The organism is Bacillus cihuensis, assembly GCF_000504145.1.
Lineage (GTDB): Bacteria > Bacillota > Bacilli > Bacillales > DSM-1321 > Peribacillus > Peribacillus huizhouensis.
The window spans coordinates 2,247,336-2,476,485 of sequence record NZ_KI632495.1; the positions used below are offsets into that span (position 1 = coordinate 2,247,336).

General features: G+C 37.6%; 205 protein-coding genes, 21 tRNA genes, 5 pseudogenes, 4 riboswitches and 1 other annotated feature (1 of these 236 running past the window's edge). Of the genes and pseudogenes, 48 read left to right on the forward strand and 183 right to left on the reverse strand.

Annotation, left to right across the window (positions count from 1 at the left end; translation table 11 throughout):
* A protein-coding gene (locus V179_RS0116555) for a VOC family protein (protein ID WP_028392470.1) crosses the window boundary here: on the reverse strand, positions 1–209 show its 5' portion. Its footprint begins 163 nt before the window's first position; only the first 209 of its 372 coding nucleotides appear in the window; its start codon is at positions 207–209; its stop codon lies off the left edge, out of view.
* Positions 210–392: 183 nt separating this feature from the next.
* On the opposite strand from V179_RS0116555, the gene V179_RS28180 reads away from it, so the two are divergent.
* Both V179_RS28180 and V179_RS0116565 read left to right on the forward strand, forming a co-directional pair.
* Entirely contained in the window at positions 393–893 is a 501-nt protein-coding gene (locus V179_RS28180) for a glycosyltransferase (protein ID WP_235179060.1), read from the forward strand.
* Between the two features lie 397 nt (positions 894–1,290).
* Entirely contained in the window at positions 1,291–1,629 is a 339-nt protein-coding gene (locus tag V179_RS0116565; RefSeq protein WP_028392471.1) for an HAD hydrolase family protein, read from the forward strand.
* Here V179_RS0116565 and V179_RS0116570 read toward each other — a convergent pair.
* From V179_RS0116570 to V179_RS0116595, 6 genes are all read right to left on the reverse strand, one after another.
* A complete protein-coding gene (locus V179_RS0116570; protein WP_028392472.1) occupies positions 1,603–2,583 on the reverse strand; it encodes an LLM class flavin-dependent oxidoreductase in 981 nt (326 codons plus the stop codon). The two genes, V179_RS0116565 and V179_RS0116570, sit on opposite strands and share 27 nt — an antisense overlap.
* A gap of 19 nt (positions 2,584–2,602) precedes the next feature.
* A complete protein-coding gene (locus tag V179_RS0116575) occupies positions 2,603–2,887 on the reverse strand; it encodes a DUF3219 family protein (RefSeq protein WP_028392473.1) in 285 nt (94 codons plus the stop codon).
* A 357-nt stretch (positions 2,888–3,244) separates the two neighbouring features.
* Positions 3,245–3,985, reverse strand: coding sequence for a metal-binding protein ZinT (locus V179_RS0116580; RefSeq protein WP_028392474.1), 741 nt, complete (start codon positions 3,983–3,985; stop codon positions 3,245–3,247).
* Positions 3,986–4,328: 343 nt separating this feature from the next.
* Positions 4,329–4,745 (reverse strand): DUF1284 domain-containing protein, encoded by a 417-nt coding sequence (locus tag V179_RS0116585; RefSeq protein ID WP_028392475.1) that lies wholly within the window; start codon positions 4,743–4,745, stop codon positions 4,329–4,331.
* Between the two features lie 541 nt (positions 4,746–5,286).
* Positions 5,287–6,462, reverse strand: coding sequence for an FAD/NAD(P)-binding protein (locus V179_RS0116590; protein ID WP_028392476.1), 1,176 nt, complete (start codon positions 6,460–6,462; stop codon positions 5,287–5,289).
* A 318-nt stretch (positions 6,463–6,780) separates the two neighbouring features.
* Positions 6,781–7,824, reverse strand: coding sequence for a YheC/YheD family endospore coat-associated protein (locus V179_RS0116595; RefSeq protein ID WP_028392477.1), 1,044 nt, complete (start codon positions 7,822–7,824; stop codon positions 6,781–6,783).
* A 162-nt stretch (positions 7,825–7,986) separates the two neighbouring features.
* On the opposite strand from V179_RS0116595, the gene V179_RS0116600 reads away from it, so the two are divergent.
* The gene (locus tag V179_RS0116600) at positions 7,987–9,207 is read left to right on the forward strand and encodes an ATP-grasp domain-containing protein (protein ID WP_028392478.1); all 1,221 of its coding nucleotides are present in this window, start codon (positions 7,987–7,989) and stop codon (positions 9,205–9,207) included.
* An 816-nt stretch (positions 9,208–10,023) separates the two neighbouring features.
* Here V179_RS0116600 and thiE read toward each other — a convergent pair.
* From thiE to V179_RS0116665, 13 genes are all read right to left on the reverse strand, one after another.
* Positions 10,024–10,662 (reverse strand): thiamine phosphate synthase, encoded by a 639-nt coding sequence (thiE, locus tag V179_RS0116605; protein ID WP_028392479.1) that lies wholly within the window; start codon positions 10,660–10,662, stop codon positions 10,024–10,026.
* Positions 10,643–11,458 (reverse strand): hydroxyethylthiazole kinase, encoded by an 816-nt coding sequence (gene thiM, locus V179_RS0116610; RefSeq protein WP_034301279.1) that lies wholly within the window; start codon positions 11,456–11,458, stop codon positions 10,643–10,645. Before thiM ends, thiE begins: the two co-directional genes overlap by 20 nt.
* 640 nt (positions 11,459–12,098) lie before the next feature.
* The gene (gene thiD, locus V179_RS0116615; protein ID WP_028392481.1) at positions 12,099–12,896 is read right to left on the reverse strand and encodes a bifunctional hydroxymethylpyrimidine kinase/phosphomethylpyrimidine kinase; all 798 of its coding nucleotides are present in this window, start codon (positions 12,894–12,896) and stop codon (positions 12,099–12,101) included.
* Positions 12,865–13,386: an energy coupling factor transporter S component ThiW gene (thiW, locus tag V179_RS0116620; protein WP_028392482.1), complete on the reverse strand. Its 522-nt coding sequence runs from the start codon at positions 13,384–13,386 to the stop codon at positions 12,865–12,867. Before thiW ends, thiD begins: the two co-directional genes overlap by 32 nt.
* Before the next feature lie 135 nt (positions 13,387–13,521).
* Positions 13,522–13,626, reverse strand: a riboswitch (TPP riboswitch).
* 399 nt (positions 13,627–14,025) lie between these two features.
* A complete protein-coding gene (locus V179_RS0116625; protein ID WP_028392483.1) occupies positions 14,026–15,183 on the reverse strand; it encodes a UxaA family hydrolase in 1,158 nt (385 codons plus the stop codon).
* 56 nt (positions 15,184–15,239) lie between these two features.
* Positions 15,240–15,563, reverse strand: coding sequence for a UxaA family hydrolase (locus V179_RS28185; protein ID WP_051404991.1), 324 nt, complete (start codon positions 15,561–15,563; stop codon positions 15,240–15,242).
* Between the two features lie 22 nt (positions 15,564–15,585).
* Positions 15,586–16,710, reverse strand: a complete 1,125-nt coding sequence (locus tag V179_RS0116635) for a UxaA family hydrolase (protein ID WP_028392484.1) — start codon at positions 16,708–16,710, stop codon at positions 15,586–15,588.
* Between the two features lie 104 nt (positions 16,711–16,814).
* Positions 16,815–17,945, reverse strand: a complete 1,131-nt coding sequence (locus V179_RS0116640; RefSeq protein ID WP_028392485.1) for a 2-keto-3-deoxygluconate permease — start codon at positions 17,943–17,945, stop codon at positions 16,815–16,817.
* Between the two features lie 202 nt (positions 17,946–18,147).
* Complete coding sequence (locus V179_RS0116645) at positions 18,148–19,095, reverse strand: fumarylacetoacetate hydrolase family protein (RefSeq protein ID WP_028392486.1); 948 nt, start codon at positions 19,093–19,095, stop codon at positions 18,148–18,150.
* 74 nt (positions 19,096–19,169) lie between these two features.
* Complete coding sequence (locus V179_RS0116650; protein ID WP_028392487.1) at positions 19,170–20,117, reverse strand: U32 family peptidase; 948 nt, start codon at positions 20,115–20,117, stop codon at positions 19,170–19,172.
* Positions 20,118–20,332: 215 nt separating this feature from the next.
* Entirely contained in the window at positions 20,333–21,799 is a 1,467-nt protein-coding gene (gene gucD, locus V179_RS0116655; protein WP_028392488.1) for an alpha-ketoglutaric semialdehyde dehydrogenase GucD, read from the reverse strand.
* Between the two features lie 42 nt (positions 21,800–21,841).
* Positions 21,842–22,618, reverse strand: a complete 777-nt coding sequence (locus tag V179_RS0116660; protein WP_028392489.1) for an IclR family transcriptional regulator — start codon at positions 22,616–22,618, stop codon at positions 21,842–21,844.
* A gap of 202 nt (positions 22,619–22,820) precedes the next feature.
* Entirely contained in the window at positions 22,821–26,042 is a 3,222-nt protein-coding gene (locus V179_RS0116665) for a DEAD/DEAH box helicase (protein ID WP_028392490.1), read from the reverse strand.
* 337 nt (positions 26,043–26,379) lie between these two features.
* Between V179_RS0116665 and V179_RS0116670 the strand changes: the two genes are divergently transcribed.
* Complete coding sequence (locus V179_RS0116670; RefSeq protein ID WP_028392491.1) at positions 26,380–26,706, forward strand: thioredoxin family protein; 327 nt, start codon at positions 26,380–26,382, stop codon at positions 26,704–26,706.
* Positions 26,707–26,978: 272 nt separating this feature from the next.
* On the opposite strand, the gene V179_RS0116675 is transcribed toward V179_RS0116670, so the two are convergent.
* The 3 genes from V179_RS0116675 to V179_RS0116685 form a co-directional block, all read right to left on the reverse strand.
* Positions 26,979–27,647 carry a C40 family peptidase gene (locus tag V179_RS0116675; protein ID WP_028392492.1) on the reverse strand — a complete coding sequence of 223 codons (669 nt, stop codon included), beginning with the start codon at positions 27,645–27,647 and terminating at the stop codon, positions 26,979–26,981.
* A gap of 531 nt (positions 27,648–28,178) precedes the next feature.
* A complete protein-coding gene (locus V179_RS0116680) occupies positions 28,179–28,898 on the reverse strand; it encodes a glucosamine-6-phosphate deaminase (RefSeq protein ID WP_028392493.1) in 720 nt (239 codons plus the stop codon).
* A 58-nt stretch (positions 28,899–28,956) separates the two neighbouring features.
* A complete protein-coding gene (locus V179_RS0116685; RefSeq protein ID WP_028392494.1) occupies positions 28,957–30,822 on the reverse strand; it encodes a beta-glucoside-specific PTS transporter subunit IIABC in 1,866 nt (621 codons plus the stop codon).
* 451 nt (positions 30,823–31,273) lie between these two features.
* Between V179_RS0116685 and V179_RS0116690 the strand changes: the two genes are divergently transcribed.
* Positions 31,274–32,242, forward strand: coding sequence for a LacI family DNA-binding transcriptional regulator (locus V179_RS0116690; RefSeq protein WP_028392495.1), 969 nt, complete (start codon positions 31,274–31,276; stop codon positions 32,240–32,242).
* 500 nt (positions 32,243–32,742) lie between these two features.
* Here V179_RS0116690 and V179_RS0116695 read toward each other — a convergent pair whose 3' ends face one another.
* From V179_RS0116695 to V179_RS31080, 3 genes are read right to left on the reverse strand one after another with little or no spacing between them, the layout of a single operon-like run.
* The gene (locus tag V179_RS0116695; protein WP_028392496.1) at positions 32,743–33,252 is read right to left on the reverse strand and encodes a YfiT family bacillithiol transferase; all 510 of its coding nucleotides are present in this window, start codon (positions 33,250–33,252) and stop codon (positions 32,743–32,745) included.
* Between the two features lie 37 nt (positions 33,253–33,289).
* Positions 33,290–33,610, reverse strand: a complete 321-nt coding sequence (locus V179_RS28190) for a hypothetical protein (protein WP_051404992.1) — start codon at positions 33,608–33,610, stop codon at positions 33,290–33,292.
* A gap of 12 nt (positions 33,611–33,622) precedes the next feature.
* A complete protein-coding gene (locus tag V179_RS31080; protein ID WP_154664012.1) occupies positions 33,623–33,775 on the reverse strand; it encodes a hypothetical protein in 153 nt (50 codons plus the stop codon).
* A gap of 417 nt (positions 33,776–34,192) precedes the next feature.
* Here V179_RS31080 and V179_RS30160 point away from each other — a divergent pair.
* Positions 34,193–34,366: pseudogene (locus V179_RS30160) on the forward strand (sodium:proton antiporter); the annotation flags it as partial.
* Between the two features lie 134 nt (positions 34,367–34,500).
* Here the strand turns inward: V179_RS30160 and V179_RS0116710 are convergent.
* Positions 34,501–35,067: an isochorismatase family protein gene (locus V179_RS0116710; protein WP_034301287.1), complete on the reverse strand. Its 567-nt coding sequence runs from the start codon at positions 35,065–35,067 to the stop codon at positions 34,501–34,503.
* 1,026 nt (positions 35,068–36,093) lie between these two features.
* On the opposite strand from V179_RS0116710, the gene V179_RS0116715 reads away from it, so the two are divergent.
* Complete coding sequence (locus V179_RS0116715; protein WP_028392498.1) at positions 36,094–36,447, forward strand: hypothetical protein; 354 nt, start codon at positions 36,094–36,096, stop codon at positions 36,445–36,447.
* Between the two features lie 757 nt (positions 36,448–37,204).
* On the opposite strand, the gene ald is transcribed toward V179_RS0116715, so the two are convergent.
* From ald to kynU, 3 genes are all read right to left on the reverse strand, one after another.
* Positions 37,205–38,338, reverse strand: coding sequence for an alanine dehydrogenase (ald, locus tag V179_RS0116720; protein ID WP_028392499.1), 1,134 nt, complete (start codon positions 38,336–38,338; stop codon positions 37,205–37,207).
* A 113-nt stretch (positions 38,339–38,451) separates the two neighbouring features.
* Positions 38,452–39,840 carry an amino acid permease gene (locus V179_RS0116725; RefSeq protein ID WP_028392500.1) on the reverse strand — a complete coding sequence of 463 codons (1,389 nt, stop codon included), beginning with the start codon at positions 39,838–39,840 and terminating at the stop codon, positions 38,452–38,454.
* A 98-nt stretch (positions 39,841–39,938) separates the two neighbouring features.
* Positions 39,939–41,249 carry a kynureninase gene (gene kynU / locus V179_RS0116730; protein ID WP_200868676.1) on the reverse strand — a complete coding sequence of 437 codons (1,311 nt, stop codon included), beginning with the start codon at positions 41,247–41,249 and terminating at the stop codon, positions 39,939–39,941.
* 165 nt (positions 41,250–41,414) lie between these two features.
* Here kynU and V179_RS0116735 point away from each other — a divergent pair, with 165 nt between their 5' ends.
* The 3 genes from V179_RS0116735 to V179_RS0116745 all read left to right on the forward strand — a co-directional run bounded on the left by V179_RS0116735 (position 41,415) and on the right by V179_RS0116745 (position 43,884).
* Positions 41,415–42,020 carry a TetR/AcrR family transcriptional regulator gene (locus V179_RS0116735; protein WP_152534748.1) on the forward strand — a complete coding sequence of 202 codons (606 nt, stop codon included), beginning with the start codon at positions 41,415–41,417 and terminating at the stop codon, positions 42,018–42,020.
* Positions 42,021–42,649: 629 nt separating this feature from the next.
* The gene (locus V179_RS0116740; RefSeq protein WP_028392503.1) at positions 42,650–43,147 is read left to right on the forward strand and encodes an AAA family ATPase; all 498 of its coding nucleotides are present in this window, start codon (positions 42,650–42,652) and stop codon (positions 43,145–43,147) included.
* A 296-nt stretch (positions 43,148–43,443) separates the two neighbouring features.
* A complete protein-coding gene (locus V179_RS0116745; protein ID WP_028392504.1) occupies positions 43,444–43,884 on the forward strand; it encodes a CoxG family protein in 441 nt (146 codons plus the stop codon).
* A gap of 695 nt (positions 43,885–44,579) precedes the next feature.
* Here V179_RS0116745 and V179_RS0116755 read toward each other — a convergent pair.
* The 8 genes from V179_RS0116755 to V179_RS0116785 form a co-directional block, all read right to left on the reverse strand.
* Positions 44,580–45,449: a protein-glutamine gamma-glutamyltransferase gene (locus V179_RS0116755; RefSeq protein WP_028392506.1), complete on the reverse strand. Its 870-nt coding sequence runs from the start codon at positions 45,447–45,449 to the stop codon at positions 44,580–44,582.
* A gap of 697 nt (positions 45,450–46,146) precedes the next feature.
* Positions 46,147–47,292, reverse strand: a complete 1,146-nt coding sequence (locus V179_RS0116760) for a cyclically-permuted mutarotase family protein (RefSeq protein ID WP_028392507.1) — start codon at positions 47,290–47,292, stop codon at positions 46,147–46,149.
* Positions 47,293–47,382: 90 nt separating this feature from the next.
* Entirely contained in the window at positions 47,383–48,216 is an 834-nt protein-coding gene (locus V179_RS0116765) for a MurR/RpiR family transcriptional regulator (RefSeq protein WP_028392508.1), read from the reverse strand.
* Positions 48,217–48,481: 265 nt separating this feature from the next.
* Positions 48,482–50,887, reverse strand: a complete 2,406-nt coding sequence (locus tag V179_RS28195; protein ID WP_051404993.1) for a sialidase family protein — start codon at positions 50,885–50,887, stop codon at positions 48,482–48,484.
* A 438-nt stretch (positions 50,888–51,325) separates the two neighbouring features.
* A complete protein-coding gene (locus tag V179_RS0116775) occupies positions 51,326–51,811 on the reverse strand; it encodes an SRPBCC family protein (RefSeq protein ID WP_028392509.1) in 486 nt (161 codons plus the stop codon).
* 51 nt (positions 51,812–51,862) lie between these two features.
* A complete protein-coding gene (locus tag V179_RS32520) occupies positions 51,863–52,093 on the reverse strand; it encodes a VOC family protein (protein ID WP_407637253.1) in 231 nt (76 codons plus the stop codon).
* A 109-nt stretch (positions 52,094–52,202) separates the two neighbouring features.
* Positions 52,203–53,009 carry an endonuclease I family protein gene (locus tag V179_RS0116780; RefSeq protein ID WP_028392510.1) on the reverse strand — a complete coding sequence of 269 codons (807 nt, stop codon included), beginning with the start codon at positions 53,007–53,009 and terminating at the stop codon, positions 52,203–52,205.
* Complete coding sequence (locus V179_RS0116785) at positions 53,009–53,971, reverse strand: S8 family peptidase (RefSeq protein WP_028392511.1); 963 nt, start codon at positions 53,969–53,971, stop codon at positions 53,009–53,011. Before V179_RS0116785 ends, V179_RS0116780 begins: the two co-directional genes overlap by 1 nt.
* A 620-nt stretch (positions 53,972–54,591) precedes the next feature.
* Between V179_RS0116785 and V179_RS0116790 the strand changes: the two genes are divergently transcribed.
* Positions 54,592–55,812 carry a cation:proton antiporter gene (locus tag V179_RS0116790; RefSeq protein WP_028392512.1) on the forward strand — a complete coding sequence of 407 codons (1,221 nt, stop codon included), beginning with the start codon at positions 54,592–54,594 and terminating at the stop codon, positions 55,810–55,812.
* A gap of 307 nt (positions 55,813–56,119) precedes the next feature.
* On the opposite strand, the pseudogene V179_RS0116795 reads toward V179_RS0116790, so the two are convergent.
* The 9 genes and pseudogenes from V179_RS0116795 to V179_RS28200 form a co-directional block, all read right to left on the reverse strand.
* Positions 56,120–56,429, reverse strand: a pseudogene (locus tag V179_RS0116795) (phosphonate ABC transporter permease); the annotation flags it as partial.
* 510 nt (positions 56,430–56,939) lie between these two features.
* Positions 56,940–58,025, reverse strand: coding sequence for a GerAB/ArcD/ProY family transporter (locus V179_RS0116805; RefSeq protein WP_028392514.1), 1,086 nt, complete (start codon positions 58,023–58,025; stop codon positions 56,940–56,942).
* A gap of 10 nt (positions 58,026–58,035) precedes the next feature.
* Positions 58,036–59,205 (reverse strand): Ger(x)C family spore germination protein, encoded by a 1,170-nt coding sequence (locus V179_RS0116810; protein WP_028392515.1) that lies wholly within the window; start codon positions 59,203–59,205, stop codon positions 58,036–58,038.
* On the reverse strand, positions 59,202–60,782 hold the full coding sequence (locus tag V179_RS0116815; RefSeq protein ID WP_028392516.1) for a spore germination protein: 1,581 nt from the start codon (positions 60,780–60,782) through the stop codon (positions 59,202–59,204). The genes V179_RS0116810 and V179_RS0116815 overlap by 4 nt, the downstream gene beginning before the upstream one ends.
* A gap of 383 nt (positions 60,783–61,165) precedes the next feature.
* Positions 61,166–62,413 carry an NAD(P)-dependent malic enzyme gene (locus V179_RS0116820; protein WP_028392517.1) on the reverse strand — a complete coding sequence of 416 codons (1,248 nt, stop codon included), beginning with the start codon at positions 62,411–62,413 and terminating at the stop codon, positions 61,166–61,168.
* A gap of 112 nt (positions 62,414–62,525) precedes the next feature.
* Positions 62,526–63,944: an aspartate ammonia-lyase gene (locus V179_RS0116825; protein WP_028392518.1), complete on the reverse strand. Its 1,419-nt coding sequence runs from the start codon at positions 63,942–63,944 to the stop codon at positions 62,526–62,528.
* A 104-nt stretch (positions 63,945–64,048) separates the two neighbouring features.
* Entirely contained in the window at positions 64,049–65,164 is a 1,116-nt protein-coding gene (locus V179_RS0116830; RefSeq protein WP_034301768.1) for a Zn-dependent alcohol dehydrogenase, read from the reverse strand.
* Positions 65,165–65,195: 31 nt separating this feature from the next.
* Positions 65,196–66,716, reverse strand: coding sequence for an aldehyde dehydrogenase family protein (locus tag V179_RS0116835; RefSeq protein WP_028392520.1), 1,521 nt, complete (start codon positions 66,714–66,716; stop codon positions 65,196–65,198).
* Complete coding sequence (locus V179_RS28200; RefSeq protein ID WP_051404995.1) at positions 66,700–68,010, reverse strand: lyase family protein; 1,311 nt, start codon at positions 68,008–68,010, stop codon at positions 66,700–66,702. The genes V179_RS0116835 and V179_RS28200 overlap by 17 nt, the downstream gene beginning before the upstream one ends.
* Positions 68,011–68,292: 282 nt before the next feature.
* Between V179_RS28200 and V179_RS0116845 the strand changes: the two genes are divergently transcribed.
* From V179_RS0116845 to V179_RS0116855, 3 genes are all read left to right on the forward strand, one after another.
* Positions 68,293–69,087, forward strand: a complete 795-nt coding sequence (locus V179_RS0116845) for an IclR family transcriptional regulator (protein WP_028392521.1) — start codon at positions 68,293–68,295, stop codon at positions 69,085–69,087.
* A 294-nt stretch (positions 69,088–69,381) separates the two neighbouring features.
* A complete protein-coding gene (locus tag V179_RS0116850; RefSeq protein ID WP_028392522.1) occupies positions 69,382–70,731 on the forward strand; it encodes an MFS transporter in 1,350 nt (449 codons plus the stop codon).
* A 137-nt stretch (positions 70,732–70,868) separates the two neighbouring features.
* Complete coding sequence (locus V179_RS0116855; RefSeq protein ID WP_028392523.1) at positions 70,869–71,387, forward strand: DUF2179 domain-containing protein; 519 nt, start codon at positions 70,869–70,871, stop codon at positions 71,385–71,387.
* A gap of 486 nt (positions 71,388–71,873) precedes the next feature.
* Here V179_RS0116855 and V179_RS0116860 read toward each other — a convergent pair whose 3' ends face one another.
* The 23 genes from V179_RS0116860 to V179_RS0116970 all read right to left on the reverse strand — a co-directional run bounded on the left by V179_RS0116860 (position 71,874) and on the right by V179_RS0116970 (position 92,630).
* The gene (locus tag V179_RS0116860; RefSeq protein ID WP_028392524.1) at positions 71,874–72,746 is read right to left on the reverse strand and encodes a PhnE/PtxC family ABC transporter permease; all 873 of its coding nucleotides are present in this window, start codon (positions 72,744–72,746) and stop codon (positions 71,874–71,876) included.
* Positions 72,746–73,531, reverse strand: coding sequence for a PhnE/PtxC family ABC transporter permease (locus V179_RS0116865; RefSeq protein ID WP_028392525.1), 786 nt, complete (start codon positions 73,529–73,531; stop codon positions 72,746–72,748). The genes V179_RS0116860 and V179_RS0116865 overlap by 1 nt, the downstream gene beginning before the upstream one ends.
* Entirely contained in the window at positions 73,521–74,309 is a 789-nt protein-coding gene (gene phnC, locus V179_RS0116870; RefSeq protein WP_028392526.1) for a phosphonate ABC transporter ATP-binding protein, read from the reverse strand. Before phnC ends, V179_RS0116865 begins: the two co-directional genes overlap by 11 nt.
* Before the next feature lie 266 nt (positions 74,310–74,575).
* Complete coding sequence (phnD, locus tag V179_RS0116875; RefSeq protein ID WP_028392527.1) at positions 74,576–75,625, reverse strand: phosphate/phosphite/phosphonate ABC transporter substrate-binding protein; 1,050 nt, start codon at positions 75,623–75,625, stop codon at positions 74,576–74,578.
* A 117-nt stretch (positions 75,626–75,742) separates the two neighbouring features.
* Positions 75,743–76,471 carry a phosphonate C-P lyase system protein PhnL gene (locus V179_RS0116880; protein WP_028392528.1) on the reverse strand — a complete coding sequence of 243 codons (729 nt, stop codon included), beginning with the start codon at positions 76,469–76,471 and terminating at the stop codon, positions 75,743–75,745.
* 88 nt (positions 76,472–76,559) lie between these two features.
* Complete coding sequence (gene phnM / locus V179_RS0116885; RefSeq protein WP_028392529.1) at positions 76,560–77,738, reverse strand: phosphonate metabolism protein PhnM; 1,179 nt, start codon at positions 77,736–77,738, stop codon at positions 76,560–76,562.
* A gap of 34 nt (positions 77,739–77,772) precedes the next feature.
* The gene (locus V179_RS0116890) at positions 77,773–78,618 is read right to left on the reverse strand and encodes an ATP-binding cassette domain-containing protein (RefSeq protein ID WP_028392530.1); all 846 of its coding nucleotides are present in this window, start codon (positions 78,616–78,618) and stop codon (positions 77,773–77,775) included.
* 18 nt (positions 78,619–78,636) lie between these two features.
* On the reverse strand, positions 78,637–79,473 hold the full coding sequence (locus V179_RS0116895) for an alpha-D-ribose 1-methylphosphonate 5-phosphate C-P-lyase PhnJ (RefSeq protein ID WP_028392531.1): 837 nt from the start codon (positions 79,471–79,473) through the stop codon (positions 78,637–78,639).
* The gene (locus tag V179_RS0116900; protein WP_028392532.1) at positions 79,466–80,608 is read right to left on the reverse strand and encodes a carbon-phosphorus lyase complex subunit PhnI; all 1,143 of its coding nucleotides are present in this window, start codon (positions 80,606–80,608) and stop codon (positions 79,466–79,468) included. The genes V179_RS0116895 and V179_RS0116900 overlap by 8 nt, the downstream gene beginning before the upstream one ends.
* Positions 80,596–81,207, reverse strand: coding sequence for a phosphonate C-P lyase system protein PhnH (phnH, locus tag V179_RS0116905; protein WP_028392533.1), 612 nt, complete (start codon positions 81,205–81,207; stop codon positions 80,596–80,598). Before phnH ends, V179_RS0116900 begins: the two co-directional genes overlap by 13 nt.
* Before the next feature lie 12 nt (positions 81,208–81,219).
* Positions 81,220–81,645: a phosphonate C-P lyase system protein PhnG gene (gene phnG, locus V179_RS0116910; protein WP_028392534.1), complete on the reverse strand. Its 426-nt coding sequence runs from the start codon at positions 81,643–81,645 to the stop codon at positions 81,220–81,222.
* A gap of 133 nt (positions 81,646–81,778) precedes the next feature.
* The gene (locus tag V179_RS0116915; RefSeq protein ID WP_028392535.1) at positions 81,779–82,480 is read right to left on the reverse strand and encodes a GntR family transcriptional regulator; all 702 of its coding nucleotides are present in this window, start codon (positions 82,478–82,480) and stop codon (positions 81,779–81,781) included.
* 257 nt (positions 82,481–82,737) lie between these two features.
* Positions 82,738–83,595, reverse strand: a complete 858-nt coding sequence (locus V179_RS0116920) for a PHP domain-containing protein (RefSeq protein ID WP_028392536.1) — start codon at positions 83,593–83,595, stop codon at positions 82,738–82,740.
* Between the two features lie 527 nt (positions 83,596–84,122).
* Positions 84,123–84,842 carry a YebC/PmpR family DNA-binding transcriptional regulator gene (locus V179_RS0116925; RefSeq protein WP_028392537.1) on the reverse strand — a complete coding sequence of 240 codons (720 nt, stop codon included), beginning with the start codon at positions 84,840–84,842 and terminating at the stop codon, positions 84,123–84,125.
* A 576-nt stretch (positions 84,843–85,418) separates the two neighbouring features.
* Positions 85,419–86,252 (reverse strand): helix-turn-helix domain-containing protein, encoded by an 834-nt coding sequence (locus tag V179_RS29220; RefSeq protein WP_051404996.1) that lies wholly within the window; start codon positions 86,250–86,252, stop codon positions 85,419–85,421.
* A gap of 338 nt (positions 86,253–86,590) precedes the next feature.
* Complete coding sequence (locus V179_RS28210) at positions 86,591–87,211, reverse strand: PadR family transcriptional regulator (RefSeq protein ID WP_051404997.1); 621 nt, start codon at positions 87,209–87,211, stop codon at positions 86,591–86,593.
* A 455-nt stretch (positions 87,212–87,666) separates the two neighbouring features.
* Entirely contained in the window at positions 87,667–88,491 is an 825-nt protein-coding gene (locus tag V179_RS0116940) for an urease accessory protein UreD (protein ID WP_028392538.1), read from the reverse strand.
* A complete protein-coding gene (ureG, locus tag V179_RS0116945; RefSeq protein ID WP_028392539.1) occupies positions 88,492–89,103 on the reverse strand; it encodes an urease accessory protein UreG in 612 nt (203 codons plus the stop codon).
* A 26-nt stretch (positions 89,104–89,129) separates the two neighbouring features.
* The gene (locus V179_RS0116950; protein WP_028392540.1) at positions 89,130–89,816 is read right to left on the reverse strand and encodes an urease accessory protein UreF; all 687 of its coding nucleotides are present in this window, start codon (positions 89,814–89,816) and stop codon (positions 89,130–89,132) included.
* Positions 89,806–90,264: an urease accessory protein UreE gene (ureE, locus tag V179_RS0116955; RefSeq protein WP_028392541.1), complete on the reverse strand. Its 459-nt coding sequence runs from the start codon at positions 90,262–90,264 to the stop codon at positions 89,806–89,808. The genes V179_RS0116950 and ureE overlap by 11 nt, the downstream gene beginning before the upstream one ends.
* 10 nt (positions 90,265–90,274) lie before the next feature.
* Positions 90,275–91,990 (reverse strand): urease subunit alpha, encoded by a 1,716-nt coding sequence (gene ureC / locus V179_RS0116960; protein ID WP_028392542.1) that lies wholly within the window; start codon positions 91,988–91,990, stop codon positions 90,275–90,277.
* The gene (gene ureB, locus V179_RS0116965) at positions 91,990–92,310 is read right to left on the reverse strand and encodes an urease subunit beta (protein ID WP_028392543.1); all 321 of its coding nucleotides are present in this window, start codon (positions 92,308–92,310) and stop codon (positions 91,990–91,992) included. Before ureB ends, ureC begins: the two co-directional genes overlap by 1 nt.
* Positions 92,311–92,327: 17 nt before the next feature.
* The gene (locus V179_RS0116970) at positions 92,328–92,630 is read right to left on the reverse strand and encodes an urease subunit gamma (RefSeq protein ID WP_028392544.1); all 303 of its coding nucleotides are present in this window, start codon (positions 92,628–92,630) and stop codon (positions 92,328–92,330) included.
* A gap of 836 nt (positions 92,631–93,466) precedes the next feature.
* Between V179_RS0116970 and V179_RS0116975 the strand changes: the two genes are divergently transcribed.
* On the forward strand, positions 93,467–94,411 hold the full coding sequence (locus tag V179_RS0116975) for an urea transporter (RefSeq protein WP_034301299.1): 945 nt from the start codon (positions 93,467–93,469) through the stop codon (positions 94,409–94,411).
* Positions 94,412–94,700: 289 nt separating this feature from the next.
* Here the strand turns inward: V179_RS0116975 and V179_RS28215 are convergent, their stop codons facing one another.
* From V179_RS28215 to V179_RS0116995, 4 genes are all read right to left on the reverse strand, one after another.
* Positions 94,701–95,474, reverse strand: a complete 774-nt coding sequence (locus V179_RS28215; RefSeq protein ID WP_051404998.1) for a PepSY domain-containing protein — start codon at positions 95,472–95,474, stop codon at positions 94,701–94,703.
* Positions 95,475–95,765: 291 nt separating this feature from the next.
* On the reverse strand, positions 95,766–96,416 hold the full coding sequence (locus V179_RS29225; RefSeq protein WP_051404999.1) for a PepSY domain-containing protein: 651 nt from the start codon (positions 96,414–96,416) through the stop codon (positions 95,766–95,768).
* Positions 96,417–96,492: 76 nt separating this feature from the next.
* The gene (locus V179_RS0116990; RefSeq protein WP_028392546.1) at positions 96,493–97,842 is read right to left on the reverse strand and encodes a sensor histidine kinase; all 1,350 of its coding nucleotides are present in this window, start codon (positions 97,840–97,842) and stop codon (positions 96,493–96,495) included.
* A gap of 3 nt (positions 97,843–97,845) precedes the next feature.
* Positions 97,846–98,535 carry a response regulator transcription factor gene (locus tag V179_RS0116995; protein ID WP_028392547.1) on the reverse strand — a complete coding sequence of 230 codons (690 nt, stop codon included), beginning with the start codon at positions 98,533–98,535 and terminating at the stop codon, positions 97,846–97,848.
* A gap of 370 nt (positions 98,536–98,905) precedes the next feature.
* On the opposite strand from V179_RS0116995, the gene V179_RS0117000 reads away from it, so the two are divergent.
* Positions 98,906–99,322: a GyrI-like domain-containing protein gene (locus V179_RS0117000; protein ID WP_028392548.1), complete on the forward strand. Its 417-nt coding sequence runs from the start codon at positions 98,906–98,908 to the stop codon at positions 99,320–99,322.
* Between the two features lie 167 nt (positions 99,323–99,489).
* On the opposite strand, the gene leuS is transcribed toward V179_RS0117000, so the two are convergent.
* The gene (leuS, locus tag V179_RS0117005) at positions 99,490–101,904 is read right to left on the reverse strand and encodes a leucine--tRNA ligase (protein ID WP_028392549.1); all 2,415 of its coding nucleotides are present in this window, start codon (positions 101,902–101,904) and stop codon (positions 99,490–99,492) included.
* Between the two features lie 84 nt (positions 101,905–101,988).
* Positions 101,989–102,220, reverse strand: a binding site (T-box leader).
* A gap of 113 nt (positions 102,221–102,333) precedes the next feature.
* Complete coding sequence (locus V179_RS0117010) at positions 102,334–103,533, reverse strand: MDR family MFS transporter (RefSeq protein WP_028392550.1); 1,200 nt, start codon at positions 103,531–103,533, stop codon at positions 102,334–102,336.
* 429 nt (positions 103,534–103,962) lie between these two features.
* On the opposite strand from V179_RS0117010, the gene V179_RS0117015 reads away from it, so the two are divergent.
* Entirely contained in the window at positions 103,963–104,517 is a 555-nt protein-coding gene (locus tag V179_RS0117015; RefSeq protein ID WP_028392551.1) for a shikimate kinase, read from the forward strand.
* Positions 104,518–104,678: 161 nt separating this feature from the next.
* Here V179_RS0117015 and V179_RS0117020 read toward each other — a convergent pair whose 3' ends face one another.
* From V179_RS0117020 to V179_RS0117030, 3 genes are all read right to left on the reverse strand, one after another.
* Complete coding sequence (locus tag V179_RS0117020; protein ID WP_028392552.1) at positions 104,679–104,942, reverse strand: YtzC family protein; 264 nt, start codon at positions 104,940–104,942, stop codon at positions 104,679–104,681.
* A gap of 184 nt (positions 104,943–105,126) precedes the next feature.
* The gene (locus tag V179_RS0117025) at positions 105,127–105,864 is read right to left on the reverse strand and encodes a MerR family transcriptional regulator (RefSeq protein ID WP_028392553.1); all 738 of its coding nucleotides are present in this window, start codon (positions 105,862–105,864) and stop codon (positions 105,127–105,129) included.
* A 271-nt stretch (positions 105,865–106,135) separates the two neighbouring features.
* Positions 106,136–107,821, reverse strand: coding sequence for a methyl-accepting chemotaxis protein (locus tag V179_RS0117030; protein ID WP_028392554.1), 1,686 nt, complete (start codon positions 107,819–107,821; stop codon positions 106,136–106,138).
* Positions 107,822–107,986: 165 nt separating this feature from the next.
* On the opposite strand from V179_RS0117030, the gene V179_RS0117035 reads away from it, so the two are divergent.
* Together V179_RS0117035 and V179_RS28225 are read left to right on the forward strand one after the other, a co-directional pair.
* The gene (locus tag V179_RS0117035; protein WP_028392555.1) at positions 107,987–109,141 is read left to right on the forward strand and encodes a GNAT family N-acetyltransferase; all 1,155 of its coding nucleotides are present in this window, start codon (positions 107,987–107,989) and stop codon (positions 109,139–109,141) included.
* Between the two features lie 244 nt (positions 109,142–109,385).
* On the forward strand, positions 109,386–110,096 hold the full coding sequence (locus tag V179_RS28225) for a hypothetical protein (protein WP_051405000.1): 711 nt from the start codon (positions 109,386–109,388) through the stop codon (positions 110,094–110,096).
* A gap of 55 nt (positions 110,097–110,151) precedes the next feature.
* Here V179_RS28225 and V179_RS0117045 read toward each other — a convergent pair whose 3' ends face one another.
* The 17 genes and pseudogenes from V179_RS0117045 to V179_RS0117125 form a co-directional block, all read right to left on the reverse strand.
* Positions 110,152–112,119 carry a methyl-accepting chemotaxis protein gene (locus V179_RS0117045; RefSeq protein WP_028392556.1) on the reverse strand — a complete coding sequence of 656 codons (1,968 nt, stop codon included), beginning with the start codon at positions 112,117–112,119 and terminating at the stop codon, positions 110,152–110,154.
* Positions 112,120–112,439: 320 nt separating this feature from the next.
* Positions 112,440–112,859: an arsenate reductase (thioredoxin) gene (arsC, locus tag V179_RS0117050; RefSeq protein ID WP_028392557.1), complete on the reverse strand. Its 420-nt coding sequence runs from the start codon at positions 112,857–112,859 to the stop codon at positions 112,440–112,442.
* Positions 112,860–112,884: 25 nt separating this feature from the next.
* Positions 112,885–114,180: an arsenic transporter gene (locus tag V179_RS0117055; RefSeq protein WP_028392558.1), complete on the reverse strand. Its 1,296-nt coding sequence runs from the start codon at positions 114,178–114,180 to the stop codon at positions 112,885–112,887.
* A gap of 17 nt (positions 114,181–114,197) precedes the next feature.
* Positions 114,198–114,548: an ArsR/SmtB family transcription factor gene (locus V179_RS0117060; protein ID WP_152534750.1), complete on the reverse strand. Its 351-nt coding sequence runs from the start codon at positions 114,546–114,548 to the stop codon at positions 114,198–114,200.
* A 452-nt stretch (positions 114,549–115,000) separates the two neighbouring features.
* On the reverse strand, positions 115,001–115,870 hold the full coding sequence (locus tag V179_RS0117065; RefSeq protein WP_028392560.1) for a cation diffusion facilitator family transporter: 870 nt from the start codon (positions 115,868–115,870) through the stop codon (positions 115,001–115,003).
* Between the two features lie 643 nt (positions 115,871–116,513).
* A complete protein-coding gene (locus V179_RS0117075) occupies positions 116,514–117,128 on the reverse strand; it encodes a nitroreductase family protein (protein WP_028392561.1) in 615 nt (204 codons plus the stop codon).
* A gap of 234 nt (positions 117,129–117,362) precedes the next feature.
* On the reverse strand, positions 117,363–118,568 hold the full coding sequence (locus V179_RS0117080) for a M20 family metallopeptidase (RefSeq protein ID WP_028392562.1): 1,206 nt from the start codon (positions 118,566–118,568) through the stop codon (positions 117,363–117,365).
* Between the two features lie 86 nt (positions 118,569–118,654).
* Positions 118,655–119,518: a MetQ/NlpA family ABC transporter substrate-binding protein gene (locus tag V179_RS0117085; RefSeq protein WP_028392563.1), complete on the reverse strand. Its 864-nt coding sequence runs from the start codon at positions 119,516–119,518 to the stop codon at positions 118,655–118,657.
* 15 nt (positions 119,519–119,533) lie between these two features.
* Positions 119,534–120,184, reverse strand: a complete 651-nt coding sequence (locus tag V179_RS0117090) for a methionine ABC transporter permease (protein ID WP_028392564.1) — start codon at positions 120,182–120,184, stop codon at positions 119,534–119,536.
* A 13-nt stretch (positions 120,185–120,197) separates the two neighbouring features.
* Positions 120,198–120,617 carry an NIL domain-containing protein gene (locus V179_RS32525; RefSeq protein ID WP_407637254.1) on the reverse strand — a complete coding sequence of 140 codons (420 nt, stop codon included), beginning with the start codon at positions 120,615–120,617 and terminating at the stop codon, positions 120,198–120,200.
* A gap of 77 nt (positions 120,618–120,694) precedes the next feature.
* Positions 120,695–121,217, reverse strand: a pseudogene (locus V179_RS32530) (methionine ABC transporter ATP-binding protein); the annotation flags it as partial.
* Positions 121,218–121,346: 129 nt separating this feature from the next.
* Positions 121,347–121,458, reverse strand: a riboswitch (SAM riboswitch).
* A 666-nt stretch (positions 121,459–122,124) separates the two neighbouring features.
* Complete coding sequence (locus tag V179_RS0117100; RefSeq protein ID WP_034301785.1) at positions 122,125–122,994, reverse strand: DUF2935 domain-containing protein; 870 nt, start codon at positions 122,992–122,994, stop codon at positions 122,125–122,127.
* A 682-nt stretch (positions 122,995–123,676) separates the two neighbouring features.
* Positions 123,677–124,243 (reverse strand): undecaprenyl-diphosphatase, encoded by a 567-nt coding sequence (locus tag V179_RS0117105; RefSeq protein ID WP_028392567.1) that lies wholly within the window; start codon positions 124,241–124,243, stop codon positions 123,677–123,679.
* A gap of 247 nt (positions 124,244–124,490) precedes the next feature.
* The gene (locus V179_RS29230) at positions 124,491–124,916 is read right to left on the reverse strand and encodes a PepSY domain-containing protein (RefSeq protein WP_051405001.1); all 426 of its coding nucleotides are present in this window, start codon (positions 124,914–124,916) and stop codon (positions 124,491–124,493) included.
* Positions 124,917–125,212: 296 nt separating this feature from the next.
* Positions 125,213–125,770: a class I SAM-dependent methyltransferase gene (locus V179_RS0117115; protein ID WP_028392568.1), complete on the reverse strand. Its 558-nt coding sequence runs from the start codon at positions 125,768–125,770 to the stop codon at positions 125,213–125,215.
* Between the two features lie 435 nt (positions 125,771–126,205).
* Positions 126,206–127,030 (reverse strand): COG4705 family protein, encoded by an 825-nt coding sequence (locus V179_RS0117120; RefSeq protein WP_028392569.1) that lies wholly within the window; start codon positions 127,028–127,030, stop codon positions 126,206–126,208.
* Positions 127,031–127,294: 264 nt separating this feature from the next.
* Positions 127,295–127,663 carry a phosphatase PAP2 family protein gene (locus V179_RS0117125; protein WP_235179062.1) on the reverse strand — a complete coding sequence of 123 codons (369 nt, stop codon included), beginning with the start codon at positions 127,661–127,663 and terminating at the stop codon, positions 127,295–127,297.
* A gap of 76 nt (positions 127,664–127,739) precedes the next feature.
* On the opposite strand from V179_RS0117125, the pseudogene V179_RS28235 reads away from it, so the two are divergent.
* Positions 127,740–128,240: pseudogene (locus V179_RS28235) on the forward strand (IS66 family transposase); the annotation flags it as partial.
* A 380-nt stretch (positions 128,241–128,620) separates the two neighbouring features.
* On the opposite strand, the gene V179_RS0117135 reads toward V179_RS28235, so the two are convergent.
* Complete coding sequence (locus tag V179_RS0117135) at positions 128,621–129,511, reverse strand: SDR family oxidoreductase (protein WP_028392571.1); 891 nt, start codon at positions 129,509–129,511, stop codon at positions 128,621–128,623.
* 222 nt (positions 129,512–129,733) lie between these two features.
* Between V179_RS0117135 and V179_RS0117140 the strand changes: the two genes are divergently transcribed.
* Together V179_RS0117140 and V179_RS28240 are read left to right on the forward strand one after the other, a co-directional pair.
* On the forward strand, positions 129,734–131,662 hold the full coding sequence (locus V179_RS0117140) for a hypothetical protein (protein WP_028392572.1): 1,929 nt from the start codon (positions 129,734–129,736) through the stop codon (positions 131,660–131,662).
* Positions 131,663–132,327: 665 nt separating this feature from the next.
* Positions 132,328–132,645, forward strand: coding sequence for a monooxygenase family protein (locus V179_RS28240; RefSeq protein ID WP_235179066.1), 318 nt, complete (start codon positions 132,328–132,330; stop codon positions 132,643–132,645).
* 186 nt (positions 132,646–132,831) lie between these two features.
* On the opposite strand, the gene V179_RS0117150 is transcribed toward V179_RS28240, so the two are convergent.
* The 23 genes from V179_RS0117150 to V179_RS0117265 form a co-directional block, all read right to left on the reverse strand.
* The gene (locus V179_RS0117150) at positions 132,832–134,340 is read right to left on the reverse strand and encodes a DUF1846 domain-containing protein (RefSeq protein ID WP_028392573.1); all 1,509 of its coding nucleotides are present in this window, start codon (positions 134,338–134,340) and stop codon (positions 132,832–132,834) included.
* A gap of 429 nt (positions 134,341–134,769) precedes the next feature.
* A complete protein-coding gene (locus tag V179_RS0117155) occupies positions 134,770–134,976 on the reverse strand; it encodes a hypothetical protein (RefSeq protein WP_152534752.1) in 207 nt (68 codons plus the stop codon).
* A gap of 352 nt (positions 134,977–135,328) precedes the next feature.
* Positions 135,329–135,955: a DedA family protein gene (locus V179_RS0117160; protein ID WP_028392575.1), complete on the reverse strand. Its 627-nt coding sequence runs from the start codon at positions 135,953–135,955 to the stop codon at positions 135,329–135,331.
* A 74-nt stretch (positions 135,956–136,029) separates the two neighbouring features.
* Positions 136,030–136,698 carry a phosphatase PAP2 family protein gene (locus V179_RS0117165; protein ID WP_034301306.1) on the reverse strand — a complete coding sequence of 223 codons (669 nt, stop codon included), beginning with the start codon at positions 136,696–136,698 and terminating at the stop codon, positions 136,030–136,032.
* Between the two features lie 58 nt (positions 136,699–136,756).
* Positions 136,757–138,154 (reverse strand): HAMP domain-containing sensor histidine kinase, encoded by a 1,398-nt coding sequence (locus V179_RS0117170; RefSeq protein ID WP_028392577.1) that lies wholly within the window; start codon positions 138,152–138,154, stop codon positions 136,757–136,759.
* 15 nt (positions 138,155–138,169) lie between these two features.
* Positions 138,170–138,844, reverse strand: a complete 675-nt coding sequence (locus V179_RS0117175; RefSeq protein WP_028392578.1) for a response regulator transcription factor — start codon at positions 138,842–138,844, stop codon at positions 138,170–138,172.
* Positions 138,845–139,461: 617 nt separating this feature from the next.
* Complete coding sequence (locus tag V179_RS0117180; protein WP_028392579.1) at positions 139,462–140,043, reverse strand: undecaprenyl-diphosphatase; 582 nt, start codon at positions 140,041–140,043, stop codon at positions 139,462–139,464.
* 318 nt (positions 140,044–140,361) lie between these two features.
* Positions 140,362–141,072, reverse strand: coding sequence for a twin-arginine translocase subunit TatC (gene tatC / locus V179_RS0117185; RefSeq protein WP_326929555.1), 711 nt, complete (start codon positions 141,070–141,072; stop codon positions 140,362–140,364).
* A 529-nt stretch (positions 141,073–141,601) separates the two neighbouring features.
* Positions 141,602–142,561: an LCP family protein gene (locus V179_RS0117190; protein WP_028392581.1), complete on the reverse strand. Its 960-nt coding sequence runs from the start codon at positions 142,559–142,561 to the stop codon at positions 141,602–141,604.
* Between the two features lie 137 nt (positions 142,562–142,698).
* On the reverse strand, positions 142,699–143,343 hold the full coding sequence (locus V179_RS0117195) for a helix-turn-helix domain-containing protein (RefSeq protein WP_028392582.1): 645 nt from the start codon (positions 143,341–143,343) through the stop codon (positions 142,699–142,701).
* Positions 143,344–143,649: 306 nt separating this feature from the next.
* Positions 143,650–144,810 (reverse strand): rod shape-determining protein RodA, encoded by a 1,161-nt coding sequence (gene rodA, locus V179_RS0117200; RefSeq protein ID WP_028392583.1) that lies wholly within the window; start codon positions 144,808–144,810, stop codon positions 143,650–143,652.
* Between the two features lie 789 nt (positions 144,811–145,599).
* A complete protein-coding gene (gene ytaF / locus V179_RS0117205) occupies positions 145,600–146,232 on the reverse strand; it encodes a sporulation membrane protein YtaF (protein WP_028392584.1) in 633 nt (210 codons plus the stop codon).
* A 911-nt stretch (positions 146,233–147,143) separates the two neighbouring features.
* Complete coding sequence (locus V179_RS0117215) at positions 147,144–148,472, reverse strand: LLM class flavin-dependent oxidoreductase (protein WP_028392585.1); 1,329 nt, start codon at positions 148,470–148,472, stop codon at positions 147,144–147,146.
* Between the two features lie 37 nt (positions 148,473–148,509).
* A complete protein-coding gene (ssuC, locus tag V179_RS0117220; protein ID WP_028392586.1) occupies positions 148,510–149,292 on the reverse strand; it encodes an aliphatic sulfonate ABC transporter permease SsuC in 783 nt (260 codons plus the stop codon).
* A 30-nt stretch (positions 149,293–149,322) separates the two neighbouring features.
* A complete protein-coding gene (locus V179_RS0117225) occupies positions 149,323–150,297 on the reverse strand; it encodes an aliphatic sulfonate ABC transporter substrate-binding protein (protein WP_034301311.1) in 975 nt (324 codons plus the stop codon).
* Positions 150,298–150,359: 62 nt separating this feature from the next.
* A complete protein-coding gene (locus V179_RS0117230) occupies positions 150,360–151,478 on the reverse strand; it encodes an LLM class flavin-dependent oxidoreductase (protein ID WP_028392588.1) in 1,119 nt (372 codons plus the stop codon).
* A 14-nt stretch (positions 151,479–151,492) separates the two neighbouring features.
* Entirely contained in the window at positions 151,493–152,275 is a 783-nt protein-coding gene (locus V179_RS0117235) for an ATP-binding cassette domain-containing protein (RefSeq protein ID WP_028392589.1), read from the reverse strand.
* Positions 152,276–152,314: 39 nt separating this feature from the next.
* Positions 152,315–152,698: a hypothetical protein gene (locus tag V179_RS0117240; RefSeq protein ID WP_028392590.1), complete on the reverse strand. Its 384-nt coding sequence runs from the start codon at positions 152,696–152,698 to the stop codon at positions 152,315–152,317.
* Positions 152,699–152,842: 144 nt separating this feature from the next.
* Positions 152,843–153,745 carry a LysR family transcriptional regulator gene (locus V179_RS0117245; protein WP_028392591.1) on the reverse strand — a complete coding sequence of 301 codons (903 nt, stop codon included), beginning with the start codon at positions 153,743–153,745 and terminating at the stop codon, positions 152,843–152,845.
* A gap of 77 nt (positions 153,746–153,822) precedes the next feature.
* The gene (locus V179_RS0117250) at positions 153,823–155,124 is read right to left on the reverse strand and encodes an O-acetylhomoserine aminocarboxypropyltransferase/cysteine synthase family protein (RefSeq protein WP_028392592.1); all 1,302 of its coding nucleotides are present in this window, start codon (positions 155,122–155,124) and stop codon (positions 153,823–153,825) included.
* Between the two features lie 376 nt (positions 155,125–155,500).
* Positions 155,501–156,070 (reverse strand): manganese catalase family protein, encoded by a 570-nt coding sequence (locus V179_RS0117255; protein WP_028392593.1) that lies wholly within the window; start codon positions 156,068–156,070, stop codon positions 155,501–155,503.
* Positions 156,071–156,091: 21 nt separating this feature from the next.
* Positions 156,092–156,352, reverse strand: coding sequence for a spore coat protein CotJB (locus tag V179_RS0117260; RefSeq protein WP_028392594.1), 261 nt, complete (start codon positions 156,350–156,352; stop codon positions 156,092–156,094).
* Positions 156,345–156,575 carry a spore coat associated protein CotJA gene (locus tag V179_RS0117265; RefSeq protein WP_028392595.1) on the reverse strand — a complete coding sequence of 77 codons (231 nt, stop codon included), beginning with the start codon at positions 156,573–156,575 and terminating at the stop codon, positions 156,345–156,347. Before V179_RS0117265 ends, V179_RS0117260 begins: the two co-directional genes overlap by 8 nt.
* Positions 156,576–157,238: 663 nt before the next feature.
* Here V179_RS0117265 and V179_RS0117270 point away from each other — a divergent pair.
* The 3 genes from V179_RS0117270 to V179_RS0117280 all read left to right on the forward strand — a co-directional run bounded on the left by V179_RS0117270 (position 157,239) and on the right by V179_RS0117280 (position 159,393).
* Entirely contained in the window at positions 157,239–158,186 is a 948-nt protein-coding gene (locus V179_RS0117270; protein WP_028392596.1) for a TIGR01212 family radical SAM protein, read from the forward strand.
* A 112-nt stretch (positions 158,187–158,298) separates the two neighbouring features.
* Positions 158,299–158,874 carry a class I SAM-dependent methyltransferase gene (locus tag V179_RS0117275; RefSeq protein WP_028392597.1) on the forward strand — a complete coding sequence of 192 codons (576 nt, stop codon included), beginning with the start codon at positions 158,299–158,301 and terminating at the stop codon, positions 158,872–158,874.
* A gap of 243 nt (positions 158,875–159,117) precedes the next feature.
* A complete protein-coding gene (locus V179_RS0117280) occupies positions 159,118–159,393 on the forward strand; it encodes a DUF2500 domain-containing protein (RefSeq protein WP_326929549.1) in 276 nt (91 codons plus the stop codon).
* A 73-nt stretch (positions 159,394–159,466) separates the two neighbouring features.
* Here V179_RS0117280 and V179_RS0117285 read toward each other — a convergent pair whose 3' ends face one another.
* Positions 159,467–159,967 (reverse strand): cupin domain-containing protein, encoded by a 501-nt coding sequence (locus V179_RS0117285; protein WP_028392599.1) that lies wholly within the window; start codon positions 159,965–159,967, stop codon positions 159,467–159,469.
* Positions 159,968–160,047: 80 nt separating this feature from the next.
* The gene (locus V179_RS0117290; protein ID WP_028392600.1) at positions 160,048–160,851 is read right to left on the reverse strand and encodes an alpha/beta hydrolase; all 804 of its coding nucleotides are present in this window, start codon (positions 160,849–160,851) and stop codon (positions 160,048–160,050) included.
* 229 nt (positions 160,852–161,080) lie between these two features.
* On the opposite strand from V179_RS0117290, the gene V179_RS0117295 reads away from it, so the two are divergent.
* Positions 161,081–161,602 (forward strand): gamma carbonic anhydrase, encoded by a 522-nt coding sequence (locus V179_RS0117295; protein WP_028392601.1) that lies wholly within the window; start codon positions 161,081–161,083, stop codon positions 161,600–161,602.
* Positions 161,603–161,860: 258 nt separating this feature from the next.
* On the opposite strand, the gene metK is transcribed toward V179_RS0117295, so the two are convergent.
* Positions 161,861–163,057, reverse strand: a complete 1,197-nt coding sequence (metK, locus tag V179_RS0117300) for a methionine adenosyltransferase (protein ID WP_028392602.1) — start codon at positions 163,055–163,057, stop codon at positions 161,861–161,863.
* 216 nt (positions 163,058–163,273) lie between these two features.
* Positions 163,274–163,436: riboswitch (SAM riboswitch) on the reverse strand.
* Positions 163,437–163,766: 330 nt separating this feature from the next.
* On the opposite strand from metK, the gene pckA reads away from it, so the two are divergent.
* Complete coding sequence (gene pckA / locus V179_RS0117305) at positions 163,767–165,353, forward strand: phosphoenolpyruvate carboxykinase (ATP) (protein WP_028392603.1); 1,587 nt, start codon at positions 163,767–163,769, stop codon at positions 165,351–165,353.
* 321 nt (positions 165,354–165,674) lie between these two features.
* Here the strand turns inward: pckA and V179_RS0117310 are convergent, their stop codons facing one another.
* A complete protein-coding gene (locus V179_RS0117310) occupies positions 165,675–166,043 on the reverse strand; it encodes a VOC family protein (protein WP_028392604.1) in 369 nt (122 codons plus the stop codon).
* Positions 166,044–166,290: 247 nt separating this feature from the next.
* The gene (locus V179_RS0117315; protein ID WP_028392605.1) at positions 166,291–167,316 is read right to left on the reverse strand and encodes a Gfo/Idh/MocA family protein; all 1,026 of its coding nucleotides are present in this window, start codon (positions 167,314–167,316) and stop codon (positions 166,291–166,293) included.
* Between the two features lie 746 nt (positions 167,317–168,062).
* Here V179_RS0117315 and V179_RS0117320 point away from each other — a divergent pair.
* Both V179_RS0117320 and V179_RS0117330 read left to right on the forward strand, forming a co-directional pair.
* Positions 168,063–168,689: a LysE family translocator gene (locus V179_RS0117320; RefSeq protein WP_028392606.1), complete on the forward strand. Its 627-nt coding sequence runs from the start codon at positions 168,063–168,065 to the stop codon at positions 168,687–168,689.
* A gap of 1,109 nt (positions 168,690–169,798) precedes the next feature.
* Positions 169,799–170,557, forward strand: coding sequence for an IclR family transcriptional regulator (locus V179_RS0117330; protein ID WP_028392607.1), 759 nt, complete (start codon positions 169,799–169,801; stop codon positions 170,555–170,557).
* 108 nt (positions 170,558–170,665) lie between these two features.
* On the opposite strand, the gene V179_RS0117340 is transcribed toward V179_RS0117330, so the two are convergent.
* Together V179_RS0117340 and pxpB are read right to left on the reverse strand one after the other, a co-directional pair.
* Positions 170,666–171,661 (reverse strand): 5-oxoprolinase subunit C family protein, encoded by a 996-nt coding sequence (locus V179_RS0117340; protein ID WP_028392608.1) that lies wholly within the window; start codon positions 171,659–171,661, stop codon positions 170,666–170,668.
* Positions 171,658–172,407 (reverse strand): 5-oxoprolinase subunit PxpB, encoded by a 750-nt coding sequence (pxpB, locus tag V179_RS0117345; RefSeq protein WP_028392609.1) that lies wholly within the window; start codon positions 172,405–172,407, stop codon positions 171,658–171,660. Before pxpB ends, V179_RS0117340 begins: the two co-directional genes overlap by 4 nt.
* Before the next feature lie 288 nt (positions 172,408–172,695).
* Between pxpB and V179_RS0117350 the strand changes: the two genes are divergently transcribed.
* The 5 genes from V179_RS0117350 (at position 172,696) to V179_RS0117370 (ending at position 178,084) form a co-directional block, all read left to right on the forward strand.
* On the forward strand, positions 172,696–173,457 hold the full coding sequence (locus V179_RS0117350; RefSeq protein WP_028392610.1) for a LamB/YcsF family protein: 762 nt from the start codon (positions 172,696–172,698) through the stop codon (positions 173,455–173,457).
* A gap of 16 nt (positions 173,458–173,473) precedes the next feature.
* Complete coding sequence (locus V179_RS0117355; RefSeq protein ID WP_051405003.1) at positions 173,474–174,700, forward strand: NRAMP family divalent metal transporter; 1,227 nt, start codon at positions 173,474–173,476, stop codon at positions 174,698–174,700.
* A gap of 31 nt (positions 174,701–174,731) precedes the next feature.
* Entirely contained in the window at positions 174,732–175,523 is a 792-nt protein-coding gene (locus V179_RS0117360; RefSeq protein WP_028392612.1) for a putative hydro-lyase, read from the forward strand.
* Between the two features lie 356 nt (positions 175,524–175,879).
* Positions 175,880–176,023: a hypothetical protein gene (locus V179_RS31085; RefSeq protein WP_154664013.1), complete on the forward strand. Its 144-nt coding sequence runs from the start codon at positions 175,880–175,882 to the stop codon at positions 176,021–176,023.
* 870 nt (positions 176,024–176,893) lie between these two features.
* Entirely contained in the window at positions 176,894–178,084 is a 1,191-nt protein-coding gene (locus tag V179_RS0117370) for an MFS transporter (RefSeq protein WP_028392613.1), read from the forward strand.
* 289 nt (positions 178,085–178,373) lie between these two features.
* Here the strand turns inward: V179_RS0117370 and rbsB are convergent, their stop codons facing one another.
* The 6 genes from rbsB to V179_RS0117400 all read right to left on the reverse strand — a co-directional run bounded on the left by rbsB (position 178,374) and on the right by V179_RS0117400 (position 184,031).
* The gene (rbsB, locus tag V179_RS0117375) at positions 178,374–179,231 is read right to left on the reverse strand and encodes a ribose ABC transporter substrate-binding protein RbsB (protein ID WP_407637255.1); all 858 of its coding nucleotides are present in this window, start codon (positions 179,229–179,231) and stop codon (positions 178,374–178,376) included.
* Between the two features lie 72 nt (positions 179,232–179,303).
* Entirely contained in the window at positions 179,304–180,221 is a 918-nt protein-coding gene (gene rbsC, locus V179_RS0117380) for a ribose ABC transporter permease RbsC (RefSeq protein WP_407637256.1), read from the reverse strand.
* Between the two features lie 37 nt (positions 180,222–180,258).
* Positions 180,259–181,758, reverse strand: coding sequence for a sugar ABC transporter ATP-binding protein (locus V179_RS0117385; protein ID WP_028392616.1), 1,500 nt, complete (start codon positions 181,756–181,758; stop codon positions 180,259–180,261).
* 15 nt (positions 181,759–181,773) lie between these two features.
* Complete coding sequence (gene rbsD / locus V179_RS0117390; protein ID WP_028392617.1) at positions 181,774–182,169, reverse strand: D-ribose pyranase; 396 nt, start codon at positions 182,167–182,169, stop codon at positions 181,774–181,776.
* A 1-nt stretch (position 182,170) separates the two neighbouring features.
* The gene (gene rbsK / locus V179_RS0117395; protein ID WP_028392618.1) at positions 182,171–183,049 is read right to left on the reverse strand and encodes a ribokinase; all 879 of its coding nucleotides are present in this window, start codon (positions 183,047–183,049) and stop codon (positions 182,171–182,173) included.
* Complete coding sequence (locus V179_RS0117400) at positions 183,042–184,031, reverse strand: LacI family DNA-binding transcriptional regulator (RefSeq protein ID WP_028392619.1); 990 nt, start codon at positions 184,029–184,031, stop codon at positions 183,042–183,044. Before V179_RS0117400 ends, rbsK begins: the two co-directional genes overlap by 8 nt.
* A 344-nt stretch (positions 184,032–184,375) precedes the next feature.
* On the opposite strand from V179_RS0117400, the gene V179_RS0117405 reads away from it, so the two are divergent.
* Positions 184,376–185,266 (forward strand): PhzF family phenazine biosynthesis protein, encoded by an 891-nt coding sequence (locus V179_RS0117405; protein WP_028392620.1) that lies wholly within the window; start codon positions 184,376–184,378, stop codon positions 185,264–185,266.
* A 772-nt stretch (positions 185,267–186,038) separates the two neighbouring features.
* On the opposite strand, the gene V179_RS0117415 is transcribed toward V179_RS0117405, so the two are convergent.
* The 3 genes from V179_RS0117415 to V179_RS0117425 all read right to left on the reverse strand — a co-directional run bounded on the left by V179_RS0117415 (position 186,039) and on the right by V179_RS0117425 (position 188,890).
* A complete protein-coding gene (locus V179_RS0117415; RefSeq protein ID WP_028392621.1) occupies positions 186,039–187,070 on the reverse strand; it encodes a S66 family peptidase in 1,032 nt (343 codons plus the stop codon).
* A 471-nt stretch (positions 187,071–187,541) separates the two neighbouring features.
* Positions 187,542–188,237, reverse strand: a complete 696-nt coding sequence (locus tag V179_RS0117420) for a DUF2306 domain-containing protein (RefSeq protein WP_028392622.1) — start codon at positions 188,235–188,237, stop codon at positions 187,542–187,544.
* A gap of 71 nt (positions 188,238–188,308) precedes the next feature.
* Positions 188,309–188,890 carry a GNAT family N-acetyltransferase gene (locus V179_RS0117425; protein WP_028392623.1) on the reverse strand — a complete coding sequence of 194 codons (582 nt, stop codon included), beginning with the start codon at positions 188,888–188,890 and terminating at the stop codon, positions 188,309–188,311.
* A gap of 719 nt (positions 188,891–189,609) precedes the next feature.
* Between V179_RS0117425 and V179_RS31355 the strand changes: the two genes are divergently transcribed.
* Positions 189,610–189,747, forward strand: coding sequence for a hypothetical protein (locus tag V179_RS31355; protein ID WP_200868677.1), 138 nt, complete (start codon positions 189,610–189,612; stop codon positions 189,745–189,747).
* 153 nt (positions 189,748–189,900) lie between these two features.
* Here V179_RS31355 and V179_RS0117435 read toward each other — a convergent pair whose 3' ends face one another.
* The 3 genes from V179_RS0117435 to V179_RS0117450 all read right to left on the reverse strand — a co-directional run bounded on the left by V179_RS0117435 (position 189,901) and on the right by V179_RS0117450 (position 192,864).
* Positions 189,901–190,389 carry a hypothetical protein gene (locus V179_RS0117435; protein WP_028392624.1) on the reverse strand — a complete coding sequence of 163 codons (489 nt, stop codon included), beginning with the start codon at positions 190,387–190,389 and terminating at the stop codon, positions 189,901–189,903.
* A gap of 848 nt (positions 190,390–191,237) precedes the next feature.
* Entirely contained in the window at positions 191,238–192,266 is a 1,029-nt protein-coding gene (locus tag V179_RS0117445; RefSeq protein WP_028392625.1) for an NADH:flavin oxidoreductase/NADH oxidase, read from the reverse strand.
* Positions 192,267–192,441: 175 nt separating this feature from the next.
* Positions 192,442–192,864, reverse strand: a complete 423-nt coding sequence (locus V179_RS0117450; RefSeq protein WP_028392626.1) for a MarR family winged helix-turn-helix transcriptional regulator — start codon at positions 192,862–192,864, stop codon at positions 192,442–192,444.
* A gap of 700 nt (positions 192,865–193,564) precedes the next feature.
* Between V179_RS0117450 and V179_RS31090 the strand changes: the two genes are divergently transcribed.
* Entirely contained in the window at positions 193,565–193,708 is a 144-nt protein-coding gene (locus V179_RS31090) for a hypothetical protein (protein WP_154664014.1), read from the forward strand.
* Between the two features lie 484 nt (positions 193,709–194,192).
* Here the strand turns inward: V179_RS31090 and V179_RS0117460 are convergent, their stop codons facing one another.
* From V179_RS0117460 to efeO, 3 genes are read right to left on the reverse strand one after another with little or no spacing between them, the layout of a single operon-like run.
* Positions 194,193–195,908 (reverse strand): FTR1 family iron permease, encoded by a 1,716-nt coding sequence (locus tag V179_RS0117460; protein ID WP_028392627.1) that lies wholly within the window; start codon positions 195,906–195,908, stop codon positions 194,193–194,195.
* Positions 195,883–197,142, reverse strand: a complete 1,260-nt coding sequence (gene efeB, locus V179_RS0117465; RefSeq protein ID WP_028392628.1) for an iron uptake transporter deferrochelatase/peroxidase subunit — start codon at positions 197,140–197,142, stop codon at positions 195,883–195,885. Before efeB ends, V179_RS0117460 begins: the two co-directional genes overlap by 26 nt.
* A gap of 6 nt (positions 197,143–197,148) precedes the next feature.
* Positions 197,149–198,018 (reverse strand): iron uptake system protein EfeO, encoded by an 870-nt coding sequence (efeO, locus tag V179_RS0117470; RefSeq protein WP_028392629.1) that lies wholly within the window; start codon positions 198,016–198,018, stop codon positions 197,149–197,151.
* A 213-nt stretch (positions 198,019–198,231) separates the two neighbouring features.
* On the opposite strand from efeO, the pseudogene V179_RS28245 reads away from it, so the two are divergent.
* Positions 198,232–198,528 (forward strand): annotated as a pseudogene (locus V179_RS28245) (alpha/beta fold hydrolase); the annotation flags it as partial.
* 368 nt (positions 198,529–198,896) lie between these two features.
* Here the strand turns inward: V179_RS28245 and V179_RS0117480 are convergent.
* The 9 genes from V179_RS0117480 to V179_RS0117520 form a co-directional block, all read right to left on the reverse strand.
* Positions 198,897–200,396 (reverse strand): malate:quinone oxidoreductase, encoded by a 1,500-nt coding sequence (locus V179_RS0117480; protein ID WP_028392630.1) that lies wholly within the window; start codon positions 200,394–200,396, stop codon positions 198,897–198,899.
* Positions 200,397–200,638: 242 nt separating this feature from the next.
* Positions 200,639–200,845: a DUF5316 family protein gene (locus V179_RS28250; protein WP_034301320.1), complete on the reverse strand. Its 207-nt coding sequence runs from the start codon at positions 200,843–200,845 to the stop codon at positions 200,639–200,641.
* A 156-nt stretch (positions 200,846–201,001) separates the two neighbouring features.
* Positions 201,002–201,757 (reverse strand): class I SAM-dependent methyltransferase, encoded by a 756-nt coding sequence (locus V179_RS0117490; protein ID WP_028392631.1) that lies wholly within the window; start codon positions 201,755–201,757, stop codon positions 201,002–201,004.
* Positions 201,758–201,949: 192 nt separating this feature from the next.
* Positions 201,950–202,198: a DUF3953 domain-containing protein gene (locus V179_RS0117495; RefSeq protein ID WP_028392632.1), complete on the reverse strand. Its 249-nt coding sequence runs from the start codon at positions 202,196–202,198 to the stop codon at positions 201,950–201,952.
* Positions 202,199–202,318: 120 nt separating this feature from the next.
* The gene (locus V179_RS0117500) at positions 202,319–202,771 is read right to left on the reverse strand and encodes a DUF5071 domain-containing protein (protein ID WP_028392633.1); all 453 of its coding nucleotides are present in this window, start codon (positions 202,769–202,771) and stop codon (positions 202,319–202,321) included.
* Between the two features lie 467 nt (positions 202,772–203,238).
* Positions 203,239–204,447, reverse strand: coding sequence for a homoserine dehydrogenase (locus V179_RS0117505; protein ID WP_028392634.1), 1,209 nt, complete (start codon positions 204,445–204,447; stop codon positions 203,239–203,241).
* Positions 204,448–204,558: 111 nt separating this feature from the next.
* Positions 204,559–204,664, reverse strand: a riboswitch (SAM riboswitch).
* 294 nt (positions 204,665–204,958) lie between these two features.
* Positions 204,959–205,201, reverse strand: a complete 243-nt coding sequence (locus V179_RS0117510; RefSeq protein ID WP_028392635.1) for a DUF2584 domain-containing protein — start codon at positions 205,199–205,201, stop codon at positions 204,959–204,961.
* A 29-nt stretch (positions 205,202–205,230) separates the two neighbouring features.
* Positions 205,231–206,031: an alpha/beta hydrolase family protein gene (locus tag V179_RS0117515; protein WP_028392636.1), complete on the reverse strand. Its 801-nt coding sequence runs from the start codon at positions 206,029–206,031 to the stop codon at positions 205,231–205,233.
* Between the two features lie 559 nt (positions 206,032–206,590).
* On the reverse strand, positions 206,591–207,544 hold the full coding sequence (locus V179_RS0117520) for an alpha/beta hydrolase (RefSeq protein WP_028392637.1): 954 nt from the start codon (positions 207,542–207,544) through the stop codon (positions 206,591–206,593).
* A 771-nt stretch (positions 207,545–208,315) separates the two neighbouring features.
* Between V179_RS0117520 and V179_RS0117530 the strand changes: the two genes are divergently transcribed.
* From V179_RS0117530 to V179_RS0117540, 3 genes are read left to right on the forward strand one after another with little or no spacing between them, the layout of a single operon-like run.
* The gene (locus V179_RS0117530; protein WP_028392638.1) at positions 208,316–209,311 is read left to right on the forward strand and encodes an ABC transporter substrate-binding protein; all 996 of its coding nucleotides are present in this window, start codon (positions 208,316–208,318) and stop codon (positions 209,309–209,311) included.
* A 2-nt stretch (positions 209,312–209,313) separates the two neighbouring features.
* Positions 209,314–210,096 (forward strand): ABC transporter ATP-binding protein, encoded by a 783-nt coding sequence (locus V179_RS0117535; RefSeq protein ID WP_028392639.1) that lies wholly within the window; start codon positions 209,314–209,316, stop codon positions 210,094–210,096.
* A complete protein-coding gene (locus V179_RS0117540) occupies positions 210,074–210,871 on the forward strand; it encodes an ABC transporter permease (protein WP_235179069.1) in 798 nt (265 codons plus the stop codon). Before V179_RS0117535 ends, V179_RS0117540 begins: the two co-directional genes overlap by 23 nt.
* A gap of 77 nt (positions 210,872–210,948) precedes the next feature.
* Here the strand turns inward: V179_RS0117540 and ytkD are convergent, their stop codons facing one another.
* On the reverse strand, positions 210,949–211,425 hold the full coding sequence (ytkD, locus tag V179_RS0117545; RefSeq protein WP_028392641.1) for an RNA deprotection pyrophosphohydrolase: 477 nt from the start codon (positions 211,423–211,425) through the stop codon (positions 210,949–210,951).
* A gap of 132 nt (positions 211,426–211,557) precedes the next feature.
* Here ytkD and V179_RS0117550 point away from each other — a divergent pair, with 132 nt between their 5' ends.
* A complete protein-coding gene (locus V179_RS0117550; RefSeq protein ID WP_028392642.1) occupies positions 211,558–212,427 on the forward strand; it encodes a DUF6612 family protein in 870 nt (289 codons plus the stop codon).
* Between the two features lie 438 nt (positions 212,428–212,865).
* Here V179_RS0117550 and V179_RS0117555 read toward each other — a convergent pair whose 3' ends face one another.
* On the reverse strand, positions 212,866–213,210 hold the full coding sequence (locus V179_RS0117555; protein WP_028392643.1) for a hypothetical protein: 345 nt from the start codon (positions 213,208–213,210) through the stop codon (positions 212,866–212,868).
* Between the two features lie 166 nt (positions 213,211–213,376).
* On the opposite strand from V179_RS0117555, the gene V179_RS0117560 reads away from it, so the two are divergent.
* Complete coding sequence (locus V179_RS0117560) at positions 213,377–213,634, forward strand: DUF6154 family protein (protein ID WP_028392644.1); 258 nt, start codon at positions 213,377–213,379, stop codon at positions 213,632–213,634.
* A 119-nt stretch (positions 213,635–213,753) separates the two neighbouring features.
* On the opposite strand, the gene V179_RS0117565 is transcribed toward V179_RS0117560, so the two are convergent.
* Complete coding sequence (locus tag V179_RS0117565) at positions 213,754–214,242, reverse strand: Dps family protein (protein WP_235179071.1); 489 nt, start codon at positions 214,240–214,242, stop codon at positions 213,754–213,756.
* 131 nt (positions 214,243–214,373) lie between these two features.
* Here V179_RS0117565 and ytzI point away from each other — a divergent pair, with 131 nt between their 5' ends.
* The gene (gene ytzI, locus V179_RS30170; RefSeq protein WP_084552398.1) at positions 214,374–214,532 is read left to right on the forward strand and encodes a YtzI protein; all 159 of its coding nucleotides are present in this window, start codon (positions 214,374–214,376) and stop codon (positions 214,530–214,532) included.
* A 230-nt stretch (positions 214,533–214,762) separates the two neighbouring features.
* On the opposite strand, the gene V179_RS0117575 is transcribed toward ytzI, so the two are convergent.
* Positions 214,763–215,236, reverse strand: a complete 474-nt coding sequence (locus tag V179_RS0117575) for an S-ribosylhomocysteine lyase (RefSeq protein WP_028392646.1) — start codon at positions 215,234–215,236, stop codon at positions 214,763–214,765.
* A 167-nt stretch (positions 215,237–215,403) separates the two neighbouring features.
* Here V179_RS0117575 and yidD point away from each other — a divergent pair, with 167 nt between their 5' ends.
* Both yidD and V179_RS0117580 read left to right on the forward strand, forming a co-directional pair.
* Positions 215,404–215,637: a membrane protein insertion efficiency factor YidD gene (gene yidD, locus V179_RS30175; RefSeq protein WP_084552399.1), complete on the forward strand. Its 234-nt coding sequence runs from the start codon at positions 215,404–215,406 to the stop codon at positions 215,635–215,637.
* 134 nt (positions 215,638–215,771) lie between these two features.
* Positions 215,772–216,764 carry a metal ABC transporter solute-binding protein, Zn/Mn family gene (locus V179_RS0117580; protein WP_028392647.1) on the forward strand — a complete coding sequence of 331 codons (993 nt, stop codon included), beginning with the start codon at positions 215,772–215,774 and terminating at the stop codon, positions 216,762–216,764.
* 167 nt (positions 216,765–216,931) lie between these two features.
* Here V179_RS0117580 and V179_RS31095 read toward each other — a convergent pair whose 3' ends face one another.
* The 7 genes from V179_RS31095 to V179_RS0117615 form a co-directional block, all read right to left on the reverse strand.
* Positions 216,932–217,072 carry a hypothetical protein gene (locus V179_RS31095; RefSeq protein WP_154664015.1) on the reverse strand — a complete coding sequence of 47 codons (141 nt, stop codon included), beginning with the start codon at positions 217,070–217,072 and terminating at the stop codon, positions 216,932–216,934.
* A gap of 150 nt (positions 217,073–217,222) precedes the next feature.
* Complete coding sequence (gene menC, locus V179_RS0117590; RefSeq protein WP_028392648.1) at positions 217,223–218,329, reverse strand: o-succinylbenzoate synthase; 1,107 nt, start codon at positions 218,327–218,329, stop codon at positions 217,223–217,225.
* Positions 218,330–218,333: 4 nt separating this feature from the next.
* Positions 218,334–219,821, reverse strand: coding sequence for an o-succinylbenzoate--CoA ligase (locus V179_RS0117595; protein WP_028392649.1), 1,488 nt, complete (start codon positions 219,819–219,821; stop codon positions 218,334–218,336).
* A 266-nt stretch (positions 219,822–220,087) separates the two neighbouring features.
* Positions 220,088–220,906, reverse strand: a complete 819-nt coding sequence (gene menB / locus V179_RS0117600) for a 1,4-dihydroxy-2-naphthoyl-CoA synthase (RefSeq protein ID WP_028392650.1) — start codon at positions 220,904–220,906, stop codon at positions 220,088–220,090.
* A 1-nt stretch (position 220,907) separates the two neighbouring features.
* A complete protein-coding gene (gene menH, locus V179_RS0117605) occupies positions 220,908–221,726 on the reverse strand; it encodes a 2-succinyl-6-hydroxy-2,4-cyclohexadiene-1-carboxylate synthase (protein ID WP_028392651.1) in 819 nt (272 codons plus the stop codon).
* On the reverse strand, positions 221,723–223,468 hold the full coding sequence (gene menD, locus V179_RS0117610) for a 2-succinyl-5-enolpyruvyl-6-hydroxy-3-cyclohexene-1-carboxylic-acid synthase (RefSeq protein WP_028392652.1): 1,746 nt from the start codon (positions 223,466–223,468) through the stop codon (positions 221,723–221,725). Before menD ends, menH begins: the two co-directional genes overlap by 4 nt.
* On the reverse strand, positions 223,461–224,870 hold the full coding sequence (locus V179_RS0117615) for an isochorismate synthase (protein WP_028392653.1): 1,410 nt from the start codon (positions 224,868–224,870) through the stop codon (positions 223,461–223,463). Before V179_RS0117615 ends, menD begins: the two co-directional genes overlap by 8 nt.
* A 265-nt stretch (positions 224,871–225,135) precedes the next feature.
* Here V179_RS0117615 and V179_RS0117620 point away from each other — a divergent pair, with 265 nt between their 5' ends.
* Entirely contained in the window at positions 225,136–226,065 is a 930-nt protein-coding gene (locus V179_RS0117620) for a 1,4-dihydroxy-2-naphthoate polyprenyltransferase (protein ID WP_152534753.1), read from the forward strand.
* Positions 226,066–226,332: 267 nt separating this feature from the next.
* Positions 226,333–226,992 carry a TraR/DksA C4-type zinc finger protein gene (locus tag V179_RS28255; protein ID WP_034301802.1) on the forward strand — a complete coding sequence of 220 codons (660 nt, stop codon included), beginning with the start codon at positions 226,333–226,335 and terminating at the stop codon, positions 226,990–226,992.
* 96 nt (positions 226,993–227,088) lie between these two features.
* Here the strand turns inward: V179_RS28255 and V179_RS0117630 are convergent.
* From V179_RS0117630 to V179_RS0117730, 21 genes are all read right to left on the reverse strand, one after another.
* Positions 227,089–227,160, reverse strand: a tRNA-Glu gene (locus V179_RS0117630).
* A 3-nt stretch (positions 227,161–227,163) separates the two neighbouring features.
* Positions 227,164–227,254 (reverse strand) — tRNA-Ser (locus V179_RS0117635).
* Between the two features lie 3 nt (positions 227,255–227,257).
* A tRNA-Asn gene (locus V179_RS0117640) sits at positions 227,258–227,332 on the reverse strand.
* Position 227,333: 1 nt separating this feature from the next.
* A tRNA-Ile gene (locus V179_RS0117645) sits at positions 227,334–227,410 on the reverse strand.
* 4 nt (positions 227,411–227,414) lie between these two features.
* Positions 227,415–227,488: transfer RNA gene (locus V179_RS0117650), tRNA-Gly, on the reverse strand.
* Between the two features lie 5 nt (positions 227,489–227,493).
* Positions 227,494–227,569 (reverse strand) — tRNA-His (locus V179_RS0117655).
* Positions 227,570–227,595: 26 nt separating this feature from the next.
* Positions 227,596–227,668, reverse strand: a tRNA-Phe gene (locus tag V179_RS0117660).
* A gap of 184 nt (positions 227,669–227,852) precedes the next feature.
* Positions 227,853–227,929, reverse strand: a tRNA-Asp gene (locus tag V179_RS0117665).
* A 3-nt stretch (positions 227,930–227,932) separates the two neighbouring features.
* Positions 227,933–228,006, reverse strand: a tRNA-Met gene (locus V179_RS0117670).
* Between the two features lie 32 nt (positions 228,007–228,038).
* Positions 228,039–228,131: transfer RNA gene (locus V179_RS0117675), tRNA-Ser, on the reverse strand.
* 12 nt (positions 228,132–228,143) lie between these two features.
* Positions 228,144–228,220: transfer RNA gene (locus V179_RS0117680), tRNA-Ile, on the reverse strand.
* Positions 228,221–228,228: 8 nt separating this feature from the next.
* A tRNA-Met gene (locus V179_RS0117685) sits at positions 228,229–228,305 on the reverse strand.
* A 23-nt stretch (positions 228,306–228,328) separates the two neighbouring features.
* Positions 228,329–228,404, reverse strand: a tRNA-Ala gene (locus V179_RS0117690).
* A 22-nt stretch (positions 228,405–228,426) separates the two neighbouring features.
* Positions 228,427–228,503: transfer RNA gene (locus tag V179_RS0117695), tRNA-Pro, on the reverse strand.
* An 8-nt stretch (positions 228,504–228,511) separates the two neighbouring features.
* A tRNA-Arg gene (locus V179_RS0117700) sits at positions 228,512–228,588 on the reverse strand.
* 14 nt (positions 228,589–228,602) lie between these two features.
* A tRNA-Leu gene (locus V179_RS0117705) sits at positions 228,603–228,691 on the reverse strand.
* Positions 228,692–228,703: 12 nt separating this feature from the next.
* Positions 228,704–228,778: transfer RNA gene (locus tag V179_RS0117710), tRNA-Gly, on the reverse strand.
* Between the two features lie 9 nt (positions 228,779–228,787).
* A tRNA-Leu gene (locus tag V179_RS0117715) sits at positions 228,788–228,869 on the reverse strand.
* A gap of 12 nt (positions 228,870–228,881) precedes the next feature.
* Positions 228,882–228,957: transfer RNA gene (locus V179_RS0117720), tRNA-Lys, on the reverse strand.
* Positions 228,958–228,986: 29 nt separating this feature from the next.
* Positions 228,987–229,062 (reverse strand) — tRNA-Thr (locus V179_RS0117725).
* Between the two features lie 11 nt (positions 229,063–229,073).
* Positions 229,074–229,149, reverse strand: a tRNA-Val gene (locus V179_RS0117730).
* Position 229,150: the final 1 nt, after the last annotated feature.

The following is a 229,150-nucleotide window of genomic DNA, read 5'->3' on the forward strand; positions in this document are numbered from 1 at the left end:
GCATTTTCATTCCAACCTGGATTAAAAGTAAGAATATTCTTTTCAAACATTCCTTGGAACAGACCGATTATGCAACTTTCATTCTTCATAATGAGCCAATTTTGGGTAATATCCCCTCCAAACACTTGAAATCCTAGATTCTCGTAAAATGATTTTGATTTGTTAATGTCTTTTACACTTAAACTTACAGAGAATGCACCTAGTTTCATATTTCCTCCAATAATAAATTAATAATTTAGAAAATTAATCGCGTAAATTAAGTATACATGATTACTTTGAAGAACACATTTCAGTTTATCCAATTTTTATAAAATACAACCAAAGCCCGGTTAAAGGAATAAACCATATTCCATTGAGAGGTTAAGTTCGAAAATAAATTCAGGAGACTTTGGATGGATCATGTATTGTGGACAAGTAATTATATTACAAGTGCAACAACAGCAGGAGCGAAGGATCAAAAACAGGTACTGACTAGGCTTCTGAAAAATCAGGAGGATATTGGTAATTCTGTAAAGCCAGTATACGGAGAGAAAGCTGGGAACAAACTTACGGATTTGCTCAAGGATCATATTGTTATTGCGGGGAAAATTGTAGATGCGGCTAAAAGCGGAAATAAAGCCGTGGTGAATCAGCTAAACAAAGAATGGTATAGAAATGCTGATGAAATAGCAGCCTTCCTTAGCGGGGCCAACCCCTATTTAAAAAATGAAGATCTAAAAAATTTGCTGTATATGCATCTGAAATTAGTGACAAATGATTTATCTGCAAGTTTAGCAAAAGATTGGAACGCAAGAATCGTTTCAATTGATGAAGGGGTCACACACATCATCCTAATGGCAGATACTATTTCTAGGGGAGTTGTGAAGCAGTTTCCTGATAAATTTAATAAATAATCTTAAGAATCTCCAGAATTCTGTTGGAGATTCTTTCATTATAGGGGCATTTGCTTACGTCTATACAACTGGTTCAACCAAATACCGCGCCCTGGTTGGGAATTAAGCTTTTTGCAACGAAGCTAATCAAGATAATAAATGGAGAGCTCTTATATTTTGTTTTTCCTTTAAATTCATTCAATTATCAACATTTACAATTAGCACTGTAATCCTTCACAAGTAGATCACGTGGATACATACCTGCTCCTAATTTTCAATAAAAAAACAAAACAAAAAAGGTTTTAAATGGTATAACATATTATTTATAACCTTTTTTATTTTAATCTCGTTGGTACCCACTTATATATACAATGAATTTTTTTCATTAAATAACAAAAGGCAATAGGAGTGACATACTATGAAATTTGTATTTGATTTGGACGGGACGATTTGCTTTAAAGGGCAGCCTGTTTCTGATAAGCTGCTTAGCTCATTAGAAAAATTAGTTGATCAAGGACATGAAGTTATTTTTGCTTCAGCTAGACCAATCCGTGATTTACTCCCCATTTTACATGAACGCTTTCATCAATACCCAATGATAGGTGGCAACGGAGCAATGGTGGCGATAGAAGGAAACATCGCATCAACAGTGAGCTTCAATAATGACTTGCTTTCTAATATTGTTCAACTACTGAAGTCGTATAACATTACGTATTATTGTCCAACTATTTCATTTGATGCATTGTTCGGCGATTAATTGATATGATTGATGCTTATCCTTTGGTGAATAAGTGATGGTTACAATCATGATTTCATCTGCTAATACATGAGATTGAATCTTTAAAAGCTTACTTTTTACCCCATTCGGATTACCTATAATCATTTTCTTTTTTATTCTTTCAATTGACTCTTGATCACGTAGATTTAATTGAAATTCTTTTGCTTCATCGAAAGAAGGAACACCTTGGTTCTCTTCCCTATTCTCGTTTTGCAGTTTCCAAATGATCGAACTTAAGGCAATTTCCTCTGCTTTTTGAGTAGTTTCTGCGCAAATTACTGATAAAGCCATAATAACGTAAGGTTTTTGGCCTTTTTTTCTTGGTTGAAATGAATTACGATATTGTTGGATAGTTTCTTCTCCGTTTTCATCACTCATAAATTGTCCGAAACAATAAGCTAAACCATTTTCCGCTGCAAAATTTGCACTTTTTTTACTCGTTCCTAGCATCCAAAGTTCAGGACTAATTTGCGGCAACGGAGAAGCCGGTAATATGGACTCCTCATTATCTATGTATTTAATTAATTCTTTTACCAAATGAGGCATTTTATAGACATTTTGCAAATAGTTGTCTGATAATGCATTTGATGCTTCAGCAGGACCACCCGGTGCCCTCCCGATCCCCACATCAATCCGATTTGGAAATAGAGTGGATAACAAGTTATAGGTTTCTGCCACTTTATATGGCTTATAATATGGCAATAAAACCGCCCCAGAGCCAATTCGTATATTTTTTGTGTTTGCTCCAATATAACCTAACATCACCTCGGGTGCTGAGCATGCAAGCCCTGGCAATGCATGATGTTCAGCAATCCAATAACGTGAATATCCTAATGTCTCCCCTATTCTTGCAAGTTTCATTGATTCCTGTAGTGCCTCGTGTGCCGCTTGATTAGTTGAAATAGGAGATTGATCTAAAATGCTTAATTTCATAAAATGAAATTCCCCTTTTCTATTTTGTTCCTTCTTTTAAAGTCAGTTTAAATTCGCCAATTTGTCCTTTTTCGTATAGATTTGTAATAGATGTTGAATATTCTTGGATCGTTCCGCGGAACTCAAGATGTTTCTCAGGTACTATTACATCAAATGTTCCTTTATAAAGAAGTGTTGTTATGTCATGGTAGTCGTCACTTGTAACATAAAAAGTTACCGAAATTCGAATTCCGTTTTTTTCTTTTTTCTCTTCATAATGTGTGATTTTGATTTTCGTATCATTTAGTTGAATTTCCTTAACCATTCTATCATCATCCCTTTCCCAAAAAAGAATAACACACCCTTAACTAGTTAACGAACTCTATTGCTTAGAATTGAAGCCTATGATATACGTTTGTCGTGCCCTTAACTTATTCAAACCCTTACCTATCTGTATGAGGAAGAATCCCAAGAGGAATTGAAAAAAATTACTATTTTAAGTTGAGATCGATATTAAAATTGATCAAATATAATAAAAAAAACGCCATTTTAATCAAACTTTTTTAAAATGACGTTTCTTCATTTGCTGTTACATATGTATTTGAGAGAAACTGTTAATATTGCTTTTTTCTAAAGCCATATTTTATTCTATCGAACTAAAAGAGGAAAATAGCGATAAAAATTAATGGGCATTCATTTCTTCTACAATTTCTTCTCCACTTAGATTAGAAAAATAATAAGTTGGCCAATTGTCTAATTCATTTAAAAGAGTGCCATGATCTTCATCTCCCAAATAAATATGGTAATGTTCTGCTTTTGTTGGATAAATACTATGATCACTGAATTGAACATGTTTTGGTACTCCATCTACTTCCCCAACTAAATCAAATAAATATCGAACGCCTCTATTTCCGGATTCATAAGTCAAAATTTCGTATCCATGATACTTGTATTCTCCTACTTTTCCTTCTCCATTTTTATAAAATGTCATCATATTATCTTTTATAACGATCCGATTAATGTCTGTTTCATACCCAACTTTATAATAGTCTTTGTATTCTTCAAAGGTTTTATCTTTGTTTGTTTCTACTTTTTTCTGTAAGACCTTATCTAAAGTTCCATCTAATAAGTATGGATAGACTGATTGCCAATCTCCTTCCCAATCTGATAATTCCCTATCTTCAACTTCGTCATCCTCAAATATCCCTGAATATATTTCTTTCTGCTTTTCATCATCGTGATTATGGTTATGATTATGGCTATGATTGGTACCTTCTGTAGATTCAGAATTAGAAGTAGAAGAAGTAGGTTCAGAATCTGAGGAAGCATGTTCGACAGGTGTATCTACTTTTTCTTGACAGCCTGTAAGGACTAAACCTAATAAGAAAAACACAAATATTGATTTGATAAGTTCCTTTTTCATAAATAAAAGATCTCCTTTTCCATTATAATAATAGGTGTAAATCGTAACAATTACTATTTATACTTTTATGAATATACTATGTTTCGAATCTTCCGTCAATATAAAACGTAATGATTATGATTTATGTTTTTTTAATTAATAGGAGCTGTTAAACTTGCCTGTTGATTGCAGCGAGAGGCGTTCGCTTTCCGCGGGCGGTCCGGGAGCCTCCTCGGCGCATTGCGGCTGTGGGGTTTCCCTTTGACTCGCTTTTCCAGCAGGAGTCTCACGCCTTCCACTCCACAATCAACAAAGTGCTAAAATCAACAACAAGCTTTAACATAGCCAATATAAAAGGGAGGACTTATTTAACTTCCCTTAAGCCCTTCCCTTCAAGAATCTCTTGAATACCTTCCTCACAAACCCCGTATAAACGCCAGGAACAAGTTTCACACACATTTTTAATATCGGCGGGTACGACATACTGCCGGATGTGTGACTCAATGTCCTCCCAACTCAGAACTTGTCCGACTTTAAGCCCCAATTTATCTAAGATATTGGAATCTCTTTCATAAATATTGTTGTCTTGGCAGTGGTATTCACCTGAGTTGGGGTACTTTTCACACAACTGATCAGGTCCCCTTACAAGCTGAATCCCGGTCTTAGGGTTTTCTCTCAATGTTTGATGCAATTTAGTCATATTTTCAACGTATTCTTTGGAATAGCCCATTCCCCGATAGCCCAGAAGACAAAAAATATGATGACCACGCAGCTTATACATAAATTCTCCCCAGTTCGACACGTTAATTAAAATTCAAATGTTAACCAAAATAATTAATCAGTTAACTTATTTGTCATTATAACATACCATACCTGATCAATTGGGAACTTATTAAAGTATGGGTTCCAACTTCAAATTCCCTGTTATTTTATAGTCTAATCGCTGCAAACATCATTTATTACTTGCTTGGATTAATATTTATTATTTACTAATAAACAGAATTATTTAAAGTGGATAAAATAACTATCGCATTTTAATAACACATAAATTAATCTTCACTAAGGTTACTGTCACACATGCTCTTACTGCTGTATCATTTAAGTGTGTACTAAAGTTTCACTTGGAAGATTAGACAGAAAGATTAAGTGCTTTTGTTCTTCTTTATTTCTATCATTTCAAGAACTTAATGGCTCAGATGAGGTTGAGCATGCCGATAGAACTAATAGCAAAATACTAAGCACGACACTAATTGTTAACTGTTTGGTGATCATTTGTCCCTTTATAAATTGAAATGATTACGATTTATATCATCTCTATATTCTTATAAACTAGCGACAATTCGTTCTGCCGCATGGCGTGCTCCAGAAATATTTCGAGCTATTGGTCCGATTTCAAGCTCTGCCAAAGCCCCTGTGACATATAAATCTGGACCCCATTGTAAAGACTGTGAAACGATGGGATAACCACAGTCAGCACAACGCAATTGGTACATGTCGATGACGGGAGATAGCCATTCTTCTCCTGGTAATGATGACAAAAAACCAGTTGCTAATAATATTGTTCCAGTTTGTTCAATAATCTTGCCATTTTTGTCATGAAGCATAATGTTTCCATTTTGAACTTCAGTACTTTCCACTTCTCCGTCTACTAAACGTAAGCTCCCTTGCTTTATCCGATTTAACAATTTCATATGTAAGTCAGGTGGAATGGAGCCTTTATGCCGCGCTTCGATAATTTGTTCACGCCTTTTTTGATAACTTTTCAGATTGCGAAAAGAATATTGATTCTTTGGTCCTAACCATGCTGGATCACTATCAAAATCAAAAATCCGAAATGGATGTCTTTTCAATAATGTAACCTCATTCGGAAATCTTTCACCGAGCTTCAGTGCCAAATGAACGGAAGAAATTCCACCACCAATAATCGTGATTGGCCTTTTTACTTGATCAAAAGCAGGTAATTGATCATCGAAAATATGAAAAATAGTAGATTCCTGATTTTGTTTTAACCGAACCGCCCACTCTGGCCAGTACGGCTGCTCTCCTATCCCAATGGCAAGGAAAAGTTTGCGACCGTATAGTTGCTCGCCATTACTCAAATGGACGGCCCATCCATTTTCCCTTTTGGAGGCGGCTCTGACCTTCCCTTGCACCCAAGCCCGTTTTATAGATAATTCATCACAAAGATGCTCACAATGCTCCATAAAGGCAGCCAATGAAGGGCGTTTATATCGACCATAAAAAGCAGTATTCCAATCATCCCCACTTTTTTTCACATAAGTTTGCAAACTGAACGGTTTAACATCCAAATGGTGAACGGATGGCGATCGTAAATAAGGCATCGAAATGACTTCCGTACATTGCCTCCATCTGGCCAATGGCTCTTCATTCATATCAACAATAGCAAGCTGGTCGACAGTCACTTTCCCTGATTTAAGTAAAAAGGTGGCCAGTGTTATCCCTTGAATCCCCCCACCAACAATAATGCAATCCAGCATAAGAACACCCTTTCATACAAATCGTAATTATTTCGATTTATTATTCAAATTAACATTTTCACCATTATAATGCAAGCATATTTTTTATGTAAGGTTATGTTAAAGCTAGTTGTTGATTTCGGCATTATGTTGATTGGAGCAGAAGGCGTGAGACTCCTGCCGGAAAAGCGAGTACCTGTAACGGAAATCACCCCAGGATAGTAGTATAAATAGAATTTACAAGCAACAAAGTTTACGACAACAGCCATGTAAAAAACATCTATCCAGAAGATAGATGCTTTAACCAAAAGTATATAAGAACATCAAGAGTTACAATGGTCAATCTTTTACATTACGTTGGCTATTTTCAGCTAAATATTTAGCATATTGAATCGTATTTCTCGCTACATCTAATTCACAATTAAATATGATTGGCGCTCCTGGTCTCCAATTCACTTCAAATAACCACAATTTTTGATTTTCATCAATTCCAACATCAATCCCTAATTCATCCAATGACACATCATCATACAAAGAATCAAAGTGGTTCGAAAAACTTATAGCGAAATATTCAAGTGTTTTTTTTATATTATACCAGGAATCATCGAATTCTTTTTGTAAAAAAATATCCAGATAACCAGTATATCCCCCACTTCCGATATTTGGTGCAATGCTTCCTACAGTTCCTATGCGTGGATATATTGAGGTAATGACCCACTTTCCTTCGCCGTTTTTTTGTACATGCAACCGGAAGTCATATACTTGGCCCGATTTAATTTGACAGGAAATGAACTGTTGAGCTAAATACTTTTGTTCTTGAATCTTTCGAATTGTGAATTCGACCAATTCTTGTTTAGTATAAATAGAAATGTCCCCATGTTCATTTACTCTGTATTTATCATTTCCTTCCTTTTCAATAAAAACGATCCCTTTTCCCTGATTCCCGGATACTGGTTTCATAATTACTTTTGGATAATGACGGACCATTTGCATAAATCGATTAGCGTCTATTAAATCCATTGAAGGTATAAGATATTGCGCAAACATTTCCCCTTTTTTTATCAGCTTATTAACATATGATTTATCACCAACTGAGTGACTTGTAAAAGGAATGATTTCTGATAAAATATCCACGATTATTTCTGCTTTATCCGTTAGAGGATAGCTGGCATTATAGATAACGTCTGGAAAAGGGAACTTCTTTTCCTGCCAATTTCCGTTCTCATATATTTTCCCATTAATTGTTCGGTCATCCATATTGACTTTCCCAGGCGTAAAGTAAAAAAAGGGAATCCCTTCCGCTTTCGCTACAGCTGAGTAAGCATATGCTCTTCTCACCTTTTGAGGATCCTCTCGATGGTGAAGCATGCCAATTAAGGTCATAATCGTTATATCCCACCTTTATAAAATGCTGTTCTTTAAAAATATAAAACAAAGCTAGTCTTTATTCCTATTTTTTAAATCACGGCGAACAATATTGGACCTATTTATATATTCTATAGTATAGATTTTATTCAATTGAGACGGGTGGGATAACATGACTTTATGAATACGATTATCTTTATTGGCTCTAATAAATCAGGTTCGAGCAGAGAAGCGATAAAAGCTGCAGAGCGCCTTGGCTATTTGACCGTTCTATTTACAAATAAACAGCAATTTCTAGAACAAAGATTAGAATTTCCTGATGTTCATCAAATGATATTCACAGAGCTATCTGATTATCAGGCATTAACAAACAGTATTCAAGAATTAATAAATCGCGGACTAGTGATTCAGACAATCTTAAGCTTTATAGATCCTTATGTAAATATCGCCGTATCGTTAGAGGAAAAGTTCTGTACAAACGTTGATTCTGTTAATCCAATTCTGAATATGGAAGATAAAGTTTTAACAAGAAATCTTCTAAAAAACCTCCGATCTTCTCCTTACTTTGCCATTTATACATCAGAAGACTCCTTAAAAGATTTCCTTAATGAACAAAAAAACCATCTACCATTAATAGTGAAATCCCCCATTTCTGCTGGATCAAAGGATGTCTTACTGGCAAATGATATCTATCAATTAAACTTAGCAATGAAAAAACTACTAAACAAGTATAAAGATACACCTATTTTAATTGAAGAATTTTTAACTGGACCTCAATATTTAGTTGAAACAGTAGTACACGATGGTACTATTACTATTGTAGCTGTTATTGAACAAGAAATTACGTTCAAAGAACGTTTTATCGTAACAGGATATAGCTTGTTAGCTTATATGGACAAACCGTTTTTTGATCATCTCTATGAAACAGTTTGTACAATTGTAGAAGCATTTGACATGAAAAATGGTGCGTGTCACCTCGAATTGCGTCACGTTCGAGGGAGATGGAAATTAATCGAGATTAACCCTAGAATTTCTGGTGGTGCTATGAATCGCCTGATTGAGGTGGGGTATGGCATTAATTTAGTAGAAGAAACGATTCAGATATTTTTAGGAAATCAACCGAATCTTACGAAAAAACATCGTAAGTACGTGTATGTACATTATCTAACTGTAGATATTGAGGGTAAATTGGTTAGTGTTACCGGGAAAAATCGTGCTAGTAAATATCCAGGAGTGCAAGAAGTTTTTATAAAACCACGCAAAGGAAAGATATTACGGCCCCCTTTATCAATGGGAGATCGTTATGGATACGTGTTAGCCTCCTCATATAATAAAGAAGAAGCGAAACAAATGGCGATAGAAGCAGCTAAAGCAATTCGTTTTAACATGGAAAAACTATAATGATTACGGGCCAAACTACAGAAACAAGAAGCGCCTTTAGTTCCAATTCAAAATTGGACAGCCTATATGGGCCACTAAAACATCTAAATTGTCTCACAATGATTAAAACGTATAGGATTTACTACGTGATTCTAGTGTAAATGACTCGGGTTTTTATCTTTTATTCTAGTACTAAAAAATAGTAAGTAGATGTTTAACTATTAAAAGTCATGAGCATTATACCTATGTTTAGACTAATCTTTCGTGAAATTCATCTTCATAAACTTTCGCATTTTGTTTTTAGCGATTTCTTCAGGAAATATCATTGGCGCTACACCAGAAGGACTAGTATACATTTGATTGTTGCCACTACTATGTATTTCAATCAGATTGTTTTATCTTGGTGAAATGTAAAAGAAACAAAAAGTTATTCTATAGATTATGTCCTCACACTCTATACACTTTACCGACAGATAAAGTGAAACTTCAATCAGTGGGGGTTTTCTTCATCCCCCACTAATCGTTAGTCCCGTTCTACAACGCTATCTCTCCGCTACTGTGTAGATATAACGATACTATGAACCCGATTCAATGATTCCCAAACTAAGTACGGCCCATCCTGCGACATCGTTTGTGTGACCCACATCCTGTGGGCCTCAACTAAATCTTTGAAGATCACAAAGGTAAGTTTCACTGTATCTCACCAATCGGGCTAATACGGGCAGTTATCCCCCCACCTATGCTTCTTCGATTCCTCTTAGCCTTGAGGTGGAGGTCTTACTGCCAGTTAATGCGGAATAAACGATATAAAGGAGTTGTATGGTTTAATTCCTTTCATTATTGGACTATGGCTGTCGTCATTTGTTTTTTTAGCATTTCCGCCGCTTTTCTCGGATCATCTGCTTTCATTATTGCCGATACAATCGCTGCACCAGAAATACCGCTATTGAGAATTTGGGGAAGATTTGCGGAGGTTATGCCGCCAATCGCAACTGCTGGAATGGTAACAGCTTGGCAAATCATGTTAAGCACTCCATGCTGTAGCATCGAAGCATCTTTTTTTGTTGAAGTTGGAAAGACAGAACCTACCCCAATATAATCAGCTCCGTCTGCCTCAGCTTTCAAGGCTTGTTGGACATTTTTAACGGAGACGCCAATCTTCATAGACATAGGAACTAATTGCTTCACAACAGATAAAGGAATATCACCTTGCCCAATATGAATACCATCCGCTCCGACAGCAAGTGCAAGATCCACGCGATCATTTATGAAAAGCGGGATGGAATAGTTGGCAAGTAATTGTTTAATTTTTAACGCTTTTTCATAAAAGATTTTTCCATCCGAGTTTTTTTCTCTTAATTGAACAGCTGTAACTCCTCCAAGAATAGCTTCTTCAATAATTTGCTCAAGTTTCTCAAGCGGAATTGATTCTTCTGTGACAAGGTAAAGACTAAGATTATCTCGTAGCGTACTCATTTATTTGTACCTCCTTCATCCAAATCTCTCCGTTCATCAGTGATATCGTATCGACTAATTTCACTCGGAAAGTACCTGTTCCTTCTCCTTCTAATAGCTTGCTTTTCGTTAATTCGCCAGCAATACTCATGACAGATATTCCCGCTACTGCTGCGTCAAGCATCTGATCTGTTACGCCAGCAAAGCTGCCAATTAAGGATGTCGCCATACAGCCTGTACCTGTCACTTTTGTCAATAGGGGATCACCATTGTTCACTATAACAGTCGTTTCACCGTTACTAATTGCATCTGTTCTACCACTTACAACGATTGTACTGTTTAGTTCTACTGCTGCTTTGACAGCAAGGTCCGCTCCTGAAAGAGACACCATACCTGAATCCACGCCCTTTGTCTGACTTTGGCCTCCTATTAAACTATAAATTTCACTGGCATTCCCTCTAATAATGCTCATCTTCACTTCTTGAAGAATTTTTTCAGCCATCTCGATTCGATAAGGTGTTGCCCCAGCTCCAACAGGATCAAGTATAACCGGTATGTTAGCAGAGTTAGCTGCTTTTCCAGCTAGAATCATTGCTTCACAGGAATCCGCGTTCAGCGTCCCTAAATTGATGACTAGTGCATGAGCGATTTTCGCCATATCTGCGGCCTCATTCACACTTGATGCCATAACAGGAGAGCCGCCAATAGCAAGAGTAATATTCGCACAATCATTGATTGTGACAGAATTGGTTATATGATGAACAAGTGGATTTACATTTCGAACTTTCTTAAATAATACTTCAATTCTTTTTAGCATAATAATCCCCTCCAGATTTATCCCGCATTAACGGACAGTAACCCCCACCTCAAGGCTTAGAGGTACTAAGAAGCATAGGTGGAGATAACTGCCCGTAAAAGCCCGATTGGTTCAACTAACAATTAGTGGGGGATGCCCCCCACTTATTGAAGTTTCACTTTATCCCCCATTAACGGGCAGTAACCCCCACTTCAGGGCTCAGAGAAATCTAAGAAGCGTAGGTGGAGATAACTGCCCGTAAAAGCCTGATTGGTTCAACTAACAATTAGTGGGGGATGCCCCCCACTTATTGAAGTTTCACTTTATCCCCCATTAACGGGCAGTAACCCCCACTTCAGGGCCTAGAGAAATCTAAGAAGCGTAGGTGGAGATAACTGTCCGTAAAAGCCCGATTGGTTCAACTAACAATTAGTAGGGGATGCCCCACTAATTGAAGTTTCACTTTATCCCGCATTAACGGGCAGTAACCTCCACTTCAGGGCTTAGAGAAATCTAAGAAGCGTGTGGAGATAACTGCCCGTAAAAGCCCGATTGGTTCAACTAACAATTAGTAGGGGATGCCCCACTAATTGAAGTTTCACTTTATCCCGCATTAACGAACCGTCAGTGCGAAGGTAAAAAAACATTGATGGAAGTTCCATTATGATTGATGAACTTTCTGAAATTGATAGAAATGATTGACTGGCCCATGTCCTTTTCCGATGGCAAAGCTGTCACGGATAGCTTGCGTAATATATTCTTTTGCTTGACGGATTGCATCCTCGATTCCAAGTCCGTTTGCTAAGTTAGCGGCAATCGCTGATGAAAGTGTACAGCCTGTACCATGAGTATTTTTCGTTGAAATTCTTTCACTCCTTAACCATATATAATTAGCTCCATCATAAAAAAGGTCGTTTGGATCTCCGGCAGAATGTCCTCCTTTTAACAAGATTGCTCTCGCTCCTAATTGCTCGATGATCTGGCAAGCTTCATATATATCTTGTTTGGATTGAATCGTTTTCCCTGATAACGTTTCCGCCTCTGGTAGATTCGGAGTCACGATCGTTGCCATTGGTATCAATAGCTTTTTCAATGCTTCTACAGCGTCCATTTCAAGTAGATGATGCCCGCTTTTAGAAATCATGACTGGATCAAGGATAATATGCTGCGGCTTATATGTATGTAGCGTTTTGGCAACCGTTTCAATCGTTTCAGCCGAACCAAGCATCCCAATTTTCACAGCATGAACTTCAATATCGTCGAACACTGCTGATATCTGGTCGCGAATAATTTCTTTGCTCATCGTTTGAATCGAACGAACCTCTACCGTATTTTGGGCGGTAACAGCTGTGATAACAGACATACCAAACACATGATGTGCAGAGAATGTTTTTAAGTCAGCTTGAATTCCTGCTCCCCCTCCTGAATCAGAGCCTGCGATTGTAAGTGCTGTTTTCATATAGTAACCCCTCCAAATATTTATTTTTCAAGAAAACCTTTAATAATATAAACGCAATACTTGCGCCTGCTAAAGAACTAATTGAAAATGCGGGTAAAAAGCCAAACAAAGCAACTTTTTTTCCTAAAAACAACAAGGCAAGTGGATAACAAGCAAGTGCCCCAATAATCCCCGTACCTATAACTTCACCTAGACAAGCAAAACCAATCTTTTTTGTATACCTGAATAATAGTCCTGCAAGCAAAGCCCCAATCATACTGCCTGGAAAAGCAAAGATAGAACCCGTTCCTGCCATGTTTCGAATGATTGAGACGAGCAAAGCTTGAGCAATGGCATAGCCAGGCCCTAACATAACGGCCGTTAATACGTTCGCTAAGTGTTGGATCGGAAAGATTTTAGCAAAACCCATTGGAATAAAAACAAAGGAACTAGTCAGTGCTGTTAATGCTGTAATCATGGCAGTAAGTGAAAGTTTTCTAATCGAATTCACCATTTCATCTCCTTTTCATCTGTTTTATACATTTGCTAGGAAAATCGTTGTAGTGAGAAAACGAAACTTTTAAACAAAACCAAAAACCCCCTTCCTGAAATAGGAAAGGGGTAGATATTCACATATAAACTAGCTAAGCTAATATCTCCACTTCCCTCCGCCAGCATGATCCGGTTCAGGTTCAAAGGGTCTAGAACAAAGTTCCATCTCAGCCTCTTAAAGACTCCCCTAGTGCAATGTATATTTAGTTACTGTCATCATACCATGTTGAAGCAAAAATGCAATGCCTGAAAATTTGCAATTAACGTTCTTTTGCGGAAAAGGTGCGGGGCTCTGCAAATTCAGCTCCGTGCCGCAACCTTCATAAGGTGATACAGTTTATAAGCCCTGAACCTTTTTCTTTTTCATCGTTGGGCTTTAGAGCAGACGCTTATGGGTGTTTTCAGATAACCTCTTAGCTCAGTTCTTCTTTCAACCACGATTCTAACTTGAAATTTTCCCCATTAAAACGTTAAATCTACTTATTTTGTGGCATACTTTATTAATCTAGCTCATTTCATAAGTTATAGTTGTCATTTTAGTCTAACTAAATTAACCTACTAAATTACGAGCAAAGAGCTAGTTTCGTTCATGATCCCTTTATATCGTTTCTGCCAATCTCCAAATCGCGAATTCTTGATTTTTATGTTTTTCAGATGCAGTCATCGAACCATTCGCTGTTGCCATTATTTTTTGGTAAATTTCTTCGCCTATTTCCTCAATCGTGTTTTTCCCTTCGATTATTTTTCCAGCATTCACATCAATATGCTCTGACATGATTTCATATAGTCTTGGATTTGTGCCAATTTTGATGACAGGAACGATTGGTGAGCCTGTTGGAGAACCCTTTCCAGTGGAGAATAAAACAATCTGTGCTCCACCAGCCGCAAGGCCGGCTACCGATTCTACGTCATATCCAGGTGTATCCATGAAGATAAACCCTTTTTTCGATGGTGCTTCGGCGTAATCAATTACTTCCATTAACGTTGAATTTCCGCCTTTTTTAATACAACCTAAAGATTTTTCTTCTAAGGTCGTTAATCCCCCTGCCATATTTCCTGGAGTCGGATTTGCTGACCTAATATCTTCACCCGTGTCTTTGATTCTTTCTTCATATTCTTTTACTATTTTAAGAAATTTCTTACCTACTTCAGGATCTATGGCTCGCTTTGCCAAAATATGTTCGGCACCGATGGCTTCTGTTGTTTCCGCTAGAATACTAGTCCCGCCATCTCTTACAATAAAATCGGAACATGCTCCAATCGCCGGATTTGCGGTAATCCCTGACCATGCATCTGATCCACCACATTCAAGTCCAATGATTAGCTCAGTAACATCAGCTGTTTCTGTCTTTTCAGTTTTACTTCTATCCATTGCTTCTTCTAGCCATTGTTTCCCTTCTTTAAGGACCTCACTAACAGGCTTATCTTTATTAAAATAAATGGCATGAACATGATGATTTTCATCTTTTAAAAGTTCTTCAAGCTCTTTTGCAAGTGGGTCATCACCCATGCCTAAAAATAGGGCGCTACTTACATTTGGATGTCCCGCAGTCCCTTTTAAAGTCCGGATTGTCTGCTTATAATCTTCGGGGAACTGAGCTTGCCCTCCTTGGTGGACGACTGGAATCACACCTGGAACGAGCTGAGCTATTTTTTTGGTGAAACTCGCCAATTCACCTACTGTATTCATGACAATTACATGATTTCTGACCCCTATACTGCCATTTGGTCTTCGATACCCTTCGAATGTTTGCATTGTATTGCCCCTTCCTCAATTAATTTGAGCGTATAATTACCTTATTCAATTAGTTTTCAAGAACTGAATGTATCAACATGATCTATAAAAGAATGATCTCTTTCTTCATTTTTAAGACCACGAACATTGAAAACATGGACATGAAACCCAGGAGATATTTCTGCTGTCGCAATTCCCATGCACTCTCCATACTTCATGATTTTTCCTTCATTCTTAATATAAGAGGTAGCCACTTTATGCCCGTATGAAATATCTTCCATCACCTTTATTTGGTCCTTTTCACCTTGTATAGAAAGCAGCTCGCCTGATTTTAAATTTTTCAATGCAACTGCCACATTGTCGTTCGGATTTAATTTGAGTGCATTATATTTTTTGTCCATTCCCCATCCTCCTTCTCCTCTATTAAAATGTTGTTCCTACATGTGGAATAGAAAACTCGCCTAGTTCCAACTTTTCAAGACTCGTTTGTTTTCCTGAAGAGATTTCTACTAGCTCTTTCATGACTTTTTCCACTTGAACAGAAGGATCCTCTTCGGTTATTGTATAATCGACTAGTTCATCAAATGAGCCATATGGATTTTGCGGTGTAATTGTCATACACGGCAGAGCGACTGAACCTGTCAAGATTCCTCGGCTACTCACAACGATCACTAGATTACATCCACTTGAGGCCATATTAGAAAAAGTCTCTACCATATTGCTCGTACCAACGATAAGATGTAGCCCTTTCTCTTTCGGCTTCTCATTATAGCCAAGTAGACTTTCAATTGGACTAGTCCCTGTCATTTGAGCTTCAAGAGCAGCTAATAATTTTTCTTCTTTTGAGAAACTGCGAGCAGCACTTTGGTCTTTATGAATTTCTTTCCAACGTTTCCGGTGTAATCCTTCTTCCAACTTTCTTAGTTTATCTTTTGCCTCTTGACTGTTTGTGCGTTCTGCCAATAATAAACCAGCCGGCTCTAAAGTATCTGTAAGTCCCATCATCACTGTCGCATCATTTTCAACTAATAAATCGATTACTTTCCCTACTACAGGAACTATTCTTTTCAATGAATCCTCATCGATATCAACAGTTACAATCCCAACAGTCAAAGAAGAAAGCGGAAGATTCTCTCTTTTCATTGCTGCCGCTTCCTTTGCCCATTGTTCAACAATCTGCACACCTTTTTTTGTTGTATTTTCTCCACCTGCTAATTGTTGGATGCCGATTCCTTCTATTGGCTTTGTTTTCGGAATGCTTTTTAGTAATCCGCTAACTTGATTCGTCTCACAGCCTAATCCTACAAGAAGTGCCGAATAAAGATTTGGATTAGCTGAAATACCGACCAACATATTTTTTGTTAGTTGAAAATCATCACCAAGTTGGGCACATCCATTTGAATGGATTATCGGAATAGTCCCAGGTACACTTTCTGAAATTTCCTTAGCAATCACACTAGAACACACGACAGAACATACAACGCCAATATAATTCCTCGTTCCAGCAGTTCCGTCATTTCTTAAATAGCCTTCAAAAGAATAGTCCATACATGATCTCACCTTTCTTATTTACGGATTAAACATCAGATTATTCTGTATTTTACGCACAATTATAACCCGTTTACTTATTTTGGTATATCCAAATCAAACTCTTACATCTTCACAGGGGCTGCAGGATTCTCAATGTTCCGTTCTTTATTCTTTCGCTGAAACTCTTCTTTTCCATCAATCCCTTTGCGTCTCTGATATTTATCTGCAAGAATAACAGCAACGGGAACTAGTAGTGCTGTCGAGATTGATGCAATTGAGATTTGAGCAGTAGCCACACTCGATAGATTCTGATAAACTAATGCTTCTTGTGATGTCATTAATCCAGATCCCGCTGCTACCGAAGCTGCTGCGGCAATGGCTGCAGGTGTAGCAACTGCATTCCCAGCAGTAGAGGCCTCTGCCCAAGGTGCAATATAACTTTTCTCGCGAAATATCTTGAAAGCAAGCGCCATAGCTCCACCTGAAAATAGAACCGTCATTACAGCAAGTGCAATACCCGCACCGACCACTTCTGGATTAAAAAAGTTCGACAAGTTCATCCCAGCACCTAATGCAAAAGCAAAGAAAGGAATAACGAGAGATTCACCGGCTGCTAAGAATTCGCGTATTGTACTATCGAGATTCCCTAGCAACATTCCTATCAAAATCGGTAAGAGAACTGCAATAAAGGCAATGATTGGAAAGTTTGCTCCCATCATTCCAAGAGCCATTAATGTAAAAAACGGGCCATCATTAAGTGAAAGAACGGCTGTCGCACCTACATCAGAACGATTGCCGTATTGCCCTGTCAATGCTGCATACATTCCACCATTCCCATTTGTCATTGCAGCAATAATTGCGAGAGTTGACAATCCGAGGAAACCGTTGACAGGATCTGATAACAGCCCCCAAACAATTCCGACCACAACACCGGCTAAATACTTGGTTGCAGTTAAAATGACGCCTTTTTTCAACGCTTTTCCGCCTACTCGGAAATTCATTTGACTACCTGCACAAAATAAGAAAAGAGCACATAAAGTCAAAGCTCCATCTTTGAATAGGGCTTGTGAAAAGCCACCGATTTTAAAAAACTCATAATAACCGGATTCAGTAGCTGCAACCCCTAGCGTTTTTAATATGTTCATAATAAATGGGATATGCAGTTGATCGATTGTATTTAATAAGGCACCTAGAAGAAGTGGTACGACCATTAGACCACCGGGAATTTTATCGATTGACTTCTTAATTTGCATATTGCATCCTCCAATATCAATATTAATTCTAAAAAAGCACAAGGCGCCATATGTACGAAACAAGTAGAGGACGCCTGGAGCTAGACATCAACATTCATTGAATAATTAGTAATCGCTAAGAATCCGTAACTATTTCTATTTCAATTAATTATTGAATATTCAGACTTATTAACATGCATTTTAACGATCAATCGCTGCTGAGTTAGACTCTAGTAGTTAAATTTTCTTTACTCTTATCTTCTACTATACTTAACTTTTTAACGGAATTATTAAGTGTTCCAATGTTCTCGATTGTTATAGACACTCGATCTCCATCTTTTAGCCAAACTTTCGGCTCTCTTCCCATGCCCACACCAGGCGGAGTACCTGTTGCAATGAGATCACCAGGCTTCAATGTCATCGATTGAGATAAATAGGATACGATGTAGGGAATCCTGAAGATCAGATTTTTCGTATTCGATTGTTGCATCACTTCACCATTCAACTTCAAAGAGATGTCCAGATTATGAGGGTCAACTACTTGACCTTTCGTAACTATTGCCGGTCCGATGGGTGCAAAGGTATCTGCAGATTTACCGCGCGTCCATTGGCCATCAGAGAATTGATGATCTCTAGCACTTACATCATTCATGATTGTATAGCCAAATATGTATTCTGCAGCTTCTTCTTCCGTAATTCGTTTCGCTTCCTTACCAATTACAACAACCAATTCCGCTTCAAAATCGACTTGCTCAGAATTAACAGGGATTTCAATCGCCTCTTTTTCACCAATGATCGCATTTGCATATTTTGAAAAAATGACTGGCGATAACGGTGGCTCTAACCCCGTTTCTTTACAATGGTCCAAATAATTTAAACCGACACAAATGATTTTTTCTGGTTGTGAAATTGGCGCCATAATCTCTACTTCTGAAAGAGAAAATGAATGATCCAAGTTTTCCCGTCCGTGAGACTCAATAAGTTGTTCAACATATGGAATGGATTTTTCATTCATTTCAATAAGTTGTTTTAAATCAGTAGGGAATTCGAAAGAATCTACTGAAATCTGATTTTTATACTTCTCATGTAAAGCCTGTACGTCTAGAATTTTATCTTCCTTTATCACACCAATACGCGTTTTTGATTGATTACGAAATGATATAAGTTTCATTCAGCTTGTCTCCCATCTGTTATTAATTTTTTTCAAATAACCTTTCACTGTCTATCACATGAATCTCGTATACGTTATGGCGTAGCGATTGTATCAGTCTGTGCAATGCCAAGACCTTCGGCACCAAGTTTTGATGTTTTGGCTTCTGGATAATAACGTTCAATCATTTGAAGTCCTATTGCGGCACGGCGGACGCGCTCTTGAACTAATGATATATTCGTACTTTCCCACTGTTTTCCTGAAGGGTAGACATCTGGATGATTTCTGAGACCAAATTTAATATACACCGGAGCTAATACACGAATGATTTCCGGAATTTCATAATAACGAAGGAAACCGCCTAAGTTATCGGGAACTTCTACATATAAATCTATCGGTATATCAATCGCTTGACGAATCGAAACGAGTTTTGACAAAGTGAGTGCTGTCGGAACGTTGTAAGTATCCGCACCAAGGTCTTCCATAAGTTTAACCGAAACCGGATTGGCAGCACCTACTTGCACGGATGCTTTCACTACAAAGTCTTCTGGCAATTGGCCAGCTTTTTTCATTTCTTTTGTTAGCTTTAATAGTCCTTCATCGGCTACTAATGCGCCACGTAATCCAAGTTTAGCGCCTCTTTTTAAATCTTCCATGGCGTAAACGAGTTGATCTGCCCCTTCATGACGTAATGCAATGGATTTCCCGCCGCTTGTTAGTGGTTGAGCACTAATATCCCAAGTGCCACGAGGTCCAACGAATAAGCTAAGCTCCATCCCTCTTTCTGCAGTCAGTTGGCACATTTCCTTTATTTCATCATCTGTTTGAAGCATGATACCGCTTCCTTGCGAGATGCGATGAATGGTTAATCCGTATCGATCAATTTCTTTTAATGTTTCTCTTAACGCAACCGGTCCTTCAACACTCGGAAGTTCCACGCGGTATTGGGCACCGTCTGGAAAAGTCTTCGTTGAAGTTGGTAGCTCTGTTAAGTCTTTGGAAGGATAACCGAGTTTTTCCAATAATTCACGTGATTCTTTCATGTTTATATTCCTTCTTTCTATTATATATAGTTAAGGGTCCGACCTCGCACGCTAAACCAGTATGTGATACTTCATACACTTTTCTAATACTGTATTTAGTTTATGCGAGTCTGACCCTTTGCTTGACCTCACACGTTAAATCCGTATGCAGCGCTTCCTACACTTTTCTTATCCTATATTTAGTTTTTGCGGGGTCTGACCCTTTGTTCATATGACTACCCTTTGATAAAAACGGTTTTTATCGCCGTATAAAATTCTTTTGCTGCTTCTCCTTGCTCTCGGCCTCCAGTACTTGAAGCTTTCATGCCGCCAAATGGTGCTTGAAGCTCTACTCCTGCACTTTCTGCATTGATACGAACGAGGCCAGCTTCAATTTCATCAATGAATTCAAGTAATGAACCAATATTCGTTGTAAAAATGGAAGCACTCAATCCATATTTCGTATGATTCGCTATTTCAATCGCATCCTCTAAATCAGTTGCTCGGATCAGAGCAATAACTGGTCCAAAAATTTCTTCTTGAGCAATTCTCATATTCTGTTCTACATCGCCAAAAATGGCTGGTGTAATATAAAAACCTTTGTCAAAGTCCTCACCAGACAATGTCTCTCCACCAGTGATGAGCGTGGCCCCTTCTTCTTTTCCAATTTCTATATATGATCTCACTGTATTAAACTGGCTTTCACTTGCGCAAGGTCCCATCCAGATTCCTTCTTTTAAGCCGTCTCCTACCGTGATTTTCTTCGTTTCTTGAACTAACTTTTCAACGAAAACATCATAGACAGGCGCTTCAACAATTACTCGACTTGAAGCTGTACATTTTTGGCCGGATGAACGAAAACCGCCGCTTATAACAGCTTCAACTGCAGCGTCTAAATCAGCATCTTTCGTAATAATAACCGGGTTTTTTCCACCCATTTCTAATTGGAATTTTACCCCACGTGCTGCTGCGGATTTTGCCACACCCTCACCCACGGTTTCAGAACCAGTAAAGGTGATAGCGTTTACAAGTTGGTGGTCAATCAATTCTTGACCAATGACGGAGCCGGACCCTGTAATGAAGTTCAATACGCCATCTGGCAAACCTGCTTTTGCAAAGCAATCGACTACTTTTGCCGCTGTTACAGCTGCTTCAGTGGCTGGTTTAAACACGACTGTATTGCCATATACAAGTGCAGGTGCAATTTTCCATATTGGAATCGCTACAGGAAAGTTCCATGGTGTAATGACTCCGACAACGCCAACTGGTGTCCGTTTCGTAAACATGAGCGCATCTTTATCAGAAGATGGAATAACGTCCCCGTCTTTCCTCATCCCTTCTCCTGCATAGTATCGAAGGATTGCCACTCCGCGTGCTGTTTCTCCTTTTGCTTCAGGAAGTGTTTTCCCCATTTCCTTTGTCATCGTTTCAGCAATCTCGTTCAAATTCTCCTCAAGAATATTGGCTACTGTAAATAAAAGTTGACCTCTTTGTGCCTGACCCATTTTTCTCCATGATTTTTTAGCATGATGTGCTGCCTGAACGGCTTGGTCTAAATCCGCTTTTGTTGAATTTTGAACAAAACCTACTACCTCTTCTTTATTAGCCGGATTAATACTTTTAAGTGTTGCTTGTGACGCTGAATCGATCCATTCATTATTAATAAAGTTTTTAAATGTATTTTCAATTGATATGGTTTGCACGATTATTCGCTCCTTTTCATTCAAATACTTCTTGATTTCTATCTAACGTTTCTCTAGGTCACCTGTATACCCTGCATTCCGGGATAATCGAGACGCAAGTTTAATAATTTCATCTCTAGCTGCCTCTTGTTTTGTCTCCCAACTATTACTCATCATCGTAAAACTAACACCAGCTATAATTTTGTTTTCAAAATTATAAATTGGTGCGCTAACACAATGGAATCCCAATGAGGCTTCCTGATTTTCAATCGCATAACCATTTTTTCCTGCTTTTTGAATATTGGCGTATAGATCATCAATGTTTGAAATCGTGTACGGCGTCTTACGTTCCCAGTTGGTTGATTGGAAAAGTTTAGACAGTTTTTCTTTTGAATACTGAATCAACTGAATTTTCCCGATTGCAGATGCATAGGCCGGAAATCTCATGCCTGGATCTGTGACAAGCCTTACTCTTGAATCGCCTTCCATCTTCCCTAAATACATCACATTATCTTCTTCCAAAACGCCAAGTTGAATGTGTTCATTAATAAGAGCAACGGACGAGCCAGCTTCTTTATAAAATGATTGAAGGATATTGAACTGTTTGAAATACGCTGCACTAAACCCTCCTATTGCCGGACCAAGTGTATATGTATCACCATCCTCCTTGATCACCCACTTAAGCATTTCTAATGTGTTTAGCAAAGAGAATAATGAACTCTTATTAATTTCCAACTTCTTGGATAAATCAATTAACCGTAGCTGATTTGGAAATTCACCGATTTCTTTTAAGATCTTATCTGCTCTTTCAATCGCAGGGACCCAATACTTTTCTGTCATAAAAACTTTCCCCTTTTCTTGTATGCAACGCCATTCAGTTTAAAATAATAAACTAGGTTTAGTATATTAAACTATTTACATGGTATCACATAAATCTGATTTTTCAAATAAATATATTTCACTTTTCAGAATTTTTTAATTAATAGATAATAATAAAGAAACATACACCTAGAATCAGAAGATTCTAAGTGTATGTTTCCTTCTATATCGACAATATTTCTCGAATGTCCTCTTCAGTAAGAGTAGACGATACTTTCTCCTCAGAATCGATGATCTCTGAAATCAGATGTTTCTTTTTCTCTTGCAGTTCATTCATCTTTTCTTCGATTGTGCCGCGGGCAACAAGCTTGATAACCTGTACGCTATTTTTCTGACCCATGCGATGGGCACGATCTGCAGCTTGTTCTTCGACAGCTGGATTCCACCAAATGTCATATAAGATAACGGTATCAGCCCCTGTTAGATTGAGTCCTGTACCGCCTGCCTTTAAGGAAATGAGGAAAAAATTTCGTTCGCCTTCATTAAATCGATTGCAGATTTCTACTCTCTCTTCCGAAGGTGTTTGCCCATCAAGATAGAAAAAAGGCAGGTCTTGAATCGTTAATTTTCTACCTATAAGCTCAAGCATTTTCGTAAATTGTGAGAAAATCAACACCCTTCTTCCAGAAAGCTTTGATTCCTCAATAATCTGCAGCAGCTGTTCAAATTTCGCTGAGCTTCCTTTATATCCCTCTACAAACAAAGCAGGGTGACAACAAATCTGTCGCAACCGAGTCAAGCCAGCCAGGATTTTAATTCGATTTTTTCGAAGTGTGTCCTTGTCCAGATGCTTTAACGTATCGTGTCGCAGCTTCGCCAAATAAGCAGCGTACAATTGCTTCTGATCCGGAAGTAACTCCACGGATTCCATCGATTCGATTTTTTCAGGAAGCTCTGGAAGTACATCCTCTTTCAACCTACGAAGCAAAAATGGTCGAATTCGTCTGGCAATCGTTTTTCTTGAGAGGTTACTATATTCCTTTAACCCTAAGAATAGTTCAGGGAAAACAACATGAAAAATAGACCACAGCTCCTCTAGTGAATTTTCAACCGGTGTGCCAGTGAGGGCGAAGCGATAATCTGCTTGGATCTTCTTTACCGATCGTGCAGTTTGTGTCACAGGATTTTTAAAGACTTGAGCCTCATCAAAAAACACAGTGTGAAAAGATTGTTTTTCGTACCAAATAATGTCCTTACGCAACAATGGATAGGAGGTGATGATCACATCCATAGCCGTTATATCTTGTTGTATATTAAAACGTTCTTTTTTATTCCCATCAACGACAAGAGCTTGTACATCCGGAGCAAATTTTATGATTTCACTTAGCCAGTTATACGTCAAAGATGATGGACAAACAATAAGCGCTGGGCTCTTCTTTTTACGAATGTTAGGAAGCTCCGATAAAATAAATGTGATGCTTTGCAGCGTTTTACCTAATCCCATATCATCTGCGAGAATTCCGCCGAATCCATAGCTGGCAAGTGTTTTCATCCATTTATAGCCGCGTTTTTGATAGTCCCGCAAGACCGGCTCTAAATGTTTTGGCACCTCAAACTCCAGGCTGCCAGGATCGCGGATGTTTTCCAAGAACTGTCTAAATGACTCTTCAAATGTGAACGCATGGCTATCATCAACTGCATCAAGAAGCCTAAGACCCCGAACAATTGGTACATTCAAGCCATTTTCCAGATCTTCATTCTGTACCGGAAGTGCACGCAAAAAGCGGTTAATTTCTTCAAATTCCCTTGTTTCTAATGAGAGTAGTGAGCCGTTCCGTAAACGATAATACTTCCGCTTTTCCTCTAAAGCCAATAGAATCTCACGTATCTGTTTTTCAGGAATGCCATCCATTTCAAATTTGAATTCTAGCCAATTGGTCCGTTCTTTTTTGACCTTCACCCTAACCAGTGGCCGAGTATTCTCTTTAGAAATCCGATTTCTCACTGCTGTAGTCGCATATATTTGAACCATTTTTTGAAGTTTGGGTAGAACGTGGTACAAGAACTCATACTCCAACTCTTCATTTTGCAAAAAATATCCACCGTCCGTCTTGGCAAACGAACTGTCCTCCATCAGTTTTAATATCGCTTCCTCCTTCGCAACATCCCTTATAAGCATTGAAACTGCCCGGAGTTCCCGACTTTCCAATGGATTAATTATTATATTTTCATAGTGAAACTCTAAACCAGCAAGCAGGCGATTTTTTAGACGATCTAAGTATAGTTTGGCAATCAGTGGTTTCTTCACAAACCGCTCAGAAATAGCTCTAGATATTTGAACATCACCTAGTTTTTTTAAACCGGGAATCACTTTTTCCAGAAAAAAATCGATTTGCTCCTCATGGATCGGAATTTGATTCGTTCCTTGCTGATCTAGCATCTGTTTTAGTTCAGAAAGACGTTTGCAATCTTCACTTTTCAACTGGATGACTTTTCCTTCAAATAGAACAGCGTTATATGAATTCAACACAATCATACGATTCAGTCCATTGATTTTCAGTTGATAGCCTTTCCCTTCCGTTTCCGTAAAGTCAAACTGTAATGGTAGGGGTTCTCTCACTAAGTGAAGACCATCAAACGAATTCCCATCATACGTAAGCTTCACCATTGGTGCTCTTTCAAGAATAGGAAAAATCTTGTCCCAAGAAGATGGAGGAATCAGTAATATACGATGATGGCTTATATAATCTGATTTGTCCGGCATCGCGTCCAAATACACTCTTTCATCATGGATTACTTGAATGAGCTGCCCAATCACAGCATCTGTCTCTTTTTGGAAGCAATGAAGGCTTGGATTGTACGTAAATGATTTAGAAAGCAAGGCTGAGTTGCTCTCTTGCACTTGCTTCAGAAAACCTCGGATATTGTGCACATCGGTTGGTCCAACCTTGGCTTCTATTCCAAACATATACCCGCCCTTACCTATTCTAACGGGTTTACATATAAACTCTACATCAAGAACTTTTCTTTTTTCAAAGTGAAGCTGTTGGCTGCTTGATCGTTTAGGCTGGTCATTGAAAAGGGTCAGTAATCCTTCTGCCAGTGTGTGATTTGTTGAAGAGTCCAACTTACGAGCGCTTCGAATACTAGGGATTGTACTTAGACGTTGATGTTCGTAAATCGACAGTAAAACAGCTGCAATATGTTGACAGTCCTTTTGAAAGGAAGCAAGAGAAGGGCAACTGCATTTCGTTCGCAAACCACCATTCTTATCCTTTTCAATCGTGACATGAAAATCTTCCATGCCCGTTACCGTTGCTTCACAAACTTCGGGACTATATTTATCAAATATAACTTTATTAGCTCGATAAAAAGAGTCTCCTCTTTTGAAGGAGACTATACCGCACATTTCTTTAATAATTTTTTGATTTACTTTTATATTCAAATGCTGTGCTCCTTACTAAGGATATTCCGCTTCTGTTATCTTAACTATGTGAAGTTAGGGTTAGAATTTTTGAATGCGTTTATTATTATTAAAAATCGAATTATCACGATTGTATCATAAGCGTAAAACTTTTTAACTACAGTTATGAAGATACCATCAAAATGATTAATCAACAGGACTCACCCATTCATATCGTAAAAAATAATGTAACATCTAAAGCGCTACTATTCTTTCAAAGGAAAATAGGCGGACATGTCGATGGCTAAGTTTTGTATTTCTTGCAGTTAGTAGATATAATCGGTGCTAATCAAATTGTTTAGGGGCGTTAGGCGATTGTATGGAAAAAATGATGAGTTTAAATCAAATTAAGGAAGCTATTCAAGAAAAACCATTGGTGATTCTGTTATCTAAGACAGACAATTGTGGTGTATGTGAGTCTGTTCACTGTAAAATGATAGAACTTTTGAAATCATATTCACGGGTCAAAGGAGTGTATGTATTTAATGAGGATGTGCCAGAAATTACATCCGAATATATGATTTTCTCTGCTGCTACTCTACTTCTGTTTGTGGAAGGTAAAGAAATATTCAGAGTTTCTCGATTTATTCGATTCGATGAATTAGAGCGTATACTTCAATTTTATGAAAAGGAATTGGACCTGTAATTTCACAATTACCTTTCTAGTGAACCCAACCCCGGCTTTTCTTTTGTCATTGGCAATTGAAACTATCAACTCTATTTCTTTTATACATAGGTTTATTAGAAAACCTACTGAAGAATCATCGGCAGGGTTAACCCTGCTTTTCTCATTAAGAATAGAGTGAAAGTTTTTAGAAATAAAGTGAAACTTCAATCAGTGGGGGTTTACTGCCTGTGAATACGGAATAAATAAAACAAAGCCAGTCTTTATAAGACTAGCTTTTAATGTCTACTTGATTAGATTCTTTTTGCTCCTATATATCTTTTAGACCAATAACTATTATCCAAGGAGCTAATACTCACTCCGTTTGATGAAGAACTATGAATGAATTGGTTATTCCCTACATAGATCCCTGCATGTGAAGCACCAGACTTATAGGTTTCAAAAAAGACTACATCTCCAACTTGTGGTTTGGATACTTTTACTCCCTTATTATAAATACCCGAGACAGTTCTTGGTAACTTAACATCCGCACTTTTTTCGAAAACATAAGTTAGGAATCCACTGCAATCAAAACCTTTAGGCGTAGTTCCTCCCCATACATACCGGACATTCAACTGTTTTTTCGCTACTTTAACCAATTCGCCGGACTTCACCTGTGCTACTTTTGCAGGCTGATTTGTTACTCCCAACACCTTATATGTATTTGCACCAACAATGCCATCCGCTTTCAATCCCTTGCTTTTTTGAAACTTCTTGACTGCACTTTCAGTAGCTGTTCCAAAATATGTTGTCGTATTCTGATTGGTGAAGTACCCTTTATTCTTTAAAACTTCTTGTAATTGTTTAACTTCTGTATGTGTCATTCCGCGTTTTAATGTTTGATCACCCAATGCAGCATTACTAACTATTGGATTTGTAAGCAATAAGCCAGTCACAACAAATGATGCAATAATCTTTTTCATTAATATATATCCTCCGCTAAAATCTCTTTTTCTTTGATTTTATCACCCTAAAGTGTCAGATATATTTAAATAAGATTACATTTTTATTGCAAATTTGACAAAATTCGCACCCATCTCTAATAGATCGTTTTTTTTCTGTTCTAGTTCCTATGTAAGCTTGCCTCTGCTTCATGATAATAAGTTGTTTAAATCATAATAAATTCGATATAAAATCATAAAGTTGTTTAAAAACGCCAGTCTAGCTATTCAACAAACAGGCCAGATTGTTGAGCAACATAGCCGGAAAATAATCAAACTTTTTCATAAAAAGCCCTCTCACGAAATATATTAAGAGCCTGTTTTGATCAAACATTTTTTCAAAACAGGCTCTATTATATTCGAATAATCAACGTTATACAACGTACTTTTGATCAAACATTTTTATAAGCCAACATAAGGAGTTTGATTTTGTAGTTAATTTTCTATTGCCATTTTTGTTTCATTAGGGGGAATGGTCTAAAAGGAGACTAACCTCACCCTATATTTCCTACATTATCTTATTTTTGAAGCTGCATCCTTATCTAAAATGACTGTTAAGTTAGGATGCATTTGTAAAATAGATGCTGGAACATTTGCATCCACTGGTCCAAACAATGCTTTTTGAATAATATCTGCTTTATGTTCGCCATTCGCAATTAATATGATATGTCGAGCATGCATGACACTTTTTGGCCCCATAGTCACATAAAAATCAGGAACCTTATTCATATCGCCACCAACTTCGCCACGGATAATTTCCGGCATGTTTTCTGATACATCTGTTGCAACTGCCGAAGTGATATCGTTAAAAGTAGTCGTCCCAGGCAAATTACCGCAATAATGCCCATCAGCACCAATGCCGATGATAATCATGTCTAATCCGCCATCTTTAGCAAGTCGATCATCATGTGTTTGATAATTCGTTTCATCTAATACATGGATATGATCAGTTGAAATTCCTGCTGGGTCAAAGTACATTTTTTTCAAGTTACGCATTGTAACTCCAAATCCAGATTCCTCTTTGAAAGGAATTTCATCAAAGTTATAATAGTGTACGTTTTCAAAATGTGGTTTCTCTTTTACGTGTGGTATTAATAATTCATATATTCGTTTTGGGGTGCTCCCAGCTGTAATTGCTAAATTAACTCGACTTGGTTGGTACATATAACCCAATACATGGTTTGCTGCGATTTGGCTCATTTCGTTATAATCTTTACCCACAAAAATTTTCATTTATAATCACTCCTGAATTTTTTTTGTTTACTTGACCAACAATTTCCATAAGTTCTTCTTAAACTATTAAGGTCATAAATGGTTCTCTGATGTCGATTTTCCCTTCTTTCATTTCCTTAATCGATCGATAGAGGTCTGTATTTGTGATGATGACCGGTGTAATAAGATCATATCCTTCTGATTTTATAGCATTCATGTCAAACGTAACGAGTATATCTCCAACTTGCACAAAATCCCCTTCTCTCACATGTGCAGTGAAATGTTTTCCTTCTAATTTGACAGTATCCAAACCAACATGAATAAGGATCTCTGCACCATTCTCACTAGTGATTCCTAAGGCATGTTTTGTTTTAAAGATAGTAGTGACTGTACCGGAAACAGGGGAGACCACTATTCCTTCTTCGGGGTAAATTGCTAATCCTTTACCCATGATTTCACGAGAAAACGTTGGATCGTTAACCTTGCTTAATGGTTTTATCTCTCCTTTAACTGGGCTGTAGATCTCTTCTGCCATCACAATTCCGTTCGTTTTTGTATCTGCTTCTTTTTCTTTACTAGATGCGAGTGCATCTTGTTCTTGTCCTTCAATATCTTCAAAACCGATAAAGTAAGCTGCAATTAAACCAGCAATAAAGGAAATAGGTAACCCTATGATCGCATATAAAAATGTAGGGCCAATTAATGAAGGAATACCAGGTAACCCGAAGTTTCCTCCGAGCACATAATATTTTACGCCTACGAAACTATAATAAGCGCCACCCACTGCTCCACCAACAATCGCACCAATAAATGGCTTTTTAAGCCTCATATTGATCCCGTACATCGCTGGCTCGGTAATCCCCATAAGAGCAGTAATGCTTGTAGACATGGCAATCGATTTGAAAGATTTGTTTTTAGAACGTAGGGCTACGGCAAATGCCGCACCTGCTTGTCCCATATTTGCCATAAACATAGAAGGCATTAGATAGTCAAAACCATTTTTTGTGATATTATTTATAATAACTGGAAGAAATGCGTAGTGCATACCTGTCATTATAATTAATGACCAAGTTCCGCCAAGGATTAAACCAGCAAATATGCCTCCGTGTTCAAACAATGCACCAACACCTAAAGATAGCCAGTTTCCGATAATAGAGCCTAATGGGCCAACTGTAATTAAAGTGACTGGCACTACGATGAGTAAAGTAATCGCAGAAACGAAAATTATCTTCAATGCATTCGGAACAATCCTATCTACCCATTTTTCTACATAAGAAGCAATCCATATTGCAAGTAAAATCGGAATAACCGTTGATGAATAAGTGACGGCAGTTACCGGAAGGCCAATGAATGAAATTGATTTACCCGAGCTTAGCAACTGCGTGAGGTTTGGATGCAAAATTGCCGCTCCTATTGCTGCTGCTAAATAAGGATTGGTGCCAAACTTTCTTGCTGCGCTTACAGCGAGCAAGATCGGCATAAAGTAGAATGTACCGTCACCTATTGCATTCAATATAATGTAAGTCTGACTGCTATTAGATATCCAGCCAAATGTGAGTGCCACAGCTAGCAATCCTTTGATCAAACCGGCACCGGCAATGGCTGGAAGTATCGGTGTAAATACACCTGAGATTACATCAAAAATATTACTTAGTAAGTTTTTCTTATGATCGGATTTTTTCTCGCCGCTATCTTTTTTAAGGTTGCTGTTTTCCATAATGGCTTTATATACTTTTGGTACTTCGTTTCCGATAATCACCTGGAATTGGCCACCGCTAATGTTTATCCCCATCACGCCAAGTACTTTTTCCAATTTATTACGGTCCGCTTTGCTGTTATCATACAGATTGAAACGTAATCTAGTCATACAGTGAATAACGTTTTGTACGTTTTCTTCGCCGCCAATTAGCTGCAAAATTTCTTTTGCTGTTTTGTTATAATCCATGTGTATATAGCTCACCCTTCAGTGGAAAATTCAATTATTAAAATAAACTGAGATGCTGGTATGAGGAGTCAGCTCCATTTCCGGCAAATCCTTTAAATATGTGTAATAGGAGTATAATCAACAATAAAAATATTTTTTTGATTCGCATTACAGCAGTCATTGTTTTTGTTTAGTCACCATATTCTAGTATCTGTTTTATATTTCTTATCACTTCCAAAAGATTTCATAATTTGTCGAATCTAATAAACAAAAAATAGATACGTACCTCCTTTTGTACAATCTTATCTTGCATTTTTACTATATTTTGTGTAATGCATTACATGTCAAGGTTTTATTAAATAATTATTTACAGTCGAGAAAATGATAAGACCAAAGGTTCACAAGTTATCAAAAAGTAGTCCGAGATACTATTTTTCTTTGTACTTAAAATAAAGAATAATGAGGTGAAAGTATGACAAATATTCAGGATATCGCCAAATTAGCTGGTGTCTCAACAGCTACAGTCTCCCGTATCATAAACAATCAAGGCTATGTTAGCCCCGAGACGAGAGAACGCGTTCAGTCAATTATTGATCAACTAGACTATGTTCCGAATATTAATGCCGTTTCTTTAAAAAAAGGGAAAACTCGTCTAATTGGCATTATTGCACTTGTTTATAATGATGAACTGAGCGTCTTTGTACATAGTTTTGTTAATGTTGCACTACAACATGGATATAATATTACAATGTTTATCACCAATGGTGATGGACAAAAAGAGATTGAAGCCCTTGAAATGCTTCGACGTAAACAACTAGATGCACTAGTATGTGTTGTCAGGATTAATGATTGGAAATTAATCGAGGGTTATACAAAATATGGACCTATCGTTACATGGGAGCGAGTAGTATCTGATAAATTAAAATCAGTTTTTATGAATCATTATGAAGGTTACATGCTAGTATTAGAACATTTATACAAAAAAGGATATCGACGAATTGTTAATATATATGGACGGAGTACTGGCAAAAACACAAAAAGTCGTATAAGAGCATATGAAGACTTTTGTGAAAGATACAATCTTAATCCCCACGAATTTCAAGATTTTTATGATCAACGAAGTATTGAAAATGGTGAAAAAATTGCTTCATGGTGGGTAGAACAAAAAGTAAAACCTGATGCATTTATTTGCACGGCAGATTATTTAGCCTGTGCATTATTAGCAGAAGCTCGACGACTTAACTTAAATGTCCCAAATGATTTTGCCGTAGTAGGTTTTGGGAATATGGATATTGCACATTTCATGGATTTGACCACCGTTCATTATCCCATCGATTTACAAGCTGAGAATGCTTTTATAATAATTTTAAATCAACTAAATAATCATACCAATCCATTACGAAAGTTGGAATTTAAACTTATTGAGAGGAAAACAACCTAATAAAGTCAATTTTGAGCAGTATGGCTAATTAGATAATCCATTGTCAGTAGTGGATAGAGAGTAAAGAAATGGATGAGAATGGGGCGGAAAGTGGAAGTAGAGAATTATTAGATGGTTTTATAAGTCATTTTCATATTTAATGTTTTTCTTCAAAGGGTGGTGTTTCTTTAACAAGGGATGCTGCCTCCTCTTTTTTTCTGTAAGGGCGTAGTCAACTAACCAGCTAATAGAAACTTTAGGGATCTTCCACAATCGGGCGCTTTAATTGCATAAGAATCACAAAAGTTATCAAACTTTTTTATAAAAAACTGATTCAATTGAATATAGAAAAGTGTGTTTTGATTAATCTTCTTTCAAAACACACAGATATGGAACCTTCCCGGCTAATCTTGACAGTTCATAAGAAAAATCCAAAATCAATGACCATTACTGAGTACTAAGTTTCAGCTATGTAAAAATGGCTTATCGAGGTTTGATAAGCCACTTCCATACATATTGTATTATTTAGATAATGCGATTTTTATATGGGCTAAGTGATGCTCTTCGTGCCAAGCTAATTTTGCAACTTTTGTTGCAACTGTTATTTTACCGTTTATCTGGTGAGTAAAAGCTCGATCTAATTGCTCTTCAGTTAAACTATGTCCTAAAGATACGATGCGCTCATTTATACCTTCTAACATTTTAATAGAACTTTCTACAGGAAGCCTTGTATCCGGTTGAATAGCCCACTTTTCTTCATCAAAAGCTGGTACTGTTGGATTCTCATCTGTTAAAGCCAGCTTCAAACGTTGATACATGTTCAATTGAGAATCTGCAATGTGATGAACAAGTTGACGAACTGTCCAGCTACCATCACGATAAGTTCTGCTTAATTCCTCATCACTTAATGAATCGACAGTTTCTCTTAATCGAATCGTGTAAGTTTCGATCTCCTTTAGCAATTCTTGAATATTTTCTAATGTTACTTTTTCAGGAACTTGTAGTTTCCCAATTGGGTATCTTACATCCATTTTCAATCCCCTTTTCCCTATTCGTTATTTCTTTTACTTATTTATTATTACAAAATGATTGTGTAAGAATCACTTCATTACTCTGTTCAAAATGATGTAAATCATGATTTATGAAATCTTTTAAATATTCACGAAATGGTAGTGTCCTACTACAAATCGTTAGCTCATTATCCCATAATTCATCCTCTATATTATGAACAGCAATTATTAACTTTCTCCTTAGGTTCATAAAATTTGTAATCGTTTCTTCTTTGCTTCTATTTCTGCTAATCTTAGCAGATTTACAGTTTAACTCCTCTACGTTTGGTGCTTTTGGCAATGGCGTATCCTTAAATAAGTATTGTAGTCGGTCATTCAATAGGAATTCATCCTATGGTGTTAAATGACCAATTACTTCTGCAACTGTCCATTTATCTTTTGCAATGAGTGTTCGCCAATATTCTTCTGATGTATCTACTAATTTTTTCACAATATCGGTGGAGTGTTCAAAGTGAATTAATAATTCTTCTTTATTTTTATCCAAAATTTTCTGCTCCTAACTATATGTATTTCGGTATTAACGTTTAAAGTCCTTCTTTAAATCCCTACATTAAAAAAGGGCTACCCTAAGGTAAGCCCCTCTAAATAAAAAAATCCATAGACTAATGTGTTCAGAGTAACTATAAAAACTCATCTACATCACTAGTTTTTAAATTAATATAATGCTCCATAATGGTTTGATGTGATTTATGGCCGGACTGTTTTGCAATCGTTGGTATATCTGCTCCTTTTTGATACATTGCAGTAATTTGTGATTTCCGAATGAATGGTGCAAAGCCTAACCAACTATGAATAGACGGGCTATAACTATCTTCATGTATCTGGCGATTCTAATGATTTCCTCACTTATCTGCAGTTCCAACAAAGTAATCTTCTAGTGTTTATTTTATATTTGGTTTTTATAGGCGCTGGGATGGTATCAAGGGGAGAAGTAGCCTTAATTATCGCCGCAACTGGATTGCAAGAAGCTTTGTTAATCCCAGAGTATTTCACTTCAGTTATTATTGTTACAACTTTAATTGCACCTCCATTGTTAAAGTATGTAATACAAGGAGAATTAAAAGAAAGCAATTAATGCGTGAGGTCAGAAACCATGAAAAGGGCCATTTAATTAAATAAAATCAAGCCTAATTTCTATTATAAAAAGAAAACTAGGCTTCTTAATTTTACTGAAGGTAGCCCAATACATACTATATTACATATATCAAATCATGACTCTAGTGCTGCGAGTACTTCCTCGGTCGTTGCCATTCGTCCTATAAGTGGGAAGATAAACTTACATGGGAATTCATGAGCTTCTATTGATGTAGCAGTCATGGCATCTGTTACAAAAATTTGATTGTAGTTGTGTTGATATGCTTCACGAGCAGTAGTATCAACTCCAATATGGGTTGAGATTCCACCTAATACAATGTTTTCTATTCCACGTCTACGAAGTTGCAAGTCAAGATCAGTGCCGAAGAAAGCTCCGAAATGACGCTTTGTGACGATATGGTCTGTCGGTTGCACATTCAGTTCGGGTGGGAATTCAGCCCAATCTTCAGATAGTTTAGGAGGCAATTGCATTTCCGCATCAGGATGCAACGCATCTTTTCCATCTAAAAAATCGACATGTACAAATGTGACAAATGCACCTGCCCGACGAAAGGCACCTGCGAGTTGTGATGCATTTCGGACAACTGTAGAAGTGTCGTGAGGTGCACCTTTTAAACCAGTAATTCCTTTCTGTAGATCAATGAGGACTAATGCGGTTTTATTAGCTTGAATTTTATACATAAATTGCACTTCTTTCCTGAAATTAAATTTTTCGAACACCTAGATCAGTGGAAAACGTCGATAACAACTTTTTTTAATGCATGGTATTTAGCTTTTTTGCTGTTGTTTTGTTAGACAATAACCAAACACCTAAAAAAATAAAACCAAAGAAAGTGCTACAATTGTGCCGTAGGAAGTGGTTGTGATCGCCCAACCGATTCCATGAACTAACCTTAATAACAAAATAAAATTAACCGTTGCCATCCAATAGTATCTAGCATGGGCCATTTCAATATACAGGTGTTTATCTAGAATGAGGTTTAAGCAATGAACTTCAGCAAACGGACGCCTTTCTGTAATAAGGAACAGCGCTATTTCCATTATAGGGCCAGATTGCGGAATAATATCTTTAATAGAAATTGGATATTTATGTTAAAATTTAGATGAGATTGTGAAGAACTGTACTTAAGCTAACGAAGCAGGTTAATGGAATAAGGAATATTCTAGTGTAAAGAGCATAACTCTTAGTATATGGCTGTTTTCCGAAATGTTGCTGCTATTTAACAAATTATCATATTGTTTCGTCAGTTAAGGAGGAAATCATATGGAATGGTATATATGGTTTGCCGTAATTAGTGCTGTTATTATTATTATTGGGTATAAATCTTCTAAAAAGAAATAATGCTTGTTGAACTAACGGGTAGCTTTACTTCAATAAAAACCACAACACTTCAATCTAATACATCATGTTAATAACTTTGATTTCTACTTTTCTTTTCTGTTCATAAGATAAATTTTTGGGGTACGCCTTTTAGCTTAAATAAGAAAAAAACGAAATTAAAGATGTTTTCGGTTCATGAACTTTATTTAAGTAAGGTTGATGACGCAACCAAAAGATGTTTGAACCTAAGAAGCTTTGGTCATTTTTAACTATTTTAATAATCAGTTTATTCTGATATTATAAAAGGGATAAAGATTGGAGGAGGAAATAACATAAAAAGCTTATTTTCAATCTTAAGTACCTTTGTGTTAGTTCTGGTAGGTGGAATGGTATTAAGTACTTCTTCTGCTCAAGCAAGTGTTCCTCAGTATTCTTTTCAAACAGAAGATGGAAAATGGGATGGTGAAATTGGAAATCCTAACAAAGGTAGTGACTTAGAGGTAGAACTAGTTCCCCCAATCTATTTAAAGACCTCTTCTGGAAGTAAGTTATTGACTAATTATAGTAACTTACGGGCTCGTCTCTGCAATGCTAGTACCGGAAAGTGCACAGGCTATCATAGCTTAACAGGTGGAAAGACATTATTCACAGGTATGAAAATAGGTAAATTTTATGTTGATGTGAAAGATGGATATTCCTCTGGCAAAGTATATGGAAAACTACAAATTATTTTCAAATAACTTGTATTATTTGCTACTCATTCTCAATGGGTAGCATTTTATATGAAAAGTTTCTAAAATAAATTAATATCTAAATCTTTTTTGTATAATTTACTATAATTGAACTTTACCACTGCCTTTTTTTCCAGAAAAGAAGCGAAGTTTACTGACATAACTAGCACGTTCACAAACGCTACGAGCCAGAATACCATAAGATACAGGAAATGTTGTTTGTGTGACATGAAATAAAGTTTGATACTTTGTTATTAAACTAATGGGTGCTTTACTTCAATAAGGAGTAGGTTTTAAGGAACAATAAAGTTATTTAAATACGTCGGTCATGTTATTCCATTAAAGGGAGCAATTGTGCAATAACACTTAGATTTAAACGACTTTATTGTTGTGTTTTTAAGTGCAGTGAAGTATTTCACATCAAAAATTAAACAGCTTTATTTTAACCCCGTCTTAAAATCAGAACGGGGTCATACGTGTTTTAGGTTTTAAAATTAAATAACTTTATTGTCATTTTACATAATCCGCCCTTACGTTGAGTACATGTATTCAACGTAAGGGCCCTTTTAAATTCGTTTTTTAATTTTCTTAGTTAAGATAACGTGTATATCTCGGCTGAACCCCCACTAGAATATGGCAACGATTATGCTAATCCATTGTTCCTGTCATTCCCCTATTTTGTCGACGTTTGGTTTCAGAGAGTGACATCATTTTTTATTAATAAAGTTTAAAGGACTAAACATAATACTGTTTAGTCCTTTAAACTTTATCGTGCAACCATTTCTTTTTCTAAAGCAACTTCTACTCTTACATAGTCGTAACCAAGATCTCTTGCAACGGCTTCAAAAGTTATTTCACCATTAGCTACGTTTACTCCAAGTTTTAATGCTTCGTTTTCAGCGATGGCTTGATATACACCTTTGTTTGCCATCTGTAAGGCATATGGAAGAGTAACATTCGTTAGGGCAATGGTTGAAGTTCTTGGAACTGCACCAGGCATATTGGCTACAGCGTAATGAACAACACCATGCTTTTCATAGGTTGGGTTGTCATGAGTGGTAATATGATCGATCGTTTCAACGATTCCACCTTGGTCGATAGCCACATCAACAACAACTGAACCAGGCTTCATTGCCTTTATCATTTCTTCTGTTACCAGCTTAGGAGCTTTTGCACCAGGAATCAATACAGCGCCAACTAAAAGGTCAGCCTCAGCTACTGCCTGTGCGATATTGAACGGGTTGGACATGAGTGTTTTAATTGAATTGCCAAAAATATCATCCAATTGACGTAACCGATCCGCACTCACATCGATAATCGTTACATCCGCCCCTAATCCAATCGCCATTTTCGCTGCGTTGGTACCAACAATACCGCCGCCAATAATGGTCACTTTCCCACGGCTTACACCAGGAACACCCGCAAGAAGGATTCCTTTACCACCGTTTGATTTTTGTAAAAATTGCGCACCGATTTGTGCAGCCATCCGGCCGGCAACCTCACTCATTGGCGTCAGCAGCGGCAGCGTGCGATTCACTGAAACAGTTTCATAGGCAATCGCAAGAACGCTTTTTTCTTTAAGCGCCTGAGCTAACGCCGGTTCAGCAGCCAAATGTAAATAGGTGAATAAAATTAAGCCTTCACGGAAATAACCATACTCACTTGGCAGAGGCTCTTTTACTTTCATAATCATATCTGATTGCGCCCACACATCTGCCACATTTTCAATGATTTCTGCACCATAATTCAAGTAATCTTCATTGGTAAAACCACTGCCCATACCGGCGTTTTTCTCCACTAATACTTTATGACCGGCATTTACGAATGAAACGACTCCAGCTGGAGTTAAAGCCACACGGTTTTCATTATTTTTAATTTCTTTAGGTACACCAATAATCATGATACGATCTCTCCTTTTTTTTAAAAAAATTAGGCTGTGTTAAACTTGGCTGTTGATTTTCGCTCCAATCAACATAGTAATAAATCAACAATGACTTTTAACACAGCCTTAAATTAAACAGTCTTTTTATCCTGCAAAACATCAGATTTCTGAGTCTTTTTTTTCATAACAAAATAAGCAATACATAAGAAAAGCAGCCAAGGGATACCAAACTGAAGCATAATTTTGAAATCAGTAAACCAGGCTGTGATCATTAAACTGAGCAGGAGTAGTCCTCCCAATATTGTCAAATAAGGAAAACCAATCATTCTGACCGGTAATTTGCGGCCGCCCATTTTCTCCCACCTTTTCCGGAAAGATAAATGAGAAACAAAGATAACTAACCAGGTAAAAAGTGAACCAAACATGGAAATCCCCATCATGAAGGCATAGGATGATCCAGGAAACAGCGCATTCACAAGTGTAGCAATCACAATCCCAATCGTTGAAACGGCAAGAGCCATTGTTGGAACACCTTTTTTATTCAGTTTACCTAGAATGGCTGGTGCAAACTTTTCGCTTGATAATGAATACATCGTTCGGGATGAAGCATAGAGCTGTCCGTTCATGGATGATAAAGCAGCTGTTAAAACGATAAAATTCATCACCCCAGAGGCACCAGGGATATTTAAGATTTCCATTACTTTTACAAACGGACTTTCTTCAATTCCTGCCGATTGCCATGGGACAATCATCAACATGATCGCCATCGTCAACACATAGAAACCACTCAAACGAAATACCGTTGCTTTCAATGCTTTCGGTACAGCGACATCCGGATCTTTTGCTTCACCGGCCGTAACGGCGACCAATTCCGTACCTATAAAGCTGAAAAGAGAAATAAAGACGGCAATCCACATGCCTTTGACACCAAACGGCATGAAGCCTCCATGATCGACGAGGTTCTGAGCCCCAACATTCTCATGACCAGAAGTTCCAAATAAAACATACGCGCCAAGAAGAATAAAAGCGACAATCGCACTAACCTTGATCATCGAGAACCAATACTCAAAAGTTGCAAAGGCATTTACACTGGTAGCGTTTACATAAATAAGGACTGCTGCAAATACGATGATCCAAACAATCCCAGGGACTTCCGGAAACCAGTATTTCATATAGATGGCGATTGCACTAATTTCAACCCCAATCGCAAGAACTTGAGCAATCCAATAGGAGTACCGGACAAGAAAGCCTACCATTGGATGAAGATATTTATCAGCAATCGTTCCAAAAGATCCCGAAGTTGGATAGGCAACCGTCATTTCTGCCAAACATCCCATTAGTAATATAACGATAAATGCACCGATCGTATAACTAATCAATACACTAGGTCCTGCCGTACTAATGGCTAGTCCACTTCCAAGGAATAGCCCTGTCCCAATCGCCATCCCCATCGCGATCATCGAAAGCTGACTAGTTGATAATTCTCGTTTTAACCCCTCATCGCTACTTGTATTCTTCATCTATTTCATCCCCTTCTTTAACCATGAGGCTTTGTCCGTATTTCATTTAGCAACGGACAGTGTCTACGAGCGGTGACAGGCACCGCTAGCGGTACCCGTTAAGCGACTACTTCCCGTTCATTTTTAAATCTCTCATACTGCTTTTCCGTCATGATGGTTTTAAGGATTTGAACGACTTTCCAAACTTCTTCATAAGAAGTGTATAGGGCTACTGGTGCAAGGCGAATGATGTTAGGTGCGCGGAAATCTGGAATGATTCCGTTTTCCTTTAATGACTTACAGATTCGTGCTGCTTCGTTATGTTCGAGGCTTACATGTCCGCCACGGCGTGCATCTTCCCTTGGTGTACCAATGAAAAATCCCATATCGGCCAGTTCAGTATCAATTAAATTTATTAAATATTGATTGATTTTCAATGATTTCTGACGAATATTTTCAATCCCTGCTTCTGTGAAAATTTCTAACGACCCAATCAATGGGGCAACACTTAACACATGAGGTGTTCCAATTTGGAAGGCTCCCGCTGATTGCGCAGGTGTTAATGTATGCTCCATATCGAATTGCTTTTCTTTAGCAGAACTAAACCATCCAGCAAGTCCAGGCATCTTTCCAAAATGCCTTTTGTTGACAAATAATCCTCCAACACCGCCAGGTCCGCCGTTTAAATGTTTATAATTGCACCAAAATGCAAAATCAACGTCCCAATCACTGAAATAATGTGGAATCGAACCAGCCGAGTGGCATGCGTCAAACCCGATTAAAATCCCTTTATTATGTGCTGCTTCTGTTAATCGTTTGATGTCTAAAATTTGTCCGCTGCGATAAAGGACCGTTGGCAAGACGATTAAGGCAACGTCATCGGTCATCGCTTCGATGATATCATCCTCTTCCAAGAAGCGGCCATCGCGGCTTTTTACACGAATAAGATGCTGATCCGGATCATATCCATGGATCCTTAGCTCACTTTGCAGGGCATATATATCTGATGGAAACGTTAGTTCATCGGCTAAAATTTTTGTACGGATGCCATCTGGCGTATAAAACGTTGATACAAGCTGATGTAGATTAACGGTTGTCGAACCCGTTACAATCACTTCTTCAGCAGAGCCACCGACTAACGTCGAAAGCTTCTTGCCTAATTCCTCCGCCATAAAGAACCATGGATGGTTCCCCTGCGTCCAGCCATCAATCCCATGTTCTTTCCAATCCTCTAAAGATTCTAAGAGAGTTCTTTCCGCTCTTTTCGAAAGAAGGCCCAAGGAGTTCCCATCCATATAAATCGATCCTGGCTTTAGATAAAACTCTTCTCGAAAATCCTTAAGAGAATCTTCCTTATCCAATTCTTTCGCGTATTCTAAAGTTGTTTGAAAGTTATTTAAAATCACTATGATTCTCCCCTTTACAATCATTTTTGAAGCGCTTTCTTTTTGTATATGACATCGTGTCAATATTATTATCTACAGAATATGACGTCGTGTCAATATTATTTTCTCAAAGAATTATTACTAGTACACCCCTTCCATTTTTTAAATAATCCATATATCCTAGAGACAATGAGTAGTGGAGGAATAAACATGACTATAGAGGATAAACGACATTTACGTTCGATATTGACACGGCAAAAATTATTAGAAGCAGCAAAGGAAGTTTTTCTTCAAGAAGGCTTTCAAAAAGCAACGATCTCACAAATGATTAAAAAAGCGAACATCGGATATGGAACAGCCTATGTCCATTTTGAAGGAAAAGAAGATCTTTTAATTGTATTAATGGAGGATGTCATGGAGCGATTTTATGAAATTGCCGAAATCTCCTTCCTGCCAAAATCAAAACAAGAAGCAGAAGAAATTATTTATAAACAAGCACATGCTTTTTTAACAATGGCAGAAGCCGAACGAGCTATGATGCAAGTCTTTGAACAGGCAATTGGGGTTTCTTCTTTCATTTCAGATAAATGGAAAGCGATTCGGGAAAAATTTATTCAACGAATTTCAAAGGATATTTCCTTTGCCCAACAAAATGGTCTGGCCAGAGCCGAATTAAATCATAAAATTGTCGGAAGAGGCTGGTTTTTTACGAACGAAATGTACCTATGGGAAATTGTCCGGAACGAACACCATGCTTCTGTAGAAGATGTCGCAAAAACAATTACGTCTGTCTACACGACAGGACTGTATTTATAATATTGGAGTATTTTGTCGATAAATCGTTAAGACTTTATCAGAAAAAACAACAATAGTGTCAATACTACTTTTTTGATTATCTTGTTGGTTTGGAATAAAGTTTGATCAGAAATGTTTTGCAAATCCTTATTTAGTGAGAACCAAAAAGAATCCATTTGGAAAAAAGTTTTTATCAAGACTAAAGGTGAAAATTCATTGATTTTAAAGGACTCTTACATATTAGATATGTATAATATATGCCCTTGACTTTGAACCTTGCAGGATCGTGTTTCTCCTGGATAGGGAGCAGGTTACCTCAGCTCCAACACCTATCAAGGTTACACGACCCTTCTTCATAGTAAAGGAACCGCTAACGCTCATATATTATACGTGATGGACATAATTAATTTGGTCTGTTTAATGTGTAAAAGATGTTGAATTTTCACCCAAAAGGCGTACATGTTGAACATTATGTACGCCTTTTTTTTTAGTATAGTTAAAAAGATTGATCAAAATGGTTTTAATTGAATATTTGAAACTGAATAATCATACTTAAAAAAGACAGTACTATTACTAATAACCTAGGTTGTAAATTATAGTTTTACAAGGTGGGGCAACAACCAATAAAATGAGCCCGGAGGAATAAAAATATGAAACAATTGGGGACTCTATACTTTTTCTGTGGAAAAATGGGAGCAGGAAAATCAACTAAATCAAAACAATTGGCTATAGAAAAACATGCGGTACTGTTATCTGAGGATGAATGGCTTTCATCTCTTTATCCCAATCAGATCACATCATTTGAGGACTATCTAAAATTTTCAGCGCAGCTCAAGCCGATGGTGAAAAAGCATGTCCAAAACATATTAAGTGTTGGTACAGATGTAGTGATGGATTTTCCAGGTAACACTCAAAAACAGCGAAAGTGGTTTTTGGATATAGCGTCAGAGGTCAATGCAAACCATCAACTAATTTTCCTTAATTTAAATAACGAGCAATGCTTACTTCAAATTGCACAAAGGCGTAACGAACAACCCGAAAGAGCAGCTTTTGACACAGAAGCGACGTTTATTCATGTTACTAAATTTTTTGAAGCGCCAGAAGCATCCGAGGGTTTAAATATTTTAGAGTTTAGGGGAAAAGAATAACAAGGAGTTCAACACAGCGTTATAGTACCAGAAAAATAATTAGCTGAACTAAACCGCCAATAGAAACCCCTTTGGAATTCCACAAATCAGCTAATAGAAGCTAACCGTTATTCAGTTATCGGGCGCTATTCTAGAGTAGAAGTTGCGCTCTGAAGATTTTGGTTCTTCAAATAATCAGGTTATTGGAAGAAGGAAAGCTAAGTAAAATTAGTGATGTAAATTTATGCTTTTTATGTAATAATTATTTTATAGAAATGTAAATTTACAATTCAAACGTAGTGGAAGTGGGGATCATAATGGCAACGGGAACACATACAGTAGAAATTCCAATAGATGTACAAGCAGTTTGGGATTATGTCAGTGATCTTGAAAAATGGGCAATAACAGTACCTGCCTATAAAGAACATGAAATCATAAATGACAATCAATCTATTTGGACATTCGAAGGTAGTGTGAAAGGTATTAAAAAAACGATACAAGCGCAGGTAGATATTACCGAATGGAATGAACCTTCAAATATTAAGTTTGAACTAAAAGGTTTATCAGATAATTTTACAGGAAGCGGTCATTTTACTGCAGAAGAGGTTAATGGTAAAACAACAATGACTTGTACCGTGGAAGTCCATGCAGGCGGATTATCGGGTGCGGTGTTAACACCAATCATTAAATGGGCTGTTCCAAAAGTAGCATCTCGTTTAACAGAATCTATCGCACGTAAAATTGCAGTATTCTCATAGTTTTTAAAGATTGAAAGTCGCTTCATTTTGGAGATACCTTCTCTGTAGCAAAGATGGTAACCAATGTAATGATAGAGAGTTTTACTAGAAATTTTATAATTAGCGGAAAGGGGGCTGTCCAAAAATGGACGGCCTCTTTTTTCGTTGTGCAGCCATATACTAATGCTAATTCAAATAATTGATGATGGTGATTTTACAATTAGCAGAGTCTTCATTGGTTTTTACCAATGGTTTTACTTGCTCCCTTTAATCATTCATCGAAAAAATAAAATGAAGTCATATATAGGTTTTCTAGTCGGAGGCTTTTCAACTTTTGTGTTAAATATTGGACCTATTGTTAGGATATTTATTGACCCAAGCAAATTTATATGAGTTTCTTATTCATAAATAATATTATTACTAAAATACGTTTGTAAAACATTTTACTTATATTAACGGGAGATTTAGTGAAAGAAGATTTAATTTGTATTAAAAGTTCTCATCATGTTTTAGTTATTCCATTACAGGCGCTATTCTGAAATACGGAAAGCGTCTTTCTCCATGAAAAGGACCAGTTAATGGAGTAACGGAAACCCAAATTCTATTGAATTTGATTCTAAAGATAGGGAGCGACGAGAATGGCTAATCAATCCACTAATTCGATCATAAAAATTTTTATTAATGCTTTAATTTTATAACTACTAAACCCATTCCCATCATGGGAATGGGTTTATATAGGTCATCTGATTGTACACCTTATTTAAATAGAATAGATATCGATCATATGAAATCGAACTTTCGTTATGGTGTATTACGACATGTTGAATTTTATAAGCCGTATCACCTCGTGGCAGCTTCGAAAATTTCGCCAATTGTTTAAAAGACGGCCTTATGACTACATTTATCAGATAGGCTGATTGATTACTCTCTGGCTTTCTTGTTTTATTCAGAGCTTGAATCATTTGTTCCGCTGTCCCTATTCCTAGTCCATGTCCAAAATATGTACCATCACCGAGAACAACGGCATTTTCTCCTCTCCACCAAGAAGTTTCTGGATCAAAATCTGGATTATTAAAATAAACAACATCTCCAGGTAAGAAATGATCCGTATCAATGGATTGTATACCGAGATCAGGATCTTCGTGCCAGCTGTATAAATAGAGGTTTTGGAATAATTGATTAAATACATGTTCATCCATACTATTTAGAACGGCATGGTAATAGATAATCACTATTGCCGTGGCACATTCAAACGCATATAGTGAACTGTTCTTGTAAATGTCTTGAATCGCATCAGATGGTATTACATCATGCCTCAGCTGGAATCCACCGGCATTTGTCAAATGCCAGTATTGGGGATTACAACGAGAATTAGCAAAGATTTCAAACTCAGCATAACCTTCATTCATGGCTCTTGCACTTACTATGATGTTTTTTCGTAACTTGAGTTCAAACGATAATTCATCGATGGATTGATACGAATAAACAACCGGAGTTTCATGCATTTGTTGAATGATTACACTTTCCAGACTACCAGACGGCCACATGCCACTTTGTTGAGATTGCATCCCAGATAGTTGTATCATACTATCCCTCATTCCAAGCTTAAGTATCACTTGTTTTATTACCTAGTGTATTCGGGCTTCGTTTTAATGTGTATTTAAACAAAAAACAATCTGTCTATTTTTAATTGGGAGCATCTCCAAGGGGGAGCATCTTGATCTAAATTTCCGATATCCCTACATATATGTTAAGAATACAGAATCTACAAAACCAGCTAAAATAAGCCTATTGTTATTCAAGAATAGGGCGCGATTGTTGAAAAACCTTTAGATTTAAACGACTTTAACGTTATATTTTAATTTTATATTGAAAATGAAACAACTCTATTGTCGCTGAATAGCTGCTATTATAAGTAAATCGTAGCAAGAGTATAAAAATCCTCTGTTAGACTTGAAACTAGACGCATTCCTTATTAGAAAAATGCCTCCTTTTATGGAAGATCGGCTAGGCTAAAAAAGCCGTATCAAGAGCATAATAGTAAATAAATGCCGAGAACTATAGCAAATAAAACTGCGACACTTTTTTTCCCTATTCATCTCCCCTTTACTTTATCTATAATTCCTTTATTTTTACATATTGGTTTTTATTAACATATGCTTCTCTATTCTTTGTTTAACTTCCCTGCCCCCGCTCAAAGCAGCTGTTTCGAAATATATCAAATATCTATCTAAGTTAAATGCAAAGAAAGCTAAGCTTTAAGCTTAACTTTCTTCAATATGGTTAATTGTAGAGTATTGTTCCTGAATAAATTGCATTAGTCCTTACCCCAGGTTTTATTTCTCCATTGATAGAAAAAATATTTTTATCCATTAATACTAAGCCTTCACCACAAGGTGCATCAAATGGAACTTTTCCAACAGATCTCCAAGCATCATATTTGGCATTATATATTAATATATCTTTATTCCAATTGAACTCATACGGGTCAGCATTAAAGTATTTCGTTCTAAAAGCTAATAATTCTTCCCCTTTTAATGTATTTAAATTTTTAACTGCATGATCATATACTTCTTTATTAAATCCTCCAATTACCATCATTTCATCATTATTTAATTTTACTGAATTTGCTCCTAGTAAAGATATTTCTTTATCATCTACTTTTACCGAAGAAACTTTTGACCAAGTATTTTTTTCGATATTATATTTATACCCATCAGTATAAGCGATCGATCCGCCACCACTAAATACATATAGATTTCCATTTAATAATTGAGCTACACTCTGATTTCTAACACTTTCTCCTGGTATTGACGCTAATTCTCTAGTTTTAGAAGTTTTTATATCATATTCATATAATTTATTACTATCTTTTCCGTTTTGCTTACCAAGTCCAATATACAATTTTCCATCTTTCTCAACTGCTATACCATCACTTATCGTAAATGGTAGATCTCCTATTTTTTTCGTTTTCAATTTTTTATTTTGATCAATAGTTAGCAACGTGATATCATCTGCATATTCTTTTTCAGGACTTCCTCCAATATAATAAACTCCTTTATTTGTAGTGATTGAAGATCCATAACCTATCTCATGATCAAGATTAGTATGTTCTACCATTGTTAATTTATTTTTGTCTTTTTTTAGTACATATATATCTGAGTAATGTTTCTTTGCACCGCCATTTAATACTGTTTCATAAGGAAAATTTGCCCCTCCTCCAACTATTAAATAATTTTGATAAGATCCCGATAACACCCCTGCTGTTCCTATATTCTTTTCAAATCCCTTTTGTGCCTCTAGCTCTCCTGCATGTTCCCAAGTAATTCTTTCTACGGATTTTGTATTTTTAGAAGCGTTCGCTTCATTTCCGATATAACCGCCAATAACCAGCATTGATGTAAATGCTACTATCCAAAATTTTTTCAAGACATTTCCTCCTCGTAATGTGAAAAATATAAATTAAAATACTTAACTAGTTATTTGAATCTATTTATTTTCTTTGACATTCAAAAAACCCTAGTAAAGCTTACTTGATGTATTTTTAGATATGTTCATGTGAATCGTTTTTGCCTTTTCAAAATTTTGCATGGTAATTCCCGTACATAGGAGGTCAATAAGATACAGCTGTGAGATTTTAGATACTAATGATCCACTATCTAGTGGACTCTCCTTAGCAGACGAGAATAATACTAAATCAGCAAACCTTGTTAATGGAGATTTAACATAACTAGTTAAGACAATAACTGTCGCTTTATTTACCTTTGCAATTTCCACAGCATCTACAATGTCTTTTGTACTGCCTGTCAGACTAATTGCAATGACAACGGTTTTCTCAGTCGTAGACGATGCCCTCATAATTTGAAAATGCGAGTCAGTGATAACGCTAGCATGCTTTCCAATTCTCATTAGGCGATTCTGCATCTCTAACCCAGCTATTCCTGATGAGCCAATCCCAAATATTACTACATCATCGGATTGATTGATCATGTCTACTCCAGCTTGTAAATCTTCCAATCTTATGATTTCAGATGATTCATTTATTGCTTGTACCATATTATTTCTAATTTTTTTGATGATGGTTTCATGGCTATCTTTTTGTGCTGCTAGTGATGTTTCTTGTGCTAACAAAAACTTAAAATCCTGAAACCCTTTAAATCCCAGTTTTCTAAAAAAACGTAAAACAGTTGCTTCCGCTACACTACTAGCCTCTGATAACTCGGTTAAAGAATGATAGAGTACCTGTTGACTATGATCTCGAATGTATTCATATATTTTATTTTCTGATTTAGTAAATGTATGCTTATTTTGCTCCATTAAGATGGACGGTTTTATACCTATCAACTTATTCATAGGGTTGGTTGTAATTTTATTCACCTCCAAAAGGACATGGGGACGGGGCTTCACGACTTACTAATATAGCTAATCTACTTAGCAGGTAAACGGATTTTATCGAGAAAGCCATCGCCACCATTATGATTAGGTGAGTGTAGCGTGTCATAGGATTTATTCTTCATAATATATGGTGGCGTTTTAACGCCATTGATGTTTTGTATAAAAAGAAACTGTTACGAAAAAAACAAAAATAATGACTTTCGTAACAGCTCTAATCACTTAATTATTTACCTCTTACGATAATTTTAGCTGTGAGTTTGGCTGCGTCTTGATTTGCTTGAAATAATTCACCATATACATTATAAATGGTAAGATTATTGTCAAATTCAAACTCCGCAGAATATGCTCTTGGTTTAATATTTGGAACAATTCCTTCAAAAATGAAACGTGAATTCTCTGTTTTTTCGACTAAGTCAAAATGGATTTCCTTGCCATCAATCATGCCGTTAATACGCTTATTTCCAATTAACATAACAAAGTCATCAAATACAACCTCTAATCGGATTTTCTCTCCTGGACGATAAGGTGTTGGCTTTTTAGATAAGACATTAAATGATTTTATTACTGGTTCTGGTGCTTGTTTGTGCTTCTGCCATTTTAGGTAATCCATGTTAAATGCAATATAGTCCATTTCAGTATTTGCCGTTCCTTCATAAAATAGGCCAATATCACCGTTTGATAAGTTAGTGAGACTAGAGTATCCATACGTCCCTTGCTTCACAAGTTGGCTATATTTCCAGTTAAAAGAATACTTTGTCCGACCATTTGCGTATGTTCCAACTTCCTCAATTAATCCGACCTTAACATTTCCATTTATTCTACTGACGGAATCACTTGCACTGGAGAAGATGACAGCTTCCTTGCCATCAACCTGTGCTCCATAACGAATAGCCGACATTTGGCTGTATGGTGCAGGTAAAGCCTTCTCAGTCACTACTTCAGAATCCCAACTTTCTCCACCATCAAAGCTTGTAGCAATTTGTGCATATCCTGAGTAATTCCGCATGAATAGTTTCAGCTGACCATCCGGCATTTCTACAACTTGTGATTCTGTAATTTCATGAGCAGAATTAGTAAAATATCTTTCATTAATTATTTCTTCACCTATTACCCTACCTTCATTTGGAGATTCCCCGCGATGCCATGTTTTACCGTTGTCATCACTATAAATAATTGCACTAGCCTGTCTATTATGTTCATTTAGAAAATAAACAGGAAATACTAGTCTTCCTTCATATGGTCCCTTCGTTATCTGGATGCCGTTTCCCGGACCTGTACCTAAAAATATCATCCAGTCCTCTTTTACTTCACCATTTAAATCAATAGGACCTGTCCATGTTTCTCCCTCATCATCACTATAATACAGCTCAAGATAAGATGTTTTATGAGGTTTTAATGGAGAAGTTTGGCTGAAATAGTTGTCTATTTTTTCACCATTTACATATAAATTTCTATCTTCATCAACTGAATATTCGGTACGTTTTCCAGTTTCGTCATACACTATTCCATCTTCTCTGATTGTGTATTCATTATTATTTTGATCTTTTAAAAACAGGTACGCTTTACCATCTACGGTTTTAAAACCAGTCCCTTTATACGCATTTGTACCAAATCCCCCCATAAGTCCAGCTCCATGAGGAAACCCGTCAACAAGTGCAAAAATTCGTTCATTAGATTGATCCTGTAAAAGTGACAAGTCTATATTAGAGGCTTGATCTGGGTAATCATTGATGACGATTCCGTCCTTTTCCCATGTCAAACCTTGATCATGGCTTCTGCGGATTACAGCATCAATATTGTTCGGTGAATCACCTCCGTGTACAACACGTCGGTCTATACCAGCAATAAGTGTTCCTTTTTCACTATAGAGTAAAGCAGGAATTCGATAATTATTGGAATCCATAAACCCCGGATAAAAAACGCTTAAGGGATTAGTTACCTTAGCTGTATCAGGCATGGGATTTACTAATAATTTGGCGGAGGTTTCTCCAGTAATTGATGTCAATACTTCATTAGGTAGTGGCTCATTGAAAATTTTCACAAAATCAATATTACCGTTAAATGGATATTGATTGCCAGATGACCTTTCCGTTCGTCCTAATTGTGAACTGTTTGGTGCATAAATGTTGCTTAAAAAGTTCCTCGGAGACTGAGAATCTTCCTTAATTAATTCACCATCTAAAAAGTACTTGTACCCTTCTTCCTTGTCTAAAACCATCGCAAGGGTATGAACTTTATTTTCTTTCAAATTCACCTGAGCATTAACATGGACATTCTTCTTCGGTTCTCCTGGTTTCTCAAAGCGATTTTCACTTCCTATAGCTGCGGGGGAGATGTATAAATGAAAATGACCATCTTGGACTTGATTATTACTTAAAGAAAAAAGTGACATAATAGAGGAGCCTGTATACTGAAATCGTACAATAATCGTTCCTTCATCCACACTTTTCAACTTATCGACTTGATTATTTAAGTTCGTGAAATATCCGTCTTTCATTTTCTGGTTTTCTACGTGTAAAATTGGGTCTGGTATATTAGCAGATGACATAGCAGAAACGAATTTCTCTTGACCCAAAATGAAAATAGTTATAAGGAATGAAAATATGAGCATTGTAAATTTTTTCGCCAAAAATATCTCTCCTTTAATTAAATGATCATGTGATTCTCTTTCTTCTAAACATACAAAGTGGAGCTAAAATCACCGTGTTAACGCTTTCATTTTTTTATACCTTTTACATAAATATTTTCAAAAGTCACCTCACTTCATTTACTTTGTTAACATGATGGTAAATTTCAATTATGTCAGGGAAAGAATAACACAATTGATAGATAGTTATCTTTATATTCAAAATATTGACAACTTATTGTCAATAATAATATAGAAATTCCTGTAAAACATGAGCAATCGGTACCATATGAGGAAAATTATCCATTAAAATTAAGATTATGGGTCGGATTTTTGATTAGCGCACCAGAATGAATACATTTCGTACCAACTTTCATTATGAAAATAAAAAACACCAACCGAAGTCTCGGCCAGTGCTTGATCTACTTTTAATTAAACTACTTACTCTTGATTTTCACTTACTTCTTTTACAGCCACTGTATACTTCTCGTACCACTGTTTCCATTCTACTTCTCGTTCTATTTTTCTACCATCCAGTAATGCTTGAATAACATCAAGACAAACATGCCAGCCAGCAAGATCCCTTGGCGTATGATCCGTGATGGTATCAATTTTTTCAATTAATACTAATAAACAACCATCCTGTTCAGGATACAATTCAAACCGAACAAGATCTTTGTCCCAGGTAAATTCCAATACTGAATTTAGCTTAAAATCTGTAATTGTAAACTCTTCAAACGTACCGTCTTGCATATCGAACTTAATGATTCCACCTTTACGAAGCTCATCAATTCGAAGCTCGGAAAACCAGGCTGCTAGTTTGTCGTTTTCTGTCAACATCGCCCAAACCTTTTCAACCGAGTGTTTTACATGCCGCTCGAATCGAGCAATATACCCATGTTCACCTTTTTTTAATTTAGCTAACATAATTCTTCCTCCCAGTTGCTCGATTTACGATTTAATAACCTATACAGCCTATCATACACTAAAATAAACGATTTCCCAAAGATGCCCATCTAAATTCTTAAAGTGGCCAGAATCGCCCCAGTCATGTTCCTTTGGTTGACTTGGTAATGTTCCGCCAGCTACTTTTGCCCTTTTTAAAAGAGAATCTACCTCTTCTTTACTTTCCGCAATATAGGTTAAGATGAAGTCCGAGGATCTATGTAATGTATTCGATTGATAGGCTGTCTTATTAATAATTAGAATGACTCCACAACAAAAGCAGGTGTCTCAAAAATAAAGAGTCAGACCCTTATGAGACACCTGCTTTTTTAGTTTATCCTGCTTAGGGGCAGTCCCCCCACTAATTGAAGTTTCACTTTATGATCTGCTCCGCCAATTCAGGATAATCAATAAACGGATTACGATTCCCCTGTAGTTCTTGGATCGCTTGATTGCGGTGCATCTCGTATCGTGATACAGGGAATTGTTTATGCCATTCCATTAAAAGTGTAAGATTCGTCAGCTCTTGATGAATCGTATTAGGATAACGAGTTAGAAAATAAAACGTTGCCCTAGCGACAATACCTTTACCGTATTCAGGTTCAAATTTTCCTGAATCTGATTTTCCACATCCGTCCTTCACACCTGTAATTCTTGCCTCAGGTACATAATCTTGAAAATCATCATACGGATAGTTGCTGCGACTGCTATTACAGCTTGGTTCACAGGCAAATAGATGATGTAAATCTCCACGCATTGGCTCTTTTTTTAGAAACCAAGATTGTGGAACAACATGCTCGCAGTTTAATAGATTTCTACCGAAAAATCCGCTAATTCGGCCTTTCTCTCGGTTTTCATGAAGAATAAGATCCTCTTCTATAACGGTTAGAGGGTCCATTCCTTTTCCTGAATAGAGACTTTTCAGCTCACCATTTTCCTGAAGATCAACCCAAGGATATAAAAAACGATGCGGGGCATACCCGAGTTTATTAATATGGGTTTCTTGAAGCAAGATGGTTAGATTTTTTTTCAAACGATCATCAAAGATTATTCGAGAATAATAGTCTTGCTTCATTTCATTATCTGTCTCAACATCATAGTACGGTCGATTTTTGAGATTCCTAATGTAAGTCGCTTGAATCGTTTCCCACTCATGAGCTAATAAGTTTAACTCCTTCATCAGCTACTCATCACTTGTGTCGTTAATTTTTCACTGAATACTTCCTTTAAATGGTCAACAGCTGTTAAATATAATAAACCATTCCCTTCAAGCTTTGGTGAATTGCCCAACGGAACGGTTCTCTTGATGAGCTGTGCATAAAGCTCCGGCTCAGTCAAGTTCCTTTCAAAACTCTTATTCGAAATCTCCTTGATTAACGCCAGCGCACCTGAGATGTGAGGCGTAGCCATCGATGTTCCGCTTAGCTTTGCATATTTCCCACCCAAATAGGTGGAAAGAATCTCTTCGCCAGGTGCCACTAGGTCCACTTCTTTATTTGAATTTGTAAAATCAGATGAACGACGATTTAAATCTACAGAACCTACGCTTATTACTTCATTGTAGTAGCCAGGATAGCCTAATTCATCTGTTGTATCCCGACCATCTCCCTCATTTCCTGCTGCACAAACGACGAGGATATGCTTTGCGATGGCATTCTGAATCGCTTGATGTAATTCAGGTACATCCTCAGGACCACCGAGGCTCATAGATATGATGTCCACTTTCTGCTCCACTGCATAATTGATACCGTTAATAATCCACTCATACTGGCCAGACCCTTGATGATCTAACACTTTTAAAATTAATAAATTTGCTTCCGGCGCAACCCCGACGACACCCACTCCATTTTCAACAGCGGCAATTGTCCCCGCTACATGTGTTCCATGACCATTATAATCCTTGAAAATATCAGAATTACCGTTGTCATCTTCCGTAAAGTTCCGGCCGCCAATAATCCGCCCTTGCAAATCTGGGTGGTCTACATCACAACCGGTGTCCAGAATTGCAACCGTAATGTCCTTTCCTTTCGACTTCTCCCACAGCTTTGGAGCCTGAATAAGCTCAATTCCCTTTGGCACCTCTGCAACCGTTTCAACCACTGCATCTACCTGATACGGAATCAATCGTACTTTTCGCTCCATTATTACCCCTCCTGATAGGATGAATTCGTAGCATTATCTAAGTTGTTACCATTATTTTAACAATTCAAAAAAACAAATACCAGAGTCTTTTGACTTATTATAGAACAAACGTTCTAATTGAATATCATTTTAACTAAATTACGGAAATTGCTTCTAAAAGAATGCCCTGTATCTGTTTTATAATAGTAGTAAACAAAAAATAAGGCAGATTAGGAGGTTACTCTCTATTAAGGGGAATTACCACGTAAAATTTCATAATTGAAATCTTATGAAGCATCAAAAAAATGTAGCTAGTATCTTGAAAGCGCCCTATTCTTGAATAACAGACATAACTTCAATTAGCTTCCAAAAGGAAGTTCATAGGACTCTCAAAGTTTAGCAGATGCAATGAAAAGATCGTTCCTTGAAGAGACAAGCACAGAGGTTGATAATATAAAAAACTTAAGCGTTATTAGTCCGGTAGAACATGTACTTTCTCGAAAGTATCCTTACAGAACGAGCCTTCTGTGACCATTGAAAAGTTCTACCAAATGCTTACTTTTTGAGTATGCCCAAGCTTGATAGACTTTTTGGACTAGTCCCGATATACTTTTTCATTAGTAAAAAAAGGAGTGTATGTTTTGTTTCATTTCTTATTGAGTTTATTGATCGTAATAATGATTTCTCAGTTATTTGGCACTCTAGCAAAAATGGTAGGCCAGCCCAAAGTAGTCGGGGAGATGATTGGCGGTATTTTAGTAGGTCCTTCATTTTTAGGTGCCTTGTTCCCTGAGATCCAAGAGTGGCTGTTTAATAAAGATATAAAAGAACAATTATTCCTATTAAGTCAGCTCGGAATATCTTTATATATGTTTATAATAGGAATTCAAGTAGGTAAAGAAAACATAGAAGACAGGCTAATAAAAAACGCTGTACAACTTGCACTAGTGGGGATCATCCCTACTTTTCTTATGACATTCGCAATCAGTTGGTATATTTATCCTTATTTAAAACAAACATTAACCACTCAATTAATCTATTCTTTGTTTATGTCAGCTAGTATCTCTGTAACTGCCTTTCCCGTACTAGTACGGATTTTAGATCAACAAAAGATGATTAGAACAAAGTTAGGGAGATTTGTTGTCCTAGGTGCAAGTATAGATGATCTCATTGCATGGATCATGCTGCCAATTATCCTTTCTATTGCAAGCCTAAACTTTTCAGTTAACAGTATGAGCATGATCATTTATATAATTATTTACCTTTTAGTAATGTTTTTTGTTATCAGGCCTATTTTAAAATATATTGTTTCAAATAAGTATAATATGTTAAATAATAAATTTTTTGCATTATTTCTTTTTGTTTTTTTATGCAGCAGTCTTGTAACAGAAAAAATTGGACTTCATGCTATTTTTGGAGGGTTTATAGCAGGATTAATCGTACCAAGATTAGATAGAGTCACCAAAGAGTTAGATACTAAAATCTCAGATTTTGTAAATACACTTTTGGTTCCTATTTACTTTGTAAGTTCTGGTTTTAATGTTGACTTAAGCTCTTTTACAAGCAGTAATCATTTAGTCATCGTTTTATTGTTTATTGGAATGGCATTTATAAGCAAATATTTTGTATGTATGATTTATGCAAGAATAATAGGTTATAGTTGGGAAGAATCCAGTGCTATAGGGGCTTTAATGAATGCACGAGGATTAATGATTTTGATATTTGCCAACATAGGTTTAAGTAGTAAATTAATTTCTGACACTGATTATAGTATTTTGTTCCTTGTCGCGGTTATTACCACTGCCCTTACTTCCCCATTAGTAAAATGGTCTTTATACCGTAAAACAAAGGTTCAGGTATAAAGATTTAGTAACAAACGGTATTGCTAATCAAGAATCTAGTCCCTCACATTAAAAATTGCACAATTAAAGATAAGATCAGTTTTTTAAACATCTTTTGTAACCAATTATCAAAGTGACGGGTAGATGACAACTTTATTATTCCTATACAATGATTTGTTATAAATGAAAAGAAATAAGGGTGAAATATACTAGACATGTCTAGTATATTTCACCCTTATTTCTAAACCTTTTTTTGAAAAATAGTATCGATAACCCAACAAGATGGATATGGTTCTTCTTCTAAGTTTATGACCTGCTTCCGACACTATTATGACAGAACTTTTAGCTTCTTTTTAATACGTGTTGCGAAGATCTCAAGGCAGATTGCTACAATTAGGATAAAATAAGTGATTGCGCCGATTTCACACAAGTCAAAGTAAAATCCACTTGCCATGAACATATCGAAGCCAATTCCTCCTGCTGCGCCCATTGCCACTGCCACGGCGAAATTAATCTCAAAACGCATGAATGTCCATGAAACCATATAAGTAATCGATGATGGGATGACAGCTTGGAACACAATTTGCCCCGCTTGCTTGCAAAGCTAAAATGGCACCTTTATCAAGTTCTTCGAAGGTGAAACATTAATTGTTTAATTGGAACATCGAATTTCCGTAATCCACTTGTATCTTTTAAATTCGATAGAGAATGTCCTATACAGGTATTCCTTTTTTCGGATAGTTTAGTTAAATAGTGCCATCGTATTCTCCATCGGCTGAGTCCATATAAACAATTTCTCTGCTATCAGACACGTCTTTCCTTCTATCAAAAACTTTATAAAATCCTGGGACCCTAACATATTTTCATCCACCTTAATAATCCACTGTACCCCAAACGTTATTCCAATGATCACTCCTTAGTAATAGGAACTTGTAATTACTATGTCAATCCCTTTGATGCTAGTAGTTACAGTCAATTGTTGGAGAATGGTCAATGTCATTTAAGCTTTCATTTCAAAAAGCGAATTCTTATTTAAGAATGATCCTAAAAAGCCTCGCTTCCACATCATGGCCCGCATAAGTGAGAGGTGCTTTCTTCGACTTTTTAAAATGACTTTAATCTGCTCTATAAGAATGAATTAGGGGAATCTACAGTTTCTTTTTTCGTATACTTCCCACAATCCATAATAAAAGGGGAATTCCGATAATATTGACCGGAAACACAAAAGGAATCCAATACTTATTTATATATTCCACTTCAGTTATTGTGACATTTGGAAAGAGCAAGGCATATACGAATGAAAAAGCAGCCACAAACCAAATAGTTTTTCGCCATTCTTTGATTTTAAGCCATTGAGCTGTTCCGTAGCTGGCCATAAAGAAATACACTGAATTTATAATAAAACTACTTAGTATCCAGATTAATAGGACTAAAAGATCTACGTTTTGGATAAACCCCATTACGGAGATAAATCCAATCGCATCTATAACGGGATATTTTAGTTTTTCTGCTACCTCAGGACCTAAAGTCATAAGTACAACCATTGAACTTGCACATAGCGCCAATCCAGAAAGAGCAACTCCCCATATTGCTCTTGAAGGTCCTTGCTTTGGTTGAGCCATGAATGAAACAAACATCATCATCATAACAGACTCCCCCAAATAAGAATCAAGGTACAAAGTTCCTTTAAGTATCGGACGCAATCCGGAATCTGAATATAAAGGTAGTATTTTGCTAAAATCGAGATTTGGAACAACTAGGATGAATGTTATTACTCCTGAAAAAACCAGTATTATCCCGAAAACTTCGCTACATCGGCCAATTCCTTCTATTCCTCCGCCTGCAGTGACATAGATAACTAACAAAAGCATTGTCAAGATCAACGCCCATAAAGGTGTTGTTGGGAGCAACAATGTGATTGTGAAATCAGCAAATTGTCTTAAATTATAGCCAATCACCGAGTACCATTGGAAAAGATATGTAATCACAACAATGTTTCCTATCCACTTACCTAAAATGGTTTTACTGTATTCAATTAAGGTTTGATTGGGATACAAAAGGCTCACTTTGGTTGCGACAAAGACAATCAGTACCCCGAAAATAATGGCGATTAGATAGGATATCCAAGCGTCTTGTTTCACGTCTCTAATTGCTGTACCCATGGTCGTTATAAGCATATTTCCTGAAACAAAAGTGAACATTATCCAAAATATTTGGACTCCTGAGATTTTCATTTTTTTGATCTCACTTTCTTAAGGATGGACCTGACATTCCTACTCGTCGAATGGTCAAGTTTACTTTCACAGTGACATCAGCATCTGAAAATTTTTTGTCCCAATCATTCATTAAATCTCTCCACTGGTACGGTATCTGTTTATGAATTACCTCACCAAACCCAAAAATATCTGTTCCGTATTCTGTTTGAACTTTTGTAATGGTATGAGCAACTTGCTTTTTATATTGTTTATTAAATTCGTTTTGTATGAGCTCAAGGTTTTTAGGTTGCGTTAAGTCTAAATTTGTATTATTTTCGATCACAGCTCCTTCTCCAGTCAATACAATGGTAAATTTTATGTTTTTATTTCTGCTGATTTCTGGTATGACTTTGCTTCCCATTTTGTCTAAATCCAAACTGACATTGCCATCCTCTATTAGAATAGTAAGCGAACGTTTCTTCAGGATCTCCATGATCCAAAGCTGGTCCCTATATTCTTCCATGTTTAAATACCCACACAATTTAAGATCTTGATCAAAAACGGCACTTCCTGTCAACTGGTAGGACTTTTCACCTTTTTTACCTACGCCTTCACCATCTTGAAAATTCCCAATTTCAATCGCAGGTAGGCTTGGACGTATACCCTTACTGTTCACTGCTTTGAGGAAATGTAAATATGAAGTATCACTCATCCCCCCAGCTTGAGAGTGTTCCTTTAGTGGCGCTTCAGCAGGAATATTTTCTAATGGGTAGGATAGGTTGAGCATGTCTATTGCTGTACCTTTTTTCACAACAAATGCATCGGTCCGCAAGCTGGCATTCGGGTCCTTGATAGTAAAGTCAAGCTGATTTTTGAGGCCTAGTTTCGCAAATTCCTCCCCCAATAAAAGAACCCTACGTTGTCCATAAAATGCTTTCCTTGAAAGTTTCATCTGTATTTTCTGTGTTGCATCGGTTATATTTTTCCCTATGGCTGAAATTAAAAAAAAATTTTTTTCTCCATTACCTCCTCCTCCATTTTGGGGATTCATACTGGAGGGAATTAATATTTGTCCGGTCAATTGAATACCCTCTTTTTCTATAGCGTCCAATCCTGTTGCTATCCAAATGGCACGATTATTTATCTCAACCCGATCCCAACAACCTGATGTGAACAAAAGGGAAGAGTAGATTACAAAACAAATCAGTCGTCTGTTCATTTACTATTCCTCCCCTGTTTTGGACTAGGTTTTTGTCCTTTTGGAATGCGCTTTTTATTTCGACCAGCAAAAAATTCACGACGATAATTGAATGCCCATCTAGGTGTCCTTATCACGATATCCTTTAAATCCCTTAGAATAAGTGGAGCAACCGGGCTGAAATAAGGAACACCATATGACCGAAGATTGACAAGGTGAATAATAAGAGCAATAAAACCTATGACAATTCCGTAAAAGCCAAGACACCCTGCTAGAATCAGCATGACGTACCGAAGCATTTGAAAAGCATTTCCAAAACTATAGCGTGGTATGCCAAACGAAGCTATACCAGTTGTGGCTACAACAATCACCATCGGGGCAGAAACAATTCCGGCTTGTACAGCTGCCTGACCGATAACGAGCGCTCCCACAATACTGACAGCTGAACCAACGGGTTTGGGTAACCTAATGCCTGCTTCGCGAAGACCGTCAAACATAAATTCCATGAGAAATACTTCAATTACGGCTGGAAACGGAACAGATTCACGGGAAGCAGCAATGCTGATAAGTAGACTGGTCGGAATGAGTTTTGGATGATATGTGGTTAGGGCAACATAGATCGATGGAAAAAATATGCATACATTCAGTAATATAAAACGAATAATCCTTATGAAAGTCGCATACATAAACCGTTCATAATAATCACCCGCAGCTTGGAATCCACTCCAAAATGTCATCGGTAGCACCAAGGCAAATGGAGTATTATCCACGAGTATGGCAACTTTCCCTTCCAACAAGCTCGATGCTACAATATCTGGTCTTTCGGTATTTTGGATTTGTGGGAATGGAGAATAAGGATTATCTTCAATAAATTCCTCAATATACTCCGACTCCAGCACCCCATCTATTTGTATTCTCTTTAATCTCGTACGAACTTCATCCAAAATGGAATCCTGAACAATACCATCAATATAAGCAATTATTACATCAGTCTGTGAGAATTCACCAATCGTAATTGGTTCCGTTTTTAGGCTTGTACTCCTTATCCTTCTACGTAAAAGACTTGTATTAGTCCTTAAATTTTCAATAAATCCATCTCTCGGCCCACGAATAACGACTTCGGTCGATGGTTCTTCAATACCTCGTTTTTCGTATCCTTTCAATTCTGCCAGTAAAGCATCTGTTTCTCCATCAACTATTATCCCGACATTTGCCTTCAACACCCCATCAACAAGTTCACTCATTTTCGAAACAGTGGTAACTTGAGAGATCGCGACAAGGTGTTGTTTCAAAATTTGTCCAATTTGACGAACTTCACCCATTCCTTCCGGAAGTCCTTCAAACATCATTGGTTTTAAAAATACTTCGTCAAGCGTCTTTGCATCACTTAATCCATCCACATATATCACAAATATTTTAGTTTCTCCGGATATATAAATTGGTCGTATGACAAAATCAGAACAGTTTTGAAAACTTTCTTTTAACACTTTCTCATTTGTTGTAATTTCTGAGCTCAACATATCTTTGTTAATATGAGAGGGTAGAGAATCTATTTTTTTATTTTTTTGTATTTTTTCCCATTTTCCTATTTTCTTCATTCTCTCCCCCCCTTGCTTCACAATGTAATTTTCCCAATTAGTGACAACGTATACACATTAAGACCTAGTAATTGTAATTTTGTTACCATTCTTATAAATTTTCTTTCAGTTGGGAACACTGCGAACTGTTTAAGAACGCCTCGATAAGGTGAGAATGGACAATGCCATTATTGTTATCTTTAGTACACAAACTGGAAACACCGAGTTTCTGTCTTATAATGTTCGATAAACACAAAATAGACTGTTGAGAAAAATTTTCTCAACAGTCTAAAAAGAGGAACACATTTCGAAGTAACAATCTGTATATCTAATTCATTACTCGGTGTAGCACCTTATTTACTAAACAACCAAGTTATTAGGTCAGGTTTATATTTCTACTAGTTTTATACAAAAACATTTTGTTTTTCTTCCACTAAGGCTAATAGGTGCTTTTTAATTTCAGCTACATCTATATTTTTTTGTGAAACACCCGTTTCCATTGCAGCGTTAGCAACAGCAGCAGCTACATGGGCAGCCACTCTGCGATCAAACGGATCAGGAATCACATAATCAGTATGAAGATCATCAACCCCTATTAGGTCAGCGATTGCAAAAACTGCTGCCAGTTTCATTTCTTCATTAATTTCCTTAGCTCGTACATCTAAAGCACCTCGGAAAATACCAGGGAATGCGAGTACGTTGTTCACCTGATTCGGGAAATCCGAACGTCCTGTACCTACGACTAATGCTCCAGCAGCCTTTGCACGATCCGGCATAATTTCAGGCGTGGGGTTAGCCATCGCAAATATTATAGGATCACGATTCATCGAACGAACCATTTCTTCTGTCACCGCTCCAGCAGCGGATACTCCAACGAACACATCGGCTCCCTTTAGAGCGTCTTCCAATACGCCATGTTTTTTCTCTATGTTGGTGATCTTCGCAATTTCTTCTTTAATTGGATTCATTCCGAATGGTCGCCCTTCATAAATGATCCCTTTTGTATCACATAAGATAATATCTTTTACTCCCATATGATGTAAGAGCTTCACAATTGCTACACCCGCTGCTCCAGCACCGTTCCCCACTACACGGATTTCCTCTATTTTTTTGTCTGCAAGTTTCAAAGCATTGATTAACCCAGCAGCCGTTACAATGGCTGTCCCATGCTGGTCATCATGAAAAATAGGGATTTGACATGTTTTCTTTAAACGTTCTTCTATCTCAAAACACTGTGGCGCCGCAATGTCTTCAAGGTTCACTCCACCAAAGGTCGGCTCTAATAATCGGACCGTTTCCACAATTTTGTCTGAATCCTTTGTTTCCAAGCAAATTGGGAATGCGTCTACATCTGCAAAGGTTTTGAATAACGCTGCCTTTCCTTCCATAACTGGCATGGCTGCTTTGGGACCAATGTTTCCGAGACCGAGCACAGCTGTTCCATTTGATACAACAGCCACAAGATTTCCTTTCATTGTATAATCGTACACTTTTCTATCATCATTATGAATTTCCAAGCAAGGCTCCGCTACACCGGGAGAATATGCAAGACTTAAATCTTTTGCATTACGTACTGGAACCTTTAAACAAACACCTAGTTTGCCTTTCTTTTCTTTGTGCAAGTTTAGAGCTTCTTCTCGTAAATTTGACATATCCTATCTCCTAACGTGTGAATTTTCTTTCCTTTAAGTATATAGACTGAACATTTGAACAAAAAAACGGTCAAACGTACTTTTTAAGCAAAAAACAGTTTAAGGATTTACTTTATTTAGCCGTTATAAAATTTAACAAATGATGCATTTTTACAGAATCCGTTAAGTTTTCAGGATTTAGTAACTTCGACGCTTCCTCTTCCTTTAAAAGTCCTTTTTCAACGACTACTTCTTTAATGGTTGAGTTTTTTTCATGTGCTTCTAAAGCTACCTCGTTCGCTACTCGGTACCCGAATAGAGAAGAAATAACGATAGATAAAGATAACGATTTTTCAGCATTATTTAAGCAAATCTTTTTATTAACTTCAATACCATCTAGGCATTTTTCAGTAAATAACCTGATTCCATTCGTTAAGATAGAAAAAGATTCAAATAAATTTTTCAAAATAATCGGTTCCCAGATGTTTAGATCCAGTTCACCTCGATCTACAGCGAATGTAATCGCTTGATCATTTCCATATACATCAAAACAAACTTGCATCATCATTTCAGGTATACATGGATTGATTTTTCCTGGCATAATAGAAGAACCCGGCTGTACCGCAGGCAAATCAATTTCAGCAAAACCTGCCCTTGGACCTGATGAAAGTAATCTTAAATCGCTGGACAATTTCGATAATCCACTCGATAATCCTTTTAAGTAAGCAGAGATTTTTATATAAATATCGGCATTTTGCAGTCCATCAAAGAAATTCTCCTCTTTATAGACGGATAAGTTGGATACCTCTGGCAAATATTCGTACATCTTTTCGGTATATCCAGGAGCAGCTCCGATACCTGTGCCAACTGCTGTTGCACCAACGATAATAGACAAGCATTCTTTTTGAAGTTTCTTTATGTCTTCTACTTGTCTTTTGATAAAAGAATGATACCCGCTAAATTGTTGACCAAGTGTAATAGGGACAGCATCTTGGAGACAAGTTCTTGCTATTTTCACGATACTGGAGAATTCATCCACTTTATCTGCCAATGAGGATTCGATTTTATTTAAACTAATTAATAAATCTTCTATATAGAAAAAACAAGCCATTTTCATTGCACTTGGAAGTACATCATTCGTTGATTGAGACATATTTACATGTTCATTCGGATGTATGTAATCATATCCTTTATGACCTGTCAGTAATTCATTTGCCCGGTTAGCGATCACTTCGTTGACATTCATATTAATGGAAACTCCACCGCCACCTTGATAAATGTCTACAGGAAATTGATTTGTCATTTTTCCATCTATTATTTCATCTGCGGCTTGACAAATGACGATTTTCTTCTCTTGTTCAAGTACACCGACACTGTGATTAGACAATGCCGCTGCTTTTTTAATAAAGGCCATACTTCTTATTAAGTGGGGATATAATTCTACCGTTCGACCAGAAATGGAGAAATTCTGACAGGCCCGAACCGTTTGTATCCCGTAATAAACCTCTTCATCAATTTCCAATTCTCCAATTAAATCTTTTTCTAATCGCATTTTTTATCACCCCTTACTTTCTGTTAGGACAAAAAAAGGGTGTTTAAATTGATTAATGATTGCAATTTTAACACCCTTCACTTTAATGAAATTTAGTTTAGCAATTAATCGTTAAATTCAATTACTGCTCGTCCTACATTGATACACCCGCAGTCATGGAAAGAATCAAAAGCTTGATTAATATCATTTAACTCAATACGATTTAACACAAGTTCATCTAATTTGAATTTCCCATCTAAATACATTTGTGCAATCATTGGAAAATCACGAAATGGCTGCGTATCTCCATAAAAACTTCCTTTTAATACTTTTCCAACTCTATGGAATCCTCCAGCTGGAATATTTAACGTTTTTTCAGGATTAAAGGCACCAACGAGAACGACAGTACCCCCTTTTCTTGTACTCTTCCAAGCACTTTCGGCCGCTGCAGTATGCCCCGAACAATCAATCGCAAAATGAACACCTAAACCATTTGTCAGTTCTTTTAACGCTGCTTCTACATCAACTTCAGCTGAATTGATCGTATGCGTTGCGCCAAACTGTTTAGCAATCTCCAAATTTGCAGGTTTTACATCACAAGCAATAATTTTAGAAGCACCGGCAATATGCGCTCCTTGAATCGCATTTACGCCTACTCCACCAATACCGAAGACGGCAACTGTAGATCCTGGTGTAACACCAGCTGCGTTCACAGCGGCGCCATACCCCGTTGCTACTCCGCATCCGATTAAGGAAGCTTGTGCCAAAGGCATTTCATCCGGCAACTTTACACATGACATCTCCGGAACAACCGCAAATTCTGCAAAAGTAGATAATAGAGAGTTGTGGTATATTTGTTTTCCATCTTGGCTTAGTCTTGAAGTACCATCAAGCAGCGTCCCTTCAAACATTGGACCAAATGCTGACTCACACAAATGCACAGCTCCTGTAATACAGAATTCACACGTTCCGCAATATGGGACCCAGCTCAAGGCTACCTTGTCACCAACTTTGACTCTTGTAACATTTGAGCCAACTGCCTCAACAATTCCTGAACCTTCATGTCCAAGAATAGTCGGTGTTGGCGTCGTTTGATCATGTAAAGCATTTAAATCGCTATGGCAAACACCAGTTGCTTTTATTTTCACAAGAACTTCATTCGATTTTGGTTCACTAAGTTCAACTTGTTGAATGGATAATGGTTTACCTACTTCAGTCATGACAGCCGCTTGTATTTTCATTGTATGATTCCCTCTTTTAAGTAAATTTTTTTCAGTACGCGAACCAAATAGCTTTTGATTTTGTAAATGCTTGTAATGAATGAACGGCATATTCCTTACCCCATCCACTTTGCTTCATGCCTCCAAATGGACTAGCAAAGTCATAACATCCATATCTATTAACGAAAACCATACCAGCGTTAAGCTGATTAGCTACGCGATGAGCACGGGAAGTGTCGCCTGTCCATAACCCTGCTCCAAGACCATAAATCGTATCATTTGCCATTTGAATAACTTCTTCTTCTGTATCAAATGGGATGATGCAGAGTACTGGTCCGAAAATCTCTTCCTGAGCAATTTTCATTTTATTATCAACCTCAGCAAAAATAGTTGGTCGAACAAAATAGCCATTCGCATTTGTTCCAGTTGTATCTCGTTCTCCTCCAACTACTACTCGTGCCCCTTGCTCTTTGCCACTCTCAATGTAATTTAAAATGGATTCCATATGCTGCTTAGACACTTGTGCACCTTGATCACTTGCTGGATCAAATGGATCACCACATTTGTAGTTTTTAGCATACTCAGCGATTTTTTCTACCACTTCATCATAAATCTCACGTTGTGCAAATAACCGGGTCGGAGCAGAACATTTTTCACCCTTATGTGTAAATAATCCGAAAAATGAGCGTTCAATCGCTGCATCTAAATCCGGAAAATCACTAAAAATAATGTTTGGTGATTTACCACCCAGTTCTAAAGTTACTGGTTTTAAATTGCTATTAGCAGAGTCATGGATTAATTGTTTCCCAATATGTGTACTACCTGTAAACGATAGTTTATCAATACCCATATGCCTACTAATATAAGAACCTACCTCACCATCACCAAGGACTAAATTAATAACACCCTTCGGCAAGACTCCTGCTTCATCAATAATTTCAAACAATCGAATAACAGAGTAAGAGGTTTTATCAGCTGGTTTTAACACAACCGTATTCCCCATCGATAAGGCAGGAGATAGTTTTAAGACAGCCATTTGAATTGGAAAATTAAATGGCACAATTTGTCCGCATACACCGATTGGATCTCTCGTTGTGACACTTAAGAAATTACCTTCTACAGGATTGTTTTCACCATAATATTTATCTGTCCATCCTGCGTAATATTCAAATAAGTCTGCTGCTTCTTGCACATCATCATTGTACGCTTCTGTATATAATTTACCGTTATCGAGCGCTTCCAATGTTGCAAGCTCCGCATGATGCTCATGAATAAGTGCACTGATTTTCCGTAAAACTTTTCCTCTATCCTTACGGCTCATCTCTTTCCATGAACCTTGTTCCAGAGCGGTCCTTGCTCCTTGAATAGCTGCATCTACATCTTGAATTTCAGCAGATTGAAAATCACCTAAAACCTCTCCATTGGCTGGATTGATCGATTCAATCACTTTTTCTCCTGAGCTATCCACCCATTCTCCATTGATATAAAGCTTTTTCGTTGTTTTAAGCCATTCATGAGCCCACTCTAGTTTTGGCTGCTCAATTCCTTCAAACTGTTTAGTTTCTTGTGTCATGGTCTATACCCCCATTATTTAATAAGTTTTTTATAGATTCACGATCTTGTTCTTTTATTAATTTGGAAACTGCTGAATAACCCATTTGTTCTTTCAATTCCACAATAACTGGAATAAATGTATTTGAAAGTTCTGTACATCTTTCTTCATTAGGTGCTATGTCCTTTAGACATAACTCTGTAAAGGAATGAGAAGTATTCGTAAGCATGTATAACCCATTCATTATATTGGCGCCTGCCATTCCTTCAAAAATATTCAAGTCAAGTTCACCATGTTCCAAGGCAGCTTGAACAATTCGATCACACCCGAGGACTTGAAAACAGCTTTGAATCATCGTTTCAGGGATGACTGGATTCACTTTTCCCGGAAAAAAGGAGGAACCTGCCTGAACCGATGGCAAAGTAATTTCTGAAAATCCTGCTTCGGGTCCCGATGAAAGCAGTCTTAAATCTTTGGCTACTTTGATTAGTGATGTTGCTAATAAACTCAATTCCTTTGACATATGAGCTAAATCATCAATGTTTTGCGCTGCATCAAATAAATTGTCACGTTTTGAAACATCCATATTCGATACATCACGCAGTTTCTCGATAACCACTTCTTTATATTTTTCTGAAGCCCCTACACCATTCCCAATAACTGTAGCTCCAAGGTTAATAGTAAGTAACGACATAACGGATTCTCTTAAAGAAATATGGCGCCTTTTCAGTACAGATGCATACCCACTGAAAGCATCCCCTAACCTAATGCGCATTGCATCCTGTAAACAAGTACGGGAGATTGTGGTTACGCTCATAAACTCTTGTGATTTTTTTTCTATCGTAGCATGCATTTTTGTTAACATATGGTCCAACCGTTCAAAACACCGCACAATCGCTAAACGAATAGATGTATGGCATACATCCGAGGTGGATTGGGAAGCGTTTACATGCTCTACAGGATGAACTGGCGTATAAACACCTAAGGTACCTTCTAGAGATTCATTAGCCAAATTGGCTAACACTTCATTTACATTCATATTCGTACCAATCCCACCGCCTCCATGGAAAATATCAACAATGAAGTGGTCATGATAGTTCCCTTGAATTATTTGATCACAAGCATTTAAGATAGCGGTTCCAATTGAAGGGGCTAGAATACCCGCCTCCTGATTAGCTAACGTTGCAGCTTTTTTAACCATAGCTAATGACACAATATATTCTGGATAATTTTTTAATAGTTGACCAGAGAAAGATAGATTTTGCACCGTTCTCATTGTTTGAATGCCATATAAAGCATCTTTTGGAATATCCACTTTGCCGAAGTAATCTCTCTCTGTCCGTTTTTCAACCTCATCAGCCCAAATGATTGATATCCCTCCTCCAAAACTTTTTTATTCCAAAAAGCGATGCAATCCATATAGCCTCTATTCTATAAAGATTACGCTTTCTTTTGTTCATATTGCGAACAATAAGTTCGTATTGAGAACATAAATTTATAATATACCCAATTAATTAAACAGTCAATAATTTAATCATTTTTTTGATCAGAATGAATTGAATAGCAATCTTCCATTGTCTTAAGCTATAATGAAAAGATGGAAAATAATAATCAAATTAAATCAAAACAGCCCCTTAATAAAGAAGGTTCTTCTGTACAGGCCGTTGAACGCGCTTTATTGCTTTTGAAGCTTATTGGAGAAAATCCATCACCCATTTCGGTCGGTGATCTGGCTAAACAGGCTGAGCTGAACCGGACTACAGCCTGGCGTTTGATTGGAACCCTTGAAAATCAAGGGTTTGTAGAAAAGGATCCTTTTTCTAAAGGGTATCAGCTCGGGTATGCCCTTCATCAAATAACTTCAAAAAACGATTCATATGGTTATCTCATACGAAGAGCTCGCAACACACTATTAAAATTAAAAGAAGAAATAGGCGAAACTGTTCTACTTAGTGTTCCTAAGCATGATGGAACTCTTACTATTGATCAAATAGATACTGATCATAGTGTTAGACTAGTTGACTATACGCACACTATTTCACCTTTACACTGCACATCTAACGGGAAAATTTTATTAAGTTTGCTGCCTCAAAAGGAGTTGGATATTTTATTAGAGCAGCCCCTTGAACCACTATCCAAATATTCAATTACCGATCCAGAAGAACTGCGTAAAGAACTAGAAAAAATTCGTGTTCAAAAGGTTGGAATATCGATTGGTGAACTAGATGAAAATGAAAATGCGATTTCAGCACCTATCTTTAACAAGAAAAAAGATTTAGTCGCATTTATTACGCTGGGTGGGCCGAGTTTCCGCCTTACAAAAGAAGACCTTTTACTATCTAGTGATCGAATGCTAGAAGCCGCAAAAGAAATCGCAGAACAGATAGAGTAGTCCAACAAAAAAAGAAGGAGGTCATCATTTACTGATAGTAAATGATGACCTCCTTCTTTTTTTACATCTACTGTTCTTTTTTTTAATAAGTCTATGAATTTTTAGTCTATGAATGAATTGACAAAGAAAAGACACAAGATTATAATTCAAATATATTCAAATGATGGACAAAAAGTTCGTATAGTGAGCATATTTTTATTTTTCTAACAAATGAAAACGTTTTCCTCTATAAATGGTTTCATACATGACTTTTAATCTATTAACAAATTTATAGATTGAATAGGAGGAGATTCAATGGCAAACAAAAACGTAGTACTTAATGATACTCGTAATACAATTAAATTAGATGATGCACCACTGAACAAATTCCATATTAAAATAGCAGGTCTTACGTTCGGAGCTCATTTCACTGATGGATATATTTTAGGTATTATCGGATTTGCCCTTACGCTAATGACACCTCAAATGGGTTTAACGCCACTTTGGGTTGGCTTAATTGGAAGCTCCGCTTTAATAGGTCTTTTTTTAGGCAGTTTGGTTTTAGGTTGGATATCCGATTATGTAGGAAGGCAAAAAATATTTGTCTTTAGTTTTATCGTCATTACAGCTGCATCCATTTTACAGTTTTTCGCAGATAGCCCTACAGAACTTGTATTATACAGAATTTTGATCGGGATTGGGCTCGGCGGTGATTATAGTGTAGGACACACAATGTTAGCCGAATTTTCACCACGAAAACATCGAGGAGTATTATTAGGTTCATTCAGTGTAATATGGACTTTTGGTTATGTAGCAGCAAACTTGATCGGCATTTTTGCCATCGGCACCTCTCCAGACGCATGGAAATGGATGTTAGCTTCATCAGCGATTCCCGCTGTTATTATTTTGATTTTGCGAATGGGTACACCAGAGTCACCTAGATGGTTGATTAGTAAAGGGCGGATTGAAGAGGCTCGAGAAATTGTCAAGAAATATGTCGGACCGAATATAGTACTTGATGATGAATCGCCTGTACAAACTAAGGGAAGCTTTTCAACATTATTCAGTAAAGAGATAAGAAAACGAACTGCCTTCAATTGTATATTCTTTGTTTGTCTTGTTATCCCTTACTTTGCTATTTACACGTTCTTGCCAAACATTCTTGATGCGATCGGAATGAGCGAAGGATCTGGAACAGATCTTCTATTAAACGGGATTCTCATCATAGGTGCCGTTTTAGGTATTTGGTTTACGGTAAAATATTCTCGTCGCGGATTTTTGATCAGCTCTTTTATCGTATTAATCATTACGCTCGCTCTTCTCAGTCTTCTACCTAGCAGTGCAACAATATTAATGATACTTTCTTTTGCCATCTTCACCTTGATCATGTCTGCTGTCAGCAACTTGGTTGGGGTATTTCCAGCCGAGAGCTTTCCAACTGAAATTCGCTCTTCTGGCGTTGGACTTGCAACAGCTGTAAGTAGGTTAGGTTCAGCAATTGGTACGTTCTTGCTTCCAATCGGGATAGCTAGTATAGGGATTCAATATACAATGCTATGTCTCACAGCTGTCCTTATTATTGGAGCAATTGTATCAATCGCTTGGGCTCCTGAAACTAAATCACTTACACTTAGTGAAGCAAGCAATAACGGAAATAAAAATTAAAGGGTATTTTTAGAATTAAAACTTGCTACATGTTATTGTTTTCTCGGCTTACAGAAGATTCCATTCTCTTTTCTGTAAGCCTTTTCTATTTTTAAATAACTAAAATCTTCAATTATTAATAGGGTAGGAGCGCATCCATGGAGATATTATTAATCTTTTTACTTCAATTAATTTATGTACCTGTCTATACGTTACGAATTATTTTTTTAGTAAAAGAAAAAAAATGGCTTGCTTCCATTTTAGGATTTATAGAAGCATTAGTGTATGTATTTGGTTTAGCCATTGTCTTTACAGGTGAGCAAACCATTTGGGCTATGCTTGTATATGCGATTGGTTTTTCCGTAGGAATTGCTATTGGAGGATATGTAGAGGAGAGACTTGCAATTGGGTATACCACAATTGTTGCCAATATTACGAATAGAAATGATGATTTTATCTCAACCTTACGCCAAGAAGGTTTTGGTGTCACATTATTTGTTGGAGAAGGAAAAGATAGTAAACGTTATAAGCTTGAAATCTTAACATTACGAAGTAGAGAAAAAGAGTTGTTTTCTATAATACAAGAATATGAGCCCTCAGCATTTTTAATTTCTTACGAAGCAAGAAAATTTAGAGGTGGATTCCTAGCGAAATCAGTAAAAAAGCACTCTATATAAGTTTAACTTTACCACTTAAAAAAGACCTGTAGTTTTAAGAAACGTTTTGGTTTAGCCCCAGGGTTTTGTGATAGCATGTGCCAATAAACTCTTACATTGGTTTATGCACGTTTAAAAGGTAAATCAAATTTCCAGGATCTAGCCTAGTTTAAAACTATAACTAAACAGCCCAAAAACTTTCCAAGTGCAGAACTTTGGAAGGTTATTTGGCATGCACAAATTTAGTATAGTATGAAATATTTTAAGTTTTTAATGAAAAATATTGACAAACTATTGGCTGGTTTAGTTTAAGTACACTCCTTCACAAACTCCACATCGTTTTTAACATAAATATCCAATCGAAAATCACCTCAAAGAAAAACTAAGAGGTGATTTTTATCAAACTTTATTACAAATTATCAATCTCTAGTATAAATAATCAATCTTTTTTTACAAAGCTACAACTAGAGAAACAATATGTCTCCCTATCCAGTCTTTTCACCTTTATCATGACAGTACTTTTAGCTTCTTTTTAATACGTGTTGCAAATATTTCAAGGCAGATTGCCACGATTAGGATAAAATAAGTGATTGCGCCGATTTCACGCAAGTCAAAGTAAAATCCACTTGCCATGAACATATCGAAGCCAATTCCTCCTGCTCCTGCTGCTGCGCCCATTGCTACTGCCACGGCGAAATTAATCTCAAAACGCATGAATGTCCATGAGACCATATAAGTAATCGATGATGGAATAACAGCTTGGAACACAATTTGCCACCAATTTGCCCCGCTTGCTTGCAAAGCTTCAATCGCACCTTTATCAAGTTCTTCAAAGGATTCTGAATAAGCCTTTACAAGATAACTAATTGAGTGAAATGTCATGCCAATTACCGCTGCAACACTGCCTAATCCTGCTGCGACTGCAAAAATAAGAACCCATAAAACGGTTGGTACCGCTCTAATTAGGGCAACCGTTCCTTTTATCACAACTGATAAGGGCTTAGAAGAGATATTTTCAGCTGCTAAAAGGCCTAACATTAAAGCAATGATTGCACCGAATATTGTCGTTAGAAAGGCTAATCCTAATGTAACTAGCACTTGGAAAAGTGCATGCGAAAGGCCAAAATGCTTCAGATGGGGCTCAAAAAACATTTTCCCCAAATTATCCAAAGTTAATAAAAGTGCATCAAAGAAGTTAATCTCTTTATAATCAAAACTAGTAAATGCATATATAGTCAGAATGGTGAGCAATAGGCCACATGTCCTTATAGCGATTGAGGATTTGCTCAAGGGCTTTTTAGATAATCGTTCACGTAACTGTTTATCCGATATTTGATCAGTGTGTAAGGAGAATGATTTGATTGGACCCTCTACTTGCATTATAAAATCACCCTCCTAACATAATTTGAAATAGATTCGATACATAGAATCGAGATAATGATTGTGATGACGACAAGACTGGCAATGTCATAGTTCAGGCTTTTATAATACAGATTAAAAGTAAAACCAATGCCTGATCCTGTAAGTAGACCGACTAGCGTTGCATTTCTTATATTTGTTTCTATCATGAAAAGAATCCAACTAATCATTTGCGGGATTGTCGAAGGGATGACAGACTGGGAAATGACAGTCAGATAAGTAGCACCAGTTGCTTGCAATGCCTCTACGGAACTGCTGCTTACTTCATCAATCGTCTCGATAAAGGCCCTTGTTAAGAAACCGAAAGATCCGAAAAACAATGCGAAATAACCGGTAAAGGAACTTTGTCCAAATGAAAATAACAAGACCATCGACCATACCGAGACATCAATATTTCTAAATAGAATGGCAATACCTCGGCTAATACTTCCGAAAAAACGATTCACTTTTGTCGTATCTGAACCTAAGACGGCGAATATAAAGGCCAATACTGCAGCGACTGTCGTTGCGGCAATCGAGATTAATAGAGTTTCTTTTAGCTTCACTAAAATATCTGGCAGCTTCGCCAAGGAATCCATTGTAGGGTAAAAATTCGATAATGCCCATTGCACAGCTTTAGGAACAGAAGTAAAACCTTTCGCCACATTGTATTCTGTTATGATAATGGAACCAATCGTCACAACCCCTACTATTAAAAACAATAGTATTGAATTTCTTCTCTTTTTTGCAAAAACATCAGCTGACATGGGAACCTCCCAAATCAAAAATCAACTTTCCTTCGTCTGAACCATAAATCTGGTGGATAACATTCGAGGTCATACTCTTTGCAGTTCCATCAAATACAACTTTGCCACTATTTACCCCAATAATTCGATCCGAGTACTTTAAAGCCACATCGACTTGATGCAGATTGACTACCACTGTAATTCCCATGGATGAGCAAATATCCCTTAGGTGATCCATGATAATCTTGGATGAATTCGGATCTAAAGAAGCAATCGGTTCGTCACATAATAGCAATTTAGGATCTTGGATCAGTGCCCTAGCAATGCCTACACGCTGCTTCTGACCTCCACTTAATTGATCAGACCTTTTATATATTTGCTCTTCTAGACCTAGAATTTGGAGAATTCTAGCAGCCTGAAGCTTCTCATCCTCACTATACAGACCAAGAGCACCTGCGAAAGTAGATTTATAGCCTAAGCGCCCATGCAGAGTATTTTCAATCACGCTTAGTCGATTTACGAGATTATAATGCTGAAAAATCATGCCGATTTTCGTCCGCACTTTCTTTAATTCCTTTTTATTTAATTGGTGTACATAAGCATTGTCAAAGATGATTTCACCACTGGATGCATCGACCATCCTGTTGATACACCGAAGAAGAGTTGATTTTCCTGCTCCAGATGGTCCGATTACTGAAACAAACTCCCCTTCTTTTACAGAGAAGGTAACATTGGATAACGCTTTTGTATCCTTTCCAAATTGTTTGGAGACATTTTTCACTTCCAATAACGTAGTCATGTGTTTACCTCCCCTTCTAATTTGCTTACATTATGATTGTTAGTCCCGTTCTAGTGTTGCTAATATCTCCGCGCAGCGTAGATAAAGCGACTCTACGAAGCCGATTCAACGAACTCTGACTTAGCTGCGTCCTGTGGCAACGTCTGAGTGACCCACCCTGTGGGTCTCACCAATCGGGATTTGACGGGCAGCTAACCCCCACCTATGCTTCTTCGATTCTTCTAAACCTAGAGGTGAAGGCTTACTGCTCGTTAATGCGGGATAAATTATTTAGACAATTCTCGAATTGGATTGAACCAGTCATCCTCAACTTGCACTAAACTTTCATCTCCGCTTTTCTTTTTAAATAGGCCTGAAAACTCTGAGTCCTCTGGTACAAATATCTTTTCATTATTTGCGACTTCATCAGAAGTTAATGTTTCAAGAATTTTTTCGCGCGTTTCATCACTAACTAATTCCGTATTCACCACGAAAGGTGCATTCAACACTGGGGTTACTGAAATAAGTGAAAACTCTTGACCTACAACTGTATTAAACGGTTCTGCAGCATCCTTCTTTACCTTGTATACAGCACCTGCTTTATTTTCTTCCCCATCAGCAAGTTCCACATAATTATTCACACATGTGTCACAAAACGCTGCCACATCTACTTTTCCGGACAGTAAATTCACAGCAGATCCTTGATGAGAACCTCCATATAATACTTCACTAAAGAATTTACCTTTGCCCCCTTCTAATAAATCTTCGGCCGTTAAGTCTTTATATTTATCTTGTTGAGAGAAATAATCAACGATTCCTGTGGAAGGTACTTTAAAACCAGAGGTAGAGCTATTTGATACGAATGAGAATTTTTTACCTTGAATATTATCTATGACATATTCGCCGTTATTTTTATATGTATCCACATTTTCTTTTTGAACAGCCAACCAGCTATAATAGACCGCATCATCCAATGTACCTGATTCACCACTTGGAACTACTAGAGCTTGAACTTTATCATTTTTGTTGTTTGCTTCAATATATCCTTGTGCTCCTAAGAAAGCTAAGTCAGCATTTCCATTAGCTATTGCCTCGATTGCAACAATATAATCTGTTGTAGTTTTGTGTTCGACCTTTTTTCCAGTACTTTCTTCCAAAATCCGCCCGATCTCATCACGCGTTTCCCCTAGATCTTCCCCAGATTCATTTGGAAGCCAAGCAATTGTTAATGTATCATCTTCTTCTGCTTTAGTGCCTCCAGATGTACTATTAGAAGAACAGCCCGCAACAATTACCAAAATTACTAACATCAGAATAGACATAATCGATCTTTTCATGACAAAGCTCCTCTCAAATTTAAAAACTCTACATTAAATAAACCAATCACTACTATGTTAACAATACAGGGTCAATATCAATCTACTGTGAAGTTTGCTGAATTTTAGGTTAAGATTTCATGAAGGAATTGTTATATCTTTTTGAATAGTGCGACTAAACTGTCCATTCTTCATGCTATATTCTTTATTTACTAGCCCATTCATAAACTCTAAGTCATGAAAAATACCGAGCATAGTCGTTCCTTCTTTCATTAGTTGTTCAAGCAAAGTCTTCACTTTCCATTTCGATTCGTGATCTAAACTTGCTGTTGGCTCATCTAATAAGAGGAGCCGTGGTCTTTTCACCATTGCTCTTGCAATATTTAGCCTGAGCTTCTCCCCACCTGAAAAAGTTGCAGGATAGCTATCCCATAGCTCTCTTCCTAATTCAAAGTGATTAAGAATTTTCTCTGTTTCCATATGGGCAATTTCTTTTGTTTGTCCCATTTCAAGGATTGCCTCAGTTACGAGCTGCCTTGCTGTCGTTCTTGGCATCACATTTAAAAATTGAGAAACATAGCCAATCTCATGCTTACGCAAGTAAATCATTTCCCTTTCTGTCGCTTTTGCTAGATTAATGGGACCATAGTGGGTTGAATCATACCAAATACTACCTTCTTGAAGCCGATAAGTACCATAAATTGATTTTAAGATTGTCGATTTCCCACTGCCACTCTTGCCTGTAATGCCAATAAATTCACCTTTTTTAATTTGAATCGTAATATCTTTGACCGCTTGAATATTCTTGCCTAGATTATGTAAAATAAAGGATTTTGACAAATCTTTAATCTCTAGTAGGTTGTCCATTTTGCCACCAGCTTTCTAAAGTCGTGATTTATCCCGTTTAACTAACCATCAGTGGGAGATGAAATAAACAACTGATAAAAGTTTCATTTTATAGCCGATAATTCGTCCTTTGAATCAACTTACCATCCACGATAACACTTGTTATCACAGGGAAATCATCAGGTATTTTTTCGATAATAAGTAAATCAGCCTTTTTCCCTTCACGAATGGACCCTAATTCATGATCCATTTTGACTGCCTTGGCAGGATTAATGGTGACTAGCTTAAACATATCAACAAGGTCCATTCCATAGTTATTCACTAATTCAAACACTGCATGAAGAAGGGCTGCTGGGTAATAATCGCTACATAATATATCAATGCTGCCATCTTGAATCGCTTCAGAAGCACTTAAGTTACCGCTGTGAGAACCTCCCAAAAGTACATTTGGTGCACCTGCTATTGTGTGCATTCCTGATTCATGTGCTTTACGGGCAATTTCGAGCGTGATGGGAAACTCACTAATATTCGTTCCAAAGCTTTGAACTAGTTCAAGCTTTTCAATCGAATCATCATCATGCGAGGCAACAGCAATATTATTTTCTCTCGCTAATAGGGCAATTTCTTTCATTCTTTCTATCGTTAGCTTCTCTTTTGTTTGATGAGTAAGAATCATCCCATCAATCGCTTCATCACTGTAATCGTTATAGCCTCTTAACGTGTTTCGATAAATCTCTAAATGTCTGTACTGTCCTTGCCCTGGTGTATGGTCCATGAATGAGACTAAATGTACTTTCTTTTCTAACACATATTCTTTTAAACGATCAATATCCTCGAGATTATCGATTTCATATCTGGCATGAAATCGATGTCGGACTAAGTGTTTCATCGTATGCGTTTGATCGATTAAGTCAATTAGCTTTCTGACGTTTTCAGGCTCACGAATTGGCTTATAGGAGTACTCTGTTGATTTATAAAGAGAAAGAGAGTGAAACATCGTCGTAATTCCATGGGTGATCAGTTCCTTTTCTGTTTCTCTTAAGCTCATAGGAAAATTCATTAAAGAAGTAGGGCGCGGTGCAGTCATATGTTCAATATAGTCTGAGTGGAGATCAATAAAACCTGGTGATACATATCCACCCAAAGCGTCCAACACTTCCATTTCAGCACTCGTTTCTATCTCACCGGCAGGGGCAATTGTATAAATTTCATCCCCCTTAATTAAGAGATCATGGTCTACTAGTATTAAATCTTCCGTTATTATTTTTCCATTTTTAATCAGCAACAATATTTCTTCCTCCATTTTTCTAAGACATTTACTTTTACAACAGTGAATGGACTAATTGTTGCGTGTAAGGATGCTGCGGATCTTCAAGTATTTGATCAGTTAAACCTTGCTCGACAACTCTTCCTTCCAACATAACGAGCGTACGATCTGCAAGCATCCGAATTACGCCCAAATCATGAGAAACTAGTACAATGCTAATATTCAATTCTCTTTGCAGGCCTCTAATTAAATCCAACACACTTGCTTGAACCGATAAATCTAAACCAGTAGTGACCTCATCTAAAAGTAGGATCGGTGGATTGTTCGATAATGCTTTAGCTATTTGAACACGTTGCTGCATCCCACCGGAAAAGTTCTTTGGCTCTTCTTTCATCCGGTGAATCGGAATATTCACCTCTTCGAGAAGACCTGCCCCCCTTGTTTCCATGCTGCCGACATGTCTGTTTCCAGCAGAAATTAACTTTTCAGCAATATTACCGATCGAGGAGAAATTCATTTTCAATCCTAGTATCGGGTTTTGATAAACCTTGCCCATTAGGTGATTTCGAATATATCTTTTTTTCTGTGCCGACTCATTCAATACATTCTTTTTTCCATTCTCAAAACCCGCCACATACATTTCACCATTCGTCACGTCTTGATCAAAATACAGACTTTTCATTAAGGTAGATTTTCCACTACCACTCTCTCCTACAATTCCAAGAACTTCACCTTGATACACATCAAACGTCACATCACGACATGCATAAACCGTTCCGCATTCGCGACAATAGTTTTTGATCATATCTGCAGATTCCTTGTCTTTGCATGATGAACAGCCTTTCCCAAATTGTTTGTTCAATTGTTTAACGGATAACACTGGTACTTCAAGTTCAGCCATTTATTTCACCCCCAATGATTATTTTTGATTGACTACATCAAGACAATTACTTGTATCATTGCATTGGAAATACGTTGCTCCTGTGTCTTGATCAACGAGTTCATCCAAAAATACGTCTTTGGAACCACAGAGAACACACTCACGATTCACAAAGGACTCTATCTCAAATTCATAATCATCGAATGCTAAAGACGTTACTTTTGTATAAGGAGGCACTGCATATACCTTCTTCTCCCTGCCGGCACCTAACAAAATGAGCGCTTCACTATAGTCTAGCTTTTGATTATCAAATCTTGGAATCGGGCTTGGTGCCATGACATACCGATCGTGAACCATAACTGGATGATCGGCATCTGTCGCCATCGTTCCATACTTCATAATCTGTTCAAATAACATCAACCATGCCCCGCTATACTCTCTCTCAGCGTGTAGCTTTTTCGTTTCATGTTCGCTCGATTCAAAACTCCTTAAAGGTTCAGGTAATGGAACTTGAAGGATTAATATTTGGTCTTGTTGCAATGGCACTTCAGGCACCCGGTGTCTAGACTGGATTAACGTTGCTTCACTTGTTCTATCCGTCGTTCTTACCCCAGTCGTGTCTGACACCAGTTTTTTTATATTAACGGCATTAACGGACTCATCGGATCCTTGATCAATCACTTTAAGAACATCGTCTTTTCCAATTAATGATAAGGTAAGCTGTAATCCACCTGTTCCCCACCCACGGCCAATCGGCATTTCCCTAGAAGCAAAAGGTACTTGGTAACCGGGTATCGCAATCGCTTTTAAGGTTGCCCTTCTAATTTCCCGTTTCGATCCTTCATCAAAGAATGCAAAATTATAAGATTTATTCATTGATTCCACCTCCTGTCTCTCCAGTACTTGCCTTCACTTTCGTCTTCCGGATACTATCAAGCTTAGATTGAAACGTAACATAATGAGGCATCTTCAAATGGGAAATGAAGCCTGTTGATTCTACTGAATCGATATGATATAGAACAAATTCTTCATTATGGCTTGGGAAATCAGGATTAGGATGTTGCAAGCAATTATCTAAAATACCCATTGCAATTGCCTTCGTTTCATTTTGCCCAAAGCAGAGCCCATAGCCAATTTCAAACTCCATTTCTTTCTTTCCTCGTTCTTTCTCCACTGTTACTGGCATGAGCATTTCTACTTCTGTCGCTTGGAAATCGCCGATATAATAGCTATCTTCTTCTTGACCTTCGTCAAGTGGATGATCGATATAGACTGGAAGTTGACCTACACGTAACTCCCCTACTGTTGGATGTAGAGCACCATATCCACGTATGACAGCATATGCTAGTGATGTGACAGCACCTGTCTGCCCTCTTGTTAGAATTTGTAGGCGTTCACTTCGTTCTGAAGGAAACTCTAGACTTGTTCTTGTTACATCTTCAGGCTGCGAGTCATTGTTTTCACAGCTTGCTAGTAATCCTTCACTTCTTAAGTAGTCCAAAACTTTTGGTAAATTGGTTAAATCACTCATATGGTTTTGATCATATTCTTTCAATCGATTCTCAGCATGATAGGCATATAACCAATCCTGAATGCTTTCTTCCGTTTCCTTCTCTAATTCCCAATCTAGTAACCTATGGGTGTAATCGGTCGTAGCACCTAAAATCTGTCCACCAGGTATATCTTTAAAGCTAGCAGAAATCCTCCGCTCAACATTCATATCTTCGGACCCGATAATTCGTGAAACATGTTTTCGCGGCAAAGTGGATCGATAGGCTCTAAGGAGAAATACCGCTTCTTCTGGATTTCCCTCAGCTTGTTTAATGGCTATTGCAGACAAAGATTGATCATATAAACTGCTTTCTGACATGACCTGATCTATTAACCCTCTCATGCCAACTTCAATCGTATGTACGTCTAAAACTATCCCTTTTTGCAGTCGCTCATACTTTAAGCGTTTGATGGATTCTTCAATGGCCTGTGTTCCGCCCTTTACTGCTACATATCCCATTTAATCTCCCACCCATTTTCTTTAATTTGCGTAGTTCTCGGAATAGCTAGTAATTGATGCTGGTGATCCACGAAATACATATCAATTCCCAAAGGAAACTCTATGTTTTTTTCATTTCTCATCTCCATCCAGTTCGAGACATTTTGCATATTTAGATAGGTTTCCCCTTGAATCCCAGGTCCTGAAAGTTTCACAGGTTTCCCTTTCGTTACATCTGAAACTTCTAAAATAATCATGGCTGATTCATGTGGGTTTGAAAGGTTTCCTACCTTTGCTTGATTCATTGCGTCTCCCATTTCCTCATGCAGCGCGTCCTCTAAAATAAAAATGAAGTCAGCGTCTGAAGCATCAACAGATTTTGAATAAGTAAGCTGATTAATCAATCTAGACACAGCCTCTTCCTGCTTAGTAATTACCTTAAAAGTGACTTCTGGATCAAGGACTGTAAGTGCAATTAGTAACGTTGTAGATAAACAGTTGGTTTGAACATCCAAAACTTCAACTTCCCTTTGCAAATCTATGACTGACCCAGGTCTTGAAGTCGCATCTACTAGCTTCCTATAAACTGCCTGAAGATCATGAACTACATCCAATTTCATCGTTATCCCCCCTTATTGAACGTCCATCGTTTCAAAGCTTACTTTGGTTCTTAAGATTGATTGATGTAACTCTTGACGATTTTTCTGTATATTCTCTTTTTCTTTTTCCAATATGTGTGGCCACACTCTCGTTTCAGTAAGATCCGCCTGATACGCAGCATCAATGACAGCTAGACAATAAGCCAGTTCTTCCTGATATCCCTTCACGATGCCGATCCCTATTGAATTTTGAATTTGTACCTTACATTCTGTCACCAATAATTCTCCGAGATAAAATAAGCTCTTCTTAGCCGTCTCTCTTGCCTTTAGTAAGACTAGACCATTCTCAGGCTGTTGAATGACGGTTACTGTATATTTCATTTCTATTTCCTTGGCCAAATCTTTCGCAATGGTAGAAGAGCCTTGAATCAAAATCTCTGTTCTTTCCTTTCTTTTCATTCAATCGGCCTCCAAATGTTTTTAGTTTCTTGCTACATCTACAATGTATCTTGTTGCCAAGTGAACGTACGTTAAGAAAGAGTAAATCTATGTATAAAATTTGTAAAAGCCACACAATAAAGGTATCTACTTTTTAGATAACATAGGTGAAATAATCGCTGCGATATATAATGACCGTATGCTCAAGAACTTGACCACTATTTTTATCCACACATTCTGATTCTACTTGTAAAAGTGGCACTAAATTGGAACACTGTAAAATCTCTCGTTCATTTGGAGTGGGGAAAATCACATTTAGCGTGCTGCTGTTGGAACCAAATTCTAAAAAGCCACGCTGCTTATAATATAGAAACATAGAGGAAATATTCGGGCCATCCTTTTCAATCTCAGGAAAAATCGTCTGTGCTACAAAAGAAGTATGAAGAGCAATAGGAAGTTCGTCGATTAGTCTCAACCTGCCAATTTTAAATACCTTCTCATCATTTCCAACATTCAAACTTTGAAAAATCTTCTGATCAAAAGGAACTTCCTCGCAAAAAATCGTAATTGTTTGAAACGGAAAGTGTAATTCTTTCATTTTCTCAGTGAAGCTTACGTCTCCAGAAAGAATTAATGGAATTTGTATCTTACTATCTTGGACATAACTGCCCTTACCTTGCTTTGAATAGATATAACCTAGATCTTGAAGCTGTTCGTATGCCTTTCTTACAACCATTCTTGGAACTTTAAATTGATCAGCTAATACATGCTCTGAAGGTAATTTTTTATTGGATTGAAACTTGCCCTTTTTTATTTCAGAAATCAAATGATCCACTAAAACGACTTTTTCTGTCACCAGACACTCCTCCTTTATGTACACCTAAGGCAATTTTCTTATTAGTGCTAGTGTAAGGAGAGATTATGAAGCTATCATTACAATTTTGTAAAGAAAATAGAGGATGTCCCAAAAAGTCAGACCCCACACTTTATACACCGGTTAAACGATATATAAGAGATGTGAAGTCAGACCTTAGTTTTGGTACATCCTCGTAAAAATTGATGAGCAAAGAGTGAGTTAGAATACTTTATTTCTTCATGAGTGCTTCAATTTTTTCATAATTTAATTGTGCTCTGTTTCTTTAATTTTAGGGCATCCACACATTCAATCCCAGGGCTTTTACTGCCGAGCCTTACAGGTTTATCCCCATACTCCCCATGAAAATCTGAACCACCAGTCATGATTAGATTGTATTTTTCTGCATATTGAATTGCTATTTGTTCTTCCGCACGACTGTGATGTGGATGAAGAACTTCAATTCCTTCAAGTCCTGCCTTGATAAGATCCGGAATGATTTCATAGCTATCATATTGTCCAGGATGAGCAAGAACCGGAACACCGCCAGCCTCACGTATCGCTTTCACAGCAAGACGTGCATCCACATACTCCATGGGAAGGAAAGCAATCCCTGGCTCTTCGCCATTTTGCCCACGACTGAAAAGCCGCTTATACAAATCACCAAAGATTGAATCCGTATAGCCTGCTTCCATTAATGCCAGCATAATATGTTGTTTATAAACTCCGGATTCTCCCTTATACTTACAAACCTGACTCCAAGTTATTTCATAACCAGAATAGATTAACCGCTTGACCATTTCTTCAGATGCTGCATGCCTCTGTTCGATCAATGGCTGACAGAGCTCTATTAGCGCCTTATGTCCATAATCCACATAATAGCCTAATAGATGTACACGTCTGCCCCTTGCAAAATCATATCCTGAAACTTCAATACCAGGGATAATTTCTACCCCTGCTTTATTTCCCTTTTCTACCATCTCTGGCAAACCATACGTTGTATCATGATTCGTAATCGCTAAATGACTAATTCTTTCCCTTGCCGCAAGTTCCAATACCTCTTCGAATGAACAAGACCCATCTGAAATAGTCGTATGACAATGTAATTCAACCTTCATTCTACCTCTCCCCCATTCATATCGATTGCCTAGTTTCATCCTAACTTGGTACCAAGCTGGCAACATTAACATGAGGTAAAAAATTGTAAAATATGTGTAAAAATTTAATTTCGTAGCATGTTTTCAAACCGGGAGATTCGTGGCATTGTTGTACATTTTTGATTGGCTAATTGAGGATTACTAAAGAGGCATGTAAAAGCTATACTAACATTTAAAGGGTTAGAGCTCAGCAATATTTACCATGTATTGAAAACGAGGTCTATCCATTAAAGTATTCTCAAATTGGCTCTGTTAAACTTGCCAGTTGATTGCAACGAGAAGCTTTCGCTTTCCGCGTGAGCCTCTCGCATTCCGCTCCAATTAACATAGAGTCAAAATCAACAATGAGCTTTAACATAGCCTTCAAATAAAATAAGCAGAGGACGTCCCAAAAAGGTTTTGACCTCACATTCTATACACCGTTTAACGACCTTGAATAGATGTGGGGTCTGAACCATTCATTATGGGACAGCCTCTGCTTTCATATATTATTCACCTAAATCTACATTATGGTAGACTTGCTGAACGTCTTCTAAATCTTCTAACGCATCAATCATTTTTTCAAATTGCGCTTGTGCATCTGCTTCTAGTGTTAAGTCATTTTGTGCCAGCATCGTTAGTTCGGCAACTGTGAATTCAGTGATCCCAACATTCTTCAATGCTTCTTGTACAGCATGAAACTGATCAGGTTCCGCATAAATGATAACCGATTCATCTTCTTCTACGATGTCTCGTACGTCTACATCAGCTTCCATTAATAATTCAAGAACTTCATCTGCTGTTTTCCCTTCAAGGCCGAAGACAGCTGTTGCATCAAACATATAGGCTACAGAACCGCTGACTCCCATATTACCTCCGTTTTTACCAAATGCCGCACGAACATCTGATGCAGTACGGTTCACGTTATTTGTCAGTGCATCGACAATTACCATTGAGCCGTTAGGTCCAAAGCCTTCATAACGAAGTTCGTCATAGCTTTCATCTGAACCACCTTTGGCTTTTTCAATCGCACGGTCAATGATCGCTTTTGGTACGTTGTACGTTTTTGCACGTTCGAGTACAACTTTTAAAGCCTGATTAGATTCTGGATCCGGCTCGCCTTGCTTGGCTACTACATAAATTTCACGCCCAAACTTTGCATATATACGACTTGTATTTGCATCCTTTGATGCTTTTTTTTCTTTAATATTGTTCCACTTACGGCCCATAATGAACACTCTCTTTCCGTATTGAATCTATCCAAAATTATAAGTATGAAATAAGCTACTTCTTTAACATTTATACAAAAAAACGGTAAGATGTTCGTTACGTTTTCCTATTGTAAACGAACCACACTAATAGAAGTTTATGACTCATTACTAGCATATATTATACAACAATTATATATGCTGTTTCGAGTTTAAAATAAAAAAAGAATGTGGGTTTTATTTCATTATATAGGTTTTTAAATTGTTTTATTATTGCTCGATTAACCGCAATTCAAAATGGATTATTCCGCAACTTTATGACGGAGCGAGGTTTAATACCCACTTTTCATTCTAAGCCAAGCCCAATTGGTCATAAATAGCTAATATCTTAGTATTTGGCCCCTACTCTGCAATATAGACTAATGCTAAAAAAGGATGCAAATGATCAATCGTCTAGAACACGGAAGATAAGGTAGCTTTATACCGCCGCTATACAATTAGCTCGACTTGGAAAAATGATAAAGTGAATCTATAAGTAATGAATAACCCCCAACCTATTTTTTTGAATCCCTAGTTTCAGTTAATCTTGATATCTGCTTAACTTCCCACATTTTCTTCCAAAAAATCATACAGCAAATGTCTGTTTTCATTCCTTTTTTCTACAATCCATTTTGCATAGAGTACACTATAAAAATAACCTTCGAACGTTGAGTGAATTTTCCCTATTTGTTTGGCAAAAATCGTTTGTTTAAAGGCACTGACGACTTCTTCTATCAAATCTTCTAACGGGCGTTCGAGATTGATTTTTTTATAGGCAATAAGCACCCGATTCCAAAGCTTATAGATCGCTAACGCTTCAAAAAAAGGCTTGGCAGCTTGGACAAATTCTTTGTGAACGGATTCTGGCAGAAAGCTCTCGTCTAATTCTTGAGTAGTACTCTCATCAGCCTGATCAAATTGATTCCTTTTCTCTGTTACGTTAGTAGGTTTTAATTGATTCTCACAGAGTGAGCTTTGTTTATTCCCTGTTTTATTAGGAGTGACAGGTGCAGTGACAACCTGGGGTGACACATTATTTTTCAAATCATCTAGTTGTTGAAAAGATTGGATTATTATGATATTCACACCTTGTTTACCATTCATTTTCGCTGTCGGAATTTTTTTAATAATTCCTAACTCCTCTAGCTTTTTAATGGCACGAATGACTGTCCTTCGACATAGCTGAACGTTTTTGGCAATATAGTCATATTTAGCAAAACTCACACCAATAACCTTCACGGAATGTCTCCAAATGAAGGTTAAGACTTTGTTGGTGCCTTCTGATAATTCAGCTTTGTGCTTATACAAAAATCCTCGAACGGATTGATCCATTTCCTCAATTGTCTTGAAAGATTGATAATGTTTAATGGTTTCAAAGTTTAATTTTTCCATTATTCTCGCTCCTTTTTATATTGTCACTCTCTTTATAAGAGCAAAAACAAAAAAAGTAGCATCGTCTAAAAATTTTTTCAAAAAAAAAACCCTTGATCGCTAAAACAGTAACTTGAGCAGATCAAAGGATTCATTTGATAAAAATTTTCAACATACAAGCAGCCAAGACTTTTATAGACACTTGGCTTTGGTCCAAATACACGATTGCCTCACCCTTGCTATTTGATTTTTGAGTTAGCATTATGGTAATTGGATTCGTTCATATCGTTAATAAAAGCAGACTGTCCCAAAATTAGCAGTTTGGATTCAATTAACTTGATCTTACTTCAATTGGATTCTCAGATTTCACTGACTGCCATCATATTTTGAATGACTAGATTAAGTTTTCCAGCACCTATCAACCATAACATAAGTTTGCTTATGTTAAAGTTTGTTTTCTCCAGTAAATTCAGAACCCATTCACACCATGAAATCTCCTCTTTGTCCATCATGTTCCGTCGATTAAAGAGAAGATAGCGACCAAAATGCTTAGACATCGTATTTTCTCGATGCTTTTGTTCCAACTCTGCTATTGTATCAGCTCGATAAGCAACTTTTTGTTCTAGATTCGAAATTCGATCCTGAATGAGTTTTTTCGCACTTTCCTCATCCGACAACCAAATAGAATTTATCTTTATGAGAAATTCATCTCGCATAATCGGATCAGATGGAGATTCCGTGACCCATTTTTCTAACGTTTCTCTTCCTTTTTCTGTGATCGAAAATATCTTTTTATCCGGTTTACCAGTTTGTACAACTTCTTCAAATACAAGAAGCCCGTTCTGTTCCATCTTGGATAAACGAGGATAAATTTGACTATGTTTCGCAGGCCATACTGCGTCTAAATATTGTACTAATTCATATCCTGAGCATGGTTTTCTACCAAGTGCACTGAGAATTGCATATCCAAGAGTATTCATAAATATCCCCCATCCATAAATAGGAGCAACTTAATGTTGCACAATTCAAATATCCCTTTTTTTAATCTAGAGATTAATCAATCCTTCATGCATCCCTAAATTATACATATAGTATATACCAAATAAAGTACGAATGACACCCGTTGTTAATCTGAGTGCGATTCATTAAGATACGTTTCATGCCTAACATAAACAAAATCCCAGTAATTGTTAACAACACATCCTATTGACCGTCCTATCCCAAATACAAGGGTGTAAACTGCCGATTCCCCAACTCTTTTTACTGTAAGTATCGTTAGTAGATCTTGAACGAAACTAAATTTTACCTATAAAGCCCTTTCATTGGAATACGTTCATGTATAACTTTTTTTAGAAAGTATCCATTTCCTACCTAGATAAACAAGCATTATTTCTAAAAAAATTCGGCAACCTTGACGATTGCCGAATTCTAGAAATTAGTACTTCCTTAGAAAAGCTGGTTTAGTGTTAAACCAATCTTCACTAATCAATTGATGGCATTCCGAAAATATTCTTTCTATCGTTTGCGTTTTGTTCGCTAACACACGGATAGAGAATCCTTTGACCGATAGCATGGAGAGCCCAAACTTATAATCTTGCTCGTTTTGGTCCATTAAATGATGCAATTTGTCAAGCAATTCGGCGTTTGTTTGTTCACCAATGACAAACATTGAACCTAAATGGGTGTATCCTTCCATAAAGCCGATTGACTGCATATCTTGTTCAGCTGGATTCACTTTAATATGATCATACACCACTAACTCATCGTCCATATAGATTTCATTCAACAATCGAAGTCGATCATAGCTGAATTGATCGCCATCAGGAGACCACCCTGGTGTAAGAATATCAGAATAAATAAGCGTAGCGCCTTTTTCCATCCGAATCACATTTTTCTGTACATATTGAGCATCGCGATACATGATTAGCGGGTCCGGAATATATTCTAAATAACTTCCTTTTTTCAAGAAAAATTCTGTTTCCTGATAAGCATGTTGATTAGGAGTTTTATAAACTTTTGTAGCCGATTGTGTTGTTAATGTTAATTTGGCTTGTTCTTTTAATGAAAATTGCAGTTTATAGCGATCTCCGTCTAAATAACCGCCGCCTGGGTTCAAAATATAATAACATGCTTGCCCAGAATTATCATGGTATATAGGGCGCATCACTTTCAATGCACCTTGAAAATACACATTTTTAGCAACGGTCTTCCCTTGACGTACTTCCACATCTAAACGCAAAGTCCCTGTCCAATTTTCCATTTATTCCAATCCTTTTAAAAGTGCATTCTTCCTAATCCAATCCATCACTTGATCAAGGCCTGTATTATCTTTTAAATTCGTGAAAACAAATGGCTTATTCCCACGGAAAACTTTCGTATCTGATTCCATTACTTCCAAACTTGCACCAACGTAAGGAGCTAAATCCGTTTTATTAATGATAAATAAATCAGATTTAATCATCCCTTGTCCACCTTTACGTGGAATTTTTTCCCCTTGGGCTACATCGATAATATAGATAGAGAAATCAACAAGTTCCGGACTGAATGTAGCTGCCAAGTTATCGCCGCCACTTTCAACAAAAATCAGTTCAACGTCTGGATGATTCTCTATTAATTCATCAATTGCCGCAAAGTTCATCGATGCATCTTCACGGATTGCTGTATGAGGACAGCCGCCTGTTTCAACACCAATAATCCGATCAGCAGGCAGTACTCCATTATTCATTAAAAATTTCGCATCTTCTTTTGTATAAATGTCATTCGTTACAACCGCCATGCTAATTTCACCAGCAAAATGTCTTGTCAACTTTTCTACTAGCATTGTTTTCCCTGCACCAACAGGTCCACCTACACCAATTTTAATTGGTTCCATTGTAATGCACTTCCTTTAATTCATAATTAAGACATAAAAATACGTATGTTAACACGTTCATGTTTCATTTGCGCTAATTCTAAACCTGGCGAAGTAATACCAAAGTCCTCTTCAGCCAAATTTTCAATTTTTGCAGTTGCGGTCACTAATTCACTCTGAAACTGTTGAATCGTTTTTTGACCAGCAGTCTGCCCTAACGGAATCGCCCGTACAGCATTTTGAATCAAGCTTGAAATAACAGAATATAAATAATAGAGAGTTGTAGTTGATTTAGGAACACCAAGATGATGCCCAATGATCGTAAAAACAATAGCTGAATGTCCAAACGATTTTTTCTCTTTAATTCGCTTTCTATATTCTGTTAAGACCGGTACATCATACAGAGCTTCCACAAGACTTAACATGCGCTCCCCCATTCTTTGGGTACCATCCCTCGTTTCACGCGGCAAGCTTTGAACTGTTAGCATTCGATCAAACTTCCAAACTGTTTGGAAGTCTTCCTTCTCAAGTGCCTCATATACGAGATGGGAAGCAAGCCCATCCGAATAGATGAGCTGCTCATGTAAATATACGTGAAGCCATTTTGCAAATGTAGCTTGATCATGTACTTGATCTTCTTGAATATACGTCTCCAAACCATATGAATGACTAAACGCTCCTGTCGGAAGGTTTGAATCACATAATTGGAATAATGCTAGAATATTAGGATTCATGGCTATGTCCAATATGACGAAACGCCTGTTTTACTTTCCGATCTTCGCGTTTGAAAGGAATTTGAAGCTCTTGTAGTAGTTCCTCAACTAAATAATCGTATTGAACGAGCATCTCATTTTCTTCAAATTGAGCTGGAAGATGGCGATTCCCTAATTGATGAGCAATTGTTCCCATTTCTTTCAATGTACGTGGGCTAATAACTAATAAGTCATCAGATAAAACATCGATAATAATCATATTTTTATCGTCCATAAATAAAACATCACCAGCAACAAGATCACGAGGATTCTTTAATCGAATTCCTATTTCTGTGCCATGATCCGTTGTCACTCTTTGAATTCGTTTCACTAAATCGGCACTTTCAAGATAGACTTTCTCTTTATGACGTTTGTCTATTTCTTCTGTTGCCATTTGTTCAATATTCGTAACAATTTGTTCGATAATCAATGCTTTCACCTCAGAATAGGAAATATCTTTGTCCCATTGGTACAGTATCAACAGGTTCACATGTAATAGGCTCTCCGTCCACTGTTACTTCATATGTTTGTGGATCAACAGTGATCTTAGGAGTTTCAGAATTATGTTTCATATCTTTTTTCGTTAAGTTACGGATACCGCGAACTGGAAGAACCAATTTTTCCAAACCAAGTTTTTCATGAACTTTATCATCATAAGCCGCTTGAGAAATAAACGTGATTGAACTTTTTGATAAAGCTTTGCCAACTTGTGCATACATTGGACGGTAAATCATTGGCTCAGGTGTCGGAATAGATGCATTCGCATCTCCCATTAAGCTCTCTACCGCAAAACCATTTTTCAGGATCATTTCAGGTTTCACACCGAAAAATGCTGGAGACCAAAGAACTAAATCGGCGATTTTCCCAACTTCAATTGAACCAACATATTCAGAAATACCATGTGTGATGGCAGGGTTGATTGTATATTTAGCTACAAAACGTTTTGCACGGTTATTATCAGAAAATTCACTATCACCTTCTAAAACTCCGCGTTGTTTTTTCATTTTGTCTGCTGTTTGCCATGTACGTAAAACAACTTCGCCAACTCGACCCATCGCTTGTGAATCTGAGCTAACCATACTAATGACACCCATATCATGAAGAATATCTTCAGCTGCGATCGTTTCACGGCGAATTCGTGAATCAGCAAACGCAAGATCTTCTGGAATCGATGGATTTAAATGATGACAAACCATTAACATATCTAAATGCTCATCAACTGTATTTACAGTAAATGGTAAAGTTGGGTTCGTTGAAGATGGCAGAATATTATTATAGCCTGCTGATTTAATTAAATCTGGCGCATGTCCACCACCCGCACCTTCTGTATGGTACATGTGAATCACTCGATCTTTAATGGCAGCCATCGTCGTTTCCATGAAGCCACCTTCATTCAACGTATCAGCATGAACTGCTACTTGAACATCATATTTATCAGCTACACGTAATGCATAGTCAAGAGCTGAAGCTGTTGCTCCCCAGTCTTCGTGTACTTTTAAGCCAATTGCACCTGCTTTTACTTGCTCGATCAGTGGTTCTTCAGATGCAGCTTGTCCTTTACTTGTAAACCCAACATTGATTGGCATTCCTTCTGCAGCAAGAAGCATGCGATGAATATTCCATTCCCCAGGAGTTACCGTTGTCGCTTTTGACCCAGCAGCTGGACCTGTTCCACCACCAATTAATGTTGTCGTACCAGCAGCTAATGCCGTTTCAATTTGCCCTGGGTTAATAAAGTGAACATGGGTATCAATCGCACCAGCTGTTACAATCAAGCCTTCACCAGCGATGATTTCTGTAGATGCACCGATCACAATATCCACATTATCTTGTACTAAAGGATTTCCCGCTTTCCCGATTGCGGCAATTTTTCCGTCACGGATGGCAATGTCTGCTTTCACAATCCCTGTATAATCAAGGATAACCGCATTTGTAATCACGATATCTGGAACATTATCATCTTTGCGAGTCGCAAGAGGATGTTGTCCCATCCCATCACGAATTACTTTTCCGCCGCCAAACACGACTTCTTCTCCATACGTTGTATAATCTTTCTCAATTTGAATGAATAAATCTGTATCTGCTAAACGAATAGAGTCCCCTGTAGTCGGACCGTACATTTGTGAATATTGTTGTCTTGACATTTTGTAGCTCATTACTTGCATCCTCCTTGAACAGATCCATCAACTTTATTGTTAAATCCATATACACGTTGTTCCCCAGCAAAAGAAAGCAATTCTACTTCTTTTTCATCGCCAGGTTCAAAACGAACCGCAGCACCTGCAGGTATGTTCAAGCGTTTTCCAAATGCTTCCTCACGATTAAATTGAAGAGCCTCGTTCACTTCATAAAAATGGAAATGTGATCCAATTTGAACTGGGCGATCTCCCGTATTGATGACTGAAATCGTATTTATCGCTTTACCTTCATTGATAATAATGTCTTCTTCTTTTACAATGTATTGTCCAGGTATCATGAAATGATGCCTCCTTTTTAACGAATTGGATTATGAACCGTTACTAGTTTTGTTCCATCTGGAAAAGTTGCTTCTACTTGAATATCATGAATCATCTCTGGAATACCTTCCATCACATCTTCACGTGACAAAATCGTTGCACCATACTCCATTAATTCAGCAACCGTTTTTCCATCTCTTGCTCCTTCTAACACTTCATACGTAATAAGTGCTACAGATTCTGGATGGTTTAATTTCAATCCTCTATCTTTCCGTTTCTTGGCAAGATCTCCTGCCACCACAATCATGAGCTTGTCGATCTCACGTGGTAATAATTTCATAGTAAAACCTCCTTGATATTATGTAGCGACTCATTCCAGGGAAAATACCCCCTTAATAAAGGCCTACTTTTGTTCTGATGTAAAAAAAGGGAATCGAACATTCTTAATGATATTGTCCGATAATTCTGTGTTCTCATTGTTGAAACCCTTAGATTTCCATCTTTTCACTATATTTTCAAATGAAATAAAAACCAAATAACATACATTTTTGGTTTTAAAAAGTAAAATATTCGAAAATTACCTGATTTTTCTGTCGTTTATTGTCTAATTTTAGTATTTTTGCAAGAATACAATGTTTGATTCCCTTGATGCAATAATATATCATAATTTATATATATATCAAGTTTCATATATTTTTTTATATATTTTAATGTCTCGTACAAGCAACGCTCATTAGAGTGTGAAGGAAGAACGAACGTTCAAATACTATACAAGTATAATATATAGCGATTCTTCTCTGTAGACGCTTGTGCTTTTATTGATCATATATTTAAAAAAATTATGGACTTTTGTAAGGAGGTATCGAAGAGGTATCGAAGAGGTATCGAAGAAATATGGAAGATTTTTATATATAGAAATCTTTTCAAATGGAAGACTGCTATATTATTATTCTGGTATTATAATAAAGGCTCGGGAAAATCCTTTAATAAAATGTGATTTAACTATCGTTTTTATGTAGGTGAGTACTTTTTTACATTAGCCCTCTCTTGAATTAATATTTTTGAACATAATAGAGTCATATTATGTGTCAGAGGATAATGGTTTTTCTTAAAAATTTATGAACAAGATTCAAGTGGATTTAAAATGTTCAAAAATTCCAACGAGAGGTGAGTATTATGCCAAAAAACAAAAATGCTACTTTAACAGAGGGAAAGTTTCTTTCGTTAATGTCAGCTTCATTGAAAGGAATTTCTCAAGTTATCTTGATTGAGAATGTCATTACTGGATTAATCATTCTACTATCCCTTACAATTTATTCGTATTATTTGGGATTGATTGCTTTAATATCCGCTATCATAGGTACCTTGATTGGTAAATTGGGAGGGGCCGATGAGGATAGTGTGAATCAAGGTTTATTTGGATATAATTCCGTGCTAACAGGGCTTGCACTAACATTGTTATTAACCGGAGCCAATCAATGGATTTTCGTTTTAATTGGAGCAGCTGTGGCAGCTATTTTAACTGCCGCCATGATGCATTTTATGAAAAACACAGGAATCCCAATTCTTACACTACCCTTTATTATCGTGACTTGGTTTACGCTACTTGTTTCTTATCGACTTGAGGCAATCCAATTAAGTGCGTCATTAGTGCCTCAAGATTTAGCACATTGGGAACTAAATACAGCAGGAAAGGTAAATTGGTTGGAAGGAACCTTTACTGGAATTGGACAAGTTTTTTTCCTGGATAATCCCTATTGTGGTGCCCTATTATTTATCGCCGTATTTTGGGCTAGTTGGAAATTTGGTCTCTTTGCCATTTTAGGCAATGCCGTTGCTTTGCTCACATCATATGTACTAGGCGGAGAACATTCCTTAATTTTCATGGGTCTTTATGGCTATAATGCCATTTTAACCAGTTTAGCCGTAGCTTTAGTATTTAATCAAGATCGAAAACATATTGGGCTCATATCAGGAATTAGCGCAGCTTGCTTAACAGTACCTGTCACAGCAAGTGTAACAACCTGGCTATTACCTTATGGACTTCCATCCTTAACAATGCCTTTCATACTCAGTACTTGGATCTTCTTAGGAGCGAAGAAAGTTCTCCCTAACTTGTAATAACGAGGTTTCTTATTACTAATATAACGAAGCCATATCCTCTAAAAAGAGGGTGTCTCAAAAGGGTCTGCCCCTGCTTTGAGACACCCCCTTTTGGGAGGATAAATTTTTTCTATTCTTATGGTATCCCCTCTTGTTGAGGATGATACCTTCAACAAATATCTCCTAGTATAGTTCTTAGAAAACTAATGGCATTCGTGCATTTTGTCCGGCGCATATGAAGCCCTTCTATATTCTCTCTCTTTAATATTCCCCCTAAATGATTTAGGTTAGAATACACATGGATCATTTAATCATCAAATTCAACTTTTAAAACTTGTCCACTTGTTGCATCTACTTTTACTTCTACTTCACGGCCGTTATCAGTAATTATTGTAAATTCGTAAACGATACGTTGATCATCGCCATCTAATTCTGTTTTAGTTACAGTCCCTTTCACTCTTTGTAACGCTGTTTTCTTTGCATCTTCTACTGAAATGCTTGGCGATACATTTTGAAGTGCGCCTATATCTCCATCAATTTCAACTTTTATTACTTTTCCAGTAGTTGCATCTACTTTAACCTCTGCTTCATTGCCGCTTTCTGTCATAAGTTCAAATTCGTAGACTAAGCGATTATGATCGTTATCCAATTCTGTTTTAGTTACAGTCCCCTTCACACTTTGTAACGCCATTTCCTTTGCACTTTCTTCTGAAATTGTTGGCGATTCGTTTTGAAGTGTTCTTATACCTTCATCATCAATATCAGCGTTATCCCGATCATCTTTTTCTACTTCTAATACTTTTCCTGTCGTTGCATCAATATCCACGTCATATTCTGTATCTTGATTGAGAATCTCTACTTCATATTCTTTTCTTCCGTGATCTTGATCTAAATGACTCTCCGTTACTTGACCACCTTTAGATACGCCTAAAGCTATTTCTTTTGCTCTGTCTTTACTAATTGTTTTAGATACTATATTCATAGTTTTAGTCGACGGTTGGTTTGCTGCCATTGCATAAGCACCCACTCCTAATCCACCTACAACTAAAACTCCAGTTAATACCGTTGCTGCTAATTTCATCGTTTAAAACCTCCTGCATATTTGTTAGTTATATCTTAACGTCTCAAGTTTAAAGATTATGTAAAAGAATCTTAGAATTCCCTTAGAAATGAAAAAGATTTTATAAAAAACGATATCCTTAGTGTCTTATTAATTGTTTTATAGTAGCCGAACTGTCGCTGATAAACATCTTCATCTAATCAATGAAGTTTTGTCGATCGCCGCCGCTTGATTTTTAGTTAGAAACCATTTCATCTTCTGTTAAAGAGTTAAAAGAAAGGATAAAAAAACGTGTAGCTGAACGCTACACGTTTAATCATCGTCACCGTCGTCCGAATCCTTGTGCGTATCAATTGAAATGGACTCAACTTTCCCAGAGTAAGGATTAATTATTACTTCAGATTTCTTTTTTTCCGATTGTTTGATTTCAACTTCGTAAACAAGCTGGCCATCTTCTACTCCTAATTCGACTTCATCAATCGTTCCTTGAGCTTTGTCTAAGGCGATTCCTATTGCTTGATCAATTGTAATAATCGTTTGAAGCGCACTACTTGAAAAAGCATTTGTTTGATTGTTTTTATTGGATTTAGCGATTGATTCCGCTTGATTCATTTTTGGTGTTACAGGTTTTTGTGCCGCAGGCTTTTGTTCTGCAGGTTTTTGTGCCGCAGACTTTTGTGTAGTAGTTTGTTTTATCATGGCAAGTACTTCACCTGTCTGTCCATTGACAATTACCTGATATGGAATCTGAGCTTTTATCAATTTAATGGAATAATTGAGCTTTTCATTTTCTTGAAAGACGCTAATGTCCTCAATGATTCCTCCATATTTCTGTTGGATCATCTGACTGACATTCTCTTCTGGTAGGAGAGAACTCGGAGCAGTAAATGCTTTATTAACCCCGTACCAGCCACCGAAACCAATGATTAGAATGCATAACATCGTCAATGCTATCTTCTTCATTCTTTCACCTCCATATGTTAATGAATCATAGTGTAACAGAGCATTCTTAGAGAAGTCTGAGAATCCTCTTAAAAATTTAAAGTGGTAATTCAATTGTAACTGTTGTACCTTTTCCTTCTTCACTATCCATATGAATCTTCCCGTTATGAGCAGCGACAATTCTTGTTGCGATAGGCAATCCCAATCCTGTTCCGCCTGTTTCTCTTGTCCTTGCTTTATCTACTCGAAAAAATCGTTCATATACATGTGCTAGATCTTCTTTCGGAATCCCAATCCCATAATCCGTAATAGCGATGAATATGGAAGATGTACTGCGAGAAATTGCAATATCAATGGATTTTTCGCTATATTTAATTGCATTATCCACTAAAATATAGAGTAACTGTTTGACCTTTTTTTCATCTGCTCGAATGATCGGATTATTGGTTTGTACATCAATCGAAATCGCTCTCTCAAAGGCAAGCTGTAGATGCTTCGCTGTATCCCTACAGACTAAACTTATATCCATTTCCTCTATATGCATCTCCCATTGTTCATCGCCTTTAGCAAGGAGTAACATTTGTTCCGTTAGCTGCTTCATTCGAATGGCCTCGGAATGAATGGCTTCGATTGCTTCTTCCAAAATATCAGGGCGCTTCATTCCCCAACGTTTTAACATATTTGCGTAACTTTCTACAACGGTAAGCGGCGTTTTTAATTCATGAGAAGCATCCGATACGAATTGCTCCTGTTTTTTATAATTTTCCTCCAATAAATCCATCATATTGTTAAATGTATTCGCCATTTTATCCAGTTCGTCCTTGGATTTTGTATCACGTCTGATTTTTTTAAACGTCCGTGATTCCTGAATTTCTTCCATTGTCTGAATAAGCGATTTAATCGGTCGTAAGATGACTTGACTTAATACACGCCCGCCCAAGATTGTTGGAATTAAAATAACGAGGGAAGCGACCAGTAAAATGACTTTTAAAATTTGTAAAGATTCCTCAACATCTGTTAATGGTTCCGTCACTTCAAGCGAAACGACATCGCCATTTGTCCAAATAATCGGTGAGTGTGAAATGGCGTATAAATGATCTTCAATGTTTTCTACGGTTGTTTGTTCAAATGACTTGTATGAATATGGCAGACCATTAAGTTCAGTTTGGTCTCTAATAACGATAAGCAACGGTTTACCTTTTGGCGGAAGAATACGTATCATTCCATTAGGAGGTAAATACGCTCGTAATAAAGTGGCTGGATTACTCGCTGGATTACTTGCTGGTTTTAATCCTTCTGCAATATTTTTACTTTCTACTTGAAGACGTTCAATTGCGTTATCAGTCATCGTTTTTTTAAAAATAAAGTAAATTGAACTATTTGCAACGACCAAAAGAATAAAAATTAAAAGGGTTGATGTGAGAACAATTTTCGTTTGTAGCTTCATATATTATTCCTTTAACATATATCCAACACCACGAACTGTGTGAATATAAGGAGTTTGAAATGGTGCGTCAATCTTTTTTCGTAAATATCGAATGTATACATAGACAACATTGGAATCACCGAAATAATCAAATCCCCATACATTCGTTAACAATTGGTCAAACGTTAAGACTTGATTTTTATTTTCCATTAAATAGATAAGTAAATCATATTCTTTTGGCGTCAACTCAATCATTTGATCCGCACGATATACTTCACGAGTTTTTGAATTTATCGTTAGATCCCCAACTTTAATAGTAGAAGATGTTGTCCCTTCTTCTTGAGAAACTGGGAGACGTAACCAGACGCGTATACGTGCAAATAATTCTTCAATTTCAAACGGCTTTGTAATGTAATCGTTGGCACCTAAATCGAGTCCACTTACTTTATCGGGCAATGCATCACGTGCCGTTAATAGAATAATGGGCGTTTGGTCATCCGTTGAACGAATACGCCTTAACACTTCTAGTCCATTTAATTCAGGTAACATCACATCTAATAAAAGAAGGTCCCATTTCTCTTGTTGAAACATATTGAACCCATCTAATCCTGTACGCGCAGTTCCTGTTTCATATCCTTCATGCTCAAGTTCTAATTGAATGAGACGGGCAATTTTACTTTCATCTTCCACGATCAATATTTTCCCTTTACTCATTGGTATCCTCCTGCTCTCAAAGGTTCGTAAGATGAAAAGGAAAACCATACATTTTATCACCTTTGATTTTTAGTATCTCATAATGAATCCTGATTTATTATTTGTCGTATATCAAGTAAAATGTATTTCCAATACTTACCTAAAAATATTTCATACAAAACGAATATGGCATTACACCAAGGATCCATCCTGTAGCACGCTACACTCACAATGGTGACGGTGCGGAGCTAGAATTTTTTATGCGTTCTAAGGTAAGATCAGTATACCTAATTCATTGATTGGCTATATTAGTAAGTCGAGAAGTTATGATAAAATGGGAAGTATATCATAGAGATTGGAAAGTTGCATAAGGAATAAGGAGGAGATTGTGATGAAAACGAGGATTGAAACGATTGAAGGTTTTTGGGTAATAGGCTATAAACACGTAGGTACTACCGCTGAAATCCCGCAAATATGGGACAAGTTAAACGCAACCTTAAAAATCGATAACATTTCAGCGGATACGTTTTACGGTGTCTGTATCGATTTTGATCGTGAAGGGAAACTACACTATCTTGCAGGCATTCAAGATTTAGTAGATCGGTCTGATGTAGAAAAAGTAAAAATTGAATCAGGGCGCTATATTGTTGCTACTGTGGAGAATGGCATTCCAGGCATCAAACCTGCTTTCCAAGCTCTGCATGAGAAAACAGATGTTCAATTCAGATTTGCCCCTAACTTCGAGAAGTATTTGTATCCAGCAAGTGCAACGGACAATGTGATTGAGGTTTGGATGCCAATTAAATAGATCGATACTCCCTCAGCAAAAAATAAGTTCTATTGACATTATCGACCACGAAATAGCGCAATTCCTCATCTATTTGGTTTTTCACGCTATCTCCTTCTTCTAGGTCTGCGCACAAAAAAAACTGACCCACTAAAGACTAAACAGTCAGAGTGAGTCAGTTTTTTTATTTAATTCGCAACGATGTTCACTAATTTACCAGGTACCGCAATGACTTTACGAACGGTTTTTCCGTCGATTTGTTCTTTAATAGCGTCTTCGCCCATGGCGATTTCTTCTAGTTTTTCTTTCGTTGTGTCTGTTGGTACCATTAGTTTTGCTTTCACTTTCCCATTAATTTGGACAACGATTTCGACTTCGTTGTCGATCATTTTTGCTTCATCATAAGCAGGCCATGTTTCGTATGTGACTGTTTCTGTAGCCCCGAGTCTTACCCATAGTTCTTCAGCGATATGTGGAGCAACTGGTGATAACATTTTCACGAAACCTTCTATATATGGTCTAGGGAGTGTGTCCGCTTTATATGCATCATTGATAAAGACCATTAATTGCGAAATTGCTGTGTTGAATTTCAAAGTCTCGTAGTTTTCTGTAACCTTCTTCACCGTTTGATGGTACACTTTCTCAAGCTTGCCGCTATCATCTGTATCGACAATTTTATCTGTCAGTGTGTCGTCGTCATTAACAAGTAAACGCCATACACGGTCAAGGAAACGACGAGCGCCATCAAGTCCATTTTCAGACCAAGCAATCGATGATTCCAAAGGTCCCATAAACATTTCATATAGACGTAGAGTATCGGCACCATGGCTATCCACGATATCATCTGGGTTTACTACGTTTCCTTTTGATTTACTCATTTTTTCATTATTTTCTCCCAGAATCATTCCTTGGTTGAAAAGGTTTTGGAACGGTTCAGATGTTGGAACAACGCCAATGTCATACAAGAATTTATGCCAGAATCGCGCGTACAATAAATGAAGGACCGCATGCTCGGCACCACCAATATACATATCAACTGGCATCCATTCTTTTATCTTTTCCGGATCAGCAATCGCTTCTGTATTGTTCGGATCGATATAACGTAGGAAGTACCAGCTGCTTCCTGCCCATTGTGGCATCGTGTTTGTCTCACGACGACCTTTTCTGCCATTCTCATCAGTTACATTCACCCAATCATGGATGTTCGCAAGTGGCGATTCACCTGTACCGGATGGCTTAATATCTGTTGTTTTCGGTAATAGAACAGGAAGATCAGATTCTTTAACTGCTTCTGTTGTACCATCTTCCCAATGAATGATTGGAATCGGTTCTCCCCAGTAACGTTGACGGCTGAATAACCAGTCGCGAAGACGGAATGTTACTTTCTTCGTACCAATTTCTTTTTCCTCCAACCACTTAATCATCGTTGCGATTCCTTCTTCTTTATTTAAGCCGTTTAGGAATTCGGAATTCACATGCACACCATCGCCTGTATACGCTTCTTTCGTCACGTCCCCGCCTGCTACGACTTCTTTAATTGGCAATTCGAATTTCACTGCGAATTCATAATCGCGTTCATCATGAGCCGGCACCGCCATAATAGCACCTGTTCCATAGCTCATTAGTACATAATCAGCAATCCAGATTGGCATTTTTTCACCATTAACTGGGTTGATGGCAAACGCTCCTGTAAATGCACCTGTTTTGTCTTTTGCCAAATCCGTACGTTCAAGATCCGTTTTATTTTTCACTTCAGTAATATATTGTTCTACCGCTGCTTTTTGCTCAGGTGTAGTAATCGTGTCAACAAACGGATGCTCAGGAGATAACACCGCATAGGTTGCACCGAATAAAGTATCAGGACGTGTCGTGAAGACGGTAAACGTATCATCATGACCGTCAATATTGAAAGTCACTTCAGCTCCTTCAGAACGTCCGATCCAGTTACGCTGCATATCTTTAATATTTTCCGGCCAATCTACTGTTTCAAGATCGTCAAGTAAACGGTCTGCATATGCTGTGATTTTTAACACCCATTGTCTCATCGGGCGTCGTTCAACCGGATGCCCTCCACGTTCACTTACTCCGTCGATGACTTCTTCGTTCGCCAAAACCGTGCCAAGCGCAGGACACCAATTGACCGCTACTTCATCAATGTACGCCAACCCTTTTTCAAAAAGCTTCGTGAAAATCCATTGCGTCCATTTATAATAGTCTGGATCTGTTGTATCAATTTCCCGATCCCAATCATAAGAAAAACCTAATGCCTTAATTTGGCGGCGGAATGTGTTGATGTTATGCTGCGTGAATTCCGCTGGATCATTTCCTGTATCAAGTGCATACTGCTCTGCTGGAAGTCCAAAAGCATCCCAACCGATTGGATGAAGCACATTATAGCCTTGCATCCGTTTCATCCGTGCTAAAATATCGCTTGCTGTGTAGCCTTCTGGGTGACCAACATGAAGTCCAGCCCCAGATGGATATGGGAACATATCAAGCGAGTAAAATTTCCGTTTGCCGGTTTCTTCACCCGTTTTAAACGTTTTATTTTCTTCCCAATATTTTTGCCATTTCTTCTCTATCGACCTATGTTTAAAACTCATTCTTGTTTCCTCCTCATTTTTAAGAATAACCATCATCGGTCCTTCCCATAAAAAAAGTCCATAAAAAAACCCCTCATCCCTATAAAAAGGGACGAGAGGATTATGTATCTAATCAACCCGCGGTACCACCCAAATTGGCGACATAACAACCATCGCCCCACTTAAAAATCCGTAACGCGGATGAACGTCAAGCATTACTATTCCTTCATGCCTGAAACTCAAAAGGCGAGTTCGCGATCACTCCTGGTTGACTTGCACCATCCGTCAACTCTCTACACAGGTTCTAATCGGTACTACTCCTTATCACTGTCTGTATTAGAATATTTAGTTATATAGTCATTCTAGTGAATTTTCACAGGAAAAGCAAGGGCTCTTTCCTATTATGATCATGTTTTTCTTACTATATGCATGATTTTTAGAATAGGTTCCTTATTTCACAGGAAAGACTGAGCCGTTGCCTTCGTTTACTCTCTTTTGCATTTTATCGAAAATAAAAACAGTTCCGATGGCTAAGACGACAAATATCGTTAATACACCGAACATCATATCCATTCCATTCGTATCAACAAGGAATCCTCCGAGAAGCGGACCGATCATTCGACCACCTGTAGCCGTACTGTTGACAATGCCTTGATAAAGTCCCACTTTTCCCTTTGTCGCAATCTCTCCTGCCACAGCTGGAACTGCGGGCCAAACGAACATTTCACCAATCGTTAAGATGACCATTGCCGTCATGAACCCCGCAAAGCTGCTTGATGTAGCAGCCACCGCAAACGAAAGAATAAAGATGATCATGCCGAAGATTAGCTGGATTTTCAATGTTTTCGCAAACCATTTAATCACGATTGCCAAGAGCGGCTGCGCAAGTACGATAAATGCACCATTGACTGTCCATAGTAAGCTGTACTGTTTAAGTGAAATTCCAATTTCCTGTGTATATGCTGCGATTGTCGATTGCCATTGAACATAACCAATCCAGCACAAAAAATAGCCAAGACATAACACAAGCAATGGATAAAGCATTTTATTAGAAGGTTTAGTCGATTGTTTTTCCTGAAGGATGGACGTTTGTACCGCTGCATCCCCTTTGATCCCTCTAAATCCAACGAGAGCAACAAAGAAAAATAATACGTACATCACTGTATTGGCAAGAAACACATATTCAAATGAATAGGAAGCAATCACTCCGCCAAGAGCTGAGCCTACTGCAACACCAAAGTTTTGGGCAACATAAACAGCATTATACGATTTTCTGCCGCCATCCTTCCAAACGGTACCAGCCATTGCGAAAATAGCCGGAAACACGATACCTGTTCCAAATCCTGAAATCGTTAAAAAGATTAAATATGGCAGAAATTCATGATTCCAAGCCATTCCAACAGAAGACAATAATGTGATAATCACGCCAGCCATTGCAGTCTGGTAACCACCAAACTTATCAAACAGTCCACCGCCACAAAGATTGCCGACAACACTTGCAAGGGCATTAGCAAGCAAAACAAGTCCTGCCATCGATAGCGTTTTTCCTAAATGTTCATGAAGATAGATTGTATTTAAAGGCCATAAAAACGAAGAAGCAGTCACATTCAGGGTCATTCCAATAATTAAAACCCATAAAGCACGCGGCATCATTATGCACCTGATTTCTATATATATTTCAACAACTATCCTAGTTTAGTGGTTTTCTTCGGGAGGCGCAATACTTTTTTTAGCAGCAAAACCATACATCATAGACTGTTAATTCAGCTAAGCGTGCTAGCACTCACTTGCCTACATACAAAACTACTATAGCGTTAAAACGCCACCATTTACTATGAAGGATTCATCCCGTAGCACGCTACACTCACCTAATCACAATGGTGACAGTGCAGAGCTAGATTTTAGAGTCCTTTCTTAATAACCATAGTAGATAGGCTCGCGAAGCCTCGTCCCCAAATCCTTCATAAAATTATTCAACATTCCAAAAATACAGTGTTATCCATTAACCAAATCCTTTACAATAGTGACATGTAGTTTTTGTCGAACAATAATAGGATTAGGTGAAATGAGGGCAGTGGAATGAATCATGACAATAGTAGTTTTAGAGAAAAAAGCGTTGTATTGATCGGATTTATGGGTGTTGGTAAAACTACGATTGGTGAGATGGTTGCTAAGAAATTATATCGAGATTTTATTGATATAGATCAGGAAATTGAAAAAGAATACAATATGGCAACTTCTGAAATTTTCCAAAAAATTGGCGAAAAAGCATTTCGTGAAAAAGAGAAAAGTGTAATTAGCACATTTAGTAAACAAAAGCTGAAAATCATTTCTGTAGGTGGAGGGGCTTTTTTACAGGAAGAAATACGAAAAGTTTGTTTAGAACATTGTATTGTCATTTATTTAGATTTATCTTGGGAATCATGGAAGGAAAGAATCAGCCTTATCATCGATAGCCGGCCCGTATTGCAAGGGCGTTCCATTGAAGAAATTGAAGAACTTTTTAATTCTAGAAAACCGATTTATTCGCTTCATAATTCGAAGGTAGATACGGACAATCTTGAGGCTGACGAAGTTGCCGACTATATCGTCGATTCATTAAAATTAGCCTGGGATCTTCATGAACCACGCTAAAGTCTAAAATACAATCTGATCCCAACCCTATGATGATAAAGGGTCAGATTCTCAATTTGTATATGAAGGTGGCATTGCGAAGCTCCGCCCTTTTGAAGAGGTCAGACTTCCACTATTTATTGTGGGGTCTGACCTCGTTAATTTAATATAGACTCATTTTCTTAGCGATTCAGCACAATCATATTGTGTTGCATCTGCTGGATTTGATTTCTCATAAGTTTTAATTGTTCTCTTTGTTGCAGATTTCCACTGGCAGCAAGTGTTTCAATTTCATTTGCAGCGTTTTGTAGTAAGGCCTGTGCTTCAACATATGACACATCATTATAATGCTCTTGCTTTGCACCTTGTGTATACTCGTCAGAAGCAATGCGTAATACCTCTTCACATTGCTGTAGGCAATTTGCTACCGATTGTCTTGTCGCCATATTCCTGCCCCCTACACAACTAAATTGATGATCTTCACCATCTCTGTTATTTTGACCTTCTTCTCTGTGATTATCATCGGGAAGAAAAGGAATTTACAAAATGAATAAATGGATAAAGAATATCAAAAAATTATTTTAGGAGCAGATTATTAAGTCTTTCCATATTGAAGAGTTCTTCGTTTTATTATTTATTCGTATTTGCATAAACAGCCATTGCGTCACGCATGAATGCTGCTAAGCCTTCGCCAAATTGATCAATATTTTTTGTAAACCGCTCATCATCCACATACATTTGGCCAAGTCCTTTGAAAGCTTCAAGTGAGTAGTTGCCCATCTTGTTTAGCAAATCATACCATTCTTTAATGGCTGCTTGTGCATCGGGTGAGGCAGGTGATTCTTGTCTGAATTCAGCAAGATTACGGTAGATTTCGTTCATTTTTGCCCCCATCGCTGCTTGTTTCTCTGTTGACATTTTGCCTAGTTTCACCTTCGATTGATCAACTGCCTCATCGCCCCAACGTTCACGCGCTTCTTGCTCATACGGATTTTGACTAAAATCAAAGCCTTCAAATTTTTCTTTATTAGTCATTTTAATTTCTCCTTTTGTAAAAGAAATGGTTTTATCAATCGTCCTGATCATCGCATCCAGCCGATTACGCTTCTCGAGTAGCAGTTTACGGTGCATGGAAAGTGCCTCTTCTTGGTTAAATGAAGGACTGCTGATAATTTCTTTAATTTTCTTTAAAGGGAAGTCGAGCTCTTTGAAAAACAAAATTTGCTGCAGTGTACTAAGATTTTCATTGGAATACAATCGATACCCCGATTCGGTTATCGTATCCGGGGATAATAACCCAATCTCATCATAATGATGTAGTGCGCGCACACTTACTCCAACTAAATCAGCTACCTCTTTTACTTTCATCATTTGTTTTCCCTCCCTCTGATCTTGACTATAAGATATCACGTAACGTTAGAGTCAACAGATTTTATAAAATAGGCTTTTCGTAAAGATTGTTGTTTTTAGCAAGTAACAAATTCAAGCCGATGTTGATTGTAGTGGCAGGTGCGAGACTCCTAAGACCGCCCGCAGAAAGCGAATACCTGTAACGGAATTCAACCCAGATTAGTAGTAAATGCAACAAAGTATACGAAAACAGCCTAAAAGAAGGATTAACAAACTAGAGGAAATGAAATTATACTTTAAACCTAGAAGTCAATTCTTGAAGTTCTTCGGATAAAGATGATAGAGATATTGCTGCAACTAAGATTTCCTCCATCGACGCTAGCTGTTCTTCAGTTGCTTTTGCAATTTCATCTGTATGACTAGCGGATTCCTTTGTCGCATTAGAAATTTCTTCGATTGAACGTGAAACATTACCAAAACCAGAACTCAACTGTTGTGAAGCGGAAGCAATTTCTTGAATTTGCGAAGATACTTGATCAATGAAGTCGATAATCTCTTTAAATTGGCTTTCAGCTTCAGTGGATAATTCTAAGCCAGAGAATACATTTTGTTTGACAGTCTTAATATTATCAACAGTTACTCTAGTTTCCTGCTGAATATTATGTACAACTTCATTAATCTGATTAGCTGAGTCATTGGCTTGTTCAGCTAGCTTCTGTACTTCCTGAGCGACCACTGCAAATCCCTTACCAGCTTCACCAGCCCTTGCAGCCTCAATCGTCGCATTTAATGCAAGCAAGTTTGTTTGATTGGCAATATCATTAATGATGGAGGTAAAATTATTGATCTCCAGTGCACGATTTGCAAGTGAATGAACGCCTTCGTCTGCTAATTCAACAGATACCTGAATATTTTCCATTTGCACTCCTACCTGTTGTATCGACTGAGAACCATTTTCTGCTTGCTTTTTCATGACTAATGATGCTTCTGCTACCGTTTTTGTATTCGAGCTAATCGTTTCAATCCCTAAAAGAGCTGATTTAACAGAGTCCAAACCTTGTTCAGTCATACTTGATTGATGATTGCCGCTATCTGATATTTCCTGCATCGTAGTTGAAACGATTTCTGATGTAGCTTTGGATTCTTCTGCATTGGCAGTGAATTCATGTGATGAAGCTGCCACTTGCTCAGAAGACCTGCCAATTTGTTGCATGATTCCGCGAAGTGAAGTAATAAATTGATTAAATGTTGCGGCAAACTCACCAAACTCATCTTTATTTTTGATCATAATCGCCTTTGTTAAATCTGCTTCACCTTGAGCGATGTCTCGCATCTGTTCATTTAAGATCATTAATGGTTTTATAATCGAAACTAATAGGATGATTCCAAGTGTAGACCCAACGACGGATGAAAGGATTGTAATCACTAAAATAACCCTTTTGCCAATTTGTGAAGTGCTATCATACTCTTCGGTTAAATTAGCAACTTCTGTTTCTAATTGTTCGACATATTGATTAATGGATGGGTCTAATATGTTTTTCCTTAGTGTTCTTTCTTCCCCAAAATGAGTTTCTTTTGCTGCTTGTGGATTATTCGTATAAGACTCGAGGACTTTCTGATTTAGCGACCAGTATTGAGTGAAGTTTTTTGCTAAATCTTCTATTGATTGCTGATACTTTTGATCAGTATCCAAATCCTTTAACTTTTTTATTTTCTGCTCGACATCTTCTGCTTTCGCCTTCATCCCTTCGTAATAATCATTCTCTCCCGTTAACAGAAATGCCCGCTCATCATTTGACATACCTGTAATCCGATATTGGATATGTACAATCGTCTTTTGCATCTCCATTTTCTTTCTAATATCTTCATTTTTCTCTACTGTTCGATTCGTAATCGTACTAGAGATTCCCCCCACAGTTATAATAGATGATACAAGTATTACTAGAATGAGAATTAATTTACTCTGTATTTTCATGTTTGTTCTCCTTTTTTGACTATCTCAATAGTTGTAAAAATAGGACTAGCTCCTTTACTTATATCGTTTATTCAACCCATTATTTTAGTAAGTTAAAGGATTTTTTTATTCTTAAACTGTTCATGTTATCCTGAAGGTATAGAAAATTATTTAGGGGGGCTTTTAATGACTGTTTTCAAATTAAGTGGGGATCAATTACAAGAAGCGATGAAGCTTTCTGAGTATGCCTTTCAATATCAAGTACTCGAGGATCAAATAACGGATCGAATCGAAACGATGAAGCAACACCATCAAATTTATGGGATAAATGAAAATGACCAGCTTGCAGCAAAATTGCATCTTTTGCCCCTTTCCATTTATCTAGGGAAGAATCGACTGAAGATGGGTGGTATTGCTGGTGTAGCTACTTATCCAGAATATCGTCGCAAAGGATTTGTAAAGGAACTGTTAAAAGAAGCTTTATTCCAAATCAAGGACCAAGGCATGAGTGTTTCCATGCTTCACCCTTTTTCCGTTCCCTTTTATCGAAAATTTGGCTGGGAACTATTTAGTAACCGAATGAAATACATATTGAATAAATCAGACCTTATTATGAAAAACCACCCTAGTGGTACGATCAAACGGCTGATGAAAGAGGATCATTCTGCTGTAATAGAAAGTGTTTATGAACAATATGCCGAACAATTTAACGGCATGCTTGTTAGGGAAAAATCATGGTGGCAAAAGAGTGTGTATGGCGGTCAGTTCGTCGCCGTTTATTATGATATTCACGGAAATGCTAACGGATATTTCATGTATAGTGTCCATAATCGAAAAATGAATGTAACTGAATTTATCGCACTAACTAGCAATGCCAGAATAAGTCTTTGGAACTTTATTTGCCAGCATGACTCGATGGTCGATCAAGTTGAATTGACCGTTTTCGAAAGAGAACCTCTGCATTTTATGCTAAAAGAACCCCGAATCAAAGCCGAGCTAACACCTTATTTCATGGCTCGAATTGTAGATGTAGATTCCTTTTTAGCTCAATATGATTTTAAGTGGAATCATATTGAGCAAGGCGTGGTTCTACATATTGAAGATGACTTGCTGTTAGATAATCAAAAGTCGGTTCAGCTGCATGCAGGGGAAATCCTGACCGCTCGCGATACTGATGCTGGAATACGTTTATCTATTAATACGTTAACTGCCATATTATTTGGCTATCAACGCCCTAATGAACTCGTTTCAGCAGGCCTGATTTCAGGTAGTGAAGCGTGCATTGAACAGCTTGAAGCACTTATTCCAAATAGGCCGCCATTTTTTTCTGATTTCTTCTAACTCGGCTAATTCCTACGCTTCATTAATTCATTAGTGCGATAACCAGCTTTGTAGTGATCGCTCTCAAAGGGATTGGGAAGAGCGTTCATAAAGCAGAATGGATACTTTATGAACGCCTTTCTTCTATAATTAACTTTATTCTATTAGAGAGCCGTTGTTCTTTTTGGAGTAAAGCTAAAGGTTCTTCAGGAACAAGCCGTAATTGGTAATCCGTGATCTTCTATAATAAAAGGAGTTGTCACAGTTGTCCCCTAACCATACATTAAACATTTTAAACGGACAATCGATGTATCATTATTTCAAAAAAACACATTTTCTTAATAAAGAAATGATGATTCCCTTTAACGAAGCTATGTGTTTCGGACCCACATCTAGTCAACTATTTTCAGATACATTCATTGCCTTGCGTGCTAAGGTCCATCACATTACAGCCGTTCAATACGAAGAAATCACGATAAAGCCATTGTATCCTCTCTTTCATAACGATTTTACTCATCTAAGATTATGGTTTGATACCGACATGTTTTGTCAAATGAATCTGCTCACCATTCTCGCTTGGCTCGATCAAACAAATCATTCAATGCCAATTGATCTTCATATTGTTGGACATCATTTTGAGCTCTTAGAAAAATTCACGCTGGAACCGATGGGGTATTATGAGCTATACAAGCAAGTTTTAGTGCATAAAATCATGCCGAAATGTATCAGTCCACCCCCTTTAAAGAAGGGAGTCGAACTGTATTTGACCTACCTTCATAAAGATAGTGATCTAATGTTGTATATCCAACAACATCAAAATGTCCCAGAGAAACAACTAGTGCCTGTACTATTGGAAAAATTCACAGAGTATGGGTTAGGAGATACACAGTACATGGAACTTATTCAGAGTAGTCGTAAAAAAAGCGATAACCAAACTTTTTCACACCCACAAAAAAACGATTCCAATACAAAATAGGAATCGTTTTTATCATTCATCTTTTTATTAATTCTACAATAGTTAAAGAAACGCTTTAATACTTAAACACTGCTATTAATTCTTTTAGCTCCTCAGCCATCTGAGAAAGTGACCTCGCTGATGCAGAAATCTCTTCCATAGAAGCCAATTGTTCCTCTGTTGAGGCAGCTACTTCTTCTGAAGTTGCCGCATTTCCTTTTGCCAAGAAAGCAAGTTCATTCGCTATTGAGCTAACCTCTTGAACTCCAGCAGACATCTGCTCTGCCGTAGCTGAAACTTCCTCCATATGGGGAGTTATTTCTTTCATACTATTTAAAATGACTTCGAATTTCTCAAAAGCTTCGTCTGATATAGTTAATCCATTTCGTACATCATTTGTAACTAGAGCCATCTTGTGAACCGAATCCAATGTATCCATTTGAATATCTTGGATTAAGTCAGATATTTGTTTTGCAGAGCTTTGAGATTGATTAGCAAGCTTCTTCACTTCATCAGCTACTACTGCAAATCCTTTGCCATGTTCCCCGGCTCTCGCCGATTCAATGGCTGCATTTAAAGAAAGGAGATTGGTCTGATCGGCAATTTCTGTAATTACATCTAAAATGGACGAAATTTCTTGAGAGCGTTCATACAAGGATTGTATCATTTCATTTGATTCCGTAACCGATTGATGAATCGAATCCATTTGTTCCTTGGTTTTTTGAACAGCTTTCCCACCTTCCTCCGCTTGCATAGTTGTTTGTAAGGACAGTTCAGCAACGTTGGATGCGCTTTCTGCAATATTGGCTATACCTTGCGTGAGCTCATTTAAGGATTCGGCATTTCGATCCACGCCACTTGTTTGTTTCTCTGTACTGCTTGCTACTTCTTGAATCGATACGGCAACTTGTTCGGTAGCTACCCCAGTTTGTTCCGCATTTGCCGTTAGTTCTTCTGCAGATGCAGCAAGTTGCTCTGAACTCAGCTCTACTTTTTGAATGAGAGTTCGAAGGCTTTCCTGCATATCATTAAATGCATCTCCTAATTGCCCAATTTCATCATTAGACTTTATTTCAATCTGCTCTGTTAAATCCCCTTTACTTACAGTTATCACGCTTTCCTTTAACCTTTTAATTGGTTTGATGATAGATTGTACGACAAAATAAACAACTACCGCCCCAATAATGATGGCGATTATTAAAACGGTTAAGGTAGATTTAAAAATGGGCGATGCTGACTCGTCAACCTCAGATACAAGCATAGTACCGCCCAATTTCCAACCTGTTACTTTATTAGTAGTAAAGGCCATTTGTTTGACCTGACCATCGAATTGATATTCAAAAGTACCCTTTTCATTTTTATACATGGTATCAAAGAAACTTTCTTTTGCTTCTGATCCACTTTCTTTCGTAGGGTGTGCAATATAATGCTTATTCCCATCTAGGAGAAAAGCATAGCCTTCTTTCCCAATTTTGACTTCATTCGTTAACTTTTGTAAATAGGTTATTTTAATGTCGATTGCCACAACTCCGGAGCCATCTTTTAACTCTTTGGCAACGGTTACTATCGGATCATTTGTGCCAGCATCCAAATATGGCTCGGTAATAAGAACTTCCCCATTACGTTCTCTAGCATCTTTATACCAGTCTCTTTCTCGGGGATCATAATCCGAGGCTGTCGTTATTTGCGGTTCTTGAACAAACAAACCATCATCTGCCCCAATATAGATGCTTAAAACTTCCGGATGCAAGTTAGCATAATGAGTAAATTGTTCTCTTAATTTCGGAATGGTTGCTTCCTCCAAAAAACTTGATGTAACAGATTCTGAAAAAGTTTGAGCATCATGTATTTTGGGATTAATCGTACTATCTATGATTGAATCCAATAGATTAATATTCTCAGCAGCACTGTTCATTATATCTTCTTTAAGTGCTTTGCTGGCCGATAAATACGCTAATGATCCCACAATTAAAGCTGGAATGATTAATATCACAGCAAAAGAACAGAATAACTTAGTCTTGAAATTTCTAAAAAAATTACGCATTGCATATGGCCTCTTTCTGTTTTTTGATAACAAAATCTAGACAAAGTATATCTACAGACAGGAATCCAAGAACGATACCTTTTCCGTAATATAACAACGGCTGAATTTTTACTAAATGAATAATTATTATATTTATCGACCTATTTTAATAAAATTGTAGAATTATCATTATATTTATTTAATGCACAAAAAAAGAAGCCTGCATGGCAGACTCCTAAGAAGAATAAGTAACCCTTATTATGAACTATGAACGCTAGGGGTAGACAATTTAGTGGTTTACACCAACACTTCCCCAAAGGATTAAATGTAAATCTTTATATTTATTTTCCAGTTTTTGCGAAATGTTCAATTCTATCTCCAATTTCGTCACGAACACGTTGGAAAAATGCCCATTTTTCTTCTTCTGTTCCTTCAGCTTTTGCTGGATCATCAAAGCCCCAGTGTTCACGTTTGATATGTGGAGGAGTTACCGGGCAATTGTCTGCCGCATGTCCGCAAAGTGTTACGATTAAATCAGCATGATTTAATATTACTGGATCAATCACATCAGATGTTTGATGAGAAATATCGATATCTGTTTCTTTCATTGCTTTTACTGCATTCGGGTTTAATCCATGTGCTTCTAAACCTGCACTTTTCATTTCCCACTTATCACCTAAGTGTTTTTTTGCCCAGCCCTCTGCCATTTGGCTTCTGCAAGAGTTTCCTGTACATAAGAAGTAAATCGTTTTTTTAGACATCATTTAATGCTCCTTTTAAGTTAGATTATGAATGGATGATAAGTAACCAAATATATAGACCAACAAGAGTTATTAACAATGTTGGGATCGTTAAAATAATTCCTGTTTTAAAATAAGTGCCCCACGAAATTTTCACGCCTTTTAAAGACAATACATGTAGCCAAAGTAAAGTCGCTAGAGAACCGATTGGTGTAATTTTTGGTCCTAAGTCTGAACCAATGACATTGGCATAAATTAACGCTTCTCTGATTTCCCCAGTTGTGTTTGTATCGGATATGGCCAGAGCATCAATCATTACAGTTGGCAGATTATTCATAAGTGATGAAAGTATCGCTGCAATGAAGCCCATTCCTACTGTTGCAGCAAATAGACCTTGATTGGCTGTCGATTGGATTATATCAGCCAATACACTCGTTAACCCCACATTTCGTAAACCGTATACTACTACGTACATGCCAATGGAGAAAAAGACAATGCTCCATGGTGCTCCTTTGATGACAGTTCTAGTGTTGACTACATGACTTCTTCTAGCCATTATTAAAAAGAAGATAGCCACAATACCTGTGATGATAGAGACAGGTATTCCAATAAATTCACTAGTGAAGTAACCAATCAGTAAGATTCCTAACACGCCCCAAGATAAACGGAACATCTTTACATCACGAATCGCTTCAAATGGTTCCTTGAGTTGTGAAGGATCATAGTTCTTTGGAATACTTTTACGAAAAAAGAGATATAAAACCAAGATACTTGCAGTTAATGCAAATAAGTTTGGTATGATCATTCGTGAAGCAAATTCGGCAAATCCAATCCCAAAAAAGTCCGCAGATACGATATTAACAAGATTACTCACCACTAAAGGGAGTGAAGTAGTATCGGCAATGAACCCACTCGCAATAATAAAAGGGAAAATCATTTTTTCACTGAGCTTTAAATTTCGAACCATCGCTAATACGATTGGAGTCAAAATCAGTGCTGCCCCGTCGTTGGCGAAGAAAGCTGCTACAAGAGCACCCAATATACTCACGTAGACAAACATCCTAACGCCATTTCCCTTAGCGGCCCTAGCCATATGTAGTGCTGCCCATTCAAAAAACCCAATCTCATCTAATATAAGAGAAATAATAATAATTGCTATGAATGCTAATGTTGCATTCCATACGATTGAGGTTACATCTATGACATCATGAAAATGAACCACCCCAACAATCAGAGCTAAGAACGCTCCACCGCACGCTGACCATCCTATGGATAACCCTTTTGGTTGCCATATAACGAGGGTCAGTGTTAATAAAAAGATCATACTGGCTAAAATAACCACTAAAGGCCTCCTCCTTGTTAGTCACAACAAATTCGCTTACCCTGTACTTCTAACTCATCTAATTTATATTGTTGGCTAGGTAAGTCTCTAATAACTGTAGTGATAAATGAGTAAAATGAAGATGATGGGTTTAACGAATAAAAAATCCATTGGCTTCTTCTTGTTTCTTTCACGATGCCACTATCTTTCAACTTTCGTAAATGTTGACTTATAGCCGGCTGGCTCATTTCAAACAAATCAACAAACTCGCAAACACAACATTCATGCTCAGACATAATTTTTATCATGGTTAAACGTGTCTTATCACCTAACAATTTAAGCACGTTTGCTGTTGATTCAATGTCTAATTCTTGATTAGTTTGCATCATTTCCCCACCTTAGATCACTTAATAATTATGTGCTTATATGATAAGCGAAATAAACACTGCTTTTTCCTTCATTATTATATAAGAATATACTTATATGAACAACTATAATTATACCATTGTTGTAAAGCGATAAAGTCATTCTAAGCGATTTTCTATAATGTCCCCCATTTAGTTGAAGAACCAATCTACTTTTTTCTGTAGAAAAGGGGCGGAGCTTCGCAAAGTCGGCTCCGCACCGTCACCTTCATTAGGTGATAAAGTTTTAGAACCTGAACTCTTTTCATCGTAGGGTTGAGAGTAGACGCTTATGGTTGTTTCTATATTATTAAACACACGCATACCGTTGTTAAAATTGCCTTCTTCAATAAGATTAGGTGACTGAATAAGAAAAAAGCGACCTTCTGTTTTGAAGAGCCGCGCCCGATAGTTGAACAAAGAAGAATGCTACAATATTAATTTGGCTCTACATGGACATGAACATCGTATACTCCATAATCTTTTATCATGACTTTTTCAACATGGGTAGCTATATCATGAGCTTCTTTAATATCTAACGTAGAATTAACAAGGATCACAACATCTATTACTTCATTATTTCCGTAGTTCCTCCCTTTAATTTCTTTTATTCCTTTAACTCCATCCACTTTTCTGATTACATCCTGATAAAGTTGAATTTTATTTTCATCAAATCCATCTGAAAGTTCATGAGATGCTTGTTTAAAGATATCCCAAGCTGTTTTACATATGATTAATCCTACAATAATGGCTGTTATCGTATCAAGCCAAGGCATATTTAATTGCGAACCGAATATTCCTACCGCTGTTCCTATACTCACCCAAGCATCTGAAATGTTATCTTTTGCCGCTGCCATAACTGCTTTACTATTAATTTTAATAGCTAATTTCTTGTTGTAACGATAAACAAAATACATGGCTAGTGCAGAAAAAACACCTACATAAGCTGCCATAATATCAGGTGACTCCTTTACTCCTTGAAACATAGAAGTAATAGCAGCAACCAATACTTCAAGACCAACTACTGCCATAATAAAAGAAGCGACCATTGATGCAATGGTTTCACTTTTCCAATGCCCGTACCCGTGATCTTTATCAGGTGGTCTTTGTGAAAGCTTGAGTCCGATGAGTACAGCAATAGATGCAATGATATCGGTTGTATTGTTTAGACCATCTGCTTTCAAAGCAGCAGAGTCACTCATATATCCAATAACTAATTTTATAATTGAAAGAATTATGTAAGCAATAATACTAATGATTGCCCCACGTTCGCCTAATTTAAGATCATTATACTTTTGTTCTTCCATCCTATTTGTCCCCCCATTAAACACTAGACTATGATAACAACTAGAATACAGGTGGGTCTAGAGCAATCTTTTTGTATAGTTTTATACAAGTAAGCGATATACAAGTAAGTTGCATAAGGAAAAAACTCTCTACTAATTTACCTTATTAGAACGATTTCATACCTATTAGTTTGTACTGTCATATTTATCTAATACCACACTTTCCTGAACAACTGCCTCAGCTTTAAGAACATTAAGACTTAGTGGAGGAAATCAAACAGAGATCATGAAGGAACCTGCAAAAATGATTGCTTTAGATACTAATATTAATCGTTATTTCGCAGATTTATTGCCCGAGGATATAATATATGTCAAAAGAAATTACAAAATGAAGAACATAAGTGACCATCGTTGGAGACGGTAATAATGAACTCCAGCACTTGCAACAGAAGATTTAGGTATTGCTATAGGGCTGATAACCTTGAGAACCTTCCTATATAATTAAGTTTCGATATGAATGAAAATGAGGAGGGTGTCTCATTGGGTTCTACCCATTTTGAGACACTCTCCTCCACCTCTTACGTATACAGGACTTTAATAAATCTACATCAAGTAGCTTATTTTATCCGGCAATGATCCCCTTTATTTTGATCTCATATACCAGTTATGCATTTTCGTTTCCTTCAAAAATGACCTCTTGTAACGGCTTTCTACTACTAGGATTTTCACGTTCTTGTAATTTCTGATCTAGCGCTTCTTTTTCGCCACGATAGCCAACTGAAATGACGGCTTGAATATCTAATTCTTCTGGAACATTTAACAATTGCCGAGCTGTCTCTTTATCAAACCCTGTCATTGCATGTGTGCTCAATCCAAGCATTGTTGCTTGGATTGCTAAATTGCCCCAAGCTGCACCTGTATCGAATGCATGAGACCCATTTGGATCGCCGTTGTCTCTATTTTTCTTTGATGCAATTAATATAAGTACCGGGGCTTTTTCTGCCCATATGCGATTAAATGGTGATAAAAATTCATGAAAGACTTTCAACTGTGATTCCGTTTTTGCTACAAAAAAACGCCATGGCTGATCGTTAAAGGCGGATGGCGCCCAACGTGCTGCCTCAAGAATGCTTGCCAAATCCTCATCCGAAACTTTGCGTTCCGAATAGGATCTCGGTGACCAACGATTTAAAAATAAGGGGCTAACAGAATGATCTGTTTTTCGGTGTTTTTCAACTTCACTTGTAAGATTCTCAACAGGATTAACAGTTAAACTCATTACATTACCTCATTTCCCTCTATTAATTTACTACCTATACTATTATAAACTATCTCTAATAACTCTGTTATTATTAAAGATTGAATAGTGGGAAAAATCGAATCATTCCTCTTGATTAGCTGAATTTTTTACTGCAATAGTCATTATTCAAGTCCGGGCAACTAATCTATTAATGCTATTAAACCCTGTATCTGTACTCAACAACCATGTATGGATCTAAATTCGGTATGTATTTTACAATTGCTCTTGTTGCTTTGCTTCAAGAAACGCGATTTTTACTTTATTCAGTAATTCTTGATCAGTAAGTAACTTGTACCCGGCAAATGCCAAAGCTTTAGCACCGATAAGAAGGGCACGATTTCCTTCTTCTGACTTTGCACATTCACGGAATTCATTAGTATGCGCAATTAAATCATCTGGGCCAATTTTAATAAATGGATGAGCCGTTGGGACAACATGACTGACATTTCCTGCATCTGTCGAGCCATACCCAGTTGTTTTTCGAGGGATGACCGTCTCTCCCAATTGAGTTAACTCTTCTGCCAATAAGTCATCTAAAACAGGGTTGATGATAAAGTTATAGATTTCATTTTGAAAGCGTTCAATTTTGACAGTACTGCCAGTCGAAAGGGCCGCTCCTTTAGCGATGTTTTGAATTTTCTCCGATACGTTCTGGCACTTTTTCCATGTATCAGCCCGAATAAAGAAGCGAGCTGATGCATATTCAGGGATAATATTAGGGGCATCGCCACCGTTTGTAATAATGCCATGAATTTTTACATCGGAGGGCAATTGTTGCCTGAGAGCACCAATGCCATTAAACAATTGAATGACGCTATCGAGCGCATTAATTCCTTGATCCGGTGAAGCGGCTGCATGAGCTGCTTTTCCGTAAAAATGAAATTCCAGCGGATCGACAGCAAGAAATGGGTTCGTCACACCTGTTTCTCCTGACGGATGGATCATGATTGCTGCATCGACACCATCAAACAAGCCTTGTTTGACATAGCTTCCTTTTGCACTTCCATTTGGCCCGCCTTCCTCTGCCGGGGTACCAAATACAATCACTTCTCCACCTGTCTCATCGAGAACCTTTGCAAGTGAAATACCAGCCGCGACACTTGTTGTACCAATGATATTGTGACCGCAAGCATGGCCGAGCCCTGGCAATGCATCATACTCGGCTAGAAAAGCGATTGTTGGACCTTCTTTGGAAGATTTTTTTCTCGCAATAAAACCTGTCTCATGACCAGCGATATCTCGCTCCACATTAAAGCCAGCTTCGGCTAGTAAAGCCGTTAGCGTGTCCGAAGCAAAATATTCTTGGTTGCCTATTTCAGGTTTTGCATGAATCTTTTGGCTTGTTTCAACATATGTATTTGCACGAAGTTCAAGATCTTCTTCAATGATTTGCAAGTGAACGTCCTTAACAATGGTCATAGTTTCTTGCCCCCTTCTAATTAGAAAGAAGCCAGACAAAGTTTCGTTTCTCTATCTGGCTTCGGCTTTAGTATCAATGTACTAGTTTATTTAGTAGCAGGTTTCGTCCATGCATCTTTATAATTGACCAACTCGTCTACCGAAACATAGGCCGGGATTGAGCTTCCTTTAAATGTATCGTTGATAAATTGTTCCACTTTTTCCGATTGATAAAGTTCAACTAACTTCTGTAGTTCCGGACGGTCTGCATTCCCTTTTTTCACTGCAATAATATTAATGTATGGTTTCGCTGTGGCACTTTCATGGAATAAGGATTCATCTAATTTCAGACCTGCTTCCATAGCAAAGTTGTTATTAATAACGGACGCATCCACATCATCTAAGAAACGCGGAGTATTTCCAGCAGCCACTGCTTCAAACTTCAAATTCTTCGGATTGGTTGCAATTTTATTTAATGCTCCATTTCCATCAAAATCCTCAACTAACGTAATCAGGCCCGCCTCTTGCAATAGTAACAAGGCACGTCCAAAATTCGTTCCTTCATTAGGTACAGCAATCGTTGCTCCTTCTGGTAGCTCTTCAAGTTTTTCATATTTTTTTGAATACAACGCCATTGGCGCAATAACCGTCGAACCAATTGCTTCTAAATCCAACTTTTGCTTATTAATAAACTCGTCAAAATAAGAAATCGTTTGAAAGGAATTTGCATCGATCTCCCCTTCAGCTAATGCAAGATTCGGTTGGATATAATCATTAAACTTAACGAGCTCGATATTTAGCCCTTCATCTTTAGCAATGCCAACAATATAATCCCATATTCTTGTATCCCCGCTACTAACGCCGACCTTCACCGTTTTTTCACCCTCTGCACTGCCTTTTTCATCAGTTTTTCCACATGCCGTCAACACAGCAAGTGCCAGTACTAAGACTGCAATTAATAATTTCTTCATTTTTTATTCCTCCAATTATCTTCTTCTGATTTTTTTTGAAACGATATTTCCAGTTGATTGCAGTAATTGAACAATTACCACTAGTGCTGCAACCGTGACAATCATCGTCATCGTATCGAAGCGTTGATACCCATAACTTAAAGCAAGGTCACCAACTCCACCTGCACCAACCGCACCGGCCATCGCTGAAGCGCCGACAAGTCCGATTGTAGCTGTTGTAAACGTAAGTACTAATGAGCTAAGTCCTTCCGGAATTAAAAAGCGAAAAATAATTTGCCATGTCGTCGCTCCCATAGCTTCCGCAGCTTCAATAATTCCTTTGTCTACTTCCAAAAGTGAATTTTCCACAAGTCGTGCAATATAAGGCGCCGCATAAAAAATCAAGGGAACAATCGCTGCATTTGTGCCAATTGCTGTACCGACTACGAATCTAGTAAATGGAATCAGTGCAACTAGTAAAATAATGAACGGGACAGACCGTAAAATATTAATAACTGGGTTTAATACGTTAAATACCCACTTATTCTCTAAAATGTGACCATTCCTAGTAATAACTAGTAAGATTCCCAGTGGAAGTCCAATCACAACTGAAAATAATAGTGATAAGGCAACCATATAAAGCGTATCGCCAAAACCAGTTAACAGCTGATCAGCAGTAATTTCCATACCCCACAATGTGTTACTCATGTATCCTCACCTCCTGCACAAGAATATTTTCAGCTTGAATATAGTCAAATGCTTTCCTAATCTCGCTTTTTTCGCCTGTCACTTCAATAATTAAATTACCAAAAGGCGTTTCCTGTATTTCCGAAATATTTGCTGATAAAACATTTAAATCAACATCAAATCGTTTAGCAACTGTTGATAATAAAGGCTTACCTGAATTGGCTCCAATAAAATTAATTTTCCAGATAATCGGATTCCCTTCCGCCTGGCTTATATAGCTTTGCGGAATTTCGTCATGAATTACTGTTCGGACAAAGTTTTGAGCAATCTCTGTTTGCGGCTTGGCAAATACGTCAAACACAGAACCTTGCTCAACAATCCGCCCACCTTCCATAACCGCCACCTTATTACAAATTTCGCGAATGACCGACATTTCATGGGTAATTAGCAAGATGGTGATATTATATTCCCTGTTTACTTTCTTTAATAGCTGTAAAACAGCACTTGTCGTTTGTGGATCGAGCGCCGATGTGGCTTCATCGCATAACAGAATCGAAGGATTCGTTGCTAGAGCACGTGCAATGCCGATTCGCTGCTTTTGACCACCAGACAATTGCTCTGGATAATTTTTCGCCTTCCCCAAAAGACCAACAAATTCCAATAATTCATTAACTCGTGTATGAATTTCTTTTGCAGGTGTACCCGATAAGATGAGCGGCATCGCTACATTATCAAAAACCGTCTTCGAGTTAAGCAAATTAAAATGTTGAAAAATCATCCCAATTTTCTTTTTCTCTGTTCGTAAATCTTTCGGCTTTAACGAAGTCAACGCTTTGCCATTCACCAATACCTGTCCTTCTGACGGACGCTCGAGTAAATTGACCAACCGGATTAACGTACTTTTTCCGGCGCCACTATAGCCGACAACACCGAAAATATCGCCTTTTTCAACGACTAAATCGATCCCTTTCAAAGCTTCAACGGTTTGTTTCTTTGATTCATACATCTTTTTTACATTTTGAAATTCAATCATCTACTCTCCCCCATGTTGTTTCTTTTCAAAGCTGTAACACGAAAAAGCCTCTTCCATCATTAGACAGAAGAGGCTTACTTAGACAAATACAAAAGAATACACTTCTATTAATTATCTAGTAAAGGCTTCTTCTTATCTTTCAAACTTACGTTCGTTGGAATTAGCACAGTATTTTTACAAAAGTAAAAACCTGTTGCCGAGGTATCATAGGGCCAAGTCCCTCCACATCTCTTGATAAGAATGTATCCATATATTATTTTATTTTTTTAAATATATAACTTAATATTTAAAATGTCAATTAAATTCTAAAAAATAGATTTATTATAACTATGATGTTGACCCATAATAAAAAGGGCAAACCCACATTTACTACAACCGTTCATCTATAGCTATTATTTGAATACAGACATTTTTTGGATATATTTGTGTTAGTGTAGCTTTAAAATAACAGTTGGATAAAGACGGAAACATTCATTCAGTTTTCTCCTATCTAATCCAATTCAAAATATCGGTTATGTAAACAAAAACCCACCTGCTGCAGAACAACAAAGCAAGACAATTAATGTATTCAAACGCTAATCGTCTTACTCCACCTCTTGTCGATCGTTTATAAAAATAGGGTAATTAAATTAACGGGTTCCGATAAGGGAGAGGAAACGTATAATTAGAATCTTAACTAGCAGACTAATTCGCATGGCGAGTTGGTCTGCCTTTTTATTGTTACATCAACGTTTAATGGAGTAAGACTTATTGTGTATTGAGGTAGTGAAAAAGGGTAATTCAATTTATATGGAATATATAGTAAAGACATTATTTTGAGGTCCCCTTATGGACAAGATATTGGTTTTAAAAACCTCAATTACCACCACTTAGCTTTAATATTACAGAATAAGTCTCTTCTTCTCTCTTACATCATCATTTCTTCCTGTTGCTTTACTCTTAACCTCTCCTCTAAAACATGGACCATTTGAAGGAAATGATCTGCTTCTCTTACTACATGGTCAGCCAGCAACGGGTCGATGACATTTCTGATTTGACAGGTCTTTATGAAATCTAACCCTGCCTGTTTAAAATCCCTAAGCTCATGTGTTGCGTTCTCACTATCCTTATTAAGCTTTCCAATGATGGGATAGGTCGGTTGTTTCTTATATAGCATCGATTCAACATCCCTTGCCTGGTTGAGAAGGACTTCAAAATCATCCCCAAATTTTAAAGCGGTTTTCACTAAATTCCGTTCCGATTGATCAAGCAGCGATGCGATAAATCGCGAATGCTCCATCATAATTTTTAGCCAAAATACATTTTCCTTGATAATCGCATCCTGGATAGGGTCCAAAATCCCTTCATTAAATTTTTTTAACGTCCTCATAAAATATTCAGCCTCACGTGCTGTATGATCAACAAGGAGAGGGAAGTTAAAGCCCATGACTTTACAATTGATTATAAGGATGAGCAAATTTCGTTTAAAATTCCGTAATCCTAAAACAAGCTGTATTGAATCTTCATTTAACTTACGGACTGCAGTTACATTATTGGGGGTTTGATACGCTCTTTTTTCCTGTTCTTCAAAATAATGGTAGAAACGATCTGTTTGCTGGATAAGATGCTTGTCATGCCGGCTAAACCCTTCACCCAAAAAATAGGAATGCTCTTTCATAATTCGTAACCAAAATTTGTTCTCAACTAATGATCGCTCAATAAATAGTTGTTCCGTTAATGATTCAGGTGGTGCAGCAAAAGTTTCAGGAGCAATTAACATTTGGTTTTTTGATTCCATGTCATGATGTCCTTGGTTAACCACTGTTTCACCCTCCTTTGAAAAACACACATACAATACATCTTTATTTGTAAACTTTTTTATTATGTTATCTTGTGGGCAATTCAGATAAAAATTATTGTTGTACGAACTTCAAAAATCGGGCGCTTTTCTTGAGTAACGAAAAATAGTCCAATTTCTCAGCATTAAATTAAGAAATTGGACTTTTTTATATTATTTTTTCCTTAACGCTGTAAATTGTCAATTCCTGACGCTACCTCTTAAAGGTGATAGTTAGCTTAAGAATAAAACCACCAATATATTTTATGAAAGAGAATATTGGTTATTTAAATGGAAATAAATGACGAATTAACAGTAACAATTAAATATCTAGGATTAATCCCATTTCTTGAATAATAAAGAAGTGGGATTTTTTGTACAGTAAATAATAAGAAATTAACAACTGAGGACGCTTGTATTACCAAGCGTTTTTTTGTGCTAATTTTAGTGTCATTTTGGGTTAGATTTGATGGACGAATAGATGTGTTTTATACCATTTTCTCTCCCTAAACGGAACTCGTTATAATCAAATATGAGTTTTTTTTATTTCAATCAAACTTGATTACCAGGATACTAGATTCCCCCATACCCCTTTAGACTTCCATTCCAGGCACATCATTAGAAGTTTCGAGAAGAGTTAGATTTATTTGTTTTGCTTCTTTTTATTAAAAATCGGCATATAGAGAGAAATAATCCAGTTTACAAACGGATCAAACGATCTTGATAATTTTACAATCACATATGAGACAACAATAGCCACAATTAAACTGCCTACTACGTCAAATGGATAATGAAGTCCCGCCCAAATGCGGGAAAAGCCAGTTAATAGGGCTAAAATAAATAGGGGGATACCGATTTTTTTATATCGGAACCACATAGCAATTGCAATCGTAAAAGCTCCTGTTGAATGATCACTAGGAAAAGAAGAGTCCGCAGCATGAGGAATCAAGGTTTGAATGTCATGTGTAACAAATGGACGTGGCTCAAAGTAAATGTGCGCAATCAGAACATTTACGATCAACGCGAGAACTCCTGTTCCACCGGCATATAATACAGCACGTTTCATGGATTTACTACCAAATATCCAAAGAATCAAAAGTGCCAACGCAAAAATGTAAATAGCATTATTCGTTATAAATACCATAAAGTTATCTAATGCATGATTATGGCCAGAAAGATTATGGATGCTTTTAAAAAATTCGTAATTCATATAATCATCCTTTATTTGATATCCTTAAATTCATGGAAGCTTTTTCATCAAATGAAATCATGAAGAGGATGTCCTAATGGGGGATCTGACTCAGCATTCACCACACAGTTTAAACCGCTACTTACACTTCATTTAAACTGTATTTTGTAGTTGCAGAGTCTGACCCTTACTTATGGGACATCCTTTCTTATGATCAATTATGGATAACAAATATTCATAATAAACCTTTGAACCTTAACATTTAAATTTAGTTATTTTCGTCAATGTTATCATCATTGACTTCTTTATCATGATCTTCGGCTTCGTCGCCATTTTCATTATCGTTTTCGGATTTTGTAATTTTACCAGTTTTGGCATCCACTTTCACATCATAGTTTTTGCCGTCCTTTGAAACTACATCAACACCATATACCACAGAACCATCTTCATCTTCTAATTCGACCTGCTTTACAGTGCCACCTTGGTATTGATCCAAAACTGTTTTTGTCGCTTCATCTTGAGTGATTGAAGCTTCTTTTTGTAATTTTGCTTGTTCATTTATATCTTGCTTCTCTGCTACTTCTGTATCCTCATGGCCTACGGTTGAAGTTGATTGAATTGCGTGTACCCCAACAGTTCCTCCACCCACAACTCCTAAAGCTAATACAGATGCTAACAATTTTGTTCCAATCATTTATTCTTCCTCCTCATTTTATATAGCATGTCTTGCTACTTACAAAACCTGAATGGCGTTAAAACTCCACCATTTAACATGAATGCCTAATCCTGAAGCACGCTACGCTAATTAGATTGTCTATATTAGTAAGTCGCGAAGCCCCGCCCCATGTCCTCTTTACAAAACCAATAATACTCCATATTTCTTAATTTCCCCTTCAAAAATAGTTAAAGTTGATTAATAAAAAAATTAAAAATTTCTAATATGTAAACAGCTATGTCTTTACTTCCTATTTTTGAAATCCTCATGAAACACTAGAAACTGCAAGTAAATACAAAGGCTGGTGGAACATTCCAATACACCTTTTTAATTTGAATGTTACCGAAAAAGGTACGGAAGAAGTTTTGTTTCACTTTTGAATATTGAAACGTGATAAATTTACCTTCTTTCGTTAAGATTTTATTCGTCTGTTGTAAAATATTGCGGGATATCATTAGGGGGAGGCTTGTAAAAGGTAGGCCTGATACTATATAGTCCACTTTAGAGATCGCATACTGTTCCTTGATATGTGCCACATCTTCTGCAGATCCATGAACAATAAACACCTTGTCCATGTGTTTATATTTATCTTTTAGTATCCTATAAAATGATTCGTTTACCTCAATAACTAAAAGGATCGTTTCTGGATGTTTATTCTTAATAATCTCTTCTGTAAATACACCAGTCCCCGGTCCATACTCAATGATACACGTTGCTTTTTCAAAGCAGATAGGTGCTACCATCTGCTTTGCCAATTCTTTAGAACTTGGAATCATAGCTCCTACGAAACGCGGATGTTTGAAATATTGTTGAATGAAACGAAAGACGTTCATATAGATCCCCCTCTTTGTATGCCTGACAAAGTATATTGTGTCCAACAAATCTGAATATACAGTGTGAAAATCTTAAGAATTCTAATAAGGATATAAAGAGACATTTTGTTAGGTATTTATTTACAAGACAAAATTCATGGGAAATGGTCAAGTTTTAACGACCAATTTGTTTTGTACGCAAACTTATTTAATGATCATTATCCTTTTATGAAGTTTGTGTACCTCAGAATAGTGGTTTTCCTTCAGTCACCTCAGATTCCGAGACATCGTGGACAAACTTGCATGAAACCTAATATTTATGCCTTCATAGATTGAGATTTACACCTTATAGAATGCACCCATGTTGGACGCATATAAAAAAGAGTTGATCCTTGTTTGAATCAACCTCTTATAAAAAAGACCATTATTTACTATTTAAAAACGTTAGCTTGTTCTTTAGTCCTCTGATCTGAAGCGCGAGTTCTCATCGATTCTAGTTTTGGTCAAGTAGATGACCAAAATGAGGATGACTACGAGAAAGATTGCGCTAGTTCCCGTCGTACCCAGACCAAGACCACCCGCATGGCGAGATTGTGACAGGTAGTCGCCAAGAGAGGCACCAAAAGGACGGGTCAAGATGTAGGCAATCCAAAAGGCCAGCACTGCATTCATCTTAAAAAAGTAGTAGGCAATGGTCACCAACCCGATTACTGCAGCGAACATTAGCGCTGAAATCAAGTAACCTAAGTTGAGTCCCTCTGCTATAAGGTCACCGGCTGCAGTCCCCAAGGCGAAGGTGAACAGGATGGCCAACCAGTAGAAAGCTTCCCTCTTGGTCGTATAGATAGAGTGAATGGACAAGGTCTTTTCACTTGCGTACCAAGCCGCAAAAGTTGCTAGCATCGCGAGCCCGAAGATGATGGTGGTCGTCATCAGTGCGACCCCATAGTTGTCCACAAGGTTATCCGTGACTAGTGTACCGACAACGCTTATAAGCACGACTGTGAGCCAGTAGATCCATGGCACATACTTCTTCGCCCTGAACTGAAAAAATAGCGTGATAAGAAAGAGAAAAGCCATGAGATAGGTCGTTTTAGTTAATCCCCAATGCAAGTTAAAGTTTAGAAAGTCTGCAGCCGTCTCCCCCACAGTGGTTGCCATAATCTTGATAATCCAGAAGAAAATCGTGACTTCTGGGACTTTGTTCAACATTTGTCGGCCTCTTGAAGGGGAAGCCACGTCTACATCAGAAATAGTTGGATTTTTTGCCAATGAATTCATCTCCTTTTTTACTTAAAACGGGTAATCAATTTCAACAAACGTCCTGCTTTAGTATTCTGAAATGAAATTCATCATACAATATTTAAATGAAACTTTAATGAAAATACGATTAAAATCACTTAAGAATTCTACCAAGGTTGGGGTTGAAACAAACTTTTCACCTAGGTATCCCACCTGCCCACAACCAATAGTTCCAGATTGTCCTCTCATTCTAAGCAAACTGCGTAAATTAGATGAGTGATTCTTTTGTTTATAGCTCTCCTTTTACACTAGCTGCCTATTCGAGTGATTATCCACGCTTCTCATTAAACATAAAATAACCAACAGAAGAATATTTATTCCTAACCATACTCCGCCAAATACATACCCGGCCGCAACATCACTAGGGAGTTGAACTTCCAAAAATAAACGGCTGGTCGCTGTGAGAAATAAAATAACTAGTCCAGCTATAGGAACATATGTATAAATCCAAAATTTCCTTGTTGTATGTACTAAAATAAAAACAACAAACCCGTAAATCACAAGAGCCATTAATGCTTGTTCACTTGGAAAAGAGTAAAATAGCTGATCCGTAAACGAATGATTAAGTGGTGAGAGTTCATGAAAAATTCCCCTTATACTTTCCTCGTACACTCCACCGCCACCTAATACAATCACAAGGGATAATAACTCAAAGATTTTATCTCTACCTCTCCATAAAATCCAAAATTCAATTGAAAGAAAGCTCAAGCATGTCGATTCTATGGCACGGTATCAACAGCGACTTGAAAAAAGCAGGCCCATTCTAGATCTTTTTTCAGAACGGCTTTATGAACAAAAAGATCGTGTTCTACCCAAAAGGGCTCTAGGAAAAGCCATCACTTATTGTTTGAATCAATGGAACCATCTTGAAGCTTTTTTATTGGATGGCCATTTAGAAATCGATAATAATAGAAGTGAACGTTCCATTGAACCGTTTGTGATTGGGAGAAAAAATTGGATGTTCTCGAATACCCAGCGAGGTGCCAGAGGGAGCGCCATCATGTATAGTGTGGTTGGAACGGCAAAAGAGTACGGTTTAAGTCCTTATCATTATCTTCGCTATTTATTTGAAACGCTACCAAATATGGATGTAACGAATAAAGAAGAAATAGACAAAGTCTTACCTCGGTCAACGGATGTATTTTCCATATGCAAGGTACCGGGAAAAAGGGAAGCAAACAAAAAATAGTCCCGAAAACACAATTTTAATCGTGTATTTGGGGCTACTTGACGTTTACTTATAAAAGAAGGATTCTCAAAAAGTTCACTTCTAAAAAATTCAAATATGACAAACGGTAAGGCATCTGCTATTAAAGGTCCAATAAAACTATAATTTTTCAATTTAATGCCTCCCAAGTTTAAAATGAGATTATATTATCTCCACTTTACCAAATTATACTAATATTCAGGACACGTGATATGTTATATCCCCTCCTTTTTAACTAGTAGATATCCTTTCAGGGTTATATACATGGTAAATAATTAAGATTTTTAAACTATAGGTAGTAGACGGATAATTGAATCGATAGCCAACAAGGGGCTAAAATCATTAGATGGAAGTTTCACTTTTTATCCATTTATTATAATTCCACCGTTTACATGAAGAATTTGTCCTGTTACATACGAGGAGTCGTCCGACGCCAAATACACATAAGCAGGTGCCAGTTCAAAAGGTTGTGCAGCACGTTTCATTGGAGTGTCACTTCCAAATGTTGCATAAGTTTCTGGCGGACCGCTTGATGGGATAAGAGGGGTCCATACAGGTCCTGGAGCAACGCCATTGACCCGAATTCCTTGATTAATGGCCGATAATGCTAACGAGCGGGTGAATGAAACGATTGCTCCCTTGGAAGCGGCATAATCGATAGCGTATTCATGTCCGGTGTATGCAGCGATTGAGGTCGTATTGATAATGGAGCTTCCTTTTTTAAGATAGGGAATAGCTGCTTGTGTAAGATAAAAATATGAAAATATGTTTGTTTGAAAAGTACGTTTAAGCTGCATTACTGATATGTCGCTGATACTTGCTTGTGAATGTGCTTCCCCTGCATTATTGACTAGGATTTCAAGATGGCCAAATGCATCCATTGTATTCTGAACGACATAATGACAAAACTCCTCATCCCCAATATCTCCCGCGATTGTCAAGCATTGTCTTCCCAATTGGTTAACTCTGTCTTTTGTTTCGAATGCATCCCCATGCTCATTTAAATAAACAATAACAACATCCGCCCCTTCTTTTGCAAAAGCAATGGCAACAGCCCGGCCGATACCGCTGTCTCCTCCAGTAATGATGGCGGTTTTATTCAATAGTTTGTTGCTTCCAGTATAATAAGAATTTTCGGAGATAGGTCTTGGAATCATCAAAGATTCAATACCTGGCTGCTGGGGCTGGAATTGTGGGGGATATGTAACAGGTACTGTTTCGCACTTTTTTACATACCCAAAATGATGATACATAATAAAGCCTCCTTCGGTTTTGTGTTATTTAGCATATTCTTAAAGGGATTATAGGTGAATGCCTTAAAGTCTTACTGTTTTTGAACTTTTGATTCAATACTAAAGTTGAAAAGAAACAGTGATTCGATAGGGTATATTTTTTTTGAATAGGTGGAAAATAAAGGTGACTTTTAACAATTCATTTCCATAGAGGAGGACGTTGGGGTGAAAACAAAAAAATGGATGTTTTGTTTGGGTGCCATTCTAGCGTTCATTTTAGCTTTAAATAAACCGGTGTATGCTTTTATTCCATCTGAAGACCAAATTGTAAAACCTGATAAGGTGACATGGCAGAAGGACCAGGATCAACCTGCATTTGACCTCTGGGGAAGAACCTTCTCACATAAAGAGGCCCATAATTTAATGCAAACAGCCAAGGGAAGAGAGCTATTATCTCCTAAGAATGGTGCTGTAAAAATTGATCAAGCTCTATTAGATTTAGGTAGAAAGTCATTTTACGAAGAAACATTTGGAAATGAAGTCTTTTTATCCGATATTCTTGGTGCTTTTAACGGACCGCTCACAATTGAAAATTTTCAGAAAGCAATAAAAGAGTTAAACGGTAAGGGCACAACGAATTTACAGGTCGAATTAGCAGAAACAGTAACGATCGGGGGAAAAACATATAAAAAAGGAACAAAAGTGGATACCGGATTTGATGTGGTAAAAGGTTCTAACGAAGTTCTTGGTTTGCCGATTGTAAAATCAGAGGGAAAGTTAAAAGTAGGACTTAGCTGTGTAGCATGCCATGCCACTGTTGATCCTATTAATCAAAAAGTAATCGAAGGGGCTGTTAATACGGATGCTAATTTCGGACTTCTTCTTGCTTTAGGTACTAACACAGCAGCTTATTTTGCACGAACTGAAATCGCATCTTTAAAGGATTATGTGAAAAACTTAGAGAAAACTGTTGTAACGAGTGAAGGTAAAAAGGAACCCTTACCGGATTCCAAGGCGTTGGAAGCGGCTGTTGATGAAAGTGTAATCAAATGGCCAAAGGGAAACTTTGATATTACCAGTGATTTTATTAGTAATCCCACGCAGATTCCGGATTCGTTCACTTTAGGGGATCATCCCTACAGCTGGAGTGGCTTTGCAATGGCTGGACCGTTTAAAGGGTTAAGTACGTTAAATAATGCTGTTCATGCCCAAGGTTCTGATTTGACGACAATTGCCGAAGCCAGTCAAGCTCTTTTTGGAATCGACAAAGAGGTATATTTAGGAACTATTTTGCAGAATGCGGCGAATCCTAAATATCGGTTTGATCCGGCTAAAGGGAAAAAGCCTTCAGAATTTTTTGCACAAGTCGATCCTACCCCGGATGCTCCTGGCGTAAACAAAGCGATTACATTACCTTCCTATCCGAGGTCTTCACTTATATCACCGAATGGGCTAATCGTCAGCTCGCCAGGAACAAATGTCGGGGAACAAAATAACGGAATGTCAGCGTTTCAAAATACCCTTGTTCCTCCGAAAACACCGATTAAGATAACAGATGAGGAAAAGCAATTAGGCAAACAGGTATTTGCAAACGGGTCCTGTATATCGTGTCATGCAGGTAGGTTTTATACCAATAATCAAATTATATCTGTGAAAAAAATTGGTACGGAACCAACACGAGCGATTGGTTTAAGAAAAGTTGGCGAGTTTTTGACAGACCCCGTTATTTATTCACCTGATACACCTGTTCCTGTACCAAAAGGCTCGCTATTGTTAAAAGTTCCGACTCAAGGATTAGACCCTAGGCAAATTAATCTTGCATTTGGAATTGGAAATACAATGGGGGGCTACAAGGTCCCTAGTCTTATTGGCCTTTATTGGTCTGCGCCATATCTCCATGACGGTGGTGTCGCAGTTGGAGCAAACACTAAAAGTGAATTAGGAATAGAAGGAACATTAAATAAAAGTATTTTACCGGATCCATATAACAGTTTACGCGCATTAGTTGACAAAAACTTAAGAAATCAAGTCATAAAAGCCAATCAATCTGCAGAAAGCCTAAGGAAATCAAATGTAACAGGGGAAGGGCATGAATATTGGGTAGATGCTTCAACAGGTTTTTCTCAACAAGAACAAGACGCTTTGATAAAGTATTTGTTAACATTGAAATAACCCTTTAAAGACAGGCAGTCATAATCAACGCCTGTCTTTAAGATGGTGTAATTATTTTATTAGATAATTAAGGTTCTTACTAAAACCACCATTTACTTATGATAAGGTTCACCGTAATGTATCTAAATGAGGTTTTTATTTAATTTAATATCGACCTAAGCCCCTATATTATTAGACAACTATCAATCTGAATATTATAGTATCAGTCATTTATCGGTCCAGAATCGGTCCGAACTTTGTAGTATCGGTCCATTTATCAGTTCATTTGTTCACTGACAAACGACTACACGCCTGTTTCTTTGTGATGCCTTGCCTTTGGAATGGAGGATTAGCGTGAAAAGATATTGGAATTTCATCGGCAGCTGAATCTATTTAACATTGTATAATTTTAGTTGATCAACACACGTGATATGGTAGATACTGCTAGTAATAGCCTAAATGAAAAATGACCTTTTCTCGTTATCGAGACAAGATCATCTATTTTTCTATCTATTGCCCTGCCATCATTGTGGCATTCGTTCTTTTTGATTCATCATCTGGTCCATGTTCCGGCTGTTGTTTTGGTCTATTAAGGATTGTTGCTAGAAGTGCCCCAGTTCCTCTTTAGCCATTTTAAGCGCAAAGGGATAAAGCCGGGCAGCATGAATTCTTCCCAGTGCTTCACCTTGTTTAGGATCAGGGATCTCTATACTTTCAACAGTGATAGCTGGATTTTTGCCATATGCTTTTATTGGCGTTCGTTGGATGATTTACTCGTATATGCAAAAAATGAAAAGCATTTAACTGCTTGGAAAAAGTTCAATCAAAAGGTTGGGAACAATAGTGCAGTTGGGATATATCATGAAACGTATCAAGTAAAAAAAGGTGCTTATGAATCTATTTATGGCAATATGCCTCTCTATGGATTAGGAAAAGCATTAGAATATCTTCCAATCATAGCTGAAAACAATACTGCTAGAAAAAGGCTTCATTCCCGTGCTTGACCTCCAGTATGCTAAAGCTTGTCCTTAATAGGTTCCAACAGACATTCCGGCAGTTAATCCATTAATCCAAAAAGGTGTAGTCTTCTCATTAGGAAAAGACTACACCTTTTTAGTAAACTCTATAAACGAAAAAACATCTGCCTTAGGCTTCCATGTAAGAAGAAAAAGGCAGGCGTTTTCCAAAACCTAATTGTAATACAGGTTCTCAGTCGGATATACTGGATCATTGGTGATGTCGATTCCAAGCTTCTTAAAGGTCTGTTCGTTTTCCCTATTCAATATAACCGTAGAATGAGCTTGTGTGTCTTTTAAATTCGGCAGTTGCTTATAAGCCAGCTCAGAAGTAGGGTTGGTGACCGCACTGATTGCCAGTGCAATCAGCACTTCATTGGCGCTTAGTGTCGGGACTCGGCTGTTCAAATCATCGGTTTTCAACCGTTGAATCGTCTGCAAAATCATCGGTGACAACAAATCAATTTCATCGGCAATATTGGCCAATTTCTTCAACCCATTCAGAATCGCAGCTGCCGAAGCATCCATCAAAGTTGTCGTTCGACCGGTGATCATCTCGCCATTTGGCAGTTCTATCGCAATTACGGCTTGCAAATTCGTGCTGTCAATTCTCTCTTGGATTGCTTTCGCATAATTACGGGCCGGCAATACAGGTGCCCGATCCTCTTTCTTTAAGTCAGTCTCTTCCAAAATCACTTGCATATGGCGCACACTATCTTCATCGGCAAGCCCTTTTTTATAGTCGTTCTCTACGACGAAACTGCGCCGAATGATTTCCTGCCTGGCAGCTTCCTGCACGACCATATCGTCGGTGATACCCGATTTCAGACGATTAACACCCATATCGGTCGGTGAGCGGTAAACAGACTCTTTACCAGTAATCCTTTCAATAATCCGTTTGATGACAGGAAACGTCTCAATATCACGATTGTAATTGATCGCTACTTTCCCGTATGCTTCATAGTGATAATTGTCAATCATATTCACGTCTTTCAAATCGACGGTAGCCGCTTCATAAGCGATGTTTACCGGGTGCTTTAACGGCAAGTTCCAAACCGGAAAAGTCTCAAACTTGGCATAGCCGACTTTATTCCCCAATTTATTCTCATGGTACATTTGGTTAAGGCAGGTTGCAAGCTTTCCACTGGCCGGGCCAGGTGCCGTTACTACCACGATTGGCTTTGTCGTTTTAATATAGGGATTCATCGCAAATCCTCCCTCGCCAATGACCGCGTCCACATTTGTGGGATAACCTTTGATTTCACTGTGGGTGCAGACGCTAATTCCGCTTCTCTCAAGCTTGGTCATAAATACTTTGGCTGTTGGCTGTCCTTGATAACGAGTGAGCAAGACACTGTTGACAGAAATGCCATATGCCCGGTATTCATCAATTAAGCGTAAGACATCTTGGTCATAAGTGATACCGTAATCTTCACGGACTTTGTTCCGCTCGATGTCTCCAGCGTACACACAGATGATGATTTCCGCATTTTCTTTCAGCGTATTCAATAATTTGATCTTGGCATCTTCATCAAATCCAGGCAAGACACGCTTGGCATGTTTGTCGCCTATCAATTTTCCGCCAAATTCCAAGTAAAGTTTATCATACTGCTGCACCCGTTCTAGGATGTAGGCAGATTGTTCTTGCAAATATTTCTCCGAATCAAATCCAACTTTTTTCATTTAATTTCCGCCCGCCTTCTATACTTCAAGCTTTCTCTTAAACCGATAGATAAAAACGCCTTAAGAGAGAATACTAACTAAAATACATCCTTTATCATTATAAAGCTTTTAAAAAAATAGACAAAGGAAAACTGGCCCAATCGTTTCAGTGATTGGGTCATTCTAATAGGTACATTGACCTTATCATGAATGTATTCAACCAAAATAACGGAATTTGGGCATGAGGAGTTGCCCAGCTTAACCTATTTATAGTTTAGCATTCCGAAACTCAAACAGTTGATCAATTCTTTAACACTCCTGAATGGCGACCAGCCTTTGCGAATTGGTTACCATCTAAAAAAAGAAACCTTTTTGTCCTTACATAGTTATGAAATTTGAAACTGTGTATTATGAAGTTTGTTATATGTTCCTCCAACTTCAATCAGCTCATTATGTGTTCCTTGTTCTATCCTCAGATGGGCCAACAAGTGCAATTGTTTCTCCTCTCTTTACGTTAAAGTTAATATTACTGAGGACTGTTCCTTTTCCTTCATAACCGAATGTTACATCTTTGTATTCAATGTCTCCATTTAAATGTTTAACATCCATAGCATTTAGATTATCTTTCTCATCAGGTGCAGTGCTTAGCAAATCCAAATAACGACGAAAACCCGCTATTCGCTCTGGATAGGTTTCAATAACTGTATTATCTTTAGCATTTGTACAAAACATGTATAAGTTAGAGTTTATTTAATATTATAAACCTCATTTACTTATGATACGGCTCAGCCCAATTAATTCTAAACGCCTTCATACGAATACTTAACAATATAATGGTTTCTGCTCACTTCTATTTATAAATCACCCTTGATAAACGAACGTTCGCAAATGATTTTTCGAGCTTTACGAACGCACAAAACAGCTGATTTAAAGCAAAAATAACCCGTTCGTAAATTTTTACTTTAACGAACGGGGGAAAAATTCAACTCTATGGGTTTTTCAGCAGGATTCACTTACTGTGCCTGTTGATTCTATTCTTTCTATTTTTTATAAAAAGTAAAATAAATACTACAAAAAGCACAACCAAAAGGAGTAAGACCATATTAGAATACGTATCCATATACCCGACAATCGTACCCCATGAATCCCCCACTGCCGCTCCAACACATACTAAAATACTATTCCAAATTAAGGAACCGACAGTAGTAAACAGTAAAAATACCCCAAAATTCATATGAGCCATACCAGCTGGAATAGAAATTAAACTTCTAACTAACGGAACAAGCCTGCCAAGGAAAACTGCCCAAACTCCGAATTTATGAAACCATGCATTCGCTTTATTAATGTCTTTTGAGGTTAAGCGCAAAATATGTCCCCACTTATCAACGATTTTTTCCAATCGATTTACGTCAATAAGTAAACCTATACCATAAAGAACAATCGCCCCAACTACTGAACCAATCGTTGAAACGGCAATCACCCCGAAAATACTCATAGTTGATGTGGTGGTCATAAAGCCTCCAAATGTTAGAATCACCTCAGATGGAATAGGTGGGAAAATATTCTCCAAAGCAATCAAGAGAAGAATTCCTATATATCCATACGTATTCATGACTTCGGTTATCCAATTTTCCATTTTAACGCTCCTCGTTCTGTATAGATATTCTAAAAAAAACACCTTTCCATATTGTTTAAAATCTCGTCAACAAATTATCCTTTGTTCTCAGAGAAATGTATTCTTTCAAATTGCTTCTCTTTGTATCTTTGAAAAAACCAAATAGAGGAGGCAAGCCAAAAGCCGCTGGCGAAATACCCTCCGATAATATCGCTCGGATAGTGTACACCCAGATAGATCCTACTAGTACCAATCATAAGAATAAATATACTGCTAATCATGATCAGAGCGCCCCTTCCCAAACGGGTAGGTATATAGCGCCATAATAGGAACGAAAGAATTCCATATACAGCAAATGCATTCATCGCATGACCGCTTGGAAAGCTATAGCCTCCTATTTCAATCAATCGATGTAAATCTGGCCGTGCTCGATGAAAGTATTGTTTTAAAATATGATTTAAGATGGGGGTTCCAATAATGACAGTACCGAACAAAAGGAGTTCTGCACGATGCTTCAATACAAAATAAAGAAAAAGAGACACTAAAAGACAAATACCAAACATAGAAGGAAACGACCCGATGTATGTGAAAAGCTTCATAACAGTTGTCAGCTTGGGTGACTCAAAACCCTGAATCAAAGAAATAACGGTTTGATCAAATCGAACGATCCTTGGGCCGCTAATTAGAAGAGCCATAAAACTAAAACCGATAAGAGAAACCAATCCTACTAGAAAAGCACTCAACAAATACCTTTTGTATTTCATGCTGAAAACTCCTCGAATTTTCTTTTGTTTTTGGAACATATCTTTAACTTTCCTTTATTTAAGATCGATAGTACGGGATAATCAAACTGATCGTCGTACCTTCTCCAAGCACACTTTCAGCTCGTATACTACCCTTATATTCTTCAATTAATTCTTTGGCAATTGCAAGACCTAGCCCACTGCCTCCGCTCTCACGATTGCGAGCCTTATCTACTCGATAAAAACGATCAAAGATAAAAGGCAAATCTTCATTGCTGATGCCATACCCTTTGTCTTGAATATCAATTTTAAATTTCTCGTTCATATCATTGGTTTTTATCGCAATTACTTTCTTTTCTCCACTATATTTAATTGCATTATCCATGATAATGATTAGTAGTTGTTTTAATTGTTCTTCTGGTATCGCTAATCTGATATCATTGTTTGCATAATTTTCAGTGATTATTATTAACTCTGAATGAATAAGCCTGTAATTGCTAATAACTTCATTTATAGGTTCAAAAATGTTGTATGGTCGGAGAATATCATGTTTTTCTCTGCGATTGTCGATTTGCGTAAGCCATAGAAGTTCGTTGGTCAATTCAATCATCCGGTTCGTTTCATTTATACTTGTGTTTAATGAGCTCTCTAATACTTCTTTGTTATCTTTCCCCCACCTTTTCAATAGAGAAAGGTGACCATGAATGATCGCTAATGGAGTACGAAGCTCATGCGATGCATTTTCAACAAACTTTTTTTGTTGTAACATAGAAGCTTCAATTTTATCCATCATGCTATTAAAAATGATACTAAGCTGTGAAAATTCATCCTTTGTTTCGATTATTGGCACACGTTCTTCAAATTGGCGATCTTCTATTTTTCTCATCGTCTTCGTAAGCACTCGAAGCGGCGATAATAATTTCCCTGCGAGTATTCGACCACTTACAAAACTTAATGCTAAAGATAGTAGCGTACCTAACATTAATGTCCAGATAACCTTCTCCAAGAAAACTTCAAACATCTCCACATCAGATCCTATTTCCATAGTCCCATTAAAGGATCCAACGTTTAATGACTTCTTGTACACAAGCACACTCTCTCCACCTACTTTTACACGAGAAAAGCCTGGATTTATTGATTGCACTTCGTTTTGAATATCAGGAAAATCATCAGAAATATTAAATATCTCTTGTCCATTATGATCAAGGATTCGCATCATTTCATTACTCTCTATAATATTTTCAAGAAATTTTTCCGACATCACCATCTGCTTTCCTTCGCCATCCATGTGCCTGGCTTGTTCGGATAAAAAAGCCTGAATCTCATCCGAACGTTTCAATAACGACTCTTCTTCTTGTTTTGAAGTAAAGGTTTGGATTAGAATCAGTTGAAGAAGATTACAGATCATAAATATCAAAAAAATTACAATGGCTGATAAAATGGTCATTTTCCATTTTATAGATAATTTGTCCAACATCTACTATTGTCCACCTTAATTTCTTATTACGTATCCAGTCCCTCTTACGGTTTGGATGTACGAGGCTTGATCAGCCCAATCCACTTTAGCTCTCAGATAGCTGATGTATACATCAACGATATTAGTTTCAATCAATGCATCATATCCCCAGACTTCTTCTAAAAGGACTTCCCTTGTTAACACTCGGTTTACGTTTTTCATTAACAGTTTAAGTAAATTAAATTCTTTTTTTGTTAACTCAATGATTTCATGGTCTCGTTTCAAAATCCTTGCCTCTAAATCCATCTCAAGATCCTTATAGGTTAACTTGTGGGTACTTTGGTTTCCGTTCTCAACTCTTCTGAAAATCGCTCGCATTCTTGCCAAAAGCTCCTCAATTTGAAAAGGCTTTGATATATAATCGTCAGCACCACTATCCAACCCGGAAATACGATCTAATACACTGTCTCTTGCGGTAATCATAATGATCGGGATATTTTTAGCACTTCGAATTCTTCTGCATACTTCAATCCCGTTTAAACCCGGCAACATTAAGTCTAATAATATAAGGTCGATGTCTTCATTCAAAGCTTTTGCCAAACCATCTCTTCCATCAAATGCAACGTGGACTTCATGTTTTTCATACTCTAGCTCTAACCGAATAAAATTCGATAAATTCACTTCATCTTCAATAATAAGGATTTTTTTCATAATTGGTCTCCTGTGGGATTCTTCAATTAAAAAGGTGTGCCGATTTAAGTATATAAAATATCGGATACCTACCTATTGTTCATATTACTCTTTGTCGTCTACTCCTTTTCATTTTTCTTCCTTTTCTATTTTTACAATCTTGCTTGTTTTTGCATACACTTGCGCAGATTGTCATTTCTGTCTTTTGCTTCGATTTTGATTCCGTAAACAACTGTAGGATCTTCCTTTTCCAATTCAACCTTTTGAACAGTTAGGGTACTTAGCTGTTTTACTTACTTCTTTTTCGCTAATCATTACTTGTTTCTGGAAAGTGCAATTTGTTTTAAGTGTCGTTTACTTCTGTTTCAACAGAAGCTTTTTGTTTGGGCAGTGGCAACAACACTATAACTGCCCCCGATTACAACATGAGCTACTAATGTTGAAAAGAATAAACTCTTCATTTTATTATTCATTATTTACTACAGTATGAATCTTACCCTAGAGAAATAAAATCAAGATGAAAGACTCGTAAAATGATAATTAGAATAGCATTAGAACTTTTTAATACATCTTACACAAAAGATTCCGGGTCACCTCTGACACCCTAATTTGCAGATAGCGCACTCCCAAAAGAAGTTTTAAGTTCGCGAAGATTTATTAGATCTGCTACTTCTGTCAAAAATCGAGTCATAGATAGAAATAATCCAATTTACAATTGGATCGAACAATCTTGATAATTTTACAATCACATAAGAGACAACAATGGCCACAATTAAACTGCCTACTACGTCAAACGGATAATGAAGTCCCGCCCAAATGCGGGAAAAGCCAGTTAATAGGGCTAAAATAAATAGGGGGATACCAATTTTTTTATATCGGAACCACATAGCAATTGCAATCGTAAAAGCTCCTGTTGAATGATCACTAGGAAAAGAAGAGTCCGCAGCATGAGGAATCAAGGTTTGGATGTCATGTGTAACAAATGGACGTGGCTCAAAGTAAATGTGCGCAATCAGTACATTTACGATCAACGCGAGAACTCCTGTTCCACCGGCATATAATACAGCACGTTTCATGGATTTACTACCAAATATCCAAAGAATCAAAAGTGCCAACGCAAAAATGTAAATCGCTTTATTTGTTATAAAGACCATAAGATTATCCAATGCATAACTATGACCAGATAAATTATGGATGCTTTTAAATAATTCGTAATTCATACAATCATCTCTTTCTTTGATTTCCTTAAATAGGTGGAAACTGTTTTATATAAATAGGGGCGGACAGTTTATTTATGGGATTACAGTCCCACGCCCCCGTTACACCACAGAAAAAAAGTCCATATTGTTTGAACGGCCGGTGAAGAAGGTCGAGACATTATAGTGCTACGTTAGGTAAGTTATTAAAATATTGTAGGAAAAATAATTGGGAAAGGAGCACTGGCTCTTTCGGGGTGTCCATAATATAAACAATAGCTTTCCTAATCTGATGAGGAATCTATATGAATTACACATACCGATAGTCATTTACCTTCTAGATTATATGGATTTCCCTTTCATATTGATATCTCTTTGCCTCTTTCTTCTTTTATTGAAAACAACTTTTGATAGGATAATACTAATTTCATATATGAGAATTAAAGGTACAGCTACAGAAATATGAGAAATAAACTCAGGCGGTGAGATCATAGAAGCAATAATCACCAAAATGAAATAAGCATATTTTCTTAACTTTGTTAAGCTATGTGGGTTAAGAACACCAATTGATGTTAAAAACATCATGACGAGAGGTAATTCGAAAGCAATCCCAAATGGCAAAGTGGTTTTTATTAAAAAGTCAAAGTATTTTTCAGCTGTAAAAGAAGTAACCATCATATCCTTACCTAAGTTTATTAGAAAATTCAAGAGGTTAGGAAACACGAAATAATAGCCGAACCCTAATCCAGCAATAAAAAGGATGAATAATCCCGGTATATACGCTAGAGTTACTCGTCTTTCTTGCGGCTGTAAACCAGGCTTTACAAACATCCATAATTGGTAAGCGACAATTGGAGTGGTCCCAGCAAAAGCGAAAACACAAGCAATATGGAAGAAAATCCACATAATATCCCCTGGTCCTAAAATAAGTAACGGATCATCAAAACTCCCCATAAAAAATAAATATATTTTTTTCACAAAAAAAAGCCCTATTATCAAAAACACTAAGAATGATAAAGCAGAAATAATGATCCTTCTTCGCAACTCCTCCATATGTTCAATTACATTAAGGGTTTTATCTTCCAAAATAAAGTGCCACGCCTTTCTGAAGCCACCATATAAAGTATCTTATAAGCGGTCAAATAGTTTATTGAACTGCTTTATCACCTACATAAATAGGATTTTTGTTAATGATTAATTATCCTTTATGAGATGCGTGAAAAATAACATGTGCGAATTTCTCTCAACTTCCAAAACCAAGAGTTTTCCATCCTAAAAGTCCTAACTTATCTATGGAATCAAGTGTTCAAGTCGGAATTTAGTCTTTATGAACTCCTTGGTTAGTAACCAGTAACACCCCTTGTTACTATTAATTCCCCCCCTTAGATCCCATTTACCATCAATTTTCTTGATCTCCACAACACCGTAAAAATATGTATATAAAAAAGAATCTTAAATGGAATTCTCTTTTTGCCTCTTCAACAATTTTTATTGAGTAACCCATATTATTCCTTGAAATACAAAAGTCTGACCCACGATTCCTTAGCGAACTAACGCTATGAAATTAGACAAACTTACTACTCTATTCTTTTTTTTCTTGACTAGTGGGCCTTTCATTGTCCTGTGACAAAAACGCTTTTAAAGCTTGTCTGTTTTTCTCATAATCAATTTTTAGAACGGATCCTACGTTAACCCGTTCATTAACATAAGAATCTTTAATAGGTATTCTTAAGCTTTCCATTTGTTTAGAATTCCCTGCAATCAAACCTTTCCCCATTGCAAGAATGGTTCCTATATCTACATTTGTATCAATGTACGGATCCGCAACTCCAAGTATCTTTGGCAGGTTCACAACACTTTGCATAGAGGCTGCCTGTTCCTTAATCTTAGACAACGCTTCTTGTTGCCTTTCCACTCGCCCAAAATCACTTAAGCGATCTTGACGAAAACGAACATATCCTAGCAATTCCTTACCATGCAAAATTTGTTTACCTGGATGTAATGTCATTCCAATTCCATATGACATTTCATATGGAATCTCAACCTCTATCCCGTCAGGTGCGATAATATCTACAATTTTCGAAAAGCCGTTAAAATCAACAACAGCATAATAATTAATATCAACATCAAAATTTTGCTTAATCGTTTGTCTTACAAGTTCTGGCCCGCCAAACGCAAAAGCGGCATTCATTTTTTGCTTGCCGTGATTTGGAATATCAACATACGTGTCTCTCATTATAGATGCGATTTTCAAACTATGAGATTTTTGATTATAGTGAGCAATCATTAACGCATCAGAACGCGCTTGTTCATCACCTCTGGCGTCAGATCCTATTAACAGAATATTAATTTCACCAAATTGCGGCTCCTTCCCTTGAAACGGATCAAACATTGTTCCATCATTCTTATACATCCCATCGCTCGCCTCAGATAATCCTTTATTATACTGATAAACACAATAAAGGATCACGATGATTAATAACGAAATCAACAGAAAAAGGTTTCTTTTCCATTTATTTTTAGTCCTATTTCTTTTCTTCATATATAAAATCACCATTCACTTAAATTAAATCTTTTACCTAAAAAAGTTGTTCAAAATTAACCTTTTTAGTAGATTCGGGTTATTTTTCAAACTAAATTGTTAGAACTGCATGTTAAACAAATTAGATATGTTACCCCTCATTTTTTTATCGATAGTGCATTTGTTACAAGTTGTACAGCGATTGCGTCGTCTAAATAACCAATCGGAAATATATAATCCGGAATAACATCTACGGACAAAATGAAATATAGAAGTGCACTTCCAATTATGACGAGTTCACCCGGAGTCCCCTTCATCATTCTGAATTTCTCATACATATTCTTCAAATGATTAATAAACGGACCTATGCTCCCAACTTTCTGAAGCTTCTCTTCAAAGCTATTAAGAATCGTTTCTTTCCCTTCTTCCGTTTGTGTATATTGTTCATAATTAGCTAATTTCTGTTCCACACTTGTGATTGTAAAATTATTAATATTTATATCAGAGGATTCGAGAAATTTTTGAATGCTGTCAACAGAAATATGGATATCTGAATCTAGCTTTTCCTGCCTCTGCTCAATATCATAACCTGCAGCTACAAATAGCTCAGTGATTGGCACATTAAGGATGTCTGCAAATTTTCGTAAATGTTCGGGAGTTGCTTTTCGCTTACCATTTATGATCCTTGAGATTGTAGCTGTATCGATTTCAGTGAGCTCACTAAGTTTCCGCATTGATAATGAACGTTCCTTTAATAATTCTTTTAGCACATACCCTAGATTACTTTTTTTTCCTTCAGTCATACTCTCTCGTCCTTTCTCGAATTTATTAAATTCTTATAGTTATAATGAACTAAACATACTCCTTATTAACATTCACTGTATTTCTGTATTGAACTTAAATATTCTTTATAAATAACCTAAGTTGTGGAGATGTAGGTACTACAAACAGTAACAGCTCTTGGAAGTTGCAAAGCTTCCTATAACAGAATCCTTATATAACTATTAAACTCTAATCAATATATGGTGACTTTGACAAATAGACAATGAAAAATGTAAATCTTTTTAAAAATTTTACGAATAGTATGGATGGGTCTTTACTCAGATGACTTACATACTTCCATCCCTGCTGAACATATATTTTTTTGATCGTATATTTACACTTAATACTAATCCTAAAGCAATCATATTCGTTAATAGCGCACTTCCTCCATAACTCAAAAACGGTAGGGCTATTCCAGTAATCGGCATTAAACCGATGGTCATTGAAATGTTTTGAAAGATTTGAAAAGTGATTAACCCAATAACCCCAGCACATATGTATGAACCAAACACATGATTCGATTGTAAAGCAATAACGGTGATTCGATAAATCAGAATAAAGTACAAACTTATTAAGATAGCGGAGCCAATAAAACCAAATTCCTCGCCAATGACAGAGAAAATAAAATCCGTATGTGCTTCGGGTACCCTTCCGCTCTGGACTTGTGTTCCCTGATTAAATCCACTCCCTGCCATACGTCCTGATCCAATTCCTAAAATGGCTTGAGTTAGTTGATATCCATAGCTTGAAGCAAATTCTTGTGGGCTTAGCCAACCATAGATTCTCTCCAATTGATGGGGCTTAATAACTTTTGAAAAAACGTCAAAAAAGTGGTTGTGTAAATAGACAAGAAACGCAATTAAAGCCGTAAAACAAGAAGCTAAGAGAGCAATCATTTTGAATGATATTCCTGAAGCAAGAATTAAACTGAAAGCGATGGCAGCAATGACGAGTGCTGAACCTAGATCGGGCTGTACCAATATTAAATAGAAAGGAATTATCGTGAGCATAACAATTTTTATTGTCGTTAGAATACTCTCTGTGAAGGATAGCCCTCGATTTGCAAACCGATGTAAAATGGTTGCTAAATAGATAAGTAAAAACACTTTCATAAACTCTGACGGCTGTAGCTCAAAAAAGCCAAAGCTAATCCATCTAGTAGCTCCGTTTTTAAACGTTCCGAAAAAGTGAACGAGAATCAATAAACTAATCCCTACAAAATACAAAGGGGCAGCCAATTTTTCTAGTAATTCAAAATCAAATTTCGCTACCACCACCATTACCACTGTACCAACGAAATACCAAATCACTTGTCTTTTTACAAAATAAAAAGGGTCATGTGTTTCATATTGGCCTGATCCACTGTACACAGCTAGTAAGCTATAAATAAATATACAGAATAAAGTAAATAACAATAAATAATCAAGCTGTTGTTCATTTTTTTTCAATAAATTTTCACCACTCCTACGATATATTAAATCGACTCTTCACCATTTGTTTTCAAGGAAGTATTTCCATTTTTCATATGGACTGGTTGACCAAATTGTTAAGTGAGCGTTGATACTAGAGTATCGTTTTGGGATGTGGTCTCACATAAATTATTGGTTAATTCTTTTCATCAAATTCCTTTTGGGTAGTAAAAGCCAGCTTTTCTTCAGACATACTCCATCGTCCTTACTATTATTTATTAATCGATACGTAATACTGAATACACACTATAATAATTCACAATTTGTACGGAGCGATTGAATTTAAATTGTTTATGTAACCCAACGAAGGGGGGTTGATAAATAATAATTACAAGCAGTAACAGAATTGTTTACCAAAGCTATTGAAAAAAATTGTACAGTGTCCCTTTAGAAAAATACGTGTTAATAGGAAATATACATTCGTGTTGACTTTTTGTCAACATTAGAATTATGTTGTCAAAAGCATTTATTCAATATTATAAATGCCCATTTTAACTTGAATGCTGTATTGACATATAGCTCATTTGAATCATTTATATACGTCTATAGTGACTTTAAGTGTGTTGGTTGTAAGTAACTCTCATTGAATTACACAAAGTTTTTGAACTTATTTTTTACAAGGCAGACGTATAGAAAAATGTTTATCAATTCCTCTTAGCATACTGTACATCTATTTGTAAAAGAGCATGTGAGTTTATTGATCACTCTACCTCTCTGACACTAAGACATTTTTTAAACTTCACAGACCCTGTTAAACATTTGTCTTCACTAAAAAAAGGCTGTAAAAGCAAGCACCAAGATAATGATTCCACTCAAGACCGTTCCAAATTGACCTAATGTAAATGAACCAATTCGGACATCCGCTAATTTATATCCTAGCTTGACCCCTACCCAAACGCTTATGAAGCTGCCAATTGCAGCTGTTAAGGAAATGGCAAGCGGTGAAAATCCAAGTAATCCTGCACCTAATCCATTCGTCAGTGCATTTGCTGATAATGCAATACCTAGAATCACAGCCTCCCCCCAACCAATATCACCAGACTGATCGCAATCGGCTACTTCAGGGTTTTTAAGAATGCTTTTTATACTTTGGGACTGTTTATTTGGCTCAGAAGCTACCGCTGATGCTCCTTTATTACGTGGTGTCGCCAATAGAATGATTCGAACACCAATAATAACTAATAAAAGCGCTCCTATAATGACTGGGAACATACCTGGAAGGATTTTTGAGAGCCACATTCCAAAGGTAATTCCCGCTATACTCATGAGAAAACAAATCATAGCTATTAATAAGTTTGCACCGAACCCTACTCGAATCTTTCGAATTCCATAAGAAATTCCGACTCCTAAGTTATCTATACTTGATGAAACGGCAAATGCCATAATGATTAGCCAAGACATAGTAAAAACACCCCTTATTTTTTTACATTATATTGTTTCTATTGACGAAAATTGCCTGTACGATTTAAAACTGTTGATAAAAAATCAACAGTTGGTAAAAACCCGTAAAGGAGTGAATATCATCGAAAAAAGAAAAATGTAAAATATCGGTACCTTAATTACAACATTGTTAAAGGCATGCTCACTTTCTATTAATAAATAAATAACAGAAGGACGACCGTCATAGGCCGTCCTTCTTTAAATTAAAGCTGATTATTAAATGAAGATTACTGACTATAAAACCATGTTTAAGGTGAATTGGTTTCATTCTCTTGGTTCGTCCAGATAATAAAAAAGGAGCTGTTGATTGGCTCCTGGGATTTAAGTCATGCATCCGTAATATTATTTATTAAGGTTAATCTCAGCAAAGTCCACCATGCTCATGATGGTACAGGTATCCACCATATCCCACACCGTAGCCATAATTTCCAACGATTTGTCTATCCATTTTATATCTCCTCCCTAAATTGCTTCAAATTAGGGAATGTGACCATGTTCAATGAGGAGTAGAGATTTGCCTATTTGTAACTGGATTTATGCACTTTTCAAAAGCAAATCATATTTCCAGGTTCTAGCCTAGTCTATCAATCACTTTTTTATTTAGTATATTCTACCTAATGGATAGGAAATCCTCCCAAGCTCTCCTGCCGCTTTAGTGCAATAAGAATAAGAAAACCCTGTATTATCAATACAGGATTTGATCAAACTCTTTTCAAAGTTATCAATCATTATTATTAACAACCAGACTTTGTTATAATTTATCAAACTTTATTTTTACATCCACACTTCATTGAATTGTGTATTCACCATCCTGTACAAAGAGAATCCGAGCTTCTATAACGTTAATAGCCAGCAGCATATGAAAGCCATAACTATACTCTGATCTGCCATTTATCATATCGGGCCTTAGGTTCAGGCAAACCGAGATTTTCTCGTAATGTTTTACCTTCATACTCCGTTCTAAATAAATCTCTTTGCTGTAATACTGGGATAACTAATTCTACAAAATCAGCGAGGCTGTTCGGGAAGCTTGGCAGCATAAGATTAAAACCATCGGCTCCTTTATTCGCAACCCATTCCTCTAGCTGATCAGCAATTCCTTCCGGGTCGCCAAAGATGATTCGATGTCCTCTAGACCCAGCAACATGCTTGTAAAGTTCCCTAATTGTAAGTTTCTCTCTTTTCGCGAGATTGATTAGCAGTTCTCGCCGGCTCCGATTTCCATTCGTTTCGGGGATATTTTCTGGTAATGGCTGGTCTAATGGATAACCAGAAAGATCAAATCCGCCCAAGTATTCAGATAGAAGATCTAGCCCAACTTCAGGGACGATTAATTCCTGAAGCTTCTGATATTTTTCTCTAGCTTCCTGTTCTGTGTGACCGACAAAAGGGGACAGACCCGGCATAATTTTTACATCATCTGGTGATCTACCGTACTCGATTACTTTTTCTTTTACCTTTTTATAAAACGCTTGTGCCTCTTCTAACGTTTGTTGAGCTGTAAAAATAACATCCGCTGTTTGTGCCGCTAAGTTGATTCCTTCTTCAGATGACCCTGCCTGGATAATAACCGGTCGTCCTTGAGGTGTTCGGGAAGCATTTAACGGCCCCTTTACAGAAAAATAGTTCCCTTGATGATGGAGGGCATGTAATTTATCTGGATCAAAGTAGACACCTGATGCCTTATCCCTGACAAGCGCATCTTCTTCCCAACTATCCCAGAGTCCTTTAACAACCTCGACAAATTCTTTGGCACGATCATAACGAAGCCCGTGACTTAAATGGCTTTGTTGATTAAAATTACTTGCTTCTGTTTGATAATAAGAGGTTACAACATTCCATGCAGACCGTCCGTGGCTTAAATGATCGAGTGAAGCAAATTTCCGTGCTATATGAAACGGTTCATTATAGGTCGTCGTGGCAGTTGCGGCCAAGCCAATATGTGTGGTAACTACAGAAAGCGCCGCTAACAAAGTAAACGGTTCGAATCTTACAAGTTCAGCCGGATGGGATAAGCCGTTAAAGGATAGCCCATCACTTAAGAAAAGCATATCCAACTTTCCACTTTCTGCAATCTTAGCAATCTCTTGATAATGTAGGAAATCTTCACTGGCATCCGCTTGAACATCGGGATGTCTCCATGATGCAATATGATGGCCGGGTCCCATAAGAAATACACCTAATTTTATGTTCTGCCCCATTACCAACTCTCCTTTACTTGTGACACTTCCATATTTTTTATTTTTTCCGATAAACTGGATTCCATTTTAGTAAATATCTTTCAAGTAGTTTAGCCAATGAATCGGCAAGTTTACCAAGCAATGCGTACAAAACAATAGCTAATACCACAATATCTAATTGCATAAATTCCCGAGCATTCATGGCCATATAACCAATCCCAGAACTTGCAGCAACCGTTTCAGCTACAATTAAGGTTAACCACATAACTCCTAAGGCATAGCGCAAACCTACCAAAATAGAAGGTAATGCTCCTTTAAAAATAATCTTTGAAAATAACTTCCACTTTGAAAGACTATACACTTTCCCCATCTCGATTAACCCTCTATCAACAGAGCGAATCCCATGATAAGTATTAATATAAATCGGGAAAAACACACCGATTATCACTAGGAAAATCTTAGCCTCTTCGCCAACTCCAAACCATAGAATAACTATCGGTATTAAAGCTAAGTGTGGAATGTTTCTGAGCATCTGAATCGTCGCATCTAAATACCGTTCTGCAACTGGAAAAATACCATTCAAAAGCCCCAAAAACAAGCCAATTCCACCACCGATCATGAAGCCAATAAATGCACGTGTAAAACTTACGCCAATATTTCCCGCCAACTCTCCATTTGCTGAGAGTTGAATTCCAGCTGCTATTACCTCAATGGGCGTCGGCAATACTTTTGAAGAAATCCAGCCGGCACTGGATAACCATTGCCATAGTACTAATAATAAAAATGGCAGGAGCCAAGGAGTCGCTTTATCATATGATTTTGCCCAATTTTTCTTTTTCATTTCCTACTCCTTCCCCACGTAAGTCTTCCTTCATTTCTTCTTATCTGGATCCCATACATGTTCTGCGATTTTAACTTCTTGATCGATTAGTTTAAGTTTCAATAAATCATCGGCTTCGGCCTGTAAATCGTTAACTGCTTGTTGATCCATAAAATGGACATCAGATTTTTTTCTACCTAACACCTTTTCCCATGTTGCATGTGGAATATTCGTTTCTTTTTCTAATAATGTAGCTGCTTCGGTTGGGTTTTCATTTATTCCATTTCCTGTATCCGCAATATGTTGGACGATTTTCTCGACGATTTCTGGATTTTTTTCAGCAAGCTTGGAACTGCTAAAATAAAACGATCTGTATGGAACAATTCCTTCGGCATCTTGTAAAATAATATTGCCTTTACTTTCAGAGACCGTCATATAAGGATCCCATACGACCCAAGCATCTACTTGCCCTTGTTCAAATGCAATACTTGCATCAGGCGGATTCAAATGTACCTGCTCAATATCATCCATTGTTAAGCCAACCGATTCCAAAGCTTGATTTAATAAATATTGGGCGATTGAAGCTTTATTAAAAGCAACTTTTTTTCCTTTAAGATCCTTTAACGATTTAATCGAAGAGTCCTTACTAACCAAAATTCCCTCCGTATTAGGTGAAGACGGTTCGCTGGCAATATATTTGAACTCACTGCCTTTAGAAAGGGCAAAGATCGAAGGAATATCGCCCGCTCCTGCAATGTCAATACTGCCAGCATTCAATGCTTCTAGTATCGAAGATCCTGTGTTAAATTCGGACCATGTTACTTTATAACCAGACTCCTCTAAATCCTTTTCCAATTGTTTTTTTTGTTTCAGCATTAAAGTCGTGCCATTCTTTTGGTAGCCGATTCGAAGTTCCTTACTCGTTGCATTTGATCCAGTAGCTTTTCCGCATGCCGTTAATAACAGCACGGCAATCATCAGGCTGATGAACAAATAAGATCTTTTTCCTAGTTTTATATGTTTCATTTAGATTCTCCAATCATTGGTAAGATTCTTAGTAATCTTTCACTTTTCGCAAACAAACAGTTTTATATCGGCTGTTTTTGAGCTAGTCTTGCCCGCACTCTCGGTATAACCAATTCTCCCACTTGTTCAATCGTTTCTAGATGAGGAAAGCCTCTTAAAAGTACTTTATCAAAACCAAGATCAACAAACTCGACGATTCGATCCGCTACTTGATCTGGGGTCCCAACAAGTGCAATTGAATTGCCAGAAAGAACTTGGGTTAACCCCGCCCACAAATTCGGACCAATTTTGAATTGATTATCTTTCCCGCTTTTCATCAATTGATGAAGCCGTTTAACGCCTTCAGAATCTCCGTTCGCACTTTGTTCATTTTTATGTTCCAAAACTTTAGGAGCTATTTTGCTAATCAGTTTGTTTGCGTTCTCCCACGCTTCTTCTTCTGTGTTCCCGAGTACAACTTGAAAGGATACACTGTAACTTAATTCTCGTTGTTTCCTTGCTGTTAATTCCTTTATTTCATCGATCCGTTTCTTCGTATTTTCATACGTTTCTCCCCACATCATATAGACGTCGGATTCTTCAGCTGCAACTTGTTTGCCGATTTCTGAAGCTCCTCCAAAATAAATTTGCGGTGTTTGTGCCGGTTTTGGAAATAGCGAGGCATTCTCCAACTGATAAAATTCACCTTCGTAATCAAAATAATCTTCGGTAAATAATTTTTTCAAGACTTGGATGAATTCTCTTGTACGCCTATATCTCGTATCATGATCTAAGAAATCACCATCACTAGCTAAATCTTTAGGGGAACCCCCTGTTACGATATTGATCAAAGCTCTGCCGCCTGACCAATAATCAACGGTCGCAAACTGTTTCGCAAATGTGGCAGGTGCTGTAAAACCTGGGCGAACAGCAAATAAAAATTTTAAACGTTCTGTATGTGCAATAAGGTTGGAGGCAACGACCAAAGAATCAAGGCAATTTCCCCCAGTGGGCAGCAGTAATGATGAAAAGCCGCCTTTTTCAGCTGCCAGAGCTATTGCCTTTATATATTCCAATGTAGGGAGCCGTTCCGCACTTTCATCCGTTCCTGTCCAACTATCCATTCTTTGGGAATTAACATTTGAATTGCCAACATACTGTCCGTCTCCTGAAGTCGGAGCCATTGTAATAAATTCAACCATAAAAAATCCCTCCTTTATTCATTGGCGACTCTTTTTAATTGTGTGGAATCTTTTTTACCGACCTTCTTACCTAAAACTTCTGCCAGAACTTTTTCTTCCAATTCAGCAAAGACAGCACTGGAACGATTACGAGGACGAGGCAGCGGAACTTGAATGTCCATATGCACCTTTCCTTTTTCAATAAGTACGACACGATCCGCTAACATAATGGCTTCACTAACATCATGTGTAACTAAAAGTGCCGTGAATTTTTTCTGTTGCCATAGGTCTGTAATGAGTTCTTGCATGTCAATTCTTGTTAACGCATCTAAAGCACCCAATGGTTCATCTAGCAATAACAATCTTGGCTGTGCAGCCAAAGCCCTCGCTAAAGCAATCCGTTGTTTTTGTCCGCCAGATAAGATGGAAGGCCAATCATTTGCACGTTCCTCCAACCCCACTTGTTGCAATGCTTTCTTCGCTTGTTCTTTCCAATTCTTTTTCAACCCAATTCCTATCCCAACATTCGTTAAAACCGTTTCCCAGGGTAATAAGCGTGCATCTTGGAACATGATTCTGGCTGTTTGGTTCAATCCATTAATTCGGTGATGATCTTGTTTGATTTCTCCTGCACTCACTGCTTCTAACCCAGCAACATGCCTAAGCAATGTACTTTTGCCACAACCGCTCTTTCCAACGATTGCAACAAATTCACCAGGCTGGATTTCTAAATGAATGTCTCGTAAAACCTCTATATCGCCAAATGATTTTTCTAAATGTTGGATACTTATGTGAACCCCATTTTTCTCTACACTCATGTTATTCACCCCGTAACGATTTCATTTTTTAGCTCTTGACTATATTTCGTTTTTTACTGGTACATAACTCGGAGCAATTTCATCTGCTGGAAGGGCATCCTGCACCTTTACTAGTTGATGGACTAATAACTTTTGAAACGTTTCAAATTTAACGTTTGCTGTTAAATGATAGAATTTCACCTTATCCGCTTGAGCTTTCTTATAGGATAATTCACAAAACGTTTGAGGCGGTGCGACAAATGCGATTACTCCTTTTTCCTCAGCAAATTGTAAAACCGCTCCCCTTCGTCCTTCTTTTACATCAATGGCGGGATTTCTGAAATCCTCGTAATGTGCAGTTTCTGTATCATAAATTCGTATCACCGTTCCATCTATAAATGGGACAATCGCTTCCTCCAAATCAATTACAGCAGCGACTAACATAAAAGTTCCCCTCTCCGAATCTTATTCTTAATCCTTAGTTAACTTATATGATTAATATATTTTTAACTATAACGCAGTTCATAATTTTTGTATAATTGAAAAAATTGAAGAGAAAATTCAAAAATAATGAATAAGCAAGTTTAGCTACTCGGTTAGACTGTTTACAGGCTTTTTTAATCCTTGGTGGAGTAATTCTAATAAATACTCCATAGCTTTTCCTTGATAAGATCGCTCCTCATTTCTCATGATCCCGACTGTTAATCCCTTATCAAAATCCATAATTGGCTTAATGACGGTCCCTTCCAATAAAGGTGTTATCGCAATAACTGGGACAACCGCTATCCCAAAATCCGTTTGAACGAAGTGTTTTAATGCCAACATATTACTCACTTCTATTCCGTAGTTCGGATTAATACCAGCTTCTATCAGTTGCTTTTCTAAATTCTTCCGAAAAGGACAGAATGATGAGGTCGCCAATAACTGTTCATTTTCTAAATCCTTCAAACAAATCGTTTCCTTTTCGCTTAGATAATGAGAACTCGGTGTCAGAAGAGCTACTTCTTCTGTAAAAAGCGGCTCAAATATTGTACCTAATGCCTGCTCCGGTGCTGTGCATATCGCTAAATCCACTTCGTCCTTTTTTACCATTTCGCTTAAAATCTTTACACTATGTATTTGAATACTTAATTGAATTTTTGGGAATTTATTCTTAAACGGAGGTAAGATTTGCGGAAATCGAAAACTAGCTGTGGGTTCCATCACACCGATTCTGATTATGCCTGACTCCCCATTAACTAGGTCTTCCATTGCTCTCTGGAGATTTTCAAATCCTTTTAATAGGAGATCTCCTTTCTCATTTAATAACTTGCCTGCTTCGGTGAGCTGCAGATTTTTCCCTCTTTCAAGCAGAGTAACTCCTAAAGCTGATTCGAGGTTTTTGATCTGAGTTGTAACAGTGGATTGAGCATATTTTAATTCCTCTGCTGCTCGTTGGAAGCTTCCGTATTTCACAATCGTTTGAAACGTTTTAATCGTCCTTAAATCCATTGTTGCTTTCCCTCCTCACGGCTTTAAAAAAATAGCAGATTGCCCTGTATTAACAAAACAATCCACTATCTCTTTTCTTAATTAACTTGTTTTTCTCTACTTGCCTGCAGGGCCTGATTTATATCGGCAATAATATCATCCACATCTTCCAAACCAATCGATAAGCGAATTTGCTCCGGGGTTACACCAGAATCAAGCTGTTCATCCGGTGACAATCTTGAATGAGTCGTGCTTGCAGGATGGATGACAAGCGTTTTTGAATCACCAATATTAGCAACATGCGACAAAAGCTTTACAGAGTTAATAAACGCCTTAGCTGATGTTAGACCGCCTTTTATTCCAAACGTGAAAATAGATCCGGCGCCTTTAGGTAGATAAGTGTTGGCTAGTTCGTATTGCGGATCATCTTTAAGCGTCGGATAATTCACCCATTCAACTTGCTCATGCCGTGATAAATACTCGGCAACTTTTTCAGCATTTTTCACATGCTGTTTCACGCGTAAAGATAATGATTCTAGTCCTTGAATAAATAACCAGCTATTGAAAGGAGATAAAGAGGAACCTAGATCATGGCCAAGTTCAAATCGTGCTTTAGAAATAAATGCTCGCTCCTTTCCAAGCTCCACAAAAGAATGATGATTCAAACTAGCTTGCCTTTTTGTAAACTCTGGAAATTTACCGTTATCCCATGGAAATTTCCCTGAGTCTACAATAGCTCCCCCAATCGATGTACCATGACCACCGATAAATTTAGTTATTGAATGAACGACAATATCAGCGCCAAACTCAATCGGCCTTGTTAAATAAGGCGTCGTAAATGTATTATCAACGACTAGTGGCACACCATGTTCATGAGCGATTCTACTAAGAACTTTCAAATCAGCAATTTGCAATCCTGGGTTCCCAATCGTTTCTGTAAATATAGCTTTTGTTTTTTCATTTATCGCTTCCGCAACTGCATGAAAATCCGTTCCATCTACAAACCGAACGGTAACTCCAAAGCGCGGCAATGTTTTCGAGAACAAATTATAAGTTCCCCCATATAAAGCATTGGTCGCAACGATTTCGTCACCAGATTTTGCAACTGTTAATAACGCAATGGAAATAGCCGCTTGTCCAGAGGAGACTGCAAATGCCCCGACACCGCCTTCTAATTGCGCTAATCTTTTTTCCAATACTGCATTCGTTGGATTGGCGTTCCTCGAATAGATGTACCCTTCTTCCTGCATTTGAAAAAGCGATGCAGCATGATCGGTATCATCAAATGCGTAAGACGTAGTTTGATAGATTGGTACCGCTCTTGAACGTGAAACAGGATCAATCTCTTGTCCTCCATGTAGTGCAATCGTATCGAATTTCAATTCATTTTCATTTGTCATCTCATCTTCCCCTTTTTCTTTAATGGATTTGGATTTTATCCCCTATTAACGGGCAGTACAATTCCTCTGAATGAAGTTTCACTTTATTTCATTACTTGCTGTAAGAAGAACTTTTGTTACCCCTTAAACCTAACGATAGCTAGATTCGACATAGTGCTCACAATAGATTTTTTCTTATTCATAAAATAATAAGCACGATTAAATTATTCACATTGGATTAGTTGGTATTAAAATTGATTTAACTATACTTTCTATTCCTAATATTGTCAATATCATTCAACTATAGAAATTTTGTATCTAACTAGATTCGTTCAGAACTAAACACCCATTTCATCAAAAAAACGACCTTCCTAATTGCGGAAGAATCGTCTTTTTCCTAAAAAAACTTCTGGCGATCTCTTTCGTCTTTCAGTATTTCTACCGCTTCTCTAAACCGCTGGGAATGTACAATCTCTCTTTCCCTCAAATAACGTAAAGAGTCATTCAAATCTGGGTCATCAGACATATCGATAATCCATTGGTAAGTAGCTCTTGCCTTCTCTTCTGCTGCAATATCTTCATAAAGATCAGCAATTGGGTCTCCTTTTGCCTGAAAATAAGTAGCAGAAAAAGGAACACCTGCTGAGTTATTATAGAATAGTGCGCTATCATGTTGTACATAATGTTCCCCAAGACCTGCTTCCTTTAATTGTTGAGGTGTCGCATCCTTCGTTAGTTTATAAATCATCGTTGCAATCATTTCAAGATGGGCAAATTCCTCTGTACCAATGTCTGTTAACAGTCCAATAACTTTATCAGGAATCGTATACCGTTGATTTAAGTAGCGGAGGGCAGCGGCAAGCTCACCATCTGCCCCTCCATATTGCTCCACTAAATACTTAGCAAGTGTTGGGTTACACGTACTTACTTTCACTGGATATTGTAGTTTTTTTTCATAAATCCACAAGATTTCCCCACCTCTTTCTGCTTAAACTTGCCATGGCCAAGGACCACTCCATTCCCAATAATCCTGCCGATTATTCACACTTCCTTTTTGCAAAGGACCATAACACTCTTCAAATTTCTGTTTAATTTGTTTGCTGTATAGGGCAAAGTGATTATATTGTTGGATGGCATTCTGGTCAGTGGGATGTGTATCTAGGTATAGCACCAATTCATCAATGACAAAATCAATGGCTTGGATCTCTTCCAATTGCTGATAATACTCAATCGGCATCGTATTAGCCATGTCCGCTATCTCCTCCCCGCCTATAAGGATTGTCATAGTAATCGTAGAACACCTTCCAAAGCGTCCCTTTTCTCAAAGCCTCTTGCGGAGTGAACTGTTCAAGATTTGGTGGCTGAAATCCTAAATACAAATTAGGCGGAGTACTGTAATACTTTTTTCCGATTGGTGGACAAGGATCGAATAAGCCACGAAAAGGAACATATGATTTCATCGGAGTAAACATCTCTCGTTGTTGATCCATTTCTACACCTCACATTTTTTACTCTATTGAATATATGCACGGTATGAAACAGATATCACGATAAAGTGAAACTACGAACCCGATCAATGAATCACAGACTAAGTACGCCACATCCTGCGGCAACGTCTGTGTGACCCACATCCTGTGGGCCTCAACTAAACCTCTGCTCACGCATCGGCAAGTTCCACTGTATCTCACCAAGCCGGCTTTTACGGGCAGTTCCCTCCCACCTAAGCTTCCTCTAAGCCTAGAGGTGGAGGTTATACTGCCCGTTAATGCGGGATAAAAAGAAGTGGAGAGATGAATTGCATGAAAAACCACAATATTACTAGTTTCAGGTTATTTTTATCTATGCCATTTTCTAAGTAATTTTGGTACAAAACTAATATGTCGTTAAAGCGTCACCATTTATCATGAATGATCAATCAAGCAGTACAATATACTCACCAAATCATAATGGTGGCGGTGTGAAGCTGGATTTAGTGACATTCTATAATAAACTAAGTAGTGGTTATATTAATAAGTCGCGAAGCCCCGCCCTCATGTCCTTCATACAAAAATACATCACTACACCATTTCCTCTTTTCGAAACGCTTGACTGTAGTATAATAATCAAGCAAAGCTTAGCTTTAGGAGGTTTTTGATTTGAATCAAACAAAGCCGTTTATGTATGCGATGGACAATAAACGATATCATACTTGGAATTATCATTTGCGAAAGCATTTTGGACATAAAGTTTTTAAAGTAGCACTGGATGGCGGTTTTGACTGCCCGAACCGTGATGGCACAGTGGCACATGGTGGCTGCACATTTTGTAGTGCTGCTGGTTCAGGTGATTTTGCTGGAGATCGAGTTGAGCCGTTGGATGTTCAATTTAAGAAAATCAGTGAAAAAATGCATCAAAAATGGAAAAACGGAAAATATATGGCCTACTTCCAAGCGTATACAAACACTCACGCCCCTGTTTCTGAATTACGGGCAAAATACGAAAGCGTACTAAGTCAGGATGGTGTAGTTGGATTATCGATCGCGACCCGACCTGACTGTCTTCCTGACGATGTTGTCGACTATTTGGCTGAGCTGAACGAACGAACTTATTTATGGGTCGAGCTTGGGCTGCAAACCGTCCATGAACGAACAGCGTTACTCATTAACCGTGCTCACGACTACAAAATGTATCAAGAAGGCGTTGCCAAGCTTAGAAAACATGGGATCCGCGTTTGTACACACATTATTAACGGTCTACCACTCGAAAACTATGACATGATGATGGAAACAGCTCGTGAAGTAGCGAAATTGGACGTTCAAGGAATCAAGATTCACCTACTTCATCTACTAAAAGGAACGCCAATGGTCAAGCAATATGAAAAAGGGATGCTCGAATTTTTAACACAAGAAGATTATGTGAACCTTGTTGTCGATCAATTGGAGATCATCCCCCCTGAAATGATTGTTCACCGAATTACTGGTGACGGTCCGATCGATTTGATGATCGGACCAATGTGGAGCGTAAATAAATGGGATGTGTTGAATTCAATTGATGCAGAGCTAAGAAAACGGGACAGCTGGCAAGGGAAATTTTATCAAATCTGATTTGAAGCATAAATCTTAAATTCGACGCGTATTTTTCGATTTTGACGAAAATGAGGTATTACTGCCCGCTAATTTAAGATAAATTTAACAATGACACTGGAAGTGAAAAACGATGATACTTATGAAAATTCTTCCCTTCGCTCGGTTTCTGCTTGAGAAGACAATTGAGCCGGGTGACATTGCAATAGATGGGACTTGTGGCAATGGACATGATACAGCATATCTGGCACAACTCGTTGGTGAAACTGGACATGTGTATGGTTTCGATATTCAACCGGAAGCAATAGCAAATACGAAAGAAAAATTACAAACGGAAAATCTGCTGCAGCAATGTACGCTTTTTTATACTGGGCATGAGCATATAAAAGCCAATGTGCCAGAGCACAAATTTGGTCAAGTGAAAGCTGCCATTTTCAATTTAGGGTATCTTCCAGGTGGCGACAAGTCCATCGTCACCAGTGCTGATACAACCATTGCTGCGATTGAACAGCTACTTGAGATCATGGCACCCAACGGAATCATCGTTCTTGTCATCTACCATGGTCACACAGAAGGTGCAATCGAACGTAATGCCTTGCTCGATTATGCCACGTCGCTACCCCAGGACGAAGCTCATGTTCTACAATACGGTTTCATCAATCAGTTGAATAAGCCGCCGTTTATTGTTGCTATTGAAAAAAGAAAGTAAAATCTTAAAATATAGAGTACCTTAAAGTGCCAGACCTCACACTCTAATGTTGTGTAAGGTCTGGCACTTTATTTATAGGAAATTTCCTTATTTCTGAAACTGCTACCAATCGCCATCGTATATATAAAATAATACTAAAGGGGCGAGCACCATGTATGGAGCACAAAGTGATTTTCTGTTCGAAATCGCACCTATTTTTTTATCATAGTTTTTGTCATTATTTTCGGAATTATAATCATTGCGATGATTAAGGGGATTTCAACTTGGAGCAGCAATAATGATGCTCCTAGATTAACGGTCCCAGCTAGAGTTGTTGCCAAAAGAACTAGTATACACGGCGGAGGGGAAACGAGGGCCTATAATCATTATTACATTACATTTGAAGTTGATAGTGGCGACGATCGAATGGAATTCCAGATAATGGACTTCGAATATGGCCAATTAACTGAAGGGGATTCTGGTGATTTACACTTTCAAGGGACAAGATATCTCGGGTTTACCCGAAAAAGGGAAAACTAAATAAACGGAGTCAATACGAACGAGATTGGTTTAAAACGAGATTGGCTCGTTTTAAACCAATCTCGTTCACATCTTATTCAGGTAACTCTTCATAAGCAAGTTTCTTAATGATTTGTTCATGACTAGGATAATCTGCTAGTAATTCACGCTGGGTGAATAACTCAAAATCCTGATAGTCGAACCCAGGGGAGACCATGCAACTTACTAATGAATAATCTGCAGTTTCAGCTACATCCGACCCAAATATAGCTCCCTTTGGAACAACAGCTTGCAAAACTTCTCCTTGTTCCACATTAAGTCCGAGCTTCACTTTTTCATATTCACCATTTGGATGAATGATATGTATATTCAATGGGTCTCCAGTATGGAAATACCATACTTCATCCGATTGTAAACGATGGAAATGAGAAGGATTTCCTGCACGGAGTAAGAAATAAATGCTCGTGTAATACGGTCTCTTTTTAGAAGTTTCCGTGACTATTTCTTTCTCTGAGCGAAGCAATTCTTTAAAATATCCCCCTTCTTTATGAGGAATCATCGCTAAGTTCTCGATCCAAAATTCTGCGTTTTTCATGTGCTGCTACTCCTGACTCTTCTTATTCTTTTATTTTTACATTTCAATATGGTTGCCAAAAAAGGAGGGTGATCCTTTCGTCAGAGGACATACCCGAGCGTCTTTAATCTCGTTTCCACAAAACCTAGCGCATATTGAAATACATCATCGCGTTCCGGCTCATTAAATATTTCATGATATAAATGTGGCCATTCTTTGTATTGTTTTTCACTGCAAAGATTATAATTAAACCATTCGCGAACCGGGCGTTTATCGACAACGAGGTCATCGCCTCCCTGCATCAACAACAAGGGAATATCCTGAAATTCAGGGATATCTTCAAAAGCTTCTTTCATGTTTTTCGTAAGCTCACGATACCACCTAACCGAAACCTTCGTTACGTATAAAGAATCGTTTAAATCCGACTCCCTTACTTCTTCATTTCTTGTGACAAGCTCAGGGGTTAAACCTGAGTCCACTCTGAACGTCGGATACGTCACATTCAATCCTAACGAAATCGCAGTCATTAGCTTAGATGGGTGTTTCACTAACCCTAAACAAGGGGATGAAAGAATAACCCCTGCTAAATCCAACTCTTCTTGCTGGAGTAGTCTAATTGCAATTAAACCACCCATACTATGACCAAGTAAAAAAACCGGGAGGGAATATTGATATGCTTCCTCGATCCATTTTTTTACTTCAAGTAAATATTGATCAAAGGATTGAATATGTCCTCTATATGCACGAGTTGTCATACCCTGCCCTGGAAGATCTCCCATAATCACATGGTAACCGGCGGACCGCCACATTTGTGATAGCCATTTATAGCGTCCGTGATGCTCCATAGCACCATGAACGATGACGATGACTCCTTTTGGGGTAACGTCTGCCTCCCATTTCCACATATGAAAATCTCCTCCTACTATTCCTCAAGATGCTAAATCTTTATTTACACTTTGCTATTCTTTATTTTATCCCGGATTATCAGGCTATAATACTATTTACAAAAATTGTTCGTACACGGATTAAGACTTCAGTCTAATTATCGCATAAAGATTGAATCTATTATAACGAAATACCTCGAACTATTGTATAGTAAAAATAACGAAACGGAAAGGATATGATGGATTAATGATTCTTTACGCCTATAAAGGAAAAAAACCAGAAATTGCACCGAGTGCCTACCTCGCTGATAACGCTGTCGTAACGGGCGATGTCATGATTGGCGAGGAAACAACAATCTGGTTCAATTCTGTTATTCGCGGCGATGTAGCGCCAACCATTATTGGTAACAAAGTGAACATTCAAGATAACAGCGTTCTTCATCAAAGCCCAAACAACCCGCTCATTATTGAAGATGAAGTGACTGTTGGTCATCAAGTCACCCTACATAGTTGCAAACTACGCAAAGGAGCGCTTATCGGGATGGGGTCAATCATTCTGGACGAAGCAGAAATCGGCGAGGGAGCATTTATCGGTGCTGGAAGCCTCGTGCCACAGGGGAAAGTTATTCCACCCCATACACTCGCTTTCGGGCGCCCCGCTAAAGTCGTGCGGGAACTGAACGATGCAGATCGGGAAGACATGAAACGCATCGTCCGCGAATACGCGGAAAAAGGGCAGTACTACAAGAATGAGAAACAAATTCTAGATTGATCTTATTAAAAGGGTGCGTCTGACCTCACATTCTATTCATCGCATATTATGTTCAAGTGCTTTTAGATGTGAGATCTAACTTTCACCCTTTTACACATATTTATTCTTAAATTGACTCGCTCCTCACAATTAGAAAATCGCTATACGCATTTACACGCTCTCCTAGTCTCTTCTATAATAACTCATACCTCCCAGTATTTCTTAGTAAATTATCCAAAAAAAAGAAAACCACAATGTGGATTCCTCTTTTTTTGGATATTATTGAGCTTGTTCTTTCAATGTTGCTGCTTTGTCTGTGCGTTCCCAAGGAAGATCAACGTCTGTACGGCCGAAATGTCCATAAGCCGCTGTTTGTTTGTAAATTGGGCGACGTAAGTCAAGCATATTGATAATACCAGCTGGACGTAGGTCGAAGTTAGCACGCACCAAGTCAACTAATACCTCTTCGCTCACTTTTCCAGTTCCAAATGTATCAATTGCGATTGACACTGGTTGCGCTACACCAATTGCATACGCCAATTGCACTTCTGCTTTATCAGCAAGTCCTGCAGCTACGATGTTTTTCGCAACATAACGAGCAGCATAGGCTGCAGAGCGGTCAACTTTTGTTGCATCCTTACCAGAGAATGCGCCACCGCCGTGACGTGCATACCCGCCGTATGTGTCAACGATAATTTTACGTCCTGTAAGACCAGCATCACCTTGTGGTCCACCGATAACAAAGCGACCCGTTGGGTTAATGAAGTACTTCGTATCAGCATCGATTAATTCAGCAGGAACGACTGCTTTGATTACATGTTCTTTTAAGTCTGCTTGAATTTGTTCTAATGTTGTTTCTTCATCATGTTGTGTTGAAATAACGATTGTATCAACACGAACCGGTTGATTGTTCTCATCATATTCGATCGTTACTTGTGTTTTTCCATCTGGACGTAAGTAAGCTAGTGTGCCATCTTTACGAACAGCAGTCAAACGGTGAGAAAGTTTGTGTGCCAATGAAATCGGAAGTGGCATAAGCTCTTCTGTTTCATTACAAGCAAATCCGAACATTAAACCTTGGTCCCCTGCACCGATTGCTTCGATTTCAGCATCGCTCATTGTACCTTCACGTGCTTCAAGCGCTTGGTCAACACCTAAAGCGATATCTGCTGATTGCTCATCAATTGAACTTAAAACAGCACATGTCTCAGCATCGAAACCAAATTTTGCACGAGTATAGCCAATTCCTGCAATTGTTTCACGAACGATTTTCGGGATATCTACATATGCAGATGTTGTAATTTCACCAGCTACTAATACAAGACCAGTAGTTACTGAAGTTTCACATGCAACACGCGCATTAGCATCCTTTTCAAGAATAGCATCTAAAATTGAATCTGAAATCTGATCACAAATCTTATCCGGATGGCCTTCTGTAACAGACTCAGAAGTAAAAAGACGACGTTTTGTTGACATCTTAATTCCTCCTTAAATATTGAAAATATGTGTTAGGTACGCAAACGGAGGATTTTACCCCATCCATTTCATCCACCTTTTTTGACGGAGCTCGTTCCCTTATTGGTTTCTATAATAGATGCAGAACTTCTCAGCATTGTTCATCAGTGTTCCCGAAAAACATAAAAACCTTCCCTGTCATTGAGGAAAGGTTTATTAACTGAATCTATCCTTTCACTCTTATCGTTCAAGGGTCTTTTACCTTGCTCAGGTTAGCACCAACGCCAAAATTATTAAAAGAAAAATTGCTTACTTGCAATAAATCTTTCTCAAAATTTCTACACTTCGGCAGGTTGCTGGGTTTCTTAGGGCCTGTCCCTCCACCAACTCGGGATAAGAGAATCCGTACAATTTAAAATAATAACGTAATACACGGAAAAGTGTCAAGAATTTTTTCCTTAATCTTAGGAACCATTAACATGTGTCCTTTATTTCAATCAGTGGAGTTTTACTTCATTCCCACTGAATATTAGTCCCGTCTAGTGTCGCAAATACATGCGCTACGCTTTTTCAATTCCTTTTAGCCTTAAGTTAGGAGCTACAGCCCATAATACGGGGTAAATTACCTATTTCTGAAAAAAATGAGTTTAACACTACAATTAGTATAGACTATTAAACCTAATGTGTTATACTACTTCTATAAATAACAGTAAAGGAAGGTATCTCATATATGAATACAGTGGGCATTTCAAATGAGTTACATCAATTATTAACCGGATCAAATGTAAACGTACAGCTTTCTGTACCTCAATTAGTTGAGAAGGTTCTTAAAAGAAATGAAGGCATTCTTACATCAACTGGTGCAGTTAGCGCAGAAACCGGAAAATATACAGGACGGTCTCCTAAAGATAAGTATATAGTGGAAGAATTAGCATTCAATGACAAAATCGACTGGGGTCCGGTGAATCAACCTATTTCTGAAGATGCTTTTGCAAACCTTTACAATAAAGTAATGAACTATTTAAAACAAAAAGATGAGATTTTTGTATTCAAAGGATTCGCTGGCGCAGATGCTCAGCACCGCCTTCCTATTCAGGTCATCAATGAGTATGCTTGGCACAACTTGTTTGCCCATCAATTGTTTGTGCGTCCGAATAATGAGGAGTTACTCGGTCATCAAGCAGAATTTACGGTCATTTCTGCTCCCGGCTTCAAAGCGGATCCTATCGTTGACGGAACAAGATCAGAAACATTCATCATTATTTCATTTGAACGACGTACCGTACTAATCGGTGGGACTGAATATGCCGGAGAAATGAAAAAATCTGTTTTTTCCATTATGAATTACTTGCTCCCCGAAGCAGGAATTCTTCCGATGCACTGTTCAGCAAACGTCGGTAGAGAAGGGGATGTTGCTCTGTTCTTTGGTTTGTCTGGAACAGGTAAAACCACTTTATCCGCTGATCCAAGTCGAAAATTAATTGGCGATGATGAGCATGGCTGGTCTTCTAATGGTGTTTTCAACATCGAGGGTGGCTGCTATGCCAAAACAATCAACCTATCACGTGAAAAAGAACCACAAATTTTTGATGCCATTCGCTTTGGTGCTGTTTTGGAAAATGTGGTCGTGAATCCAGACACACGTATAGCGGATTATGATGATCGGACATTAACGGAAAATACACGCGCAGCATACCAACTACAAGCAATCGGCAATATTGTTCATCCGAGTGTAGCGGGTCATCCGAATGCCATCATTTTCTTAACAGCAGATGCCTCTGGTGTGCTGCCTCCAATCTCGAAGCTTTCAAAAGAACAAGCTATGTATCACTTCTTAAGTGGCTACACGAGTAAATTGGCTGGAACAGAACGAGGTGTTACAACACCTGAAGCAACATTCTCAACATGTTTCGGATCACCATTTCTACCATTACCAGCGACACGCTATGCAGAAATGCTCGGCAAAAAAATCGATGAGAACAACTCTAGGGTCTTCCTTGTAAACACAGGATGGACAGGCGGAGAATATGGAACAGGTAGCCGGATGAAGCTCGCGTACACACGGGCGATGATTCAAGCAGCACTTGAGGGCGAATTGAATCATATCGAAACCATCAAAGATGATATCTTTGGTCTAGAAATTCCACTACATGTACCAGGAGTTCCAGACGAAGTTCTTCAACCCATTAAAACTTGGTCGAACCAAGCAGCTTACACAAAAACAGCGACCGAGCTTGCTGAGAAATTCAAAGTCAATTTCAAAAAATTCTCTAAGGTTTCTGCTAATATCGAGAAATTTGGCGGGCCGATTATTTGACATTAATAAAGCACTACTTTCTGAACAACGTGATAAAATGATGAATTATGACATGTGAGGGAACATCAATGAATTGCATGATTTGTAACGCAACTTCATTTATACAAGTAACCGATTAAATCTTTCGTCCTCTAGATAAAAAATGGCGATTGGTTCAGAAAAATTTTTTACGGTATGCTTAGACTGTGGCAATGTAGTTATTAAAAGTGCGAAGCGAAGAGCCAGACCACATCTTCTATTATCAAAAGTTGTGGTCTAGCTCTTCTTTTTAATGTAGCAACAAACACTTCGAAGTAGCAAAACAAAGAATGTCGTCCAATATTACATCACCTCTAAGATTTCAACCCGATTCCCCCAAGGGTCTTCGATATAAATTCTATTTACTCCTGGGTAATCATAATCCACTTTAAACGGCACATCATTTTTCATTAAATGGGTTTTAAGAGCTTCTAAATTTTTAACCTCGAAGGCTGGATGTGCTTTTTTGGCAGGCGAGAACGGCTCTTCAATGCCGATATGTAGATGATAATTGCCAAAACCGAACCAGACGCCACCGCGGTTTTTCATAGGCTCAGGCTGTTCAATTTCTTCCATTCCTAATATTCCCACAAAAAACTTCCTTGCTACTTCCTCAGAACCTGGTGGTGCAGCCAATTGAACATGATGAATGCCTGTGAAGCTAAAAGACATTAGTTTCCCTCCTTAAACTTATGTGCACTTCAATTATATTCCAAAATGACCATTATGAAGATTTTTATCCCTGTTTAACAGGCAACCAAAGCCCAATGATCCTCAGCTTCTCCTTATTACCCGGACAAACGATCGTATCGGCAGAGATTGTGCTAACTAACTGTTTTAACAGCAAAAAAGAGGGGCAATTTGCCTCACTCATTTCAACTAAGCACACTATTATGACCACCACATCTCACAAACACTCTTAGTCCAACGAAATAATTTTTTTCGTTTTTTGTGACTCAATTGCAGCTAGAATGATTTTTAGTGATTTCAATCCTTCTTCACCAGTGATTAGCGGCTCTTTATTTTCCAAAATACAGTCTACAAAATGGTCGATAACATGTGAATTGGTCTGGCCGGCCTCTTCATTCGTCTGGATTTTATCAAGCTTATGCTGAATCACTTTGCCATCCTGGTATTCTTCAATTAATGAATATTCTGGGTCGGCTTCTAATCGCAAATTGCCCTTTTCTCCATAGATTATCGTAGAATTGTCTCCACCTGTTACATAAGCCCAGCTTGCTGTAAGCGTGCCGATAATTCCGCTTTTCGTACGTAAAATACAGATGGCATTGTCATCCACTTCTGTATTGTTCTTCGCACTTGTTTCAATGAATGCACCAACTTCAGTAAACTCTCCAAGTAAATAACGCATTAAATCTGATTTATGGACGCCAAGGTCGCCCATCGCACCGATAAAAGCCTGTTTTTTATTAAAAAACCAGCTATCGGCACCGTCTGCACTCCATTCCTCTGGTCCTGGATGGCCAAATGTTGTTTTAAAACTATAAATTTTTCCGAGCTTGCCTGAATCGATGATTTCTTTTGCCGTTTGATGGGAGGCTACAAATCGTTGGTTATGTGCGATCATCAGCGTTTTTCCATTTGTTTTTGCAGCTCGAATCATTGCTTCTGCTTCTTCCTTTGACGTCGCCATCGGCTTCTCACAAAGCACATGTTTTCCAGCATTCAACGCTTCAATAGAAATAGGTGCATGTAAATAGTTAGGTAAGCAGACGCTAACTGCATCAATTTCGGCTAGATTCAATACTTCTTTATAATCGGAAAATGCTTTAGCGCCATATTGCGTGGCCACTTTTTCAGCTCGTTCTGCATCGATATCACAAACAGCAGCGATTTCAACCTCCTTATTAGCATGATATTCGGGTAAATGACGATAGTAAGATATACTTCCACATCCGATAACACCTACTTTTAAAGTACTCATCAACAAACCCTCCCTAGCTTTTTTCTTTATTAACCAATTTCTTTCGATAACAAGAATTGTTGTTTATATACACCTTCTATTTAATGGGTCAACCCTTCAGATGAATGGTGAATGCCAAGCCATATCAAGCATATATAAGATCAGATTGTCATTAGCGCATGATTGTTTTTCTAACTCATTTGTTTAGCCATATCAACAAGCCAATGCCGCGCATATGATCACGTTCGTTTCCTTTCTTCTTCACCTCAATACTCCTTATAAAACTGTGATTCTACTTACTTTGTGGCTAGTTATGCACCCACAGAATGTGGGTCTCACAAACGAAAGAGTAAGGGACACGGCGTCCTTAGTATTCATTGAACCTTAGCGACAGTAGAACAGGACGTACAATCAGCGGGGATGAAGTCCCCCATTGATTAAAGCTTCACTTTGTCCGTAAAGATTAGTCTCTCTTATCATGAACAAGCTCCCAATATAAAAAATAGAAATAATACATGGATCAGAATTTTACCTTTCAACACTTTCCTCTTACTATTCTTTATATTCATACTACCGAATTGGCGCAATCATTCCCTCTAAAAAATGGATACCTTTTTGCGGTAAAATAGCATCTATGCACGGTTAAACTTATTCTCTTTTAGACAATTGATACTATCCTAACATTGTTTAAAAATGTTAAACAGTTGTTGATTTACAATACATCCTCCACTATACTTGACGATATTGAAGGAATGGGAGGAAATCCAATGTTTGAATTATCTACATTAGGCGCGTTCATTGCAGTCGTAATTGGGCTCTTTTTAATTCCGGGTCCAGCTGTACTTCTAACAGCCACTCGTACTGTTCAAGGAGGGCGTAAGGCTGGTGTGATTGCAGGTATTGGACTCGCAACTGGCGATTTGATTCACACTATATTTGCCGCGGTTGGACTTTCTGCCATTTTAATGACATCTGCACTCGCTTTTAATATTGTAAAGTTTGCAGGTGCTGCTTACTTAATTTATCTCGGCATTCGTGCGATATTAGAAAAGCCAACCGATCCTAAGCTGCCAAAGGTTTCTCCGGTTTCGTCTCTAAGTACGTATGGACAGGCAATTTTAACAGAGGTTCTTAACCCAAAAACAGCGCTCTTCTTTTTAGCATTTTTGCCACAGTTTGTTCATCCTGAACACGGGACATCTGTTCTCCAATTCTTGTCACTCGGCCTAATCTTTGTATTCTTAGGTGTGATATATACGACACTGATTGCCTTAAGCATCCGTCCACTTGGACGACTGGTTAAACGGATATCTTGGCTCGGTCGCTTTAGCGGTAAAATCGTCGGAGCGATCTATCTCGGGCTTGGTTTAAAAGTAGCTTTTCAAAGTCGATAACTCGAATTGAAACTCATAATTCTTGAATCAATAAGGGTCTCCCAATAGCAAAAGGTCAGCCCCCCAGCAACTACATTCAGTATAAGATACTTGTATGAAACACTACATACTGATTTAGAGTGCGAGGCCAGACCTTAATGGGACACCCACTTTTTATATTTCTTTGCCAAATTGTAGGTTAAAAATAAAGCTTTATTGATCGAGCCTATACTTCTTGATTTAGTAAGAGACTGTTTTTTGAAAAAAATATTAATCAAAATGTCTTTAAACTTATTTATAGGTACACTTTTTTAAAGGCTATGTTAAACTTTATTGTTGTTTTTTTCTTGAATATTTCGGGATTTCTTACTTGAAATTCCTTGTTACTTTTCTTTTTTGAAATAATTTTTACATACATTCTTTTCTCTTAGCGTTTTCGTTCATCTTTTTAATTTTCTTTGATAATTCAGATGAAAGTATAAGTTGCTCATCATAGAGTACGGGTCGATAAGCCTCATTTTATTTTGCGATGCAAATCATATTCAACCTTATCTTCTTTAACAATTACACTTCGTTGTATGTGATTTAAAAGATTTTTAACATCTTTGTCGTTGGATAATCGCAAGAAGTTCAGTACTTCTTCATCTGTTCCAGGCAGTGTTTTTATATTAATTAATTTTAGCCTTAGCCATTTTTAAAGCCTCAGCCAAGAAATCATAACCATAAATTAAGAGAATTCATAAGAAATCAATACCCTCTTTGCAATAAGTTTTTACAAACCATTCAGGCGATTTTAAATCTTTTAGCTTATCCAAGAAAATGTTAATTTCTTCTACCTTTTAAACGATGTTGTTCCTGCGAATTCACCTTTTTAATCTCCGCTATCAATTCCCTTAAAGCCACTCCAACCAACATGAATAAACGTTCTTTATTTAATCCAAAATCAACAGAGTTTTTCCCCATTTCCTTTTTAAAAGTTTAATAATTTTTGACTTTGTTCTGTTAAAAATTTGATATGATAGGAGTAAACTATAATGAGTATTTTTCCACTTCCTATGTAGATAGTTTGATAGTGGTTCATTTTTAAATTATCAATAGGTGAAGGAATATCTACATAAAGGAGACAAATCATGTATAGTAAAAATAAAACGGTTGTCCGTTCTATGGATATTTTAAATTTATTTATTGATCATGCTCAATTAACTTTCCAAGAAATTATAGATTTATCTGGCATTCCGAAAACATCTGTCTATCGCATGTTAACTTCTTTAGAGGAACTGGGGTTCTTAGAGAAGGGAACGGATTCAAAATATCGATTAGGTCTCATATTTCTTAATTTTGGTCAACTCGTTTCTTCAAGGCTTGATATTCGGCAATTTGCTTTACCCATTATGCAAGAGCTGCATGATGATGTAGATGAAGCCATTAACTTAATTGTTAAACAAGGGAATGAAGCCATGTATATTGAAAAAATAGATATCAATCAAAAGGTTCGCTTATATACGGCAATTGGCAGAAGAAGTCCTTTATACGCTGGGGCCTGTTCTCGGGTCATCTTATCTTTCTTACCAGCTATTGAAATTGAGAAATATATTGAATCCGTTGAATTAAAACCTTTTGCGATGGGAACGATCACTGATAAGGTAGATTTATATAAAGCGATTCACCAAGCTCAAAAAGATGGTTACACAATTAGTCATTCTGAATTAGAGAATTATACATCTGCGATCGCCGCTCCTATCTTCGATCATAAAGGTGATGTGATTGCTGGTATTAGCATCGCTGGCATTGAAGCTAATTATCAAAATGGAAATGTGCCTATTTTTGCAGAAAAAATCAAGTGGGCGGCTGAGCGAATTTCTGAAAAATTAGGATACACCAAAGCATAAAAAAACCATCCTCTATTCACCTGTTTTTTCAGGAATGAATAGGGATGGTTTTAATTAATTTTATATCTAAACTATGTGTTTTAAGAAAATTCGTAATAAAGTTACCGCTCATAAGTAACTTCCTTTAAATTGGATGCCTATTTTGATCTCATTTATAATTTGTTCTTTCATTAATAACTCCATCACTGCTTCTTCATGTGAAATTTCTTTGAAATGAATTTTGGCATTCGGTTGTAACTGTCCCATACTTGGTAAATCCGCGGAAATAATTTGACCGATTTTTGGATAACCACCTGTTGTTTGACGGTCTGCCATTAAAATAATTGGATTTCCGTCTGGCGGTACTTGAATGGTTCCGTATGTGACGCCTTCAGACAGTAATTCAAATTCCTTTGCTAACGAGAGCGGAGGACCTTCCATTCGATACCCCATCCGATCGGCTTGAGTGGTTAATACATATGGTTCACTAAAAAGTGTTTTTTTACTTTTTTCATCAAATCTATCAAACTCGGGACCTTTGATGACACGGATCGTTTGAGTTTGCTCTAAATTGATAAGTGCATCATACTTTACTGTCCACGTAAAATCGTCATTTTTCTGATCTAATTGCTGAAATAATGATGTGTTGAATTCATTCATTTCATCGAATTCGAGTACATCCTCTTTTTTCAAAGCTCTGCCTTTAAACCCGCCGATTCCCGCACGAAGGTAGGTGCTTTTGCTTCCCATTACTTCTGGAATAGCAATCCCTCCAGCGAAAGCTACATATGCTCGGCATCCTTTTAATGGAGATTTGAATTGTAATACGGAGCCTTTTCTCACTAAAAGAGGCCGCCATGTTACTGCTTTTTTTCCATCAATCGTAGCGAGTAAATCTCCGCCAGTTATAGCAATCAACCTATCTCTTTCAAATTGAAGGGTCGTACCCAACAAGGTAATTTCTAAAGCACCTTCATTTTCTTTATTCCCTACTAGTAAATTAGCAACTCTTAGCGAATACTTATCCATCGCTCCGCTAACAATGACCCCATATTGTTGAGAACCGTATCTTCCTAAGTCTTGTACACTTGTTAACAGTCCTTGATTAAGTACTTTAACAGTCATCGATTTCTCTCCTTATCCCTATAATATTCTTCAGGAGAAATTTGGACAAATTTAATTTTGTCTCCAGCTTGCAGCAATGTCGGAGGCGAAAGATCTGGGCGAAATAAATCTAATGGAGTACGTCCGATAATTTGCCAGCCTCCAGGTGTTTCTAACGGATAAACACCCGTTTGTTTTCCAGCGATTCCAACTGATCCTGGTACAATTGATAACCTAGGAGTCTGTCTGCGCGGCGTTGCAATTCTCTCATCCATTCCCCCCATAAATGGAAATCCCGGAGCAAATCCTATCATATAAACTAAACATTCACTTTGGGTATGTATTCGAATCACCTCTTCTGCCGATATCTGATGATACGATGCTACATAATCTAAATCAGGACCGTATTCTCCGCCATATAGGACAGGTATCTCAACTAACCTTGCTTCCAAACTTTGGATTTCATCAATGTGTTGAGTTAATTTATTCACATTTGAACTAACTGTTTGAAAAGGGGTTAATGATGAATGATGATTGCTAAGATTATTTATTTGAGCATGATGCACAACGACTGGGTTGTAATAGATTGTAATAGTATTAAAAGCCGGTACGGACTCAATGAAACCATCAAAAGGATAAGTATTTAACAGGGATGACAAGGCTTGAATTTTTTGATGTATAGCTGGGCTTATTCCCTCACCAAGCTGTACAATCAGTGCGGAATCACCTAAAGGTTTGATGATAGCGTTGGAGAAACAATGACTCATTTCCACACCTCCAGTAGTTTCTAAATTCGGGACTAATGTTCTTAAAAACGGATTACTTAAATTATAATTATCAAAAAATAAAAAAACAAGTTTATAAATACTAAATTTTTACCATTTCAGTATTTTCAGTTAACGTCTATTCAGACATTTCCTTTTGTGATAGAATAAATCTACATTTCAAAACTAATATTCCTTAATTCGGAACAAAAAAATGTATATTGCGCACTGAAAACGCTTACTTTTTTTCTAGGGTAAACATGATAGATAAATAGCAAAGGAGAGAAAAGAATGTTTAAAGTAGATTTGAATTGTGATTTAGGAGAAAGTTTTGGGCGATATAAACTTAGTGAACAACAAGAAATATTGAAATATGTAACATCAGCGAATATTGCGTGTGGTTTTCATGCAGGAGATCCAAGCGTGATGAGGGAAACGGTCAAGCTTGCTATTGAAAATGGTGTGAAAATTGGTGCCCATCCTGGCCTGCCTGATTTGAATGGATTCGGACGCCGCGAAATGAAAATTACACCCCAAGAGGCTTATGATATGGTTGTATATCAAATTGGTGCACTTCAAGGGTTCTTATCAACATGTAATGAGACGATGCAACACGTTAAACCGCACGGAGCTTTGTACAATATGTCTGCAAAAGACCCTAAGCTTGCTGAAGCGATTGCTCAAGCGGTATATGACATCTCTCCATCATTAGTTTTATTTGGACTTGCCGGAAGTGAGTTGACGAAAGCAGGAGAAAAGATTGGCTTACGTACAGCACATGAAGTTTTTTCTGATCGTACCTATCAATCCGATGGTACGTTAACTTCACGATCTCAATCTGATGCTTTAATAACAGATCAAGAACATTCAGTATCACAAGTGATAAAAATGGTGACAGAAGGAAAAGTCACATCTCAGCAGAATACTGAAGTTTCTTTAAAAGCAGACACCGTTTGCATTCACGGAGATGGGGTACATGCCCTTGCTTTTGCAAGTTATATAAAAGAAGTATTAGAAAAAAACAATATTATTGTTTCATCAATAAACAACTAGAATGGGAGGACACTAAATGATACCGAAAAAAGCAGAAATAGAAAATGCCCAGCCTAAAAAGAAAGTTAGTACAAGTATCCTGCTCGGTGCTGCTTTTTTAATGGCGACATCATCGATAGGACCCGGCTTTTTAACACAAACGACGGTATTCACACAGCAATTAGCAGCTAGCTTTGCATTTGTTATTTTAATTTCATTACTATTAGATGTTTTTGCTCAATTGAATATATGGAGAATCATTACTGTTTCAGGCCTGCGTGGTCAAGAAATTGCAAATAAAGTTTTACCTGGACTAGGTGTGTTTCTAGCATTTCTCATTGTATTAGGTGGACTTGCCTTTAATATTGGAAATGTCGCAGGTGCAGGTCTTGGGTTAAATGCAATGATCGGATTAGATCCGATAACAGGTGCAATTATTAGTGCTGCATTTGCGATCTTTATTTTCCTAGTTAAAGAAGCTGGTAAAGCTATGGACAAAGTGGCTCAAATTGCCGGTTTTGTTATGATTCTCTTAATGGTCTATGTTGCATTCATTACTTCACCACCTGTTGGAGAAGCCATAGTAAATACATTTGTACCAGAAAAAATTAGTATATTTGCCATCGTGACACTAGTTGGTGGAACAGTTGGAGGATATATCACATTCGCTGGTGGTCATCGCCTATTAGATGCGGGAATAAAAGGGGTTGAATCAATACCTGAAGTGACAAAAAGTTCAATAATAGGCATTTCAGTTACAGGTGTCATGCGTGTCGCTTTATTCTTAGCTGTTCTTGGAGTTGTTTCTCAAGGTCTTGCAATTGATCCATCCAATCCTCCAGCATCAGTATTTCAACTTGCTGCAGGTGAAGTTGGCTTACGAATGTTTGGGGTGATTATGTGGGCAGCTGCTATTACGTCAGTAGTTGGTGCAGCGTATACATCTGTTTCATTTATCCGTTCATTCAGTCCGGTCATAGAAAAATATCATAACTGGATTATTATCTTATTTATTGTAGTATCCACTGTAACGTTTGCATTAGTTGGACGACCTGTTACTATTTTATTAATCGTTGGTGCTTTGAATGCTCTTATTTTACCAATCGCATTAGGCACGTTATTAATAGCTGCTAATAAGAAAGATATTATGGGGAATTACAAACATCCTTTATGGTTAACGATTTCAGGTGGAATCGTCGTCGTCATCATGGGATATTTAGGAGTTATGACATTAATTGAACAACTGCCGCAAGTATTTAAGTAAAAAGTAATTGTTGCAGAAGGAGAGATGGCACATGATAAACTATGAATATATGGATCCAAAAGAAATAAGGGAGCTTATTCGTACACAAGAAATTACGGGACCCACTGCAGGTATGTCAAAAGGATTCACACAAGCAAATTTGGTCATATTAAAGAAAGAATATGCCTTTGATTTCTTGCTATTCTGCCAGAGAAATCCGAAGCCATGTCCATTATTAGATGTCACTGAGCCTGGATCTTTTAACCCGAGTAAAATCGCTAAAGAAGCTGATATTCGAAAGGATATCCCTAAATATCGCATTTACAAAGATGGCATTTTCACAGAAGAAACGACAGATATTACTGAGTATTGGGAAGACGATATGGTAGGTTTCTTACTAGGTTGTAGTTTTACGTTTGAAGCATCGCTTCTTGATAGTGGAATCCCGGTTCGACACATTGATGAGAACCGCAACGTTCCCATGTATAAAACAAATATTCCTTGTGAAAAAGCGGGGGTATTCGAAGGGCCAACGGTTGTAAGTATGCGTCCAATGTCGCATGAAGATGCGATTCGTGCTATCCAAATTACTAGTCGCTTCCCTTCAGTACATGGATCACCGATTCATATCGGTGATCCATGTAAAATTGGAATTGCTGATATTTCAAAACCTGATTTCGGCGATGCCGTCACTATCAAAGAAGGAGAGATTCCTGTTTTCTGGGCTTGTGGCGTGACCCCTCAAGCGGTTGCCTTACAAAGCAAACCATCACTTATGATTACTCATGCCCCTGGCCATATGTTTATTAGTGATGTGCGGGACGAAAAATTTAGTGTGCTATAGAATGTTGAAAAATAGAGTGGATCAACGCTGGACCCGAATGGCACAAAGGTAAAGCAAGCAAGAGGCATTTTACAACTTCTTCGTTCACTTTTTAAAAAATCCGGTCTCCTTAATTGGAGAACTGGATTTTTTTATGTTGGTTTCATTCCTAGCAAAAGCAACAGCCGAACATTTGTCTGATTCAAAAAAATCACCTGAACATGATTAAGTTCGAATGATTAATAAATATCCTACATACTTAAGGATCACTTTAAATCAGTCATGTAAGCTGTTGGCACAATTATTACATAATAAATGGGTAAGGGAAAAAGCTATTTACAACTGCATTATTATTTTCATGAAGAAGAAAATGAATTATGAGCAGGAAAGAAAAAAATGAAGGCATAAGAGTACAGTTGCCTTATAATCGTTATGTAGATTCTGCAGTTTTGGAGGAAGAGAATTACAGGGAATTAGTAGGAATTTTGGATAAATACACATTTAACGAGCAGGAGCAGTGAAGAACAAGCTCAATTTTTATTGAGTATGACCGAATATGATAATTAGTGTTTTTCCGGAGTCTCGGAACATGACAACGAGTCAGATATTGCCTATTGCTCCAGATAAATCGTTAGCTATATATAGTTATTCTTTCTAGAGCAAACATATTTATAATCATACTTTTTCTCTTTTTGGCAGTGCTCACTAATAATGCGATAACACACCATAGCATTTATAAAACTATATATCATTATATTTTCTCTTATATTCTGAATTATAATATTTTAAAATAACGATCCATACTTTCGACAATATTAAAATAATAGTCAATACTATATGAATTAACTATCTAATCAATATCTCATTTACTCATGATACGGTTCTCCATTGTTTATCTTACACGACAAAAGTATCTTGAAATAAGTACGTTTTGTTATTTAGTTAATTCCTTTTAAAGTAATGGCTCTTTTCGTAAAGATTGTTGTTTTTAGCAAGAAACCAATTCGAACAGATGTTGATTGTAGTGGAAGGTGCGAGACTCCTGCGGGAAAAGCGTGTTGAGGGAGACCCCGCAAGTGCAAAGCACTGAGGAGGCTTCTGAGACCGCCCGCGGAAAGCGAGTACCTGCATTGGAAATCAACCCGGGTTATTAGTGTAAAAATGATTGAAAAGCAACAAAGTATGTGAAAACAGCCAAAGTAATTAACCAGGTTTGAGTTTTATTTAATGATGTTTCTATAAAATGTACTTTTTAACGTTAATCAATTTTTATAGAAATATTTAACTATAACTAAGCAAGGGTATCCTCGTAAAAATGTATTATGGTATGATAGTTAGATTGTTTTTCTACCTTGTGACACATTTACATTCATCTGAGAAAAGAGGTACTTATGCACACTACAGAATTGACCAAGCGACATTGGTTACTCATCTTAACACTTACTTTATTAACTTTTGTACTCGGGACAAGCGAATTTGTTATCATTGGGATCTTAACCGATATTTCCTCGAGTCTCCATATGACAAATGCAAAAGCAGGCACACTCGTTTCTGCATTTGCGATTACGTTTGCCATTGCCACACCACTAGTGATGTCGGCAACAAGTCATTTTCCAAAGCGTAAATGGATGTTGTTTTTGATAGGTTCGTTCATCATTCTGAATGCTTTGTGCGTGATTTCGACAAGCTACATCATGCTCCTAGCACTACGGATGATGACTGCGATTGTAACAGGAGTTTTAATTTCTCTTGCCATGATTGTTGCAAGTGAAACTATGCCGATCGCAAAACGTGGACTTGCCATATCATTCGTTTTCGGTGGTTTTACTCTTGCAAACGTGATTGGTGTACCAATAGGCACTGTCATCGCTGAATGGTACAACTGGAATGCAACCTTCCTGTTAACGACTATTCTCGGTGGAATTGCGTTTTTGGCATCGTTCTTCATTTTGCCTACTTTGCACAGTCCATTTCGCAGTTCGATGCGTGAACAATTTTCTTTGTTAACACACCCTCGAATCCTAATGGCTTTTTTCATTCCATCTCTTGGATTTGGAGCGACATATGCCGTTTATACGTATCTTGTTCCGATCCTGAAAAGCATGGAGGCACCAAGTAGTTCAATCAGTTGGATCTTGTTTGGCTACGGTTTTATTTCCATTTTCAGCAACATACTCGCTGGTAAAATTGCCAGCTACAACGCTATCGGCCGCCTCCGGTTTGTTTTCCTTGTGCAAGCAATGGTACTGATCAGTTTATATTGGACGACAAATAATTTTATCTTTGGATTGGTTAATATTAGCTTGATGTCCTTAATGGCCATTCTTTTAACAACATCTACCCAGCTTTATTTAATAGACCTTGCCGGTATTTATCAACCAAAAGCTACAGGGCTAGCAGCTTCACTAATGCCGGTGGCAAGCAATGTCGGAATCGCATTTGGTTCTGCATTAGGAGGAATTGTTTACCATCAGGGGAATTTAATGAATGTGACTTTGGTCGGTGGACTTATTGCTATCTTTGCAAGTCTTCTAACTTTCCTAAGTTATCGCTTAGACCAAAAACAAAAGAAATCAGTATAAGAGAGAAGCTACGAACGCCTTGATATGCTTCCTATGGTACCTCCAATAGAACAAAAATTTATACATGGCTTAATTATCGAAAATACAGTTAATCCTTCAATTAAAGTGAAACTTCAATCAGTGGGGGTTTCTTCATCCCCCACTGATTGTTAGTCCCGTTCTACTCCCTTGAAAAACACATTTTCATCATTTTTGGTGAAACTTGCTTCATGTTTGGCTGCCCGTTTATGCAAGATAAAGCGGTTACTCTCTTTCGTTACTCATTAGAACCCATTTAAGCTTCTACATGTTATTCTTTTGTTACCAGCTTTAGTGGAGCAGGAATATTTTTCTCAACTTTTTTTCCACTCAACACATCACGTCCAGCATCAACAGCAAGCTTTCCAATTAAATCTGGCTGTTGGGCAACAGTTGCCTCCAGTTTTCCTGCTTTAATCGCATTGAGGGCATCTTCATTTCCATCAAAGCCAATCACCATAATATCTCTACCTGAACTATTGATTGCTTCAATGGCACCTAATGCCATTTCATCATTATGAGCAAACACGGCTTTTATCGTTGGATTTGCTTGAATGATGTTTTCCATAACTGTTAACCCTTTTGTCCGGTCGAAGTCTGCTGATTGCTTAGCGATTACCTGAAGATCCGTATCGGCAATCGTATGGAATCCCTTCCCTCTTTCTCGAGTTGCTGAAGCACCAGGTACCCCTTCAAGCTCAGCTACTACTGCATCTTTTCCGAGCTTATCTACTATATATTCAGCTGCCATTTCTCCGCCCTTACTATTGTCTGAAGCAACCAAGGTTACGACATCGCCTTTATCTGCTGAGCGATCGAGCGTGATGACAGGAATGCCAATTGCATTTGCAGATTGAACGGCTGAAGATATTGCAGCTGAATCAGTCGGGTTAATCAACAGCACATCAACGCCTTGCTGAATTAAATCCTCAACATCATTGCTTTGCTTAGCAGTATCATTTTGAGCATCTACCACTTTCACGTCCATGCCAAGAGCTTTCGCTTCTTTCACAACACCATCCTTTAAAGATACGAAAAACGGATTGTTTAAAGTCGATATCGAAAGCCCTATTTTAATATCAGTTGTTTTTTCTTTTGTTGCAGGCTTTGCCCAATTAGGCGGCTCCATTGAACACGCACTTAAGAGCAAGAGTGTTAGAGATAGAAGTCCGACCAATAATTTTTTCAAAATAATCACTCCTTATGCTGTTTTCTTACGATCCAGTAATACTGCGATTATGATAACTACGCCTTTAACAACCATCTGATAGAAGGATGAAACACCAAGCAGATTCAAGCCATTATTTAATGTCCCAATAATCAAGGCACCAATCAATGTACCAAATATTCTTCCTTTACCACCGGTTAAGCTAGTCCCGCCGAGAACGACTGCTGCAATTGCATCTAGTTCATAAGAAGTACCTGCAGTTGGCTGAGCGGAATTCAAACGTGATGTCAAAATCGCACCGGCTAGTGCTGCTAATAATCCGGAAAGCCCGTAAATCATGACTTTTACTCGTGGCACCTTAATTCCTGAAATTAAAGAAGCTTTTTCATTACCACCAATCGCATATGTTTTTCGGCCAAATGGCGTTTTATGCAAAATCATATACAACACGGCAAAGGTGATCATCATCGTAATCGCAGGTACAGGGATGCCTAAGAAATAGCCTTTACCGAATAATTGAAATAAGTAATTCTCACCAAGCCCTGTAATTGGATTTCCACCCGTATAGACAAGCGTCAATCCCCTGAAGATTGTCATCGTTGCAAGCGTAGCAATAAATGGCGCCATTTTACCTTTTGTGATCAATAGCCCATTGACCATACCCATAATTCCACCAAGCAGACAGCCAATGACGATTGCAATCATTGGATCCACACCAGAAACAATCATGCCAGCAGTTAAGGCACTTGAAAGAGCAAGTATCGCGCCGACAGATAAATCAATGCCCCCTGTTAAAATAACGAAGGTCATACCAAACGCAATTAAAGCATTGATCGACACTTGACGAAGAAGATTTAATAAGTTTAAAGGCTCAAGAAAATTTGGATTTAGTATCGAAACAATGACAAACAACAATAGCAATCCAAGTAGTGGACCTAATTTTTGCGTCATTGTACTAAGATAATTCGTTTTTACGGGCTGAGTCCCTTCATTCACTGATTTCATGTTCCAGTCCTCCTGTTGCTAATGTCATAATTTTTTCTTGAGTGGCTTCTGCTCTAGCTAATTCACCACTTATTTTGCCTTCATGAACAACGAGGATGCGATCGCTCATTCCAAGCACTTCTGGTAATTCAGAGGAGACCATAATAATTGCAACACCTCTGCTTGTCAGTTCATTCATCAATTGATAAATTTCTCGCTTCGCCCCAACGTCGACCCCTCGGGTCGGTTCATCTAAAATTAACACTTTCGGACCAATTCCTACCCATTTAGCAATGACGACTTTTTGCTGATTACCTCCAGATAAGTTGCCTACTCTCGTTTGGGCAGACTGTGTCTTAACCGTTAACCGCTTGATCAACATATTTACAAAATCCAATTCACTTTTTTCATTAATAATGCCTTTGTGTGCAAAACTGTACAAAGTTGGCAATACCATGTTTTCTTTTATCGAAAAATCAAGGATTAACCCCTCATCTTTTCGATCTTCTGTAATAAAGCCAATCCCTAATCGTACAGCCTGTTCAGGTTTCTTAATGACCACTCTTTCACCATTCAACCAGATTTCACCGATATCCATCTTGTCGAGACCAAAGATCGCACGCATAATTTCTGTACGACCTGCGCCCATGAGGCCTGAGAAGCCAACGATTTCTCCTGATCGAACGGAGAAGCTAACATCCTGAAACACCCCTGCTTTAGAGATTCCTTTCACCTCTAACACCGTTTCGCCAATCTTTGAATCTCGTGCAGGAAAACGATCAGTCAACTCCCTACCAACCATTTTCTTTACAACCTCATCAAAGCTTGTCTCAGGAATCGCTTTCGTATCGACTGTTTTACCATCACGCATGACAGTAATTCGATCGCAAATTGCGAAAATTTCTTCCATCCTGTGGGAGATATAAACGATTGATACGCCATCTTTCTTTAACGATGCAATCACTTGGAACAGTTTTTCGATTTCTCTTTCTGTTAAAGCTGCTGTCGGTTCATCCATAATAATGATTTTAGCATCTGTCATTAACGCTTTTGCAATTTCAATCATTTGCTGCTCGCCAACGGAACATGCCCCCGCTTCTTTATCTAATGGAATCGAAACAGCCAGTTTATCGAATTGTTCTTTTGCCAGCGTTTTCATTTCTTTCGTTTTTAATAATCCGAAAGTTGATTTTAATTCCTTGCCAATGAATAAATTATCAAGGACAGTCATTTCGGGCCAAATATTCAGCTCTTGATGAATAAAGGTAATGCCCGCTTTCTCGGCTTCTTTCGGGCTAGCAAAATAGGTTTCTTTTCCGTCTATTGTTATACTACCTTTATCGAGTGAATGAAGGCCGGTCAACACATTCATTAACGTGGATTTTCCAGCACCGTTTTCCCCCATGAGTGCATGTACCTCTCCAGCAACGAGTTCAAAGTCAACACCAGTAAGAACTTGATTCGTTCCAAATGCTTTATAGATGTTTTCCATTGAAATTTTCATTTACCACACCTCTTTTTAGAAAAATACACCTGATTGTAAAATACAATTCGCAAATGGCGTCACTTCTCCTGTGCGAATAATTACTTTAGCCTGTTGTGTTAATGTCTTAAATTGTTCATGTGTAACCCGTTCCACATTCGTGTTAAGAAAGGTTTTGTTCAAATATTCAAAGGTTTTTGGATTTCTCTCTACAAGTTCAGAGGCCATGATCACTTTTTCTATGATCATGTCCTCTCTTATCACATCAACAACTTCTTTGAAAGATGGGGTCCCCCGTTTTAAAGCAAGGTCGACCTTTACGACCCCATCCGGTACCGGCAAGCCAGCGTCTGCTATTACAATCATATCCGTATGACCGAGGTCACTTAAAATCTTTGAAATGTGGCTGTTTAAAATCCCGGTCCTTTTCAATTTAAAGACTCCCTTCGACAGCTTCTCTTGTTGGCATGCCACCTTGAGCTCCAAACTTAGTAACCGAAAGAGAGGCTGCTCTGTTCGCAAAACGAACACTATCACTAAATCCTTTACCTTCTGCTAAAGCAACGGCAAAGGCAGCATTGAACGTATCTCCTGCACCTGTCGTATCCACAACTTCAACTTGATAAGATGAAATGAGAACTTCCTTTTCCCCATCATGATACCGCACACCATTTTTGCCTTCTGTGATAAAAACCTTATTTGGATACTTCTTTAAAGCGGCATGAATATCGTCGCTCCCGAATAGCACGGCTGCTTCAAGTTCATTCGGCGTAATATAAGTGGCTCTTTCTATTACTTTTTGGCTTAATGGCCTTGCAGGCGCAGGATTTAATAGAAGTGGAATCCCCAGGCTATAACATGTTTCACTAACAAACTCTACTGTTTCTTCTGGAATCTCTTGTTGAATGAGCACGATATCGGATTCTCGAATAACCTCTAGCTTCTGTTCTATAAACTCCGCCGTTACCATGTCGTTTGCAGCTTTGACAACGATAATGCTGTTGTCACCATCAGCAAGCGTTATGTGAGCGGTTCCGCTTTCCATACCTGTAACCCGTTCCACACACTGTGTTAGCACATTATTTTTTGAGAAATTCTTAATAATCTCTTTCCCAAAATCATCATCGCCAACTCGGCCGATCATCGTCACTTCTGCTCCAAGACGGCTAGCTGCTACAGCTTGGTTGGCCCCTTTTCCACCTGGCACTGTTTTGAAAGACTCTCCAAGAATCGTTTCTCCTTTATCAGGTCGTTTCTGCGCTGTTACGACCAAGTCCATCGATGAACTTCCGATTACTGTTATTTTAACCATTTTCCTCAACCTTTCTTGTCGTCTGCCTTTCGATAAACATAACAGGCATTTGTATGTTTTTTTCAAAATGTGTTTCCTTATTGATCAATCTTATAAGCAGCTTTGCCGCTTCTTTTCCCATATCATACGCAGGCTGTCTAATCGTAGATAGCGGTGGAAATAGCAGTCTGCTGAGCGGGATGTCATCAAATCCGATCAGCTGAAGATCTTCCGGTATCGCCTTCCCCAATCGAAGGGCTTCATGCATAACCGCAGCCGCAACCACATCGTTACTCGCAAGTATACCATCTGTATCAGGATACTTTTCAAATAATTCCTCTGCCCATATCTCTGCATCTGAAAAAGAAAATGAACTAGTCTCAATCACAGAAAAATCTACGTTTGCGGAACGAAGCTCTGCTATTGCTCCATTAAATCGATCTTGTGCAGTCTGCAATTGTGCAGGTCCTTTAAGAATGGTAATCCGTTTGCTCCCCCTTTTCACTAACTCCGAGGCAGCTATGCGTCCACCTTCGATTCCATCTACAAATACAGATGGATGGTCATTAAAGGTTCGGTCAAGGAAAACCACTGGTGATGAAAGATCATCATAATGGCTTCGACCAGTAAGATTCGTTGCCGTAATGATGCCGGTTACATTATTTTGTTCAAATGTTTGTATATAATCCATTTCTTTCGGATATTTCTCGTCTATATTGCCAATTATTAATTGATAGCCCTGCTCTTGTATCTCATCCTCTATCCCGCGTGCTAGCTCAGGAAAGAATGGATTTCGAATATCCGGGAGCAATAAACCAATCAATCTAGATTTCTTTTTAAAAAGTGATCGAGCAACTTCATTAGGTTTATAGCTTAGCTGTTGAATGGCTTCGATTACTAGTTTTCTTGTATCTTCATGAACATACCCATTATCATTTAACACTCTTGAAACAGTCGCTACTGAGACTCCTGCTTGTTTAGCGACATCCTTTATTGTTGCCATATAGCCTCACCTCACACCATGTAACCGATTACACATTTAATTTATCATACTTATTTCGAAAACACAACTATCGATTCTTTTTTTTATAGGTAATATATTGCAGTAACAAAATCATGAATCATTATCAAAAGACATACAGTATGTCCCATCCACAGAGTCAGATCCTACAACACAATAGTTCTGTGATTTTGTAAAAAACCACTTTTTATAGGCGGCTATTAAACTCACTATTCCTAATTTTTAGGATTCATTTATAATGAAAATGAACCACTTATCAGAATAACCTTTATCCAATATTCGCCCGATTGTATGATCAAAGATAATGATGAAAGGAGGTACGTATTTTGCCAAAAGTAAAGATAAGGCATATTGATGCTTTTAGTTCTATTCCAGAGAAAGGAAACCCAGCTGGCGTCGTATTGAATGGCGAGGATTATTCTGAAAAACAAATGCTCGCTATTGCTGCAGCAGTTGGATTTAATGAAACAGCTTTTGTTGTTCCTTCGGATATTGCTGATTTTCGCATTCGATATTTCACACCTGGACACGAAATGAATTTATGCGGTCATGCGACGATGGGAACGGTTTATGCTTTAAGAATGGATGGAATACTAGAAAAATCAAATTTCACAATCGAAACCAATGCAGGTGTATTGCCGATACAAATTCGTGAAGAAAATAATCAATTACTTATAACTATGCAACATGCAAAACCACAGTTCCACTCATTTAGCGGTTCAAAATCCGATTTAGCAGCTTCCATTGGAATACGACAAGAAGATTTACATTCAGAATATCCAATTATTTATGGAAGTACAGGCATTTGGACATTAATTATCCCAATTAAACAGTTATCAAGCTTTTCAAAAATGACACCAAACACCGAAGCATTTCCGAAGGTTTTATTAGAGATGCCAAGAGTTTCTGTACACCCTATCTGTTTTGAAGTGCGCGATCATGAAAACGATATGCATGCTCGTCATTTTTCATCTCCTTATTCGGGGACAATTGAAGATGCCATTACAGGAACAGCTTCGGGCGTGATGGGCGCGTATTATAAAAAGTTTGTAAATAAAGATATTAGTTTACCTGCGACACTTATTGTTGAGCAAGGACATGAAATCAATAAAGATGGACGAGTATATGTACATGTAAATGGAGAAGAAGAGCAGCTAAACATCTCTATTTCAGGTACGGCTGTTTTTGTAAAAAATATTGAGATTGAAATAGAATAATACTACATATCAGGACATTCTTTATAGATTTGTCTAACGAATTAACAACTCTATTATCCATTTCTGAAACAATCACATTTCGATTGATTTAAATTTATACATCTTAAAAGAGCCTTTCTACATTTGATATGTAGGAAGGCTCTAACTTCCTTATTTACTCTCTTCTTTATTTTTTGGACTTAAAAAAGTCATAAACAAACCAATAGATAAGTGGAAATATGACTATAGATATAAACCCATACTTGATTGGAACAAATTTATAAATTAAAAACATGATAATTGCAAAAACAACATAAACTACCCATTTATTTTTTCTATTTCTAGACATTTTTTACAAAGCTCCTTTTTAAAAATAGGAGAAATTAAAAGTAAATGTTCTAATAATCTAAAAGACACCCTTAAAAAAATATGGCAACCAAACTGCCTTTAGGAAGTAAAATAGAGAAAAAAATTTAGCACAATTTGAAGGATAAAACTTTTTAGAAAAAATAAGCCGAGATCACCTAACCTAGCTCTCAACTTTTCGATAAAACATCTTCCACTTCGCTATCCGATGAGAATATTGATGGTGTTGGATTAGGAATGATATTAATACCTACAAGTTCATTGAAGATATTGGGAATGCTACAGTGCAAAAGGAAGATAATTGTTGATTAATAAAAAATTTGATCATTTTCTACCAGTGCTGCTCAACAATCACGACCTATTATAGTAGATAAAATTTCGTAATATCGATATTAAATGCTCAACTATCAAAATGAATAGGTTTCAACTATTGTACTCCGCTTTCCAGAATCGAGAATTTCCCCTTCATACAATCTATTTCTGCTTTCGCACCATAAGGCAAAATAAATTTCGGTTCTGTATGACCAAAATTCAAGTTATAAAGAATCGGCAAATCCTCCAAGTTAAATTCCCTCATGACTTTTTGTATTTCTTCCTTATACTCGTCGTAGTACTTTTCGTCTTGCGGTTTACCAAAAATGATTCCATTCGCTTTTTGAAGGATGCCTTGTACAGCATAATTTCGCAACCAATACTTAATAAAATCTGGTTCCGGCTTTTCTTCTGATGTTTCAAAAAAAAGAATACTATTATTCCAATATTTCTTATCTGGCCAAAGTTCTGTTCCTTTCGCAAACTCTAGTACTTCAATACAACCACCAATTAGATGTCCTTGTACTACACCTGATCCTTGAAGTACCTCGTAACCCCAATTTTCCTGCATTTTCCGTCGTCGGTTCTTATTCTCTTCAATCCATTCTAAACGCTCACTCGTCCATTCTTTAGCCGGTTGAATTTCACCAATAATCTCATTTGAAAAGAGCGTTCGATTTACCATTTCAACTGTATATGGATCCATCTCAACATTTTCAGCAAAATCGGTTAAAATTGCTGGACCGTAATAAGAAGAAATTCCTGCTTTAAGACAAAATAAATGTGAAACGGTCACATCAGAGTAACCCATAAAAATTTTCGGATTTTCACGAATAACATCAAAATCTATATAAGGAAACAGGCGAATACTATCCTCTCCACCAATATTCGCAAAGATTCCTTTAATACTTTCATCATTAAATGCCATCATCAAATCTTCAGCACGAGCTTGTGGATTTTTATAAAGATATTCTCCCCCTTTCAAACTGTTCGGCATGGGGACAACTTTCAGTCCAAAGACTTCTTCTAATCTCTTTACCCCTTGTTCATAACGCCATCTAAGTCCAGGATCACCAGCTCCACCCCAGGAAGGACTTACTGTCGCAACACGATCTCCCGGCTGTAATTTCTTTGGCTTTATTATCACATTAACTCCCACCCTTATATCATTCAATTACTTACTACTTACGACCCGATTGCTGAATTAATTAAAATCTTTCATACAGGATTATTTTCTTATAGGGCTAGAATTAGGAAAACGCAGATTTACAACGCTAAGAGCTCCCCATAATAACAATCCAAATTTCATAGATAATTTGGGATTTGTTTTTTTGCTAAAACAGCTATTAGTTCGTTTGATTCTTTGAGATTCTAAATATTTTTTGAGAGAGAAAATAAGCAAATGTAGCAGTTAGAAAGTTATCAGTAACGGAGCGATTGTAAAACAAAATAAATTTAGAAAAGTCGATTCCTTTCCTAGAAAATTGACTTTTTTTAAAGTTTACTTAACCTACAAAATTTCTGAATATTGGCGTTCCCCCCTAATATTTCAATCCTAGCTTTCATAGAATCCGGAGCTAACTTTAAACTCATGATCTTATTTTTTCGTTTGATTCTCTTATTCCGATTCAGCTTTTTTAATATGTTTTTTTCTATAGTATATATTGAAACCAACTAACATAGGAACAAGAATTGACGATGGCATAATCCAGAGAAGCAGATTCGTGGAAGAAATATTTAAAAGTCGAGGTGCTCCGAAAACTGTAAAAGCGGTCACTGTTGAAATACAACAAGCAATCATTCCACCGAAGTGCTCAAAGAGCCAATGCATTCGCTTTACCGGATTCCTTAACCAGTAGTGTAATTGAATCGCTCCAAGAAAAATTCCGAGCAAAGGAAAATATGTAATTAAAGGGGATTGAATCATCACGCCATAGATCCCAATTGCGACTCCGGATACGAGCAATAAGCCACTAACAAATAGGTCCATCATATTTCGGTGTGGGGTTTGTCTTTTCTTAAATCGAAGCACCCGAATTCCATACCATCCTGATGCCCCACTTAAAATGGCAATAAAAATTAAAAACCATGAAAATGAAACTCGCTCTGCATTTGCATGTTCATCCCATAACACACGATAACCGCCCATATAAAAGGCCGATACCGAAACAATTGCCATCGCGCATACATATAACCAACCAACGAAGTTATGAATTTTCCCACCTTTTTTTGTGACAATTGGAATCCAAAACACAAGTAATGCAGTAAAACCACCTATAATATGGAGCCATCTAAAAAGAGAGAACACTTCCACCTTTATCTCATCTCTCATTCAATTGAAATTTATGGTTCTATCTTAGTCAATTGTTTTATTCTTCCAATTTGTTAAATACTCAATTTATCTTTTTGAAGTATATCAAAGTCTTGCTTTAACAAAGAATACATATATAAATCGTCAAATTTACCACAAGTAAACTCATAATTTCTCAACAAGCCTTCTCTAATAAAGCCTTGTTTTTCTGCTAACTTTTGTGACGATATATTAAGCGGTTCTATTAACGCTTCTATCCTTTGGAATTTCAAAAGCTCGAATCCGTACGTTAATACAGCTTCCAATGCCTCACTTGCTATTCCTTTCCCCCAATAACTTTTGCTTAATTCATAGCCAATTCCAGTTCGGTAATGTTGAGGAATCATGTTAAGAAAGCCGCAACTACCAATAACCTCATCTTCCCCTTTTAAAGTAATCCCCCATCTTATTCCTGTTTTATTATTTAATATCGATTGATACCATGATATCTCGCTTAAAGCATCGTTAATTGTTTTAAAAGGTTCTAACCCATAATATTTTATTACTTCTATATCGGACATATATTTCAAAATACTGTTTGCGTCGCCTTTTTTAACTTCTCTTAATACTAATCTATTCGTTTCAAGTACCGGAAAGGTTTCAATATCTTTGATCATAATAAATGCCTCCCTTATTTAATTCTCCAGTTCATTTATTATCACTTTCACTTCCTGGAAAATTACCTCTTTCTTATAAAATTATATTACTGGATAATAGGATAAATATTGGAAATATTATTATGAATCTTTCGATTTTAACAAATAAATTAATCCCTTCTTTTAATTTATTTTGTCGAAACATAAGATAAGTTTATCATTCAAAAATTTGGAAGAATGTTCATTAAATAATCCTGCCGGGCATCAGAACAATAAGAAATGGCTATCACTAAGACAGCCATGTTGTTTTCCTAAAGCACCCGATTATTGGACGAAGATTGTACTTCTTTAATCATTAAATTTTCATCATAAGTACTTTACAGTAAAATTTTACCACATAAAAATCAAAAAATCCTTATCAAAATATTTTCCCCTATTACTTGAGTAAGAAAATAGCTTTACTCCTTATTGAATTAAAGGATCCTTTATTATTAAGATAAGGGCTGTTTAGTTAAATAAGTTTTTGAATTTCAATTCCATATCACAGTAACTTATATCAATTACACCAATCTGTTCACATTCATCATCATAAAAGATCTACCCATATTTTAAATGTAATTTCAGTTTTTATCTTGGAAATAAAGGTCAGATTATCACCTGATATGAATGTTTAAGAGGAAAAACATAAGTTCTCAAAAAAAGGACAAACTGTATTTGAAATAAGAAAGGAGATGTGAGACATGACAAAAAAATTTAATAAAGGCAGCCATAATCAAAACTCACCGCAATTACACGGTCAAGGTCCTGTTAGTGGAGACAATAGTAAAGGAAATAAAAGAAATAAAAATCAGAGCACTAAAACTAGCGGGTTCGGTTGATGGGGAGAAAAATACTAATAACAATGTAAAAAACAAACTAATTAGCATATATTTCAACAGTAAAACGGTAATATAAAAGGCAAGTAAAAACGCTCAGATTTTCTGAGCGTTTTTGATGTAATAATTAACTAACCTAAATTAATTAAATCCCCGTTAGTTAATTATCACGGTTTCTTTAAATGAAATTCCAAAATAGCTATATTTTATATGAACCTTATTTATTTCCTTGTTATAAATAACACTAATTCCGTAAATTTCATCATCTTTAGAAGCATTTCCATCATCCAATTTTTCAAAATTAGAAGAAGGAGAAGTGCCTGATTTGATGGCTACACCATCTATATTCGTCAATCCATATTTTTTTGCATCCTCATTGTTATAATTATCCGTTATGATAAAACCTTGTAACGCATTACTAACTTGTAGTTTTGTTTTTGAAGGAACATCGTTATTATTCACTGAAACATCTAATATTTTTATTTCTCGGAAGCCTTTATTGCCAATTCCAACAACAACTGATTTATTATCTTCACTTGAAGCAAGTGTTCCTATCTCCAAAGGCGGATTTACTTTCACTATGGAATAAATGCCACCAATAATTATTGCTAAAATTAGAACTGAAATCCAAAGTTTCTTCTTCACTTTTCCACAACCTTTACATTGCATTATCTTTCTTCCACTATCTTGCTCGTTATTCTAAAAACGTCATTTTATAATCTATACATTTATTTTAACACAAATTTCCTATCTACCTTTTAAAAAATAAGTTCGCAGTATTGTATGAGTCATTTGAGTATATTTAGGATTAAAATTGGAATAACAATTCACAACGGTTTTAACAGGTGTTTTAACAACACCGCATAAATTTATGTGGTGTCTTCAATTTGTATGCGTATTGATGTGCTAATTTGTAAGTTAATTCAGATAAAACATTGATATATCAACAAAAAAGGAGACACAAATTCATAAGTGAATTATGTCCCCACTTGGGTTGTTGTTTGATGTTTTCTCCTCAATAACCGAACCCGTTACACTAAAACAGATGGTTTAAATTAAATGATATTAACTAGTCATATTCATTTTAATAATGACTTGAGGAAAGGGAAATATTATATACTGTTGCATATGATATAAGGAAAAAAGAGGGATAGATAAAATTGCTTTATCTATCCTTCTTTTTTCTAAGAGATTCGGAGGTAATTCCTCTCTACCTTGCTTTGATTTATCCCGCATTAACGGGCAGTAAAACCCCTTCTCAAGGCTTAGAGGAATCGAGGAAGCATAGGTGGGGCTAACTGCCCGTAAAAGCCCGATTGGTGAGATACAGTGAAACTTGCCGATGCGTGAGCAGAGGTCTAGTTGAACCAATCGGGTTCGTAGTATCGCTTTATCTCCGCGGTAGCGGGGATATTAGCGATAGTAGAACGGGACTAACAATCAGTGGGGGATGAAGAAAACCCCCACTGATTGAAGTTTCACTTTATAATTAATTATCTTTTAAAACCATATATATACTGTTTGGGAACTTCAATTTCTTTTCTCAATTTAGTTGCAGCTTCTATTGGCCAATGAGGATTTCGTAACATGCCTCGTCCGACAGCTACAAGATCTGCCTCCTCATTTCCAATAACAGCGTTTGCCAATGCAGGGTCATCCAATCTTCCCACTGCAATGACTGGAACCTTGAGAGCTTTCTTAATTTCTCGAGCTAATGGTACTTGGTAAGCAGCATGCGTACCCGGTTTCCCCCACGCAGCGATAGGACCTTCACCACCTGAAGAGATGTCAAAAATATCTACCCCTGCATCTTGATATTCTTTTGCAAACTCTATACTTTCGTTAATTCCATATCCACCTTCTACATATTCTTTAGCAGATATACGCATCATTAACGGCATATCTTCTGGTATCTCAGCTTTGGCTGCTTCAATAATTTCTCGGCCAAACTTAGTTAGATCCTTTCCATACTCATCATCTCTTTTATTTGTTAAAGGAGAGTGGAATTGATGAATTAAATATCCATGAGCGCCATGGATTTCAATTGCGTCAACTCCTGCTTTTACTGCGCGCTGTACGGCCTTGCGAAACTTTTCTACCATTTCTTTCACTTCATCTGTTGAAAGAGCTCTAGGTGTTTTTGAATTTTCATCAAATGGAATAGCAGAAGGTGCAACTGGTAACGCAACATCCTCTGCCTTACGTCCAGCGTGAGCGATTTGAATACCAACTTTTGCTCCATAACCGTGGCAAGCTTCTACAATTCTAGCTAAAGCAGGGATTTGCTCGTCTGACCATAATCCTAAGTCAAAGTCTGTAATACGGCCATCAGGCTCAACATCTGTCATTTCAATCATAATAAATCCAGTTCCACCAATCGCTCTATTTACATAGTGCAGGTAATGCCAATCCGTAGCGATCCCATCTTTATTTTCAACCGAATATTGACACATCGGAGACAACACAATACGGTTTTTTAACTCCAATCCTTTTATCTTATAAGGACTAAATAAATGTTCCATGTGAAAAAACTCCTTTTCATTTAATTTAAATGCATGACGCATACATTAAAATTTGAAAATTTTTTTCTAATAAATTATATGTATGACGCATGCATATAATTTATCGCTAAGTTTACTCCCTGTCAAGCCAAAGTACTCCATCTTAAAAGTGAGTACTTTGACTGATGAGGCATTTTCATAACTCTTCTATTAACTGTTTCATTAATCCTTCAACATGGACTGTAGAGAGATATGATTTTAGTATTTCATGGAAAGCGACTAAACATCCTTGTAGCTTCTTCTCACCTAAGTCAGTTAGGCGAGTATAGGTACCTCTACGGTCATCGGTACAAACATGCTTTTCTAATGCACCACATCTACTCGTTTCCATATTACCGACTAGCCTAGAAAGCGCACTCTGACTTAAACCGATCATCTCTTGCAATTGCTGTAGTCTGAGTTTTTTGTCGGGTGCTTTGGAAAGGTAGTAGAGCACGTAGAATTCTTTTATAGATAAGCTGTATTTTGCTTGCAGGACATTCTCCAATTCTTTCTTTATTTTATTTTGTATAGAGTCTATGGTTAACCAATGATCCATAAAATCATGATTAGTATTCATGATATTCCACCTATTCTACATAATATTATAGCGTTCTAATCAGAATATATGCACAAACTGGTACAAGACCAAGGGCAAGTTACATTATAATTCATTAACATATAATTTTACCAAAGTAAAGTGCAAATAGTCAAATTTCTATAAGATACCTAAATGAGCATCCAAAATAAAACAACCTATTTGTAAAATATCCAATTTATCCACCAAGTGTTGTTCAATGATCTGGCCCAATAATGGCAACAAGCGCTATTCCTTGTTGCAGAAAAGCGTGCTTTAATGGAGTAATTGAGCTTCTTTTAGCTAGTTGTTGATTAAAGCAGTTGAAGATGACTCGTATGTATTAAACTCTACCACCTTTTAGTTTAAGTTCAAATGTTCCCAAGCTTACCTTTACATCTTAGCTAGCAAGTTGTTTTGTTGTAGGACTGTACATATGTAGTTTCTTAGTATTATGGATACCAAACTCATTATTAAGAATATAATCTACCTACTACATTATTGTTCCCGGTAAATTTTATCGCAGCAGTATTCTTGTTGAAATAGCTTTATCCTGATGATCTTCACCGTAGAAAGCTTCTTGTTTTTAATATTAGCTCGGATTGTAGAACTTGTTCTTTTTTTCATGTGAAACATTCAATTTGCACCTCACATTTTGCAACATTACTAACGAAAAGATGCATGAGAGGGGTCGTCATGATGAATGGAAAGTAGAGTGGATAATGATTCAGCTATTTTTGTAACAGAAAGATCCCCTCATCAACTGAGCACAGCTATGACTCACTTATTAAATAATCGTGCTCCTATTGAAGGTATCCAGAGTTTGAATGGGGCAATCAGGTTTTAAAGAAGTAATTACTGATGAAGATGGATACCACTATGAAGGGGAAATTTGGTTTATAGGGGAATTAAAATAAACTTAAAGGGACATCTAAATTCGTATGTCCCTATTCTTAATCAAAAAAACAACAATATTGTTTAACAGAGCCTTTTAATTAACGAAACCGAGTGATGGGTTCCTATAATAACTTCTCTATTGTAATTGCTTTTTTTCTTTAGAAAGAAATATTCCCCGAACAATAGCAAGCAGCGTAATCCACAAGGGAAGTTCATATCCGATGGTGGCTCCGAGGAATAGCTAGATTGAAATCCGCCAAGTAAAGTTCCGCAGACGCTGAATAGCATAAACACAGATAATAACCAAAGAGATAAAGCATTAAGAGTTTATTCCAAACGCAGCATATTGTACCCTTCGATTTAGAACGACCATCTCATTGGTATAATTCATTGAATTAGGGTAGATGAATATATGTAATCATCTACCCTAATAGTTATTTTTGTTTCTTTTTATAGACAATCGTCGCCCCAACTAGTACAAGTAAAACTGCCTGTCCCATCATTGTTTCGACCGTTGGATAGAAACCAATGATGCTGACTAATGGCAAGCCATCTACAATTGTTGTTGAAACTATGTCCCTTAGTTGTAGTGTATGCAGACTGACCCCAATAATTTTAAAGGCTAGTACGTAAATCAATACTGTTGCCACAGCAAATAATTTATGAATAGGAATTTTTCCACTTGCTTTAAATAACACAAGGGCAAAGATAACTAAAATAAGAAGGGCTACTACGATTCCTAGCACAAATTTAGAAGTCTCCATTTTTGGAGCAATTCCTGCATAAAAAACAAGTGTTTCTGCTCCTTCACGAAATACGGATAGGAAGCTAATGGCTGCCATGGCAAACACGGAGCCACTAGAAATAGCATTGCCTATTTGTTTGGAGATATAGCGATTCCAGCTCGACACACTTGACTTACTATGAAGCCATATTCCTACTCCGATCATCATGGCAGCCGCTAGTAAGCCAACATATCCTTCCATGAGCTCTCGATTAGTATCAACCATTGCAGAGTTGAAAATAGTTGACATTAAAATAGCAGCGAGTGCCGATAAAAGAACTCCTACCAATGCGCCTAGATAAATCCATTTACGCATTGTCTTTTGTCCTGATTTATCTAAAAATGACACTAATGCTAAAATTATGAGCAACGCCTCTAGACCTTCACGTAATAAAATAAGCGCTGAATCCCACATCGTATAGTCAGTACTACCCTGTACCAGCTCTATCTCTGTGCGGAAAGTATCTAGCTTACTGCTAATGGCTTTGGCATCGACTTTAGATTTCAATAAATCACTAACAAGAATCGGCATATCACTTTCTATCTTTGTATACAGACTGCCATTACGTGTTGAAATATCAATCTCAACATTTGGCCATATTTTAATAAAATCTTTTATTTTATCAGAGGCTGCTATATAGTCCCCTGCTTCAATAAAATTAATCGACTCATCAATATAGGCGATTAATGTCGATAAAGAATATTCTCCCTCAATGACCTCCGCCGTATCATTCCCTGCTACAAAATCCTCAATCGTTTGTTTTAAATCCGCATATTGCGATTTCATTAAGTCTACATCAGGTTCTTCTGAAGCAAGTGTTATCCGTATAAAAGCCATTTGCGTTTCAATTTGGCCATACATGGCAATACTCTGCTCTCGCACTGGACGTTCAATTTTTTTCCATTTGGTATTAAAATCCTTATAGGCTGAATCAATTGTAGGAATGTCACCACTTGTTAGAGCATCTTCAAAGGCTTTCATAATAGGCTTAAATTTCGTACCAAACTCAGCTCTCTGTGCTGCTTCATCCACTGGATTTTCTAGCTTCTCTAGTGCTCGTAATGCGTTTGTCAAAGCGGAAAGAGCTTGTAAACGATCTTCCTTGGACGAAGCTTCCCTTGCTTGTGCAAGAATATCATCAACCTTTTCTTTAGCTTCCTTTTGTTCAGATGTGACGGAAGCCCAATCCTTGGCAAACTGGGCAAGTGCAAGCTCCGCCTCGGCATCCTTATCCTGCTTCGTATTCATTAGCGCATCACTAATAGAAATATATAAGTGACTGTAAGATTGGGCCGCCTGCACTGGTATAGCAAGTGTCAGGACTAAACAGATAATAATACTACACCGCGTTAAAAAGTGCTTCACCTAAATAACTCCCCTTTTGTACACCAGGGAAGCAAGCAAACACGGCACTGCCTCGATGGGTAATGTACTCATTCATTTTATCCAATCGTCCTAAACTATTTTGAACAGTTGTAAATTGGGCTGGATCTTTTTGAAAAGAGATGAATATTAGCCCTGCGTCATGTTCTCCGGTATTCGACATAACACCTGATGCGTAAGAATACGAGCGACGTAAAATACGCGCACCCGATTTACGTGCCAAATGTACATGTGACGTATCTGGCATAATATATTCACCCGTACTATCCTTCGCCTCTACATCAAAATCATCAAATTCCTTGGTTTTCCCAAATGGAGCACCACTATCCCGATAGCGTCCAAATGTTGCTTCCTGATCCTTTAAAGATGTACGATCCCATGTTTCAAGATGCATTTGAATTTTGCGTGCAACTAAATAAGTGCCATCCTTTAACCATCCTTTATCGACCCAGACAACTTTATTTAAATCTTTTTCATCTGTATTCGTGGGGTTCACCGTACCATCCTTGAACGCAAATAAATTACGTGGTGTTCCTCCATCAGCTGGGAACGAGTTAAACCCTGCCTGTGACCATTTAATCTCTACCTTACCAGAGGCTGCACGTACTAAATTGCGCACGGCATGGAACGCTACCTGTGGATCATCCGCACAAGCTTGAATACATATATCGCCACCCGTAAATTCTTTTTGTAGTTGATCTTTCGGGAAATGTGGTAAATCCTTTAACTCCGCAGGCTTCAAATGCGAAATACCAAGCTTATCAAACAAAGATGGTCCTACACCGATCGTAATAGATAAATTTGCAACATCCATCCCCGCTGCTTCACCGGTATCTCCTGTAGGAATTCTAGTATTTGTTGTTAAATCGACCATTAATTCACCATTCATTAATCGTTCAACAAGAGGTGTCCATTTTTGGAACAACTCTTGTAGATCTTTCTTCGATGTAAATAATACATCCAAAGAAGCAAAATAAATATTCGTTTGTACAGGGGTAGTGATGCCAGATTGATGCTTGCCATGAAAATCCACTTTATTGATTGCTCTAGTACTATCAGCAACAGGCTCAAAGACATCAGAGCCCATTGCTTTTATCACACCACCTAAGCTTGTGGCACCAATAGCAACACCAGCGGCACCGACGCCTGTCAACTTCAATATGTCACGTCTAGAGACTTTCTTATTTATCCATTTTTCATCGATTGGCTCTGTCATTTATGCTCACTCCAAAATTATGCCCATTTGACTTAATGGTTCACCAAGTTGATTAACAGCTGTTGCAAGTGCTTTCGTGTGGTCCTCTGTTAATTCCTCATATGATACATAGCCACCATTAGCTGTTGCATGCTGTGCTAATAAATCGTCCACTGCTTTGAATTTTTCATCTAATGTTGCTACTAGCTCCTTATCTTTTGCTTCTAATTTTGGACGTAGAATCTCAAAGATTTTTTCTGCCCCTTCAATATTTGCCTTAAAGTCATAAAGGTCCGTGTGAGAATAGATTTCTTCTTCACCAGTAATTTTAGATGTTGATACTTCATTTAATAAATCAACGGCACCAGTAATCATTAAATCCGCTGTAACATCAACCGTTTGAACCAATGCGTGTAGTTCCTTCACATCTGCTAGTAGTTGATCTGCCACACCCTCGTAGCCTGCCGTTTTATTTTCTACCCACAATGCATGTTCAAGTTTATGGTAGCCCGACCATTCTTCCTCGCCTTTACCCTCTTCCTGAATATCCGCTAAACGACCGTCAATACGTGGATCAAGGTCTCCAAAGCTTTCTGCGATTGGCTCTGACCGCTCGAAGTACATACGTGCTGGTGCATAGGCTGCTTTTGCCCCTTCAATGTCGCCAGCTTTAAAGAGGTTCACAAACTTTTCTGTCTCAAGTAAAAATTGATCCATTTGCTCAAATGCAAATTCTTGATAGCTTGATAGCTCCGTAGATAAATCAACCTCTTGTGCTGCTGGTTCGGTTTCTTCTGTTGCAGGTTTGTCGTCTTTTTTCAATTCCTCTGTATTCTCACACCCAGTTATTAGAATGCCCCCTGCTACTAACACTGACAATAATGACTTTTTTTTCATACTTATACCCACTTCCGAAATAGTTTCATACTTTGATGATAACGATTATCATCATCGATTACAATGAATTTTTTTAAATGAGCCCTGTAAAGTTAATCCATTTACCCAATTAGCAAACTGTATTGTTTTAGTTCTTTGATTAGTTCACAGTTGTATACTAAGAGATAGTTAAAAAATCAAAAGGGGGAAGCTTCGCTACGTTTTTAAAACGTCGATGAAAAGAGAGCGTTTCAGCAGGTTACAAAAGAAATCTATCGAGCTAACAACCTACTATGTATGTTTAATCATGCCCTACTTAAGGGCGATGACTTCTATGAAGACGAGATAAAGGAAATTAATATCCCAACCTTGGTAATTCACGGGACAGAAGACATTATTCTGCCATTTGAGCATGCGCTGGCTCTAGTAGATGAAATTCCTAACAGCTTGTTAGTCACCCTCAAAGGAACAGGTCATAAAAATCACTCTGACGATTGGACTGGCACAGTTGGCACTGGTAAGGGCAAATAAGAGTATAGGTACCTTTATCACGGCTGTCGGGAAATTTATGGCTGCTGTTTTTTTGTTTGTTTAAAATCTATACTGTTATAGCCTTATTATTACGAATATATTAGAAAATTCACCTTTACTTATAGCACGGTTCACCATAGCCTATCAAACTACGAATATAAAAAAAGAACCTTTAATCCAAAGATTTCAAAGGTTCTGTGTCTTATTTCCAATGATATTCTATTATTTACTCAATTCTTTAAGTAATTTTTTTATCTCTGTTTTTTCAATCATTGCCTTATCAATCTCTTCATCATAGGAACGATGTCTATAGATTAAAATATTGCTTAAACTTATCATTCAATATCTTTATTTCTATGTCCAAAGAATTAACTATAGACTAGCTCTTTTTGGCTTAGACCAAGCGTCTCTGCCGTTGAAGTATGAATTTCCTGCAGAAGCTCTGGATTTTCCATTAATGACACGCCATAAGAAGGAATCATTTCTTTGATCTTTGGTTCCCACTCTTCGATCTGTTGCGGGAAGCATTTTTTCATTACCTCAAGCATAACGTGTACAGCAGTAGAAGCACCTGGAGATGCACCTAATAAAGCTGCAATCGATCCATCAGCGGCAGTAATCACTTCGGTACCAAATTGAAGCGTTCCTTTTCCTTCAGGAGTATCTTTGATAACTTGTACACGTTGGCCCGCTACTACTAAGTCCCAGTCTTCAAGCTTAGCGTTCGGGATAAACTCTCGTAACTCTTCTATACGCTGTTCTTTCGATAACATCACTTGCTGGATCAGGTATTTTGTCAATGACATCTCTTTTGCGCCTGCCGCCAACATAGTTAACACATTACTCGGTTTGACCGAAGTTACTAAATCCAACATTGAACCTGTTTTTAAAAACTTCGGTGAGAAGCCGGCAAATGGTCCAAATAGCAATGATTTTTTATTGTCGATAAATCGTGTGTCAAGATGTGGAACAGACATTGGTGGAGCACCAACTTTAGCTTTCCCGTATACTTTTGCATGATGTTGCGCAACAACTTCTGGATTATTACATACCATGAAAATCCCGCTTACTGGGAATCCGCCAATGTTTTTCCCTTCTGGAATACCGGATTTTTGCAGTAAATGCAAGCTTCCGCCCCCGCCTCCGATAAAGACGAATTTTGCAGTATGGCGTTCGACGCTACCGCTATCTACATTACGCACTTTTAATTCCCATGAGCCATCGCTAGTACGTTTCATATTATCAACGCTATGTTTAAAGTTAATATCGACGTTTTTAGTCTTTAAGTGGTCAAACAACATGTTCGTTAAAGCACCAAAGTTGACATCCGTTCCAGAGTCAATTTTTGTTGCCGCTATTGCTTCATTTAATGGACGGTCTTGCATAACTAGCGGAATCCATTCCATCAGTTTTGCTGGATCATCAGAAAATTCCATCCCTTGGAACAATGGATTGTTTGACAGCGCTTCAAAACGTTTCTTTAAGAACGTTACATTTTTATCCCCTTGTACCATACTCATATGAGGCAATGACATGATAAAGTCCTGCGGATTTTTTATCAGCTTGCTGTTTACAAGATAAGACCAAAACTGCATGGAAACCTGAAACTGTTCATTAATTTTTATCGCTTTACTAATATCTACAGATCCGTCTGGTTGTTCGACCGTGTAGTTAAGCTCGCACAATGCCGCATGCCCCGTTCCCGCATTATTCCATTCATTAGAGCTTTCCTCTCCTGCGTTTGCGAGTTTTTCAAACACTGTAATTTCCCATTCCGGTACTAATTCTTTCAAGAGTGTCCCTAAAGTCGCACTCATGATTCCGGCGCCAATTAAAATGACGTCTGCTTTAGTTTCTCTGCTGCTCATTTTTATCAACCTTTTCCCCTTAAATTTAGCAAAAAAGATGTAGGTTTCACATCACGCTAAGAAATAACCGACTCTCACACCTTTTCTAACTCAATTATACCCCTAAATTTTGCATTACAATTATTCCTATTATATGATAATTTAAAATTATTTAAAAGGTCATAAAAAATGAGAGGCCATCTACAGGGTCTAGCAACATACATAAACATGACTTATTAATTCATGAACTTTACTTATCACTTTTATAAAAAGAACAAGAAGCCCTCAATTCCTAATGAAATTAATCCTATCCCACCAGAATATAATGCTATTTTAGTTCGGAAGTTTCTATGTTCACTTGTTTCTGAATGAAAGTTTGCTCTTTGCTTTTGTCCACCCGTCCAAGCACCAATGAAAACACCAGAAATACCAATACCTACAATTCCAATTATAAGGAACAATTGTAACATTTACATACCTCCTTCAGTCCTTAATGGGTATGTCTGTTCCTAATGTTCTTGATAAAGCTGCCCTGTTACTTCAATAAGAATAAGGTTGCCTTAGCAACCCGCCTATCATGCTAATGCACTTTTTTATTTGAACCATGAATCCAAAAATATTTAATTTTACTTTTTTAATTTAAAGATTATAAAATCAGCACATCTAAAATCTTCTTCAAATGAAGGATATTTTTTTAATATCTCCATTGATGGCTTTGGTTCTACTATGCTTTCTAAAATAAAACCCGTTTTGATTAAAGTGTTAATATAACTTGTTAGGGTTCTATGGAAGAATAACATTTTCTCTTTATCTCCTAACCCTTGTTCATACGCACCTTCATAAAAATATTTATCTACGTTCCAATGCAATTTTTTTCCGTCTTTTGTTTTCTCCCAACCACTTTCTGGAGTAACAAAACAAGGATGTAAAATTGAAAAAATAAAACAGCCTCCATCTACTAATAACCGATACATTTCTTGAAATGCTTTTTCGTAATTTTCAAGGTCTTGAATAACCATATTGGATACTATTAAATCGAAACTTTTATCTTTTAAAAAATTCAAGTCCTCACAATTACCCTGCCTATAATCAATTAACAAATCATTTGGAGTTCTTCCTTTAGCTATTTCTATCATTCTTGGTGAATAATCCACAGCCGTTACAGCAGCTTTAGACTTGGCTAAAATTCTACTTAAATACCCTTCGCCGCACCCAGCATCTAAAACTTTTTTATTATTTACCTTTCCCATAAGTGTTATTAATGTTGGATTTAAAAAAACCTCTTTATGAAGGTCTCCTTGTTCGGTATGAGTTGCTGAATATGTATCCGCGAAACGATCCCACCTTTTAATTGCTTCTTCTGTACCAATATTTAGTTTCATATTTTCCATCCCTCTAATACAATAATTTTCCTAATTTAATAACCCTTCCCGTTTAAGAAGAAAAAATCCTGAATTGTACAGGATTTTTAATCGAGCTATTTTACAGATTATCTAAAACATCCTAACTAATTTTTTAGTTACTTAATTGATTCAGCTTATACTTTAGTAGAAATAGATAATCCTATTGTTTTACTAACTGTCCCTGTAGCTTAATAAAAACCCCTGTATGGAAACATAAAAAGCAAACAAAGAAACACCGATGCACATATAACCCCAAAACCCTTTTTTATCTTTTTGAAGTTCAATTCCTCCTGTAATCATTATTGAAATACTTAATATCAACATCAAATAAGGAATAAACTTAACATTTTGAGTTATTAGACAAAAAACTGCTAACATAACACCAACTATTGATAAGATAATTCTTAATGTTTTTAGCATATTGCTCCCCCTTACAATCACTCCCCTAAATTCTTGTTTAATTGTATCATTTTTACAGTATAATTTTGTATGAAAACATTCCTTCTTGAACAAACCTGCCCCGTAGATCAAGATGAGTAATTATTCAATACCTGCAAACTGCTCCAGTTTATGAATAGGTTTTTTATCATACATATGGGTCATGTGTAATTTATCAATAAGAAATAATAAACCAAAAATCCAGAAATCATCTTTTTCATTGAGTCCTTGTGTAATGGCATTATCAATATGTAATTTAAGTTCCTCCCTATCTATACTTTTGAAGATTTCAACAACTGTACTTACACCAGGCCAGTTAATATCTTGAAACCATTGCATGAGGTATGGAATGGATTCTTTATTGTTTGGATATCCAATATTTTGTAAGACAATTGCTGAATTAAACCAGCATGCTTTATGATTTAATTCTGTTTGATCAGCTAAAATAATTACTTCTTTACCACTTAGTTTAGATAGTTCATTTATGGACTTTTTTTGTACTTCTTCAGAGTTGTGCCAATTTAAGCCCTGAATCAATGTATTAATATTCTTCATTTATCTACCTTTATTCTATATTTTTATTACTTAATCTGAACTGATTTTGGGTATTGTAAGCGTTAGTTCCTAGCAAATTAATTAAATTTTGTAGTTAGACTAATCTGAAACGTTGGCATAATGAGAAAAGGCTATCACAAAGATAGCCAAATTTTAAACGTTATCTATGTTCAATTTGAGGATTATACCCACATCTAATTTAACTTATAAGTTGAGCAAGAAATAGCTCAATTCATTTCTGATTGAAATACCATTTTAGATCAAATACATCAAAAGAAATACGACCTATTAAATACATCCTTATATTACATTTATTACTAGATTACTTATTAATATCATATATTAATAAGCAATTATTCTCCATTCAGATAGGTAAGGATTTGCGTTATAGCTCCCTTTTCCTCCCACTCACGTTGTTTGTGCGACTTTCACCACGTAAAGCGTTCCGCTTTATAAGTCAAATTAATTCATGAACGAACAAGCGTTTTTTCAGGTAATACCCTCCCGAGAACTTGATATAAATAAATATTCGGCAACTGAATACTACTTATCTCTTCCCACGAGGCTTCGACAATGAGAATGTTTGGATTAAGTCTGTTAATGATTGGGATATGAGAAGGAATATTTTCTACAGCCACATCTCCTCCAATTGCCCAGTAAGTCTTGAATGCCTTCACAGATAATTCATTTTGTTCATCTAAGAAAATGGGTGAAAAACTATGTTTATTTATATAAACCAAGTCTTCGATAATGGCGCTTGCTGTTGGAAACATTCCAGCTCCTGGCCCTTGGAGACTAATGTTCCCCACGATATCTCCATCGATGGATACTGCATTTTGCACGCCTTCGATTTGATAAAATGGATGCGTTTCATTTACCAGAACAGGTTTGACTGTGCATAGGATCCCTTTTGCTGTCTTTTCCATAGAGGCTACATGTTTAAATCGATATCCAAATGCTGAAAAGAGCTCAATTTGCTCAGGTGTGATTGATTGAATCCCTTGTCGGATCGACTCCTCCCAATTAGGTATCTCACCAAAAGCCAGTTCACTTAAAATCACTGCTTTGTAAAAGGCATCGTATCCTTCCACATCATTTGTAGGATCAGCTTCAGCATACCCTTTTTCTTGAGCAAGTTTTAACGCTGTTTCAAATGGATAAAGTTCTTCTCGCATCTTTGTCAAAATAAAGTTAGAGGTCCCATTAAGAATTCCTTGCACTTTTTGTATAGTATTCACATGTAACAATTGCCTTAGTGTTTGGATAATAGGAATTCCACCTGCGACTGTCGCCTCAAACCCCAAAGTTACTCCCTGTTCTTTGGCTAACTGTTTTAATTGAGTTCCATGATAGGCAAACATTTCTTTATTTGCCGTTATCACATGACATCCTCTGTTCATCACTTGCTGCAAGTAAGTAAAGCTTGGATCTTTACCAAAGATCGCATCAATTACAACATCTAGCTTCTCAAGTTTAACAATCTTGTTAAAATCATCTGTTAACAGAATATCAGGATCTGGTGCATGATGTTTTTCTATATTCTTAACAAGTATTGCAACCACTTTTACATCTTTCCTAAAAATATTCTTAAGCTTTTCCTGATGTGTTTGAATCGTTTTATAAACGCCCTTCCCCACAGTACCGTAGCCTAATAATGCAATATGTAAAGCTGACATTAATTTTTTCCTCCTGTCTTTTTTATTAACGATTTTAATGGAACATAAAAAACTCCCCACTGCATATGTACAGAAGGGGAGTTTGAATGACTATATCAAGATTTACCCACCTTCTTATCTTCGGAATTGTTAAAACTCCTCTGAATTTGGCACCGGGCATGATATGCTGGTTGCCGAGGCTTCACAGGGTCAGTCCCTCCGCCTCTCTTGATAAGAAAAGTTATAATTTTTAAACTATTTATAATAATATAATACTTTATATATTTATCGTCAATAGCATAAATTATACATGTGTTACCAAACTCTATATTTATATATGACGCCATATCTATTTATAGGCATCAACCATTTCTATAAAAGACTACATTTTACGGTTTGCTATTAATAAATGTAAAGCATTGATAACAGTGAATATGTAAAGGGTGAAATCAATGCATTTTCACCCTAACTTGTACTGTTCTTTATATTGTTATACCTCTAAATGGAGACCGTTTCTATTAGGTCAGCTCGCTTAATTCGTTGAATTCAACGACACCAACTGATAGGTAATTTCGGTTTGGTTGTTTGTCCAAGAGATTTTTTGAATAACGGCCATTCCGTTTGTTTCACTTTCGATCGTTTTGCGAACTTCAATTGGAATATCAATTGGGTAGAGGCGATAGCCTTCTTTCGTCAAACGGAAAAGATTTTCTTCCTCTCTATTTTCACGGCCTTTTGTCACGATCATTGTATTTAGTTCCATCGGCATTCCCATAGCATAACCTCTTTCCTTTACTTACGTTTTTAAGCCCATTGTTTTTTCGTTTGGTTTTTCATCCACTGTGTTAAATCACAAACGACTTTTCGGTTGATGTTCGGCGGAAAATAGTGGGTAAATTCGGCAAAATACCAACTCCAAACAGGCTTGTCTTTTTCCTTTAATAGTTTCTCCAGCCTGTAGGCATGTTCAATCGATACGTTATTGTCCTGTTCACCATGAATAATCAGGACAGGTGCAAAAAGTTCATCTACTGCAAACAGTGGTGTGCGGTATTTATATTCGTTTGGAACTTTCTGAGGCGTACCACCAATAACACGCTTCATCATTCGACGTAAGTCTACTCGTTCCACGTAGGTTAGAAACATATCAGACACTCCGCCCCATGTTACAACGGAAGCTGCTGTTTTACAATAGATGGCTGTCCATAGGGCCATAACGCCCCCTCGTGAAAAGCCAAAAATATGTATGTTATCGGGATTTACACGTGGATGTTGTTCGAGTAATGTAAAGCCACTAATCCCATCAGCGCGATCTTCGCCTGCAAAATCTTCATCCCCTTCTCCACCTTGATTTCCCCGATAATACGGTGCAAATACAATGAAGCCTTCTGCTGCAAATTGAACAATACGACTTGGGCGTACTTTACCGACATTTTTAATGCCTCCTCGTAAATATAAGAAGCCGTCATAAATTTGATCATCATCTGGCTCAGCAAGAAGGCCCTTCACTTTCAAGCCTTGCGAAAAATACGTTACGATAAACAGACGAATATTTGGATGCGGTGATGGAAACCGCTGCTTCGTTATAATTGTGCCATCTTCCATCATACATCCTCCTTTCATAAAGTGAAACTTCAATCAGTGGGTGTTTTTCCCAACTGATTGTTAGTTGAACCAATCGGGCTTTTACGGGCAGTTATCCCCCACCTTCGCTTCTTCGATTCCTCTAATCCTCGGGGTGGGGGGTTACTGTCCGTTAATGCGGGATAAAACTCATAACCCTTATTGTAAATCAACTCACCCATTTTATCCCGCATTAACAGGCATTATCTAGACTTTTTATAGTGAAACATACCGATGATTAGTTAAGTTGAGGGTCCTCTCTCACAGACGAAGATATGATGTCGCAGTGTATGTAGTCTGTAATTCATTGAGTTAGGGTTGTATTGTTGCTTTAGCGATCCTAGAGGAGACTTAAAAACATGGAAAATTTTATTAATTCATTAGACTTTCTGGTTTTGCTTCCATCCAAAAGCGTACCTCATTCCATCCTTTAGGTTTTTGAAAGCATAATCTCCCTTTTGATTAAAAAAATCGAAAAGGAGATTATGACAAAAGAAGTTCTGCCCATTAAAAGTTAATCTTCTTTTTTTGGATGTTCTCTCTATTCACTCAGCCATGCGTTTGCAAGCATCATGGCCCCTTTTGCTGCTTCTGTGTCTGCGAAATCGTTAAGCATCACAAAGTCATGAATGATACCTTGGAAGCGCACAGCAGTTACCTTTACACCAGCCTCACGAAGCTTGTTGGCATATGCCTCTCCTTCGTCGCGCAATACGTCGGCTTCTGCCGTGATAACTAATGCTTCAGGAAGTCCCTTTAATTGTTCTGTTGTTGCCCGAAGTGGAGATGCAGTAATTTCTGCTCTCTGCTGTGGATCGGAAGTATACTGGTCCCAGAACCACTGCATCCCATCCCTACGTAGAAAATATCCGGTAGCAAATTGTTTATATGAGTCTGTATCAAATGAAGCATCCGTTACAGGATAGAAAAGTAATTGCTTGCGAATAGCTGGGCCTTTTCGTTCTTTAGCCATTAGCGTAATAGCTGCCGACATATTTCCGCCAACACTGTCACCTGCTACTGTAATATTACTTGTATCCATCCCGTGATGATCTCCTTCTTTAGCAATCCATTCTAAGACCGTATAGACCTCTTCTATTGCAATCGGATATTTGGCTTCTGGAGAAAGACTGTAATTAGTGAACACAACCGCTGATTGTGATTCAACAGCGAGCTCCCGAACTAAACGATCATGTGTGTGAGCGTTTCCGAAAACCCAGCCTGCACCATGCGTATATAAAATGACTGGAAGATTTTCCGGGGCGTTTTCAGGACGCAATATTTTAATGGATACAGGTCCAGTTGTTTCTCCCTCAATGACAAGCTCTTCTACCTCAACCGGCCGCTTCTTAACCTCACCGGACTGTACTTCATCTACAGTTTCCCTGCCCTTCTCTGGGCCAAGATCAAACAGGTACGGCGGGTTAGCCGTGTCCTCAACGAATTTCTGTGCTGCCGGTTCCAATACAACTTTATTATTTTGATTTTGCGTCATCTTTAACTCCTCCTAAAACTTTATTAGTTTTCATTTTATATTTCTCTAAATTTAACCGCATATGACATGCCAAGAACGACCAAAGCTCAGAGAAATTTGTTACAAAGGATTAAAAACGCTTATAAGTATAGGCAACGTCATACCGCCATTTAGTGTAACAGGCACACCACATCGATTCGTACTATAGCCATTAACTTAAAACAGATCAGACTGTCAATTACGAAGGTTAGCAAACCTGTGCTAAGGAAAGTGTCACTTCGCACTTCTTAAAAAGAGACAGCTGTTGAAAAAGAAGTTTTCCTCATCTATACCCAACATAGAAGTGAATATAACTACCATTATCATTTTTCCACGCAGAGTGATTCCATCAAATACAAATTGCCAACCGAATGCATCTGCCATCTTCCAAGAGATACGCCGATAATTAATCAAGCTTATTGAGGTGACAATGAAAACCATACTAAATCGTTATTAAGGATGACAGTTATCCACAAAATATCTAAAACGCATTGGCATAGGTATGTGCACAACATAATGAAAAAGAGAATGGTTGTATGTGTCTATCGTCAAAAAGCAACACTTACAACCAGCCTCTTTACTACTTTCATATGAAAGTACGCGTGCAGTTATTATTGGGGAACTTATGGATGGCAATTATGTTGGTTTATTGAAGTAGCTCGATCCTTTTTTCTCTTATAGGCATTCACACATTTTTCACTTCTGCATACGTTATTTTAGGTGAATGACCTATGATTAGAGGAGGAATGAAAGATGAAACATTGGGTAAAATCAGGATTCATGATCGCATTAGCATGTTTTTTAATCCTCGCTCTTTTAGCTTGTGGCAAAGAAGATCTGACAAAAGTACGAGTCGCCGAGGTAACTCGATCTATTTTCTATGCACCGCAATATGTAGCGATAGAAAAAGGTTTTTTTGAAGAAGAAGGATTAAAAATTGAATTAAAAACGACAGCTGGCGGCGATAAAACGATGACTGCTTTATTATCGGACGGCGCGGATGTTGCCCTTGTTGGGTCTGAAACATCGATTTACGTGACTGCTCAAGGTGCAAATGATCCAATAATTAATTTTGCGCAACTCACCCAGACAGATGGAACGTTCCTCGTATCCCGTGAAAAAATCGATGACTTTTCTTGGGATATGCTAAAAGGCTCTACCTTCCTAGGTCAGCGTAAAGGCGGCATGCCACAAATGGCTGGTGAGTTTGTACTTAAGAAACATGGCATCGACCCTCACAACGATCTTACGCTGATTCAAAACATTGATTTTGCCAATGTTGCAACAGCTTTTGCTTCAGGTACAGGCGATTATGTACAACTATTTGAACCGACTGCCAGCCTGTTTGAAAAAGAAGGGAAAGGACATATTGTCGCTTCATTCGGAACGGAATCAGGGCATATCCCTTACACAACATTCATGACCAAAGCTAGTTATATAGAAAAGAATGGCGAAACGGTCGAGAAGTTCACCCGTTCGGTAAAAAAAGCACAAGATTGGGTGCAAGAGCATAGTAGCAAGGAAGTAGCTGAAGTGATTCAACCATTTTTTGAAGACAGCGATGTAGCTTTAATCGAAACGGTGGTTGATCGTTATAAAGCACAAGGCTCATTTGCAACAGACCCTATTTTAGATGAAGAAGAGTGGAATAACTTACAGAATATTATGGATGCAGCAGGTGAGCTTCCAAGTAGATTAACCTATGAAGACTTAGTGAACACAACATATGCAGAAAAGGTATCGAAATAATTATGGACTTTCTAACGATTAATCACGTTGATCACACGTACTTTTCGAAGCAAACGGCAACACAGGCACTACAAAATATAAATTTATCCATCAAGAAAGGGGAGTTTATCTCCTTTCTTGGCCCAAGCGGCTGTGGGAAAACAACTCTATTATCTATTATCGCTGGTCTGTTCCCACCAACAGCGGGAACCGTTTTGCTAGAAGGGCTGCCCGTATTTTCACGGGATGAGCTTTCAATAGGCTATATGTTGCAGCAAGATTACTTATTTCCGTGGAAAACGATTGGGCAAAATGTAACACTCGGGTTAAAGTTATTAAAACATGATAAAGAAGCTTCTCTATCAATTGCGACCAAGCTCCTTCAAGATGTTGGATTACCTGGTGTTGAGCATCAATACCCAAGGGAGTTGTCAGGTGGGATGAGACAACGGGCAGCGCTAGCAAGAACACTCGCCGTTGATCCAAAAATCCTCTTGCTAGACGAACCATTCTCTGCGCTCGATTATCAAACGAAACTGAAGCTTGAAGACCTCGTTTCTGAAACATTGAAGGCGTATGGAAAAACAGCTGTCCTTGTTACACATGATATCGGCGAATCAATTGCCATGAGCGACCGTATTTACATGTTCGCGGCACGTCCTGGCAGAATTCACAAAGTATTCGAAGTACCTAATGAGCTTAGATCGTTAACTCCTTTTCAAGCCCGCAACCATCCGAGCTACTCCTCCCTATTTCAAACGATATGGAAGGAGCTTGAGAGTCTTGAGCATTCATACACTGCATAACCAATACAAAGCAGCACTCGTCAAAGAAAAACGTTGGGTTCGTTTTTATCAACTTCTCATCTTCATTGCTTTTTTTTCGGGATGGGAGATTGCTTCAAGATTCAAGTGGATTGATCAACTTATTTTCAGCTCACCGTCAAAGATTTGGCAACTATTTTTAGCCAAAATTACCGATGGCACTTTGTTTAACCATTTAAGTATAACCTTGGCAGAAACAGTACTTGGATTTATCCTCGGTACCCTGCTTGGAACATTGCTTGCCGCTATACTGTGGTGGTCGCCATTTCTTTCAAAAGTACTTGATCCTTATCTCGTCATCTTAAATGCGATGCCAAAAGTCGCTCTTGGACCGATCTTAATCGTAGCACTCGGGCCAGGCTTCACGTCTATCATAACAATGGGAGCGATCATATCAGTTATTATTACGACCATTGTCGTTTACACCGCATTTAAAGGTGTTGACCCAAACTATCTATTAGTGCTCCAAACATTTGGCGCCAACCGCTTTCAAACGTTTAAAGAAGCAGTACTACCTGCATCCTTTCCAACCATCATCTCGACCTTGAAAGTTAATGTAGGTCTTTCCTGGGTTGGCGTCATCGTCGGTGAATTCCTGGTTTCTTCAAAAGGTCTTGGCTATTTGATTATTTACGGGTTCCAAGTATTTAATTTCAATCTTGTCCTATTGTCGCTCATGATTATTGCTGTCTGTGCCACGGTTATGTATCAACTCGTTGAACTGCTTGAAAAAGCGTTAATTAAGCATGACCGCTGAAGTAATAAGGCTATTAAAAAGGGCCTAGCCTCGCTCTACTAGTAATAATAGTTGCGTGATCTGACCCTTAGCCTTATTTATAATTTATAATTCGGTTGAATGTGGCGCAGTCGCTCGATACTTAACGGAATAACTTCATCCCGCATAATAAAGCTATATTTAGAGTCCGCTTCTAAACAATCTGGAAGTTTATCTAACAATACAGGTCCTTCCGTCTCCAAATAATCGTCCTTTTCAACGAGCTCGCTCAGTTCAGCAAAGTATATCGACTTAATAAACAACCCGCTTACTGCATGTACACGATATTGTCCAAGGAAAAGCAAACTGGCCACCTTCCCACCTGTTTCCTCGTACACCTCACGCACTGCTGCCTCCTCAATCGTTTCTCCTTTTTCCCGCTTTCCACCTGGAAATTCAAGTCCCCTAACCTTATGCCGAGTTACAACCCATTGCTCGTTCCAACGTGTTAAAACAAGCACATGCCACGCATCACCAAATTCAGCTTTACAGGTAAAATCAACTTGATGTCCGTGATTATCAAAAAATATTTTCATACTTTCTCCCTGTTTTCCCACCTAAAAAATTAGGCAGAAAGGTTTATTTATATAGAATATAAGGGATAAATAACCATTTTTCCCTTGTTTTATTATATTATGTATGTATATGACCAAAAAGGAGTCGATGTAATGAAGCTCAAATCATTAGCTATCTCGTTCTTCGCACTAGTAGTACTTTTAAGTGGTTGTGGCCAAAAAGCTACACCCGTTTCAGAATCTGGAAAATCAGAAACTAAAACAAACACCGAACACCCTGCACAAAAAGAAGAATCACTTACTCTTGAAGAAGTTTTTGAAAAAACCATTGCAGCAAGTCAAGATCTAAAGAGTTTAACGGTAAAGATGAAGAATGAGCAAACCATCACTTCTAGCAGTGATTCAGAACCAATGGATATTAGTTCAACCATTGACATAGATGTCGTTCAAGACCCAATCTCACTCTATCAAGTCATGTCAATCAATATGCCAGGTGAAGAACCCATGAAAACAGAAAGTTATTTCACAAATCAAGGTTTCTTTACATATGATCCAACACAAGGAACATGGATGAAGCTCCCTGACGAAATGTCTACAGAACTTCTTAAAACAACAGAACAGCAAGGTGATCCAGCAGCCGAATTGAAAAAAATGCAAGAATATATTGAAGACTTCACATTTGAACAAGACGATTCCTCTTACATTTTATCACTAAATGCTTCAGCTGAAAAATTCAATGCGTTCATGAAAGAGCAACTCGCACAAAGCTTTGGTCAAGAATTAGGACTTGATTTACAAAATGTAGATGTTAGCGGATTAAAGTATTCATATACCATTGACAAAAAAAACTTTTATCCTACGGCAATGACTATGGATATGGCATTTAAGACTACTGAAGGCAGTGAAGAAACGACACTCGAACAAAAAACAAATGCAACATTCAGTAATTATAATGGCGTGAAGGATATTACCATCCCAGACGAAGTAATAAATTCTGCCCAAGAGATCGAACTTCCACAATAAGAGAGTAAAAGAGGGATTCTAAAAAGGGCCAAACACCCTGCAGCGGTGTTTGACCCTTTTTTATTAAGGCTCTTTTCGTAAAGATTGTTGTTTTTAGCAAGAAACCAAACCAATTCGAACAGATGTTGATTGTAGTGGAAGGTGCGAGACTCCTGCGGGAAAAGCGTGTTGAGGGAGACCCCGCAAGTGCAAAGCACTGAGGAGGCTTCTGAGACCGCCCGCGGAAAGCGAGGACCTGCAACGGAAATCAACCCGGGTTATTAGTGTAAAAATGATTGAAAAGCGACAAAGTATGTGAAAACAGCCTTTATTAAAAATCGGCAGTTCAGAAGCAATCCATTATCCGATTGTTATATATCGCTATACCGGTCTATCCAATCTGCCGCCTACAGCCTAAGATGCACTTTCCTTAACTTGATTCTTCAAATAAGATACCCATTACATATCCTCCCCTGTTTCTCTAGGAAAAGACGATAATATCCCCATATTCGCAATATGATTTCTCGCATTAGTATCACCAAGTTTATAAATCAACTCATACACCTCATGAAGCGTCTTATCATAGGCATCATTTCCTGGATCATGGTGATACTCTAAAAACGGAATATGTGCCCGATAAAAGTTCCCAATCTCTGTTGAATAATTTTGATTAAAATATGCACGAAGCTGGCCGATTTCTTCATCATTCGCTTCAATCTTAAAATTCCAAGGTGAACTTTCACTATCCTGAAAGATTTGTCCATTCGGCAGCCAAACATAATAAGTCTTTCGGTTTTCAGCCACTCTGATCCCTCCTATATTAGTATTATTTTCCCTTGCGTCTTCCTTGTTCATACTTCACTTATTCTTCCATTACTTGCAATTTTCAGGTAAAATAATTGATTAAGTATCTTTCTTAGGGTAAAACATATAATAAGTACGAATTAATAATTGAAAATGAGGTGAAAAAATGAAACTTATCGAGGATTTGTACAACCTATACCGTGATAAATTGTCTGGTGATGAAGAAGATATTGATATGCTAACCTTCGCTGTCCTTGAACAACTTGATCGAAAGGAAATCTTCAACTTACTTGAAGAAATGGATGATCAAGAAATTAACAATCTCCTTGGTATTTACATTATTGAATCACTCAAAGGAAAATTTGCACACGATAGCATGAATAATGCAAAAGTTACCCATTATCACCCTCGCAATATTCATTGAAAGCGTTTTTATACATAAACAAAAGCCTTCATTCGATTTGTGAAGGCTTTTCATATGCCTTTCTCCATCACGCCAAAAAAGCCCCACCTATGTTAAGGTGGGATTTCAAAATTACTTTACTATTTTTTTAAATAAGCTCGCAGCATCCATGTATGTTTTTCGAAGCTTTTTTGGATGCCTACAAACATATCGCCTGTCACTTGGTCCGTGTTTTCTTCTGCCAATTCAATGGCTTTTGAAAATTCTTGTGACAATTGCTCAAAATCACTAATGATTGTTTGTATCATTTTTTCTGTTTCTTCTTTTCCGGTCGCTTCTTTTATTGTTGCTATATCAAGTTGTTCTTTAAGCGTAGCTACAGGTTTTGCACCTAATGCAAGCAATCTTTCTGCAAGGTCATCCATATGGGTTGTAACCTCGTCGTAGAGTTCTTCCAATTTCACATGCAGAGAGAAGAAATGGGGACCATCTACGTACCAATGATAATTATGCAATTTTGTGTATAAAACGCTAAAGTTTGCAATTTCTTGATTTACCAGTTCAACCAATTGGTCCACTTTACGATTCTCACCTTGTTTGTATTCAACAATATTATTTTTGGCCATCATTATCACCCTCCTGTACACTATAATTCCCGCTCTGTTGTAAGTTAAAACATGTATTTTTTCCTAAAGAGTCAAGGTTTTATCTAGTATTTTCCTGTATAATAGAAGAAAATTACATGTAAAGGAGCAGACAGGTGACAGCATTCATCATTATTAGCATTATTATTGTCCTTGTAATCTTAGCGCTATCTGTTATTACCATAAACAAAGGATACGATTATAAACATACGATTGATCCATCACCGCATCCAGATGAGAGTGGAGCAGACAAAACTTCAGATGACAAGCAATAAGGAAAAGGTGTTTAAAAGCACAGGGTCTGCCCCCGCAACAACTACCAACAGTATATGAGTATAAACACTATACTGATTTAGTGTGCAAGACTAGACCCTGGAAACACCCTATTCTTACTTTTCTGTGGAGGGCAGAGCTCCGCAAAACCTGCTCCGCATTGCTCCCTTTATAATGTAATACAATTTGAGTACCTACGTGTTAGTTGGGATCAGGTGCTGTTGGATGTTTTTTAACCAAAAACTTTATGAAGATCCTCTTTACTTTGTGATAACCAGAAATTCATTAATTTCTTCGCGCCTTCAAGGTCATGAAGTTTTGCTTGACCGCATTGTTTTTCATTTGCTGCAGGAATTTCTGTTATTTGGACAGCATCCTTCATTGTGTCTTCTAGTACATCAATGATCTCAGAAACGGATGGTTCTCCGCTTACGACAAGATAGTATCCAGTTTGGCAGCCCATTGGCGAAATATCAATAATATCAAAGTGTTCATATTTCTCTGAGTGCTCCCGAAGATTGAAAGCAAGCAAATGCTCTAACGTATGAATTACATCTGGCTTCATTGCTTGTTTATTAGGTTGGCAAAAACGAATGTCAAATTTATTGACTACTCCATCTGTACCCACTTTATGTACTCCACAGTGACGTACATAAGGTGCTCTCACAGCATTATGATCTAATTCAAAACTCTCTACTGAAGGCATTCTATCACTCCTCTTTCCATATATATGTATATACTACATCTAATCCCGATTTATTTCATCAATTTAATGTTGGATTAAAAGGAAAATGTTTATCAGCATCTTTTTGAATGAAAATATGATATATTGATACCAATATATATTCTAAAGAATGAAGGCTGATTCTTATAATGCAAAAGATTTTAATTTTCGGAATAAAATTTTACCAAAAAGTTATTTCTCCTCTAAAACCACCTACCTGTCGCTTTTATCCAACATGCTCACATTATGGATTAGAAGCGATTAAACGATTCGGTCCCATTAAAGGTAGCTGGCTTACCATTAGACGAATTCTTAAATGCCATCCGTTTCATCCAGGCGGCATTGACCCAGTTCCTGATAAGTCTTGCAAACATCGACCTTAAATTTTTTTCTTGCACTTTTAGTTTATTTAAGGTACGATACTTAAGTCAAATCGTAATGATTTCGTTTATATTCATTTTTATTAAACCGTAATGGTTTCGTTTAATATACAAAAATATAGTGGGGAGAAAGATAAATGAAAAAAAAGCTCAGTATCGCTATCTTATTTATTTTTGCCACTTTTTTGGCAGGGTGCAATTCAACGACTACTAAACAAGATGTGCAAACAGATGATAGCAAAGAAAAGTTAATGGTTTACACAACAGTCTATGCCTTAGAAGATTTCACTAAAAAAATTGGTGGCGATTTTGTAGACGTCAAAACGGTCTATCCACCAGGAACGGACGAACATAGTTTTGAACCATCTCAAAAGGATATCATTGGAATGGCACAGTCTGATCTTTTTTTCTATATTGGACATAACTTAGAAGGCTTTGTGAATAAATCTAAATCAATTCTCGAGGACGAAGGTGCAAAAGTTGTCGCAGTAGGTGAAAAGATTGATCTGCCTCATTCTGAAGATAAACATGATCATGGTGGGGAAGCTGCTTCGGAAGAACATGATCATGACGAGGAAGCTGCTACGGAGGAACACCAGCATGAACATGGTGACGTAGATCCGCATATTTGGATTGATCCTGTCTATGCTACACAAATGGCTGAAATCATTAAAGATGAACTTTCTGAAAAAATGCCTGCTCAAGCTGATTACTTCCAAAAACAATATGAAGCCTTATCAGCAAAATTGAAAAATTTAGATCATCAATTTGATGAAACGATCTCTACAGCAAAAACGAAAAAACTGATCGTATCACATGCGGCCTATGGCTATTGGGAAAAGCGATACGATCTTGAACAAATCAGCGTTTCTGGCATTTCAGCAAACGAACCATCACAAAAACAACTAGAAAACATTGTTAAAACAGCAAAAGACAATGGCATTCAATACATTATTTATGAACAAAATATTTCATCCAAACTAACAAAAATTATCCAAGATGAAATTGGTGCAAAAGCATTGAAGCTCCATAATTTATCTGTACTCACCGACAATGATATTAATAATAAAGAAGATTATTTCAGCATAATGAATAAAAACCTTGAAACGTTAAAAACTGCATTAAACTAATTAATAGAGGATGTCCCAAAGGTTCTGACTTTGAGACATCCTGTTTATTTTGAATAAAATGCAATTTCTCCAATTCTTAGTTCAATTCCACTCTTCCTCTTTTAACCGATGTTAAAAAGGCAACCCCTATGGAGCTTGCCTTTCTTTTTCATAGTCGCATGCCCAAGTTAGCGTTCCAGTTCATCCAAACTCCATTTTTGCTTTAACCAAATGATTTCATTTTCCGCAAGTCTTGTGATCTCTTTAACAACATTCTCTGGTAGGCCGCGTCTTAGTAATATGTCCGCAATTAGATATGGCTTTGTCATCAGATCATCTCCCATACAGATTCTGGATGCTTAGTACCATAATTATAGCGAAAAAAAATTATAGAAAAAACAGTCAGGTGCCTATTTTATTGAAACTTCAAAAAATAATATAAGAAGTGCAATATATATCACTTCTTCCTCAAATCACAATTACACTTTAAATAATTGCTGATGAATCATCATGGATTGCAATCTATGTTCATCCACTTCAAAGCCTATTCCCACACCATCTGGAACCGTTATATTACCATCCTTGACAACAATTTCTGGATTAACAATATCCTGCTCCCAGTAGCGTGATGAAGACGACAAATCACCGGGAATCGTGAATCCATGAAGAGAGGCAAGTGCAATATTATGGGCTTTAGAAATCCCAAACTCAATCATACCACCGCACCAAACTGGGATCTCATTCTCAACGCACAGATTATGAATGTTGACAGCCTCCGCCCATCCACCTACGCGTGACATCTTTATACTGATTACTTTACCGCTCCCTAGCATTAAAGCTTGTTTAGCGTCATGAAACGAGCAGATGCTTTCATCAAGACAAATTGGCGTTTTGATTTCTTTTTGTAATATCGCATGTTCCATTAAATCATCGTGCCCGAGTGGCTGTTCAATCATTTGCAAATTGAATTCATCGAGCTTTTTCAAATGCTCCATATCCAAAAGAGAGTACGAAGAATTCGCATCCGCCATAAGTGGAATGTCTGGAAAATGACGCCGGATTTCTGATAAAACGGAAATGTCCGTAGATCGTTGAATCTTTATTTTATAGCGCTGATAACCGATTGTAGCAAATTCATCGATCTGCTTAAGAGCTTTCCTCACATCATCCGCTGCAATGACAACTCCTGCTGCAACTGTTTTCCGCACCCCTCCGAATAGTTGACCAAGATACACTTCCTCCTGCTTTGCATATAAGTCCCAAATGGCTTGACTGAGGCCCGACTTCGCCATTGAATTTCTTCGAATGCCGGCCCATAAACTTACAAGTTCTTTAGGGTGTTGAATCGGCTGGCTTAGTACAAGTGGAATTAAAAAATCGCCTAATATATGCCAACATGTTTTAATTGTTTCTTCCGTATACCACGGGCTTGAAAAAGGTACCGCTTCACCATAGCCGATTCTGCCATCACTATCTCGTACTTCAATCACGATTGCTTCCCGTTTTGTCACCTTCTCTAAGTGAGTCAGAAATGGGATCTTTAACGGAGCAGAAATAAGAGAAATAGTAACTGAAGAGATTCTCATAAAATTAGTCCTCCAATCGCTTTCTTAATTCTCTTCGCAACAATTTATTCGAAGCGTTACGGGGTAGCTCTTCGCAAAAAATGACTCTTTTCGGTACCTTATAGGAAGCTAAACATGTTAAACAATATTCAATAATCTGCTTCTCAGTCAACTCACTTCCTGTTTTTCTAACAACAAAGGCTACAGCAATTTGGCCCCATACTTCATCAGACACTCCTGTTACACCTGCTTCAAACACATCTGGGTGACTGCTTACTACTGCTTCAATCTCAGCAGGATAAACATTTTCTCCCCCAGAAATGATTAAATCTGAGCGACGATCCATGACAAACAGATAGCCGTCTTCATCCACATACCCTATATCACCTGTATACAGCCAACCATTCTTGATTGCTTCGTCCGTCGCTTCTTTTCGGTTTAAATAACCTTGTGTCACATTCGGGCCTTTTACGACAATTTCACCAGGTTGATTCGGTTCCACTTCAAGTCCATCCTTTTCAATTCGCAATTGTGATGGAAATAATGCTTTCCCAGCCGAACCTATTTTCTGTAGACTATCTTCAGGTGCAAGTGTAACAATTTGTGAACTCGTTTCCGTCATTCCATATGTTTGATATACGGGAATTCCTTTTTCTTTACACTCTAAAAGCATGTATCGAGGCGCAGGACCACCGCCAAGGAGCATACAGCGGAAACTGTTTGGATACTTCTCACTCCCAAGATTAATAAGCATCCTATTTAACATAGTCGTTACAACCGAAATAATTGTCACGCCATTTTCGATGATCATTTGATTGGCCGCTGTTTCATTAAATTTCTCTACGAGCACAACCTTCATTCCATAAATAACGTTTCGCATAAAGATTGAAAGCCCGCTAATATGAAAAATAGGAACCGCGCAATACCAGCTGTCCTGTTCTGTCAGACCAAGATTCAAAACCGAACCTATTGCACTCCACCAATGATTTCCAAAAGTTTGAATGACTCCCTTTGGATTACCCGTTGTCCCCGATGTATACATAATAGTTGCTGTCTCATGCAAATCAAATTCTTCTAAAATGGCTACGTCTTCTATACCTCGAATAGAAGCTAAGTCCTCTTTTTCAATAATGGATATTTCCTGCATAAAAGATTGAATATCATTTAGTTTTTCACAAAAATATTGTTCAGACAAAAGCAGCTTTGCTTCACTATCGCGAAGCTGCCAAATAAGTTCAGCCGCAGTTAAGCGGGTATTTAGCATAACAATCTTCACACCAAGATAAAACAGAGCATGAATGATTACAACACTATCTTTGTGATTCCGAATTAATAAAGCACAGGAATCTCCCCGTTTTACATTTTGAGAAGCAAGCTTTGCTGCCATTTCTTCCGCTAACGAATCAAGCTCGCGAAAAGTAAGAACCTTTCCTTCAAATTCAAGAGCTGGCCGATTCGGCGACAACTTAGCTCTTTTCTTTAGCCAATTGGGCAGTCTTTCGGTGTTATTCATGACAAGCGCCTCTTTCTGTAAAGTCTAGGTACATTTCTCAGATCAAAAGCCAGTGTTTCGGTCAACCTAATAGCTAACATATGATGAAAATTGTGAGGCTTGTTTCTCCCTATCAGCTGGGTAACTCTTGCCTTTTAAGAATTTGGCTGTTTGTGGTAGATAAGAACAGTCTTAAAAAAAAATCAACATAAATAATTTCTAATCGTTCCGATGCAAATCTAAAAACAGCTCGACGAGAAACTCGCCAAGCTGCTTTGTCTAATCTATTAAGGAAAACGCGGGAATTGACCGAAGTCAGGTTTACGTTTTTCTTTGAAAGCATCGCGGCCTTCTTTTGCTTCGTCAGTTGTGTAATACAGAAGTGTAGCATCGCCAGCAAATTGCTGAATGCCTGCCAGACCATCTGTATCTGCATTAAATGCAGCTTTTAAGAAACGAAGAGCAGTCGGACTCTTTTCAAGCATCTCTTCACACCATTGTACAGTTTCAGCTTCTAATTGCTCTAAAGGAACAACTGTATTAACTAAGCCCATATCCAATGCTTCCTGAGCACCGTATTGACGGCATAGATACCAGATTTCACGCGCTTTCTTATGTCCTACAATTCGTGCTAAGTAGCCAGAACCATAGCCCGCATCAAAACTTCCTACTTTTGGTCCTGTTTGTCCGAAGATTGCATTGTCTGCAGCAATTGTTAAGTCACAGACGATGTGTAGTACATGTCCTCCACCAATGGCATAACCAGCAACCATAGCAACAACTGGCTTTGGAATCGTACGAATTAAACGTTGTAGATCTAATACGTTCAAACGTGGAATCTCATCATCGCCTACATATCCACCATGGCCACGTACTTTCTGGTCACCGCCTGAACAGAATGCTTTACCACCTTCACCTGTTAAAATAATCACACCAATACTAGAGTCATCACGTGCTCTTGCAAAGGCATCGATCATTTCAGTTACTGTTTTCGGAGTGAACGCGTTATGTACATGTGGACGGTTAATTGATACTTTAGCAATTCCATTATATTTTTGGAATAAAATTTCTTCATATTCACGAATCGTTTCCCACTGAATTGTCATCTTATATCCTCCTTAATTGTTTTGTTAAAAACTCACTTACTATCTTACCAAACTTCTCTTCATCTTCCACATGAATTGCATGGCCAGCATTATTTATTATTTGCCATTCGCATGCTTTCATAATCGATTGCATCATTTTTGCTATGTCACAGAATTTATTATCTAGCTCCCCTGTAATAAGAAGGATTGGCATCGATAAGTTTTCAAGCTGACTCCACCAGGAAGGCTGCGAGCCCGTGCCCATTCCAAGTAAACTGTTCGCAAGGCCAAGTTCCGTGTTCCCAAGCCGCTCTTTTCGAACGGACTGTTGTTTTTCAACCGGCAATTTCTTCTGTGAATCGAATAGGGGGATATTCTCCCAGTCAGCGACAAACGCCAAAATGCCTCTTTCGATAATTTTATTCGCTAGCTTTGCATCTTGAATCCTGCGCTCCTGTCTAGCAGTCTCTGTCTTCAAACCTGGAGAAGCACTTTCAAGAATCAATGACTGTACATATTCAGGATATAAGCAAGCAAAACCAAGTGCCAGCCTTCCACCCATTGAATAGCCAAGCACATGGATTTTTTGAATCGAAAGTTTTTCTAAAATTTCCCGAAGATCCTTCGCTACTTCCAGCATAGTATATCGCTCGGCATTGTCTGGAGACCCTGTAGAACCATGGCCAATGATATCCACCATGATCAGTTGATATTTCTTTAGCATATGCCCTAGAAATCTCCATGTTTCAAGGCTACCTGTAAATCCATGTAAAAGGAGAAGAGGTTCACCTTGACCTATGATATCTATATGGTACTCGACACTTCGACAAACAAGTTTCACTGTATTTCCCCGATTAATGCATCTGCTATTTCCCGGGAAACAAAACTCCACAAATTACGATGCTTTAGAACATTCGACTCGCGATTTGTCGGAATCTCAATGATTTTTAATCCAGGTATTGAAAATGACGCTGTAAAGACCTCGCTAAATTCATCCCAATTCTGGATCTTTTGATATGTTGCATTATAAAGTTGGGCTGAATGTGAAAAATCAAGTCCATGTGGAGTACCGAATAATACTTCGAAATATTCTTTTTCTGATGCTTGCGATAAGAAAGAGAATATTCCGCCCCCATCATTATTAATCACCAAAATGGTCAAATTTTGTTCTTGAAGCTTTCCAGCAAGCAAACCATTCATATCGTGGAAAAAGCTTAAATCACCTATCACAAGTACGGTCTTTTCTTTAACCGTACTCACACCAAGAGCGGTCGAAACGATTCCATCAATACCGTTTGCACCACGATTAGCATAGATTTCTACGTTTTTATTATTTGAAAAGAAAAACGTGTCCAAATCTCGGATAGGCATACTGTTTCCGACAAATAAATGAGAATGCTCCGGCATAAGCTCGTTTAATTGATAAAATAGCTTCCCTTCATCCAACTCTTCTTCATTAGCTATGCTTCGGAGTGCATGTTTTGTCGCTTCATTAACCTTAACCCAGCGTTGCAACCAGCCTTGATCAAGATTTTTATGAAGTCGTTCGACAAGATCTCGGCAAAATTTTTCTTCTTCCGAGTAGACCATATGCGTTGCAAGGCCACTTGGGTCCCGAAAACCTGCTCCACCATCAATGACAAAATACTGAGCTTGTTGTTTTTTTAACCAAAGGAGCAAAGGTTTCGACACTGGCATCGCTCCAAAGCGGAGGATGACATCTGGATGAAATGCCTCTATCACTTGCTCATCGCGTAAAAAAGTATCATAGCAGTCTATCACGTTCGAAAAAGAATGTTGACCGCTTCGCAACTGTGAGAGTGGATCGGCAAGAATAGGAAATCCTAGTGTTTCGCCAAGCTCTGTTACGGCCTCTTTCATGCCATTATTCTTCAGGTCTCCACATATAATCAGCCCTCTTTTAGCTTGCCCAATCTCTTTAGCTATCGCAGCCAATTGGTTCGTCGATAATGTTAACGCACCAGGTTCAATCGCTACAGTAGCTTGTTTCTCCTGACGGTACTTTTCCGCTTCTGCCAAATTCGGAATAAGCGGTTCTCGCAGAGGGAAATTCAGATGAACCGGACCTGCTGGCTCATTAGCAGCAGTCGCTACAGCTCTTGCACAAATCGTTCGCGCATACCGTATCATACTCATGCTGCTTTCGGGAAGCGCCATCTCAACAAACCATTTCACATGATTACCATACATCCCGATTTGATTAATTGTCTGCGGTGCACCGACATCACGTAGTTCATGTGGTCTATCAGCCGTTAAGACTATCAGTGGAACCCGAGAGTAGAATGCTTCTACTATTGCAGGATAATAATTTGCCGTTGCTGTACCTGATGTACAAAGCATAGCCACCGGTTTCTTCATTGCTTTTGCAAGCCCTAACGCAAAAAAGGCAGCAGAGCGTTCATCCACATTAATATGAATCTTTATCTCTGGATGCTCTGCCAATAGCAAAGCCAAGGGTGTAGAACGCGATCCTGGACTAACCACTACGTCATTTATTTGATTTCGAGCTAATTCATCGACAAAAGCCGCCACATACGCAGTTAACGCATCACGATCATTCATGAAGATTCCCTCCTAAAGCACTTAACATCGGATTAAATTTAATTGCTGTTTCTTCGTATTCACTTTCAGGGGTCGAATCTTCTAACACCCCACAGCCAGCAAATAATGAAGCTTCATTACCTTGAATGAGCGCTGATCGAATCCCCACTGCAAACTCGCCATTCCCATAAGAATCACACCAGCCAATTGGTGATGCATAAAAGCCACGCTCCAGTTGTTCGTTATCACGAATCCATGCAACTGCATTTTCCGTTGGCAAACCTCCCATTGCAGGGGTTGGGTGGAGTTTGCCTATTACGTCGAAAATAGACACATTCGCATCGCATTCTCCACTCACTGGTGTATACAAATGCTGAATATGTCTATTTTTCATAACAGTCGGCTCTTTAGGTACTTCAAGCTTTGTACAAACCGAACTTAGTGCATCTTTAATCATTGAAACGACATATTGATGTTCAAGTAGGTTTTTTTGATCATGCAGTAACTCTTGTTCCAACTGCTTATCTTTTCTTACATCTTTGCCACGAGCAATTGAGCCTGCAAGACACACGGAGAACAATTCATCACCATGTTTTTTAACGAGGCGCTCAGGGGTCGCTCCAATAAAACAATCCCCAGCAGATTCTAGACAAAAAATAAAGCTCCTTGTTTGTTCCTTTAGAAGCCGTGAAAGAACAGCTACAGTTTCAATTCGTTCCTTAAACACAAGCCGCAATTCTCTCGCTAGAACAACTTTATCCAACTCTGAATGTTTCATATGTGAAACGGCCTCTGCAACAATCTTCTTCCAACCCTCAGGGTCATCCTCGATTTGTTCCAAAGTCTCATTTTCGCTTACAGTTACATTTGTCAAACGATTTCTAATATCATTTTCCCGTTCATTTATCAGATCTTTGAAGAGGTTTGCTTGATCTTCCGATGTGCAAACAATATTGGTCGTTAAATATGCTTGTCCCTTCACAATGGATAACATGAAGGCAGGAATATAAAATAAACTATCACCAAATTGATCCCAAAGCAGGGAATCCGTTTTATTGTAATCAAATGAATATCCACCAAACACTAACGGACCTGTACCTACTATTCCGGAAACACCTGCTTTAACAGCATTTTTCTGAAGCTCAGTCCAGCTTGCTTCAATCTTCCTCACTCTGTTAGCATCCGCTTTAACTTGGATTTTTTCCACTATACCTAAACCAGCAATGATCAGTTCTTTTTCAGGATCTTGCCAGTAAAAGCGTTCTCCTACATACCGTTCTCTTCCAGCTTGATAAAATGAAAGGGGGTCTATATCATCGATTTTCCTTACTACACTGAACAAGACTTTTTGCTTTAGCTGTTTCGCTTTTTGCACAGCTTGCTGAAGTCCATAAAACCATTCAGTTTCATGTGAGATAGCCAAAAAAAATCCCCCTTAATGTCAACATTTTAAAAGCATACAAACCTATTTAAAGATACACCTCATTTCGACTCAATGTCAATTATTGCGGTCTTTATCCACCTTTTTTGACAACTTATTTCCTTATTAATATATTCTCTTTACTAACATAGTTGTTAAGAAAATCACAAATAGACATTGACACTCTTAATTTGTTTTCCTACACTTATTCTGTACCAATATTTCATTTGTGATCACATATGCAAGCTAACTTTAGAGGAGAAGAGAAATGTCTATACAATCTAATTCTGTTTCACCTAAACAAGAAAAACACAGCTGGAAGATCTGGTGGGAGCTGATTCGCCCACATACGTTGACTGCAGCGTTTGTCCCCGTATTAATTGGTACCTTGCTCGCTTTAATAGCAGAGGAAGTGAACTGGCTACTATTTGCTGCAATGCTAATCGCTAGCCTATTAATACAAGCAGCTACTAATTTATTTAATGAATACTATGACTATAAACGTGGACTAGATACTGCTGAATCAGTTGGCATTGGTGGTGGAATCGTCCGCCATGGAATGACGCCCAAGTTAATTATGAATTTGGCACTTAGTTTTTATGCAATCTCTCTTTTACTTGGTCTATATATCTGTGCTGCTTCTTCCTGGTGGCTTGCAGTAATCGGCTTAATCTGCATGCTCATCGGATATGTATATACAGGAGGGCCTATTCCTATTTCATCTACACCATTTGGCGAACTCTTTTCTGGATTTTTCATGGGCTACGTCATTATACTAATTGCTTACTTCATCCAAACAGGACATGTGACAAGTGAAGTTTCATTTGTAGCAATCCCTAGTCTTATTCTAGTTGGCTTAATTAATATGGCTAATAACATACGTGACCACGATGGTGATAAAGCAAATGGCCGACGTACATTACCGATTTTACTAGGACGTGAAAAAAGTGTGCGCTTTATGGCGATTATGTTCGCCATTTCATACCTATGGGTTATTCTTATCGTTGCACTCGGTATCATTACACCGTGGATTCTACTAATTCTACTAAGTATACCTAAAGCGGTAAAAGCAACAAAAGGCTTTATTGGGAAAACTGTTCCGATTGAAATGATGCCTGCTATGAAAGCAACTGCTCAAACAAACACAATTTTCGGTTTACTTCTATCTATAGGATTATTGATTAGCTATTTTGCTTAATAAAAAAGAGGATGTCCCAAAAGGATCTGACCTCGCACTCTAAATCAGTATTTAGTGTTTAATACACTTATTCTATACTGTATTTAGTTATTGCGGGGTCTGATCCTTTGCTTTTGGGACATCCTCTTTTTGCTCTTAATGTCCTTAGAAAAAAAGAAAAGAAACCTTTACATCCTCTTTCTTCATGCCCCTAAAATGTTTCTACCACCGCCAATAGGGTATTGTACAAATACGTCCAAATCAAATCGCCCAAGGAGTGAAATGGAAATGGCTACTAAAAAGCAAATTCAAAATTTAAAAGATAGATTACTCTTGGAAAAAGAACAACTCCAAGACCAAATTCAAAGTGATGAAGAAACCTTAGTAAAAGTAGGTCAAAAAGAATTCGTAGACGAATTATCTTCTTACGATAACCACCCAGCCGATATGGGTACTGAACTTTTTGACAAAGAAAGAATTATGGCATTGAATGATCATGCTAAATCCGAGATTGAGAAAATTAATATAGCCCTTCAAGCTATAAATGAAGGTAAATATGGCCATTGTAAAGTCTGTGGTAAAACCATTTCTATAAAACGACTCGAGGCAGTCCCAGCCACTCTATATTGCTTAGAGCACTCTCAAACACAAAACACTATTCAAGCACGGCCTGTAGAAGAAGATGTACTTATCCCTTCTTTAGGAAACCATTTTGAAAATCGTCGTACTGATAATGAAATCACTGACAAAGAAGATAGCTTTCGTGAGGTTGCCCGTTTTGGAACCTCAGAGACCCCTTCTGACTATAGTGGCGATCATGAGAGTTATGATACTCTTTTTGATAATGAAGACGAAACAGAAGGATTTACAGAAGAATATGAAGCATATGTAGGAAATGATGTAGAAGTAAAGAACAGAAAAGCTTATCCAAATAACAAAAAGCTATAAAATGTGCTAATCGTAGAAAATCTCAAAACTGTTATAAATTCACTTATAAAATCAAATAAAAAAGATGCATACTTAGATGTATGCACCTTTTCTATATGACCCCTACGGGATTCGAACCCGTGTTACCGCCGTGAAAGGGCGGTGTCTTAACCGCTTGACCAAGGGGCCAAATGGCGGAGAAGGAGGGATTTGAACCCTCGCGCCGGTTACCCGACCTACACCCTTAGCAGGGGCGCCTCTTCAGCCTCTTGAGTACTTCCCCATATGGCTCCGCAGGTAGGACTCGAACCTACGACCGTTCGGTTAACAGCCGAATGCTCTACCACTGAGCTACTGCGGAATGGTGGGCCTAAATGGACTCGAACCATCGACCTCACGCTTATCAGGCGTGCGCTCTAACCAGCTGAGCTATAGGCCCATTTTGGAGCGGGTGAAGGGAATCGAACCCTCATCATCAGCTTGGAAGGCTGAGGTTTTACCACTAAACTACACCCGCGTAAATGGGGCGACTGATGGGAATCGAACCCACGAATGCCTGAACCACAATCAGGTGCGTTAACCACTTCGCCACAATCGCCATAATAAAATCTTACACAATAAAGGTGGCTCAGGACGGAATCGAACCGCCGACACAAGGATTTTCAGTCCTTTGCTCTACCGACTGAGCTACTGAGCCGTATTATATTTGACACCCTAAATAAAAATTAGCGTTGTCCTTCATCCCCATCTCAGGAGGATTATTCAAGTAGCAACTCGATGGGTACGCTGCAGCTTTTCTGAGAAGCTTATTCAACGTGCTCTACCGACTGAGCTACTGAGCCAATCAACTTTCAAAAGCAAACTTAACTATTGAATAAAAATGGCGGTCCGGACGGGACTCGAACCCGCGACCTCCTGCGTGACAGGCAGGCATTCTAACCAACTGAACTACCGGACCAGATTGCGGGGACAGGATTTGAACCTGCGACCTTCGGGTTATGAGCCCGACGAGCTACCAGACTGCTCCACCCCGCGATAATAGAAATGATGTAATTTGTTTTAAAAAATGGAGGAGGTAGAGGGATTCGAACCCCCGCGGGATTTGACTCCCCTGTCGGTTTTCAAGACCGATCCCTTCAGCCGGACTTGGGTATACCTCCAATAACATTATATGGTGGACCTTGTAGGACTCGAACCTACGACCAGACGGTTATGAGCCGTCTGCTCTAACCAGCTGAGCTAAAGGTCCTTATATTTTGGTAGCGGCGGAGGGAGTCGAACCCACGACCTTTCGGGTATGAACCGAATGCTCTAGCCAGCTGAGCTACACCGCCAAAATAATATAAGTTTGAAGAAATGGTGGAGCCTAGCGGGATCGAACCGCTGACCTCCTGCGTGCAAGGCAGGCGCTCTCCCAGCTGAGCTAAGGCCCCATAACAATTGATTGGATATACATGGTCGGGAAGACAGGATTCGAACCTGCGACCCCTTGGTCCCAAACCAAGTGCTCTACCAAGCTGAGCTACTTCCCGTATATATATGGCGCGCCCGAAAGGAGTCGAACCCATAACCTTCTGATCCGTAGTCAGACGCTCTATCCAATTGAGCTACGGGCGCATATATATTTAAAATGGTGCCGAGGACCGGAATCGAACCGGTACGGTAGTCACCTACCGCAGGATTTTAAGTCCTGTGCGTCTGCCAGTTCCGCCACCCCGGCACATACGAAAAGTGGAGCGGAAGACGGGATTCGAACCCGCGACCCCAACCTTGGCAAGGTTGTATTCTACCACTGAACTACTTCCGCATGATAAAGTGCGGGTGAAGGGACTTGAACCCCCACGCCTCGCGGCGCCAGATCCTAAGTCTGGTGCGTCTGCCAATTCCGCCACACCCGCAATATAATATAATGGTGAGCCATGCAGGATTCGAACCTGCGACCCTCTGATTAAAAGTCAGATGCTCTACCAACTGAGCTAATGGCTCGTCCTACTCAAATAATCTGTAAATGAAACTGGTGCCGGCAAGAGGACTTGAACCCCCAACCTACTGATTACAAGTCAGTTGCTCTACCAGTTGAGCTACACCGGCACTATAGGTAATGGTGGAGGATGACGGGATCGAACCGCCGACCCTCTGCTTGTAAGGCAGATGCTCTCCCAGCTGAGCTAATCCTCCA

Bases quoted from the DNA above. Each gene is read 5' to 3' on its own strand.
- yidD (WP_084552399.1), top strand. From the start codon at position 215,404: ATGCAAAAGATTTTAATTTTCGGAATAAAATTTTACCAAAAAGTTATT.
- V179_RS0116650 (WP_028392487.1), bottom strand. From the start codon at position 20,117: ATGAAAGAATCACGTGAATTATTGGAAAAACTCGGTTATCCTTCCAAA.
- V179_RS28215 (WP_051404998.1), bottom strand. From the start codon at position 95,474: ATGAAATTAGCAGCAACGGTATTAACTGGAGTTTTAGTTGTAGGTGGA.
- V179_RS0117240 (WP_028392590.1), bottom strand. From the start codon at position 152,698: ATGTTAGTCGCTGCTGTAATTGATTTGGAGGAAGCGATTGTCCCATTT.
- tatC (WP_326929555.1), bottom strand. From the start codon at position 141,072: ATGGAGGAGTTGCGAAGAAGGATCATTATTTCTGCTTTATCATTCTTA.
- V179_RS0116845 (WP_028392521.1), top strand. From the start codon at position 68,293: ATGGAAAATAATAATCAAATTAAATCAAAACAGCCCCTTAATAAAGAA.
- metK (WP_028392602.1), bottom strand. From the start codon at position 163,057: ATGTCAACAAAACGTCGTCTTTTTACTTCTGAGTCTGTTACAGAAGGC.
- V179_RS0116695 (WP_028392496.1), bottom strand. From the start codon at position 33,252: ATGGATGTAAGATACCCAATTGGGAAACTACAAGTTCCTGAAAAAGTA.
- ssuC (WP_028392586.1), bottom strand. From the start codon at position 149,292: ATGAAAAAGAAAAATTGGGCAAAATCATATGATAAAGCGACTCCTTGG.
- V179_RS0117175 (WP_028392578.1), bottom strand. From the start codon at position 138,844: ATGAAAAAAATCCTTATTATTGAAGATGAAGTGAATTTATCGAATTTT.
- V179_RS0116765 (WP_028392508.1), bottom strand. From the start codon at position 48,216: ATGAATAAGTTGATAGGTATAAAACCGTCCATCTTAATGGAGCAAAAT.
- V179_RS0117595 (WP_028392649.1), bottom strand. From the start codon at position 219,821: ATGAATAACACCGAAAGACTGCCCAATTGGCTAAAGAAAAGAGCTAAG.
- V179_RS0116680 (WP_028392493.1), bottom strand. From the start codon at position 28,898: ATGAAAATTTTTGTGGGTAAAGATTATAACGAAATGAGCCAAATCGCA.
- V179_RS0117080 (WP_028392562.1), bottom strand. From the start codon at position 118,568: ATGACCATTGTTAAGGACGTTCACTTGCAAATCATTGAAGAAGATCTT.
- V179_RS0116575 (WP_028392473.1), bottom strand. From the start codon at position 2,887: ATGGTTAAGGAAATTCAACTAAATGATACGAAAATCAAAATCACACAT.
- V179_RS0117215 (WP_028392585.1), bottom strand. From the start codon at position 148,472: ATGGGGCAGAACATAAAATTAGGTGTATTTCTTATGGGACCCGGCCAT.
- V179_RS0117580 (WP_028392647.1), top strand. From the start codon at position 215,772: ATGAAAAAAAAGCTCAGTATCGCTATCTTATTTATTTTTGCCACTTTT.
- V179_RS0117355 (WP_051405003.1), top strand. From the start codon at position 173,474: ATGATACCGAAAAAAGCAGAAATAGAAAATGCCCAGCCTAAAAAGAAA.
- kynU (WP_200868676.1), bottom strand. From the start codon at position 41,249: ATGATTGTAAAGGGGAGAATCATAGTGATTTTAAATAACTTTCAAACA.
- V179_RS0117370 (WP_028392613.1), top strand. From the start codon at position 176,894: ATGCACACTACAGAATTGACCAAGCGACATTGGTTACTCATCTTAACA.
- V179_RS0117275 (WP_028392597.1), top strand. From the start codon at position 158,299: ATGATACTTATGAAAATTCTTCCCTTCGCTCGGTTTCTGCTTGAGAAG.
- V179_RS0116860 (WP_028392524.1), bottom strand. From the start codon at position 72,746: ATGCAAGTAGAGGGTCCAATCAAATCATTCTCCTTACACACTGATCAA.
- V179_RS0117165 (WP_034301306.1), bottom strand. From the start codon at position 136,698: ATGAAATACAAAAGGTATTTGTTGAGTGCTTTTCTAGTAGGATTGGTT.
- V179_RS0117160 (WP_028392575.1), bottom strand. From the start codon at position 135,955: ATGGAAAATTGGATAACCGAAGTCATGAATACGTATGGATATATAGGA.
- V179_RS0116565 (WP_028392471.1), top strand. From the start codon at position 1,291: ATGAAATTTGTATTTGATTTGGACGGGACGATTTGCTTTAAAGGGCAG.
- V179_RS0116685 (WP_028392494.1), bottom strand. From the start codon at position 30,822: ATGGATTATAACAAAACAGCAAAAGAAATTTTGCAGCTAATTGGCGGC.
- thiM (WP_034301279.1), bottom strand. From the start codon at position 11,458: ATGCTAAAAAGAATTGAAGTATTATTTAAGAAAGTTCGAAATGTAAAT.
- V179_RS0117505 (WP_028392634.1), bottom strand. From the start codon at position 204,447: ATGTCAGCTTTACATATTGCATTATTAGGCTACGGTACTGTGGGGAAG.
- V179_RS28185 (WP_051404991.1), bottom strand. From the start codon at position 15,563: ATGGACAAAAAATATAATGCACTCAAATTAAATCCGAACGACAATGTG.
- V179_RS0117500 (WP_028392633.1), bottom strand. From the start codon at position 202,771: ATGAAGAATATTAATACATTGATTCAGGGCTTAAATTGGCACAACTCT.
- V179_RS0117235 (WP_028392589.1), bottom strand. From the start codon at position 152,275: ATGAGTGTAGAGAAAAATGGGGTTCACATAAGTATCCAACATTTAGAA.
- V179_RS0117120 (WP_028392569.1), bottom strand. From the start codon at position 127,030: ATGAATTCATTGGCAAAAAATCCAACTATTTCTGATGTAGACGTGGCT.
- V179_RS0117135 (WP_028392571.1), bottom strand. From the start codon at position 129,511: ATGTATCATCATTTTGGGTATGTAAAAAAGTGCGAAACAGTACCTGTT.
- V179_RS0116830 (WP_034301768.1), bottom strand. From the start codon at position 65,164: ATGAAAATACAAGCGGCTGTCATGACTGAAGTAGGTAAACCATTATCC.
- V179_RS28255 (WP_034301802.1), top strand. From the start codon at position 226,333: ATGGCTACTAAAAAGCAAATTCAAAATTTAAAAGATAGATTACTCTTG.
- V179_RS0116975 (WP_034301299.1), top strand. From the start codon at position 93,467: ATGCCAAAAAACAAAAATGCTACTTTAACAGAGGGAAAGTTTCTTTCG.
- V179_RS0117030 (WP_028392554.1), bottom strand. From the start codon at position 107,821: ATGAAAATACAGAGTAAATTAATTCTCATTCTAGTAATACTTGTATCA.
- V179_RS0117015 (WP_028392551.1), top strand. From the start codon at position 103,963: ATGAATCATGACAATAGTAGTTTTAGAGAAAAAAGCGTTGTATTGATC.
- V179_RS0116690 (WP_028392495.1), top strand. From the start codon at position 31,274: ATGACAAATATTCAGGATATCGCCAAATTAGCTGGTGTCTCAACAGCT.
- V179_RS0116635 (WP_028392484.1), bottom strand. From the start codon at position 16,710: ATGGACTATTCTTTTGAAGGCTATTTAAGAAATGACGGAACTGCTGGA.
- V179_RS0117100 (WP_034301785.1), bottom strand. From the start codon at position 122,994: ATGGAATCAAAAAACCAAATGTTAATTGCTCCTGAAACTTTTGCTGCA.
- V179_RS0116725 (WP_028392500.1), bottom strand. From the start codon at position 39,840: ATGAAGAATACAAGTAGCGATGAGGGGTTAAAACGAGAATTATCAACT.
- V179_RS0117520 (WP_028392637.1), bottom strand. From the start codon at position 207,544: ATGACGCAAAATCAAAATAATAAAGTTGTATTGGAACCGGCAGCACAG.
- V179_RS0116775 (WP_028392509.1), bottom strand. From the start codon at position 51,811: ATGTTAGCTAAATTAAAAAAAGGTGAACATGGGTATATTGCTCGATTC.
- V179_RS31085 (WP_154664013.1), top strand. From the start codon at position 175,880: ATGAGCAGGAAAGAAAAAAATGAAGGCATAAGAGTACAGTTGCCTTAT.
- V179_RS0116745 (WP_028392504.1), top strand. From the start codon at position 43,444: ATGGCAACGGGAACACATACAGTAGAAATTCCAATAGATGTACAAGCA.
- V179_RS0116715 (WP_028392498.1), top strand. From the start codon at position 36,094: ATGGTATTAAGTACTTCTTCTGCTCAAGCAAGTGTTCCTCAGTATTCT.
- thiD (WP_028392481.1), bottom strand. From the start codon at position 12,896: ATGAAAACAGCACTTACAATCGCAGGCTCTGATTCAGGAGGGGGAGCA.
- V179_RS0117065 (WP_028392560.1), bottom strand. From the start codon at position 115,870: ATGGAAGAACAAAAGTATAATGATCTTAAATTAGGCGAACGTGGGGCA.
- V179_RS0117425 (WP_028392623.1), bottom strand. From the start codon at position 188,890: ATGATCAAAGATATTGAAACCTTTCCGGTACTTGAAACGAATAGATTA.
- V179_RS0116950 (WP_028392540.1), bottom strand. From the start codon at position 89,816: ATGAATCCTAATATTCTAGCATTATTCCAATTATGTGATTCAAACCTT.
- V179_RS0116590 (WP_028392476.1), bottom strand. From the start codon at position 6,462: ATGCTGGATTGCATTATTGTTGGTGGGGGGATTCAAGGGATAACACTG.
- V179_RS0116805 (WP_028392514.1), bottom strand. From the start codon at position 58,025: ATGAAAATCTCAGGAGTCCAAATATTTTGGATAATGTTCACTTTTGTT.
- V179_RS0117360 (WP_028392612.1), top strand. From the start codon at position 174,732: ATGATAAACTATGAATATATGGATCCAAAAGAAATAAGGGAGCTTATT.
- V179_RS0117385 (WP_028392616.1), bottom strand. From the start codon at position 181,758: ATGAAAATTTCAATGGAAAACATCTATAAAGCATTTGGAACGAATCAA.
- V179_RS0117075 (WP_028392561.1), bottom strand. From the start codon at position 117,128: ATGAGTTTAACTGTTAATCCTGTTGAGAATCTTACAAGTGAAGTTGAA.
- V179_RS0116900 (WP_028392532.1), bottom strand. From the start codon at position 80,608: ATGGGATATGTAGCAGTAAAGGGCGGAACACAGGCCATTGAAGAATCC.
- V179_RS0117515 (WP_028392636.1), bottom strand. From the start codon at position 206,031: ATGGAAGATGGCACAATTATAACGAAGCAGCGGTTTCCATCACCGCAT.
- V179_RS0116925 (WP_028392537.1), bottom strand. From the start codon at position 84,842: ATGGGCCGTAAGTGGAACAATATTAAAGAAAAAAAAGCATCAAAGGAT.
- V179_RS0116740 (WP_028392503.1), top strand. From the start codon at position 42,650: ATGAAACAATTGGGGACTCTATACTTTTTCTGTGGAAAAATGGGAGCA.
- V179_RS0116995 (WP_028392547.1), bottom strand. From the start codon at position 98,535: ATGAGTAAAGGGAAAATATTGATCGTGGAAGATGAAAGTAAAATTGCC.
- V179_RS0116640 (WP_028392485.1), bottom strand. From the start codon at position 17,945: ATGCAAATTAAGAAGTCAATCGATAAAATTCCCGGTGGTCTAATGGTC.
- V179_RS0117315 (WP_028392605.1), bottom strand. From the start codon at position 167,316: ATGAGTACTTTAAAAGTAGGTGTTATCGGATGTGGAAGTATATCTTAC.
- V179_RS0117340 (WP_028392608.1), bottom strand. From the start codon at position 171,661: ATGACTGTTAAAGTACTTAATCAAGGACTGTTAACAAGTGTACAAGAC.
- V179_RS28210 (WP_051404997.1), bottom strand. From the start codon at position 87,211: ATGAATACTCTTGGATATGCAATTCTCAGTGCACTTGGTAGAAAACCA.
- V179_RS0117115 (WP_028392568.1), bottom strand. From the start codon at position 125,770: ATGAACGTCTTTCGTTTCATTCAACAATATTTCAAACATCCGCGTTTC.
- V179_RS0117400 (WP_028392619.1), bottom strand. From the start codon at position 184,031: ATGGCAACAATAAAGGATGTCGCTAAACAAGCAGGAGTCTCAGTAGCG.
- V179_RS0117290 (WP_028392600.1), bottom strand. From the start codon at position 160,851: ATGTGGAAATGGGAGGCAGACGTTACCCCAAAAGGAGTCATCGTCATC.
- V179_RS0116920 (WP_028392536.1), bottom strand. From the start codon at position 83,595: ATGAAGGTTGAATTACATTGTCATACGACTATTTCAGATGGGTCTTGT.
- phnG (WP_028392534.1), bottom strand. From the start codon at position 81,645: ATGAAAAGAAAGGAAAGAACAGAGATTTTGATTCAAGGCTCTTCTACC.
- V179_RS0117140 (WP_028392572.1), top strand. From the start codon at position 129,734: ATGTTTTGTTTGGGTGCCATTCTAGCGTTCATTTTAGCTTTAAATAAA.
- V179_RS0117150 (WP_028392573.1), bottom strand. From the start codon at position 134,340: ATGAAAAAAGTTGGATTTGATTCGGAGAAATATTTGCAAGAACAATCT.
- pckA (WP_028392603.1), top strand. From the start codon at position 163,767: ATGAATACAGTGGGCATTTCAAATGAGTTACATCAATTATTAACCGGA.
- ureB (WP_028392543.1), bottom strand. From the start codon at position 92,310: ATGATACCTGGACAATACATTGTAAAAGAAGAAGACATTATTATCAAT.
- V179_RS29230 (WP_051405001.1), bottom strand. From the start codon at position 124,916: ATGATTGGAACAAAATTGTTAGCATCTGTATTAGCTTTAGGAGTTGTG.
- thiE (WP_028392479.1), bottom strand. From the start codon at position 10,662: ATGAGTACGCTACGAGATAATCTTAGTCTTTACCTTGTCACAGAAGAA.
- V179_RS0117170 (WP_028392577.1), bottom strand. From the start codon at position 138,154: ATGTTGGACAAATTATCTATAAAATGGAAAATGACCATTTTATCAGCC.
- V179_RS0117330 (WP_028392607.1), top strand. From the start codon at position 169,799: ATGTATAGTAAAAATAAAACGGTTGTCCGTTCTATGGATATTTTAAAT.
- menD (WP_028392652.1), bottom strand. From the start codon at position 223,468: ATGAATGATCGTGATGCGTTAACTGCGTATGTGGCGGCTTTTGTCGAT.
- V179_RS0117230 (WP_028392588.1), bottom strand. From the start codon at position 151,478: ATGGTTGAATTTATTACAATGGCTCCGACTTCAGGAGACGGACAGTAT.
- V179_RS0116600 (WP_028392478.1), top strand. From the start codon at position 7,987: ATGAATACGATTATCTTTATTGGCTCTAATAAATCAGGTTCGAGCAGA.
- V179_RS0116780 (WP_028392510.1), bottom strand. From the start codon at position 53,009: ATGAAGGAGTTAAACTTATTAGCTCATGAGTGGGAAACGATTCAAGCG.
- V179_RS0116670 (WP_028392491.1), top strand. From the start codon at position 26,380: ATGGAAAAAATGATGAGTTTAAATCAAATTAAGGAAGCTATTCAAGAA.
- V179_RS31095 (WP_154664015.1), bottom strand. From the start codon at position 217,072: ATGACAAAGCCATATCTAATTGCGGACATATTACTAAGACGCGGCCTA.
- V179_RS0117105 (WP_028392567.1), bottom strand. From the start codon at position 124,243: ATGAATTACGAATTTTTTAAAAGCATCCATAATCTTTCTGGCCATAAT.
- V179_RS31355 (WP_200868677.1), top strand. From the start codon at position 189,610: ATGACAAAAAAATTTAATAAAGGCAGCCATAATCAAAACTCACCGCAA.
- V179_RS0117565 (WP_235179071.1), bottom strand. From the start codon at position 214,242: ATGATGGCCAAAAATAATATTGTTGAATACAAACAAGGTGAGAATCGT.
- ald (WP_028392499.1), bottom strand. From the start codon at position 38,338: ATGATTATTGGTGTACCTAAAGAAATTAAAAATAATGAAAACCGTGTG.
- V179_RS0116890 (WP_028392530.1), bottom strand. From the start codon at position 78,618: ATGGCTGAACTTGAAGTACCAGTGTTATCCGTTAAACAATTGAACAAA.
- V179_RS0117445 (WP_028392625.1), bottom strand. From the start codon at position 192,266: ATGGAACATTTATTTAGTCCTTATAAGATAAAAGGATTGGAGTTAAAA.
- V179_RS0116595 (WP_028392477.1), bottom strand. From the start codon at position 7,824: ATGACCTTAATTGGCATGCTTCACCATCGAGAGGATCCTCAAAAGGTG.
- V179_RS0116990 (WP_028392546.1), bottom strand. From the start codon at position 97,842: ATGAAGCTACAAACGAAAATTGTTCTCACATCAACCCTTTTAATTTTT.
- V179_RS0116710 (WP_034301287.1), bottom strand. From the start codon at position 35,067: ATGTATAAAATTCAAGCTAATAAAACCGCATTAGTCCTCATTGATCTA.
- V179_RS0116820 (WP_028392517.1), bottom strand. From the start codon at position 62,413: ATGTCAAATTTACGAGAAGAAGCTCTAAACTTGCACAAAGAAAAGAAA.
- menC (WP_028392648.1), bottom strand. From the start codon at position 218,329: ATGAGAATCTCTTCAGTTACTATTTCTCTTATTTCTGCTCCGTTAAAG.
- arsC (WP_028392557.1), bottom strand. From the start codon at position 112,859: ATGTCTAAAAAAACGATTTACTTCTTATGTACAGGAAACTCTTGCAGA.
- V179_RS0116815 (WP_028392516.1), bottom strand. From the start codon at position 60,782: ATGAAGAAAATAGGAAAATGGGAAAAAATACAAAAAAATAAAAAAATA.
- V179_RS0117180 (WP_028392579.1), bottom strand. From the start codon at position 140,043: ATGAATTACGAATTATTTAAAAGCATCCATAATTTATCTGGTCATAGT.
- V179_RS0116735 (WP_152534748.1), top strand. From the start codon at position 41,415: ATGACTATAGAGGATAAACGACATTTACGTTCGATATTGACACGGCAA.
- V179_RS0117350 (WP_028392610.1), top strand. From the start codon at position 172,696: ATGTTTAAAGTAGATTTGAATTGTGATTTAGGAGAAAGTTTTGGGCGA.
- V179_RS0117320 (WP_028392606.1), top strand. From the start codon at position 168,063: ATGTTTGAATTATCTACATTAGGCGCGTTCATTGCAGTCGTAATTGGG.
- V179_RS0117510 (WP_028392635.1), bottom strand. From the start codon at position 205,201: ATGGGAATGCCGATGGAACTAAATACAATGATCGTGACAAAAGGCCGT.
- V179_RS0116850 (WP_028392522.1), top strand. From the start codon at position 69,382: ATGGCAAACAAAAACGTAGTACTTAATGATACTCGTAATACAATTAAA.
- ureC (WP_028392542.1), bottom strand. From the start codon at position 91,990: ATGAGCTACAAAATGTCAAGACAACAATATTCACAAATGTACGGTCCG.
- V179_RS0117260 (WP_028392594.1), bottom strand. From the start codon at position 156,352: ATGGCTAATACGATGCCGATTGAGTATTATCAGCAATTGGAAGAGATC.
- V179_RS28180 (WP_235179060.1), top strand. From the start codon at position 393: ATGGATCATGTATTGTGGACAAGTAATTATATTACAAGTGCAACAACA.
- V179_RS0116785 (WP_028392511.1), bottom strand. From the start codon at position 53,971: ATGGAGCGAAAAGTACGATTGATTCCGTATCAGGTAGATGCAGTGGTT.
- V179_RS0116880 (WP_028392528.1), bottom strand. From the start codon at position 76,471: ATGGACAACCTACTAGAGATTAAAGATTTGTCAAAATCCTTTATTTTA.
- V179_RS0117250 (WP_028392592.1), bottom strand. From the start codon at position 155,124: ATGACAAATGAAAATGAATTGAAATTCGATACGATTGCACTACATGGA.
- efeO (WP_028392629.1), bottom strand. From the start codon at position 198,018: ATGAAAAAAAAGTCATTATTGTCAGTGTTAGTAGCAGGGGGCATTCTA.
- phnD (WP_028392527.1), bottom strand. From the start codon at position 75,625: ATGAAAAGATCGATTATGTCTATTCTGATGTTAGTAATTTTGGTAATT.
- V179_RS29225 (WP_051404999.1), bottom strand. From the start codon at position 96,416: ATGAAGAAGATAGCATTGACGATGTTATGCATTCTAATCATTGGTTTC.
- rbsB (WP_407637255.1), bottom strand. From the start codon at position 179,231: ATGGAGCCGCCTAATTGGGCAAAGCCTGCAACAAAAGAAAAAACAACT.
- pxpB (WP_028392609.1), bottom strand. From the start codon at position 172,407: ATGAGTCATTGTTTCTCCAACGCTATCATCAAACCTTTAGGTGATTCC.
- V179_RS0117000 (WP_028392548.1), top strand. From the start codon at position 98,906: ATGAAAACGAGGATTGAAACGATTGAAGGTTTTTGGGTAATAGGCTAT.
- V179_RS0117560 (WP_028392644.1), top strand. From the start codon at position 213,377: ATGAAACTTATCGAGGATTTGTACAACCTATACCGTGATAAATTGTCT.
- phnC (WP_028392526.1), bottom strand. From the start codon at position 74,309: ATGACTACGTTATTGGAAGTGAAAAATGTCTCCAAACAATTTGGAAAG.
- ytaF (WP_028392584.1), bottom strand. From the start codon at position 146,232: ATGTCTTGGCTAATCATTATGGCATTTGCCGTTTCATCAAGTATAGAT.
- V179_RS0117060 (WP_152534750.1), bottom strand. From the start codon at position 114,548: ATGATGCAAACTAATCAAGAATTAGACATTGAATCAACAGCAAACGTG.
- V179_RS0117530 (WP_028392638.1), top strand. From the start codon at position 208,316: ATGAAACATTGGGTAAAATCAGGATTCATGATCGCATTAGCATGTTTT.
- V179_RS31090 (WP_154664014.1), top strand. From the start codon at position 193,565: ATGGAAAGTAGAGTGGATAATGATTCAGCTATTTTTGTAACAGAAAGA.
- V179_RS0117025 (WP_028392553.1), bottom strand. From the start codon at position 105,864: ATGAAAGTAAAAGAGGTAGCTGATTTAGTTGGAGTAAGTGTGCGCGCA.
- V179_RS0117480 (WP_028392630.1), bottom strand. From the start codon at position 200,396: ATGAGCAGCAGAGAAACTAAAGCAGACGTCATTTTAATTGGCGCCGGA.
- V179_RS0117090 (WP_028392564.1), bottom strand. From the start codon at position 120,184: ATGGAAATTACTGCTGATCAGCTGTTAACTGGTTTTGGCGATACGCTT.
- V179_RS0116675 (WP_028392492.1), bottom strand. From the start codon at position 27,647: ATGAAAAAGATTATTGCATCATTTGTTGTGACTGGCTTATTGCTTACA.
- V179_RS0117450 (WP_028392626.1), bottom strand. From the start codon at position 192,864: ATGAATACTAATCATGATTTTATGGATCATTGGTTAACCATAGACTCT.
- V179_RS0117495 (WP_028392632.1), bottom strand. From the start codon at position 202,198: ATGCTAAAAACATTAAGAATTATCTTATCAATAGTTGGTGTTATGTTA.
- V179_RS0116865 (WP_028392525.1), bottom strand. From the start codon at position 73,531: ATGTCAGCTGATGTTTTTGCAAAAAAGAGAAGAAATTCAATACTATTG.
- V179_RS0116895 (WP_028392531.1), bottom strand. From the start codon at position 79,473: ATGAATAAATCTTATAATTTTGCATTCTTTGATGAAGGATCGAAACGG.
- leuS (WP_028392549.1), bottom strand. From the start codon at position 101,904: ATGAGTTTTAAACATAGGTCGATAGAGAAGAAATGGCAAAAATATTGG.
- V179_RS0117550 (WP_028392642.1), top strand. From the start codon at position 211,558: ATGAAGCTCAAATCATTAGCTATCTCGTTCTTCGCACTAGTAGTACTT.
- V179_RS0117535 (WP_028392639.1), top strand. From the start codon at position 209,314: ATGGACTTTCTAACGATTAATCACGTTGATCACACGTACTTTTCGAAG.
- V179_RS0116645 (WP_028392486.1), bottom strand. From the start codon at position 19,095: ATGAAACTTATATCATTTCGTAATCAATCAAAAACGCGTATTGGTGTG.
- V179_RS0117280 (WP_326929549.1), top strand. From the start codon at position 159,118: ATGATTAAGGGGATTTCAACTTGGAGCAGCAATAATGATGCTCCTAGA.
- V179_RS0117010 (WP_028392550.1), bottom strand. From the start codon at position 103,533: ATGCCGCGTGCTTTATGGGTTTTAATTATTGGAATGACCCTGAATGTG.
- rbsK (WP_028392618.1), bottom strand. From the start codon at position 183,049: ATGGTTAAAATAACAGTAATCGGAAGTTCATCGATGGACTTGGTCGTA.
- V179_RS0116625 (WP_028392483.1), bottom strand. From the start codon at position 15,183: ATGCAAACATTCGAAGGGTATCGAAGACCAAATGGCAGTATAGGGGTC.
- V179_RS0117190 (WP_028392581.1), bottom strand. From the start codon at position 142,561: ATGAAGAAAAGAAATAGGACTAAAAATAAATGGAAAAGAAACCTTTTT.
- menB (WP_028392650.1), bottom strand. From the start codon at position 220,906: ATGACAATTCAGTGGGAAACGATTCGTGAATATGAAGAAATTTTATTC.
- V179_RS32525 (WP_407637254.1), bottom strand. From the start codon at position 120,617: ATGTCGGTCATTCGCGAAATTTGTAATAAGGTGGCGGTTATGGAAGGT.
- V179_RS0116580 (WP_028392474.1), bottom strand. From the start codon at position 3,985: ATGAAAAAGGAACTTATCAAATCAATATTTGTGTTTTTCTTATTAGGT.
- V179_RS0116940 (WP_028392538.1), bottom strand. From the start codon at position 88,491: ATGGAAAATTGGACAGGGACTTTGCGTTTAGATGTGGAAGTACGTCAA.
- V179_RS0116570 (WP_028392472.1), bottom strand. From the start codon at position 2,583: ATGAAATTAAGCATTTTAGATCAATCTCCTATTTCAACTAATCAAGCG.
- V179_RS0116810 (WP_028392515.1), bottom strand. From the start codon at position 59,205: ATGAACAGACGACTGATTTGTTTTGTAATCTACTCTTCCCTTTTGTTC.
- V179_RS0117085 (WP_028392563.1), bottom strand. From the start codon at position 119,518: ATGAAGAAATTATTAATTGCAGTCTTAGTACTGGCACTTGCTGTGTTG.
- V179_RS0116755 (WP_028392506.1), bottom strand. From the start codon at position 45,449: ATGATACAACTATCTGGGATGCAATCTCAACAAAGTGGCATGTGGCCG.
- efeB (WP_028392628.1), bottom strand. From the start codon at position 197,142: ATGACAGAGCCAATCGATGAAAAATGGATAAATAAGAAAGTCTCTAGA.
- V179_RS0117310 (WP_028392604.1), bottom strand. From the start codon at position 166,043: ATGTCTTTTAGCTTCACAGGCATTCATCATGTTCAATTGGCTGCACCA.
- V179_RS0117490 (WP_028392631.1), bottom strand. From the start codon at position 201,757: ATGAAACTAAATATTGGTACAGAAGAAGCAATTAAAAGGTGGGATCGT.
- V179_RS0116585 (WP_028392475.1), bottom strand. From the start codon at position 4,745: ATGTATAAGCTGCGTGGTCATCATATTTTTTGTCTTCTGGGCTATCGG.
- V179_RS0117620 (WP_152534753.1), top strand. From the start codon at position 225,136: ATGTCTATACAATCTAATTCTGTTTCACCTAAACAAGAAAAACACAGC.
- V179_RS0117575 (WP_028392646.1), bottom strand. From the start codon at position 215,236: ATGCCTTCAGTAGAGAGTTTTGAATTAGATCATAATGCTGTGAGAGCA.
- V179_RS0117245 (WP_028392591.1), bottom strand. From the start codon at position 153,745: ATGGATTTAAGGACGATTAAAACGTTTCAAACGATTGTGAAATACGGA.
- V179_RS0116660 (WP_028392489.1), bottom strand. From the start codon at position 22,618: ATGACAGAAAAGTATTGGGTCCCTGCGATTGAAAGAGCAGATAAGATC.
- V179_RS0116835 (WP_028392520.1), bottom strand. From the start codon at position 66,716: ATGACACAAGAAACTAAACAGTTTGAAGGAATTGAGCAGCCAAAACTA.
- V179_RS0117020 (WP_028392552.1), bottom strand. From the start codon at position 104,942: ATGGCGACAAGACAATCGGTAGCAAATTGCCTACAGCAATGTGAAGAG.
- V179_RS0116970 (WP_028392544.1), bottom strand. From the start codon at position 92,630: ATGAAATTATTACCACGTGAGATCGACAAGCTCATGATTGTGGTGGCA.
- ytkD (WP_028392641.1), bottom strand. From the start codon at position 211,425: ATGAAAATATTTTTTGATAATCACGGACATCAAGTTGATTTTACCTGT.
- rbsC (WP_407637256.1), bottom strand. From the start codon at position 180,221: ATGACGCAAAAATTAGGTCCACTACTTGGATTGCTATTGTTGTTTGTC.
- phnH (WP_028392533.1), bottom strand. From the start codon at position 81,207: ATGAAATTGGATGTAGTTCATGATCTTCAGGCAGTTTATAGGAAGCTA.
- V179_RS0117265 (WP_028392595.1), bottom strand. From the start codon at position 156,575: ATGTTTACTCCGATGAAATCATATGTTCCTTTTCGTGGCTTATTCGAT.
- V179_RS0117285 (WP_028392599.1), bottom strand. From the start codon at position 159,967: ATGAAAAACGCAGAATTTTGGATCGAGAACTTAGCGATGATTCCTCAT.
- V179_RS0116825 (WP_028392518.1), bottom strand. From the start codon at position 63,944: ATGCGATTAGAAAAAGATTTAATTGGAGAATTGGAAATTGATGAAGAG.
- V179_RS29220 (WP_051404996.1), bottom strand. From the start codon at position 86,252: ATGGAAAAATTAAACTTTGAAACCATTAAACATTATCAATCTTTCAAG.
- V179_RS0117225 (WP_034301311.1), bottom strand. From the start codon at position 150,297: ATGAAACATATAAAACTAGGAAAAAGATCTTATTTGTTCATCAGCCTG.
- ureG (WP_028392539.1), bottom strand. From the start codon at position 89,103: ATGGAACCAATTAAAATTGGTGTAGGTGGACCTGTTGGTGCAGGGAAA.
- V179_RS0116855 (WP_028392523.1), top strand. From the start codon at position 70,869: ATGGAGATATTATTAATCTTTTTACTTCAATTAATTTATGTACCTGTC.
- V179_RS0117195 (WP_028392582.1), bottom strand. From the start codon at position 143,343: ATGACTGAAGGAAAAAAAAGTAATCTAGGGTATGTGCTAAAAGAATTA.
- V179_RS28250 (WP_034301320.1), bottom strand. From the start codon at position 200,845: ATGTTACAATTGTTCCTTATAATTGGAATTGTAGGTATTGGTATTTCT.
- V179_RS0117035 (WP_028392555.1), top strand. From the start codon at position 107,987: ATGACTGTTTTCAAATTAAGTGGGGATCAATTACAAGAAGCGATGAAG.
- V179_RS0117045 (WP_028392556.1), bottom strand. From the start codon at position 112,119: ATGCGTAATTTTTTTAGAAATTTCAAGACTAAGTTATTCTGTTCTTTT.